The 230,686-nt window shown below is 65.3% G+C and carries 180 protein-coding genes, 2 tRNA genes, 1 other RNA gene and 2 pseudogenes (1 of these 185 running past the window's edge); 108 read left to right on the top strand and 77 right to left on the bottom strand.

The features are described 5' to 3' along the window. Positions 1-253, top strand: partial view of a recombinase family protein gene (locus V5B60_RS04700; RefSeq protein ID WP_003155741.1) — the 3' portion only. 371 nt of this gene lie to the left of the window's left edge; only the last 253 of its 624 coding nucleotides appear in the window; its start codon lies beyond the left edge, outside the window; its stop codon occupies positions 251-253. Between the two features lie 127 nt (positions 254-380). Here the strand turns inward: V5B60_RS04700 and V5B60_RS04695 are convergent, their stop codons facing one another. Further along, positions 381-1,037, bottom strand: coding sequence for a TetR/AcrR family transcriptional regulator (locus V5B60_RS04695; RefSeq protein ID WP_332345868.1), 657 nt, complete (start codon positions 1,035-1,037; stop codon positions 381-383). A gap of 105 nt (positions 1,038-1,142) precedes the next feature. Between V5B60_RS04695 and V5B60_RS04690 the strand changes: the two genes are divergently transcribed. The 6 genes from V5B60_RS04690 (at position 1,143) to V5B60_RS04665 (ending at position 8,564) form a co-directional block, all read left to right on the top strand. After that, positions 1,143-2,162, top strand: coding sequence for an efflux RND transporter periplasmic adaptor subunit (locus V5B60_RS04690; RefSeq protein ID WP_332345866.1), 1,020 nt, complete (start codon positions 1,143-1,145; stop codon positions 2,160-2,162). After that, on the top strand, positions 2,159-3,928 hold the full coding sequence (locus tag V5B60_RS04685; protein ID WP_031347191.1) for an ATP-binding cassette domain-containing protein: 1,770 nt from the start codon (positions 2,159-2,161) through the stop codon (positions 3,926-3,928). Before V5B60_RS04690 ends, V5B60_RS04685 begins: the two co-directional genes overlap by 4 nt. Then, entirely contained in the window at positions 3,928-5,088 is a 1,161-nt protein-coding gene (locus V5B60_RS04680; protein ID WP_074246031.1) for an ABC transporter permease, read from the top strand. The genes V5B60_RS04685 and V5B60_RS04680 overlap by 1 nt, the downstream gene beginning before the upstream one ends. After that, entirely contained in the window at positions 5,085-6,215 is a 1,131-nt protein-coding gene (locus V5B60_RS04675; RefSeq protein WP_240189486.1) for an ABC transporter permease, read from the top strand. The genes V5B60_RS04680 and V5B60_RS04675 overlap by 4 nt, the downstream gene beginning before the upstream one ends. 10 nt (positions 6,216-6,225) lie before the next feature. Beyond that, on the top strand, positions 6,226-7,731 hold the full coding sequence (locus V5B60_RS04670; RefSeq protein ID WP_022675481.1) for an efflux transporter outer membrane subunit: 1,506 nt from the start codon (positions 6,226-6,228) through the stop codon (positions 7,729-7,731). Positions 7,732-8,003: 272 nt separating this feature from the next. Then, a complete protein-coding gene (locus V5B60_RS04665; RefSeq protein ID WP_332345865.1) occupies positions 8,004-8,564 on the top strand; it encodes a recombinase family protein in 561 nt (186 codons plus the stop codon). 75 nt (positions 8,565-8,639) lie between these two features. Here V5B60_RS04665 and V5B60_RS04660 read toward each other — a convergent pair whose 3' ends face one another. The 7 genes from V5B60_RS04660 to V5B60_RS04630 all read right to left on the bottom strand — a co-directional run bounded on the left by V5B60_RS04660 (position 8,640) and on the right by V5B60_RS04630 (position 32,071). Further along, positions 8,640-9,095 (bottom strand): terminase small subunit, encoded by a 456-nt coding sequence (locus V5B60_RS04660; RefSeq protein ID WP_332345863.1) that lies wholly within the window; start codon positions 9,093-9,095, stop codon positions 8,640-8,642. A 254-nt stretch (positions 9,096-9,349) separates the two neighbouring features. Further along, a complete protein-coding gene (locus V5B60_RS04655; protein WP_332345861.1) occupies positions 9,350-11,452 on the bottom strand; it encodes a UvrD-helicase domain-containing protein in 2,103 nt (700 codons plus the stop codon). After that, the gene (locus V5B60_RS04650; protein ID WP_332345860.1) at positions 11,449-17,790 is read right to left on the bottom strand and encodes a DEAD/DEAH box helicase; all 6,342 of its coding nucleotides are present in this window, start codon (positions 17,788-17,790) and stop codon (positions 11,449-11,451) included. Before V5B60_RS04650 ends, V5B60_RS04655 begins: the two co-directional genes overlap by 4 nt. Then, on the bottom strand, positions 17,790-22,745 hold the full coding sequence (locus V5B60_RS04645) for an Eco57I restriction-modification methylase domain-containing protein (protein WP_332345859.1): 4,956 nt from the start codon (positions 22,743-22,745) through the stop codon (positions 17,790-17,792). Before V5B60_RS04645 ends, V5B60_RS04650 begins: the two co-directional genes overlap by 1 nt. A gap of 33 nt (positions 22,746-22,778) precedes the next feature. Beyond that, positions 22,779-24,278 carry a hypothetical protein gene (locus tag V5B60_RS04640; protein ID WP_332345858.1) on the bottom strand — a complete coding sequence of 500 codons (1,500 nt, stop codon included), beginning with the start codon at positions 24,276-24,278 and terminating at the stop codon, positions 22,779-22,781. Further along, positions 24,275-29,161 carry an AAA domain-containing protein gene (locus tag V5B60_RS04635; protein WP_332345857.1) on the bottom strand — a complete coding sequence of 1,629 codons (4,887 nt, stop codon included), beginning with the start codon at positions 29,159-29,161 and terminating at the stop codon, positions 24,275-24,277. The genes V5B60_RS04640 and V5B60_RS04635 overlap by 4 nt, the downstream gene beginning before the upstream one ends. Positions 29,162-29,197: 36 nt before the next feature. Further along, positions 29,198-32,071 carry a DEAD/DEAH box helicase gene (locus tag V5B60_RS04630; RefSeq protein WP_332345856.1) on the bottom strand — a complete coding sequence of 958 codons (2,874 nt, stop codon included), beginning with the start codon at positions 32,069-32,071 and terminating at the stop codon, positions 29,198-29,200. A 702-nt stretch (positions 32,072-32,773) separates the two neighbouring features. Here V5B60_RS04630 and V5B60_RS04625 point away from each other — a divergent pair. Next, positions 32,774-32,995: a hypothetical protein gene (locus tag V5B60_RS04625; protein ID WP_332345855.1), complete on the top strand. Its 222-nt coding sequence runs from the start codon at positions 32,774-32,776 to the stop codon at positions 32,993-32,995. Between the two features lie 245 nt (positions 32,996-33,240). Here V5B60_RS04625 and V5B60_RS04620 read toward each other — a convergent pair. Beyond that, positions 33,241-33,317: transfer RNA gene (locus V5B60_RS04620), tRNA-Met, on the bottom strand. 346 nt (positions 33,318-33,663) lie between these two features. Between V5B60_RS04620 and V5B60_RS04615 the strand changes: the two genes are divergently transcribed. Beyond that, entirely contained in the window at positions 33,664-34,962 is a 1,299-nt protein-coding gene (locus tag V5B60_RS04615; RefSeq protein WP_332345854.1) for an N-acyl amino acid synthase FeeM domain-containing protein, read from the top strand. Positions 34,963-34,999: 37 nt separating this feature from the next. Here the strand turns inward: V5B60_RS04615 and V5B60_RS04610 are convergent, their stop codons facing one another. Further along, positions 35,000-36,115: an AraC family transcriptional regulator gene (locus V5B60_RS04610; RefSeq protein ID WP_332345853.1), complete on the bottom strand. Its 1,116-nt coding sequence runs from the start codon at positions 36,113-36,115 to the stop codon at positions 35,000-35,002. A 168-nt stretch (positions 36,116-36,283) separates the two neighbouring features. Between V5B60_RS04610 and icmF the strand changes: the two genes are divergently transcribed. The 4 genes and pseudogenes from icmF (at position 36,284) to V5B60_RS04595 (ending at position 43,239) form a co-directional block, all read left to right on the top strand. Continuing rightward, positions 36,284-39,550 (top strand): fused isobutyryl-CoA mutase/GTPase IcmF, encoded by a 3,267-nt coding sequence (gene icmF, locus V5B60_RS04605; protein ID WP_332345852.1) that lies wholly within the window; start codon positions 36,284-36,286, stop codon positions 39,548-39,550. 171 nt (positions 39,551-39,721) lie between these two features. After that, positions 39,722-41,263, top strand: a pseudogene (locus V5B60_RS04600) (methyl-accepting chemotaxis protein); the annotation flags it as partial. Between the two features lie 235 nt (positions 41,264-41,498). Then, positions 41,499-41,894, top strand: coding sequence for a bacteriohemerythrin (locus V5B60_RS22135; protein ID WP_434735360.1), 396 nt, complete (start codon positions 41,499-41,501; stop codon positions 41,892-41,894). Positions 41,895-41,937: 43 nt separating this feature from the next. After that, positions 41,938-43,239 carry an MFS transporter gene (locus V5B60_RS04595; protein ID WP_332345850.1) on the top strand — a complete coding sequence of 434 codons (1,302 nt, stop codon included), beginning with the start codon at positions 41,938-41,940 and terminating at the stop codon, positions 43,237-43,239. 31 nt (positions 43,240-43,270) lie between these two features. Here the strand turns inward: V5B60_RS04595 and V5B60_RS04590 are convergent, their stop codons facing one another. Together V5B60_RS04590 and V5B60_RS04585 are read right to left on the bottom strand one after the other, a co-directional pair. Further along, positions 43,271-43,801 carry an OmpA family protein gene (locus V5B60_RS04590; protein WP_332345849.1) on the bottom strand — a complete coding sequence of 177 codons (531 nt, stop codon included), beginning with the start codon at positions 43,799-43,801 and terminating at the stop codon, positions 43,271-43,273. Positions 43,802-43,885: 84 nt separating this feature from the next. After that, on the bottom strand, positions 43,886-46,621 hold the full coding sequence (locus V5B60_RS04585; RefSeq protein WP_332345848.1) for a nitrate reductase: 2,736 nt from the start codon (positions 46,619-46,621) through the stop codon (positions 43,886-43,888). A gap of 282 nt (positions 46,622-46,903) precedes the next feature. On the opposite strand from V5B60_RS04585, the gene nirB reads away from it, so the two are divergent. The 25 genes and pseudogenes from nirB to V5B60_RS04460 all read left to right on the top strand — a co-directional run bounded on the left by nirB (position 46,904) and on the right by V5B60_RS04460 (position 72,855). Then, a complete protein-coding gene (nirB, locus tag V5B60_RS04580; protein WP_332345847.1) occupies positions 46,904-49,333 on the top strand; it encodes a nitrite reductase large subunit NirB in 2,430 nt (809 codons plus the stop codon). 30 nt (positions 49,334-49,363) lie between these two features. Next, positions 49,364-49,672 carry a nitrite reductase small subunit NirD gene (gene nirD / locus V5B60_RS04575; protein ID WP_332345846.1) on the top strand — a complete coding sequence of 103 codons (309 nt, stop codon included), beginning with the start codon at positions 49,364-49,366 and terminating at the stop codon, positions 49,670-49,672. A 21-nt stretch (positions 49,673-49,693) separates the two neighbouring features. Then, positions 49,694-50,041, top strand: a pseudogene (locus V5B60_RS04570) (MFS transporter); the annotation flags it as partial. A gap of 246 nt (positions 50,042-50,287) precedes the next feature. Then, positions 50,288-51,973, top strand: a complete 1,686-nt coding sequence (locus V5B60_RS04565; RefSeq protein ID WP_332345845.1) for a bifunctional protein-serine/threonine kinase/phosphatase — start codon at positions 50,288-50,290, stop codon at positions 51,971-51,973. Positions 51,974-52,088: 115 nt separating this feature from the next. Next, positions 52,089-53,123, top strand: a complete 1,035-nt coding sequence (gene pyrC, locus V5B60_RS04560; RefSeq protein ID WP_332345844.1) for a dihydroorotase — start codon at positions 52,089-52,091, stop codon at positions 53,121-53,123. A 41-nt stretch (positions 53,124-53,164) separates the two neighbouring features. Further along, positions 53,165-53,611: a hypothetical protein gene (locus V5B60_RS04555; RefSeq protein ID WP_332345843.1), complete on the top strand. Its 447-nt coding sequence runs from the start codon at positions 53,165-53,167 to the stop codon at positions 53,609-53,611. After that, the gene (locus V5B60_RS04550; protein WP_332345842.1) at positions 53,608-54,390 is read left to right on the top strand and encodes a DUF3025 domain-containing protein; all 783 of its coding nucleotides are present in this window, start codon (positions 53,608-53,610) and stop codon (positions 54,388-54,390) included. Before V5B60_RS04555 ends, V5B60_RS04550 begins: the two co-directional genes overlap by 4 nt. Before the next feature lie 9 nt (positions 54,391-54,399). Next, positions 54,400-54,765: RNase P RNA component class A (gene rnpB / locus V5B60_RS04545), an RNA gene on the top strand. Between the two features lie 362 nt (positions 54,766-55,127). Then, positions 55,128-55,574, top strand: coding sequence for a division/cell wall cluster transcriptional repressor MraZ (mraZ, locus tag V5B60_RS04540; protein ID WP_034936493.1), 447 nt, complete (start codon positions 55,128-55,130; stop codon positions 55,572-55,574). Then, complete coding sequence (rsmH, locus tag V5B60_RS04535; protein WP_332345841.1) at positions 55,571-56,521, top strand: 16S rRNA (cytosine(1402)-N(4))-methyltransferase RsmH; 951 nt, start codon at positions 55,571-55,573, stop codon at positions 56,519-56,521. Before mraZ ends, rsmH begins: the two co-directional genes overlap by 4 nt. Position 56,522: 1 nt before the next feature. Beyond that, complete coding sequence (ftsL, locus tag V5B60_RS04530; protein WP_332345840.1) at positions 56,523-56,801, top strand: cell division protein FtsL; 279 nt, start codon at positions 56,523-56,525, stop codon at positions 56,799-56,801. Continuing rightward, on the top strand, positions 56,798-58,549 hold the full coding sequence (locus V5B60_RS04525; RefSeq protein ID WP_332345839.1) for a peptidoglycan D,D-transpeptidase FtsI family protein: 1,752 nt from the start codon (positions 56,798-56,800) through the stop codon (positions 58,547-58,549). Before ftsL ends, V5B60_RS04525 begins: the two co-directional genes overlap by 4 nt. Further along, positions 58,546-60,054 carry a UDP-N-acetylmuramoyl-L-alanyl-D-glutamate--2,6-diaminopimelate ligase gene (locus tag V5B60_RS04520; protein ID WP_332345838.1) on the top strand — a complete coding sequence of 503 codons (1,509 nt, stop codon included), beginning with the start codon at positions 58,546-58,548 and terminating at the stop codon, positions 60,052-60,054. Before V5B60_RS04525 ends, V5B60_RS04520 begins: the two co-directional genes overlap by 4 nt. A 5-nt stretch (positions 60,055-60,059) precedes the next feature. Further along, positions 60,060-61,430 carry a UDP-N-acetylmuramoyl-tripeptide--D-alanyl-D-alanine ligase gene (locus V5B60_RS04515; protein ID WP_332350419.1) on the top strand — a complete coding sequence of 457 codons (1,371 nt, stop codon included), beginning with the start codon at positions 60,060-60,062 and terminating at the stop codon, positions 61,428-61,430. Then, complete coding sequence (gene mraY / locus V5B60_RS04510) at positions 61,430-62,518, top strand: phospho-N-acetylmuramoyl-pentapeptide-transferase (RefSeq protein ID WP_332345837.1); 1,089 nt, start codon at positions 61,430-61,432, stop codon at positions 62,516-62,518. The genes V5B60_RS04515 and mraY overlap by 1 nt, the downstream gene beginning before the upstream one ends. 13 nt (positions 62,519-62,531) lie before the next feature. Further along, positions 62,532-63,899, top strand: coding sequence for a UDP-N-acetylmuramoyl-L-alanine--D-glutamate ligase (gene murD / locus V5B60_RS04505; RefSeq protein WP_332345836.1), 1,368 nt, complete (start codon positions 62,532-62,534; stop codon positions 63,897-63,899). Further along, positions 63,899-65,059 (top strand): putative lipid II flippase FtsW, encoded by a 1,161-nt coding sequence (gene ftsW / locus V5B60_RS04500; protein ID WP_332345835.1) that lies wholly within the window; start codon positions 63,899-63,901, stop codon positions 65,057-65,059. Before murD ends, ftsW begins: the two co-directional genes overlap by 1 nt. Beyond that, positions 65,056-66,111, top strand: a complete 1,056-nt coding sequence (gene murG / locus V5B60_RS04495; protein ID WP_332345834.1) for an undecaprenyldiphospho-muramoylpentapeptide beta-N-acetylglucosaminyltransferase — start codon at positions 65,056-65,058, stop codon at positions 66,109-66,111. Before ftsW ends, murG begins: the two co-directional genes overlap by 4 nt. Continuing rightward, a complete protein-coding gene (gene murC, locus V5B60_RS04490) occupies positions 66,108-67,496 on the top strand; it encodes a UDP-N-acetylmuramate--L-alanine ligase (protein ID WP_332345832.1) in 1,389 nt (462 codons plus the stop codon). The genes murG and murC overlap by 4 nt, the downstream gene beginning before the upstream one ends. Positions 67,497-67,506: 10 nt before the next feature. Further along, a complete protein-coding gene (locus tag V5B60_RS04485) occupies positions 67,507-68,424 on the top strand; it encodes a D-alanine--D-alanine ligase (RefSeq protein ID WP_332345830.1) in 918 nt (305 codons plus the stop codon). 3 nt (positions 68,425-68,427) lie between these two features. Then, entirely contained in the window at positions 68,428-69,180 is a 753-nt protein-coding gene (locus V5B60_RS04480; RefSeq protein WP_332345829.1) for a cell division protein FtsQ/DivIB, read from the top strand. Beyond that, positions 69,177-70,406 carry a cell division protein FtsA gene (gene ftsA / locus V5B60_RS04475; protein ID WP_034936527.1) on the top strand — a complete coding sequence of 410 codons (1,230 nt, stop codon included), beginning with the start codon at positions 69,177-69,179 and terminating at the stop codon, positions 70,404-70,406. Before V5B60_RS04480 ends, ftsA begins: the two co-directional genes overlap by 4 nt. 65 nt (positions 70,407-70,471) lie before the next feature. Continuing rightward, positions 70,472-71,638 (top strand): cell division protein FtsZ, encoded by a 1,167-nt coding sequence (ftsZ, locus tag V5B60_RS04470; protein ID WP_332345828.1) that lies wholly within the window; start codon positions 70,472-70,474, stop codon positions 71,636-71,638. Positions 71,639-71,732: 94 nt separating this feature from the next. Next, positions 71,733-72,662 (top strand): UDP-3-O-acyl-N-acetylglucosamine deacetylase, encoded by a 930-nt coding sequence (lpxC, locus tag V5B60_RS04465; RefSeq protein ID WP_332345827.1) that lies wholly within the window; start codon positions 71,733-71,735, stop codon positions 72,660-72,662. Positions 72,663-72,666: 4 nt separating this feature from the next. Then, positions 72,667-72,855, top strand: coding sequence for a hypothetical protein (locus V5B60_RS04460; protein ID WP_332345826.1), 189 nt, complete (start codon positions 72,667-72,669; stop codon positions 72,853-72,855). Here V5B60_RS04460 and V5B60_RS04455 read toward each other — a convergent pair. From V5B60_RS04455 to V5B60_RS04445, 3 genes are all read right to left on the bottom strand, one after another. Further along, the gene (locus V5B60_RS04455; protein ID WP_332345825.1) at positions 72,842-73,276 is read right to left on the bottom strand and encodes a DciA family protein; all 435 of its coding nucleotides are present in this window, start codon (positions 73,274-73,276) and stop codon (positions 72,842-72,844) included. The two genes, V5B60_RS04460 and V5B60_RS04455, sit on opposite strands and share 14 nt — an antisense overlap. Before the next feature lie 88 nt (positions 73,277-73,364). Next, positions 73,365-73,895: a dihydrofolate reductase gene (locus V5B60_RS04450; protein WP_332345824.1), complete on the bottom strand. Its 531-nt coding sequence runs from the start codon at positions 73,893-73,895 to the stop codon at positions 73,365-73,367. 9 nt (positions 73,896-73,904) lie between these two features. After that, a complete protein-coding gene (locus V5B60_RS04445; protein WP_332350417.1) occupies positions 73,905-74,726 on the bottom strand; it encodes a thymidylate synthase in 822 nt (273 codons plus the stop codon). Between the two features lie 168 nt (positions 74,727-74,894). Between V5B60_RS04445 and V5B60_RS04440 the strand changes: the two genes are divergently transcribed. Continuing rightward, positions 74,895-76,427, top strand: a complete 1,533-nt coding sequence (locus V5B60_RS04440) for a hypothetical protein (protein WP_332345823.1) — start codon at positions 74,895-74,897, stop codon at positions 76,425-76,427. On the opposite strand, the gene mog is transcribed toward V5B60_RS04440, so the two are convergent. Further along, positions 76,409-77,038: a molybdopterin adenylyltransferase gene (gene mog / locus V5B60_RS04435; protein ID WP_332345822.1), complete on the bottom strand. Its 630-nt coding sequence runs from the start codon at positions 77,036-77,038 to the stop codon at positions 76,409-76,411. The two genes, V5B60_RS04440 and mog, sit on opposite strands and share 19 nt — an antisense overlap. Beyond that, positions 77,025-77,582: a ribosome biogenesis factor YjgA gene (gene yjgA, locus V5B60_RS04430; RefSeq protein ID WP_332345821.1), complete on the bottom strand. Its 558-nt coding sequence runs from the start codon at positions 77,580-77,582 to the stop codon at positions 77,025-77,027. The genes mog and yjgA overlap by 14 nt, the downstream gene beginning before the upstream one ends. Before the next feature lie 94 nt (positions 77,583-77,676). Between yjgA and pmbA the strand changes: the two genes are divergently transcribed. Together pmbA and V5B60_RS04420 are read left to right on the top strand one after the other, a co-directional pair. Continuing rightward, positions 77,677-79,050, top strand: a complete 1,374-nt coding sequence (gene pmbA / locus V5B60_RS04425) for a metalloprotease PmbA (RefSeq protein WP_332345820.1) — start codon at positions 77,677-77,679, stop codon at positions 79,048-79,050. Between the two features lie 122 nt (positions 79,051-79,172). Further along, on the top strand, positions 79,173-80,252 hold the full coding sequence (locus V5B60_RS04420; protein ID WP_332345819.1) for a TRAP transporter substrate-binding protein: 1,080 nt from the start codon (positions 79,173-79,175) through the stop codon (positions 80,250-80,252). A 137-nt stretch (positions 80,253-80,389) separates the two neighbouring features. Here the strand turns inward: V5B60_RS04420 and V5B60_RS04415 are convergent, their stop codons facing one another. The 12 genes from V5B60_RS04415 to V5B60_RS04360 all read right to left on the bottom strand — a co-directional run bounded on the left by V5B60_RS04415 (position 80,390) and on the right by V5B60_RS04360 (position 95,316). Further along, entirely contained in the window at positions 80,390-81,889 is a 1,500-nt protein-coding gene (locus tag V5B60_RS04415; RefSeq protein WP_332345817.1) for a TRAP transporter large permease, read from the bottom strand. After that, positions 81,889-82,476 (bottom strand): TRAP transporter small permease subunit, encoded by a 588-nt coding sequence (locus V5B60_RS04410; RefSeq protein ID WP_332345816.1) that lies wholly within the window; start codon positions 82,474-82,476, stop codon positions 81,889-81,891. The genes V5B60_RS04415 and V5B60_RS04410 overlap by 1 nt, the downstream gene beginning before the upstream one ends. Before the next feature lie 310 nt (positions 82,477-82,786). Then, positions 82,787-83,257: a V-type ATP synthase subunit K gene (locus V5B60_RS04405; RefSeq protein ID WP_295350326.1), complete on the bottom strand. Its 471-nt coding sequence runs from the start codon at positions 83,255-83,257 to the stop codon at positions 82,787-82,789. A 76-nt stretch (positions 83,258-83,333) separates the two neighbouring features. Then, the gene (locus V5B60_RS04400; protein WP_332345815.1) at positions 83,334-85,094 is read right to left on the bottom strand and encodes a V-type ATP synthase subunit I; all 1,761 of its coding nucleotides are present in this window, start codon (positions 85,092-85,094) and stop codon (positions 83,334-83,336) included. Between the two features lie 160 nt (positions 85,095-85,254). Beyond that, on the bottom strand, positions 85,255-85,860 hold the full coding sequence (locus V5B60_RS04395; protein WP_332345814.1) for a V-type ATP synthase subunit D: 606 nt from the start codon (positions 85,858-85,860) through the stop codon (positions 85,255-85,257). A 33-nt stretch (positions 85,861-85,893) separates the two neighbouring features. After that, positions 85,894-87,189 (bottom strand): V-type ATP synthase subunit B, encoded by a 1,296-nt coding sequence (locus V5B60_RS04390; RefSeq protein ID WP_332345813.1) that lies wholly within the window; start codon positions 87,187-87,189, stop codon positions 85,894-85,896. After that, positions 87,182-88,915: a V-type ATP synthase subunit A gene (locus V5B60_RS04385; protein WP_332345812.1), complete on the bottom strand. Its 1,734-nt coding sequence runs from the start codon at positions 88,913-88,915 to the stop codon at positions 87,182-87,184. The genes V5B60_RS04390 and V5B60_RS04385 overlap by 8 nt, the downstream gene beginning before the upstream one ends. A 7-nt stretch (positions 88,916-88,922) precedes the next feature. Next, positions 88,923-89,510: a DUF2764 family protein gene (locus V5B60_RS04380; protein ID WP_332345811.1), complete on the bottom strand. Its 588-nt coding sequence runs from the start codon at positions 89,508-89,510 to the stop codon at positions 88,923-88,925. Positions 89,511-89,528: 18 nt separating this feature from the next. Further along, entirely contained in the window at positions 89,529-90,167 is a 639-nt protein-coding gene (locus V5B60_RS04375) for an ATPase (protein ID WP_332345810.1), read from the bottom strand. Positions 90,168-90,455: 288 nt separating this feature from the next. Beyond that, positions 90,456-93,539, bottom strand: a complete 3,084-nt coding sequence (locus tag V5B60_RS04370; protein WP_332345809.1) for an efflux RND transporter permease subunit — start codon at positions 93,537-93,539, stop codon at positions 90,456-90,458. After that, positions 93,536-94,648, bottom strand: coding sequence for an efflux RND transporter periplasmic adaptor subunit (locus V5B60_RS04365; protein ID WP_332345807.1), 1,113 nt, complete (start codon positions 94,646-94,648; stop codon positions 93,536-93,538). The genes V5B60_RS04370 and V5B60_RS04365 overlap by 4 nt, the downstream gene beginning before the upstream one ends. Further along, a complete protein-coding gene (locus tag V5B60_RS04360; RefSeq protein WP_332345805.1) occupies positions 94,645-95,316 on the bottom strand; it encodes a TetR/AcrR family transcriptional regulator in 672 nt (223 codons plus the stop codon). The genes V5B60_RS04365 and V5B60_RS04360 overlap by 4 nt, the downstream gene beginning before the upstream one ends. A gap of 264 nt (positions 95,317-95,580) precedes the next feature. Between V5B60_RS04360 and V5B60_RS04355 the strand changes: the two genes are divergently transcribed. The 3 genes from V5B60_RS04355 (at position 95,581) to V5B60_RS04345 (ending at position 97,959) form a co-directional block, all read left to right on the top strand. Further along, positions 95,581-95,781, top strand: a complete 201-nt coding sequence (locus V5B60_RS04355) for a type II toxin-antitoxin system VapB family antitoxin (protein WP_034936575.1) — start codon at positions 95,581-95,583, stop codon at positions 95,779-95,781. Next, positions 95,778-96,158 (top strand): type II toxin-antitoxin system VapC family toxin, encoded by a 381-nt coding sequence (locus V5B60_RS04350; RefSeq protein WP_332345802.1) that lies wholly within the window; start codon positions 95,778-95,780, stop codon positions 96,156-96,158. The genes V5B60_RS04355 and V5B60_RS04350 overlap by 4 nt, the downstream gene beginning before the upstream one ends. Before the next feature lie 169 nt (positions 96,159-96,327). After that, the gene (locus tag V5B60_RS04345; RefSeq protein WP_332345800.1) at positions 96,328-97,959 is read left to right on the top strand and encodes a methyl-accepting chemotaxis protein; all 1,632 of its coding nucleotides are present in this window, start codon (positions 96,328-96,330) and stop codon (positions 97,957-97,959) included. Positions 97,960-98,037: 78 nt separating this feature from the next. Here the strand turns inward: V5B60_RS04345 and V5B60_RS04340 are convergent, their stop codons facing one another. From V5B60_RS04340 to V5B60_RS04330, 3 genes are all read right to left on the bottom strand, one after another. Beyond that, positions 98,038-99,690, bottom strand: a complete 1,653-nt coding sequence (locus V5B60_RS04340) for an NAD(P)-binding protein (protein WP_332345799.1) — start codon at positions 99,688-99,690, stop codon at positions 98,038-98,040. A gap of 4 nt (positions 99,691-99,694) precedes the next feature. Further along, positions 99,695-101,194 carry a polyamine aminopropyltransferase gene (locus tag V5B60_RS04335; RefSeq protein WP_332345798.1) on the bottom strand — a complete coding sequence of 500 codons (1,500 nt, stop codon included), beginning with the start codon at positions 101,192-101,194 and terminating at the stop codon, positions 99,695-99,697. 299 nt (positions 101,195-101,493) lie between these two features. Then, positions 101,494-102,087, bottom strand: coding sequence for a Uma2 family endonuclease (locus V5B60_RS04330; protein WP_332345797.1), 594 nt, complete (start codon positions 102,085-102,087; stop codon positions 101,494-101,496). Positions 102,088-102,290: 203 nt separating this feature from the next. Between V5B60_RS04330 and V5B60_RS04325 the strand changes: the two genes are divergently transcribed. Next, positions 102,291-102,947, top strand: coding sequence for a DUF4143 domain-containing protein (locus V5B60_RS04325; RefSeq protein ID WP_332345795.1), 657 nt, complete (start codon positions 102,291-102,293; stop codon positions 102,945-102,947). A 251-nt stretch (positions 102,948-103,198) separates the two neighbouring features. On the opposite strand, the gene V5B60_RS04320 is transcribed toward V5B60_RS04325, so the two are convergent. After that, positions 103,199-104,101 (bottom strand): MerR family transcriptional regulator, encoded by a 903-nt coding sequence (locus tag V5B60_RS04320; protein WP_332345794.1) that lies wholly within the window; start codon positions 104,099-104,101, stop codon positions 103,199-103,201. A 107-nt stretch (positions 104,102-104,208) separates the two neighbouring features. Between V5B60_RS04320 and V5B60_RS04315 the strand changes: the two genes are divergently transcribed. From V5B60_RS04315 to V5B60_RS04260, 12 genes are all read left to right on the top strand, one after another. Further along, entirely contained in the window at positions 104,209-104,766 is a 558-nt protein-coding gene (locus V5B60_RS04315; protein WP_332345793.1) for a glutathione peroxidase, read from the top strand. A 34-nt stretch (positions 104,767-104,800) separates the two neighbouring features. Next, on the top strand, positions 104,801-105,601 hold the full coding sequence (gene folE2, locus V5B60_RS04310; RefSeq protein ID WP_332345792.1) for a GTP cyclohydrolase FolE2: 801 nt from the start codon (positions 104,801-104,803) through the stop codon (positions 105,599-105,601). Between the two features lie 9 nt (positions 105,602-105,610). Next, on the top strand, positions 105,611-106,921 hold the full coding sequence (locus V5B60_RS04305; protein ID WP_332345791.1) for an NAD(P)/FAD-dependent oxidoreductase: 1,311 nt from the start codon (positions 105,611-105,613) through the stop codon (positions 106,919-106,921). Between the two features lie 7 nt (positions 106,922-106,928). Then, positions 106,929-107,702 (top strand): DUF1365 domain-containing protein, encoded by a 774-nt coding sequence (locus tag V5B60_RS04300; RefSeq protein WP_332345790.1) that lies wholly within the window; start codon positions 106,929-106,931, stop codon positions 107,700-107,702. Next, positions 107,699-108,883 carry a cyclopropane-fatty-acyl-phospholipid synthase family protein gene (locus V5B60_RS04295; RefSeq protein WP_332345789.1) on the top strand — a complete coding sequence of 395 codons (1,185 nt, stop codon included), beginning with the start codon at positions 107,699-107,701 and terminating at the stop codon, positions 108,881-108,883. The genes V5B60_RS04300 and V5B60_RS04295 overlap by 4 nt, the downstream gene beginning before the upstream one ends. Then, on the top strand, positions 108,852-109,388 hold the full coding sequence (locus V5B60_RS04290) for a chalcone isomerase family protein (RefSeq protein ID WP_332345788.1): 537 nt from the start codon (positions 108,852-108,854) through the stop codon (positions 109,386-109,388). Before V5B60_RS04295 ends, V5B60_RS04290 begins: the two co-directional genes overlap by 32 nt. 4 nt (positions 109,389-109,392) lie before the next feature. Beyond that, positions 109,393-110,610, top strand: a complete 1,218-nt coding sequence (locus V5B60_RS04285; RefSeq protein ID WP_332345787.1) for an MFS transporter — start codon at positions 109,393-109,395, stop codon at positions 110,608-110,610. 1 nt (position 110,611) lies between these two features. Further along, entirely contained in the window at positions 110,612-111,133 is a 522-nt protein-coding gene (locus V5B60_RS04280) for a DUF3833 domain-containing protein (RefSeq protein ID WP_332345786.1), read from the top strand. Then, positions 111,130-111,885: an SDR family NAD(P)-dependent oxidoreductase gene (locus V5B60_RS04275; RefSeq protein ID WP_332345785.1), complete on the top strand. Its 756-nt coding sequence runs from the start codon at positions 111,130-111,132 to the stop codon at positions 111,883-111,885. The genes V5B60_RS04280 and V5B60_RS04275 overlap by 4 nt, the downstream gene beginning before the upstream one ends. A 1-nt stretch (position 111,886) precedes the next feature. Continuing rightward, on the top strand, positions 111,887-112,330 hold the full coding sequence (locus V5B60_RS04270) for a nuclear transport factor 2 family protein (protein ID WP_332345784.1): 444 nt from the start codon (positions 111,887-111,889) through the stop codon (positions 112,328-112,330). A 195-nt stretch (positions 112,331-112,525) separates the two neighbouring features. Further along, the gene (gene ydiK / locus V5B60_RS04265; RefSeq protein ID WP_332345783.1) at positions 112,526-113,647 is read left to right on the top strand and encodes an AI-2E family transporter YdiK; all 1,122 of its coding nucleotides are present in this window, start codon (positions 112,526-112,528) and stop codon (positions 113,645-113,647) included. A gap of 61 nt (positions 113,648-113,708) precedes the next feature. Then, positions 113,709-114,320 carry a riboflavin synthase gene (locus V5B60_RS04260; protein WP_332345782.1) on the top strand — a complete coding sequence of 204 codons (612 nt, stop codon included), beginning with the start codon at positions 113,709-113,711 and terminating at the stop codon, positions 114,318-114,320. Between the two features lie 196 nt (positions 114,321-114,516). On the opposite strand, the gene V5B60_RS04255 is transcribed toward V5B60_RS04260, so the two are convergent. The 3 genes from V5B60_RS04255 to V5B60_RS04245 all read right to left on the bottom strand — a co-directional run bounded on the left by V5B60_RS04255 (position 114,517) and on the right by V5B60_RS04245 (position 118,996). Continuing rightward, positions 114,517-114,906 carry a type II toxin-antitoxin system RelE/ParE family toxin gene (locus tag V5B60_RS04255; RefSeq protein ID WP_332345781.1) on the bottom strand — a complete coding sequence of 130 codons (390 nt, stop codon included), beginning with the start codon at positions 114,904-114,906 and terminating at the stop codon, positions 114,517-114,519. A 17-nt stretch (positions 114,907-114,923) separates the two neighbouring features. Next, a complete protein-coding gene (locus V5B60_RS04250; RefSeq protein ID WP_332345780.1) occupies positions 114,924-115,214 on the bottom strand; it encodes a type II toxin-antitoxin system Phd/YefM family antitoxin in 291 nt (96 codons plus the stop codon). A gap of 284 nt (positions 115,215-115,498) precedes the next feature. Next, positions 115,499-118,996 (bottom strand): calcium-binding protein, encoded by a 3,498-nt coding sequence (locus V5B60_RS04245; protein ID WP_332345779.1) that lies wholly within the window; start codon positions 118,994-118,996, stop codon positions 115,499-115,501. Positions 118,997-119,386: 390 nt separating this feature from the next. Here V5B60_RS04245 and V5B60_RS04240 point away from each other — a divergent pair, with 390 nt between their 5' ends. Both V5B60_RS04240 and V5B60_RS04235 read left to right on the top strand, forming a co-directional pair. Beyond that, complete coding sequence (locus tag V5B60_RS04240) at positions 119,387-120,853, top strand: DegQ family serine endoprotease (protein WP_332345778.1); 1,467 nt, start codon at positions 119,387-119,389, stop codon at positions 120,851-120,853. Positions 120,854-121,147: 294 nt separating this feature from the next. Next, a complete protein-coding gene (locus V5B60_RS04235; protein ID WP_332345777.1) occupies positions 121,148-124,918 on the top strand; it encodes an AsmA-like C-terminal region-containing protein in 3,771 nt (1,256 codons plus the stop codon). A 107-nt stretch (positions 124,919-125,025) separates the two neighbouring features. Here the strand turns inward: V5B60_RS04235 and V5B60_RS04230 are convergent, their stop codons facing one another. The 4 genes from V5B60_RS04230 to V5B60_RS04215 all read right to left on the bottom strand — a co-directional run bounded on the left by V5B60_RS04230 (position 125,026) and on the right by V5B60_RS04215 (position 129,038). Then, positions 125,026-126,291, bottom strand: a complete 1,266-nt coding sequence (locus tag V5B60_RS04230; RefSeq protein WP_332345776.1) for a patatin-like phospholipase family protein — start codon at positions 126,289-126,291, stop codon at positions 125,026-125,028. A 132-nt stretch (positions 126,292-126,423) separates the two neighbouring features. Continuing rightward, the gene (locus V5B60_RS04225; protein WP_332345775.1) at positions 126,424-127,659 is read right to left on the bottom strand and encodes an amidohydrolase family protein; all 1,236 of its coding nucleotides are present in this window, start codon (positions 127,657-127,659) and stop codon (positions 126,424-126,426) included. Between the two features lie 32 nt (positions 127,660-127,691). After that, a complete protein-coding gene (locus V5B60_RS04220) occupies positions 127,692-128,147 on the bottom strand; it encodes a glycine zipper 2TM domain-containing protein (protein ID WP_332345774.1) in 456 nt (151 codons plus the stop codon). A 27-nt stretch (positions 128,148-128,174) separates the two neighbouring features. After that, positions 128,175-129,038 carry an amino acid ABC transporter substrate-binding protein gene (locus tag V5B60_RS04215; RefSeq protein WP_332345773.1) on the bottom strand — a complete coding sequence of 288 codons (864 nt, stop codon included), beginning with the start codon at positions 129,036-129,038 and terminating at the stop codon, positions 128,175-128,177. A 299-nt stretch (positions 129,039-129,337) separates the two neighbouring features. Here V5B60_RS04215 and V5B60_RS04210 point away from each other — a divergent pair, with 299 nt between their 5' ends. After that, entirely contained in the window at positions 129,338-129,748 is a 411-nt protein-coding gene (locus V5B60_RS04210) for a hypothetical protein (protein ID WP_332345772.1), read from the top strand. Positions 129,749-129,838: 90 nt separating this feature from the next. Here the strand turns inward: V5B60_RS04210 and V5B60_RS04205 are convergent, their stop codons facing one another. The 11 genes from V5B60_RS04205 to V5B60_RS04155 all read right to left on the bottom strand — a co-directional run bounded on the left by V5B60_RS04205 (position 129,839) and on the right by V5B60_RS04155 (position 142,709). Then, positions 129,839-131,116, bottom strand: a complete 1,278-nt coding sequence (locus V5B60_RS04205) for a phospholipase A (protein WP_332345771.1) — start codon at positions 131,114-131,116, stop codon at positions 129,839-129,841. Between the two features lie 87 nt (positions 131,117-131,203). Beyond that, positions 131,204-132,646 (bottom strand): efflux transporter outer membrane subunit, encoded by a 1,443-nt coding sequence (locus V5B60_RS04200; RefSeq protein ID WP_332345770.1) that lies wholly within the window; start codon positions 132,644-132,646, stop codon positions 131,204-131,206. Between the two features lie 148 nt (positions 132,647-132,794). Continuing rightward, complete coding sequence (locus tag V5B60_RS04195) at positions 132,795-134,552, bottom strand: complex I subunit 5 family protein (RefSeq protein WP_332345769.1); 1,758 nt, start codon at positions 134,550-134,552, stop codon at positions 132,795-132,797. Between the two features lie 15 nt (positions 134,553-134,567). Continuing rightward, positions 134,568-134,888: an NADH-quinone oxidoreductase subunit K gene (locus tag V5B60_RS04190; protein ID WP_332345768.1), complete on the bottom strand. Its 321-nt coding sequence runs from the start codon at positions 134,886-134,888 to the stop codon at positions 134,568-134,570. Then, a complete protein-coding gene (locus tag V5B60_RS04185) occupies positions 134,885-135,850 on the bottom strand; it encodes a hydrogenase subunit MbhD domain-containing protein (RefSeq protein WP_332345767.1) in 966 nt (321 codons plus the stop codon). Before V5B60_RS04185 ends, V5B60_RS04190 begins: the two co-directional genes overlap by 4 nt. A 51-nt stretch (positions 135,851-135,901) precedes the next feature. Then, complete coding sequence (locus tag V5B60_RS04180) at positions 135,902-136,195, bottom strand: cation:proton antiporter (RefSeq protein ID WP_324602571.1); 294 nt, start codon at positions 136,193-136,195, stop codon at positions 135,902-135,904. Further along, positions 136,192-136,488, bottom strand: coding sequence for a monovalent cation/H+ antiporter complex subunit F (locus tag V5B60_RS04175; protein WP_332345766.1), 297 nt, complete (start codon positions 136,486-136,488; stop codon positions 136,192-136,194). Before V5B60_RS04175 ends, V5B60_RS04180 begins: the two co-directional genes overlap by 4 nt. Next, positions 136,481-136,987 (bottom strand): Na+/H+ antiporter subunit E, encoded by a 507-nt coding sequence (locus V5B60_RS04170; RefSeq protein WP_332345765.1) that lies wholly within the window; start codon positions 136,985-136,987, stop codon positions 136,481-136,483. The genes V5B60_RS04175 and V5B60_RS04170 overlap by 8 nt, the downstream gene beginning before the upstream one ends. A 79-nt stretch (positions 136,988-137,066) precedes the next feature. Beyond that, on the bottom strand, positions 137,067-140,135 hold the full coding sequence (locus V5B60_RS04165; RefSeq protein ID WP_332345764.1) for an efflux RND transporter permease subunit: 3,069 nt from the start codon (positions 140,133-140,135) through the stop codon (positions 137,067-137,069). Then, entirely contained in the window at positions 140,132-141,199 is a 1,068-nt protein-coding gene (locus V5B60_RS04160) for an efflux RND transporter periplasmic adaptor subunit (RefSeq protein WP_332345763.1), read from the bottom strand. The genes V5B60_RS04165 and V5B60_RS04160 overlap by 4 nt, the downstream gene beginning before the upstream one ends. A 115-nt stretch (positions 141,200-141,314) precedes the next feature. Beyond that, the gene (locus V5B60_RS04155) at positions 141,315-142,709 is read right to left on the bottom strand and encodes a DUF2252 domain-containing protein (protein WP_332345761.1); all 1,395 of its coding nucleotides are present in this window, start codon (positions 142,707-142,709) and stop codon (positions 141,315-141,317) included. 364 nt (positions 142,710-143,073) lie between these two features. On the opposite strand from V5B60_RS04155, the gene V5B60_RS04150 reads away from it, so the two are divergent. The 3 genes from V5B60_RS04150 to V5B60_RS04140 all read left to right on the top strand — a co-directional run bounded on the left by V5B60_RS04150 (position 143,074) and on the right by V5B60_RS04140 (position 148,644). Then, positions 143,074-145,590 (top strand): mechanosensitive ion channel family protein, encoded by a 2,517-nt coding sequence (locus V5B60_RS04150; RefSeq protein ID WP_332345760.1) that lies wholly within the window; start codon positions 143,074-143,076, stop codon positions 145,588-145,590. A 191-nt stretch (positions 145,591-145,781) separates the two neighbouring features. After that, entirely contained in the window at positions 145,782-147,233 is a 1,452-nt protein-coding gene (locus tag V5B60_RS04145) for a GntP family permease (protein WP_332345759.1), read from the top strand. 151 nt (positions 147,234-147,384) lie between these two features. Next, positions 147,385-148,644: a patatin-like phospholipase family protein gene (locus V5B60_RS04140; protein ID WP_332345758.1), complete on the top strand. Its 1,260-nt coding sequence runs from the start codon at positions 147,385-147,387 to the stop codon at positions 148,642-148,644. A gap of 32 nt (positions 148,645-148,676) precedes the next feature. Here V5B60_RS04140 and V5B60_RS04135 read toward each other — a convergent pair whose 3' ends face one another. The 9 genes from V5B60_RS04135 to V5B60_RS04095 form a co-directional block, all read right to left on the bottom strand. Beyond that, positions 148,677-150,350 (bottom strand): SLC13 family permease, encoded by a 1,674-nt coding sequence (locus V5B60_RS04135; protein ID WP_332345757.1) that lies wholly within the window; start codon positions 150,348-150,350, stop codon positions 148,677-148,679. A gap of 303 nt (positions 150,351-150,653) precedes the next feature. Further along, a complete protein-coding gene (locus V5B60_RS04130; protein WP_332345756.1) occupies positions 150,654-151,568 on the bottom strand; it encodes a YihY/virulence factor BrkB family protein in 915 nt (304 codons plus the stop codon). Between the two features lie 130 nt (positions 151,569-151,698). Continuing rightward, positions 151,699-152,742, bottom strand: a complete 1,044-nt coding sequence (locus V5B60_RS04125; protein WP_332345755.1) for an AI-2E family transporter — start codon at positions 152,740-152,742, stop codon at positions 151,699-151,701. Between the two features lie 295 nt (positions 152,743-153,037). After that, positions 153,038-153,496 (bottom strand): SH3 domain-containing protein, encoded by a 459-nt coding sequence (locus V5B60_RS04120; protein WP_332345754.1) that lies wholly within the window; start codon positions 153,494-153,496, stop codon positions 153,038-153,040. A gap of 399 nt (positions 153,497-153,895) precedes the next feature. Then, the gene (locus tag V5B60_RS04115) at positions 153,896-154,369 is read right to left on the bottom strand and encodes a YqhA family protein (RefSeq protein WP_332345753.1); all 474 of its coding nucleotides are present in this window, start codon (positions 154,367-154,369) and stop codon (positions 153,896-153,898) included. 202 nt (positions 154,370-154,571) lie between these two features. Next, a complete protein-coding gene (locus V5B60_RS04110; protein WP_332345752.1) occupies positions 154,572-154,694 on the bottom strand; it encodes a hypothetical protein in 123 nt (40 codons plus the stop codon). 880 nt (positions 154,695-155,574) lie between these two features. After that, positions 155,575-155,976, bottom strand: a complete 402-nt coding sequence (locus tag V5B60_RS04105) for a TM2 domain-containing protein (protein ID WP_332345751.1) — start codon at positions 155,974-155,976, stop codon at positions 155,575-155,577. A 144-nt stretch (positions 155,977-156,120) separates the two neighbouring features. Further along, complete coding sequence (locus tag V5B60_RS04100; RefSeq protein WP_332345750.1) at positions 156,121-157,782, bottom strand: PEP/pyruvate-binding domain-containing protein; 1,662 nt, start codon at positions 157,780-157,782, stop codon at positions 156,121-156,123. A 16-nt stretch (positions 157,783-157,798) separates the two neighbouring features. Next, positions 157,799-159,739 (bottom strand): DUF47 family protein, encoded by a 1,941-nt coding sequence (locus V5B60_RS04095; protein WP_332345749.1) that lies wholly within the window; start codon positions 159,737-159,739, stop codon positions 157,799-157,801. Between the two features lie 429 nt (positions 159,740-160,168). Here V5B60_RS04095 and V5B60_RS04090 point away from each other — a divergent pair, with 429 nt between their 5' ends. Genes V5B60_RS04090 through V5B60_RS04075 form a run of 4 tightly spaced genes read left to right on the top strand, consistent with a single transcriptional unit; the run spans position 160,169 to position 162,857 of the window. Then, positions 160,169-160,753: an isochorismatase family protein gene (locus V5B60_RS04090; protein ID WP_332345748.1), complete on the top strand. Its 585-nt coding sequence runs from the start codon at positions 160,169-160,171 to the stop codon at positions 160,751-160,753. Then, entirely contained in the window at positions 160,746-161,021 is a 276-nt protein-coding gene (locus V5B60_RS04085; protein ID WP_332345747.1) for a DUF1272 domain-containing protein, read from the top strand. Before V5B60_RS04090 ends, V5B60_RS04085 begins: the two co-directional genes overlap by 8 nt. Continuing rightward, on the top strand, positions 161,008-161,898 hold the full coding sequence (locus V5B60_RS04080) for an EamA family transporter (protein ID WP_332345746.1): 891 nt from the start codon (positions 161,008-161,010) through the stop codon (positions 161,896-161,898). The genes V5B60_RS04085 and V5B60_RS04080 overlap by 14 nt, the downstream gene beginning before the upstream one ends. After that, entirely contained in the window at positions 161,895-162,857 is a 963-nt protein-coding gene (locus V5B60_RS04075; protein WP_332345745.1) for a GlxA family transcriptional regulator, read from the top strand. Before V5B60_RS04080 ends, V5B60_RS04075 begins: the two co-directional genes overlap by 4 nt. A 213-nt stretch (positions 162,858-163,070) precedes the next feature. Here V5B60_RS04075 and V5B60_RS04070 read toward each other — a convergent pair whose 3' ends face one another. Then, positions 163,071-166,136 carry an efflux RND transporter permease subunit gene (locus V5B60_RS04070; RefSeq protein ID WP_332345744.1) on the bottom strand — a complete coding sequence of 1,022 codons (3,066 nt, stop codon included), beginning with the start codon at positions 166,134-166,136 and terminating at the stop codon, positions 163,071-163,073. Next, the gene (locus tag V5B60_RS04065; protein ID WP_332345743.1) at positions 166,133-167,263 is read right to left on the bottom strand and encodes an efflux RND transporter periplasmic adaptor subunit; all 1,131 of its coding nucleotides are present in this window, start codon (positions 167,261-167,263) and stop codon (positions 166,133-166,135) included. The genes V5B60_RS04070 and V5B60_RS04065 overlap by 4 nt, the downstream gene beginning before the upstream one ends. Positions 167,264-167,384: 121 nt before the next feature. On the opposite strand from V5B60_RS04065, the gene V5B60_RS04060 reads away from it, so the two are divergent. The 3 genes from V5B60_RS04060 to V5B60_RS04050 all read left to right on the top strand — a co-directional run bounded on the left by V5B60_RS04060 (position 167,385) and on the right by V5B60_RS04050 (position 171,146). Beyond that, a complete protein-coding gene (locus V5B60_RS04060) occupies positions 167,385-167,705 on the top strand; it encodes a DUF485 domain-containing protein (protein ID WP_332345742.1) in 321 nt (106 codons plus the stop codon). Then, entirely contained in the window at positions 167,702-169,363 is a 1,662-nt protein-coding gene (locus tag V5B60_RS04055; protein ID WP_332345741.1) for a cation acetate symporter, read from the top strand. The genes V5B60_RS04060 and V5B60_RS04055 overlap by 4 nt, the downstream gene beginning before the upstream one ends. Positions 169,364-169,748: 385 nt before the next feature. Beyond that, positions 169,749-171,146 (top strand): carbonic anhydrase, encoded by a 1,398-nt coding sequence (locus V5B60_RS04050; protein ID WP_332345740.1) that lies wholly within the window; start codon positions 169,749-169,751, stop codon positions 171,144-171,146. Between the two features lie 77 nt (positions 171,147-171,223). Here V5B60_RS04050 and V5B60_RS04045 read toward each other — a convergent pair whose 3' ends face one another. Continuing rightward, complete coding sequence (locus tag V5B60_RS04045; RefSeq protein WP_332345739.1) at positions 171,224-171,631, bottom strand: secondary thiamine-phosphate synthase enzyme YjbQ; 408 nt, start codon at positions 171,629-171,631, stop codon at positions 171,224-171,226. Between the two features lie 172 nt (positions 171,632-171,803). Here V5B60_RS04045 and V5B60_RS04040 point away from each other — a divergent pair, with 172 nt between their 5' ends. Together V5B60_RS04040 and V5B60_RS04035 are read left to right on the top strand one after the other, a co-directional pair. After that, the gene (locus tag V5B60_RS04040) at positions 171,804-173,303 is read left to right on the top strand and encodes a sodium:solute symporter family protein (protein WP_332350413.1); all 1,500 of its coding nucleotides are present in this window, start codon (positions 171,804-171,806) and stop codon (positions 173,301-173,303) included. Beyond that, the gene (locus tag V5B60_RS04035; RefSeq protein WP_332345738.1) at positions 173,290-174,441 is read left to right on the top strand and encodes a VanZ family protein; all 1,152 of its coding nucleotides are present in this window, start codon (positions 173,290-173,292) and stop codon (positions 174,439-174,441) included. Before V5B60_RS04040 ends, V5B60_RS04035 begins: the two co-directional genes overlap by 14 nt. Before the next feature lie 7 nt (positions 174,442-174,448). Here the strand turns inward: V5B60_RS04035 and V5B60_RS04030 are convergent, their stop codons facing one another. Continuing rightward, positions 174,449-175,486, bottom strand: a complete 1,038-nt coding sequence (locus V5B60_RS04030) for a DnaJ C-terminal domain-containing protein (RefSeq protein WP_332345737.1) — start codon at positions 175,484-175,486, stop codon at positions 174,449-174,451. A gap of 532 nt (positions 175,487-176,018) precedes the next feature. Here V5B60_RS04030 and V5B60_RS04025 point away from each other — a divergent pair. Further along, on the top strand, positions 176,019-176,960 hold the full coding sequence (locus V5B60_RS04025; RefSeq protein ID WP_332345736.1) for a cation diffusion facilitator family transporter: 942 nt from the start codon (positions 176,019-176,021) through the stop codon (positions 176,958-176,960). Positions 176,961-176,995: 35 nt separating this feature from the next. Here the strand turns inward: V5B60_RS04025 and V5B60_RS04020 are convergent, their stop codons facing one another. Both V5B60_RS04020 and V5B60_RS04015 read right to left on the bottom strand, forming a co-directional pair. After that, positions 176,996-177,724 carry an SAM hydrolase/SAM-dependent halogenase family protein gene (locus tag V5B60_RS04020; protein WP_332350411.1) on the bottom strand — a complete coding sequence of 243 codons (729 nt, stop codon included), beginning with the start codon at positions 177,722-177,724 and terminating at the stop codon, positions 176,996-176,998. 92 nt (positions 177,725-177,816) lie between these two features. Beyond that, positions 177,817-178,377: a sugar transferase gene (locus V5B60_RS04015; protein ID WP_332345735.1), complete on the bottom strand. Its 561-nt coding sequence runs from the start codon at positions 178,375-178,377 to the stop codon at positions 177,817-177,819. Between the two features lie 226 nt (positions 178,378-178,603). Here V5B60_RS04015 and V5B60_RS04010 point away from each other — a divergent pair, with 226 nt between their 5' ends. Together V5B60_RS04010 and V5B60_RS04005 are read left to right on the top strand one after the other, a co-directional pair. Continuing rightward, positions 178,604-178,948: an FKBP-type peptidyl-prolyl cis-trans isomerase gene (locus V5B60_RS04010; RefSeq protein WP_332345734.1), complete on the top strand. Its 345-nt coding sequence runs from the start codon at positions 178,604-178,606 to the stop codon at positions 178,946-178,948. A gap of 54 nt (positions 178,949-179,002) precedes the next feature. Beyond that, positions 179,003-179,923: a pseudouridine synthase gene (locus tag V5B60_RS04005; RefSeq protein ID WP_332345733.1), complete on the top strand. Its 921-nt coding sequence runs from the start codon at positions 179,003-179,005 to the stop codon at positions 179,921-179,923. Positions 179,924-179,949: 26 nt separating this feature from the next. Here the strand turns inward: V5B60_RS04005 and murB are convergent, their stop codons facing one another. From murB to V5B60_RS03985, 4 genes are all read right to left on the bottom strand, one after another. Next, positions 179,950-180,990, bottom strand: a complete 1,041-nt coding sequence (murB, locus tag V5B60_RS04000; RefSeq protein WP_332345732.1) for a UDP-N-acetylmuramate dehydrogenase — start codon at positions 180,988-180,990, stop codon at positions 179,950-179,952. Between the two features lie 26 nt (positions 180,991-181,016). Then, entirely contained in the window at positions 181,017-184,724 is a 3,708-nt protein-coding gene (metH, locus tag V5B60_RS03995; protein WP_332345731.1) for a methionine synthase, read from the bottom strand. Between the two features lie 457 nt (positions 184,725-185,181). After that, positions 185,182-186,702, bottom strand: coding sequence for a transposase family protein (locus V5B60_RS03990; protein WP_332345730.1), 1,521 nt, complete (start codon positions 186,700-186,702; stop codon positions 185,182-185,184). Next, positions 186,699-187,619 (bottom strand): DUF4338 domain-containing protein, encoded by a 921-nt coding sequence (locus V5B60_RS03985; RefSeq protein WP_332345729.1) that lies wholly within the window; start codon positions 187,617-187,619, stop codon positions 186,699-186,701. The genes V5B60_RS03990 and V5B60_RS03985 overlap by 4 nt, the downstream gene beginning before the upstream one ends. 439 nt (positions 187,620-188,058) lie before the next feature. Between V5B60_RS03985 and V5B60_RS03980 the strand changes: the two genes are divergently transcribed. Both V5B60_RS03980 and V5B60_RS03975 read left to right on the top strand, forming a co-directional pair. Beyond that, entirely contained in the window at positions 188,059-188,739 is a 681-nt protein-coding gene (locus tag V5B60_RS03980; protein ID WP_332345728.1) for a response regulator transcription factor, read from the top strand. Then, positions 188,708-190,207, top strand: coding sequence for a sensor histidine kinase N-terminal domain-containing protein (locus V5B60_RS03975; RefSeq protein WP_332345727.1), 1,500 nt, complete (start codon positions 188,708-188,710; stop codon positions 190,205-190,207). Before V5B60_RS03980 ends, V5B60_RS03975 begins: the two co-directional genes overlap by 32 nt. A gap of 155 nt (positions 190,208-190,362) precedes the next feature. On the opposite strand, the gene V5B60_RS03970 is transcribed toward V5B60_RS03975, so the two are convergent. Then, on the bottom strand, positions 190,363-191,274 hold the full coding sequence (locus V5B60_RS03970) for a LysR family transcriptional regulator (protein WP_332345726.1): 912 nt from the start codon (positions 191,272-191,274) through the stop codon (positions 190,363-190,365). A gap of 117 nt (positions 191,275-191,391) precedes the next feature. On the opposite strand from V5B60_RS03970, the gene V5B60_RS03965 reads away from it, so the two are divergent. From V5B60_RS03965 to tkt, 3 genes are all read left to right on the top strand, one after another. Beyond that, complete coding sequence (locus V5B60_RS03965) at positions 191,392-192,474, top strand: class 1 fructose-bisphosphatase (RefSeq protein ID WP_332345725.1); 1,083 nt, start codon at positions 191,392-191,394, stop codon at positions 192,472-192,474. Positions 192,475-192,674: 200 nt separating this feature from the next. Further along, a complete protein-coding gene (locus V5B60_RS03960) occupies positions 192,675-193,550 on the top strand; it encodes a phosphoribulokinase (protein WP_332345724.1) in 876 nt (291 codons plus the stop codon). 52 nt (positions 193,551-193,602) lie between these two features. Next, the gene (tkt, locus tag V5B60_RS03955; RefSeq protein ID WP_332345723.1) at positions 193,603-195,624 is read left to right on the top strand and encodes a transketolase; all 2,022 of its coding nucleotides are present in this window, start codon (positions 193,603-193,605) and stop codon (positions 195,622-195,624) included. A 29-nt stretch (positions 195,625-195,653) separates the two neighbouring features. Here the strand turns inward: tkt and V5B60_RS03950 are convergent, their stop codons facing one another. Beyond that, positions 195,654-196,841 carry a cation diffusion facilitator family transporter gene (locus V5B60_RS03950; protein WP_332345722.1) on the bottom strand — a complete coding sequence of 396 codons (1,188 nt, stop codon included), beginning with the start codon at positions 196,839-196,841 and terminating at the stop codon, positions 195,654-195,656. Between the two features lie 250 nt (positions 196,842-197,091). Between V5B60_RS03950 and V5B60_RS03945 the strand changes: the two genes are divergently transcribed. From V5B60_RS03945 to V5B60_RS03810, 28 genes are all read left to right on the top strand, one after another. Then, complete coding sequence (locus V5B60_RS03945) at positions 197,092-197,613, top strand: GNAT family N-acetyltransferase (protein WP_332345720.1); 522 nt, start codon at positions 197,092-197,094, stop codon at positions 197,611-197,613. 6 nt (positions 197,614-197,619) lie between these two features. After that, positions 197,620-198,450 carry a diaminopimelate epimerase gene (gene dapF, locus V5B60_RS03940; RefSeq protein ID WP_332345718.1) on the top strand — a complete coding sequence of 277 codons (831 nt, stop codon included), beginning with the start codon at positions 197,620-197,622 and terminating at the stop codon, positions 198,448-198,450. Then, positions 198,447-199,100: a DUF484 family protein gene (locus V5B60_RS03935; RefSeq protein WP_332345716.1), complete on the top strand. Its 654-nt coding sequence runs from the start codon at positions 198,447-198,449 to the stop codon at positions 199,098-199,100. Before dapF ends, V5B60_RS03935 begins: the two co-directional genes overlap by 4 nt. Positions 199,101-199,134: 34 nt before the next feature. After that, positions 199,135-200,049 carry a tyrosine recombinase XerC gene (gene xerC, locus V5B60_RS03930; RefSeq protein WP_332345715.1) on the top strand — a complete coding sequence of 305 codons (915 nt, stop codon included), beginning with the start codon at positions 199,135-199,137 and terminating at the stop codon, positions 200,047-200,049. A 3-nt stretch (positions 200,050-200,052) separates the two neighbouring features. Further along, positions 200,053-200,340, top strand: coding sequence for a DUF1330 domain-containing protein (locus V5B60_RS03925; protein ID WP_332345714.1), 288 nt, complete (start codon positions 200,053-200,055; stop codon positions 200,338-200,340). A gap of 1,158 nt (positions 200,341-201,498) precedes the next feature. Continuing rightward, positions 201,499-201,750, top strand: a complete 252-nt coding sequence (locus tag V5B60_RS03920; RefSeq protein ID WP_332345713.1) for an acyl carrier protein — start codon at positions 201,499-201,501, stop codon at positions 201,748-201,750. 12 nt (positions 201,751-201,762) lie between these two features. Next, positions 201,763-202,584: a hydrolase 2, exosortase A system-associated gene (locus tag V5B60_RS03915; protein WP_332345712.1), complete on the top strand. Its 822-nt coding sequence runs from the start codon at positions 201,763-201,765 to the stop codon at positions 202,582-202,584. Continuing rightward, positions 202,581-203,549: a hydrolase 1, exosortase A system-associated gene (locus tag V5B60_RS03910; protein WP_332345710.1), complete on the top strand. Its 969-nt coding sequence runs from the start codon at positions 202,581-202,583 to the stop codon at positions 203,547-203,549. Before V5B60_RS03915 ends, V5B60_RS03910 begins: the two co-directional genes overlap by 4 nt. A gap of 94 nt (positions 203,550-203,643) precedes the next feature. After that, positions 203,644-204,837, top strand: coding sequence for a lipocalin family protein (locus tag V5B60_RS03905; protein ID WP_332345709.1), 1,194 nt, complete (start codon positions 203,644-203,646; stop codon positions 204,835-204,837). Positions 204,838-205,437: 600 nt separating this feature from the next. Further along, positions 205,438-206,358, top strand: a complete 921-nt coding sequence (locus V5B60_RS03900; RefSeq protein ID WP_332345708.1) for a DUF4338 domain-containing protein — start codon at positions 205,438-205,440, stop codon at positions 206,356-206,358. Next, entirely contained in the window at positions 206,355-207,875 is a 1,521-nt protein-coding gene (locus tag V5B60_RS03895) for a transposase family protein (RefSeq protein ID WP_332345707.1), read from the top strand. The genes V5B60_RS03900 and V5B60_RS03895 overlap by 4 nt, the downstream gene beginning before the upstream one ends. Before the next feature lie 351 nt (positions 207,876-208,226). After that, entirely contained in the window at positions 208,227-208,598 is a 372-nt protein-coding gene (secG, locus tag V5B60_RS03890; protein WP_332345706.1) for a preprotein translocase subunit SecG, read from the top strand. 62 nt (positions 208,599-208,660) lie between these two features. Next, positions 208,661-208,745 (top strand) — tRNA-Leu (locus V5B60_RS03885). Positions 208,746-208,804: 59 nt separating this feature from the next. Beyond that, positions 208,805-209,179, top strand: coding sequence for an NADH-quinone oxidoreductase subunit A (locus tag V5B60_RS03880; RefSeq protein ID WP_034941339.1), 375 nt, complete (start codon positions 208,805-208,807; stop codon positions 209,177-209,179). Positions 209,180-209,182: 3 nt separating this feature from the next. Beyond that, on the top strand, positions 209,183-209,659 hold the full coding sequence (locus tag V5B60_RS03875) for a NuoB/complex I 20 kDa subunit family protein (RefSeq protein WP_034941342.1): 477 nt from the start codon (positions 209,183-209,185) through the stop codon (positions 209,657-209,659). A 24-nt stretch (positions 209,660-209,683) separates the two neighbouring features. Continuing rightward, a complete protein-coding gene (locus V5B60_RS03870) occupies positions 209,684-210,289 on the top strand; it encodes an NADH-quinone oxidoreductase subunit C (protein WP_332345705.1) in 606 nt (201 codons plus the stop codon). Next, positions 210,282-211,535: an NADH-quinone oxidoreductase subunit D gene (locus V5B60_RS03865; RefSeq protein ID WP_332345704.1), complete on the top strand. Its 1,254-nt coding sequence runs from the start codon at positions 210,282-210,284 to the stop codon at positions 211,533-211,535. Before V5B60_RS03870 ends, V5B60_RS03865 begins: the two co-directional genes overlap by 8 nt. Next, positions 211,535-212,008, top strand: coding sequence for an NADH-quinone oxidoreductase subunit NuoE (nuoE, locus tag V5B60_RS03860; protein WP_332345703.1), 474 nt, complete (start codon positions 211,535-211,537; stop codon positions 212,006-212,008). Before V5B60_RS03865 ends, nuoE begins: the two co-directional genes overlap by 1 nt. A 26-nt stretch (positions 212,009-212,034) precedes the next feature. Then, the gene (gene nuoF, locus V5B60_RS03855) at positions 212,035-213,336 is read left to right on the top strand and encodes an NADH-quinone oxidoreductase subunit NuoF (RefSeq protein WP_332350409.1); all 1,302 of its coding nucleotides are present in this window, start codon (positions 212,035-212,037) and stop codon (positions 213,334-213,336) included. Between the two features lie 11 nt (positions 213,337-213,347). Next, the gene (gene nuoG / locus V5B60_RS03850; protein ID WP_332345702.1) at positions 213,348-215,678 is read left to right on the top strand and encodes an NADH-quinone oxidoreductase subunit NuoG; all 2,331 of its coding nucleotides are present in this window, start codon (positions 213,348-213,350) and stop codon (positions 215,676-215,678) included. Next, complete coding sequence (nuoH, locus tag V5B60_RS03845; RefSeq protein WP_332345701.1) at positions 215,675-216,727, top strand: NADH-quinone oxidoreductase subunit NuoH; 1,053 nt, start codon at positions 215,675-215,677, stop codon at positions 216,725-216,727. Before nuoG ends, nuoH begins: the two co-directional genes overlap by 4 nt. 10 nt (positions 216,728-216,737) lie before the next feature. Continuing rightward, positions 216,738-217,226 (top strand): NADH-quinone oxidoreductase subunit NuoI, encoded by a 489-nt coding sequence (gene nuoI / locus V5B60_RS03840; protein ID WP_034941368.1) that lies wholly within the window; start codon positions 216,738-216,740, stop codon positions 217,224-217,226. Positions 217,227-217,238: 12 nt separating this feature from the next. Further along, complete coding sequence (locus V5B60_RS03835) at positions 217,239-217,841, top strand: NADH-quinone oxidoreductase subunit J (protein WP_332345700.1); 603 nt, start codon at positions 217,239-217,241, stop codon at positions 217,839-217,841. A gap of 96 nt (positions 217,842-217,937) precedes the next feature. Beyond that, a complete protein-coding gene (nuoK, locus tag V5B60_RS03830) occupies positions 217,938-218,243 on the top strand; it encodes an NADH-quinone oxidoreductase subunit NuoK (protein WP_034890816.1) in 306 nt (101 codons plus the stop codon). A 2-nt stretch (positions 218,244-218,245) separates the two neighbouring features. Beyond that, positions 218,246-220,345: an NADH-quinone oxidoreductase subunit L gene (gene nuoL, locus V5B60_RS03825; RefSeq protein WP_332345699.1), complete on the top strand. Its 2,100-nt coding sequence runs from the start codon at positions 218,246-218,248 to the stop codon at positions 220,343-220,345. 23 nt (positions 220,346-220,368) lie between these two features. After that, positions 220,369-221,853: an NADH-quinone oxidoreductase subunit M gene (locus V5B60_RS03820; RefSeq protein WP_332345698.1), complete on the top strand. Its 1,485-nt coding sequence runs from the start codon at positions 220,369-220,371 to the stop codon at positions 221,851-221,853. Between the two features lie 27 nt (positions 221,854-221,880). Further along, entirely contained in the window at positions 221,881-223,353 is a 1,473-nt protein-coding gene (gene nuoN / locus V5B60_RS03815; RefSeq protein WP_332350407.1) for an NADH-quinone oxidoreductase subunit NuoN, read from the top strand. A gap of 55 nt (positions 223,354-223,408) precedes the next feature. Next, complete coding sequence (locus V5B60_RS03810) at positions 223,409-223,981, top strand: NUDIX hydrolase (RefSeq protein ID WP_332345697.1); 573 nt, start codon at positions 223,409-223,411, stop codon at positions 223,979-223,981. A gap of 198 nt (positions 223,982-224,179) precedes the next feature. Here V5B60_RS03810 and V5B60_RS03805 read toward each other — a convergent pair whose 3' ends face one another. The 5 genes from V5B60_RS03805 to V5B60_RS03785 all read right to left on the bottom strand — a co-directional run bounded on the left by V5B60_RS03805 (position 224,180) and on the right by V5B60_RS03785 (position 230,297). Then, positions 224,180-224,875 (bottom strand): YceH family protein, encoded by a 696-nt coding sequence (locus V5B60_RS03805; RefSeq protein WP_332345696.1) that lies wholly within the window; start codon positions 224,873-224,875, stop codon positions 224,180-224,182. Between the two features lie 75 nt (positions 224,876-224,950). Next, positions 224,951-226,582: a peptide chain release factor 3 gene (locus tag V5B60_RS03800; RefSeq protein WP_332345695.1), complete on the bottom strand. Its 1,632-nt coding sequence runs from the start codon at positions 226,580-226,582 to the stop codon at positions 224,951-224,953. Between the two features lie 198 nt (positions 226,583-226,780). Continuing rightward, a complete protein-coding gene (locus V5B60_RS03795) occupies positions 226,781-227,626 on the bottom strand; it encodes a CheR family methyltransferase (protein ID WP_332345694.1) in 846 nt (281 codons plus the stop codon). A 281-nt stretch (positions 227,627-227,907) separates the two neighbouring features. Beyond that, a complete protein-coding gene (locus V5B60_RS03790) occupies positions 227,908-229,392 on the bottom strand; it encodes a hypothetical protein (RefSeq protein ID WP_332350405.1) in 1,485 nt (494 codons plus the stop codon). After that, a complete protein-coding gene (locus V5B60_RS03785) occupies positions 229,392-230,297 on the bottom strand; it encodes a glycosyltransferase family 2 protein (protein ID WP_332345693.1) in 906 nt (301 codons plus the stop codon). The genes V5B60_RS03790 and V5B60_RS03785 overlap by 1 nt, the downstream gene beginning before the upstream one ends. Between the last annotated feature and the right edge of the window lie 389 nt (positions 230,298-230,686).

Genomic DNA, 230,686 nt, shown 5'->3' with positions numbered 1-230,686 from the left:
GTTGATTTCCGAGCGAACAGTCGCTGGACTTATCTCGGCGCGCGCTCGCGGCAGGAAAGGGGGGCGCCCCTTCAAGATGACCGCCGCCAAGCTACGCCTGGCGATGGCCAGCATGGGGCAACCGGAAACCAAGGTGGGCGATCTCTGCGAAGAACTCGGGATTACCCGGCAGACGCTCTACCGGCACGTGTCGCCCAAGGGCGAACTGCGGCCAGACGGCGTAAAGCTGCTCTCCCTCGGTTCAGCCGCATAAATGGAGGCGACCTGGAACGGGGCGCTGTTCAGTGCGGCAACGATCCGATTACCGGTGTCGACCCTGAGCGGTCAGTCTATGCTTTGGTGACGCAACGACCGGTCTGGAGTAGCGTCGCGGTGTAGCGTTAGCTACCTCGGCGGCTGGCTTGCTCCTTGGTGGCCAGTAATCCTGCCAAAGCAAAATGCTTGAGATGGCTTTTGAGTTCATCTGCGGGCCGCGTCATCAATGCGCGAAATGGAGTAGGCGTATCGCGGTCCACTACCAGCATCATCAGCATCGGTGCGATGACGCTCAGAACGCACCGCAACAACGCCGGGTCCTGTGCGCTGAATCCAGTAACTTCCGAAAGGATGTCGCTCATGAGCTTGAAGCGCGGCATCACCCCTTCTCGAACGAGGGCTGCTAGGTGGGTAGAAGGTGCAACCAACTCCCGGGCGAATACACGTCCATGCCAGCCCCCTTCGTCGTAAAGCCGGTCGACAATCATGTCGATGGCTGCGGATAGTTTGTTCTCCGCAGAATCCTGCCGAGCGTGAATTTCCTTGAGCTTCTGAAGGTTAATCGGTTGCTCATATCCTTCGAAGAGAACTGCTTGATACAACCCGTCGCGGCCGCCGAAGTGGTAGTTGATGGCGGCAAGGTCTGTTCCGGCCGCTTCGCAAATCGCTTTGTTTGCGGCCCCTGCATAGCCAAGTCGTGCAAATAGCTGCCCGGCAACTTCCAGGAGGCGGGCTCGAGTTGCATCTCCATCGGCACGCGCTGCTCTCTTACGTCCAGTCATAGTCTCCAACCCTTTATTGATTCCTGAATGCTACCATAGTTGCAATTCAAATTGAATTTGAATATAGTGCGTCTATCGAGAACGTCAAGCGCAGGAGCATCGAATATGAACCGGAAAATTCTCGCCGGAGTTGCGATAGCAGTTGTTGGAGTCGTTGGTGTCAGCGCTTGGCTGTGGAGCGGAAACTCCTCGCAGAAGAACGACATCACGCTGCTTGGCAACGTCGACATCCGTCAGGTTTCACTGGCCTTCCAGGACAGCGAGCGCATTGTTGAAATGCGGGTTGAGGAAGGGGCGAAGGTCACAGCTGGCCAAGTTCTGGCGGTGCTCGACACTCGCACGCTCGAGCTTCAGGCGGCTCAGACCGAGGCTCAAATCGAGGTAAACAAGAAGGCTTTGCTGCGCTTACGCAACGGTTCGCGCCCGGAAGAAATAGGTCAGGCGCAGGCCCGGGTGGATGCTGCTACTACCGATGCAAAGTTGGCCGAGCTGGATTTCCAGCGGATGCAATCCATCGCAGAGGAAACTCATGGTCGAGGCGTTAGCCGCCAGGAATTGGACCGGGCCGCAGCGACATTAAAGGCGGCTCGTGCAAAAGTTGAAGACCAATCAATGGCCCTACGCCTCGCCAAATTAGGTCCGCGCTCTGAAGACATCGAGCAGGCGGCAGCCCAGCTCAAGGCATCGGAAGAGTCGTTGGCTTTACTCCGGCATCGCATTTCACTGGCTGAATTGAAAGCTCCGACCAATGCCGTCGTGCGTTCCAGATTAGCCGAGCCGGGCGACATGGCGTCGCCGCAAAAACCGGTCTACGCCTTGGCCATCGTGCAACCCAAATGGATACGCGCTTACGTAAATGAGGCGCAGCTTGCCCGTGTCCGGCCAGGGATGCCGGCTGAGGTCAAAATAGACGGACTTCCTGACGCATCCATCGCCGGGGAGGTTGGATATATCTCCTCGGTAGCGGAATTCACGCCCAAACCCGTCCAAACGGAAGAGCTACGAACGAGCCTTGTCTATGAGGTCCGCGTACTGGTCAAGGACCCTGACGACCAGCTACGGCTGGGCATGCCAGCCACTGTCCGCTTGGCGCCTAATCACCCCGAGGCACTCGGAAAATCATGACCACAACTGCTCTCACCGTTGATGCAAAGGATGTCGTCAAACGCTTCAAAGGAGCGGTTGGCGGGCCGGCATTGAACGGCATCACCCTCTCGATTCCCAAAGGGCAGCTCACCGCCCTCGTGGGGCCTGATGGCGCGGGCAAGACCACACTCATACGGTTAATCGCTGGTCTGATGAAGCCGGATTCAGGGAGCCTCTACACACTGGGCATTGATGTGGCCGCCAAGCCCCAGGAGGTACAAGACCTCATCAGCTACATGCCTCAACGCTTTGGCCTCTATGAAGACCTGAGCGTCATGGAGAACCTTAATCTCTATGCCGACCTGCACGGCGTACCAATGGATGAGCGTCGAGAACGCTTTGACCGCATGCTGTCCATGACAGACATGGCCGCATTCACCAATCGCCTGGCAGGAAATCTATCGGGCGGCATGAAGCAAAAGCTTGGGTTGGCCTGCACGCTGGTACGTTCCCCCCGGCTACTTCTTCTCGACGAACCGACCGTCGGCGTTGACCCGCTCTCCCGCCGTGAGTTGTGGCGCATCGTGCAGCAGCTAGTCGAGGAAGAAGGTCTTCCGGTGATTGTGAGCACGGCTTACATGGACGAAGCAGAGCGTTGTAAGCACGTCATCGTAATGACTGAAGGGCAAGTGCTAGCCCAGGGCACACCGGATGAACTGTGCCGGCCGGCCAAGGGCCGTTGCTTTGTTGCCTATCCGCGGGAAGGTGAGTTGGCCAGGACGCTACAGGCGAGACTTATCGACGATAAGAGGCATGTTCTCGATGCTGTGCCGGAAAGCGGCGCGGTGCGCTTTATCCAGGCTGGGGGCACGGAGCCTCGTGACCTTGAAGGAATACTTCTGGGAGCTCGATGCGAGGCCACTCCCTCCCGCCTCGAAGATGGAGTGATGACCCTCCTGCGCGAGCGTGCGACCCAGGACGGCCACGAGGATGCGGTTGAGACCAAGAATTCGTCTGTACAGCTCGACACGAAGGACCCAATCGAGTTAATCAAGGTCCGCGACCTGGTTCGCCAATTTGGCAGCTTTACAGCGGTTGCCAGTACCTCGTTCAGCGTTCGCCGAGGCGAAATCTTCGGTCTACTCGGGCCCAATGGCGCGGGGAAGACGACCACATTCCGCATGCTTTGCGGCCTGCTCCCGGCGACCAGTGGCTTCCTCGAGGTGGCGGGTTTCAACCTGAGAACCGCCCGAGCACCTGCTCGCGCTCGCATCGGCTATGTCTCCCAGAAGTTTGCCCTGTATGGAAATCTGTCCGTCACCGAAAACCTCACGTTCTTCGGAGGCGCCTATGGCTTGGGCAGACAGGAGCTGTATGCCCAGGTAGAGCGAGCGCTAGACGAATTTCAGCTGCGGGAAAAGAAAGACGAACGAAGCGGTGAGCTTCCCGGCGGTTTCAAACAGCGGCTGGCCATGGCCACGGCCCTGATACATCGCCCCGAGATTCTCTTTCTCGACGAGCCTACAAGTGGCATCGACCCACTCGCTCGTCGCGCTTTCTGGCGGCGCATCACGACGCTTGCTGCCGAAGGCACCACCATCATCGTGACGACGCACTTCATGGAGGAAGCTGAGTATTGCGACCGCATCGTCATCCAGGATGCCGGGCGCTTGCTGGCGATTGGAACACCTCACGAAGTTCGCAGCCAGGCTTCTGGTGCGGCGAACATGAATGAGGCGTTCCTGGAGATTATCAAGAAGGCGCGCGAAAGCAGGCAGACCGGCTTCAATGCGGTGGAGGCCTGATGATGCAAACCCAATCGACTTGGCTCCCACGAAACTTGAGTCATTTTTGGCGACGGCTCAGGGCGCTCACCATCAAGGAGTTTCGCCAGCTGATACGCGACAAGAGCAACCTGGCGATAGGTATCTTCCTGCCCATCGCACTGATACTGCTCTTCGGGTACGGACTCTCGCTCGATATTCGGAATGCGCCAGTCGCCATCGTCCTGGAAGATGGCGCGCCCATGGCGCGCGATGTTGTGGCGGGATTGCGTGGCTCGGACTACATCGCCCCTCGTTACGTCACGACGATGGCCGAGGCGGAAGCCCTGATGCGTGGCCGCCAGGTCGACGGCATTGTCCGCATCCCCTCCGACTTTTCTCGGCAACTGGCTCAGGGCCGAGGAACGGTACAGCTTGTCGTCCATGGAACGGATGCAGCGACGGCCGCCAGTCTTCGTGGTTATGTGTCCGCAGCCATTGATGGATGGAACAAGCGCCGCGCCGATAGCGCCGGCAGGGTCAGTGCTGCTCCAGGCGTGGAGCTTGTTGACCGTCTCTGGTTCAACTCGGCCAATTCGAGCACCTGGTATCTGGTTCCTGGGCTGATAGTCCTCATCATGACCCTGGTTGGCGGATTCCTAACCTCGATGGTCATCGCCCGGGAATGGGAGCGCGGAACGATGGAGGCCCTTTTCGTCACCCCGGTGCGTTCCCTCGAAATACTGCTCGCCAAAATCATCCCGTACTTCGCGGTGGGTATGGGAGGGCTGACGCTCTGCCTGGTCGCCGCCCGGGGGTTGTTCCATGTGCCGCTTCACGGTTCGCTCTGGGTGCTGATGGTCAGTTCAATGCTTTATCTGATGGTCGCACTGAGTCTGGGGTTGTTGATTTCAGCGGCCGCCCGCAATCAGTTTCTTGCAAGCCAGGTCGCCGTCATCATTACCTTCCTGCCGGCCCTGATGCTCTCCGGCTTCCTGTTTGACCTGCACAACGTACCGACCGGCATCCAGAAGGTCGCGTCCATCCTGCCTGCAACCTACTACGTTGAACTGGCGCGCATGAGCTTCCTGGCCGGCGACAACCTCAACCTAATCGTGCGCGACTGGACAATCCTTGTCGTGCAGTTTGCCGTGCTCATCACGGGCGCGCGTCTACGAACCAAGAAGACATTGGACCGATGATGACTCTGCTCGAATCCATTACTGGTTCTCTTCGCCGAATCTCCTTCCTGTTCCGCAAGGAAGTCTTGGCGATTTTGAAGGACCCCGCCATCCGGGTAATTCTCATCGTCCCGATTGTTATCCAGTCGCTGGTCTTCGGTTACGCGGCCACCTACGACCTCAATCATGTGCGATACGCCGTTCTAAATGAGAGTCATGGCGCAGCCTCGACAAATCTGCTGGCTCGTCTGGAGGGCTCAAAGGTCTTTGTACGGGCGGCGACGCTGCGCAATTCAAGCGATATTGCTCGTGCTATCGACAATGGCGAGGCGCTGCTGGTTCTCCACTTCGCGCCCGACTTCGACGCGAAACTAGCATCAACGGGTAGCGCACCTGTTCAGCTCATTCTCGATGGGCGTAACTCGACCACTGCCAATATGGCGGCTGGCCACCTGAGCACCCTGATTGGCCAATTCAACGCTTCACTACCCAACGCGGTACGTCCACCCGTCAACATTGAAATCCGAGCCTGGTTCAATCCCAACCTGGAATCTCGGTGGAACATCGTTCCCGCCCTGATTGCTTCCCTGAGCATGATTCAAACTTTGCTGTTGGCCGCATTGTCGGTGGCCCGTGAGCGTGAACAGGGCACGTTCGACCAACTGCTCGTGACGCCACTGCGACCCATGGAGATTTTGATTGGCAAGGCGTCGCCGGCCATCACTATCGGACTGGTGCAGGCAAGCCTGGTTTTCTGCGTGGCGCTGTTCTGGTTCCGGATTCCGTTCCAGGGGTCCTTGGTTGTGCTCTATGTGGGGCTTGTCGCCTTTACAACGGCCTGCGTTGGTATTGGTCTCTCCATCTCGGCGCTGTCCCTGAATATGCACCAGGCAATGGTTTACGCCTTCGTACTCATCATGCCGCTCATCCTGTTGTCCGGGCTCGTCACGCCCGTTGGCAACATGCCTACCGCACTACAGATTCTGACTTACGCCGACCCGTTGCGATTCGCCATCGACCTGGTTCGCCGGGTCTATCTGGAGGGTGCTGGTTGGCAGGACGTAGGAATGGATTTTGTCCCGATGCTGGTGATAGCCGCGATAACGCTTCCCGTTGCCGCATGGCTTTTCCGAAATCGGCTGACCTAAGGGGAATGCAATGAAGAACACCTTAACCTTGCGTGTGCATCGGTCGCTGTGGCTCCTGAGCACGAGCATTCTATTGTCGGCATGTGCAGCCGTTGGCCCTGACTATAAGGCACCGGAGCTTTTGTCTCCGGCCACTTGGTCTTTATGGTCGAGCTCGAGCAAAGAATTGCCCAGGAACGAGGGGATGCAGGGAGCCCCCGAGCATAAGTGGTGGGCTGCATTTCAGGATTCCGTGCTGGACCAGTTGGAAACCCGCGTGCTTGAGTCCAGCCCAGACTTGAAGACTGCAATGCTTCACTATGAACAGGCACGCTCTCAGAGGAGTGTCACTGCTAGCCAGCAAGTCCCCGAAGTCAAACTCCAGGGTGGCGCAATTCGCCAGCGGCAGAGCGAATACGCGGCGGGGGACCGGGTGCTGGACGTAATGGCGCCGAATAATCGGGATGCGGTTGCCAAATCACTATCCGAGCCTTACACCTCCTACCAAGGCGGATTCGATGCGTCTTGGGAAATTGACCTGTGGGGACGTGTGCGCCGAGCGGTTGAGGCTGCTGATGCAGACATCGCCAATTCGTTGGCATTACTTGACCAGACCAGACTCGTCATCTCCAGCGACTTGGCGATGGCCTATATCGACCTGCGCACAACGCAACGCCTGTTGAAATTGACGCGGGACGACATCACGGCCCTGCGCGAGCGGACATCTATGATGGAGTCTAGGAGCAAGCATGGACTCGCCAACGATTTGGACCTTGAGCGCCAGCGGCTGCAACTGGCTGACCTTGAGGCACAGATGCCCCCGCTACTTGAACAGGAGGCACAGTCCAAGAACCGTATTTGCCTGCTTCTCGGGCTGCGCCCCGGTGATTTGGCCAAAGAGCTGGCCGCCGAGAGTGCTCCTGCCGCGGCAATGGTGTTGCCTCAATACAAGCTCGGCGTGCCATCTGAGTTGGCCGGTCGACGCCCTGACATTCGTGCGGCCGAAGCGCGCTTACATCAGGCAACTGCGGCGATAGGCGAAGCCCAGGCCCAGCTTTATCCTAGTGTTCGCCTTGGTCTTCGCTTCGGTTTGGATTCCTACGAAGCTGGCAAGTTTGGTGATTGGGGTAGCCGCTTCTGGTCTATCGGTCCGAGTTTGGATTTGCCGATTTTCGATGGTGGCCGCCGTCGTGCCACCGTGACGCTACGAGAACTGCGCCAGCAGGAAGCTGCTATCGAATTTCAACGGACGGTATTGAGGGCTTGGCAGGAAGTTGACGATGCATTGACGTCCTATGCAGCAGAACAGGAACGGCAACAGCGCCTTCTTGTTAAGGCTCAAAGCAGTGCTGATGTCTATCAGTTGGCACAAGCTCGGGAGCGTGCCGGGTTGGTCGATTACCTCAATGTTATCGACGCCCAGCGTACCGACATTCAAGCAAGGCGTGACGTTGTTGCAAGCCAGGGGCGCACGCAGCTTCGCTTCATTGCAATATACCGAGCACTGGGTGGTGGAGTGGCTGAAACTGCTGACTGATGCTCCGCTTGGGTGGAGGCAGAAACTAAGAAAGCAGCCGTTCAAATGACAGCTTTAGGGCGAAGCCTACTGGCCGCTTGTGGCCGGCAGCAGCCCGTCGTTGCCTGATGGATCCAACCCCTCCGCTGCTATAGTGCAGTCGGCTTCTGACGTTCAGTGCATCCGTCTTCTGAAAACGACAAACTCAGGGCTTCTTCTTCTCAAAAACAATTCTCGAAACTAAATTCTTGAAAGCGTATAATCGTACGGGTTTTGAGAATAGGAGAGACCCAATGCTAATCGGATACGCCCGCGTTTCGACGATCGACCAGAATCTGGACCTGCAGCGGGATGCACTCAACAAGGTCGGCTGCGAGAAGATCTACGAGGATCGGGTCAGCGGTACCCGTGCCGACAGGCCCGGTCTGGAGCGCGCGCTTGAGGATCTCCGCAAGGGTGATACCTTGACCGTCTGGAAGCTGGATCGTTTGGGTCGAAGCGTCAAGAACCTGGTAGACCTCGTCGGTCAGCTTCACAAGCGAGGGGTCCAGTTCCAGAGCCTGACCGACTCAATCGACACCGGCACACCGGCCGGCCGTTTCTTCTTCCACGTCATGGCCTCTTTGGCGGAGATGGAACGTGATCTGATCGTGGAACGTCGTACCCGCGCCGGCCTCGAAGCCGCCAAGGAACACGGACGCACAGGCGGCCGGCCGCGGACGATGACCAGGAGCAAGCTGGAAGCGGCTCGCACGCTGCTGGCAACGGGGACGCCGCCGAAGGATGTAGCAGTCCAGTTGGGTGTGTCGGTACCGACACTCTATCGGCACCTGCCAGCGAACCCTAGAGCGTAGTGGCGCGTTCTCGTTGGCACCTTGGATCTTCGCAGCCATCCGGGTCTGATGGGTGGCAGAATGGTCTCGCCGGCTTCACATATCTCTCCGGTGGAGCCTTTCCTTCAGGGCCTGGCAGAGGGATGCGCTCGCAGCATGGGTCAAGGAGAGTTCCTGGGGGCCGCGATCCTTGCCTGTCTGCTCGATACGCTCGATGTATAACCCAGAGGCCTTGCCCCGCGCTATCTCGGCTTGCACCGCTGCCGAATACTTCTGACCAGCAAGGGCTGCGTCGCGTAGCCGCTGGAGGTCGCTCAGGTGCTGTTCGAGGGTCAGTTGGACCTTTGCCGCAACCGGCGCGCGGAGTTCCTTTATCCTAGCGGCTACCTTTGGGTGTGCCAAGAGCAGAGACGCTTCACGCCAGATTGTGGCGGGAGCCATGTTCTCCGCTTCATAGGCGGCGCGATAGGCAGCGGTCGCATCCCTGTGCTCAACGAATGCGAGCGCGAATGCTTCCTGCTTTCGGGTGAGGGGGCGATCATTGTTTTCCATAGGCATGATCCTACAGCACCCCCGCGTAAGTGTTACTTGTCCTGAGAGAGCCCCCGGCTCTGCCCGAGCTATCGTAGCGGTGTGACCCTTCGGTCTTGATCAGTCACGACGCGTGGCCTCGTGCATCCCCGATGTAGCTCGCCCGCCTAGTTGCTCGACGATCGTCGCAGTCATTTCTTCCGACCGAGCACGGAACTTCGCCACGTCGTCAATGATCGCCCGTGTCATCACCGCGCGGTCAGACCTCCTGCAACTCAATGAGCTGCCCTGGTCAGGACGAATAGATGCCGTTTGGCGCGCGTCGCAGCCACGTGCAGCAGCGATCGCTCAGCCGTCGCCGTCTCACCCGAGACGCCGGCATCCTCGTCGCGCGCGTACAGCTCCGCGTAATTCGTTGCCCCCTTGTACGCAGCGATGATCACCACACCGAACTCAAGTCCTTTGATGCGGTGCATCGTCGCCACACGAACGCCTGAAATGGCTGGGTCATCCGGCGTCGAACGCTCTAGCCGCAGCGTGGCCACTCCCGCCTTCTTCAGGCCAACAACGACGGCGTCGACGTCGTCGTTGGTGCGCGCCGCGATGCACACCTGGCGTGGCTCGATCGAGTCGTCGGCGAGCTGCGTCAGGATTGCTCGAATGTGCTTGACGTCTTCTTGGTGCGACGACGATGCGATCACATCCGGGCGATCGCCGTGAGTCAGAGAGCGATAGCCGCGCAATGTGTCGATATTGCCGTCCAGGTCATCGATCTCACAGCCCTCGAGCTGCGCACAGGCCCAGCGGCGGATCTCGTCTGTCGTCCGGTAATTGACCTTCAGACCTCGGCTCCGTCCCCGAACCTCGATGCCGACTCGGCTGAGCACGATCTTGTGCCGATAGATGCGCTGGTGTGCGTCTCCGACGATGAACAGGTCATTCGCCGCGACCGGTACCGCTGTCCGAATCAACTCGAACGCTGCAGCGCTGATGTCCTGCGCCTCGTCGACGACCATCGCGCGGATGCCCAGTTCAGTTGCTTGTCCAACCAGAAGCCGCCTGGCATCACGAAACGCCTCTTCGGGTTCGCGCAGATTCGCTCCGTGCAACTGGGCACGGTACTCGGCAAATACCGGCCAGATCGCCTTGCGGGTAGCGCGTCCCAACTGCCCGCCTCGCCCGATGCGGCTGGCTCGCATATATTCCTCCGCGGTCTCGCAGCCCTGCGGCAACACGACGCGCTCGTATTCAGCGCGCATGAAGTGCTGTGACAGGTCGGCAGACGCAGGCATCGCCGACATTGCCGCCTGCCAGTAGTTCCGCCTGGCACTCTCGTCGTACAGCAGCTCCGGCTTGTAGCCGAAGCGCCGCAGCACACTGGAAGCCCACTGATCCAGGTTCACCACTTGGATCTTCTGCAATTCCTGGGGCGTGCATAGAAGCCCAAGGTGCTGGCGAATGTCGTCCGAGAGCGTCTTGGTGAACGTCGTAAACACCACGGGCCGACCCGGCAGCGTAGCGAACTGCCGTGCGAGCCTCGCAGTGCGGTGCATGGCCACGACGGTCTTGCCGGTGCCCGCGCCGCCCGTCACCTTGACTGGCCCCGACCATTCCCGCTCGACCAGCTTGCGCTGGCTGGGGTGAAGAAAGACGCGCCAGCGCTCCAGCGGAGCCGCGAGCAGGGCTTCCAAGTCGCTGTCGTCAGTAAGCACGACAAAGTGACGCCTAGTGGTATCTCGATCCAGCGCCGCAACGAAGTCGGCCGGGTCGACCGTCTCGGGCGCGGCTTGATCGGCAACGATCTTCTCGTAGGACTCACCCGCTGCGAACAGGAACAAGGCTTCAAAAGCCTCGTCTGGCAGTTGCTGCTCCAGCGCTTCCAGTTCCTTGTCCGATGCAACGGCGCGCACGGCGGCCAACATCTCGTCCGGCACGCCCAGGCGCCGGATCTCCCGATCCTTCAAGCACGTAAAGATCCCCGTCTCGGCTGCAGGCACGGTGGCGGCTACCGGGTCTTCTGTGGACGCCGCCGCCGTTTCCATGGCATATATCTGGATGCTGCCGACGTCCGGGTGAATCGCCACTCGGTGGCGTCTGGCCCACTGATAGGCGTCGTCGTGCCGGTCGACCCACAGCAGGCAATACACGTTACCCACATCCGGCTTCAGAACGATGCCGCGGATGTTGTCGTTCACCCGCACCGACCGCATGTTCGGGTCACCGGGGTCGCGGATACGCTCGTAGTTGATCCCAGAAGCCGTCGGGTTCTGGCGGAACTTGGCCACAAAGGTCAGCACAGCCTGTTGCTGATCTCGCGGAACTGCGGCGAACGACTTAAGGAAGTCGTCGGACATAGCGATCTTGGGTGCCAGCGTCATGCGTGGGCCTCCGTCAGTTTGTTCTTCAGTTCGATAGGCACCGGACCCTCGGCGGCCGTGAAACACGTCCACCCGGCCGCTGCGAACTTGGCATCGGCGCCAGTCCCCGGCAGCAAGATGGCCAAGCGCTGTGCTTCCCACCCCATCTCAGCCTCGGCGACGATCCGTCCCATCTCGTCCAGCAGCTCGTAGCCGACGATAGGCGCTTGAAGTCCAAGCTCCGCCAGGGCAGTTGCCCATGCCCGCAGATTTCGCAGCACCAGGCCCAGCACCTCCACCCACCCAGGCGGCAGGCCGCTCGGCTGCGCCTGTAGCACCGGGGCGTTCTGCAGCGCTTCCAACCCAGGCATGCCTGCTGCGCCGACCCAAGCAGCCCGTAGCGGCAAGAGCAGGTTCAAGCTCTGCCACAGTTGCTGCCATCGGGTCTGCCGCTCGCCGTCGGGTACAGCGCCTGGCACCCACTCCGCAATCACCACCGGCTCATGTTCTGGCGAGCCGTTACCCTTCATCACCTGAGCCAACTGGTGCGGCTGAATGCCCGCGGCCAGCCGCACCACGGTTCCCATATGCCGTGTCCCAATGCGGTGCTGATGCAAGTCTGTCAGCAGCGCCAGTTCGTCCAGCCGCCGCCAGAACACGCCCTGGCGCATGGCGTCCAATGCGGCCGCGTCGCCCGGCGGCATCACCATGCCGATCGCCAAGCCCGATGCCAGCCTGCGCATGTCGTCGTGACGCCAGTTGCTAAGGCGTTGATGCAGCTGCATGAAGGGCGCCAGCGATTTGAAGCCATTGATGGTGCTCAGCCCCTGCGCTTCGCAGATCTTTTGCACGACGTTCGCGCCGCCTTCGGCCAGCAGTGTCGGCCAGGGCGATGCCGTCAGCGACTCCTTGCCCTGCAGCACGCTGTCGATGTCGTCCCACGTCAGCGTCCAGACCGAGAACTTGCCACTCTTCACCACTGCCATGCGCTTGGCCAGATCGGTGGCAATGGTCTCCTGATGGAACTGCCAGCCGTCCAGGAAAACCGCGATGGGCAAGTCGTCGGCACCGTCATCAGGCCAAAACAAGAAGTCCGGCTTGCACGTGACGACGACGCCATCACCATCGGACAGGTTGACCTGCAGTTCTAACCGCCAACGCCGCCCCTCGGCCTGCAACTGGTAACCCGGCTTGCCCTTGAACAGCACCTCGGTCAGGCCGTAACGCTTGCCCGCGTGCTCGCGCCGCAGGGCTTCGACAAACCGCTTCTCCAGCGTGCTGTCGAACAAGTGATTGCCGGTCTGCACACCCGAGAGGTTGGCGACCGGCTTCAAGGCCGCTTTGTGCTGCATTACTTCGCTCAACAGCTTCTGGGCGATGCGCCGCGAGATGTGTTCTCGGTCGTAGCTGTTGTGATACGCATAGACGCAGTGGTAGCAGCCATCCGCATCGGCATCCTGATTGCACACGCATTCGTTCAATGCCTGCAGCGCAAGCTCAAACACCTCGAGCAGAGGATCGGGCGCGCGCATCAGCTCCTTCAGGTAGCCAGTGCCGCCGGGCACGCTGTCGTAGATCACCAGGTAGCAGCGCGGCACCTCCTGTCCCGCCGCCATGCGGATGTCCAGCGCAATGCGCAGGTGATCCACCGCCCCGCGGAAGCGTCTACTCAGCCCCAGTTCCAGCGCGGCAACGAAGCTCAGCAGCCGCTCCTCGGTGTCGCCGAACCCCACCTCAGGCAGGAACATGCGGATGCCTTCGCTCGCGAACTCGCGATACAGGAATACGCACTGCTGGGTGCTGGCCTCCGGGTTCTTGCGGCGCGAGCAATAGGGCGCGTGGTTGCGGTACAGTTCCTCGGCCTTGCGTCGCCGCTGGATCGTGCCGCACTCGGGGCAGATGCTGAAGCCGGGCCGGTTCATCTCGGCCCCGGCAATCGTCATCGGCGACGCGTCCGGCGTCTGCTCGCCGAAGTTCACTTCGCGGAAGGTCACGCGGTCGAGGAATTCAAAGCCGAACGGGAACTCCGGCTTGTCGATCACGTAAGCCTTGCGCACGGAGTCGGGCGGGCTGTCCACCAGCGCCTGGCGCACGTAGAAGCCACGTTGCCGCTCGTCAGAGTCGTCTGCGATCCGGCTGTCGCGGTCCAGTGTCCGGGCGAACACCGTGGTGAGCTTCAGCATCTCGTGCACGCGCCCGCTGTCGCGCCACATCGTGTCGCCACAGCGCGGGCAGGTCGAGTGGTGGTCGCCCGAAGACAGCGGCTCGGTGTACGCGCACTGCCGGCAGAAACGCCACGGCTCCGGCTTGATCTTCGAGACGTCCACCTGGTTCACCACCACCCTTCGCCCTTCGGCGTAGAAGGTGTTATTGGGGGCAAGTTCGGTGATGGCCGATGCGCTCGGCCGTTCGTATTCAAAAGTCAGCGGGTCTGGCGCGCCACCGCCCGGCTTGGCTTCGCGGACGATGATCGACCGCAGCAACACCCCCTGCTCAGGGAAGGCGTAGTTCGGCAGCAGCCCCTCGTCGGTCAAGACGTTCAGCGTGGCCTTGCCCTCGATGCTGCCGACCAGGCGCGAGAGCGCGGTGCGCTCCTGCATCAGCCGATTCAACTCTTGCTCGTCTTCCTCGCCGCGCACGGCCAGCTCCTGGAGCTTGTCGATCTCCTTGGCGGTGCGCTCGCGCTGGCGCTTCAGCTCATCGACATCTTTCGCGATGCCGTTGAGCCTATCGATGATTTTCCAGCCCAGCGACCCTGGCTGGTCATTGCCGCCATTGATAAACTTCGAGAGCCAGGCTTCCGTGGTCTTGCTCAATGGGTTGCGGTCGCCCTGGTTGAACAGGCGCACAAAGCGGTCCAGCAGTTCCCCCCGGCGTTGCTCCACGAAATTGAGCCACGGGTACGGAAACTTCGACATCGCCTGGCCGCGGATCGCGGTGAACACCGCGCGGATCTCGCCCGGAATCACCGCCGACTTGCCGGATTCGCGCACCCAGCAGTCAAGCGTGAAGGCCGTGAGCTGCCGCTCGAGCACCGCCGACGCGTTCAGGAACACGCCGGGCGTGCCCACGCTGCCGGCCAGCATCTCTTTCGGGTCGCCCCAGAAGTACAGGTCGTGCGGCTTGCTCACCGCCATCGTCATCAGCAGCGCATTGCCGGTGCTGCGGCCCGCGCGGCCGGCACGCTGCACGTAGTTGGCCTGGGCCGGCGGCACCGAACACAACAACGTGGACGACAGGTCGCCGATGTCGATGCCCATCTCCAGCGTCGGCGTCGCAGACAGCACGTTGATGCCGCCCGGTAGCTCGGTGTCGGACTTGAAGTCGCGCTCCACACGCTCGCGCGTCTCGCGCGGGAGCAGGCCGGTGTGCTCGTGCGCCACCACCCGCTGGATCTCGGCGGTGAGGTACAGCTTGCGGTAGAAATCGCCCCAGCCGCCGTCGGAATGCAGCATGCCCTTGCAGCCTGTGCGCCGGCAGGGCTGTTCATCGAAATCTTCAGCCAGGCCCGAAACCACCTCGTTCTGACATGTGGCACAGCGCCACTTCCGGCCGCCCAGTTCCACCTTGTATGCCGAAGGTGCCAGGCCCCAGACATGGATCCCGGGCTTGTCCTGGGCCTGCTCGTTCCCCGCGAGACCTGCGTGCGCGAGAGCGTCAAGCGCCACCCGGTACACGTCGCGCACCACGGGCTCTGCGCCAAGCGCCAGAAGGTTCAGCTCGGGCAGCGCCTTGTAGGCCCAGTCGCGGAATACGCGCGACTCGTCACGCTCGATGCTGATGCACCGGTGGTACTCGGGCACTGTCAAGAATCGCGGCGGCCTCGGGCCTGACAGCATCTTCTCCTGACTCGGGTTCCTTCTATAGGCCTGCGGGTGGCCGCCGATGCGTGCATAGAAGGCCAGGCCTGGGTCACGCCACGCGCCGATGCGCTGCATCTCGCCGATCAGCCCGCGCAGGAAGACGTCGACTTCGCCAGGTTCGGTACCCTTGAGCACGTCCACGTGCTCCAACAACCTCGGCAGCAGCCATGCGGTCGCCGTTGCCAGCGCATCTTCCACGGGCGTTACACAAGCCGTGCCCGTGGCGACCAAGGTGCGGCCCACGTGCGCGTCCTGCCCGAACTCGGCGTTCACCACCCAGGGCAGCACCTGCGCCATCTGCACCGGTACCTGGCTGCCTTCGGGCAGTTGGCCCTGTTCCATCAGCGTGTCCACGTCGCGCATCCAGTGCAGCTGCGGCGGCAGGAAGTTCGCGACGTAGTGCCCATCGCCCAGCGCCGTGCGCCATCGCTGCTCGAAAGCCTTGGGCAGCTCGGCCAACGTCAGCGGCTGGCCGGCTTCGGCCGCCGCAGCGATGGTCTGCGCCAGCGCCGGCCGCAAGTTCAGGCGCCAGGTGCGCGCGGCCAGAAAGCCGGCGCGGTGCGCCGCGTCTTGCACCGAGTCCGAGAACGCGATGAGCTTCTTGTCCTGGTTGAACCGGCTGCTGAACAGCTGGCCCACCATCACTGCCGCAAGGCTCGCCGCCTGCGAGCCAACGATGGTCAGCGTCCTGTGTCCGCCGCAGTAGGGGCAGTCGTGGTGCGACTTGGTGAACTTGGCACCGTTGCGTGTGGCCTCCTTCAGGTTGGCCGTGATGTCAACCGCCAGCAAGGTGTCATGTCCGCAATGCGAACACCCGCGCTGCGTCATCTGGTGCAACGTGCCGCACTTGGGGCACACCTGCTTGCGCTCGAACACGCGGCGATCGACCGCCTCGGTCTTTGGAAACAGGAAGCGCGTCGACACGTCCTCGGCGAAGAAAGCACTGTAAAAGGCGCGCAGGTCCGGCTGCAGCTGGTTCGGGCTGGTCTTGGGCAGCGTGGCTCCCCACCCAGTCGCATGGCAGTCGCGACAGTGGATGACGGGCAGGTGCACGTCGCCCTTATCGGCCCTGCCCAGATCGTCGTGATGCCGGAGCACCGGCTGCGCATCGAGCTTGGCCACCATGCGCCGCAGTTCGCGCAACCAGATCTCCACCTTCACCTGCAGGAAGAAGCCCTGGTGCCCGGGCTTGCGGGCGTGAGCGACCAACGAAAGCAGGCTGGCCAGCCACAGCAGCGTGAACCGCTCGCTGGCCGCTGCTCCCTGCCGCTTGGGCAAGCGCCGGTTCAACAGCGCCAGCAGATCGTCCACAAGGACCGACTTGGGCCCCAGGCGGTCCAGATCTCGCAGCAGGTTCTGGAAGGCGAAGTGGCACTTGAGCCGCTGCCCCAGTTCGCACCGCCAGGCAAAGTCGTGCACCTGCTCAGAAGTGCACGCCTCGCCAAACCAGAGTTCCGCCTGCGCCGCGATATACCGGTGCAGGTCGTTGTAGTCGGCCGGGTCCAGCCTTTCCTCGTCGGCCGGCTGCGGGCTGAGCGTATGTTCCACGACCGCATCGGCCAGGTAGTCGCCCACGGAGATGCGGTCTTCGCCGATCACGGCTTCGGCGTCCAGCGTCTCGCCGAACACGTCGCGCGCATACCCCAGTAACCCCTCTGCGCCGCCATCGCCCAAGGTGGCCGAGGTACCCACACACACCAGCTGCCCGGGAGCCGCGCTCAGCCGCCCTTTCAGGCGCCGGATCAGGCAAGCGAGGTCGGTGCCCTGGGCACCATCGAAGGTGTGCAGCTCGTCCACAACCAGGTAGCGCAGGGTGTCCGGCCGCTGCTGTGCCCAAAGCGGCGCATCGGCTGCGCGCATCAGCAGGAAGTCCAACATCTTGTAGTTGGTCAACAAGATGTCAGGTGGGTTCGCGCGCAGCACGTTGCGGTCGGTGATCAGCGAGAAGGTGTCGCCATCGAGCTGCTGCACGGCATCGGACTCCACCTCCGGCGCGTCGCCCACGTAGAGACCGGCCCGAATGCCCTGCAGGGCCGGCGTCGTGACGATGGTCTTGGCGAGCCGGCCTGCCTGGTCCGAGGCCAGCGCGTTCATTGGATAAAGGATGAGCGCCTTGATGCCCGGCTGGCCCCTCGCCTTGGCCTGGCGGCAATGCTCGAGGATCGGGTAGAGAAATGCCTCTGTCTTGCCGGAGCCCGTGCCCGTGGCAACCAGCGTGGATTGCGCCGCTTCGCCGGTCAGACGCGCGAAGGCCTTGGTCTGGTGGGCATGGGGATGGAAGCTGTCCGGCAGCCATGGGTACGCCGGCTTGTCCTGTTTGGCCCCGGCCCGAAACGGCAGCGGCACCGTCAGGTATGGGCCCTTGAACGTGTTGTCGCGCTCAGCAAGGAAACGCTCGAGCAGCCCAATGAAGCCGGGTGTGGTGGACGGAAACGCGGTGCGCAGGAAGTCGGCGACGCCCTGCGTCACCTGTTGGGCGACGACCAGGGGCTGCATCAGGCGGCCTCACTCACTGTTGTGGACTTCGCGCGTTGCTCGAAGTGCGCCCAGGCGACACGGAAGTCGGCCTCGCGGTCGGCCAGCGCGAAGGGGGCAACGTATTGGATGGTGCGGTCTTCCGGGCCGCCGGACAGCGTGTCGTCGCGCACGGGGCGCATGATCACCGTGCCGTCGGGCACCTGGGGCTGGCCATCCTTGGGCTGCACGTCGTCCCAGCCCAGGCGGCGGGCTTCGGTGCGGCCATCGGGGTAGCGCAGTGTGCAGTTCTGATCGGTGCGGCCAGCCTTTCGCGGTAGGCCTACACCCACCAGGCCCTTGCTGGCGGTGAAGACGATGCGGCCGCGGGTGTCGTACCAGGTGTCGCGCTCGTACTGGCGCATCACGGGGAACTGCACGCGGTAGATGGTGAGCAGCTCGTCCAGCGTCAGGCCCAGCGCCTGAGCGGCCAGCACGTCGATCTCGACCAGGGCTTGGCGCCGGGCGTAGTCGGTGCGCAGGCCGCAGTCGCGGTGCCAGGCCGGGGTGAGGCGTGTGAAGAAGTCGGCCGGAAGACGCGGGCTCTTGTTGGACCAGACGTCGCGGAAGAACACGTCACTCCAACTGCGTTGCCACAAGGGCGCGTAGTGGACCGTCAAGCAATTCAGTGCCAGTGCTCGCAAGTGCAGGGCTCGGCGCTGCGGCGCGTTCTCACCCAGCGTCGGCAGCTGGCTGATCAGCGTCGAATTCGCATGGCCCATGCCCGTGCTCTTGACGCGAAAGTCGACCAGGAGCGATAGCGTCATCGCGTGATAGCTGAGCAGGTCCGCGTCGGACTTGAACGCGGTCGCCAGCACCGTGTTGATGTGCGCGCTTCCAGGTGGTGCGATGACCGTGACCAGCGTCCGTTCGCCGGGCGGCGTGATCATCTCGCGGTTGACGTGACGGAAGAATGCGGTCACGGGCGAGCCGGCGCCGGCTGGCGATGCACTCCAGGGCACGCGTGGCGCACGGGCCGCGTAGGCAACTTCGTCGCAAGCCGGCGCGTAGTTACTCCGAGGCAGGTAATCATCCGGCACCACTTCCAGATCGATCACGTCGTAGTGGCTGTTCTGCGTGCACACCGCGCGCGGCGTCTTGTTCAACGGGTTGCCGACGAAGAAGTGCGGGCCGGAGAGGATGAATTCGGCGGGCGAGGCGACGAAGCCGGTTTGGCGGCGGATGGTGCCGTCGCGCTGGGCGCCGGTCTCGTGCCACATCTCGAGCGTGAAGTAGTCTTCCTTCAGGTCGCCCAGCCGTCGCGGTACGCGGGCGAACTTCTCCAGCACCGAAACCAGCTCCCGGCTGTGCACAGCCGGCAGGCGGGCCTGAAAGGCGGGCGTGCCCGGGGTGTCGTAGAGCTTGGCGAAGGTGCCCAGCAGCGCCTCGTCCACCTCAATCAGGCGACTGGCGTGGCCGTCGGTGCTCCAGCCGCCTTCGTCGCGCTTGATGCCAGGCGTGGCACCGCCGCCGGCATGCATCAGGCTGGCATCCACAGTCGCCGGTGCGAAGACGTTGGCCATGTGCCGGAAGCGGACTTGCGCCAGCGGCGGGCCGTAGAGGTTGATGCTGAACTTGGTGTTGTGGTGCACCTCGGCGAACAGCGTTAGCTGGTTTTCGAACTGGTAGTGCGCCCGCAACCGCGGATACGCCGCCGCCCGCAACTCGCCGCCCTTGGGGTCGTCGTACACCCCTTCCGGGTGCAGCAGGCCCTGCACCCCGCCACCCACGCGCCAAACCACCGGCAGGAAGCACTTGTAGAGGTTGCTCTGCTGACCCTTGAGCAGCGGGTAGTTCTGCAGCGCGTTCAGGAAGCCGGCCAGCGCCTCGGTGGCCAAGCACTCGCCAACGTAGTCAGCCCGCGCCGCCGGCGCGGCGGCGAACACGGCCTCGCGCTGGTCGGCGGTTTCCTTTGCGCTCAGCCGGCGGATGGCAAAGCGCGGGTCAAAGTCCGACAACAAGGCCTGCTCGTTCCACTCGACCTTGATCCATGGTGGGTTGCCCAGCACCAGGTCGAAGCCGCCCCGGGACTTGAACTGGTCGGCGAACTCCAATTCCCAGTGGTGGAAGTGCTGTCCGGCCGCCACTTGCTTTGCCACCCGCAGCGTGGGCAGCGCGACGACCAGCGCGTCGATGTCCACCTGGCCATATCGGTCGCGCTCGGGCGTGAAGTCCAGCGTTGACTGCGGGATGGTCTCAGGGAAGAAGTCGGTTGACGGTGGAACCTCGGCAAAACTCGCATTCCCCAGCAGCACCGTCTCCAGAACGAACCACCACTCCTCACGGGTCGGGAGGTGCCCTGCTTGGTCCAAGGGCCAGAACCAAAGTGCGCACCACGCGTCCAGCACTACCTTCAGCCGCCGGTAAGGCGAGGCGTTCTTCACCTGCTCCGAAAGCATCTCGCGCTGGAACGTCGCATCCTTCTGCGCCGTGCTGGTGGGTGCGCGGTTCGCGGCCGGGTCGGGCCACACATGCAGTTCGTCGCTGGTCGCCTTGCGAACACGCGCAAGCTCCGTGGCGTGCTGTCGCCATAGCGCCTCGGCGGCGACGGTCAGCGCCTTGACGCGTCGGATCTCGTCGGAAGTCAGCGGTGCCATGAAGTCGGAGCGCCAGCGCTTGAGCTTCTCGAATGCAGCGGGCTCCAGCGCCTTGACCACCTTATCAGTGCAGGTGGCCATGCCGTCGGCAGGCAGCAGGAAATGAAAGATCTCGTCCTCGGCTGGTGAGGCCGTCATCGCCACGGCGCGGGGCACGGCAACACGCCAGTCCCGTTCCGCGATGCCCTTCTCGCCCCTGCCAGGGCTGAGCTGCGCCACTGAGAACACGTCGCGCCGCGCGCCCACCAGTGAGTTACCGTTCTGCAGCTGCATGCCGAACCAGGGAACATGACTGCCCTTGAAGATGGCGTTCAGCCACAGCGACACCTCGGCCAGTTCCACGGCCACTGGGTTCAGGTCCACGCCGTACACGTTCGTGTCGGCGATGTACATCTTCACCCGCTGCTTCTCCTCGGTGTACTGCTCGTGTGGGATGGTCTGGCCCAGCTCCCTTTGCTTATTCGTAAGGTAGGCTACGGACAGCTGGTTGATGGCTTCGTTCAGGAACGCGGCGCTGCCCATCGCCGGCTCGCACACGGTGAGCTTGAGGATGTCGTCCGCCGTCTTGCAGCTGGGCAGTAGTTCCTTGAGCGCGTGCTCGACCAGGCACTTGGTCAGCACCTCGGGCGTGTAGTACGAGGCTGACTTTTCGCGCGCCCGCCCGGCCAGGCGATAAATAAACGTGCCGCGCTTGTAGAGACGCGGCTCGCCGCCGAACAGGCGCTCGGCGTCGGTGTACTGGCTAATCTTGCTGGTGGGCACAAAGTAGGCCGCGTCCAGCGGGTCGACCTCGGCGTCCTTCTTCTTCTCGGCGGCGCTGGACGCCTCGGACTCGGCGTCCTCGCCGTCACCCTCGTCGCCGCCCTCCGTGTCTGGCGTCTCGCCCTCGGCTTCGTCCGAAGCCGGCTTGTCCTTCTTTCGCTTGGGGTCCGGCCGCACCTCGTAGAGGTCTTCCTCGGCGAAGAAGCCGCGGAACGAGAGCAGTGACTCGTATACCGCACCCAGCTGGTTAATGCCCAGCGTGCCGAAGCTGATGCGGCCACGGCGCTGCTTGCCGGTGCCGCGCGACAACGACATCAACTCGATCACGCGCTGCAGCACGCGATTGCGCAGCTTGACGCTGCCCAGCAGCGGCGTCTGCTTGGGGTCGAACAGATGCCCCTGCAGCGGGGCGATGGTGAAGCCGGTCTCCAGCACGTGATCGGCACCGCCCAGCAGTTCGCCCTGATGGCCGCCTTGGGTATTGCGCTTGGGGAAGCCTTCCCAGATGAGCGAGAAGAGCTGCTTCAGGCTTTCGTGAAAGTAGGTTCCGTCCTGCGCCTCGGGCGTGGTCAGCGGTGTCTGCTCCAACTCGCGCAAGTGCTCGAGGCTGTAGCCCTTTAGGTAGGCCTCGGCACCGATTGGCGCGTAGCCCAGCTCCGGCCGGGCCTCGATGTAGAAGAGGAACAGCATCCGGTACATGTAGCGCAGGCACTCGCGGCTGAGCTGCATGGCCAGGTCGATGTCGTTGCGCTCGTACACCTTCTCCTTGGCCACCTCACGCTTGTAGCGGATGGCCTCGTTGCCGATCAGCTCGATGCACTCGCGCAGGGCGTACTTCAGGTCGGTGGAGACCTCGAACGCGTGCTTGTGGGAGCTGTCGTCCAGGCTGTCCAGCAGCGCCGTGCCGCCGGCCGGCGGCAGCACCGATTCCGCACCGGCAAGCGCGGCCATGGCGCGGAACTGGCGGTCGTCGCGCGGGCCGAACAGCTCGGGCAGGTTGAAGCGCAGCAGTGCCTTGCGGCCCCATTTGCTGCGCTCGATGAGCAGCCATTGCTCGTGGTGAACCAGCAGCACCCAACGCGGCGGCGTGTCGTCGGCGAACAGACTCTTGGTGAGCGCTTCTTCCCAATCGGCCTTGCTCGCCTTGCCCTCGGGCAACAGGGGGTTGAGCTGCAACGGGCTGGCATCCTCATCACCCGGCGGCGCAATGGCCGCGGCGACTACCAGCAGCGGGTGAAGCTTGGCGTCGCGGTACACCGCCAGCACGGGCAAGCCACCATCGGCCAGGTCCAGGGTCTGAGGCGCGGTCTCGTAGCCCAGCGCCTGCAGCAGCGGCTGAACCAGATCGATGAACAGCGCCGGGCGATCCGCGGCCTTGCGTTCGCCGATGAAACGGTCTCGCGCGCGGAAGTAGCTGGCCCCGGCCGCGGACCGCAACCGCGCCACCGTGCTGTTGGCGCCTTGCTCCTTCCACCGGTCGAACAGCGGCTTGAGGTCGCTCTTCTCGGCGACCTCGTCCAGGTAATGCTGGCTGTAGAACTCGTTCGCGTTCTCCAGGCCGTTGATCACAAAGCTCATGGTGGTCGTTCTTTCTTGCTCCAAGCGAACTGGTCAACCCGCTGCATCGTCAGCTTCGAATGCACCGGCACTCCCTCGGAGGTCGCTGTAGTTCAGGAATCCGCAAGCGTCGATGAACTTCTGCCGTTCATGCCGCTGCTGGTTTTTCGTGTTCAACCGACCGCCATAGGCGTTGCCGCCAACGATGGAATGAAGCAACTTGTGCACACGCTCCACATGCTTGGGAAGCGAGGAAAGAAACCCAACTGGGGCCCACAGCCCTGGACTACCGGGCAACGCCAGGTGAAAGAGTGCTGCCGCGAAGCCTGTCGGATAGAGGAAGAGTTCAAGCCGGCCCCCGAAGCCGGTGTTACCGGTGGTGGCTGGACGATAGGCATGGAACTGACCTGAATCCACGCCGCGGAACTGATTCGAGACGACTTGCTCCTGTCCTTTTTCGGTGCCTATAAATACAAACAGATCGTCGATTGATTTCCCTCGGAGCATATCCTGGATGGCGGTTGTCGCCCGCTGGAAAGCCTCGCCGCGACCCCATAAGTAGTGGTCTGGCGCTAGCCAAGCGGCCGACGTACAAAGAAAACGAAATCGTTGTTCGCTACGCCTTGCCTTGATCCGGTTTGTCACCTGCTCTAGGTTATGCTCTAGGTATAGGTTGCCAAAGATTGGGCGGAGCCCTTTGGGGGCCAATACCTCTCCCGCATTCAAGTCCTTGGCGAATTTGTGAATGTCGAAACGATGGCCAGTGGCGAAGGAGGCAAGCCAGGACGCGTCGAACGTGTCAATAAAGTTCTCGATGTGGGCATTGCCGACGGTCAACGCGTTGGGTATCGCAGTGCTGACAGTCTCGTGGAATGCTCTAACCAACTCGGGAGCCGCTCTTTCCTCGAACCATGGGGGCCCTCTGCGCTCGACCTGCTCCTGCTCAACGAGAGAGAACGCGACAGGAATAGGTAGGTATCCCCTGCGTTTGCTGGAGATGTCTTCCACTGAGTACACACTTATGGCATCTCGCCGCAAATCATCGTTCAACCTGGCAATCTCGTGGAAGCGCTTGTAATAGGCAGCTTTCGCGCACTCAACGCTGTTGCCTAAGACCTCGTCTGAAACGTCGAGACGGTAGCTGTTCTCATTGAGCAAGCCGATGCTGCGTGTGCTGAGTGGAGAAAACGACAAGAGGTCGAAGATAACCGAATCTCGGCGTGGCTCTACTTTAGTGAAACGTGGATAGTCGTCGTTGGATGATTCTTCAAAGCGCTCGTTTGCATAGCCGCTAAGGTGCAGGTCCTCGCCAGAAACCTCGACGAGCCCCTGTCTCGTCAACGATTCAACGACAGCCAATACCTCTGGATCAGTGAAGCCAAAGTAGTTTCTCAAACCGGAGAGCGTGACAGACCCGCAGATGCGGAGCAACCGCAGCACGTACTCCGTCACCACCGGAAGTCGTTCATCTCTGGTGATGTAAGCGTCGACTCGATAGCTCTCGACTGGCAGGCCGAATGTGACCTTATTGAACTCGAAACTATGCGTGGTCATTGAAGTAACTCCTTGGCGGACAGAACTTCCGCTCGCCCTTCTTGCTGCATGCTTTGCACTTTCGCGAATACGGCCCCAAGCGGTAGCTGTGCATTTCGGCCCGCCCACATGCGGCTAGCGCCGACAACGAATAGGCGATCCATAGCACGTGAGAGCGCCACGTTGATACGGTTGGGTACACGAAGGAAGCCGGGTTTTAGCGCAGCGTTGTTGCGCACAGTGGAGAGAATGACGATACGGTTCTCTTTTCCCTGGTAGCTATCGACTGTGTCGATCTTGACCAGGCGACGGAGGTCACCTAGCCAGCTTGCCTCGGATTTCATGCGGTTCAGAACGTCTCGCTGCCGGCTGTACATGCAGATGATTCCAATGGCAGGCTCGCTCGGCTGGAGTTCGTTGCGCACTTCTTCCATGAAGTCATCACACTCGATTATCTGGCGCAGAAGTCTCATGACAACACGAGCCTCGGTGTCATTCCAGCGCTGGTCACCTGCCTTTGTCGACTGCTCGAAGCCACTCGGTCCAAGGGGCGACGTGTCGACCCAAGTGACTTGCTGCCTCATGTGATCCGGAAGTTTGTCGTAGTAGGCGGAAGGCGCAGCGCGCCCGGTTTCAAGTCGGCCGTCATAGAAGCAGTCTGAGACCAGCTTGCCGATGTCGGGCGCCATCCGATACTGCTTGAGCAGCGACGCTCCAACAGTCTTGCCATATGCAGACTCGTAGATTCGCTCGAAGTCGCTTCCGAAAGCGGGAGACTCATCACCAACACTGAAACGGCTCTTAATGATGTCTCTGACTTCCTCAGAGAAGGTCGGTGGTAGTTGTTTGTGATCACCGACCAAGAGAATCCGGTGACCGGTCTGCATCGCGACAGCCAGTTCACTAGGTGCCGCCCTACCCGCCTCGTCAATGACGACCCAATCGTACAGGTTCTGGACCACGCCTGAAGCTCTGTGTCCGATCCCGACAAGGGTCCCTGCCACAACAGTCCTCGACTTGGCGAGAAACTCCGCAAAATTTGCCTCTGGTGAACCGAGAGAAGCAAGCCAGTCCTCCGACAAACGAATCAGCTTCCCTAGCCGCTGGACTGCGTCGGGCGAGTGAATCTCGTACTGCTCTACGAATTGCTGCTCAAGCTTAGAGAGCGTCTGGTCGGGCGTCGCCTCGCACGAGGCTTCGTAGACATCGCGACAAATATCCTCAAACGTGGATGTGAGGGCACGCACGCGAGCCTCAAGTTCACCCTGATCTTCACCGCTGCTGTTGGACTGAAGCTCCCTTGTGAGCTCGTTGATACGATTCGCGAGCCCTCCCAATCGATGCCAGAGTTCAATGAATGAATTAGCGAAATCTTCCGGTAGCCCCATCGCTTTGGCGAGTTCTATGGTCCGCGGCTTTTTCTCCGCTTTGAACTGTTCTCGGTAGCTGTACTCGATTGACGAGCTGTGCAGGTGGCGGATGGCGTCGGATGCCGCCGATTCGCTTCCGAGCCGAACAGCATCGAACTGAAGACCCTTCGAGCGGCAGAGCTCCAGGCTCTTCTCGAGTGCATTGTTGACTGCTTCGTGGGACTGGCTGACCAGAAGAATTCTTCGTGCCTGCTCCTTTGTCATCAGGTAGTGCAAGAGTGATGCAATGAACCAGGTTTTCCCGGTGCCCGGGGGACCTTGCAGAAGGCTTATCGGGCCGTTACCGACAACTCGCCGGAACGCTTCCCGTTGGCTCTCATTGAGCTTCTTGTCACCTTCCGCGTACTCTTCAAGGTCGATATCACTTGGGGGTCGATAGGTTGTTGGCTGGTGGTCATGGCCGGCTAAAGGGTCGAAATACTCAATCAGACCGGGAATGACCGCCCTGTCACTGAGCACGCGTTGGACCGCCAGGCTGCGACGAGTGAAGGACGCCTTCTCCAGCGTTCCTCGCAAGCGCAACTTGTCACCAATGCGCAAGTTGGTCTTGGAACTGAGGTCCTGGATGGCCAGTTCAGCCCGTTCACCAAAAGTGGTATCTCGCAAGCTCAGGTAACCGCAGTTGCGCCAGTTGCCGTCATTCCCGCGAACCTCAACAATGACGGTCTCCGCGTCGCTGTAGTCGATGACCCCACTGTCTACCTGATACGGAACTAACGTCTGGTTCCGTTCATAGGGACTGTGCCGGTGCTCACCAGAAACTGTCAGGCTGGGCAGCGCGTCCTCTTCGGCGTCAAGGAGTACACGCCAGAGATCGGAGACTGCAATCGGTAGTAGCGCACGGGCGCTGGGCAGGTCTTCGATTGGCCTTCTAGCGGCTCCCGGCGCTGGCTCTGAGATTCTTGTGATGTCAACTCGTTGCTCGGTCAGTACACGAATCTTGTTTTGTACCTCCGGAATCCCCAGAAGTTGTTGAACCAGATCGCTCACATCACCGACAGAACCATCTTTCAGGGTAACCAGCGAAGTGATAACGGCATCGTGCATGGTCTGCGAGCGCATCAACTGGACTTGCGTGATGTTCTCGGCACGGATGTTCGTAGCCTTCTCCTCCTGCAGACTCCAGTCGAAAGTGAGTTGACGCCCGACCGCAGTTAGTCGGAAGAACACGCAGCCTTTCGCTTTCTTAGAGTCTTCGACTTTGACGTGCAAGCGGCCGTTGTCGAGGTACATCGGACCTTGAGGCACAGAGCGGAAGGCCAAGTTCGGCACAGTGACCGTCACTGATACCGTCTCCTGCTCCGGTGATCTAAGCGCCACAGCCAGCGCCCGCTGCAGCGGTTCAAGTGCAGAAGCCGCGTGCTCCGTCAGCAGCCGGGAGAGTTGGTCGTAGACCTTCGGGATCGAGTATGGCCCCTGAGGTTGAGCCTGGTTACCGCCGAGCATTTCACAGATGACAGCTGCCAGACCGTAGCGATCGCGCTCCACGGGCGACATGGTCTTGTACTCAGGGGGAAGGTAAGCCGTGGTGTAGGCATCCCCCGGCGCATGCTCAAAGTCCAGTGCATCGATAAGCACAGACTGACTGCTCGAGACAACGATCACATTGCCTGGATGTACGTCGCCATGCGGAAGTTCGAGAGCATGCAGGCGCACGATGACATCAACCAAGGCCCGGGCAACGCGGAGCCGCGCTTCGAGGTCGGGCGTCGACGCGAGCCACTCGTACAGAGTCTGGCCATCTACCCACTCGCGCACCAGCAAGAGGTTCTTGCGGCTGAGCCCGAAGTCGACGATGCGTGGAAGGCCAGGAATGGCGCATCCACGTAGTGTTCTAGCGCGCTCAACGAACGCCAGCAGACGGATGGAATCGTCCTGTCGTAGTGGGTCCGGCTCCACCCCATTCCAGCATTTGACAGCCAAGTCGTGCTGATCTGTCTTCGAACGAAAGAATAGTACGTCGTCGTCATCGCGGAGAACGTCAGTCTCTTCGTAGTCCCGAAGCTTGCTGACCGCCTTGAACGCCTCAAACCGCGTCAGGTCGATGATTTGGTGGCTCTCGCTCGACGTAGCGGCATTGACCGCTTCAAGCATAGCCCTGGCGTTCTCGAACCGCTGCAACGGGTTGCTCGCAAGCGCTTTTGAGAGGACAGCGTCGAATGCCCCTTCGAATTGGTCGTCAGCTCGCGACGCCCACTCATGGACGTTGTTGACTCGAGGAGGACGAGCGCCATACAAGATGAGATAGCAGATCACCCCAAGAAGGAAGATATCCCGCCTGTACGGTGTTGACTCACTTGCAGTGCCTACGTCTTCAGGAAGGTTAGACCGATCAACTCGGATCTGCTCCCGGAACGTACCAACCGTCTTCATTGACGGATAGTAGGCCGCGGGGAAGCCCGTCACCACAACCCGCGCGGGACGCTCAATCCAAAGGCAATGGTCGCCAACGTCGCGGTGCGCGACGCTCAAGTCGTGAAGATCCGCGAACCGGCTCAGAAGAGCCTTCACGAGACGAACGCGTTCATCCGGGTCTAGCTTGGGGAGGGCGCTGTTAGAGAATTCAGTCAACCTCGCAAGTTTCGAAGGCAGCGAGTAAAGCTCCTCGAAGTTGAACGTGACGTCCTTGGCGTCCTTCCGGCCGATAGGTCGCAACAGAGATGCGCCAAGCTCCGGGTTTCGGTCAGACACGTACTCGTAGATGCGCTGTTCCCTGAGACCCAGGAAAGCGCGGTCACCCTCGCCGATAAGCGTCATCCCAAGAGCACCGAAGTTCCACCTGCGCAGTAGCGCTAACTGGTCCGGGTCGTCCTTTGCCTGCGCCCGAAACTCCGAATACAGGCCCTTGGGGTGCTCCCAAATGGCAACGTCGCCTGGACGGAAGCCTTGCACCAAGTAGTCGCGCGGCTTGAAATCGTTCCCGCAGAAGAAACGGTCGTAGGCGCCTAGATTCGCAAGCACGTTGAATCGCGGGGCCCAAGGAAGCGACTTCTTGTACTTGTCTTGGTCAACCCACTCCAACAGTTCGTAGAGGTAAAGAACCGCTTGGTCGTCGTCGCCCATCTCCAGTTCTTCAACGCCGTCCTGTATCACCACAAACGAGTTCACAAACGGCGTCTTGTCGTTGCCAAGCTTTTGCTTCATCAAGTTGGCAAGCTTTTTGGCCTTCAGATTCACAATCGATACTGGGGACTCTCCGCGATCCTCGCCGTCCAAGAACCAGTTCTCACCCACCTTCTTGAGGTTCTTGCCATGCCAGTTCTTGAGCTCGATGACGACGACGTTAGTGTGGGTGACCAGAACAAGGTCGAAATCGTCGTCTCCGCTGCCTCGCCCTCCACGGGCCAATTTGAACGATGCATAGCCTCGCCAGCGTGATGAGAACTGTGATTCGTTGAAAGCCTTGTGTATTCTTTGGTGCGCGTCAATTTCTGCGGCAGGTACGCCGGACTTCTTGATCAGACGGATTTCCAATATTGCCCCCTTGGTACGCCACGCTTTTTCGTTAGGCTATCCGACTATCGACGCAACAACGGTGAACTGGGCGCGGTCGTCCAACTCGAGCGTGTCCCGGATCCACTGCTGATAGTGTTTGAAAAGATCGACTGTGTTGCTCTCGCGCTGTTTGCGGCGCGCCGCGTTGACCTGTTCGATGCCCCGAGAGAAGTCCAGCTCCAGCTGCGTGAGGTGCTTGTCTTGCAGCGCCTTGAGCTTGGCGAGTTCAAACCCGAGGCGTGAACGGCAGTCGGCGTCGAAGGCTTGCTTGATGGGCTTGAGGTGACGTTCGACCGTCAGGATGACCGCCGGCAGCGCCGCCTGTGCAATGGATGCGTCGACCGGCTTGCCGTCGTTGGCAAGCGATGCACTGTCCAAGCCGATCCGCTGCAACATTGCATCGAAGCCCAGCACCTCCTGCGCCAGTCCGCGGGCATCGACTCTGACGCCCATCCACTCCGTCAGCATCGTCTGCCCGCGCCGGTTGGGCACCTGACCGAGGACGAGGACGATGGACTCGCCTGTACTCAAGCCGTGCGGCGCCCGGATGACCGGCGCCTTCTGGCGGCCGAACAAGGCCATGACCTTGTAGTCGAGCCACTGGACGATCGGGTGCAGCGGCCACAGAAAGTGCACCTGAGGCCAGGCATTGGTGTCGCGGGCGCTCTTGATCGCGGCTTCAATGACACCCTTGTCCGCGCTCAGCGCGAACTGGTTGTCGACGGGCCACATCTCCATGGCGAGGTCACGCTTGAGCAGCAGCGCCAGGTCTTTGCTGGGCTGGAAACTCAGCGTGCGCCGGGTGTCGTCCGCCTGAACGGGGCTGTGCTCGCGAGGCGCCTGTTGGCGCAGCCAGTTCAAAGCGTCACGCACGTACCGGTAGTCGTCGCAGAAGAGCGACGGCAGCGAAGCCGTGGGTGCATGGGTAGCTGTTTGCATGACAGGCACCGATGGCTCATTCACCGCTAGCGCGCCGCCGGCTTGTGCAGCACCCCATAGCGCCTCGAAGGGGTCCACATCGCCCGTTGCCAATTGAGCCGCGAATGCTTCGGCCGTTGTATTGCTCTCTATGGCCGCAGCGACCTTGGCGACCTCGAGTTCCTCGTCGTACAAACCCATGAACGCAGACGGATCGCCGATGTTTTTCGCGGCCTGCTCGTCCTTGTCGATCAGGATCTCGAGGTAGCGCAGATCGCCCCGCACGCGCTCGTTGTGGGGCACCGTTAACAGGTAGCCAATCTTGGGCACCTGGGTCTGGCCATAGCGGTCCACTCGGCCGTTGCGCTGCTGGAAGACCATCAGCGACCACGAGATATCGAAGTGGATGAGCCGGTGCGACTGGTAGTGCAGGTTCAGGCCTTCAGACGCCACATCCGAGGCGATCAGCAATCGCAGTGGGGAATGAGTCTTGCCGAAGTTCTCGACCGTATCCTGAACGTCGCCGTCGGGCAATTGCCCGTGGAGGATCGCCACGGCATTTCCCGCCAGGCCAAGTGCCTTCGGCAGCTCGGTCTGCAGGAATTTCAAGGTCTCGATGCGTTCGGTGAACAGCACCAACCGGTCCATTGGATCGTGCCCCTCCCAACGCCAGTGCGTGCCAGCCTTGAGTTGATCGACGAGATGCTGAAACTTGCTGAACTGTCCCGGGCCGATCGCCGCCACCAATTCCTGCAGACCACGCAGCTGCGCGATATCGGGATGGGCAGGGTCCTTGGCTTCAAGCTTGCGAAGACGTTCCCTGACGGTCTGCAAACAAGCCGCGGGGGATGAGAACAGGGCCTTCTCGAGGGTGGTGCGAAATAGCATGGCGCCGTCCCGCTGCTGGCCGGCATCGGTGGCGAGCTTCAAGGAGGCTAGGCATTCGAACGCGACGTTCTCGGCGGGACTCGCGTCGCGTGCCAAGCGGAACACCTCGCGCTCCGGGAAGTCATGGAGCATCTGCTCGCGAACGTCCTTCTTGAAGCGGCGCACGAAAAGGTGTGCCACATCGTCGCGGGTGTAGTCAGCGCCCTCCGGCAGCACCGTCGGGTCCAGCATCCGCATCAGACTGGCAAAGCTGTCCTTCCTGCCGTTGTGCGGGGTGGCCGTCAGCAGGATCAGCGCGTCGGAGCGCTTGGCCAACAGGCTTGCCAAACGGTTGCTCTGCGTGCGGTTGCCTTTGTACGAGACGTTGTGGGCCTCATCGATGATGATGAGGTCCCACCAGGCGCTTTCAAGGTAGTGCCTGTACTCGCTATCGCGCTTCAGCGTGTCGACCGAGATGATGGTTCGGTCGTAGTAGTTGAAGGGGTTGTGGTTGGCAGGAATCTCACGCCGGATGCGCTGGATGCCTGCAGAGTCGAGCCGCGTGAGCGAGATGGTGAAGCGGTTCCAGAGCTCCTGCTGGAACTGACGCATCATGCTTTTGGTGGTGACGACGAGGATGCGGCGCGCCTTCCCACGGCGCATCAACTCCGCCGTGAGGATTCCCGCCTCCAGCGTCTTGCCCAGACCGACGGTATCGGCTACGAGCAGGCGCGGCCGAAGCTGCCGTAGTACCTGATGCGCCGGCACCAGCTGGAACGGCAGCGGATCCATCACCGCCTTGTGCCCCAGAGCGATGGCATCGTTCTGCAGTGCCGACTGCCGCAACCGGGATTCGATGTACAGGAGTGCCGCGATGAAGGTGGGTGAGTCGTCGAACACCAGCTCGGTCTTCGCCGGGTCGATGAGCGTGACGTCCTCGAGCTGCGAGAGGAACAGCGCACGGCGATTGCGCACCGTTTCCGAAATGCCGATGCAGCTCAGCTGCCAGCCGCCCAATTCGCACATGTCGGCGTTCTGGACGATCCATTCCTCGTCACGGATCAGTGCGCGCGCACCCGGTGCCGGCGCGCGCGCTAGTTGCATCTTCGCCCAGATCGCATAGATATGAACTTACCCTCAGGACTTGTCTCTATTGCCCGTATGATTCTGAGATGTTGAACGCAGCGGGGAAATCGATGCGCCGGCAACGGATGGCGGCACACATGGCGTTCACCCCGCTGTGCGGAAACCTGCTTGCTGTTTGTGGTCCGGATTATTGTTGGTTCTCAGCCGACCAGTCTCTGTCGAACACAACCACCTGCGCATCACCATTCGCCCTGGTCAGCCTAGAACTTGCCGCGTGATCAATCGGATGGCGTCCTCGCGCCCATCGAATGGCGTTGATCCGCCGTGTCGCGAGCGTTTGGATTGGGCACGGTGTCATGGCGGCGGGCAAACCTTGTTGAGAGGGAAGGCAAGGATGGCAGTGGCTATGTGGATTGTAAGGCCGCGGCGGCCGAAGTCAATCGTATGACATGGCAAGGTTGTTCCGGCCGTGACATCCGGTCGGAACGCCATCAGATACATTTTCCTGATACCTTTGTGGACCTGCAGACCATCCGGCGTCGTCGCCCACTAGAGCGGTCTGGTGGTCGGCGCCCATAGCGTCCCCGGCAATCCTTACGACGGACACATTTTCGCGGCGCAACTGGGTAACCGGTAACCAACCGGCGTTCTTCCCCGCGCTTGTCGTCCGACCGAGAATGCTGTCCTGGGACGACGGGATGGAGAGCAGGGCTGGTGCCGATGAAGCCGACCGACAGGCCGCGAACTGAGAAGGGTGTGACCTACTGCGGAAGCGAATTCGAGGCGCAGCTTGCTGTGGCGTCGATGCATCCGTCGTCCCGTCGGGGCAACAAGAGCCTCCTGAGCGACGTGCTCGAGGATCTGGACGGCAATGTGTTCGAACCGAGGCCGCAAGCCGGGGCCTATGCGCCTGGCCATCTTGCGGGCGAACGCGACGAGTAGGAGCACATGGACCCAGCGATCACCTAGGGTGACGCGAGCGCTGCTGCCAATCAGGCAGCAACGTCGCGCTGATCTGCTCCAGCTCGACGTGGCGCTACCTGTAGTCGATCGAGAACGGATCGACGCCGGCGCCAGTTTGCCGGTCGACGTGGATTCAAATTGCTCTGATTTGGCTACAGGGTGGCTACATGAAGGCCAAAAGCCAAACAAGCCATTGCCGATTCCATCCTAAGTCTTTGTTTTCTTGGTGGTGATGGGTGGAATCGAACCACCGACCTAAGGGTTATGAATCCTTCGCTCTAACCGACTGAGCTACATCACCAGCGGGCGCCGGATTATAGGGTTCTCTCGACTTTCCGGTCAACACGTGGGCGATCGCGCGAGCGATCCGGGCCCTTCCTTCCTGCGTCCAGGGTCGGCCTCAGCAACCGGGATTCTTGGGAACGGCGCAGCCTCGTCCGGTCGAACGCAAAACATTCCAGATCTCTTGTGTCGCCAGGGCGCTGAGGGAATACGATGTCGCCCTTGGCACCTTCGTCTTGCGCGCCGCGTTGACCACCGTCACCGGAGGGCGTGGCCCCGGGTCGCACCCACAGCCACGCAGGTGCGTGATGGTAGACGACTGGTGCCGTTCTTCTTGCGTTCGGGGTGGGGTGATGGTCGATCGAATGAGCTTACCGGCAAGCAGGCTGCTGCGGCGAACGATGCGCCGCGCCTTCAATGCCCTGCCGCGGGATGGGCGGCTCGCCGTCTACCGCAACTTCGTCGATTGCGACCCGGCGCCGACCGATCGGCTGGTGCTGAAGATCGCCGATACGCGTGAGGAACTAGAGGCCTGCTTCCGCCTGTTGCACGCTGCCTATGTGGGCAGCGGCCTGATGCAGCCGCAGCCTTCGGGCCTGCGTGTGACCATCTACCATGCCTTGCCGACGACGACGACGCTTTGTGCGAAGTATGACGGGGAGGTCGTGGGTACCCTGTCATTGGTGAGGGAAAGCGTGTTGGGCTTTCCGCTGCAGCGGATCTTCGATCTCGGCACGCTGCGCGAGAAGAAGGGCAACATCGCAGAAGTATCGGCGCTGGCGATCGCTCGCCCGTTCCGGCAGACGGGCGGCAGCATCCTGTTCCCGTTGATGAAGTTCATGTACGAGTACTGCACGACCTTTTTCGATACCCGGCATCTGGTGATCGCGGTCAATCCCGACCATATCGAAATGTACGAGTCGCTGCTGTTCTTCCAGCGGCTGAGCCAGAACGTCGTCGAAAGCTACGACTTCGTCAATGGCGCTCCCGCGGTCGGCGCCACGCTCGACCTTGGCGCGGCGCCCGAGGTCTTCCGGCAGCACTATGAATCAAAGCCGCCGAAGCGGAACCTGCATGCCTTCTTCACCCAGATCCGGCTGCCCAACATCCAGCTTCCCCCGCGGCGCTTCTACACGACCAACGACCCCGTGCTGACGCCGGAACTGCTCGACTACTTCTTCAATGTGCGAACGCCGCTCTTCAGCCTGTTGAGCGAGCGCAAGAAGGAACTGCTGCACGCAATCTACGATCTGCCCGCCTACCGTGCCGTGCTGCCGCCAGTCGTGCGCGCACCGGCCGATGGCGGCGAGCGTCGCCGTCATCGGCGGTTTTCCGTGCGCTGCCCGGCCGAGTTGTCGCTGGGCCGCGGTGCCGGCCATGCGGGCCGGGTCAGCCTCGAGATCGTTCAGCTCTCGCGCTATGGATTCCAGGCGCATGCGCCGATCGAGGTCCCCATCGACGTCTGGGGCGAAGTCACGGTTCAGCTTGGGCCGGCCGAGGTGTCACGCATTCAGGTCGCCGCGTCACGCGCATCCGGGACCGGATTCTACGGCTTTCGACTCGGTGAGCCCGACCTCGTCTGGCGCAAGTTCGTCACCGCCCTGTACGGCAGCAGCACGCACGCCGACCTGCAGAACGCGACAGCTTTCCTCACCGACCGCTAGTGCCGTCCGCTCTGCTGCCGGCAGCCACCGGCCGGTTTCAGGAGGCGTCGCTCGTCATCGCGTACCGCCGGTCAGCTGTCTCGCCCGCGGCCAGCAGGCGGCGGCGGTAATGTGCCGGTGCGACGCCGGTCCAGCGCACGAAGGCGCGATAGAAGGCCGCGGTGTCGGCGAAGCCGAGTTCGGCTGCAAGCTGCGCCAGGCCCTGGCGGCTCTTCGCCAGGCGATCGATCGCCAAGTCGCGGCGCAGGGCATCCTTGATTGCCTGGAAGCTCGATCCCTCCTCCAGCAGCCGGCGGTGGAGGGTGCGCGGCGACAGGTGCAGCGAACGAGCGACGGCGGCCAGCGAGGCCGACTGGGGCAGCGCTTCACGCAGCGAATTGCGGACGCGCAACACCATCTCGCGGTCACGGCGGTAGAGCGTCGTCAACTTGCCGGGTGCGCCGTCGAGAAAGGCCTGCAGTGCGGCTTCATCGCGACGGACCGGCAGGTCCAGAAGGTTGGTGGCAAACACGGCAGCGAGTTCGGCGGCGCCGAAGCTCGAGTGCGCGGTATAGATCAGCGCGTAATCGGCCGCGTGCCGTGGCCGGGGATAGGGAAAGGCGACCGAATCGAAGACGATGCTGCGGCCGACGAGCCAGGAGAACAGGCCATGCAGCAGACGCAGCAACCACTCGAAGGCGAACACCCGGCCGATGAGCAGCGGCCGGTTTTCGCTGATGTGAAGGGAGGCCTGGTCGTCGCGGCAAGCGAGGCGCACCGCGAGGTCGGGCAGCACCAGGCGCAGAAAACGGGCACTGCGCTCGATCGCTGCCGCCAGGGTCGGCGCGGTGATGACGCTGCGGCAGAGGAACTCGAAAGTGCCGATCCGGATCGGTTGCGAGAAAAGGGCGAAGCCCTCGTCATCGAGTTCACGGTTGACCAGGTTGTACAACAGAGCGTAGCGATCGATGGCGACGCGCGCTTCCGCATCGTGCAGCATCTGGCTCGGGATGTGGGCCTGTTCGAGGAGCGGAGCGGTATCGCGGCCGCAATGGACGAGGCCGGCGAGCATGCCCTGGACGAAGGCGATGGCCACCGTTGCACGCGCCGGCGCGGCGGCGGGCGCATTGCTGCTTCGACGCCGGGCATTGGCGGTCTTCTCAGGGTATGGCATCGGTTTTTCGCAAGGCTGTGTATTGACAGGATATTTCAGTTTGGCAAGATTTGCATTGTTGGCGTCATCTTGGGTAATGGCGTTTCCGGCGTCAACTTCCTACCATGTGGGTCCCCCTGCGGCAGCCGCTGACCGCTGTCTTTTCGATCATCCTGGAGCGCGAACGACATGACCGATCTTTCCATTGCCAAGAAGCTTTCACCATACAGGCCCAAGCACAAGGTGCGTTTCGTCACCGCCGCTTCGCTGTTCGACGGGCACGATGCATCGATCAACATCATGCGCCGCATCCTGCAATCGACGGGTGCCGAGGTGATTCATCTTGGCCACAACCGTTCCGTACAGGAGATCGTCAACGCGGCCCTGCAGGAAGATGTACAGGGGATCGCCATCACTTCCTACCAGGGCGGGCACGTCGAGTTCTTCAAGTACATGATCGACCTGCTGCGGGCCGGCGGCGGCGAGAACATCAAGGTTTTCGGCGGCGGTGGTGGCGTCATCGTGCCAAGCGAGATCGCCGAGTTGCACGCCTACGGCGTGACGCGCGTCTATTCCCCGGAGGACGGGCAGGCGATGGGTCTGCAGGGAATGATCAACGAGGTCGTCGCGAAATCCGACAACGACCTGTCGGCGCTGGCGCCGCAGGATGCCGAGGCCGTGCTCGCCGCCCTCAAGGCCGGCAACCGGCGGCACCTGGCGCAGATCATCACGGCACTCGAGAACGGCGCCTATCCCGAAGCGCTGCGCAAGAAAATGCTGCATGCCGCCGCCGGGCTCAAGGTGCCGACGCTTGGCATCACCGGTACCGGTGGCGCCGGCAAGTCGTCGCTGACCGACGAACTGGTGCGGCGCTTCCGGCTCGATCAGGGCGACAGCATCAAGCTGGCGATCATCTCCATCGACCCATCGCGCAAGCGAACCGGCGGTGCGCTGCTGGGTGACCGCATCCGGATGAACGCCATCGAGCATCCGAGCATCTACATGCGCTCGCTGGCGACGCGCGACACCGGGTCGGAACTCTCCGCCGCGCTGCCGGAAGTGGTCGCCGCCTGCAAGCTCGCGGGCTTCGATCTGGTCATCGTCGAAACCTCGGGAATCGGCCAGGGCAACGCGGCCATCGTGCCGTTGGTCGACGTCTCGCTGTACGTCATGACCCCGGAGTTCGGCGCCGCGTCACAGCTCGAGAAGATCGACATGCTGGATTTTGCCGATTTCGTAGCGATCAACAAGTTCGACCGCAAGGGTGCCGACGATGCCCTGCGCGACGTCCGCAAGCAGTACCAGCGCAACCACGAAGCCTTCAACCAGAGCCCCGACGAGATGCCGGTCTTCGGCACGATGGCGGCGCGCTTCAACGACGACGGCGTCACCGCACTGTACCAGGCGATTGCCCCCAAGCTGCACGCCTGTGGTCTGAAGCTGAAGAAGGGCAGGCTGCCGCTGGTGGGTGTGCGGCAGTCATCGAATCAGCGCGCGATCGTGCCGCCGCAGCGCGTCCGTTACCTTGCCGAGATCGCCGATACGGTCCGAGCCTATCACGCGCACACCGCCGAACAGGCCGAAATCGCACGCCAGCGGCAGTCGCTGCGCACCGCCAAGTCGCTCTTTGAGAGTTGCGGCAAGCCGGCAGCCGATTTCGACGAGCTGATCGCCTGGAAGGAGGGGCAGCTCGACGCACGCTCGCGCAAGCTGCTCGACCTGTGGCCGAAAACCGTCGAACTGTACGCGCAGGACGAATACGTGGTGAAGATCCGCGACAAGGAGATTCGTACCCGCCTCACTTCCACTTCGCTCTCCGGCTCGCGCATCCGCAAGGTCGCGCTGCCGACCTATCGCGACGAGGGCGAAGTGCTGCGTTTTCTCCTGCGCGAGAACGTCCCGGGTTCGTTCCCGTTCACCGCCGGTGTCTTTGCCTTCAAGCGCGAGAACGAGGATCCGACGCGGATGTTTGCCGGTGAGGGCGACGCCTTCCGCACCAACCGGCGCTTCAAGAGGGTCTCCGAGGGAATGCCCGCCAAACGCCTGTCCACGGCTTTCGACTCGGTCACCCTCTATGGCTGTGATCCCGATGCGCGCCCGGACATCTACGGCAAGGTCGGCAACTCCGGCGTGTCGATCGCCACCCTCGACGACATGAAGGTCCTCTTCGACGGTTTCGAACTCTGCGCGCCGACGACCTCGGTCTCGCTGACCATCAATGGTCCGGCGCCGATCATCCTGTCGATGTTCTTCAACACGGCGATCGACCAGCAGGTCGACAAGTTCCGTGCCGACAACGGCCGCGAGCCGACCGAGGACGAGATCGCCAAGATTCGCGTCTGGGTCCTGGCCAACGTGCGCGGCACGGTGCAGGCGGACATCTTGAAGGAGGACCAGGGACAGAACACCTGCATCTTCTCGACCGAGTTCGCGCTGAAGATGATGGGCGACATCCAGGAGTTCTTCGTCCATAACCAGATCGGCAATTTCTACTCGGTGTCGATCTCCGGCTATCACATCGCCGAGGCGGGCGCCAATCCGATCTCGCAACTGGCGTTCACTCTGGCCAACGGCTTCACCTACGTCGAGACCTATCTCGCGCGCGGCATGCACATCGACGACTTCGCGCCCAACCTGTCCTTCTTCTTCAGCAACGGCATGGATCCCGAGTACTCGGTGATCGGCCGCGTCGCCCGCCGCATCTGGGCGGTGGCGATGAAGAACAAGTATGGTGGCAACGAGCGCAGCCAGAAGCTGAAGTACCACATCCAGACTTCCGGTCGCTCGCTGCATGCGCAGGAGATGGCGTTCAACGACATCCGCACGACGCTGCAGGCCTTGATCGCCATCTACGACAACTGCAACTCGCTGCACACCAACGCCTACGATGAGGCGATCACGACGCCGACTGAGGAATCGGTCCGCCGTGCGATGGCCATCCAGTTGATCATCAATCGCGAGTGGGGCCTGGCGATGAACGAGAACCCGAACCAGGGCTCGTTCATCATCGACGAACTGACCGATCTCGTCGAGGAGGCCGTACTGCGTGAATTCGAGGCGATCGCCTCGCGCGGCGGCGTCCTCGGCGCCATGGAAACCGGCTACCAGCGCGGCAAGATCCAGGAGGAGTCGCTCTACTACGAGCACAAGAAGCACGACGGATCGTTCCCGATCGTCGGCGTGAACACCTTCCGCAACCCGCATGGAGATGCCCAGATCGAGATCGAACTGGCGCGCTCGACGGAGGAGGAGAAGCAGTCGCAGCTGCAGCGCCTGCACGGCTTCCAGGCTCGCAATGCAGCCGCTTCGGCAGCCATGCTCGAGCGCCTGCAGCGCACCGTCATCGACAACGGCAACGTCTTCGCGGTCCTCATCGATGCGGTACGCGTCTGCTCGCTCGGTCAGATCACCGGCGCACTCTACGAGGTCGGCGGCCAGTATCGGCGCAGCATGTAGCAACGGCTGCCCGGGCGGGCAGCACCACGCCCGGGCAACTCGCTCCAGCGCGAAGAGGCTTCGCCTGCCGGCGTGCGGGAGCAGGCCGCTTGTCGGGCCGCCCGCTTCGCTGTTGCAAGTTTTCTGCGATTGGTCCAGCATGGTCGTCTGGCAGAAAACGGGGGGAGTGACATGATTGCAGCGCTGCGCCGCCTCAGTCTGATGAATCGGCTTTCGCTGACCGCGATCCTGGCCCTGCTGGCCATGCTGCTGATCGTCTGGGAGAGCCTTTGGTCGCTGCATGGCCTGCTCTACAGCGACCGCCAGGTGAAGACGCGGCACCTGGTCGAGACGGTCGTCGGCATCCTCGACCATTACCACGATCTGCAGAAGGCCGGCATGCTGAGCGAGGACGACGCCCGGCAGCAGGCGATCAAGGCCGTCAAGCGGTTGCGCTACGAAAAGACCGAGTATTTCTGGATCAATGATCTCGGCAAACCGGTGCCGCGCATGGTGATGCACCCGACGGTGCCGGCACTCGACGGCAAGGTGCTCGATGAGGCGCGCTTCAACAAGGCGATCTCGCAGCAGGCCGGCGCCAGTGGGCAGCGGGTGGCGGTCGAGGGCAAGAACCTGTTCGTCAGTTTCAACGAGGTGGTCGAGCAGGCCGGCGAGGGCTTCGTCGAGTACCTGTGGCCGAAGCCGCTTGCCGGCGGCGGGGTCAGCAGCGAGTTGTACACCAAGCTGTCCTATGTGAGGAAGTTCGAGCCCTGGGGCTGGGTGGTCGGCTCGGGGATCTACATCGACGACGTGGACCGGATCTTCCGCGAGGAGGCACTGCAAAGCGTGCTGTTCGCGGTTGCCGCAACGGCCCTGTTGCTGTCCGGCGCATGGGCCGTCAGGAAGAGCATCGTCAGCGAGTTCGGTGGTGAGCCGCGCACAGCCCTTGCCGCCACCAGCCGCATTGCCGACGGCGACCTGACGCATGACATCCCGTTGCAGTCGGGTGACCGGAGCAGCGTCCTTTTTGTCCTGTCGCACATGCAGAGGAGCCTGCGCGAGATGTTGCGCGCCATCTTCGGCAACGCCAGCCGGCTGCAGGCGAGCATCGAGCGCCTGTCGGCGGAGTCGAACCAGATCAACCTGGCGACGCAGGTACAGGCCAGCGCCGTCACCGAGACGCGGGCAGCGATCGACGACGTCTCGGCGAGTGTGGACGTCGTCAACGGTCTGGTGCGGGCGACGGAAGAGGGCGCGCACGAGGTCGCCCGGCGCGCGCACAGCGGTGCCGACGTGGCGGCGCGGGTGGCGCGCGAAATGCAGGCGATTGCCGATACCGTGGCCGTTTCGTCCGAGCAGGTTTCGCGGTTGGTGGCGAGTACCGGCGAGATCGGCCAGATGGCCCGCGTGATCAAGGAGATCGCCGACCAGACCAACCTACTGGCCTTGAACGCGGCCATCGAGGCCGCACGTGCCGGCGAGCAGGGACGCGGGTTCGCCGTCGTGGCTGACGAGGTGCGCAAGCTCGCCGAGCGGACGAGCGGCGCGACGACCGAGATCGGTGGTGTTCTACAGGGAATTCGTGCCGACACCGAAAGCGCGGTCGCCGGCATGCAGGCTGCCGCGCCGGTGATCGCCAGCGGCGTCGAGCAGGCCAATTCGGCGGCCGACACCCTGCACGCCATCGAGCAGCAGGCGCAGGACACCTTGCAGAAGATGCAGGCGCTGTCGCAGGCGACGCGGGCGCAGACGCAGCGGATCGAGGACATCGTCGGCAATGTCGACGCGGTGATGAAGGCCTCCGGGCAGACCGAGAACGTGATCCGGCAGTCATTGCAGTCGGCGGGCGAACTCGAACAGGCGTCGAGCGAGATGTTCTCGATGGTGCAGCGCTTCCGCGTTGGCGACATGCCGGGCGGGGGTTCGCCAGCCAGCGGCTCACAACAGCGGAACGGCGGTGAAACCGCTGATGGAATGGTCGAGCGCTTTGGCGGTGGGTCACGCCGAGATCGACCGCCAGCACCAGGTGTTGATCGAAATCGCCAACCGGCTGAACGGTGCCATGCGCTCCGGTGCCGGGCGCTCCGCGTGCGGTGCGATCCTCGACGAACTGGTGAACTACACCGTGAACCATTTCGCCTTCGAGCAGAGACTGATGGAACAACATCAGTATGCCGATCGCGATGCCCACCTCGCGGCGCACCGCAAGCTGATCGACGATGTCTCGCGCTTCAAGCGCGAGTACGACGCGGGCGGTACGATCTCGGTCGAGCTGATGGGCTTCATCCGCGATTGGCTGGTGAACCATTTCCTCAAGGTCGACCGGGCGCTGGCTCGGGATCTGGCGAGTCGCGGGGTCGCCTGAACGCGGCGCCCGCCTGTCGACAGTCGTCCCGGGGGAGCGTCCGGTGAGTGGCGCGGTTGCGCCGCCGACGCGACGGCGCCAGCTGACTCTCGCCGTCGTCGTCGCGGCGTATGTCCTGTCCTTCTTCCAGCGTTTCGCGCCAGCCGGGATTGCCCAGGACCTCATCGCCACGTTCCACAGCACGGCGTCGTCGCTGGGCGTCCTGGCGGCGACGTACTTCTATGTCTATACGGTCATGCAGGTGCCGACCGGGATCCTCGTCGATACCCTCGGGCCGCGCCTGATCCTGCTCCTCGGCGGGCTCGTCGGTGGCGCTGGCAGCCTGCTGTTCGGCCTTGCGCCCAGTTTCGACGTGGCGCTGCTGGGCAGGACGCTGATCGGGCTCGGGGTGTCGGTGACCTTCATCGCCATGCTCAAGATCATCGCCGTTTCCTTCGACGAGAGGCGCTTCGCGAGCCTCGTCGGCGTCGCCATGCTGATCGGCAACCTTGGCTCGGTACTTGCCGGCGCGCCGTTGTCGTGGCTGGCGCAGATCACCGGCTGGCGTGGCGTCTTCGTCGGCCTGGCAGCGGTTTCGCTGTTGCTTGGACTGGCATGCTGGTTCCTCCTCCATGAAACGGCGGCGGGCAGCGCTGACGCAGTCGCGCCGGAGCGTGCCGGTAGTCCGCGCTTCGATCGTACGGTGGTCCTTTCCGGGCTGCTGCTGGTTCTCAGGAACCGCGATACCTGGCCGGTCGTGTGCGTCAACTTCGGCATCTGTGGCAGCTTCTTTGCCTTCGCCGGTCTCTGGGCCACCCCGTTTCTGACCGAAGTCCATCAGATGACGCGCAACGTCGCGGCCAATCACGTCAGCCTCTATTTCGCCGGCTTCGCGCTCGGCTGCGTGGTCGTCGGCACGTTGTCGGACCGGATCGGTCGGCGCAAGCCGGTGTTGCTGGTCAGCAGCCACCTGTACGCAGCGATCTGGCTCGTCTGGCTTTCGGGAGCCGCCCTGCCGCTACCGATCAGCTACGCACTGTTTGCGCTGATGGGCCTCCTGACAGCCAGTTTCACCCTGACCTGGGCCTGTGCCAAGGAAGTCAATCCGCCACTGCTTTCGGGAATGTCCACCAGCGTCACCAACATGGGAGGCTTTCTCGCTGCTGCCATCCTGCAACCGCTGGTCGGCTGGGTGATGGACCTGAGCTGGCAGGGGGGGCTGAACGACGCGGGTGCCCGACTCTACAGCATGGCCGATTTCCAAGCCGGCGTGCTGCTGCTCGCCGCGACCGCGGGCTTGGGTGCGCTGGCATCCTGGCGAATCCGCGAAACCCACTGCCGCAACGTCTGGCAGTCGTCGGCCTGATCGACCGCTGTCGGCGCGGCTGCCGTGTCGCTCAGCGCCTTTCGTAGACGAGGTCGACACGGCGCATGCTGCGCCGGCAGGACTCGCTGTCGCATTTCTGCCGGCTGCTTTCCTCGCTGCCCCGGGGCAGGCGACGGATCTGGTTGCGTGGCACGCCAAGCGAGCGCAGCCGCTCGCTCACCGCTTCCGTTCGCCGGTCGGCGACGGCCAGATTGTAGGCCGGGCTGCCGAGGTTGTCGGTGTGACCGACGAGGACGACGATCAGTTGCGAGTCCTCCTTGAGTCGCTGGGCGTTCAGCCGCAGCACCTCGGCAGCCTGGGCATCGATCGTCGCCTCGCCGGAAGCGAAGTAGACGGTTCGCGCCTCGTCGTCATCGGCGAAGGGCAGTGGTTTTCCAGAGCCGGGCCGGCCGGTGGCGAGTGGCGCACGGGCGGGTTTCTGCTGTTCTGCGCCGGCCTTGGCCGAGTCTGCCGCGATCGGCGGCTTGTCGACGCTGGTACAGGCGGCCAGAAGCAGGGCGGTGGCCAGACCGAGGGGCAGGACGTGGCGTGGCAACGACATGGGCAATCCATCGACAGGCAAGACGAAAGCACGGCCATACGACTGCCTTGCTCCGGCGATGATGGCCTTCGGCGCCCAAGCCGTTCAGGCGGTTATTGCGCCCGGCGTGTGCGCTGCGTGCGCGGCGGCCATCTGGCGGAGTTCCGGCAGGCAGGAGCCGCAGAAGGTACCGCAGCCACGCTTTTCCTGCAAGGCCACCAGACTCGTGCCGCTGCTCAGTTCGGCAGTGATCTCGGCCGCCGTCAAGTCGGCACAGCGGCAGACGACGCGGCTACGCTGTGGCAGCTTGCCCGGTCGCTCACCGATCGGCGCTACTGCCCAGCGGACGAGTTCGGCGTCGAGCGCGTCATCGGCCATCACCTCCTTGAGCCAACCCTGGGCGAGCGTTTCACCGGCGAGCCGGACGCCGACCAAGCGGCCGTCGGGAGCGACGGCCCGCTTGTTGACCTGCCGCTGGCGGTCCGTATAGACGATCGCCGCGCCATCGTCGTCGAGACCGAACAGCCGGTCGATTTCCTGCAGTCGCTCTTCCGGCAGTGGCTGCCGGTGGGCTGCACGCAGGATGACCAGTGGCTGCTGGCGGCCGTACAGCCCGACCGTAGCGAAATCGAACTCGTCGAGCAGGCGTCGCGCCGACGCGAGCAGCGTGGGTGTGCCGGCTTCGCCGCCATCCGCCAGGCGCAGGACGACCAGTTGCCAGGGCAGCCCTGCCTTGTCGACCGCGACGGCGGTGTGCTTCAGTTCGGGTTGCTGCGAGAACGGGTCGCGTGCTGGTGTCGTCAACGCGTTGACGCCGGCGCTGTCCATGTAGCGGCTGCCCCAGTGCATCGGTAACCACGCTCGGCCGCAAGGCATTCCTTCATCGGCGGCGACGCGAACGATGATGCTGCCGCGCCGGTTGCGCACGCGCACCAAGTCGCCGTCGCGCAGGTCGCGCTGGTGCAGATCGGCCGGGTGCATCGTCAACAGGGGCTCATCGTCGAGATTGAACAGGCGGGCGACGGTTCCGGTGCGGCTCATGCCGTGCCACTGGTCGCGCAGGCGTCCGGAGAGCAGGCTGACCGGCAACGAGGCGTCGGTGACCTCGGCGGTCGCGCGATGTTCGACGCGGACGAAACGGGCACGGCCGCTGGCAGTCGGAAAGACGCCGTCCTCGTACAGGCGCTGCCGGCCGCTGCTCGCGCCGGCCGGGAAAGGCCACTGTTGCGGGCCGCGTGCGTCGAGCAGCGAATAGCTCAGGCCGCCGATGTCGAGGTCGCGGCCGACCGTGCTCTGCCGGTGCTCGGCGAAGATCTGCTCGGGGTGCTCATAGGGAAACAGATCATCGCCGGGTGGCCGCTCCAGTCGCCCGCCGAGGCGGCGCGCGAAGTCGACGGCGATCCGCCAGTCATGACGGGCTTCGCCCGGCGGGGTCACGGCCGGCACGACGTGGGTGATCCGTCGTTCGGAGTTGGTGACCGTTCCCTCCTTTTCGCCCCAGCTGCTTGCCGGCAGCAGAAGGTCGGCAAAGGCGGCGGTATCGGTGTCCGCGTAGGCTTCCTGGAGGACGACGAAGTCTGCGGCATGCAGGGCGGCGCGCACCTCGGCCTGCGCCGGCAGCGACTGCGCCGGGTTGGTGCAGGCGATCCAGACCGCCTTGACCTCGCCCGTCCTGAGGGCCGCAAACAGCTCGATGGCGGTCTTCCCCGGTTGCTCGGGCACCGCCGCCACGCCCCACAGACGGGCGACCTCAGCGCGATGTGCCGGGTTGGCCAGGTCGCGGTGTGCCGACAGCAGGTTGGCCAGTCCGCCGACCTCGCGGCCACCCATCGCGTTCGGTTGGCCGGTCAGTGAGAAGGGGCCGGCACCGGGGCGACCGATCTGCCCGGTCGCCAGATGGAGGTGGATCAGCGCCGCGTTGTTGTGCGTGCCGTGGGCCGACTGGTTGAGACCCTGGCAGTAGAGGGAGAGGGCAGCACCGGCGCTGCCGAACCAGCGTCCGGCACGGACGATGTCGGCTTGCGGCAAACCGCAGATGCGGGCGACGACCTCCGGGGTGTAGGTTTCGACGGTCCTTTGCAGCGCGTCGAAGCCTTCAGTGTGGCGGGCGATGTAGTCGCGGTTGATCAGCCCCTCGCTGAGCAGGACGTGCAGCAGGCCGTTGTAGAGCGCGATGTCGCTGCCCGGGGCCAGCGGCAGGTGGAGATCGGCGATGGCCGCGGTCTCGCTGCGCCGCGGATCGACGACGATGATGCGCAGCCGGGGATTCGCCGCGCGGGCATCCTCGATGCGCCGGAAGATGATCGGGTGAGCGATCGCCGGATTGGCGCCGGCGATCAGCAGGCAGTCGGCGAGTCCGATGTCGTCGTAGGAGCACGGTGGTGCGTCGGCACCGAGGGTCTGCTTGTAGCCCGCCACCGCCGACGACATGCAGAGACGCGAGTTCGTATCGACATTGTTGGTGCCGATCAGCCCTTTCGCCAGCTTGTTGAAGACGTAGTAGTCCTCGGTCAGCAACTGCCCCGAGATGTAGAAGGCGACGCTGTCTGGCCCGTGCTCGTCGATGATCGCGGCGAATCGCTCGGCGGCGAAGTCGAGTGCCTCGTCCCAACCGACGCGCTGGCGTGCGGCGTCGCGCTGCCGCCGCAGCTGCGGATGCAGCAGACGATATTCCGGGCGGCTGCTCAGATGCAGCGTCGCGCCCTTGCTGCACAGGCGGCCCTGGTTGGCGGGATGCGCCGGGTCGCCGCGGACGCCGACGATCCTGCCGCCATCGGTTTCGATCAGCAGCCCGCAGCCGACGCCGCAGTAGCAACAGGTGGACCGGACGGTCTCGTTCATGATCTTGCGCTCCTGGGTCCGTCGCAAGCAACACCCATGCCAAGGCGCGGCAGCAGGCGGGATCGCGGCGGTAGCGCGCTGCCGACGCGATCCCGCCCGATGGTCGTCCGTGCGCGCACCAGTCCCTGACACCGCTTCGCGACGGCGCCCCGTACTGGTGCGTCGCCACCTTCGCGAATGGGCGGTGTCCATGCGAATCGCTACGGGGCAAGGCTGCGGGCCTGCTGGCACGCTCCTTGCTCGAGGAAGGGCGTCCAGGTTCTGTGCAGGAGCAGGAAACGCATGAGCAGGAAAAGACTCGTCATGGTCGGCAATGGCATGGCCGGCGTGCGTACGCTCGAGGAATTGCTGAAGCTGGCGCCCGCGGAGTACGAGATCACCGTCTTCGGTGCCGAGCCGCACCCCAACTACAACCGTATCCTGCTGTCACCGGTGCTCGCCGGCGAGATGAGCATCCAGGACATCATCCTCAACGACCATGCCTGGTACGCGCAGTACGGCATCAGGTTGCACCTCGGGAAAAAGGTGGAGCGGATCGATCGTCTGCAGCGTCGGGTCATCGCCGACGATGGGACCGCTGCCGACTACGACCGCCTGCTGCTGGCGACCGGCTCGAACCCCTTCATCCTGCCGATTCCCGGCAACGACCTGCCGGGAGTGATCTCCTATCGCGACATCGCCGATACCGACGCGATGATCGATGCCGCGCAGCGCCATCGGCACGCGGTGGTCATCGGCGGCGGCCTGCTCGGGCTCGAGGCGGCGAACGGGCTCAAGTTGCGGGGCATGGACGTGACGGTGATCCATCTCGCGGACTGGCTGCTCGAAAGGCAGCTCGACGAGACCGCCGGCCGGATGCTGCAGAGATCGCTCGAGGATCGCGGTCTGAAGTTCCTGCTCGGCAAGCAGACCGAGATGCTGATTTCCGGTGAGAGCGGTCGCGTCGCCGCCGTGCGACTGAAGGACGGGCTCGAGCTGCCCGCCCAACTGGTGGTGATGGCGGTCGGCATCCGTCCGAACACGGCGCTTGCGGAGGCGGCCGGGCTGCATTGCCAGCGCGGCATCGTCGTCAGCGACACCATGCAGACCTATGATCCCCGGATTTACGCCGTCGGCGAGTGCGTCGCGCATCGTGGCATCGCCTATGGCCTGGTGGCACCACTTTTCGAGCAAGGGAAGGTGGCGGCGAACCATCTGGCGAACCATGGGATCGGCCGCTACACCGGCTCGCTGACCTCGACCAAGCTCAAGGTGACCGGGATCGACCTGTTTTCGGCGGGCGACTTCTTCGGCGGCAAGGACAGCGAGGAGATCACCCTCAACGATGTCGCCGGCGGTGTGTACAAGAAGCTGGTGATCCGCGACAACCGTCTGGTCGGCGGCGTCCTCTACGGCGATACGGCCGACGGTCCGTGGTACTTCCAGCTGCTGCGCGACAGGCAGGACATCCACGAGATCCGTGACCACCTGCTGTTCGGCCAGTCGCACGTCGGCGACGTGGGCCACCAGGGCCAGAGCAAGGCGGCGTCGATGGCCGACAGTGCCGAGGTCTGTGGCTGCAACGGCGTCAGCAAGGGAAGCATCGTCAAGGCGATCAAGGAGAAGGGCCTCTTCAGCCTGGACGACATCAAGCGGCACACCAAGGCGGCATCCTCGTGTGGCTCCTGCGCCGGCCTCTGCGAGCAGATCCTGTCGGCGACGATCGGTGGCGCCTACACGCCCGCTGCCTCGAACCGCAAGCCGGTCTGTGGCTGCACCGACCATTCGCACCAGGAAGTGCGTGACGCGATCCGTGCGCAGCACCTGCTCAGCGTCGACGGCGTCATGCGCTTTCTCGAGTGGCGGACTGAAGACGGCTGCGAGAAATGCCGTCCCGCACTCAACTACTACCTGATCTCGACCTGGCCCGGAGAGGCCAGGGACGATCCGCGTTCGCGCCTGATCAACGAACGGGCGCATGCCAATATCCAGAAGGACGGGACCTACTCGGTCGTGCCGCGGATGTGGGGCGGGCTGACCACCGCTGCCGAGCTGCGACGAATCGCCGATGTCGCCGAGAAGTACCAGGTGCCGACGATCAAGGTCACCGGTGGCCAACGCATCGACCTGCTCGGCATCCGCAAGGAAGACCTGATCGGCGTCTGGCGGGATCTCGGCATGCCCTCTGGCCACGCTTACGGCAAGTCGATCCGTACCGTCAAGACCTGTGTCGGTGCCGAGCATTGCCGCTTTGGTACGCAACTGGCGATGGCCATGGGCGTCAAGCTCGAGCGGATGCTCTTCGACATGTACGCACCGCACAAGGTCAAGCTGGCTGTCTCGGGCTGTCCGCGCAACTGTGCCGAGGCAGGCATCAAGGATGTCGGGGTGATCGGCGTCGAATCCGGCTACGAGCTGTACGTCGGCGGCAATGGCGGCATCAAGACCGAGGTGGCGCAATTCCTTGTCAAGGTGAGGAGCGACGAGGAGGTTCTCGAATATGCCGGCGCCTTCCTGCAGCTCTACCGGGAAGAGGGCTTCTATCTCGAGCGCACTTGCCACTGGCTCGAACGCGTCGGCCTCGAGCACGCCAAGAGCCGCATCGTCGAAGACGAGGAGAACCGCAAGGCACTGCACGCGCGCCTGTTGGCAGAGTTGCAGGATGCCCGCGATCCCTGGGCCGAGCGCGTTGCCGGCAGCGAGCGCAGCGAATACGAAGCGATCATCGTTTGAACGTCTGGCTGACTGGAGAAGGAAAGAGCAATGGGTGAATGGAAATCGATCTGCATGCTGGAAGACATTCCGCGGCTGGGCAGCCGCGTCGTCCGTGCGACGGGCGGGGATATCGCCGTCTTCCGCACTTCGGCCAACGCGGTCTTCGCCCTGCGCGACCAATGCCCGCACAAGGGCGGGCCGTTGTCGCAGGGACTGGTGCACGGCAATCAGGTGACCTGCCCGCTGCATGGCTGGAAGCTGCGCCTCGACTCGGGCGAGGCGGTGCCTCCCGATGAAGGCTGTTCACGTCGCTATCCGGTGCGTGTCGAGAGCGGCACCGTCTTCCTGCAAATATGACATGACAGGAAACCGCGAATCATGAACAGCTCGTTCTGGAAGGCGGGTCATCGACCGACGCTGCTGGCAGCCTTTCTCTACTTCGACCTCGCCTTCATGGTGTGGGTGATGCTCGGCCCGCTGGGGATGCAGATCGCCAGTGATCTCGGTCTGACACACGCGCAGAAGGCGATGATGGTCGCCACGCCGGTGCTGGCAGGTGTCATCCTGCGCATCTTCATGGGCATCCTGGTTCACCATCTGAAGCCGAAGATGGCCGGCGCCATCGGCCAGGTGGTCGTCATCGCCTCGCTGTTCTTCGCCTGGTACTTCGGTATCGACAGTTACGAGCAGACGCTGATCCTCGGCACTTTCCTCGGCGTCGGTGGCTTCCACCTGGCGTCGTCGCTGGGCTACGCGAAGCAGGTTGCCGGCAGCTACCAGATCGCCTTCCTGATCTTGGCCGGCCTTGCCCTGCTCGCGCTGATCGGCCTGACGGCCGTCAAGACTCGCTGGCGGATGACCTGGGGTGCGGCGCACCTGACGGCAGCCGGCATCTGATCCGTTGATTCACTGCCCGCGGGCGGCGGGTTGCAGTGCGACCTGCCGCCCGATTTCCTTCTGGAGCCTGCCCGCATGCCGCTGCGCGTCGATGTCGGCTACTCGTCCCTGACCGGTCCGCGTGAGCGCAACGAGGACTTCTGCGGCATGGTCACGCCGCAGGGGGCCGAACTCGAGAACAAGGGGCTGCTGGCAGCGGTAGCCGACGGTATTGGCGGTCATCGGGGAGGGCGCGAGGCGGCAGAGTACACGGTTCGCGGACTGCTCGCGGACTACTACGCGACGCCTGACACCTGGAGCGTGGCGCACGCGCTCGACAAGGTGGTCGCCGCGCTCAATCGCTGGGTCGTGGCCGAAGCGTCTCGCCAAGCCGAACTGTCGGGCATGGCGACGACGCTCACTGCACTCGTCCTGCGCGGGCGTCGCTACGTCTGTGCGCATGTCGGCGACAGTCGGCTGTACCTTCTGCGCGGCGGCGTCTGCAGTCGCCTGACCAGTGACCACGTCTGGGAACATCCGGAGCTCAGCAATGTGCTGTCGCGAGCGGTTGGCCTCGATCGCCACCTGCAACTCGACTTCTTCGACGGCGAACTGGCGGCCGGCGACTGTCTTCTGCTCTGTTCCGACGGCGTCTGGGTGCCGCTCGGCCTGACGCGGCTGCAAGCCGCGCTGCTCGCCCATCCGGATGCGCAGCAGGCAGCAGCGTCCCTGACCAGTCTGGCCCTTGCCTGCGCTGGCCACGACAACGCCAGCGCCATCGTGCTGCGGGTGAACGAGGTGCCGGCGGAGAACCTGCGCGATACCCTGGCGGACAGCGCACGGTTGCCGCTGCCGCCGCGCCTGAGGCCGGGTCAGGAGCTCGACGGGCTGGTGATCGAAGAGACGTTGCACGATTCGCGGGCGACGCTGCTGTATCGTGTGCGCGATCGCGTCTCCGGACAGCGATCGGTACTGAAAACGCTGCACCCGGAACTTGCCGACGACGCCGACGAGATGCGTGCGCTGATCATGGAGGAGTGGCGCGCCCGGCGAATCGTCTCGCCCTTCTTCGCGCAGGTGGTGCCGGCCGAGCGGCGAAGCTGCCTCTACTACCTGCAGACCTGGCATGAAGGAGCGACACTGCAGTGCATGCTCGATGCGGGTCTGCACTTCAGCGTTGGCGAGGCCGTGCAGCACGGAATCCGTTTGCTGAAGGGGATCGCGGCATTGCACCGGCTGGACGTGGTGCATCGGGACATCAAGCCGGCCAACATCCATCTCGGTCGTGACGGTCGTCTGCGCATCATCGATCTCGGCGTCGCCTTGAGCGAGTCAGAGGAGGATCTGTCGGCCGGCAGCCCGGGAACGCCGAGCTACCGGGCGCCCGAACTCTTCGCCGGCGAGCGGGCCGGACCGGCGCACGATCTTTACGCGGCCGGCGTCACGCTCTACCACCTGCTCTCGCGCAGGTATCCCTACGGTGAAATCGAGCCTTTTCAGCACCCGAAGTTCGTCATGCCGGTGGCGCCGACCCGCTATCGCCCTGACATTCCGGGCTGGCTCGAGAACGTGCTGCTCAAGGCGGTCGCGAGGGACCCTGCGCATCGCTTCGAAACGCCGGAAGAGTTCCTCCTCGCCCTCGAGCGGGGTGCGACCCGACCTCTCGCCCGGCCACCGGTTACGCCGCTGGCGATGCGCAATCCGCTGCTGACCTGGCGTATGGTCGCGGCGTTTTCGCTGCTGCTCAATCTGCTCCTGCTGATGCTGTTGACTCGCGGCTGAGCGCCTGCAGCCTCACTGCGCGCCGCGACAGCGGCAAGGATGTTGCAGCCGCAGCCGTCGGCACACGGCTTGGCAGGCTGCTAGAATTCGGCCTTGTCCTTACCCAGGCGCGATCATGCAGATCACCATCACCCGCCCTGATGACTGGCATCTTCACCTGCGCGATGGCGCGGCGATGGCGGCGGTGTTGCCGCACTCGGCGCGGCAGTTTGCCCGCGCCATCGTCATGCCGAACTTGCGTCCGCCGGTCACCACCGTCGCCGCTGCCGCCGAGTATCGCGCCCGTATCCTCGCTGCGTTGCCGGATGGTGCAGCGTTCGAACCGCTGATGACGCTGTACCTGACCGACGGCATGTCGCCGCAGGAGGTCCGGCGTGCGGCTGCCAGCGGCTTCGTGCGGGCGGTGAAGTTGTATCCGGCCGGGGCGACGACGAATTCTGACTCGGGCGTGACGGACATCGGCAGGTGTGCCGCTGTCCTGGCCGTGATGGAGGAGTGCGGACTTCCTCTGCTCGTCCATGGTGAGGTGACCGATCCGGCCGTCGACGTCTTCGATCGCGAGAAGGTGTTCATCGAGCGTGTCCTGCAGCCCCTGTTGCTGCGGCATGCGGGGATTCGGCTGGTCTTCGAGCACATCACGACCGGCGATGCTGCCGATTTCGTTCGTGCCTGCGGTGACAACGTCGCCGCCACGATCACGGCGCACCACCTGCTTTACAACCGCAACGCGATCTTCGCCGGCGGCATCCGTCCGCATCATTACTGCTTGCCGGTGCTCAAGCGGGAGCGGCACCGGCAGGCGCTGCTGCACGCAGCCACCTCCGGCAACCCGAAGTTCTTTCTCGGGACCGATTCGGCGCCGCATTCGCGGGCGAGCAAGGAAAGCGCCTGCGGCTGCGCGGGTTGCTACACGGCGTCGGCTGCGCTCGAGCTCTACGCCGAGGCCTTCGAGTCGATGGCGGCGCTCGATCGGCTGGAGGCCTTTGCCAGCTTCCACGGTCCCGATTTCTACCGTTTGCCGCGAAACGCCGGTCAGGTCACGCTGCGGCAGGAAGAGTGGCTGCTGCCTGCTGCCTTCACCGATGCGGGCGGCGAGTCCCTGGTGCCGCTGCGAGCCGGCGAATCACTGCGCTGGCGGTTGCTCGACTGATGCCGGCGCCCGCTTGCCGTCCCACCCTGCGGAGGCTGCCTGTGTTCTCGAGCAGATTGTTTCTCCTGTGGCTGCCGCTGCTGGCGGCTTGTTCGGATCAGCGTGCCGCTTTCGAGATCGATGGCTCGCGACAGCACGCACTGACGCTGATCCGCGTCCAGACCCTGCCCTGGGACAGGACGGCAACATACTCCGTCGTCGCGGCGCGCATGCCGGATTGCCAGCGGCGGCACGAGATCGGTGCCGGTGGCGCCGACACTCGCGTCGAGGTTTTCGCGCCCGGCAACGACGCCTGGATTCTCAAGCAGGGCAAGCGCATGTACGTCGTCGAGACGCGTACCTGCGAGGGATTCGCCCGGCTCGAGGCCGAACCGGCAGGCGGCCTCGGGCCGCTGCAGGGAAGCTTCCAGATGCGCAACGGTACCTTCGGCTGGCTGGCGGAGCCCGTCGCGCAGCCTGCACCTGGCGGCGCGACGGCCGCTCAGTGAGCGCGGCCGGGCCGCCGTCGGCGGGCGGCCTGTTTGCCGCTCTGCGGTCACTCCTCGACCAGATGCCACCGACACCCGACCCGGCTGCGCTGGCCGTTCTTGCCACGGCGCGCGACGTGCGCAATGCCGCCGGGCGGCGAATCTCGTTCGTGGCGCCGCCGCTCGACAACCTCGACTACGAGACGCGCATCTGGCTGACGGGCGAGGTCGCGACACGGCCGGACAACTGGCACGACTTCTTCAACGCCCTGGTCTGGCTGGCCTTTCCATTGACCAAGGCGGCGCTGAACGCGCGCCACGTCGAGCTGCTTCGGCAGCAAGTGGGGCCGCGCTGTCGCGAGCGTGACGCGCTGACGCACTTCGACGAGTGTGGCGTGGTCGTCGTTTCGTGCAACCCGGAGCTGCTCGAGCTCGTGCGCGGTTTTCAATGGCGCCGGCTGTTCTGGGAACGCCGAAGCGAACTGTCGCGGGAATTGCGCTGCCTGGTATTCGGGCACGCGACCTACGAGCAATTGCTGCGCCCGTTTCGTGGCCTGACGGCCAAGGCTGTCCTCCATCAGGTCAGTCCAGCCTGGTTGGAGCAGCCGCTGGCGACTCAGCTTGCCGATGTCGACCGTCACCTGGCGGCAGAATTCTCGGCTGGCCGCCACCAGGCCCCGCGCGGCTGGCAACCGCTTCCTCTGCTTGGGCTGCCCGGGGTCACGCCGGCGAGCGAGCATGCGGCCTACTACGATGACGAGTGGCAGTTCCCGCCCGGTCGCCGCCGCTGCCCGGTATAATCGGAGAGGGAAGTCGGTCAGGCAGCCGCTGGGCAAGAGGTGCAAACCTGGCGCCGAGAGGAAAGTCCGGGCTCCACAGAGCACGATGCCGGTTAACGACCGGGCACCGCGAGGTGACGGAAAGTGCAACAGAAAGCAGACCGCCGATGCCCCGGTGCAGACCGGGGCAGGTAAGGGTGAAACGGTGAGGTAAGAGCTCACCGCGGACGTGGCAACACGGACGGCACGGCAAACCCCATCCGGAGCAAGGCCAAATAGGGAAGCATGGGCGTGGCTCGCGCTGCTTCCGGGTAGGCTGCTTGAGCGTGCTGGTGACAGTACGCCTAGATGAATGGCTGTCCACGACAGAACCCGGCTTATCGACCGGCTTCCCACCTCCCCACGCCACCACTGCGACGGTCAGCGATCGCTGGCTGTCGGCCGCCTGTCCCCTTGCCACAGTCGCTGCCGGCGGCGTCCGGTACACATCTGACCATTCGCCGCCGCCGCTGACTCGCGACCCCCACGCCATTTTTAACAAAACACTTTAACTAAATGCTCTTTGTGCTTGTTTTGGCGCAATTATCGCTCTTTCCTTGAGCGGTTTCCGTCAGTCGCTGATAAGTGCTTGTCCAAATTGAGAAAAGTGGTGCATGACCCTTGCTTTGAAAGAATCTTTGCCTTAAAGTGGGAGCAAGTGGTAGAAAGTGGGAAGTTTGCCGTTCGAGCGGCCTGCGGGCAGGGAAAGAGTCAGTTTGATGTTTCAGGGTGCGGCTGCGTTGAGTCTTGATGTCAAGGGGAGGTTTGCCATTCCGGCGCGCCACCGGGAGGCGCTCGCATCTGCCGCCAATGGTCGCCTGATCCTCACCGCACATCCCCACCGCTGTCTCCTGCTCTATCCCGAGCCAGCCTGGGAACCGATCCGTGACAAGGTGCTGGCCGCTTCGAGCTTCAATCCGCAGTCTGCCGGGATCAAGCGGCTGCTGGTCGGTAACGCCCGCGAAGAGGAAATGGACGCGGCCGGCCGGCTACTGGTGGCTCCCGAGTTGCGTCATTTCGCGCAGCTCGACAAGCAAATCTGGCTCGTCGGACAAGGCAGCCATTTCGAGATCTGGTCAGATGCCGGCTGGCAGCAGCAGCAGGAGGCCGTCTTCGCATTGGGTGAGCAGTTCCTGCCTCCCGGCCTAGAAGATCTGGCGCTGTGAGCGCACCGCTGCAGCATCAGACCGTCCTCTTGCGGGAGGCGGTCGAGGCACTGAGAATCCAGTCCGCAGGCAGGTACATCGACGGCACTTTCGGCCGCGGTGGGCATTCGCTGGAGATCCTCGAACGGCTCGGGCCGGAGGGCCGCCTGCTGGCCATCGACCGCGATCCACAGGCGGTGGCCGCTGCATCGGCAATCGGCGACCGGCGCTTGCTGGTTCGGCACCAGCGCTTTGGTGATCTCCTCGAAACCGTCCGCCAGGAGGAGTTCGCGGTGGACGAAGGCGTCGACGGTGTTCTGCTCGACGTCGGAGTGTCCTCACCACAGCTCGATCAGGGAGAGCGCGGTTTCAGTTTTCGCCACGACGCACCGCTTGACATGCGTATGGATACGACAGAGGGCGAAACGGCAGCACAGTGGCTCCTGCGGGCCAGCGTGCAGGAGATCACGGAGGTAATCAGGAGCTATGGTGAAGAACGGTTTGCTTTCCAGATTGCAAAGAAGATTGTGGCTGCTCGGGGAGAGCGGCCTCTTGCAACCACGGGGGAGCTCGCCGCGCTCGTACGCGCGACCGTGCGCACCCGTGAGCCCGGCCAGGATGCGGCGACGCGTACCTTTCAAGCTCTACGGATTCATATCAATCAAGAGCTCGAGCAACTCGCGTTAGTCCTGCCGCAGGCGATGGCCGTCCTCAAGTCCGGAGGTCGTCTGGTGGTGATCAGCTTCCACTCGCTGGAAGACCGCATCGTCAAGCGTTTCATGCGTTCGCAGGCGGCGCCGGACGACGCGCCGAAGAGCCTGCCGCTGCGTGCCGCCGAGCTGCCGCAGCCGCGGCTGCGCTTGGTGGGCAAGCCGGTCCGGGCGAGCGCTGCCGAGGTGGCCAGCAATCCCCGCGCCCGTAGTGCCGTCATGCGGATAGCGGAAAAGCTTGCCTTGAAGGCCGCCTGAGATGGTTCGTCTGAACGTCCTTCTGTTGCTCGTAATGGTGCTTTGCAGTCTTGGCGTGGTCACTGCGCAGCACAAGGCGCGCCGGATATTCATGGCGCTCGAGGCCGAGCAGGAACACGCGCGGCAGCTCGAGGTCGAGCATGGACAATTGCAGCTGGAACTCTCGACCTGGGGCGCAGCGCCGCGGATCGAGAAAATCGCGCGCGACAAGCTCAGGATGAGCACGCCCGAGTCGTCCCGGGTGATCGCTGCCGCGCCCGCCGGAGGATCCTCCAGATGATGCGTTTCAAGGGGAAGGTGGCGCACAAGTTCGCCGAGAATCCGTTGTTGCAGATGCGTCTGCCGACCTGGCGCTCGCGCCTCATCGGTCTGCTGATCATCGGCTCGTTCGTCGTCCTGATCGGCCGCGCGTTCTATCTGCAGGTGCTCAACAACGACTTTCTGCAGGAGAAGGGCGAGTCCCGCTATCGGCGAGACATCGAGATCAGTGCCTCGCGCGGACGCATTGCCGACCGCCACGGCGACGTGCTGGCGATATCGACGCCGATGAAGTCGATCTGGGCCGTGCCGCAGGTCGCGCGACTGACGCCGGAACAGATCGTCGAGCTGGCGTCAGTTCTCGAGATGAACCCGCGGCAGCTGGCGCAGAAGTTCGACACCGAAAAGACCTTCGTCTTTCTGCGGCGGCAGATTCCGCCCGCGGTGGCCGAGCGTGTGGCGGCGCTGAAGCTGCCCGGCATCGGCCAGGACAAGGAGTACCGCCGCTTCTATCCGACCGGCGAGATGACCGCGCACATGGTCGGCTTCACCGGCGTGGACGACCGCGGGCTGGAGGGAGTCGAACTGGCATTCCACGGCCAGTTGCTCGGCCAGCCGGGAAGCCGCAGCGTCATCAAGGATCGTCGTGGCCAGATCATCGAGGATGTCGGGTCGATCAAGCCACCGCAGGACGGCAAGGAAATCCGCTTGGCACTCGACTCGAAGATCCAGTACCTGGCGTACAGCCACCTAAAGCAGGCGATCAGCGACCAGAATGCCAAGGCAGGTGGCGTGGTGGTGATCGATGCCCGTACCGGCGAGATCGTCGCCCTGGCCAACTGGCCGACCTACAACCCGAACAATCGCGAGTCGCTGTCCGGTGCGCAGCTGCGCAACCGTGCGCTGACCGACACTTTCGAACCTGGCTCGACGCTCAAACCCTTCACGATTGCCCTCGGTCTCGAAACGGGCAAGGTTCGCTCGGAGACCATCATCAACTGTGCACCAGGTCGCCTGACGATTGGCAACGCGACGATTGCCGACGCCCATCCGCATGGTGCGCTGAGCGTCGCCCAGGTGATCCAGAAGTCGTCGAACGTCGGTGCCGCCAAGATCGCGGCGATGCTGCCATCGCAGACGATGTGGCAGATGTTCGACGATGTCGGATTTGGCCAGGTGCCCCGCCTTGGATTTCCGGGCGAAGTCACCGGGCGTGTTCGCCCGTGGAAGAGCTGGCGGCCGATCGAGCAGGCGACCATGTCGTATGGGCACGGAATTTCGGTCTCGCTGATCCAACTGGCGCGGGCCTACTCGGTCTTTGCCCGGGATGGCGACCTCGTCCCGCTTTCGTTGACCCGGGTCGATGCGCCGGTGGCCAGCGGCGCGACCGTGTTCAGCGCCAAGACGGCGCGTGAGGTCCGCATGATGCTCGAGATGGCGGTGCAACCGGGTGGCACTGCACCGAAGGCACAGATTCCGGGCTATCGCGTCGCCGGCAAGACCGGCACGGCGCACAAGCTGCTGGGCGGACGCTATGCCAACAAGTATGTCTCGTCCTTCGTCGGCTTTGCGCCGGTGTCCGATCCACGCCTGATCGTCGCCGTCATGATCGACGAGCCCAGTGCCGGCAAGCACTATGGTGGCGAGGTCGCGGCGCCGGTCTTCGCGTCGGTCATGGGCAGCTCGCTGCGCACGCTGGGGATATCACCCGACGCGCCTTTGATCGTCGCCGAGACGCCCAAGCCACCCCTGCCAAAGGCTCGCCTGTGACGGCTTCGGCGCGAAACCACGCCAGCGAGCCGGTCGCCGCAATCCTGCAGCGGCTGTCGCTGCTTGGCGTCGTCCCACATGGCGCAACTGACGACAGCCGGCAGGTCAGGCCGGGCGACCTGTTTTTCGCCTGTGCCGGCGGTTCGGTCGACGGCCGCCAGTTCATCGCCGACGCGATAGCCCGTGGTGCCGAGGCTGTCCTCTGGGAAACAGGTGACGACCGCGCGGACGCCTTCCCATGGCGTGACGACTGGCGGATCCCCGGTGTGCCGGTCAGCGGGCTGCGCGGGCTGCGCGGGCCTCTGGCGCATGCCGTCCATGGGCGCCCGAGCGAGCGCCTGTCGCTCATCGCCGTCACCGGAACCAACGGCAAGACCAGCGTCACACAGTGGATCGGCGCCACTCATCCGCGTTCCTGCGCAATCATCGGGACGCTCGGCGCCGGCCTGCCGGGGCGGCTGGCCGACACCGGCTTCACGACGCCCGAAGCGACGACCCTGGCGCGCTGTCTCGCCGGCTACGCGGCCGACGACGTGCAGGCATGCGCGCTCGAGGCGAGTTCGATCGGCATGGCAGAAGGCCGCCTGGACGGCGCCCGGGTGGACGTGGCGGTGTTCACCAACTTCACCCGCGATCACCTCGACTATCATGGCAGCATGGCGGCCTATGCGGCAGCCAAGGCGAAGTTGTTCACCTGGCCACGTCTGCGACTGGCGGTGTGCAATGTCGACGACCCCTTCGGGCGTGAGTTGGCCAGCCTGACGACCGCCAGCAAGGTGGTTGCCTATACGCAGGAGGGTGGCTGCAGCGACCGGCAGGGGACGATCAGTGCCGAGGACGTCGAGGAAACGATCGCCGGCCTGCGTTTCCGGCTGTGTGCGCCCGGCGGTCGGGCCTGGGTCGAGACGGCGCTGCTTGGTCGCTACAACGTTGCCAATCTCCTGGCCGTGGCCGCGGTCCTGCTCGATGCCGGGCTGACGCCGCGCGAGGTTGCGGCGCGCTTCGCCGGCGTGCAACCACCGCCCGGGCGCCTCGAGAAGGTGGGCGGTGACGCGCAGCCCCTGGTCGTGGTCGACTATGCGCATACGCCGGATGCCCTCGAGAACGCGTTGCGCGCGCTGCGGCCGGTCGCCACGGCGCGTGGTGCCGGTTTGACGGCCGTCTTCGGCTGCGGTGGCGATCGCGATCCCGGCAAGCGACCGCTGATGGGCGAGGTCGCCCAGCGCTGTGCCGATCGCGTCGTCTTGACGAGCGACAATCCCCGCAGCGAGGACCCGCAGGCGATCATCGCACAGATCAGCGTTGCCGCTCCGGCCGCCGAGGTCATCGCCGATCGTGGCGAGGCGATTCGGCGCACGATTCTCTCGGCACATGCTGCGGAAGTGGTGTTGATCGCGGGCAAGGGCCACGAGCCGTACCAGGAGATCGGCGGCGTGCGACGGCCGTTCTCCGACGTCGCGCAGGCGCGCACTGCGCTGCTCGCTCGCCAGGAGTTGCATCGATGAGCGAGATGATGGACCTGCTGGCGGCGGCACGGGCGACGGCGGGCGCCCTCGTCGGCGACAACTGCAGCTTCAGCGGCGTGTCGACCGACAGCCGAACCATCGCCGCCGGTGAACTCTTCATCGCCCTGCGTGGGGACCATTTCGATGGTCACCACTACCTCACCGCGGCCCGGGAGCGGGGCGCCGCCGCAGCCGTCGTCGCCGCTGACGCCGCCGAGCAGCTGCGGTCGAGCGGCTTGCCGCTGGTCGTCGTGGCCGAGACCAGGCTCTCGCTGGGCGCGCTGGCGGCAGACTGGCGCAGTCGCTTCACTTTGCCGCTGATTGCCGTCACTGGCAGCAACGGCAAGACGACGACCAAGGAGATGATCGCCAGCATCCTGCGGGCGGCCTACGGTGATACCGTGCTCTCCACCCAGGGGAACTACAACAACGACATCGGCCTGCCGTTGACCCTGCTGCGCCTGCATGCCGGCCATCGTGCGGCGATCGTCGAGATGGGAATGAATCACCCGGGCGAGATTGCCTACCTTGCGGGGATCGCCCGCCCTGCCATCGCCGTCGTGACCAACGCGCAGCGCGCCCATCTCGCCGGCATGGGCTCGGTGGAAGCGATCGCCCGCGAGAAGGGTACCATCTATTCCGGGCTGGACGAGAACGGCGTCGCCGTGTTCTGCGCCGACGATCCGTGGGCCGATCTCTGGCGGCAGCAGAGCCAGGGCCTGCGGCGGACGACCTTTGGCTTCGAGCACGCCGCCGACGTCAGCGGCAGGGTCGCGTTGCATGGGCTCGAGAATCGCCTGCTGCTCGCCTGCGGCAGCGACGAGACCAAGGTCACGCTGTCGTTGCCCGGCCGGCACAACGCGCGCAACGCCCTCGCCGCCGCCGCCGCCGCGCTGGCTGCCGGCATCCCGCTGGCAACCGTGCAGGCTGGCCTGAACCGCTTCCGCGGCCTCAAGGGGCGGTTGCAGCTGCGTCAGGCCATGCGCGGCGCGCAGCTCCTGGACGACACCTACAACGCCAACCCCGACTCGGTACGCGCCGGCATCGATGTGCTTGCCGCGACCGTCGGCCGCAAGATCCTGGTGCTGGGCGACATGGGCGAGATCGGCGAGATGAGTGGCCAGTTTCACGACGAGATCGGCGGCTATGCGAAGAGTCAGGGCATCGACCGCCTGCTGGCCCTCGGCGAGGCGAGCGCCCTCGCCGCGCACAACTTCGGTAGCGGCGGTGGGCACTTCATCCACCTCGCGGAGCTCGTCGAAGCACTGCTTGGCGAGCTCGGGCCGGATACGACCGTGCTCGTCAAGGGCTCGCGCTTCATGCGCATGGAGCGAGTTGTCGAGGCGATCTGTGCGCCAGCCAGGGAGGGCGTCTGATGCTGCTCTGGCTGTCGCAGTGGCTGGCCCAGGACGTGCGGGCCTTCAACGTCTTCGGCTACATCACGCTGCGGACGGTGCTGGCGGCAATGACCGCGCTGATCATCTCCTTCATCGCCGGTCCGCGACTGATCCGCTGGCTGGCGGCAAAGAAGATCGGTCAGGCGGTACGCAACGACGGTCCGCAGACGCACCTCCTGAAGTCTGGAACGCCAACCATGGGTGGCGCCCTGATCCTGATCGCGATCCTCATCACGACGCTGCTCTGGGGCGACCTCAGCAACCGTTACGTCTGGGTCGTGCTGCTCGTCACCATCGGTTTCGGCAGCATCGGCTGGTATGACGACTGGCAGAAGGTGGTGCATCGCAATCCACGCGGGCTGGCGGCGCGCTGGAAATACTTCTGGCAGTCGGCGCTCGGCCTCATGGTCGCGCTCTACCTTGCGCTGACCGCCAGTGGACCGGCGCAGCTCGAGCTCATCGTCCCCTTCTTCAAGACAGTCGCCTATCCGCTCGGGCTGTTCGGTTTCGTCGTTCTCAGCTATCTCGTCGTCGTCGGCACCAGCAACGCCGTCAACCTGACCGATGGTCTCGACGGTCTGGCGATCATGCCGACGGTGATGATCGCCGCCGCGCTGGCGATCTTTGCCTACGTTGCCGGAAACGCGGTCTATGCCAAGTACCTGCTCCTGCCGTACATCCCGGGCGCCGGTGAGCTGGCGATCCTGCTCGGCGCGATGGCCGGGGCCGGACTTGGTTTCCTCTGGTTCAACGCCTACCCGGCCGAGGTCTTCATGGGTGATGTCGGTGCGCTGGCGCTCGGCGCCGCGCTCGGGACGGTCGCCATCATCGTGCGCCAGGAGATCGTCCTGGCGATCATGGGTGGCGTCTTCGTTGCCGAAACCCTTTCCGTGGCGGCGCAGGTGCTGTTCTACAAGATGACCGGTGGCCGCCGCATCTTCCGCATGGCACCGCTGCATCATCACTTCGAGCTGGGCGGCTGGAAGGAGACGCAGGTCGTCGTTCGCTTCTGGATCATCACCATCATGCTGGTGCTGGCCGGTCTGTCCACCCTGAAACTCCGGTGAGGTCCCGCTGAACATGGAACTGCAGGGGAAATCGACACTCGTGGTCGGTCTTGGCGAAAGCGGTCTGGCGATGGTCAGGTGGCTGGTGCGCCAGGGCGTACGGCTTCGGGTGGCGGATACCCGTCAGCGACCGCCCCAGGTGGATCTGCTGCGCGCGATCGCGCCCGACGCACCGCTATTCGCCGGTCCGCTGCAGCGCGAAGCGCTCGCCGGTGTCGACCTCATCGCCCTGTCACCTGGCGTCCCGGTCGCCGAGCCGCTGATCGCCGAAGCGATGGCGCGCGGTGTGCCGGTGGTCTCGGAGATCGAGCTCTTTGCCTGCGCGCTACGCCAGTTGAGCCCTGCGGCACGGCTGATCGCGATCACCGGCAGCAACGGCAAGACCACCACCACCGCGCTCACCGGTGCCCTCTGCCGGGCTGCCGGGCGCGCCACGGCTGTCGCTGGCAACATCGGTCCGGCGGCGTTGACGGCGCTGCTCGCGGCCGTCGAGTGTGAACGCATGCCGGACACCTGGGTTCTCGAGCTGTCGAGTTTCCAGCTCGAGACGACGTACAGCCTCGACGCCGACGCCGCCACCGTCCTCAACCTCAGCGAGGATCACCTCGATCGTTACAGCGGCATGGCGAGCTACGCCGCGAGCAAGGCGCGCATCTTTCAGGGGCAGGGTGCGGTGGTGCTCAATCGCGACGATCCGTTGAGCCTGGCAGCCGCGCCGCCGGGCCGGGCGACGGTCACCTTCGGCTTCGGCCCGCCACCCCGGCCTGCCGACTATGGCCTCGAGGGGGGGGCGATCGTGCGCGGCAGTGAAAGGCTGATCGCCACCGTCGACCTGCGGCTGGCCGGCCGGCACAACGTCGCCAACGCGATGGCGGCTCTGGCCCTGTGCGAGGCGATCGGCATCGATCCGCGTCTGCCGTTGCCCGCGCTCGCCGCTTTCAGCGGCCTCGCCCATCGTCTTGAGTGGGTCGCCGAGATCAAGGGCGTCGCCTATTACGACGACTCCAAGGGGACCAACGTCGGTGCCACCCTGGCAGCCGTCGCCGGGCTCGGTCGCCCGGTGGTGATCATTCTCGGCGGCGACGGCAAGGGGCAGGATTTCAGCCCGCTGCGCGAAGCCCTCGCCCACCATGCACGCGCCGTGGCGCTGATTGGCCGTGATGCCGGAGCCATCGCCGCGGTCCTGCATGGATGCCCGCTGCCGCTGCGTCACTGCGCCGACATGAGCGAGGCCGTGCTCTGGTGCGCCGGCCAGGCGAAACCCGGCGATGCCGTGCTGCTGTCGCCGGCCTGCGCCAGTATGGACATGTACCGCGATTATGCCCACCGGGCGAGCGTCTTCGTAGACGCCGTGCGCAGCATCGAAAGGGAGGCTGCCTGATGTTGCGTACCCTGGATCGACCGCGTCGTCTGCCATCGGAGATCGATCTGGCGCTTCTCTGGAGCACGCTGGTCCTGCTCGTGATCGGCATGGTCATGGTCTACTCGGCGTCGATGGCGACCGCCGAGGCGGCCCGCCAGACCGGCAACCAGTCGAGCTACTTCCTGATCCGCCACGGCGTCTTCCTGATCCTGGCACTGGTCGCCGGCGGCATGGCTTTCCAGGTGCCGATGACGACCTGGCAGCGTTGGTCGCCGTGGCTCTTCGTCATCGGTTTCGTGATGCTGGCGCTGGTGCTGGTTCCCGGCATCGGTCGCGAAGTCAACGGTGCGCGCCGCTGGCTGTCACTCGGGTTGGTCAACCTGCAACCTTCCGAGCTGATGAAGCTGTTCGCGGTACTCTATGCCGCCGACTACACGGCGCGCAAGATGCCCTACATGCACGACCTGAAGAAGGCCTTTCTGCCCCTGGCGAGCGCCATGGTCGCGGTCGGCGTGCTGTTGCTGAAGGAGCCGGATTTCGGCGCCTTCGTCGTCATCATTTCGATCGCCATGGCGATCCTCTTCCTCGGCGGCATGCGGGCGCGTCTCTTCGTCATCCTGATCGTCGTCCTCGCGGTTGCCTTTGCTGCCCTGATCATCGTCTCTCCCTATCGCCGTGACCGCATCTTTGGCTTCATGGACCCGTGGGCCGATGCCTTCGGTCGCGGTTACCAGCTGTCACACGCGCTGATCGCCTTCGGTCGTGGCGAACTCTTCGGCGTTGGGCTCGGTGCGAGCGTCGAGAAGCTGTTCTACCTGCCCGAGGCACATACCGACTTCCTGCTTGCGGTGATCGCCGAAGAGCTTGGTTTCGTCGGCGTACTGGTCGTCATCCTGCTCTTCAGTCTGTTGATCCAGCGCGCCTTCGCCATCGGCCGGCAGGCGGTGGCGCTCGAGCGCTACTACTCGGCGCTGGTGGCGCAAGGAGTCGGCGTCTGGCTCGGTGTGCAGGCCTTCATCAACATGGGCGTCAACATGGGTGTGCTGCCGACCAAGGGTCTCACCCTGCCGCTGATGAGTTTCGGTGGCTCGGGCATCCTGGCCAATTGCGTGGCACTCGCCGTGCTCCTGCGGATTGATTGGGAGAATCGTCAGCTGATGCGTGGGGCGAAGCTGTGAGAACCTTGCTGGTCATGGCTGGCGGCACCGGTGGCCATGTCTTCCCCGGTTTGGCGGTGGCCGACCTGCTGCGCCAGCGCGACTGGCGTGTTGTCTGGATGGGCTCTCCGGACGGCATGGAAGCCAGGCTGGTGCCGGCGCGCGGCTACGAGATGGCCTGGGTCCGCTTCGCGGCGTTGCGTGGCAAGGGCCTGTTGCGCAAACTGCTCCTGCCCTTCCATCTGCTCGCCGCCTGCTGCCAGGCGCGGCGCGAGATCCGCCGCCTGCGACCGGACGTAGTCCTCGGTCTTGGTGGCTACGTCAGCTTCCCCGGCGGCCTGATGGCGGCGTTGTTCGGCTGGCCGCTGATCATTCATGAGCAGAACTCGATCGCCGGCCTGGCCAACCGGGTCCTTGCCCGCTGGGCGCAGCGGGTTGCCTGTGGCTTTCCGGAAGCGTTGCCGCGTGGTGTCTGGGTTGGCAACCCCCTGCGTCCGGAAGTGAGTTCCTTGCCCGCGCCGGCGGAGCGTCTCGCCGGGCGGGCCGAGGCGCTGCGCTGGCTGGTGCTCGGCGGCAGCCAGGGGGCAGCGGCGCTCAATGACGTCGTGCCGCGCGGGCTTGCCATGCTCGCTGCCGGCGAGCGACCGCAGGTGGTCCATCAGGCCGGCGAGCGGCATCTCGAGAAGCTGCGCCAGAACTACGAGGCCGCCGGTGTGCAGGCGCAGTGTGTGGCCTTCATCGAGGACATGGCGGCTGCGTACGAATGGGCCGACCTGGTGATCTGCCGCGCCGGAGCGCTCACCGTCGCCGAGCTCGCGGCGGTTGGTGTTGCCAGCGTCCTGGTACCGTTTCCGCATGCAGTGGACGATCATCAGACACGCAACGCCCGCTTCCTTTCGGCAGCCGGTGCCGCCCTTCTGCTGCCGCAGGGTGACCTGAGCCCCGCGGCGATCGCCGAGCTGCAGGAGTTGACTCGGGCGCAGCTGCAGTCGATGGCCGAGAAGGCGCGTGCACTGGCCAAGCCGGGAGCGACCGCCGCCCTGGCGAAAATGTGTGAGGAGCTTGTCGAGTGAAGCACAAGGTCAAGAGCATTCATTTCGTCGGTATCGGTGGTGCCGGCATGAGCGGCATCGCGGAGGTCCTGGCCAATCTCGGCTTCACGGTCAGCGGTTCCGATCTTGCCGACAGCTCGACGACCCGTCGCCTGGCCGAGCTCGGAATCCGCACGGTCATCGGTCACGCCGCCGAAAACGTCAGCATGGCCGACGCGGTGGTGATTTCATCGGCGGTCCGCTTCGACAATCCGGAGGTCATCGCTGCGCGGGCACGCAAGGTGCCGGTCGTGCCGCGGGCACAGATGCTCGCCGAGCTGATGCGCCTGAAGCAGGGAATCGCCGTCGCCGGCACCCATGGCAAGACCACGACGACCAGTCTGGTGGCTTCGATCCTCGCCGCCGGTGGCATGGATCCGACCTTCGTCATCGGCGGTCGGCTGAACGCGGCCGGCGCCAATGCCCGCCTCGGGTCCGGTGACTTCCTCGTCGCCGAAGCCGACGAATCCGACGCCTCCTTCCTCCTGCTGTCGCCGGTCCTGTCGATCGTCACCAACATCGACGGTGACCACATGGAAACCTATGGCCACGACTTCAGCCGGCTGAAGCAGGCCTTCGTCGACTTCATCCAGCGTCTGCCGTTCTACGGCGTGGCGGTCCTCTGCGCCGACGACGCGAACGTGCGCGAGGTCATGCCGCTGGTCAGCAAGCAGATCGTCACCTATGGTCTCGATCCGGCGGCCAACGTCCACGCCGAGAACGTTGTCGCGGTCGCTGGCCAGATGCATTTCGACTGTGTGCGCGTCAATGGCAGCGTCAGCCGCTTGCCGATAAGGCTCAATCTGCCCGGTCACCACAACGTCCTCAACGCGCTGGCCGCGATCGCCGTCGCCAGCGAACTCGGCGTCGACGATGCCGCGATCGCCACGGCGTTGGCCGAATTCCGTGGCGTCGGCCGTCGTTTCCAGCGCTACGGTGAGCTGTCGCTGCCGCACGGGGGCTCGGTCACGTTGATCGACGACTATGGCCATCACCCGGTCGAGATGCGGGCGACGCTTGCCGCCGCCCGCGGTGCCTTTCCCGGGCGTCGCCTGCTGCTCGCCTTCCAGCCACACCGCTACACGCGCACACGCGACTGCTTCGATGATTTCGTCAAGGTACTCAGCGGGGTCGACGCGCTGGTACTCGGCGAAGTCTACGCTGCCGGCGAGCAGCCGATCGTTGCTGCCGATGGCCGTGCGCTTGCCCGCGCGCTGCGTGTCGTCGGCAAGGTCGAGCCGGTTTTCGTCGAGAACATTGCCGATCTGCCGCAGGCGATCCGCGATGCCGCACGCGATGGTGACGTGGTGATGACGATGGGCGCCGGATCGATCGGCACGATCCCCGGCAAGCTGCTGGCCGCTTAGGGAGAGCGCGATGAGCCGCACGGAATTCGGCAAGGTTGCAGTGCTCTTTGGTGGCCGCTCGGCCGAGCGTGACGTCTCGCTCAACAGTGGTGCGCGGGTTCTCGCAGCCCTGCTGCGTCAGGGAGTCGACGCCCAGGCGTTCGACCCGGCGACACGCCGCCTCGACGAGCTTGCCGCCTTCGACCGTGCCTTCATTGCCCTGCATGGCAGGCATGGCGAAGACGGAACCATCCAGGGCGCGCTCGAACTGATGGGCGTCCCTTACACCGGCAGTGGCGTGATGGCTTCGGCGCTGGGTATGGACAAGTGGCGCAGCAAGCTGCTGTGGCAGGCGGCAGGCCTGCCCATTCCGGAGTATCTGGTTCTCGAAGCAGGTGGAGACTTCACGCGCGTCGCGGCGGAACTGGGACTGCCCCTGTTCGTCAAGCCGGCTTGCGAAGGCTCTTCGATCGGCATCAGCAAGGTCACGCACAGCAGCGAACTGGCCGCCGCGCACGCGGCAGCCGCTCGCCACGATCCGCTGGTGCTCGCCGAACGGGCCATCCTCGGCGGCGAGTACACGGCGGCGATCCTCGGTGACCAGGCGTTGCCCATCATCAAGATCGAGCCCGGCACCGATTTCTACGACTACGAGGCCAAGTACCTGCGTGATGACACGGTCTATCGCTGTCCCTGTGGGTTGCCCGAGGAGCGCGAGCACGAGTTGCGGGCACTGGCCCTGGAGGCCTTTCGCGTCCTCGGCGGTCGCGGCTGGGGGCGGGTGGACTTCCTGATGGACGAAGCCTGCGGTGGTCGGGCCTACCTGCTCGAAGTGAACACCTCGCCGGGAATGACCGACCACTCGCTGGTGCCGATGGCGGCTCGCGCCGCCGGCATCGGTTACGACGAGCTGGTGGTCCGCGTCCTGGCGCTGGCCACCCTGGGATGAACGATGTGGCACAAACCACACCTGCTGAAGGCAATCGCCGATCTGCTCCTTCTCGCCGCTGGCGCAGCCTTCGTGGCGGCTGCGCTCGTCTGGGGCTCGGCGCGCCTGCGCCTGTTCCCGCTCGGCGAAGTGCAGGTGCTGGGCGAGCTGCGGGTCGTGCAGCGACACGAGCTGGAGGAAGCTTTGGCCGGCTTGTTGGGTGGCAACTTTTTCACCGTCGATCTCGAGGCGCTGCGGCGGGCAATCGAGGATCTGCCGTGGGTGCGCCGCGCCGAATTGTGGCGCCGCTGGCCATCGCGCATCGAAGTGCGCATCGAGGAGCAGAAGGCTGCAGCGCATTGGGGAGACGGGAATGGCGAGCTGGTCAACATTTTCGGCGAGGTTTTTGCTGCCTCACTTCCCGACGAGCAGCGGCTGCCCAGGCTCAGTGGACCGAGCGGCTCCTCACGCGAAGTCCTGCGTCGCCATGGGGAGTTCGTCGAGCTGCTCAAACCGGCGAGCCTGCGGCCAGCGCAACTGAGCCTGTCGCCGCGCCTGGCCTGGGCGGTGAAGCTGGAGGACGGCATGCTGGTTGAACTGGGACGCGAGCAGGCGAAGGCACCGATCCGCACGCGCCTGCAACGATTCGTCGAGTACTACCCGACCATGCCGGACGCCCGCCACGGGCGGCCGGTCGCGGTAGACATGCGGTATCCGAATGGTTTCGCACTCCGCTTCGCGGCCAGTGCGGTTCAAGAGGTCAAAGGAAAGAGATGAGCAGGGATAGCAAGGATCTGATCGTTGGACTCGACATCGGTACGTCGAAGATTGTTGCGCTGGTGGCCGAGCTCACTCCCGAGGGGCGGCTCAACGTCATCGGCATGGGCTCACAGGAGTCGAGGGGGCTCAAGAAGGGGGTCGTCGTCAATATCGAGGAGACGGTTGCGACGATCTCGCGCGTCCTCCAGGAAGTCGAGCTGATGGCCGACTGCAAGGTGCGCGATGTCTACACCGGGATTGCCGGCAGCCACATCCGCAGCTTCAACTCGAACGGGATGGTGGCCATCAAGGACAAGGAAGTCACACCGATGGACGTCGAACGGGTCATCGAGACGGCGCGCGCGATGCCGATCCCGGCCGACCAGGAGATACTCCACATCCTGACGCAGGAGTTCATCATCGACGACCAGGACGGCATACGCGAGCCGATCGGCATGAGCGGCTTCCGCCTCGAAGTCAAGGTGCACATCGTCACCGGAGCCGTTTCCGCCGCCCAGAACATCGTCAAGTGCGTGCGCCGCTGTGGCCTCGAAGTCAATGACCTGGTCCTGCAACCCCTGGCGTCGAGTTGCGCGGTCCTTTCCGATGACGAGAAGGATCTCGGCATCTGCCTGATCGACATCGGTGGCGGCACGACCGATCTCGCGGTGTGGACGCAGGGGGCGATCCGCCACACCTCGGTGATCCCGATTGCCGGTGACCAGGTGACCAACGACATCGCCATGGCGCTGCGCACGCCGACACGAGAGGCGGAGGACATCAAGCGCAAGTACGGTTGTGCGCTGGCGCATCTCGCGGATCCCGAGGACGTCCTTGATGTCGCCGGGGTCGACGACCGTCCCTCGCGCAAGCTGTCGCGTCGGGCGCTGGCCGATGTCATCCAGCCGCGCGTCGAGGAACTCTACGAACTGATCCAGGCGGAACTGCGGCGCTCGGGTTTCGAGGATGTCCTGTCATCGGGAATCGTCCTCACCGGAGGCGCCTCGGTGATGCCCGGGATGATCGAACTCGGCGAAGAGATCTTCCACATGCCGGTGCGCCTGGGCGTGCCGAAGTATCAGGGGGCGCTTGCCGATGTGGTTCAGAGCCCGCGGTTCGCGACTGCCTGTGGCTTGCTGCTCGAGGCCCACACGCAGCGCAAGCGCGGTCTCAAGGTGCGCGAGACGCGCGATGTGAAGCAGGTTTTCGGTCGCATGAAGTCGTGGTTCGAAAAGAACTTCTAAGCCTGTCAGCGATGACGAGAGGCGTTTCTTGGGTTTGGTGAAATTTTTTTGCAGAGGAGGCGACAATGTTTGAAATCATCGAGAAGGAACAGAGCGAGCGCGATACCGTGATCAAGGTGATCGGCATCGGTGGCGCCGGCGGCAACGCCGTCGATCACATGATCCGCGAGGGCGTGAACGGCGTGGACTTCATTACCGCCAATACCGATTCGCAGGCGCTTGGCCGCAGCATTGCCCTGCAGAAGCTGCAGCTTGGCAAGACCGGCCTGGGCGCCGGCGCCAAGCCGGAAGCCGGCAAGAGCGCGGCGATTGAGGAGCGCGAGGCGATCGCCGCTTCGCTGCAGGGTGCGCACATGGTGTTCATCACCGCCGGCATGGGCGGAGGCACGGGTACCGGTGCCGCGCCGATCGTCGCCGAGGTGGCGCGCGAACTTGGCGTGCTGACCGTTGCCGTCGTCACCAAGCCTTTCGCTTTCGAGGGCAAGCGGCTGAAAGTCGCCGAGGTAGGGATTTCCGAGCTGCAGAAGCACGTCGATTCGCTCATCGTCATCCTCAACGACCGTCTGATGGACGTCCTTGGTGAGGACGTCTCGATGGATGAAGCCTTCCGCGCGGCCGACAACGTGCTGCGCAACGCCGTCGGCGGCATTGCCGAGATCATCAACTTCCCCGGGTTGGTCAACGTCGACTTCGAGGATGTGCGGACGGTGATGGGCGAGATGGGCATGGCGATGATGGGCTCGGCGAACGCAGCCGGTGTCGACCGCGCGCGGATCGCTGCCGAGCGCGCGGTTTCGTCGCCCCTGCTTGAAGGGGTGAACCTCTCCGGTGCCAAGGGCGTGCTGGTCAACATCACGGCCTCCCGCTCGCTGAAGATGAAGGAAGTCAACGAAGTGATGAACACCGTCCGCGCGTTCGCCGCAGACGATGCGCACATCATCTTCGGCGCCGTCTACGATGAGCAGATGGCTGAGGAGATCCGTGTCACCGTGGTGGCTACGGGCCTCGGCCAGGCGCAGGCCAAGCAGCGCCCCTTCGAGGTGATCCGCAACGTCGACCGTCAGGCGACCGGAACCGACGGACCGTTTGGCGGCGGCGCCATCGATTACTCCTCTCTGGACCAGGTCCCGGCGATCGTCCGCAAGGGACGCAGCGCGACAGTCGAAGCGCTGGCCAACAGCGGCGTCGACCGTTACGACATCCCCGCCTTCCTGCGCAAGCAGGCCGACTGAACGCGATCTCCATGCCTCCTCTGCGGGAATCGGCGTCTGTCCGGGCCGCCCGGCCTGTGCTAGAATCAGCCGATTCCCTCCTTTTTTCAGACACATGTTGAAGCAGCGAACGCTCAAGGCTGTCGTCAGCGCGGCTGGCGTCGGCCTCCATTCCGGCGTCAAGGTGAACATGAGCCTGCGTCCGGCGGCGCCGGGAACCGGCATCGTCTTTCGCCGGATCGATCTCGATCCGCCTGTCGACCTGCCGGCATCGGCATTGCTCGTCACGGACACCCGCATGTGCTCGTGCGTCGAGCGCGATGGCGCCAAGGTCGGGACGATCGAACACCTCATGTCCGCCTTCGCCGGACTCGGGGTCGACAACGCCTTCGTCGACGTCGATGCCGCCGAACTGCCGATCCTCGACGGTTCTGCTTCGCCCTTCGTCTTCCTCATCCAGTCGGTTGGCATCGAGGAACAGCCGGCGGCCAAGCGATTCATTCGCATCAAGACGCCCGTCGAGGTGCGCGAGGACGATCCGGCCGGCGCGAAGTGGGCCCGGCTCGATCCTCACGACGGCTTTCGGCTGTCTTTCTCGATCGGCTTCAACCACCCGGCGATCGATCGCACGGGGCAGCACGTGACGATTGATTTTGCCGACCATTCCTATGTGCGCGAAGTGGCGCGGGCGCGGACCTTCGGTTTCATGCAGGAGGTCGAGTGGCTGCACGAGAACGGTCTGGCGCAGGGCGGTGGGCTCGACAACGCCGTCGTCCTCGACGAGTATCGCGTGCTCAACGCCGACGGCTTGCGTTACGACGACGAGTTCGTCAAGCACAAGGTGCTCGACGCGATCGGTGACCTGTACCTGCTTGGCCACCCGTTGCTGGCCGCCTTCAGCGCGCACAAGTCGGGACACGCCCTGAACAACCTGCTGGCGCGCAGGCTGTTGGCCAGCCCCGAGGCGTGGGAGTTCGTCAGCTTCGAGAACGGTGACCTGGCGCCGCAGGCCGTGGCCCGCTGGCTGGAATCGCCGGCTTTCTGAGCGGATGTGGCTGCTCCGCCTGCTCGCCGTCCTGACGGTGCTGGCAGTGGCCGCGGGGGCCGTGCTCTTCGTCTTCACCCGCGACAGGCGCTATCTGACTTTCTCCTGGCGGCTCTTTCGCTACTCGTTGCTCGTCGCGCTGCTGGTCTTTGCGCTGATGATCATCGAGCGGGTCGCCGTCATTCCTGTCTAGCCGACCGCGCCAGCAGGCGCTCGACGGCCTGGCGCAGCGGCGACGCGGGGAGTGACTCGCGCAGGGCAGTCAGGCGCTCGCGACTGCCGGCGGTGAGCGGCCTGGATTGCGGCGTTGCCGTCGGGATGCGCGTCAGCGGCGCATGGACCCGGATCTGCAGGCCGCGACAGTCGATGCCCCGTCGCGTGACTTCGTCTGCCAGCGTTGGCGCGAGCTGTCGCAGTTTCGCCGCGACAGCCCCGTTGTGCGCGTGTATGACCAGGATGCCCGACTTGAAATTCGCCAGGTTGCTCGCCTGCACGAGGTGCGCCGGCGCGACACGCCGGAAGACGTCGTCCAGCCGGCGCAACAGTTGCGCGTGCGCCAGGACCTTTGCCGCGCCATCTGGTGCGCCGAGAAAGCGGTGCAGGGTTTCGGCCATCTGCCGCGGCCCTCACGAAGGACGATGGCCGCATGCTATCCGCTTGCCGAGCCCTTGGCAATCAGCTCTGCCAACCACCAATCCCCGGTCAAGAGGCCGCTGGTACCGAGAGCTGCCGCTGCGCCCGTTCGTAGATGACGAAGTCGAAATCGGGCACGGTGCCACCCTTGCTGCCCGGCGAAGAACCGACGCGGCGTGAAACCTCCCGCCATTGCCCTGCCGGCAGTTCGGGAAAGAATGCGTCGCCGCTGGCTTCGGCGGCGACCTCGGTCAGGTACAGACGGTCCGCCAGCGGCAGCGTCTGACGATACATCTCGGCACCGCCGATGACGAACACCTCGCCGGCGGCACCGGCGATCTGCAGCGCTTCCTCGATCGAGCTTGCGCGGCTGGCGCCGGGCGGCCGGTAGCCCGGATTCCGGCTGACGACGATGTTGTGCCTGCCGGGCAGTGGACGAAAGGCATCCGGCAGCGATTCCCAGGTCTTCCGGCCCATGATCACCGGTTTGCCGCCGGTCGTCGCGCGGAAATGGCGCAGGTCTTCGGGCAGGCGCCAGAGCAACTGCTGGTCCCTGCCGATCGCCCGGTTTCGTGCCACGACGGCGATCAACGAGATCATCGCCGGCACCTAGACGGCAACCGCCCCCGCAATGTGCGGATGCGGATCGTAGCCCGCGAGCTCGAAATCCTCGAAGCGGAAGGCGAACAGGTCTCCGACTGCCGGGTTCAGCCGAATCCGCGGCAGGCCGCGTGGTTCACGGGTCAGCTGCAGCCGCGCCTGATCGAAATGGTTGCTGTAAAGGTGGGCATCGCCAAAGGTGTGCACGAATTCGCCCGCACGGTAGCCGCAGACCTGTGCCAGCATCAGTGTCAGGAGGGCGTAGGAGGCGATGTTGAAGGGAACGCCAAGAAAGATGTCGGCGCTGCGCTGGTACAACTGGCAGGACAATCGGGATCGTTGGTCCCGGTCGTCGGCCGGCGCGGGTGCGACGTACAGCTGAAACAGGGCGTGGCAGGGCGGCAGCGCCATGCGCTCGACGTCGCCCGGGTTCCACGCCGTAACCAGATGGCGGCGTGAGTCGGGATGGTGCCTGAGTCCATCGACCAGTTGCGCCATCTGGTCGATCTGTCTGCCGTCTGCCGTCTGCCAATGACGCCATTGATGGCCGTACACCGGCCCGAGATCACCGTTCGCGTCGGCCCATTCGTCCCAGATACGGACCCCGTTGTCCCGCAGGTAGCGGATGTTCGTCTCCCCGCGCAGAAACCACAACAGCTCATGCACGATCGAGCGCAGATGAAGCCGTTTTGTCGTCAGCAAGGGGAAGCCGTCGTCGAGCGCGAAGCGCATCTGCCAGCCGAACACCGACCGCGTACCGGTGCCCGTACGGTCCCCCTTCGCGCAGCCCTTGTCCAGCACGTGCTGCATCAGGTCCAGATACTGCCTCATCCCTTGCCCCAGCCGATGTCCCGTGCCCAATTGTAAGCCATGCTGGGGTGACGGCCTGCCCCAAGCCCCAGTAATGTTGCCGACCGACATGGCTGCGACCTCGCTCCTGCTCGCATGCATTACAATTGCTCTTCCAACTTGGCGACCCGTGACGAGGCCGGCTCACCGATGATTCTCAACCTGTTCCCGCAGCGTCCCGACCATCCGCTGGCTGATGGCAAGGAGTTGAAGCGGATCGTCGCCGAGCTGTTGGTCGCCCGGCCCGCCAACGCCGTCGAGGAGGTGACGACCTGGTTCGAGTCGCTCAAGCATGCCCGCAACTTCCGCGTCGATCGCTACTTCGATGTCCTGCGCCAGCTCGATGAGGCCGCCCAGCCGCATCTGCGTCGTCTGGGGCGGGACTACGTGCAGTCGCCACACCTCTCTCCGGCCGAGCGAGGCCGCATCTGGACGCGCTGCCACGTTTTCTGCGTCGAAGTCGCAGCGAGTTACGCGCTGTGTCTGTCGCGCGCACGGCTGGAACCGCGCAGCAAGGGCAGCGATGCACTCAAGGCGTCACTTCCCCTGATCGAGGCGCGCCTGCTCGCGGCGCGTCGCTGTCAGCTGAAGTGGCTCGCGTTCCGCTACGCCGCCGCCGGTGCGGAAGTCTGGCAGGCGCTGGGCGCGAGCTATCTGGCAGCCGAGCAAGGTGGCTACGCGCAGAAGTCGCTGCAGCTCTATCCGGCACAGCACGGTCTGACCAGCGCCCAGCAGCAGTACATCCATGCCCTGGTCTTCTGCTCGTCGTCGATGGACGGCCTGTTGCCGGAGCAGATCGAGCTTGCCGACCGCCTGATCGCCCACTTCCTCTCCTCTTTCGTCCTCTTGCCGACGCCGCGTGCGGACAGTGTCTATTGGATCGACGCCGCCACTGGCGAGCCGCCCACCCGACTGGGCCGGCGACCGGGCATGATCCGCCCCAGCCTGCGCTATCTCTCCCCCGTGCCGGCATTGGCTGGACTCAACGAGTTGATCCATCGCCTGGAACATGGTGAGTTGCCGACGGACCTCAATCTCGGCGGCGAGTACCCGCCGAAGACGGTCCTCGCCGTGATGCGCCACCTGCGACCCTACTGGGCGCTGCAGCCACCGCAGCGGCAGCACCGACGGCACGCCATCAGGACGCAGATGACGGTGTTCGAGGGCTTCGAGCAGTGCTACATGGTCTTCGCCGGGGCCACCCTGCAGCTGCAGGAGGATCCGGCGCGGCAACAATGGCTGGTCGACGACATCAGCCTCGGTGGTTTCCGCGCGCTGCTCGACCGCTCGTCCGAGGGCCGCGTGCGCCTGGGAGCCCTGCTCTGCATGCGGGCCGAAGGGAGCGACAACTGGCTTCTCGGTGTCGTCAGGCGGCTGGGCTCATTGCCTGATGGTGCCGCCACCGTCGGCGTGCAGGTGCTGTCGAGGCGGGCAAGAAGCGTCGACCTGCGGCCGCGGCGCAGCGGCTTCGCCGCCGCCGTGGCCATCCCCGGCATCCATCTTGGCGATGAACATGGCGTTGCCGACGTGCTGCGCGTCCTCCTGCCGCTTGGCGGCTTCCAGGTTCGCGACAACCTCGACCTCAGCCTCGATGGCCGCCCCAGTGTGCTGGTGCCGCTGGAGGTCGAGGAGAGCGGCGGTGATTTCGAGATCGCCCGCTTCCGTCAGGAGCCTGCCGGCTGAGAAGCCGCGGCGCCATCGCCGGGCTGCGACCGCGCCGCCGATTTTGGCCGAAAGGCCTTGACGACCTCCTGTCGCGTCTCGATGCGAGGACCGCCAAGGAGGTCGATGCAGTAGGGAATGGCAGCGAAGATGCCGTTGACCTGGACGCTGCCATCTGCTGCCCGGAGTCCCTCGAGCGTCTCGCGGATGGCTTTCGGTTGTCCGGGCAGGTTGACGATCAGGGCCTGACGACGAATCACCGCCACCTGGCGCGACAGGATCGCCGTCGGCACGAAGTGCAGGCTGATGCGCCGCATCTCCTCGCCAAAGCCCGGCATCAGCCTGTCGGCCACGGCCAGCGTCGCCTCTGGAGTCAGGTCACGGGCGGCCGGTCCCGTGCCGCCGGTGGTCAGGACGAGATGACAGCCGAGTTGGTCGACGAGGTCGATCAGCGTCTGCTCGATCGTCGCGCGATCATCGGCAATCAGGCGCGTTTCGCTTCGCCAGGCGCTGCTGATCGCAAGCCGCAACCACTCTTCGAGCGCTGGCAGCCCCTGATCCGGATAGACCCCCTGTGCGGCGCGATCGCTGATCGACACCAGGCCGACCAGCAACTGTTCATTCCCGCTCATCGTCCGCCCCCCCCTCTGCCGTTGCCGTTTTCCCATCGATCTCGCGCAGCAGCCGGAACAGCGCACGATGGCTGCGTGGCGGTCTGCCCTGCTCCTGCTCGGCGAGGGCTGCCCGCCGCAGCGAGCGCAACTGCTGCAGGTCGACCGACGGCGAGCGGCTGGCGATCGTGAACAGAAGCCTCTCATCGGCGAGCAGCTCGCTGCGCAGGCGCTCGATCCGGTGCAGCGTCGCCGTCTCGTCGGCGGAGTCGCCGCGCACTGCCGCGAGGACGGCACGAATCGGCTGTGGGTCGACGGCCCGCATCAGGCGGCCAATGTACTGCACCTGGCGGCGGCGCGCGTCGTCGTGACGCGCCATGCCGCGTGCCTGCGCGACGGCCAGCCGCAGATCCTCGGGCAGTTCGACCTGGCGCAGGCGGTCAGCGGGCAGTGCGACGAGCTCCTCGCCCAGTTCCTGCAGTTCCAGCATCGCGCGCTTGCGCCTCGTCTTCGACTCCGGTTGCGGATCTTCGTGTCTGTCTGCGGTTGTGCTATGGCTGCTCATCGTCACCGGGCGTTGGTTGTGGTCGACCGCCGGCTGGCCGGGCGGCTGCCACCGGAACTGCTATGATAGCGGCTTTCGTCCCACGGCAGACCTCATGTCCCGTCCACACGCGCCCGCCAGCAGCGAATCACGTTTCAGCCACAGCCTCGATACGTTGCGCGAACTGGCGAGCGACGTCCTCGCGCACGCCGGCCGGCAGGGAGCGAGCGCTTGCGAGGTCGATGTGTCGACCGGCTTTGGGCAGTCGGTGACGGTGCGCTGCGGTGAGGTGGAGACCATCGAGTACAACCGCGACAAAGGCGTCTCCGTTTCGGTCTACCTCGGCCAGCGCAAGGGGCATGCCAACACCTCCGACTTCTCGCCCAAGGCGGTTCGTGAAACCGTCGAGGCGGCGCTGAACATCGCCCGCTTCACCGCCGAGGACCCCTGCGCCGGTCTCGCCGATGCCGCGCTGCTGGCGACCGATGCCGACCGCCAGCCGGACCTCGACCTCTATCATCCGTGGATGCTTTCGGTCGATGATGCCGTCGCGATCGCTCGTCGCTGTGAGCAGGCCGCCTTCGCCGTCAGCCCCGAGATCAGCAATTCCGAGGGCGCCACGGTTTCGCTCCAGGAGGGGCAGTTCGTTGCCGCCAACAGCCTCGGTTTCATCGCCGGCTACCCGAGTTCGCGCCACTACCTGTCCTGCTCATTGATTGCCGGGACGAACGATGGCATGCAGCGCGACGACTGGTATGAGGTCGCACGCGACCCGCTGGCGCTTGCTTCAGCCGAGGCGATCGGCGAGCGCGCGGCGCAACGCACTCTGTCGCGTCTCGGAGCACGCAAGATCCGGACCTGCAAGGTGCCGGTCCTGTTCGAGGCACCCCTGGCGGCATCGCTGATCGGCAACTTCGTGCACGCCGCGAGCGGCGGCAGCCTCTATCGCCGCACCTCGTTCCTCATCGACAGCCTGGGCAAGCGTGTCTTCTCGCGCAGGCTGCACATCAGCGAGCGGCCACACCTGCCACGTGCGCTTGCCAGCAGCCCTTTCGACAACGATGGCGTCGCCACCCGTGACCGTGAAGTCGTCGAAGGCGGACGCCTGCAGGGCTATTTCCTCAGCGCCTACAGTGCCCGCAAGCTGGGAATGCAGACCACCGGCAATGCTGGTGGCTGTCACAACCTGATCGTCCGCCCGGGCAAACGCGATCTGCCGGGGCTGCTGCGCAAGATGGGGCGCGGATTGCTGGTTACCGAGCTGCTTGGCCAGGGCGTCAACTACGTGACCGGGGACTATTCGCGCGGTGCTGCCGGCTACTGGGTGGATGGTGGTGTCATTGCGCACCCGGTGGAAGGGATCACCATCGCCGGCAACCTGCGCGACATGTTCCGGAACATCGCGGCGGTGGGCACGGACGTCGTCGTTCGCGGCTCGAAGCGGGTCGGCTCGATCCTGATCGAGCAGATGAAGGTGGCGGGTGACTGATCTGCCACGCCGATCAAGGCATTGCCGCTGCCTGCAGCAGCAATGCCTTGCTGCAAGCGCGGCTGCTTTGGCTATAATCGCCGTGCAATTCCCTGACAACAATGCTGAGAGGAGACCAAGTCGTGGAAAGACGTTCGTTCTTGAAGAATGCCGGTGCCGGCCTGGCCGCCGGCACCATGGCCATGCCGGCGATCGCCCAGAATGCGCCGACGATCAAGTGGCGGTTGGCCTCGAGCTTCCCGAAGAGCCTCGACACCATCTATGGTGGTGCCGAAGTCATGGCCAAGCGGGTTGCCGAAGCGACTGGCGGCAAGTTCCAGATCCAGGTTTTCGCCGGCGGCGAGATCGTTCCCGGTCCGGCCGTCTTCGATGCGGTCAAGGACGGCACCGTCGAAATGGGGCATACCGTCTCTTATTACTTCTTCGGCAAGGACCCGACCTACGCGCTGGAGACTGCGGTTCCCTTCGGCATGACCAATCGCATGATGGACGCCTGGATGCGCCACGGCAACGGCGGCAAGCTGCTTGGCGAGTTCTTCGCCAAGTCGAACATCATGACCATTCCCTGCGGCAACACGACGACCCAGATGGGCGGCTGGTATCGCAAGGAAATCAAGACCGTGGCTGACCTCAACGGGCTGAAGATCCGCATCGGCGGCTTCGCCGGCGCAGTCCTCAGCAAGCTCGGTGCCGTACCGCAGCAGATCCCGGGTGGCGACATCTATCCGGCGCTCGAGAAGGGGACGATCGACGCGGCCGAGTGGATCGGCCCGTACGATGACCAGAAACTCGGCTTCAACAAGGTCGCCAAGTTCTACTACTACCCGGGATGGTGGGAGGGTGGTCCGCAGGTGACGGCCTATGTCGGCCTGAAGAAGTGGGCCGAGTTGCCGAAGGAATACCAGACCATCCTGCAGATCGCCTGCGCCGACGCGCACGTGGACATGGTCGCCAAGTACGACGCCAGGAACCCGACGGCGCTCAAGCAGCTCGTCGGCTCGGGAACGGTGTTGAAGCAGTTCCCGAAGGAAGTCATGGACGCCTGCTACAAGGCCGCGATGGAGCTCTACGCCGAGACATCGGCAAAGAATGCCGAATTCAAGAAGGTGTACGACGACTACAAGAAGTTCATGGACGATCAGATCCTCTGGATGCGGGTCGCCGAGGGCTCGTACACCAACTACATTTTCAGCAAGCGCTAGGAGTCTTTCGCGCGCCGCGGTCGTTGCTTGCCCGCTGCGCGCAGACCGACCGCACAGGAAGGGGAGCGGGGCTGTCGCCCGGCTCCCCTTTTCTTGGTGCTGGTGGGTGAGCGCTGCGCTTGCCGGTCGACGCTGGACTACTTCGCCTGATCCTGCTTCATCGCATCTCGGATTGCCTTGCTGGCGGCATCCTCCGCACCGGGAGCCGGGTCCTTCGGCGCTTCGAGCCCGGGCGGGGTGGCCGGTGCACCGTAGTCAGAGGTTGGCACTTCGATCTGCACCGAATCGAGATCGACCTTGGCGTCCTGGTCGAGGCCGAAGGTCACCAGTTGCGGGAAGAAGATCAGGATGCTGACCATGATGATCTGGATGCAGACGAAGGGGATTGCCCCCCAGTAGATATCGGTCGTCTTGACCGCGGCCGGCGCCACCGAACGCAGGTAGAAGAGTGCGAAGCCGAAGGGCGGGTGCATGAACGAAGTCTGCATGTTCACCGCCAGCAGCACGCCGAACCAGATCAGGTCGATTCCCAGCGCCTGCGCCACCGGCCCGAGCAGCGGCACGACGATGAACGAGAGCTCGAAGAAGTCGAGGAAGAAGGCGAGCAGGAAGACGAGCACGTTGACCACGATCAGGAAACCGACTTCGCCGCCGGGCAGCCCGGTCAGCAGGTGTTCGACCCAGCGGTGGCCATCGACGCCATAGAAGGTCAGCGAGAACACGCGTGCGCCGACGAGGATGAAGACGACGAAGGTCGTCAGCTTGGCGGTCGTTTCCATCGCCTGCCGCAGCAGGCTCCAGCTCAGGCGCCGGCGCGCGAGTGCCAGGATCAGGGCGCCCGTCGCTCCCATCGCGCCGCCTTCGGTCGGCGTGGCGATGCCGAGGAAGATCGTTCCGAGGACGAGAAAGATCAGGAACAGCGGCGGCAGCAGCGTCGTGACCGCGCGCATCAGCAACCGGGCGCCGTGCAGTGTGCGCGCCTCGGCGGGGAGCGCCGGTGCCCAGCGCGGCTTGAAGATGGCGACCAGGATGACGTAACCGACGTAGAAGGCGGTCAGCGTCAGGCCCGGCAGGAAGGCGCCCTTGTACATGTCGCCGACCGACTTGCCGAGCTGGTCGGCCATGATGATCAGCACCAGCGACGGCGGGATGATCTGTGCCAGTGTTCCGGAGGCGGCGATGACGCCGGTCGCCAGCCTGGTGTCGTAGCCGTAGCGCAGCATGATCGGCAGCGAGATCAGCCCCATCGAGATCACTGAAGCGGCGACGACGCCGGTCGTCGCCGCCAGCAGCGCGCCGACGAAGATCACCGCGAAGGCGAGGCCACCCCGCAGTGGCCCAAAAAGCTGGCCGATGGTGTCCAGCAGGTCCTCGGCCATTCCCGAGCGCTCGAGGATCAGTCCCATGAAGGTGAAGAAGGGGATCGCCAGCAGCGTGTCGTTGTTCATGATGCCGAAGATGCGATCCGGCAGCGCCTGGAACAGCTGCGGTCCGAGCAGCCCGAGCTCGATGCCGATCAGGCCGAAGACGATGCCGTTGGCCGCCAGGGCAAAAGCGACCGGGAAACCGACGAGGAGGAAGACGACCATCGAGGCAAAGATGATCGGCGCCATGTTGGCGATCAGGAAGTCGGTCATCAAATCTCTCCCTTCTGCGCCTTGATCGCCAGTGCCAGTTCCTCTTCGGGTGTCGGCTTGTGCCCCTTCTCGGTGGTGTCGGGGCAGAGACCCTGCAGGAAGCCGACGCGCTTGATGAGTTCCGAGATTCCCTGCAGGACCAGCAGGAAGAAGCCGATCGGCACCAGTAGGCGCACCGGCCACACGGTCAGGCCGCCGGCGTTGCTCGACTGCTCGTTGCTGTGCAGCGCGAGGAGGAAGATCGGCCACGACATGTACATGATGGCGATCGCCATCGGCAGCAGGAAGAAGATGATGCCGAAGATGTCGATCCAGGCCTGGCCGCGGCGGCTCAGCCGGCCGGCGATCAGGTCGATGCGCACATGCTCGTTGCGCAGCAGCGTGTAGCCGGCGCCGAGCAGGAAGATCGCCGAGAACAGGTACCACTGGATTTCGAGGAAGGCGTTCGAGCTGTAGTTCCAGATGTAGCGCATGATCGCGTTGCCGGCGGCGATCAGCGTGACGATCAGGACGAGCCAGATCAAGGCCTTGCCGACGCGCTCGGTGAGCCCGTCGATCAGCTGCGAGAGTTTGAGCAAACCATTCACGCGACATCCCTCCATGGACGACAGAACATGCTTCTCCTCCTCGACCCGATTGCCTGCGCTTCGCCTCGTAACGGGCGAATCATCGGGCCATGCCGTCAGACACGAACTCGCTGTCACGGAAGCCGTAAGCAGCGTCAGCGATTATGGCACATCTGCGATGCGTGGGAGAGCGCTTTGACGCCTCCCACGCAATCCTCGGTCGGATGGTCAAACCGATTAATAATCAGCAAGATGAGCCATTTCGGCGATGCCCCGGCGACTTTCCGCCGGTACGCGCTGCCTCTGCTCGCGACGATTTCGTCGCAATCCGTCAGGCGCCGCCGGCAAGACGGAACGCGGGCGGAATGAACACGAGAACCAGGATGGCCAGCGTTTCGATGATGCCCAGGGTCATCAGGTAGTTGCCGAAGCCCTTGCCGGTTTCAGCCATGGCATCGGCCGCCGCGGCGCCGATTACTCCCTGGTACCAGGCGGAGACACCCATGCCGAGACCACCGAAGATCCCGGCGCCAAGCATGCCGCCCCAGTTGATCGCCTGATGTGCAGCCAGCGAGGCATCGAGTGCGGTATTGATCCAGCCCATCAGAATCATGCCGTAGATCGTCTGCGACATCGGCGCCCCGATGAAGGCGAAGAGCACGAAAGGAGCTGCCTTGTCCTGCGCATAGCACTTCTTCCAGGCGCCGACAGCGGCCGGCCCGGCCGCGCCGACGCCCAGGGAGGAACCGGCTGCAGCCAAGCCGACGGCTGCAGCCGCTCCCAGACGCCCGAGGCTGACCATCACATCTGTATCCAACTCAATCTCCTTTCTGTCAGGTGTTTGCCAATCGTGGTCGCGAACGACCGCAACGTGCCGTTCAAGCGGACGTTGCCCGCATGCGCTGCCACGGTCGGTAGGGAAAACCGCTCCACTGCAGCCCGAGATGACTGGCGAATTCGAGCGTATTCAGGCGGATGCCGTGAACCATCACGCCCATCACCGCGAGGACGATGTTCACCGTGTGCGCGACGAACAACAGCAGCGCAGCGAGCAGCCCGCTCAGCCAGCCGTCGAACATCGGTGCGAGCATGATGTTGAAGGTGGATGCGATGGCAAAGCTGGCGGTGCCGACGGCGTAGAGCCGGATGTACGAAATCACGTCCACGAAGCTGCCGACCAGGTTCAGTGGCAGCATGACGTGGTTGAACCATTCGTCCCTGAGGTTCCGGCGCGGTGTCATGAAAAGCACGATGAGCACGACGCCCGCGCCGAACACCCAGGTCATGATCGATGGAAACGGCAGGTTGAGTACCACCGAACGGGCGCTGAAGAACATGAACCAGACGACACACAGCCAGCCGACCTGGGCCAGCGCCTGCGGGCTGCGGATCAGGTTGGCGATGTTCCACACGTGCGCGATCGAGAGGTGGATCGCGGCAATCCAGAAGCACAGGTCCTTGACGTGCTCCTCGTCGCCCAGCCAGCTCACTTTCAGGGCAGCGAGTGGTGCCGGCAGGTCTGGAATCCCGAAGTAGGTCCCGGTCAACACGCCCCAGACGATCGTCGCGACGCTGGTGATCTTGAGCAGGGTGAAGGGATGGGTCGGACTCGCGGGGAACTTGCGCTGCGCCCAAAGCGTCAGCCCGAGGAAGATTGCCCCGTAGCCGGCGTCGCCCACCAGCATGGCGAAGAACAGGCTGAAAAAAAGCAGGAACCACAGACTGACGTCGATCTCTCGATAGCCGGGAAGGATGCCGATCAGCTCGAAGACCGCCTCGATCGGCTGCAGCCAGCGTGGGTTGCGGATCAACGTCGGCACCAGGTCGCTTTCTGCCGGTTCGTCGATGACCAGCCCCCAGCCGTTCTTGCGTGCAGCGTCGCGCAGGCGAGAGACGTCGTCGCTGGGGCAAAAGCCCTGCAGGTAGACCACTCCGTCCATGGCACGGCCCATGCCGGCGCGGATCTCGGTCATCTGGACCATCTCCTCCGCCTCGGCTCGCGCGCGCGCCAGCGCCGAACGATCCCCGGCGAAGCCCGCAATTTCGTCGGCGATCCTGGCCTGGGTCGCTTCCAGTTCGCCGATCCGGCTCTTGACATCGGCCAGCGACATCGCCGGAGGGCGCAGTTCCTGGGCGGCAATCTCGGGCGTTTCGCCGACCGTGACGATGACGAACGATACAGCGGCGCGGGTGCGCGACGTTTCGAGACACAGCGCGGCCGCCGGCACTACCGGAAGACTGTCCGCAGCCGCCTGGAACAGGCGGATGAACACGCCCTTCTCGGCCAGAGCGGCGAGATCCCGCGGAGAGAAGTCACCGAACGGCGACACGCGCGCGCACTCCTGACGCAGAAGTTCGAGTTCCTCGGCCGTCTCCCGGCGAAGCCGAAGGAGCCGCGACAGCTCGTCGACGACTTCGCCGGGGCTCTTTCCCGACGGCTGTGCGCGTGGCAGGTTGGGCAGGATTTCGGCGGCGCGCCTGATGTGTTCGAGACGCCGTCGCGCGCTCTCGATGTCTTCGTGTTCGACGACCCGCTCCAGTACCGGGTGCAGCACGCCTAGCTGCCGCAGCGACAGCAGGCCCGCTTCGCGGCCGGCGGCGCGGCAGAGGACGATGACCTTGTGCATCGGGACGATCATGGACTCGCACCTTTTCTTCGGGGTTGCGGGCAGGTCGCAAGGACCATGGACCGGTCGCCGAAACCCCTCTGCGCGCCCTGGTCGCGTCCGGCGTGCGCGCAGTGAACGGTTCCGTCGGCCGGCATGGACGAGCAAACTGGATGGGCGGCCATGTGCTTCGTCAGGTGGCCGTCAACTGCTCGGTGGCCTTCGCCTTGGCCATCTTCGAGCGTGCCACGCCGGCGGTCATCTGGTCGCCGAGGAAGATTCGAATGACCCGAATGTGCTCCCTGGCCTCGGGTATCTTGACCTTTTCGAAAAGATTCACGCGCTGGCTGGTAGTGCGCAACTCAACAGCCAGCCGGCGCAACTGCTCTTGCAGTACCTGCAGTTCCAGGCGCCGCTGGATGCGCCGCTGCAGCATCTCGAGTGCGTCGTCCAGCCAGGCCGGTGTGGTAAACAGGTCGGGGATCTGGCGGGAAAAATCTACGCCAGCAAGTACGGGGATGGCCACCCCGGCGATGTTTCCCTGGCCGAGGCGGATGTCGCGCACGCTCAACCAGTCTTGCCATTCCACCGGTTCGGCGAACAGGCGAACCCACTTCGCAAGCTCCGCACGGTCCTGCTGCTCCGCAGCACGCGCCACCTCGAGCGTGGCTTCGAGCTGGCGAACCTCCAACTGCAGTTGCTGCTTCTTCAACTGCAGGGTTGGCAGGTAGCGCTCGAAGCGCTTCAGCGCTTCCCGCTGCGCCTTCAGCTCGTTCTTGGTGTGCTTGATGTTTGCCATCGGTGGCGGTCAGCGTCCTTGCCTTGTGGGATGTCAGCGGGCGGGCCAGAACTGGTCAGTCAGTCTCGACGCGATTCCCGTCTCCGCCGGCTCGAAAGTGTCGGCAAGGATCTGCCAGCAGAGGTCCAGGGCCTGTTCGAGCGGGATGTTCACCTTGAGGTCCATCAGCTCGTTCTCGAAGCGCTGGCCGTAGGCGAGCAGCTTGTTGTCCCAGGCACTCATGCGAAAGCCCATTGACTGCTTCTCGAGCGTCTCCATGTAGGAGGCGTAGAGCTGGATCATGGTGTTCATGATCGTGCGGTGGTCGGCGCGCGTCTGGTCATTGACCAGTTGCTTCAGTCGGCTCAGCGAACCGAAGGGCTCGATGCGGCCGTTGCGCAGATAGAACTGTCCTTCCGTGATGTAACCGGTATTGTCCGGCACCGGGTGCGTGACGTCGTCCCCCGGCATCGTGGTCACCGCCAGGATGGTGATCGAGCCGGCAGCATCGAAGTCGACCGCTTTTTCGTAACGGGCGGCGAGCTGCGAGTAGAGGTCGCCGGGGTAGCCGCGATTCGAAGGGATTTGCTCCATCGTGATGGCGACCTCCTTCATTGCATCGGCGAAGTTGGTCATGTCGGTCAGCAGGACGAGGACGCGCTGCTTCTGCAGCGCGAAATGCTCGGCCACGGCCAGTGCGATGTCCGGTACCAGAAGACATTCCACCACTGGGTCGGAGGCGGTGTGGATGAAGAGAACGGCGCGCGAGAGCGCGCCGTTCTCTTCGAGCAGATCGCGGAAGAACAGGTAGTCGTCGTGCTTCAGTCCCATGCCGCCGAGGATGATCACGTCCACCTCGGCCTGCATGGCGATCCTCGCCAGCAGGTGGTTGTACGGCTCGCCGGCGACGGAGAAGATGGGAAGCTTCTGCGATTCCACCAGGGTGTTGAAGACATCGATCATCGGGATGCCCGTGCGTACCATGCGCCGCGGGATGATTCGCCGCGCCGGGTTGACCGATGGCCCGCCAATGTCGATGAGGTTCTTGCTGATCTCCGGACCATCGTCTCGCGGTTGTCCGCTGCCGTTGAACACCCGCCCAAGCAGGGAGCGTGAGAAGGGCACCTGCATCGTCCGTCCGAGAAAGCGGATCTCGGCATCGGTGGCGATGCCGCGACCCCCCGCGAAGACCTGCAGATCGACGCTGCCGCCCTGCAGGCGAATCACCTGCGCCAGCGAGCTGCCATGGCGTGAGCTGACTTGGGCCAGTTCGCGGTAGCCGACGCCGGTTGCCCGGACGGTGATGACGTTGCCGGCAATCCGATCGATGCCTTGATACACCTTATGCATCCTGTGACACCTCCGCGAGCATCTGTTCGAGCTGCCGCTCGATCTGCAGGAAGTCTGCGTCGTCCTGGTTCACCCGGTTCCAGTCCTTGGTCGTCTGCGTCAGGCGCTGGAAAAAGCGGCGCGCGCTGTCCTTGTCGTTGAAGCTCATCCGGCTACCCAGCAGACGGTGGATGCGCTCGAAGACGTAGCGCTGGCGTTCGGCGCTGCTCGCTCCATCCACCTCGTGGTAGGCGTCCTGCTGCAGGTACGCGGCGTCGATGTACTCGCTCTTGAGGAAGACGACGAAGTCATCGACTGAAGTGCCTTCCTCGCCAACCACTTTCATCATCTGCTTCACCTCGTTGCCGTTGTGCAGGATGCGGCGGGCGAGACTCACCTGTTCGGCAGCAACCACCCCGGGGTACTGGCTCCAGCTATCGAGCGGATCGATGGCCGGGAAGCGCCTCTGGTCCGAACGCTCCCGGGAAAGACCGTGAAAGGCGCCGACGACCTTGAGCGTGCTCTGGGTGACGGGTTCTTCGAAGTTGCCACCGGCCGGACTGACCGTGCCGCCGATGGTGACCGAGCCCAGGCTGCCGTCCTTCAACCGGACGATCCCGCCGCGCTCATAGAAGGCGGCGATCACCGACTCGAGGTAGGCGGGGAAAGCCTCTTCGCCGGGGATTTCCTCTAGCCGACCCGACATCTCGCGCAGGGCCTGCGCCCAGCGCGAGGTCGAATCGGCCAGCAGGAGTACGTTCAGGCCCATCTGGCGGTAATACTCGGCGATCGTGACGGCGGTATAGACCGATGCTTCGCGCGCTGCAACCGGCATCGAACTCGTGTTGCAGATGATCAGCGTCCGATCCATCAGGCTCTTGCCCGTTCGCGGGTCGGTCAGCTGCGGGAACTCGCGCAGCGTCTCGACGACCTCGCCGGCCCTCTCGCCGCACGCCGCGACGATGACGATGTCCACATCCGCGTAGCGGCTGGTGATCTGCTGCAGCACCGTCTTGCCTGCGCCGAAGGGCCCAGGTATGCAGTAGGTGCCGCCGCGTGCCACGGGATAGAAGGTATCGACAATGCGCACCTTGGTCACCAGTGGCTCGCCCGGACGCAGTCGCTCGCTGTAGGCGCGGATGGGCATCTTCACTGGCCAGCGCTGCACCAGCGTCACCTCGACCACCGCATCGTCGGCGCCGCGCAATGTGGCGATCGGGTGGCTGACCGTATAGTCTCCGGGCGCGGCGATCCGCTCGACCGTATACGCTCCGCGGAGTCTGAAGGGGACCATGATGCGGTGCTGAAAGATGCCCTCGGGGACGCTGCCGAGCGTCTCGCCGGCCGTGACGCGGTCGCCGGGTGCGGCCGTCGGCGTGAAGGCCCAGAGGCGGTCGCGCGGCAAGGCATCGAGATAGACTCCTCGCTGCAGGAAGAACCCGCAATGCTCTGCCAGCTGTGGCAGCGGGTTCTGCAGACCGTCGAAGACCTGTGTCAGGAGGCCGGGACCGAGTTCGACAGCCAGCATCTCCCCGGTGAACTTGACCCGGTCACCCTCCTTGAGTCCTGTGGTGTCCTCGAATACCTGCAGGTCCGCGTAGGAACCGCGGATGCGGATCACCTCGGCCTTCAGTCGTCGGTCAGCCATCACCGCGTAGGCGACTTCATTCTGTACCACCGCCTGGGTGAACTCCACGGTCAACAGATTACCGTTGATGCCAATGATCGTTCCGCTGTTTTCACTCATGGTCTGCTCATTCTCGTGGCGCTGCCGATCGCGCCGGATGGTCCGGAGTGTCGCCGTGCGCCGCAGTATCCGGCGCCTGACTCATGGCCGCCAGCAGCGCCTCAACCCGGCGCTCGCCTGCCGCTTCGGTCAGCCGGGCCCAGCGCTCGGCGATGCGCAGCTTGATGGCGAAAGCCAGGATCGCAGCGAAGCCGAAGGGAGCCGCGCGGGACAACTCCTCGGCAATGCTCCAGCGGCACCGGTCGAGGGCCTGCTCGCGCTCGACCGGTGTGGCTGCGGCCAGTGCGTCGGTGACCGCCTGTGCCAGGGCGACGTCGTAGCCACTGTGATCGCGCAGGAAAGGACGGGGGTCGACCCCCAGGCGCGCAGCGCGAAATTGTGCAATGAGGTTGCGTGTCTGCGTCTCGCGTGCGCTCCAGGTGGCCGCAGCGGCATTCCCGATAACCATGCTGCCGCTGACAATGGCCTCGAGGACGGCCAGATCGCTCGTCTTCAGCACGCCGTGACAGTGTGAAAGGAAGTCTCGCGAAGAGAACGGCGGCGGCGCATCCAGGGACAACATCGGCAGGCTGGCGACCAGGTAGTGGTAGGACATGGTCAGCCTGTACGCGGATCAGTCGGGCTTACTGCTGCTCGCCGCACGCGCAGCACGAAAGACGATCTCGGCCAGGTGCGGGCGGAGAAAGTTCCCGAGAGCTTCGGCGATCGCTGGCCGGGTGAAATCGTGGTGCACCCGATCGTTGTCGAGGATGACGCGAAAACCCCGGCGCACGCCGGCGTTGGCGCGGATGTTGAGGCCTCGGACCAGGCGGTGCCGGTACTGGCGGGCGAAAAATCGCACCAGTTCCGACTGGTCCTCCTTGCCGACGAGGACTTCGATGCGACTCTCGGTACCGTTTCTTTCGGCGTAAGCCTGAGCCATCTTCACCATCATGCGTTTCAGGGTGTCGGGGTCGAGGGCCTCGTCGGTGGCGTCGCTGACGATGTCTGAAATGATGTCTTCCACAGCCTGTCCGACGCTGATCAGCAGGTCTCGCGCCGCCTGCTCGAGGGTGCGCGTGCTCCGTTCGACGAAGACCGCGGAGTCCTTCTCCGCCTGCTCGCGGTGCGCCCGGGCTGCGGCTTCGCCTTCCCTTACCAGCGCTGCGGCCTGCTCCCTTGCCTGTGCAAGGATGCGATTGGCTTCCTGCTCACCTTTTTCCACCGCTTCCTGATTGATTCGATCAATCAGGTGCTGCAACTCTATAGCCATGAAGAGCCTCTGCCCGATCCAGATGGCAATTGTGCCTGCCGTTTGGAGGCAGTATCGCCGACATTTGCGGGTCGAGTCAAACCGTTCCCGGCACCTTGTTCTGGGGGCACTCGGAAGTTGGCTGGGCCCCGGCAAGGCCGCTTCCCGCGGGAGTGCCCGGGTGGGAACAGCGACTCTGCCGGCGGCGACCGTCTTGCCTGTGGCAATGTGGCAGGGGTTGTCGGCGGGACCGATGTCAAAGCGGTTGGCGCGGACGAGCGATCCTGGGCGTGATTGCCGCTGTGGCTGTCAGCACTCGCCTGGTTTCACGCGATACCACGCCGCATAGAGTGCCGGCAGGAAGAGCAGCGTCAGCAGCGTGGCGACGATCAGCCCGCCCATGATCGCCACTGCCATCGGGCCCCAGAAGACGCTGCGTGTCAGCGGAATCATTGCCAGGACGGCGGCAGCGGCGGTCAGCATGATCGGCCGGAAGCGGCGCACGGTCGAACCGACGATCGCCTCCCACGGCGGTTTGCCGGCCTTCTCGTCCTGTTCGATCTGGTCGACGAGGATCACCGAGTTGCGCAAGATCATGCCGGAGAGCGCGATCACCCCGAGGTTGGCGACGAAACCGAAGGGAACCTGGAAGAGCAGCAGGGCACCCGCGACGCCGATCAGCCCGAGCGGTGCCGTCAGCAGCACGAGCAGCATGCGGCCGACGTTCTGCAGCTGGATCATCAGCAGCGTGATGACGCTGACCAGCATCAGCGGCATCACCGCCTTGATCGAGTTCTCGCCCTTCGCCGACTCTTCGGTGGCACCGCCGGCCTCGATGCGAAAGCCCGGTGGCAGGCGCTCGCGCAGCGGGTCGAGGAGCGGGTCGATGCGCGTCGTGACGGCGGGCGCCTGCATGCCGTCGCGGATGTCGGCGCGCACTGTCACCGTCGGCAGCCGGTTGCGGCGGGCGATCACCGGTTCTTCCAGCTCGTAGCTGATCTTCGCCAGCTGCGCCAGCGGCACGTAACGACCGTTGCCGGTGTGGATGTTGATGTCGGCCAGCGCCGAGATGCGTGCGCGCTCGTCGCCGGCGGCGCGGGCGACGACGTCGATCAACTGGTCGCCCTCGCGCATCTGGGTCACCGCGACACCGGTCAGCATCGAGTTGAGGAAGGCGGCGAGTTCCTGCGAGCTGATGCCCAGTGCGCGCGCGCGGTCCTGGTCGATGTCGACGCGGATCGACTTGCCGAGTTCGTTCCAGTCGAAATTGACCTCCTTCAGCTGTGGGCTGTCGCGCATCACCGCCGCCACCTCGGCGGCCACCCGCCGCAACTCGCCGATATCCTCGCCGGACACGCGGAAGACGACCGGGAAGCCGACCGGTGGGCCGTTCTCGAGGCGCAGCACGCGCGTCCGCAGGTAGCTCCATTCGCCACCGGGATCGGCAAAGCGCTGCTCGAGGCGGCGCCGCAGGTCCTCGCGTGCCGCGATGTCGTGCGTCGTGATGACGAACTGCGCGAAGCCGTCGTTGAACAGCTGCTGGTCGAGCGGCAGGTAGAAGCGCGGGCTGCCGTTGCCGATGTAGCTCGCGTGGTAGCGGATCGAGCGCGCCATCTCCGGCTCGGCGAGGAGTTCCTCGACGCGCCTGGCATAGGCCTCGGTGGCCTTCAACGACGAGCCGTTCGGCAGCCACAGGTCGACCAGCACCTCGGGTCGGCTGGAGGCGGGAAAGAACTGCTTCTGGACGCCGAGGCCGAGTCCGGCCAGTGCCGCCACGAAAGCGAGCAGTGTCGCGCCGATGACCAGCCAGCGATGCCGCAGGCACCAGTCGACGCTCGACCGCACGCGACGATGGATCGGGGTGTCGTAGGGATCCGCGCCATGCTTCGCAGCCGCCCGTTGCAGCTTCGCCGCATCGAGGACCAGATAGCCGAGGTACGGGGTGAAGACCACCGCCACCACCCAGGACACCAGCAGCGCGATGCTGACGACGGCGAAGATGGAAAAGGTGTACTCGCCCGCACCCGACTTGGCGAGGCCCACCGGCATGAAGCCGACGGCGGTGATCAGCGTGCCGGTCAGCATCGGGAAGGCGGTCGAGGTGTAGGCGAAGGTCGCGGCGCGGAAGCGATCCCAGCCCTGCTCCATCTTCACCACCATCATCTCGACGGCGATGATCGCATCGTCGACCAGCAGCCCGAGGGCGATCACCAGGGCGCCGAGCGAGATGCGCTGCAGGTCGATGCCGAAGGCGTACATGAGGAGGAAGGTCACCGCCAGCACCAGCGGAATCGACAGCGCGACGACGGCGCCGGTGCGCAGGCCGAGGCTGATGAAGGAGACGATGAGGACGATCAGCACCGCCTCGCCGAGCGAGGACATGAAGAGGTTCATCGACTCGCGGACGATCTGCGGCTGGTCGGCGACGACATGCAGGTCGATGCCCAGCGGCAGCTGCCGCTGCAGGCGCTCGCGTGTCGCGTGCAGCCGTTCGCCGAGGCGGATCACGTCACCGCCGCGGTTCATGGCGACGCCGATGCCGATCGCATCGTGCCCCTGCACCCGCATGCGCGGCGCCGGCGGATCGGCGAAGCCGCGCCCGACGCTGGCGATGTCGCCGAGGCGGAAGAGGCGGCCACCGGCCTGGATGCCGATTTCGCGAATGTTCTCGACCGACTCGAAATCCCCCGAGACTCGGATGCGGACGCGGTCGGACGGCGTCTCGTAGAAACCCGATGGCGTCATCGCGTTCTGCCGCTGCAGGGCGTCGAAGATGGCCAGCGGATTGAGGCCGAGCGTCGCCAGCTTGGCGTGCGACACCTCGATGAAGATTTTCTCGTCCTGCACGCCGAACAGCTCGATCTTCTTCACGTCCGGCAGCTGCCGCAGCTCGCGGCCGATGCGGTCCGCTTCGCGGCGCAGCGCGGCGAGGTCGAAACCGTCGCCGGTCAGCGCCAGTATGGTGACGAAGGTGTCACCGAACTCGTCGTTGAGGAACGGGCCGACGACGCCCTGCGGCAGCGTATGGCGCATGTCGCCGATCTTCTTGCGCACCTGGTACCACGATTCCGGGACTTCCTTCTTCGGTGTGTAATCCTTCAGCAGGACGGTGATCAGCGACTCGCCGGGGCGCGTCTGCGAGCGCAGGACGTCCACCCACGGCACCTCCTGCAGCTTCTTCTCGATGCGCTCGGTGATCTGCAACTGCACTTCCGGCGCCGTCGCTCCGGGCCACAGCGTGCGCACGACCATCGCCTTGAAGGTGAAGTCCGGGTCCTCGGCGCGGCCCAGCCGGAAGTACGAGAAGACGCCGGCGAGCATCAGGACGACCATCAGGTAGGCCACCAGCGTGCGGTGGCGCAACGCCCACTCGGAAAGATTCGGCGCCGTCATCGCGCCGCCGCATCGGCCGCGCGGCTGCCCGGCGTCGTGCCGCGGCCTTCGGGCTGCTCGATGACGCGCACGCGGTCGCCGTCGCTCAGCTTGTGCACGCCGGCAACGACGATGCGCTCGCCGGCCGTCGCGCCGCTGGCAAGGACGGCGCTGTCCTCGCGGTAGGCAGCGATGCGCACCGGTCGCAGGCTGACGGTCTGCTGCGCGTCGACCACCCAGAGGGCCGGTCGCCCGGCGTGCTGGAAAATCGCCGTCAACGGCACGCTCAGGCGGTTGCTGCCATCCTGGCGCAGGAAGCGGACCGTCGCGGTCATGCCGAGCAGGACGCGCGCGTCGGGCTCGCGGATCGCCACCCTGGCCGCATAGGTGCGCGTCACCGGGTCGGCCACCGGCGACAGCTCACGCAGCGTTCCACCGTAGTGTGCCTGCGGGTCGGCCCACAGGCTGATCTCCGCGCTGCCGAGCGAACGTACCTCGGGCATGCGCGCCTCGGGGATCGAGATCGCCACCTCGAGCGTGTCGGCCCGCGCCAGGCGCATGACCGTCTGGCCGGCAGCCACCACCTGCCCGATCTCCGCCGTCACCAGGCCGATGACCCCGGCCTGCTCGGCGCGCAGCACGGTGTAGGCCGACTGGTTGCGCGCCAGCTCGGCCTGCGCGCGCGCCGCGCGGTAGGCGGTTTCCTTGCCGTCGAGCGCTGCCTGGCTGACGAAGTTCTGCGCCCGCAGGTTGCGCCAGCGCTGCACGTCGGCGGCGGCGAGTTCGAGTTGCGCGCTGGCGGCTTCGACCGACAGCAGGCTGTCCGCCGGGTCGATGCGGGCGACGATCTCACCCGCCTTGACGACGGCGCCGGCATCGACCAGCCGGGCCGTGATCTTGCCGGGAATGCGAAAGGCGAGCGGCGTCTCGTAGCGCGAGCGGACCTCGCCCGAATAGCTCAGCGTCGCCTCGCCGGCGGTCTCGCCGAGTACCCGTGTCAGCACCGGCCGCGGTGGCTCGGGCGCCGGCGCCTCGCGGCCGCAGCCGGCGAGCGCGGCGAGCAGCAGCACCGCCGGCAGCAGGGCAGGCAGCAGCGGGGCAAACGCAGAGCGCGCGTCGCCCGCTCTCACGCCTGCTCCCCGGCCGGCCTGAGGCCGCGCAGCAGCAGCTCGAAATGCGTCTCGAGATAGTCCTCGGGCGACACCTGTTGCCCGCAGAGGCGCAGTGAGGAGCGCGAGATGGCCAGCATCAGCAGCGGCGCGATGATGACGTCGATCGCTGCCTCGACGTTCAACGGGCGAAACTCGCCACGGTCGATGCCCCGTTCGAGCGCCTCGCGCAGCAGCGCGCGGCCGCGGGCGATCACCCGGTCGCGATAGTAGTCGGCGATCTCGGGGAAGTTCCGCGCTTCCGAAATGATCAGCTTGCTGACGCCGGCCAGCGCCGTGCTGCCGATCTGCTGCCACCAGCCGAGCAGCAACTCGTGCAACAGCTCGGCGGCGCTGCCCTGATGGGCCGCCATCCGTTCCTCGGCGGCCAGCAGCGCCGCCACCATGCCATCCTCGATCACCGCCTGAAAGAGCGCTTCCTTGCTCGGAAAGTAGAGATAGAGGGTGCCTTTCGCGACCCCGGCGCGACGCGCGACATCGTCGAGCCGGGTGGCGGCGAAGCCCCTGTCCACGAAGATCGCCAATCCCGCCGCCAGCAATTCGGACGGGCGCGCGTCCTTGCGCCGGCCGCGAGTCGCCGGCGCGCCCGGCGCGGTAGACGAAGGCTCGTGGTGGGCCGTGGGGTGCATGGGTTCCGGTTAGTGACTGACTGGTCAGTAATATAACGTCCATCGCTGCGGCAGTCAAATCCAGCGCCGGGATCACTGGCATCCACTGCTCGATAGAGCGTTGCGCACGGCGCGCAGCATCGCCGTTCTCGTCGGCAGAGGTGGCTCCGGACCGTGGCAGGCAGGGGAAATGCAGGCCGCGCTCCGGGTGTCGCCCCGATCTCCATTTGTCTTGGCATCAGTTCTGATGCACAATGCCATCTGTGGAGATGACGGGAGATGCCTATGAGAACGACCGTGACGATTGATGATGCCCTGTACGAGAGGGCACTGGAAGTTGCTGATCCCGCGATGGACAAGGCCGATCTGTTTCGCGAAGCCATCAAGACGTTCGTGCGAGTTCAGGCCGCGAAACGGCTTGCCGCCTTGGGCGCCGAAATGCCGGACATGCAGGAGATTCCTCGCCGCCGTGAGGAAACCCGTTGACAGGTGTACTCGTCGATACCTCGGTATGGGTCGATCACTTTCGCCGACGCAACGACGCGCTGGCCGCTCTACTCGAGCTTGACCGGGTCATGGTGCATCCACTGATTGTCGGCGAAATCGCGTGCGGAACGCCACCTCAGCGGAATCGAACACTGCTCGATCTCAACGCCCTGCAACCGACCCGGCAGGCCAGCGTCCAGGAAGTCATGGACTTCATCGAGCACGAACGGCTGTTTGGGTTGGGCTGCGGTCTGGTCGACCTGTTGCTGCTCGCCTCTACCCTGATGACGCCAGACGCCGAGCTGTGGACGCTGGACCAACGGCTTGGTGCGCTGGCAAACCGTTTTGGCGTGATGCACCGGCCCACCGCGCACTGAGGCAGTATTGACCAAGGGGGAATCGCGGACAGAGGCCCGTCCATGGCCCCGAGTCACTTGCCGGGGAATCCCTCGTCTCCGTGCCGCCCCCGACTGCTCGCCGAAGCCGGAGCGATGCGCTGGCCAAATCGGTTAACATGCGCCGTCGCCAAATTTTGGAGACCCTCCAATGAGCAGATTTCCGCTTCGCATGCAGCTCTTCCTGGTGTGCCTGGCACTGGCGGTCGGCTTCACGGTGTTCGGCGCCTGGACCTGGCACACCATCAGCCAGACGAGGATCGGCGGTCCTGGCTACAACCGCATCGTGCTTTACAAGGATCTGGTTGCCGACATCCTGCCGCCACCGAACTACATCATCGAATCGTACCTGAGTGTCCTGCAGCTCGCCGATCCGGAGCGTGCCGGTCAGCGTGCAGCGCTCGTCGCCAAGATCAGCCAGCTGCGCAAGGATTACGAGCAGCGCCACAAGTTCTGGCTCGACCAGGACTTGCCGCAGGGCATCAAGGCCCGTTTCCTCAAGGATGCCCACCAGGCTGCGCTGGGGTTCTTCGAACTGGCAGATCGCCAGCTCCTGCCGGCCATCGCTGCTGGCGACCGCGCGGCGACACAGGACGCGTTGCGCAAGCTCGAAGAGCGCTATCTCGAGCATCGTCAAGCGATCGACGATGTGGTGGCCCTGAGCACGCGCGAGCTGCAGGAGGTCGAAGCGAACGAGACGGCGGATCTGCATACCGACCTGTGGGTGTTGCTGGCCGTGTTCGTCGCCAGCATCTCGCTCGCCATCGTCGCCAATTACCTGTTCGACCGCTCGCTGCTCGCCGGCATCAGTGAAGCGGCGAGGCGTCTGGGCGATCTGGCGCGCGGCGATCTGACTTCGGCAACGTGCGCCGTCAGCCGTCGTGACGAAGTGGGGGAGCTGTTGCGGTCGATCGAGGTGGCCGGTGGCCACATCGCACAGACCGTCCGCGAGATTCGCGCTGCGGCCGAAACGGTCACCGAGTCGGCGGCACGCGTCGGGGAAACCGTCGACGGGGTCGCCGCGGGCGCGCGCAGCCAGGATTCCGCAGCGAGTGCGATGGTTGCCGCAATCGACCAGATCTCGAATGGGATTTCGCTGATGGCGGGCCAAGCCGCTTCGGTGGAGCAGCGGGTGCAGCAGGCGGGTGCCCGCTGCGATCAGGGGAGTGAGGAGATCACCGCCACGGCGACCGTCGTCGAGACGCTTGCCGCCGACGTCCAGGCAACCGCCGATTCGATGCAGGTGCTCGGCGAACATTCGCGGGAGATCAGCAGCATCGTCGGCGTGATCCGCGAGATTGCCGATCAGACCAACCTGCTGGCGCTGAACGCTGCCATCGAGGCGGCGAGGGCCGGCGAGCAGGGGCGCGGCTTTGCCGTCGTCGCCGACGAGGTGCGCAAGCTGGCGGAAAGAACGGCGCATTCGACCGACCGCATCGCGACCATGATCACCCAGATCCAGTCCGGCGTCGAGGGTGCCATGCAGGGGATGCGCGAGGGTTCGGCACGGGCGCACGTCAGCACCGATGCCGTTCACCGGGCGCGCGCGACGATGGCAGACATCGTCGCGCTGGCTCGCCTGCTGCTTGCCGACATGCGGCAGATCGCCGCGGGGCTCGCCGCGCAGCGGCAGGGCAGTGGCGACATTTCCCGTTCCGTCGAGAGGCTGGCGAGTGGGGCCGGCGAGAACAGCAGTGCGGCACACAGGCTTGCCGGCACGGCCAGGGATCTCGCGGGAACGGCCGCTCAGCTGCGTCAGTCGGTCGGTCTCTTTCGCGTCTGAAGCGGCGCGCGGCATCCTGGCGGAAGGCGCCCAGCGTCGCCGCACGTGGCCTGATGGCCGCAGGGTTCGCGCGGCGCACTACGCCAGCGACGAGGCGAAGCGCACCCGCAACCGGCGCAGCGTCCGTTCGGCGGCGAGGATGCCGCGGTACTGCGCCTCCTCGAACAACGAGAGGCCGCTGACATCGGCGTGCGCGAAGCGCAGGCGCTCGCCATCGGCGGCGAAGAGCGCGCGGGCGTCGCTCGAGATCAGTCCGGGCAGTGGTCGAACCATGGCGTGCGCATTGCGGAAGACGTCGAGGCGACTGGTGATCCGCCGGATGTCGGGGTGTGGCTGCTCGAGTTCGGCGAGAATCTGCTCCGCCCAGGCCTCGCGCGGCGTCTCGCGCAGTGCGGCGCGGGCGATCGCCGGGGCGACTTCGTCGAGACTCCGGTACCAGGTCAGCACGGTGGCACCCTGCCGCAGGCGCATCTGCTGGTGCGTCGCGACGATGTAGCCGAGGCTCCTGCCGCGATGGAGGACGTTGTCCCAGGCCAGCGGCGCGCCGCTGCGCTCCTCCGGCAACTGCGACAGGGTCAGGTTGGCGATCAGCCACGGGGCGTAGCTGTAGCGGCGCGCGGCGTCCTTGAGCCGGGTATGGCCGTTGAACACCCAGGGGACGAGAAAAAGCGGTGCGGCCCAGATCAGCTGTTCGGCGAGCACGCGCAGCGTCCGCTGTTCGCCAGGCAGCCAGAGATCGACCGCCAGCGGACCGCTGCCGCTGCCGCCTTCGCCCCCCGCGACGCGAAAGGCCAGCGCACCGGTCAGCAGGCGCTGGCCGACGCGCGCCTCGATCGAGCGCAGCATGCCGCTGGTCAGCCAGGCGTTGCCTTCGGGCGCGGTGAGGACGGTGTCGCTGGCCGCATTCTCCGCCTCGCCGCTGCGGCTGGCGAAGTAGTGGATCCCGGCCCAGGCCGAGACGGCAGCGCTGGCGGTGCCGTAGTCGTCGCGGCAGGCGTGGTTCACGTACCAGTGCAGCTGCGGCGAATCGAATCCCTGCGCCAGCAGCCAGTCGCGCATGCTGAGGCGGTCGAGTCGCAACAGATCGGCAGCGCGGCTCGACAACGCCATCGGCAGCGCGAAGGCCGGTCGGCCGGCCGCGTCACGCCGCTGCGCGAAGTCCGCGATGGTGTCGGCGAAGCGGCGGTACTGCCCGCGCTCGCCGGCGCCGACGCCGCTCAGCGGCAGCAGGCCTTCCTGCCAGCGGCCGTCGAGGTAGAGACGCTCCTGCGGTGTCGCGCAGAGATGGCGTTCGTCGTACACGGGGCGCGCGGCGCGGGCATCTCCCAGCAGGACGCCCAGTTCCGCCAGAAGTTCGCGCACCGCGGTCGACTCGCGGGTCGGCAGCGGCAGGTAGTGCGCGCCCCAGGGGTAGGCGCTGACGGCGTTGCGGCCGGCGCGCGAGTTGCCGCCGGCTTCGGACTCGAGATCGACGAGCAGGAAATCAGCGAAGCCAGCCTGCGCCAGTTTCCAGCCGGCGGCCAGTCCGCCGACGCCGGCGCCGACGATCAGCACCGGTACCTTGCGCGTCTCGCCGGCTGCCGGCAGCGCCGGTTCGCGCAGGCGATGGCCGATGTCGAGCGAGGTTCCCAACAGTTCGCCGGGTGGCAACGGCGGTGTCGGGCTGCGGCAGGCGGCGAGCGAAGCCGCGCCGGCGGCGACGATCGAGGCCAGGAAGTCGCGCCGGTCCATCGTGCTAGCGGATCACCTGGCGCCACTCCTGTTCGAAGTAGCGCACGAGGACCTGGTTGTTGAGGCGGTTGACCTCGGCATCGACACGTTCCATGTCGCGCGGGAAGACGAACAGGGCCGGCGTCGCCTCGCGCGTCAGGAAGCGGGTGTCGACGGCGTAGGACTGCGGCGGCCGGTACGGGCGGCGACCGGCGATGACGAAGCCCCACTCGCCGAACGAGGGAACCAGCGCATGGTAGGGCGTGGCCAGCAGGCCGAGACTTTCCAGCGTCGTGACGACGCACCAGAACGAGCGGCGGGCGTAGAGCGGCGAGGTCGACTGGATGACCGCGAGACCATTCGCTGCCAGGTGGCGGTCGAGCAGGCGGTAGAACGAAGCGCTGTAGAGCTTGCCCAGCGAGAAGTTCGACGGGTCGGGGAAGTCGACGACGACGAAATCGAAGCTTTCGTCGTTCTCCTCGAGCCACTGCAGCGCATCGGCATTGACCACCCGCACGCGCGGCGAGTTCAGCGCGTCCTGGTTGAGTTTGCGCAACGGCGGTGCGCTGGCGAACAGGCGCGTCATCGCCGGGTCGAGATCGACGAGGACGACGCTTTCGACCTGCGGGTACTTGAGGATTTCGCGTGCCGCCAGCCCATCGCCACCGCCGAGGACGAGCACGCGCCGCGCCGACGGCAGGGTCGCCAGGCCCGGGTGCACCAGCGCCTCATGGTAGCGGTACTCGTCGCGCGAGCTGAACTGCAGGTTGTTGTTCAGGTGCAGGCGCAGATCGTCCTTCCAGCGCGTCAGGACGATGCGTTGATACGGTGTGCTCTCGGTGTAGACGATCTCGTCGGCATAGAGCTGGCTTTCCGCGAGCGTGGTCAGTTCGCCGGCGGCGGCGAATGCGGTGAGCAGCGAGAGCAGCGCGACGCCGCACTGCGCCCGCAGCCAGCCGGCGTTCGGCAATTGCTCGCGAAACAGCCACCACGTCCACAGCGCCACGCCGACGTTGAGGACGCCGAAGAGCAGCGCGCTGCGGATCAGTCCGAGGTGTGGCACGAGCAGGATCGGGAAGAGGATCGATACCGCGAGCGCGCCGAGGTAATCGAAGGTGAGCACCTGCGAGACGAGCTCGCGGAACGCCAGGTCGCGCTTGAGGATGCGCATCACCAGCGGGATCTCGAGGCCGACGAGCACGCCGACGGCGAAGACGACGAGGTAGAGCAGCAGCTGGAACGGCGCCGGCGACCAGGTGAAGGAGAAGAACAGCAGTGCCGCCGAGAAGCCGCCGAGCACGCCGACCAGCAGTTCCACCTGGATGAAGCGCTGGATGAGCTGCTGGCCGATGTAACGCGACAGCCAGGAGCCGACGCCCATGGCGAAGAGGTAGCTGCCGATGACCGTCGAGAACTGCGTCACCGAATCGCCCAGCAGGTAGCTGGCGAGCGTCGCGGCGATCAGTTCATACGCCAGCCCGCAAGAGGCGATGACGAAGACCGAAAGAAGCAGCGCCCGTTTCATCTTCCGCCGGCGGGCGCAGCGCGCCGGCAGTTGCGACGACGGTGCGCCCTCGCGCCCCGCGCCTGCGCGCGGGCCACCGCCGGCAGCCAGCGGCCGCTGGTGCGGACGCGCTGGCGGTGTCGTTCGTGGTCGATCGGTGAAGGGGGCATGCCCGGCATTCTATGCGCACGGGCCATCGGCAGGCGGAAGACGGTGCCGCCGGCCGGCCGGGCGGCTGTGCGCCAGGCCGGCGGTCGATTCCGCGTCAGCTGCTTCCGGGCGCGCCAGACAGGGGCCCGGCCGAAACGCCTGGCGGATGCTCAATACTCCGCTTTCGGCAACCTCTGGGCCAGCTCGTCCCAGCGGATGGACACCCCGGGCAACACCCCGACCGCGGTTTCCCCGCTCAGCTCGAGGACTTCCGGTTTGCCATACTCGCCATCACGCAGGCGATAGACCGTGATCATCCGGTCGATCGGATGGACCAGCCAGTATTCCCGGACCCCGGAGCGTTCGTACACCCGCCGCTTCCACACATGATCGTGGCTGGCGGTGGACGACGACGACACTTCCACCACCAAGTCCGGCGCTCCGCGTACGCCGCGGCGGTCGAGGCGAGACGGGTCGCAGACCACCAGGACGTCCGGCTGCAGGACCGTATCGACTTGGTCGTCGGCCTCGTCGGCCTTGGGCAGGCGGACGTCGACCGGTGCGACGAAGGCGCGGCAGGGTTTCCCTTCCAGGGCCAGCCGAATCTGGAAATAGATTTCACCGACGACGTCCTGATGTTCCAGCGTCGGCGCCGGCGCCATCAGGTAGGCTGTGCCGTCGATCAGCTCGCAACGGCGGTCTTCCGGCCACGCGAGGTAGTCGGCGTAGGTGTGGTAGCGATCATCGCGAAGTGGCAGGCCCATGCGACCTCTCGTCAATGGCGACGCTGAGCGGCCAAGTATAGCGCGCCGGAAAGCCAGGCTGCGCGGTCGATTGGCGCGTCGCCCGGACAAGCAAGGGTTGGTCTTGCCGACAGACCCGCCGTGCTGGATCCGACTCAATGCTTCCTCGCCAGCACACCAACCAAGCCATACAATTCGCTCGGCTCTCTAAGTGATTTGTATGAATGTTGCCTCGACTCCTGAGGCCAACGCTGCAACGCCTCGCCAACAGCTTGCCCGTGCTGGCGATCACGGGGCCACGCCAATCCGGCATGACCCGGCTGCTGCCGCTTGCGGCAGCGGAAATCCCGTCCCTCGGCAGTGGGCAACTGAACCTCGACAACGCCTTGCTCATGGGCGGCTACCCGGCACTGCATGCCCAGGCCATCCAGCCTGCCGACTGGTTCGCCAGTTACATCGCCACCTACGCCGAGCGTGACGTCCGGCAGGTGCTGAACATTCAGAACCTGCCGACCTTTCAACGCTTCCTGCGCCTCTGCGCTGGCCGCGCAGGGCAACTGCTGAACGTCTCCGCGCTGGCCAGCGAGGCAGGCATCACCGCCAACACCGCCAAGAGCTGGCTTGCCGTGCTCGAATCCAGCGACCTGATCCATTCGCTGCCGCCCTGCTTCCGCAACTTGGGCAAGCGTCTGGTCAAGGCGCCGAAACTCTACTGTTCGAACGAGGCGGCAGACTGCAAATGGTCGAGATCAAGTCCGGCCAGACCATCACCAGCGACACCGTCCGGGCCGGACAACGCGCCATCCGCATGGCCGAAGACGAAGCCCTGCCCCCTTGGTTGGTTCATGGCGGTGACGAAAGCCAGGTGCGCAGCGGCGTAAACATCTTTGGCTGGCGAGACTTGCCGGGGGCCATCGCGCGAACATGAGCACCGCGGTCCGATGGCCGCGGTCGACCCGGGGGAACACGCAAGAAGCAAGACCAGAAGCCGCGGGCGACCGGCACGTGATCAGCGGGCTGCAAGGCCACACCGGGCCGCGCCGGCGGGTCGTCACCGACGGCGGGGGAAAAAGCCGGGATCGACCCCCGTCTGGCGTGATCGTCCGGCTTTCCCCGACCGGCGCGGGGTGGGTCAGGTCTGTTTCCCCCGCCACGCTGCCAACGCGTCAATGGACTGTTCGAGTGAAACGAGGAGTTCCACGCCCGCAACCTCGGGCAGTCGCCTGACGCCGCCACCGCCGGCCCACAATTTGACGTCGGCGGGCAGGAGCGTGCGCAACTGCTGCAGCAGTCCGGGGATCTGGCGTTGCGGGAAGGCGACCGAGAACGACAGGGTGACGATGTCGGCGCGGTGAGCGCCGGCGGCGCTGGCGATTTCAAGCAGCGGCATCTGCGTGCCAAGCGGAATGCACTCGGCGCCTTCGAGCGCGAACAGCGCTTCGGCCATCAGCAGGCCGAGGCCGTGCAACTCGTCCGGGACGCTGGTGAGAATGATCCGCGGGCTTCGCTTGCCGCCGGGCAGGCTGCCGATCGCCTGGCGCAGCAGGCGCATGGTCAGTTCGGTGAACAGGTGCTCCTCGAAGACCTCGATGCAGCCTTCCTCCCAGGCTGTGCCGACGAGGCGGGTGAGCGGAGCAACGCTGTCCTGGACGAAACGCACCAGCCCCTGCCGTGCCAACCGCTGCTGCATCGCATCCTGATAGGCGGCGCCGTCATGCCGCTTGATCAGCGAAATCAGCTCACCGAGCTCCTCTCCGGCGCTGGCGACCGCCGGCGGCGGTTGCGGACGCCGCGGCGCCAGAGCGTTCAGTTCATCGATGGGGGTGGCCAGCAGCTTCCCGGGTCGGTGCCCGGCATCCATCAGGCGCTTCACCAAGCGCAGACGTTCCACCTGCTCGGCCGGATAGATACGCTCGCCATGATCGTCGCGAGCAGGGGCGGGGAAGCCGTAGCGACGCTCCCAGACGCGCAGCACGTCCTTGGACAGACCTGTGTCGCGTTCGACGGCAGCGATGTTGAAGCCGGGATTATCCATTATTGTCCTGAACAAAAGTTAGACACTCTGTTGACATCTCCAATTTCGACGCGTACATTACAGACAAACGGCCTAAATGTCCAGGACAAATACGCGAAAGGTTGAACATGGTCACTGACTGGAAACGCTCCACGCTGGTCGGCGCACTGCTCACGCTGGGGATCGTTGCGTCGTCTTCCGCCAGGGCTTGCCCGCCCTTGCTCAACCACAGCTTTTCCGCTTTGCAGGATGGCAAGCCGATGTCGCTTTGCCAGTACGCCGGCAAGGTCATCCTGGTGGTCAATACGGCGAGCTTCTGCGGGTACACCTCGCAGTACGACGGGCTGGAGAAGCTTCATGCGCGGCTGAAGGACAAGGGGCTCGTGGTCCTCGGCTTCCCGTCCAACGACTTCGGCGAGCAGGAGCCCGGCAGCAACAAGGAGATCGCCGACTTCTGCCGCCTGACCTACGGGGTCGAGTTTCCGATGGTCGCCAAGACGACGGTCAGTGGCAGCAACGCCAATCCCTTCTTCCGGAATCTGGCAGAAGTCACCGGCAGCAAGCCGCGCTGGAATTTCCACAAATACCTGATCAATCGCGATGCCTCGCGGGTCGTCGCCTACACCAGTTCGACCAGGCCGGACGACCGCGACCTGCTGCAGAAGATCGACGAGTTCCTCAAGTAGCTCGACCGCCCCCAACCCACACGGAGTCATCGTCATGAATGCACCAGAAAAATTCTTCCTGCCCGACGTCCAGTCGGCCGCCGATGGCCGCCGACTGGCGATCCAGAACGTTGGCGTCAAGGGGCTGCGCTACCCGTTGCAGGTCCGGACCGCCAGTGGCGAGATCATGAATACCGTGGCCAGCCTGACGATGACCGTCGGCTTGCCGCCCGAAGTCAAGGGTACCCACATGTCGCGCTTCGTCGAACTCCTCGAAGGTCGCAGCGGGGCTCTGACACAGGATGGCCTGTTCGCGTTGCTCGCGGAGATGCTGTTGCGCCTCGACGCGACGAGCGGGCGCATCGAGATGAGTTTCCCCTACTTCATCCGCAAGACGGCGCCGGTGTCGGGCGTCGAAAGCCTGCTCGACTACGACGCGACGCTGCTCATCGACCGGCCGCAAGGGCAGCCAGCCACGCTGACGCTGCGCGTGACGGCAGCGGTCACCAGTCTCTGCCCCTGCTCGAAGAAGATCTCCGACTACGGCGCGCACAACCAGCGCTCGCACCTGACGCTGGAAGCGAAACTGCGCTCGCCGATGACCATCGAGGAACTCGTCCGCGTGGCCGAGGAGGAGGCATCGTGTGAAGTCTTCGGCCTGCTCAAGCGCCCCGACGAGAAGTGGGTGACCGAGCGCGCCTACGACAACCCGAAGTTCGTCGAGGACCTGGTGCGCGACATCGCGCTGCGCCTGATGGACGAGCCACGCATCGCCGAATGGAAGGTCGCTTCGGAGAACTTCGAGTCGATCCACAACCACTCGGCTTACGCCGAACTCTTCGGCAGCAACGCATAGGGAGTGATCATGCGGGACAAGCAACGCATCGCCGTGGTCGGCGCCGGCATCTCGGGGCTCGCAGCCGCCTGGCTGCTGGGCCGCCGGCACGACGTGACGCTGTTCGAGGCCGGCAGCCATCTCGGTGGTCACACCAACACCGTCGACGTCACGCTCGAAGGCAGGACGCACCCGGTCGATACCGGCTTCCTGGTCTTCAATGACAGGACCTATCCGAACCTGATCGCGCTCTTCGCCCTGCTCGGTGTCGACAGCGTCGAAACCGAGATGTCCTTCGCCGTCAGCCTGGAGAACCCCGACATCGAATGGTCGGGCAGCAACCTCGCCACCCTCTTCGGACAGAAGCGCAATCTGCTGCGCCCGCAGTTCTGGGCCATGCTGTCCGACATCCTGCGCTTCAACCGCGAAAGCGTCGCCTGGTTGCTCGCCTACCCCGACAGGCAGCGCAGCCTGCGGGATTTCCTGGGCGCCGGTCGCTACTCCGCGGCGTTCGCCGAATGGTACCTGTTGCCGATGGCCGCAGCAATCTGGTCGTGCCCGACCGGGCAGATGCTCGATACGCCGCTCGCCACCTTCGTCCGCTTCTGCCGCAACCACGGCCTGCTGCAGGTCTTCGACCGCCCGCTGTGGCGCACGGTCAAGGGCGGCGGCCGCGAGTACGTGCGCAAGATTGCCGCGCAACTCGACGACATCCGACTCGCCTGTCCGGTGGCCACGGTGACCCGCGATGGTGACCGACTGCGCCTGGCCCACGCCGGCGGCGGCGAGCACTTCGACCAGGTGGTGATGGCCTGCCACAGCGACCAGGCGCTCGCCATTCTCGGCGGCACCGCCAGCGAGGCGCAGCGCGAAGTGCTGGCGGCGATCCGCTACCAGCCCAACCGCGCCGTCCTGCACACCGATCGCGCCCTGCTGCCGCGTGACGAGAAACTGTGGTCGGCGTGGAACTACACCGCCGGCAGCGGCACGCCCGGCGAGCAGCCGGTGGCGGTTTCCTACCTGATCAACCGTCTGCAGCCGCTGCCTTTCGCGACGCCGGTCGTCGTCACCCTCAATCCGGCACGCGCGCCCGACCCGGAGCGGGTCATCGCCGAATTCGACTACGCCCACCCGGTCTTCGACGGCCCGGCCATCGCCGCGCAGCAGCGTCTCGACGAGGTGCAGGGTGCGGGCGGCATCTGGCTGGCCGGCGCCTGGGGCAGCTACGGATTCCACGAAGACGGCCTCAAGTCGGCCCTGCGCGTTGCCAACGCCATGGGCATCGACGCCCCGTGGCAGGGCGAGGCCGCGCTGCGCTGCCGCGAACTGGCGAGCGCCTGAGGCCGCGATGACCGCCCGTCCGCGTCTTCTGATCGGCCAGGTGATGCACCGGCGTCTGCGCCCGGTGGTCAATGCCTTCACCTATCCGGTCTTCTTCGTCCAGTTGCCGGTAGCCGATCTGGCGGCGGCAAGCGGCCCGCTTTTCTCGGTCGATCGCTTCAATCTGCTCAGTTTCCACCAGAGAGACCACGGGCCGCGCGATGGTTCGCCGCTGCTGCCGTGGATCCGCTCGCAGTTGCGCGCTCACGGCCTGCCCGATGATGGCGAGGTCATCCTGCAGTGCTTCCCGCGGGTGTTCGGCTTCGTCTTCAATCCGGTCAGTTTCTGGTTCTGCCGCAACCGCGGCGGCGAGCTGATCGCCGTCCTCGCCGAAGTCAGCAATACCTTCGGCGGTCGCCACTCCTATCTGCTGCACAACGCCGACGGTGCGCCACTGAGCGCGGCGCAGACGGTCATGGCGAGGAAGACCTTCCACGTCTCGCCGTTCTGCGAAGTGGAGGGCGGCTACCGCTTCCGCTTCCTGGTCGAACGTGCGCGTCCGCTGGTCCGCATCGACTACGACGACACGGCCGGCTCGTTGTTGCTCACCTCGATCTCGGGCAGAGCGAAGACGTGGTCTAGCCGCGCCCTGCTCGGCGCCCTGCTGCGCATGCCGCTGCTGACTGCCGGGGTCGTCTTCCGCATCCATTGGCAGGCGCTCCGGCTGTGGATCAAGGGCGTGCCTTTCGTCGGTGCGCGTTCTTCCCATCAACAGCAACCCCTTCAGGAATCAAGCAAATGAACGAGACGATGACCCTGCGCGGCGGCGTTGGCCCGACACCAGCCACCTGCCGCGTACTCGCTCTCCTCGAGCGGATTGCCGGCGGCATCCTCGAAGTTCGCCTGCCCGACGGTTCGTGCCGCCTGTTCGGGGCAGGCGAGCATGGCGTCACCCTGCAGGTGCACGATGAAGCGGTGTTCGGGCAGGTTCTGGCGCGTGGCGACATCGGCCTGGCCGAGGCCTACCTCGACGGGCACTGGGATTCGCCCGATCTCGCCGGACTGCTGGCCTTGCTGGCGCGGAATCGCGACGCACTGCGGAAGGCGGTCTACGGTTCGTGGCGCAACCTGCTCGCGGCACGTGTGCGCCACTGGCTGAATGGCAACAGCCGGGCCGGCAGCAAGCGCAACATCATGGCCCACTACGATCTCGGCAACGACTTCTACCGGCTGTGGCTCGACCGCAGCATGAGCTACTCCGCAGCCATCTTCGGCGCCGACGACGGCGCTGACCTGGAATGCGCACAGCGGAACAAGTACCGCCGCATCCTGCGCCGCCTGCAGGCCGGTCCCAGGCAGAGCGTCCTGGAAATCGGCTGCGGCTGGGGCGGCTTCGCCGAGCTCGCGGTCGCGGCAGGTCTGCAGGTCACCGGCCTGACGCTGTCGCCGGCGCAGCTCGAATGGGCGCGGCAGCGGGTGCCGCAAGCCGATCTCCGGCTGCAGGACTACCGCGACACCCGGGAGCAGTTCGACCACATCGTCTCGATCGAAATGTTCGAGGCGGTCGGCGAGCGCTGGTGGCCGACCTACTTCCGCTCCGTCGCGCGGGCGCTGAAGCCTGGCGGCCGGGCGGTGATCCAGAGCATCACCATCCGCGACGACCTGTTCGCAGACTACCGCAAGGGAACGGACTTCATCCAGCAGTATGTCTTCCCGGGCGGCATGCTGCCGTCGCGCCCGGCCTTCCGTGCCGCGGCGGCCAGACAGGGGCTGGCGGTGCGCGGCGAATACGCATTCGGCGCCGATTACGCGCGGACGCTGGGCGAGTGGCGCCGCGCCTTCGACGCCAACTGGCCGCAGGTCGCCGCGCTCGGTTTCGATGAGCACTTCCGCCGCCTCTGGCGCCTCTATCTCAGCTATTGCGAGGCAGGCTTCCTTGCCGGGAATATCGATGTCGTCCAGTTCGAACTCGCTCATCGCTAGGCGCCGCCTGTTGCTGGCCCTCGCCCTGTGGCCGCTGGCGGGCTTCGCGATGACTGCTCCGAAGACGCCCACCGCCGGTTTCCGGCGCTGGGGCAGCGGGGAATTCCGCCGCTTCGGTTTCCTGATCTATGAGGCGACGCTGTGGGCCGGTGGCGACGATCCGCTGCGCCCGCCGCTGGCGCTCGCGCTGACCTACAAGCGGAAGATCAGCGGGCGCGACATCGCCGATGCCAGCGTGCAGGAGATGCGCCATCTCGGCGCGGCAGACGAGCCGCGTCTCAAAGCCTGGGGCGAACGGCTGCTGCAGATCTTTCCGGATGTCCGTGCTGGCGATCGGATCGTCGGCGTGCACCTGCCCCATGCGGCCCAGTTCCACTTCAACGAGCGCAGCATCGGGACGATCGACGACCCGGACTTCGCCCGCGCTTTCTTCGCCATCTGGCTCGACGCCAGAACCAGTGCGCCCGAACTGCGCGCCGCGCTGCTCGAGCGCCAGGAGTCTTGAGCCGATGACCGCCGGCCACTCCCTCGCCTACGGCGTGCTCGGTCTGCCGCTGGCCTTCGCGGCGCTGCCGATCTACGTCCATGTGCCGCGCTTCTATGCCGACTTCGCCGGGCTGGAACTCGCGCTGCTCGGCGCCATCCTGCTCGGCACCCGACTGCTCGATGCCGGCATCGACCCGTGGTTGGGCTGGCTGGCCGATCGCGTGCCGCGCCCGACCATGGTGGCGCTGGCCCTCGTGCCCTTCGCCGCTGGTTTCGTCGCCCTGCTCAACCCGCCGGTCGATCTCGCGGCGCCGTGGCTGGCCTGCTCGCTGGCGCTGACCTACCTCGGCTTCTCGGCCGCATCGGTCGCCTATCAGGCCTGGGGCGCGGACGTCGGCACCACTTCCGCCCAGCGCACGCGCTTGACCGCGGCCCGCGAAGGCTTCGGGCTGGCTGGCGTCGTCCTCGCCGCCGCCCTGCCGGCGTTGCTGGCCAGTGAGCTCGGCGAGGGCATCAGGCGCCTCTCTTGGGTGCTGCCACCGCTGCTGCTGATCGCCGCTGTCACCACCTTCAGCCGGGTCGGCGCGGGCCAGCCGGTGCACACGCCGCGGCAGCCGCTGCTGCCAAGCCTGCGTTTGGTCCTCGATGACCGCGCCTTTCGCCGCCTGCTCGGCGTTTTCATCGCCAACGGCATCGCCGCTGCCGTGCCGGCCACGCTGTTCCTCTTCTTCGTCGCCGACGTGCTGCAACTGGAGCGGGAGAGCGGCACGCTGCTGGCACTGTACTTCGTTGCCGGCGCCGCCTCGCTGCCGCTCTGGGTCAAGCTTTCGGCACGCTGCGGACGCGTTCATGCCTGGCTCGCGGCCATGTTGCTGTCGCTCGTCGCCTTCGCGGGCGCCAGCCTGCTCGGCGCCGGCGACCTGTGGCCGTTTGCCGCGATCTGCGTCGCTTCCGGACTGGCGCTTGGTGCCGACCTGGCCCTGCCCGCCGCCATCGCCGCCGACCTCGGTGAGCGTCAGGGGCAGGCCGGGGCGTGCTTCGGCGTCTGGAACTTCATCGCCAAGCTCAACCTGGCTCTGGCCGCCGGGCTGGCGCTGCCGCTCCTCGCCCTGCTCGGCTACGTGCCGGGCGGAGGCGACGGACTGTCCTCGCTGAGCTTCGCCTATTCCCTGTTGCCGTTGGCTTTCAAGGCGCTGGCCGGAGTGCTGCTCTGGCGCTGGCGCCATTCCCTGGAGATCTGACATGAAACTCCTCCTCGCCGCGGTCTTCACCCTCGGCCTGACCGCCTGCGCCTCGCCGGGAGTCGAACAGTACCGCGCCGAACAGCCGGTCCTCGACCTCAAGACCTACCTGAACGGTACCCTCGACGCCTGGGGCATCTTCCAGGGGCGGAGTGGCAACGTCGAGAAGCGCTTCCACGTCGTCATCGACGCCAGATGGACTGGCGATACCGGCGTCCTCGACGAGCAATTCAGCTGGTCGGACGGCAGCACCTCGCGCCGCGTGTGGACCCTGACGAAGCAGGCGGACGGGAGCTTCCGCGGCACGGCCGATGACGTCGTCGGCGAGGCGATCGGCGAGGTGGCCGGCAATGCGCTGCGCTGGCGCTACGTGTTGGCACTGCCGGTCGACGGCAAGGTGTACCACGTCGATTTCGACGACTGGATGTTCCTGATGGACGACAAGGTCATGCTGAACCGCTCCTACATGAGGAAGTGGGGCTTCGCTCTCGGCGAAGTCACGCTGACCTTCGTCAAGCGATGAACCCGAAGATCACCGACTGGTCCGGCAAGCGCGCCTGGCTGGTCGGCGCGTCGAGCGGCATCGGCGCCGCGCTGGCGGGAGAACTGGCGCGGCGCGGCGCGCGCGTCGCCCTCTCCGCGCGCAGCGCCGACAGGCTGCGCGCGCTCGGCATCGACGGCGCGCTGCTGCTGCCCTGCGACGCCACCGACAGCGCCAGCCTGGCGGCTGCCCGTGCCAGCCTGCTGGCGGCCTGGCGCGGCGTCGACCTGGTGATCTACCTGGCTGGAGACTACGTGCCAATGCGCGCCGCGGACTTCGACCTGGTGGCCGCCGAGCGGATCGTCAGGGTCAACTTCAACGGCGCCATGCGTCTCGCCGCGACCGTGCTGCCCGATCTGCACGCCGGCGGCGGCATCGTCTTCGTCGCCAGCGTCGCCGGTTACCGCGGCTTGCCCAAGGCGCTGGCCTACGGGCCGGGCAAGGCGGCGCTGATCCACTTCGCCGAATGTCTGCACCTCGATCTCGTGCCGCAGGGGATCGGCGTCTGGCTGGTGAATCCCGGCTTCGTTGCGACGCAGCTCACCGCGCGCAACGATTTCGCCATGCCCGCCCTGCTGACTCCCGAGCAGGCGGCACTGGCCACGCTCGAAGGCTTGCGCACGGGCCGCTTCGAGATCCACTACCCGCGGCGTTTCACCCGCGTCATGAAGTTGCTCGCGCTGCTGCCCTACGGGCTGTATTTTCCCCTCGTCCGTCGCCTGACCGGAAGTTGAGATGAACCTGGATGAGCTGATCGCGTTCTTCCACGGGCTGTCGTCGGAGAGCGTCGCCCGCTTCCCTGAGTTCTACAGCGCCGATGCCTGCTTCAAGGATCCGTTCAACGAGGTGCGCGGCGTCGCCGCGATCCAGCGCATCTTCGCCCACATGTTCGAGCAGGTCGCCGAGCCACGCTTCGTCGTCAGCGAAAAGGTGGTCGATGACCGCGGCGCCGTGCTGATCTGGACCTTCACTTTCCGGGCGGCGCGCTGGGGTGGCGGCAGAACGCAGCTCATTCGCGGCGCTTCGCACCTGAGATTCGACGCCGCCGGCAAGGTCAGCTACCACCGCGACTACTGGGACGCGGCCGAGGAGCTCTACCTGAAGCTTCCCGTCGTCGGCATCCTGATGCGCGGCCTGCGCCGGGCGCTGGCGGCACCCGTCAGCAGCGTCAACCCCTGAACCGGGATGTCCCGGCGCGCGTCTCCTGCGGCCGGGCTGGGCGCCCCGCCGGTGTGGCGTGTGCAGCCAAGGGCGGCAGGGGGCAGACATCGCAGCGGTGAAATCGGCTACCATGCGCCCTGTGTCGGCGCGGCGGTATAGCCGGCGCGGCGCGCCAAGTGCTGACAACGATGGCGAGAACCGGATGAACCATTCATGAACCCCACCGACAGGCCTTTCGAAATGGCCCGGCCGACCCTGGCGGTCCTCTTCCTTTGCGTACTCATCGCGGCATCGTTGTGGATCCTGCAGCCCTTCCTGCCGGCGTTGATCTGGGCGACGATGGTCGTTGTCGCCTCGTGGCCGCTGCTGCTCCGGGCGCAACGGTTTTTCGGCAATCGTCGTCTGCCGGCGGTGATCCTGATGACCTTCCTGGTGCTCCTTGGACTGGTCGTGCCCCTGTCGGTGGCCATCGCCACCATCGTTGACAACGCCGACCAGATCGCCGAATGGGGCAAGGCGCTGAGCGGACTGCGCGTGCCTCAGGCACCACCGGAATGGGTCGGCGAACTGCCGTTGGTCGGCGGGCGGCTCGAGCACGCGTGGCGGCAGGTCGCCGCGACCGGCTCCGCCGAGCTGGCAAGCAAGGTCGCACCCTACGCGGCCAACCTGACGCGCTGGTTCGTCAGCGAGATCGGCAGTTTCGGACTGGTCTTCGTGCAGTTCCTGCTCACCGTCGCCCTCGCCGCCGTCCTCTATGCTTCCGGCGAGAAGGCGGCGAGGGGTGTTCGCCGCTTCGGCTATCGCCTCGCCGGCGAACGCGGCGAGGGCGCGGTCATTCTCGCCGGCCAGGCGGCACGTGCGGTCGCCCTTGGCGTAGGCGTCACCGCCATCGTCCAGTCGCTGCTCGGCGGTATCGGGCTGGCCATCGCCGGTGTGCCGTTCGCGCCGGTCCTGACCGCCGTCATGTTCATGTTCTGCATCGCGCAGCTCGGTCCGACGCTGGTCCTGGCGCCGGCCGTGGTCTGGCTGTACTGGGGCGACCAGACCGGCTGGGGAAGCTTCCTCCTGGTGTGGACGGTTTTCGTCGGCACCATGGACAACTTCCTGCGTCCGCTGCTGATCCGTCAGGGAGCCGACCTGCCGCTGCTGCTGATCCTCGCCGGGGTGATCGGCGGCATGCTGGCCTTCGGACTGGTCGGTCTCTTCGTCGGCCCGGTCGTCCTGGCAGTCGCCTACACGCTGCTAGAGGCCTGGATCAACGAGGTGCCGCGCGAGGTCGGCAGGTCTCCCGCGACGGTGCATCGCCCGCCGGTGACCGGGCAGCCGGAGGCCTGATGCCGTCGTCTGCGGCCGCCTACGCCGCGGCCTTTTTCATCCCTTCTTCGAGGTCACCCGGATGTTTTCAGGAATCATCGCAGCGGTCGGTCGGATCACCGCCATCACGCCCCGCGGCGACGGTGCGGCAACCGTTCGGCTGAACATCGACGCCGGCGGGCTCGGGCTCGACGATGTGGCTCGCGGTGACTCGATCGCCTGCAACGGCGTCTGCCTGACCGTGGTCGAGCTTGCCGGCGAATCGTTCGCGGTCGACGTGTCGCCCGAGACGCTGGACTGCACCGTCGGTCTGGCGCAGGCCGGTGGCCCGGTCAACCTGGAGAAGGCGCTGCGGCTTGCCGACCGACTTGGCGGTCACCTCGTCTCCGGTCATGTCGACGGCGTTGGCGAGGTGCTGCGCTTCGATGCCGTCGGCGACAACCGCCGGCTCGACATCCGCGCTCCCGAGGCGCTTGCCCGGTACATCGCGCGCAAGGGCTCGGTCACCGTCGACGGCGTCAGCCTGACGACCAACAGCGTCGATGGCGCGAGCTTCAGCATCAACCTCATTCCCCACACCCTCGCGGCGACGACGCTCGGCCGGCTGGCTCCAGGCAGCCGGGTCAATCTCGAGGTCGACCTCATCGCGCGCTATTGCGAACGGCTCTTGGCGTTCTCCGATAGTGTCGAATAGACGCTGAAAAGCAGCAACAAGACCTGCGGCGAGGAAGGGATGATCGTCGATGCCGTACTGCTGCGCCGATAAATCGGGATGACGAACTGAGGCGATTTCTTCAGAAATTTGCGCAGGATTGCTTCAGTCGCTTTCAGCTGTCCCCCTTGGAGCCATGTTCCTGGATGCTTATGCCAGATGGTACGATGGCATGGTCCTACGGTCCCCAATGTCCTGCGAAATCGAAGGACAGCTGCCGCTGATGCCGGATAGCCAGCAAGTAGATCGTTGCGCCAATCAGCGCGTAGAGCACCAGGTAGTGCTTGAGCACGTACTCCCGAATCGCATCGGTTTCAGGCGTCAACGCGGCCAGCTTCTCGCTTAACGCGGCAACGGCATTCGTCACCTCGACCGACCGAACCCGTTGTCGCAGAAATGGCCGCCCCATTTCGGGAAACTGTTCCAGATTCGGAATCACCGTCTCCAGTAGCTCATCCAGCAGTTCGTCGAATGCCTTGGGTGCTTCGGCCGCGATGAGGAAACGCTCGATCTCCTCAAGATTGCGCTCGAAGTTGACGGTGAACTGGATAACAGGCTTTTTCGCCATGGGCAGTACCCGATCCGTCAGGTGCTGCGGCGACGTTTGAGGGCAGTGATTGCGCTACGGGCATCCTTCACCTTGCCGGCGGCCACATCGTCGAGCCCTTTCGATGCCTCGTCGATCAGCAGCAGGTGAATGCGCTCACGCTCCAGTTGGTGGTAATAGTCCAGTCGCTGCGCGTCGATCAGCGCGATATAGCTTTCACCGTTCTTGGTGATGATCTTCTCGGCACCGGCCTTGACCTCTTCGGCCAGTTCGGAGAAGTTGGCGCGGGCGGTCGAAAGCGGGATCACGTCACCGGCGGAAATTCCCATGGCAGTCTCCGTAGACGCACAAAACGTGCAGTATTCTGTACATCATACGCTTTCGCTCGGCGAGGGCAAAGCGATGGCCTGCCGCATGCTTGAGGCCAATTCGCGTTCCTGACGGTCGAAGGCTTCTGCCAGCGGCAGGCCGCTGCCGTAACGATCAGTCAGGCCATCGTTCGCGGAGACAAGGACCCTGTGCGAACGGCTCTGAAGTTCGGCCAGGGCCGCCGACGCCAACTCAACGCGCTGCCCCTCAAAGCCGAAGAAGGGAAGAACGACTGCCGGTGGGATCAGAAGGTGAAGTCGGAGGCGCCCAGGTCGGCAGCCTTGACCCCAACCAGCAGCACCTCGTTGGCATCCCAGCTGATCAACGCACCATTGTCCGTGGCGACGATCTTCAGGCTCTTGAAGCCGCCAAGACCCGTGCCGTGAAAGTCGAGATGGTCGACCCCGTCCTGGAAGTCGGTGACGACATCACGACCCCCCGCGTTGCCGAAGACGAAGCTATCCGTCCCACTGCCGCCGGCGATCGTGTCGTTGCCACCTCGACCAGCGAGGACATCTGCGCCATGACCGCCGAAGATTGCATCGCCAGCAGCCGATCCGATGATCGTGTCCCGGCCGCCACCGCCATCGATGCTCAGCTTGCCGATGAAGGACGTGGCGCTGAAGTCGAGCAGGTTGTCGTTCCAGTCGCCAAGCAGCCGCACCGCGCCGCCGGTGCCCGAGGCATCGACGATCTCGATGCCGTTTGTCGGCCCGAAGGCCGCCAGACCGATATCGACCTTGCCGCCGTAGGCGACGATGCGGTCCTCCCCGGCGCCGCCATCGTAACGGTCGTAGCCCTCGAAACCACTGCCGACGTTGCCGGTGACCCGGAAGGTGTCGCCGCCACCACCGCCCGCGAGCCTGTCGGTGCCCGTCCCGCCGTGCAGCACGTCGTTGCCTTCGCCACCCGACAGCGTCTGGTCGCCCCAACTGCCACCTTCGATGCTGTCGTCGCCGGCGCTGCCGATGATCGTGTCCCGGCCGCCACCGCCATCGATGCTCAGCCTGCCGATGAAGGACGTGGCGCTGAAGTCGAGCAGGTTGTCGTTCCAGTCGCCAAGCAGCCGCACCGCGCCGCCGGTGCCCGAGGCATCGACGATCTCGATGCCGTTTGCCGGCCCGAAGGCCGCCAGACCGATATCGACCTTGCCGCCGTAGGCGACGATGCGGTCCTTCCCGGCGCCGCCATCATAACGGTCGTAGCCCTCGAAACCACTGCCGACGTTGCCGGTGACCCGGAAGGTGTCGCCGCCACCACCGCCCGCGAGCCTGTCGGTGCCCGTCCCGCCGTGCAGCACGTCGTTGCCTTCGCCACCCGACAGCGTCTGGTCGCCCCAACTGCCACCTTCGATGCTGTCGTCGCCGGCACTGCCGATGATCGTGTCCCGGCCGCCACCGCCATCGATGCCCAGCTTGCCGATGAAGGACGTGGCGCTGAAGTCGAGCAGGTTGTCGTTCCAGTCGCCAAGCAGCCGCACCGCGCCGCCGGAGCCCGAGGCATCGACGATCTCGATGCCGTTTGCCGGCCCGAAGGCCGCCAGACCGATATCGACCTTGCTGCCGTAGGCGACGATGCGGTCCTTCCCGGCGCCGCCATCGTAACGGTCGTAGCCCTCGAAAGCGCTGCCGACGTTGCCGGTGACCCGGAAGGTATCGCCGCCACCACCGCCCGCGAGCCTGTCGGTGCCCGTCCCGCCGTGCAGCACGTCGTTGCCTTCGCCACCCGACAGCGTCTGGTCGCCCCAACCGCCACCTTCGATGCTGTCGTCGCCGGCACTGCCGATGATCGTGTCCCGGCCGCCACCGCCATCGATGCCCAGCTTGCCGATGAAGGACGTGGCGCTGAAGTCGAGCAGGTTGTCGTTCCAGTCGCCAAGCAGCCGCACCGCGCCGCCGGTGCCCGAGGCATCGACGATCTCGATGCCGTTCGCCGGCCCGAAGGCCGCCAGACCGATATCGACCTTGCCGCCGTAGGCGACGATGCGGTCCTTCCCGGCGCCGCCATCGTAACGGTCGTAACCCTCAAAACCACAACCAGAGAAGCCGGCGACGCGGAAGGTATCGTCACCAAAGCCACCCTCCAGGTTGTCGTTGCCCGAACCGCCGTAGATCAGGTCGTTGCCCTCGCCTCCCCGGACGCTGTCGCTTCCCCAGCCTCCATAGACGAGATCGTTGCCGCCGCCGGCCGAGATGCTGTCGTTTCCACCGCCGGCGTTGAGCTGCTCGGCGCGTTCGTCGCCATTGATCGTGTTGGCTGCCTCGTCACCGAGAACGATCGCCGCCTGTCCGTAGAAGAAATTGAGCCAGGTGGCGACATCCGACAGCGACGCATTCGCATCCCCATCCTCGTTCAAGAAGCGACCGTCGCGGATCTCGAAACCCAGGTGATAGATGCCGTCGCCAACGGTATCGACGAGGTTCTGGCCGAAGAACCTGGTCGTGGCGCCGTTGCCCTGGACAAAGTGATAGCCACTCACCTGGTCGCCTTCGTCATCGCCGTGCAGATCGGTCCAGCGCTTGAGCAGGGTCGCATTGCCACGGATCAGGCGGTTGATCTCGGTCAGTTCCTCTACCGTGATCCAGCCGTCGGCGTGGGCCCCGGTTCGGCCAATCAGGTCGACGATGATCTGGTTCAGCGCGTCGGCGGCCTTTGCCCCCTGGTTGATGTCACCTGCGTCGGTTTGGCGCGCCAGGCCGTGATCGCTCTTGATGATATCGACGATGCGGTCGAGGCCGGTGCCGGTCCTGGATGCATCCGTGAGGAAATAGTTGAGCCAGTCGGCGACGTCCGACAATGAAGCGTTTCGATCGCCGTCCTCGTTGAGCAGGTGACCGTCCCTGATCCTGAAGCCAAGGTGATAGATGCCGTCGGCAACGGTGTTTACCAGGTTCTCGCCGAAAAAGGTCGCTGTCGCGCCGTCGTTCTGGACCTTGTGGAAACCGGTTTCCAGGCACCTCTCGTCGTCCCCGTGCAGACGCGTCCATTCGGCAAGACGCCCGGCATCCGCCCGCAGGTACCCGTTCAGGGCGACGACATCCTGGACGGAAATCCAGTCATCGCGGGCGACACCGGTCGCCGACAGGGCGTCACGCAGCATCAGGTTGAGGCCATTGGCCGCATCGGCACCGGCAGCGATCTGCGCGTCACCGATGCGGCGATCGAGTCCGGCATCCGCCATGACCAGGTCGGCGATCCGGTCCAGCCCGGTACCGCTCGTCGAATGGTCCGTATAGAACTGCGTCAGCCATTCGGCCACCCGCCCGACCGATGCATTGGGATCGCCGTCCTCGTTGAGGAAACGAGCGTCGCGAATTTCGAACCCCAGGTGGTAGATGCCGTCGGCCACCGTGTCGATCAGCTTGTCGCCACGATACCTGGTGCTTCCACCATCGTCCTGTACCCGGTGAAAACCGGTCTCCGAACCCGCCTCGTCATCACCATGCAGCAGTGTCCATTCCGTCTGGAAGTTGCTGCGGAGATAGGCATTCATCGCGATGACTTCGGCAACCGTGAACAGCTTGTCGGCAGCCGCACCCGTCGCCTTGGCTGCCTGCACGATCAACTGGTTCAAGCCGCTGGCGGCCTGGGCACCGGCCCGGATGTCCTTCCCGTCGATCGCCCCGGCAAGACCTGGGTCGCGATGGATGTACTCGACGATCTGGTCGAGACCGGTCCCGGTGACGCCGTAAGCGGGAGCAGTGACCAGGCTGTACGACCTGACACCTGAGCTGGTGGGCATTGTGGACTCCTCGAATGGACAGGTTGGCGGGAAGGATGAGTACGCTCCGACCACGACGCCGGATTGCCCATGGCATCGCGAAAGTTTTGCATGCCATTATAGCCAACAGGGCAAGCGCCGGCGGCGGACCAATTCACATTTGGTCGCGTCAGACGCCCTCTTCGTCGGCAGGGCGTGTTCACCGGCACGGCAGTGCGACGGGCATCGCCGGCCGTGTGCCGAGCGGCAACGGCTGCGGCGCGAGGCTCGTGGTGGCGATCGCGCCGGACTGGTGCAGGCAGCTGCTCCGGTCGGCGGCAGTTGCCCTTAAGTCGGCCTTAAGTCTTGCCCAGGCATGCTTCTCCCGTCGGCGGGCATCGTGCCTGCCCGGAACTCACCCAGGAGAACGCCATGAACCCAAACAAGCTCAAGCTGACCGCGGGCGCAGCCGCGGTCGTCGCGGCACTGACCGGCGCCTACACGATCGGCCATGCCAACGCCCCCGCATCGCCGGCCCCCGCGGCGCAGGTCACGCTTCCCGCAGCGATCAACCAGCCGGTCGCGGTTGCCGGCGCCGCATTGCCCGACATGAGTGGCATCGTTGCGCGCAACAGTGCGTCCGTGGTCAATATCAGCGTATCCGGTACGCGCAAGGCAGGCGCGCGCGGACCCGGATCGCCGCAATTTGACGAGGACGACTCGATCCCGGACTTCCTCCGCCGCTACGGCGCCCCGCACAACCGGGGCGATGCACCCGCTCGCGGCCTCGGTTCAGGCTTCATCGTCAGTCCGGATGGCACGATTCTCACCAATGCCCACGTCGTCGATGGCGCCGAGGAGGTCATCGTCAAGCTGACCGACAAGCGCGAATTCAAGGCCAAGGTACTTGGCCTCGATACCGCCAGCGACGTCGCCGTTCTCAAGATCGACGCCAGCGATCTGCCGGCAGTCCGCATCGGCTCGGCCAGCAACACCCGCGTCGGTGAATGGGTCCTCGCCATCGGTTCGCCCTTCGGCTTCGAGAGCAGCGCCAGTGCCGGCATCGTCTCGGCCTTCTCGCGCTCCCTGCCCGACGGCAGCTACGTGCCGTTCATCCAGACCGACGTCGCGGTGAATCCCGGCAACTCGGGCGGGCCGCTGTTCAACATGGCGGGCGAGGTGATCGGCATCAACTCGCAGATCTACTCGCGCAGTGGCGGCTATCAGGGACTCTCGTTCGCGATCCCGATCGAGGTTGCGATGAACGTCGAAAGACAGATCGTCACCCATGGCAAGGTACAGCGCGGCCGGCTTGGCGTTGCGATCCAGGAGGTCAATCAGTCGCTCGCCGACTCCTTCGGCCTCAAGAAGCCCGCCGGAGCCCTGGTCGGGTCGGTGGAAAAGGGCAGTCCTGCGGCGAAGGCCGGTCTCGAGCCGGGTGACGTCATCCTGTCGATCAACGGCAAGGAGATTGCTTCCTCGAATGAGCTGCCGGCGATCGTCTCGTCGATGAAGCCGGGCGAGCAGGCGAAGCTGCAGGTCTGGCGCAAGGGCGAAACGCGTCCGTTCGATGTCGAGGTCGGCAAGTTCGCCGATGAGCAGGTGGCGAGCAACGACACCCCCGAAGCCGGCAAGGGTCGCCTCGGCGTGGCGGTACGCCCGCTCACCCCGGAAGAGCAGCGGCGCTCCGATGTCGGCAACGGCGTCGTCGTGCAGAACGTCACCGGCGCAGCGGCCAGGGCAGGCATCAAGCCGGGTGACATCGTCGTCGCGGTCAACGGCGAGGCGATCTCCAGTACGGAACAGTTGCGCGAGCTGATCAACAAGGCCGGCAAGCGCATCGCTGTCCTGGTCGACCGCGGCAACGCCCGGATCTTCATCCCCGTCGAACTGGGCTAGGCCGGATCGCCGAACGAAGGGGACTGGCGCCGGATCCAGTCCCCTTCGTTGCCCGCTTGCCTGGCGGAGCAGCCGGTCGTGCGACCCGACGAGCAGCCAGGAGCACCTCGCGGCCGGTGGCGGCAGGAGCAGGATGCGCGGCCCTTCACGTTCTCCCGAGCGGAATCCAGGCATTGACCGTGGCATGCAAGGCAACGATACTTCGGCTCACTTTGGGTTGTCTTGGGTTGCCGGGTTGAAAATCCTTCTCTTTCCCGGGCGCGTCCTGCGTCGGCATGCGGTGCGCCGGCTTCGATGAGCCGCTGGCGCTGGTTTCTCTTCGCGCTCACGGGCCTCGTCGGTCTCCCGTTCGCCGCGGCGTTCTTTGCCATCGTCGCGTTGCTGGTCACCGGAGCGACGATCGACGCTTCGCGCTGGCGGGACTGGTCAGCAGAGCGGATTTCCATCGCCCTCGGACGCCCGGTCTTCCTGGCCGGGCCGTTCGAGCTTTCGCTGGGCCGTACGGTGGAACTGCACGCCGGCGCGCTGCGCATCCACAACCCGCCCGGTTTCACGGCGCAGGAGTTTCTCGCGCTGGCCGATGCGCGCGTCCGCATCGATCTGTTCGCCGCGCTGTTTGGTGAGCTGCACCTGCGCAGCCTCGAGGCCAGCACCGTTCGCCTGTGGCTCGAACGGGCAAGCGACGGGCGCAGCAACTGGGACCTGGAACGACCGGACGCGCCGGCTTCCTCACCGGGGCGGATCGAGGTCGGCCAGATTGCCCTGCACGGGCTTGCCGTCGACTACCGCGATGCACGCTCGGCGACACACCACGCCCTCGATCTGGACGAGCTGCTGGCGAGTGGCGGGTCGAAGGAAACATTGCGCCTGACGATGCGTGGCCGCATCGGCACGCAGCTTCCGTTCGCTCTCACGGCCGAGGGCGGGCCGTTGCGCCTGATCCGGGAAGCGGCGGAGCCGTGGCCCTTCATCCTTGACATCGAATCCCCCGGCGCGCGGCTGCATGCCAGCGGTGCGGTCGACGCGGGCAAGGGCGAGGCGCGCTTCGCCTTCGGCCCTGATGTCGCAGCGCTTGCCCCCGCTGCTGCAGGCGATGAGTCGCGCGCCGTCGCCGCGACGAACGAACTTGCCGGACAACTCAGGCTCGTCTTCGGCGGCGCCCGCGCGCGACTCAGCGGCGCGCTGAGCGTTGCCGCCCTCGACCTGCGCCCGTTCTCCGCCAGCCGTCCGGATGCACCGGACGATGCCCCCGATGCCGTCACGCAGCAAGGGCAGATGCTGCTCCTGCGCGATCTCGTGCCCGTCGACATCGACCTCGACTTGCACATCGGCGAGTGGCACGGCCTGCCGGTCGATGTCGAGGACGCGAAGTTCGATCTGCATGCCGATGCCAGCGGCGTGCGGATGCCGATCAGCGCGACGCTGGCCGGCATCCCGTTCTCCGGTCGCTTCGACCTCGATACGGCGGCAGCGAAGCCGACACTGGCGCTGCGCTTTGCAGCGCAGGACGTCGTGCTCGACGATCTCGTGCGGCAGCTGACGGGTGCTGCCGACGGCGCAGGCAGGCTCGGGCAGATCGAACTGCGCCTTGGCGGCCGTGGCGAGACGACCGGCGCACTGTTGAGTGACCTGGAGCTGTCGCTGGCGGCGAGGGACGCCCGCTTGAGCAGTGGCAAGCGGGACGACGGTCGGCCGCTCGCCAGCACGCTCGCGACACTGGAACTTGCCCTGCCGCGTGGGCAACGATTGCGTGGCAGTGGGCGCGGGACGCTGCTGGCCGAGCCGCTGAAACTCTCGCTGCGCGGCGGCACGCTGCCCGAGATGCTGCGCGAGCTGGCCATGCCGGTCGAACTCGAGATCGCCGCCGCGCCGGCGAGGCTGCGCATCGAGGGCATGCTCGCACATCCCGCGGCGAAGCGCGAAATGGCCCTTGACTTCGCCCTGCAGGCCCGTCGTACGGGTGATCTGGCGCGCTGGCTGGGTGTCGCGCCGGAATCAGGATTGCCCCTGGCCCTGCGCGGCCGCATGCGGATCGCCAGTGACGCGTGGTCCGTCGAGCAGACGACGCTCCGGCTCGGACGCAGCGAGCTGACGGTTGACGCCCGGAGTAGCCGCGGCGACGATCAGCCGGTCGTCGCCGCGGTGCGCAGTCGGCTGATTGATGTTCCGGAGCTCGCGACGCTGCGCGGCCGCACCGCGCGCAGCGACGACGCGCCGCTTTTTCCCGACGCCCTCGATCTGCCGGACATCGACGTCGACCTGGCGCTGCAGCGCGTCATTCTCGGCCGCACCGATCTGCTGGGCGTCCGCTTCGCCGGCCGCGTCCGCGCCGGCGACCTGCTGCCCTCGAGCTTCTCCGGCAAGCTCGCCGGCGCACCGTTCAGCGGGCTCGTCGCACTCGACCGGCGCGGCGGGCGGCCTGCAGTCCGGCTCGATCTCGCCACCGGCGAAGTCGACCTCGGCCTCCTGCTGCGTGACCTGGGCGCCGCCGAGGATATCGCCGGCCGTGCGGAAAGGTTGCAGATCAGCATGCGCGGGCATGGCAACACCCTGCGCGAGCTCGCCAACCTGTCGGCCTTCGAGGCGCGTGTGGTCGGCGGCGACATCACTGTCCTCGGCGCCCTGCAGCGCCCGCTCGCCGAGTTCCACCTCGGCGAGGCAGCGATCGCAGTCCGACCGGGCGAACCGATCAGGCTTCGTCTCGACGGAACGTTCGAGCAGACCGCGTTCGATCTCACATTCAGCACCGGGACGCTCGCGGACCTGTTGCGCGATACGGCGCATCTGCCCTTCGCACTGGCGGCGCAGGCGGCTGGAGCGAAGCTGACACTCGACGGCGAGGTGGCGCTGCCGCTCGGGCGCGCCGCTCAGCTCACCCTCGAGATGGGCGGCGAACGGCTTGATACGCTCAGCGGGCTGGCGCGCGTCGAACTCCCGGCGTGGGGCCCCTGGTCGCTGCGCGGCCCGCTGCTCGTGACGGCCAGCGGCTACGAAGTACGGGGGCTGCAGCTGCGCGTCGGCGAGAGCCGGCTCGAGGGCAGCGGCACACTGGACGTGAGCCGACAACGGCCACGGCTCGACCTGCGGCTGAGCGCCCCCAGCATCCAGCTCGACGATTTCCCGCTGCCGGAGCGCCTTGCCGATCCCTCGCCACCGGTCAGTACTGCCGAAAGCCTGCGCCGGTCGGCAGGCAAGGTCGTCGTGCGCAGCGAGCGCCTGCTCGGTGCCGGGTTCTTGCGCCGCTTCGATTCCTACCTCGCGGTCGAAGTCCAGGAGGTGCTTTCCGGAAGCGACCGCCTGGCCGACGGGTCCTTGCGCGTTCAGGTCGTTGACGGGCGCTTCTTCCTTGGTCCAGCCATGGTCAATATTCCTGGGGGAACCCTGCGGCTCGCCGCCGAGTATGACCCGAGCCTCGCCGAGGTCGAGCTCGCCGCTGGCGCTTACGTCGAGCGCTTCGACTATGGAATCATCGCCCGCCGCCTGGGCCAGGCGGAGAACGTCAGAGGACTGTTCAGCCTGGATCTGGCGGTCGCGGGCAAAGCACCGTCGCTGAATGCGATCATGCGCCACGCCGACGGCAAAGTGGACTTCGCCGTTTGGCCGACTGAATTGCGTAGCGGCGCCTTGAGTCTTTGGTCGGTGAATCTCCTGCTTGCGCTGGTGCCGATGGTCGATCCGGGCGGGAGCGCCGTTCTGAACTGTGTCGTTGGCACTTTCGATCTCCAGGATGGCAAGTTGAGCGACGAGGAGATCGTCATCGATACCACCCGCGTGCGCGTTCGCGGCGTGGGCAGCGCCGATCTGGCGAGTGAACGACTGGCATTCGTATTTCGCCCGCGAGGGAAGGGCTTCGCTGTATTTCGCCTGCAAACCCCGTTGCGCGTCAGCGGAACACTCACCGACTTCCGATTTCACATCGAGCCGCGCGACCTTCTTGAATCGGTTCTGCGTCTGATTGCGTCACCGATCCTCCTGCCGATCGAGTGGTTCACCCTGGGCCCGCTGCCGCGCGACGGCGCCGACGTCTGCAGGAGGCCGCAGCGCGAGAATGATCCCGGCTCCTGACCTGACAGCGTCCGCAAGGCGCACAACACCCGCTGCTTCCGGTTGGTCTGCCTGTCGGGTCGGCAAGTGGCTGCGGGCGCTTCCACACGAAACGACATCAGGTCAGGCTAATTCGCCCCATCCGGTATCCCTCCGCCTTCGCCGTCCACCCCGGGCGGCAGGATGTTCCAGGGTGGTCCGGCACGTGCGATCGCGTAACCGACGTCGTAGAGTTGCTGCATCACCACTGGATCGAAGGTTTCGTTGCCGGCGAGGTTGATGCCTTCGGGAATGGTGATCCAGTGATATCCCGAGTGTTCGCGCAGCGCCAGCGCGTAGATGCGGAAGAGGTCGCCGACGACGGCTGACTTGCCGGCGGCCTGCAATGTGCGTCGCGCGATGTCCGGAACCGAGCGGCGCGTGGTTCCGACGTCGGCGGCCAACTGGCCGTTGTGGATGACATAGATGTCCTCGCGCAGCGCAGCGTAGCCGGCCTGCCGACGCAGTTCGCGCGCGCTGAGCAGCCCGCCGATGGTGAATACCTGCGCCGCGACGCCACCGTCGACATGCATTTCGTCATGGCGTCGTCCGCCGGCTTCCACCTCGAAGAGTACCGGCGAGAAGGCGATCGGAATGGCCGCCGAAGCCAGCATGACCCTGCGGAAGAGTGGCAGCGCATCGGGATGGCCGCTGCTGGCGATCAGCCCCATGTTCCAGATGATGAAGCGCTGCGAATCGAGATCCACGCTGCCGATGTACAGGCGCCGGCCGCCTTTGTGGGCGAGCGCGATTTCGCGCAGCAGGGCGTCGTCGACGTGCCGCTCGATCAGTGCGACGAGCGGGCTCGTGTCGGCGATGCTCTCGCCGAACAGCAGTTGCTTGGCCGTCGACAGGAACGCTCCGAGTGCGAAGATGTCCCGCGAGCGCGTCGTGGTATAGAACTCGCGCAGCGCCGCGTCGCGGGATTGCCCGAGAAAGGCGAACGGCGCCATCAGCGCGCCGGTCGACACGCCGGTGACCACCTTGAAGGTCGGGCGCTTGCCGGTGCTCGACCAGCCATTCAGAAAGCCGGCTCCGAACGCGCCATTGGCGCCGCCGCCCGACAGCGCAAGGTGCGGATGGAGCACGTTGCCGTCGGCCATCGCTGGGAAGTCGCTGGCCGATTCCTGGGCAAAGGATTTCACCATGTCGCTTTCCATCACCGGGCTGCGCAGTCCGGCGGCTGCGCGCACGTCCGGCATGCCCGGGATCGCGGCGCTGGACATCAACTCGGTGGGCACGCCGTTGCGCGGCAGCGAGCCGCAGCCGACGAGCGCCAGCGCCACTGCCAGCGGCGCGCAGCGCAGCAGCCGGGCGAGCGGTGAAAAGGGTGTCAACGGCATCCACTGTGTCATCGGGGTTCCCGCACCGCTTGCGGCAGCGGATCAGGCTTGCTGAGGCTTCCGCCTGCCCCGACGGCGGCGGCCTGCGGGGACTGCAGAAAGCGGTTGCAACGGTGGTTGATCGGGGGTCGGGGGCTTCTCCAGTCAGGCCGGCCGGCTGAAGAACGGTGCGGTCTCGAACACCGCCTTCGCGAAGCCCTGGCCATGCTTCTTCAGGTTGCGTTTGAGCACGAAATCGTAGAGCAGGACATTGATGTCGCGCAGCCGGCGCAGGGTATCGACGGCAGCCGCATCGAGCAACTGCCAATCGACCAGCGCCCGCAGCGAAATCAGCGGCACGACCCCGGGCAGGGGATAGTCCGATCCGTTCAACAGGCGCTCGTGCCAGTCGCGATGCTCGAGCAACGAGGCGACGACGCTCATCCGGTTGCCCTGCGTGATCGCCGAGATATCGCCGAACAGGTTGCTGCGGTAGCGCGCATCGTCCATCAGTTGCGCGAACAGTTCGAAGTTGCTGAGTTTGGCCGAGCGCAGATCGTCGATGTGGCCGCTGCCGAGCGACGCACAGTGCGCGACCACCACCTGCACGCCTGCGTCGAGCGGTCGCCGCAGGCGCAGCGGGTTGCCGAGATGCTCGCCGAAGCCATGTACCGCGCGCTCGTCGCCGGCATGCGTGATGAGCGGCATGCGCAAGGCGGCGAGCCTGGCGTAGAAGTGGTCGCAACGTGCGTCAGCCGGGTCGATGTTCTGTGCCGAGGGGAGCCACTTGATGGCCCGCGCGCCGCGCGCCGCCGCCGTGTCGAGCCGGTCGAGGGCGCGCGGGTCGTACGGATGAATCGATGCCGCCCAAAGGAAATGCTCGGGATGGCTGAAGGCCAGACCGGCCACATAGTCGTCCGGGACATGAAAGGTCGAGCGATCGACCATCGGCGCGCCCGTCTCGTCGCGCGCCCAGTCGAAAGCGAAGAGCAGAGCATGAAAACCGGGGGCCATGCTCCGGCACTGCGCCAGCAGGCGCTCGACGAAACTTGTGTCGACCTTGCCCGGCCGCTCGTCCACGCAAGAGGCATTGAGATAGAACTCGCGCTGCACGTAGCCGCGCGGATTCCAGATCTGCTCCATGCGCGGATTGAACCAGAGGCCGCTGCCGGAATCGCCATTGCCGAAGACATGGCAATGGGTGTCGCAGACCTTGCCGGCGTCGAGCCCGTGCCACGCGGCCCTGAGCAGCGGATGCTCACGCAGGTCGGCCGGCAGTTCGGCCAGGCAGGCATTGAACACGCCGTCGCGCAACGACAGATCACAGCCCGCGAGCAGCCCGCAGGCGGCGCCGGCGCCGCCGAGCAGAAAGCGCCGGCGCTCGCTGCGGAACGCGCTCATGCCTGTCGTGTCGTGCAGCGCGAAGGAATGCCTCAGTTGGGACCCTGCCTGAGCAGTTCGATACCGTTCGCCGTGACGCGCACACGGTCGCCGATGCGCAGGGCTGGCGCGGTCGTCTGCTGGATCGTGGCCAGCGAGCCGTCGTCGTAGCGCACACCGATGCGCCAGACGAGCGTCTGGCGCTGCGCGGCCTGGTTGCCGATGAAGGCGCCACCACCCGCACCGATGATGGTCGCCGCGGTCCGGCCGCTGCCACCGCCGACCTGGTTGCCGAGGATGCCGCCAACCAGCGCACCGCCAAGGGCACCGGCGGCGGCGTTGCCGCTCTGCACCGTGTCCTGAACGATCGATTCGACCGTACCGTCACGCCACGCGGGCCCGGAGACCTGGAACGCCGGCGTGGTTTCGCAGCCGGTCAGCAGCAGCGCGAAGGCGGTACTCAATACGGCGGCAAAACGCTGCCATGGCGAAAGCTGGGTCATTTTCATTCTCTCCAGTGCGGATGGATGGACTCTTCAGTTGGGAATCGAATTCAGCAGGAACATCGCCGCCAGCAAGCCGGTCGGCCGCCCCAGCTTGCCCAACCACCGGGCAAAGATCTGTTCGATGTCGCCGCCCATGTAGACCTGCGTCAGTGCCTTGTTGACCTCGAGACGGAAAGCCGAGTCATTGCGTGGCAGGGCCATCGCGTAGGGTTCCATTGAAAGGTCTTCCGCCAGCAACGCCAGCTTGGCGGGTTCCTTGGCCTGCACCGCCAAGCCGACGAGCTTGATCTTGTCGCCGGCGTAGGCCTCCACGTCGCCCGCCTCAAGCATCGCCAAGCCGCTCGTGGCATCCGCGACGGTCACCACCGTGGCGCTGATCTGCAACAGGCGCAGCATGTCGTTGAGCCGGCTCTCGGTGGTCGTTCCCTTGAGCACCGCGATCCGCTTCCCTGCCAGGTCGGTGAACTGGTTGATCGGTGATCCGTCCTTGACGAGAAACCCGCCGCCATCGATGAAGATGAGATTGGAGAAGTCGACCTTTGCCAGGCGCGACTGCGTCTGCGTCGTGTTGGCGCACTCCAGATCGGCGCGCCCGCTGGCGACCATCTGCAGCCGTTCGCTGACGGAACCGGCGATCCAGTGCACCTTCAGGTTCGCGTCGCCAACCGCACGCGCAATCTGCGCAATGACGCGCCTGCACAGATCGATCGAATACCCGGCTGGTTCCTTGTCGGCGCCGACGAACGAGAATGGCAGCGAATCGGGGGAATAGGCGACGTTGATGAGCTTGGCCGACTTGATCCGGGCCAGCGTTGCGGAGCCGGTCTGCGCCGTGGCGCTGCTGCCGATCAGCGCCGTGCTGACGATGAGTGCCGCGAGAAGAGTCTTGATCATGGAGTCCTCGATTTCAGGTCGGAGTGGGAGAAGGAAACGGCGTCGTCGGTTCCCCGTGCCGGATCATTCGCTGCGTAGTCTACTACAGCCTCTCGCCGGTACATGCGCCGAGGTTCCGGCACCGCCGAGGGGGGCTGGCGACAACCGGGGCCGAGCATCCGGGCTGGCACGTCCTTGACGCGAGATCGTCGTCCCGAATAGACTGGTCCGGCGACACTCCAAGCGGCGATCCCATCGGTTGCTGCCGGGCGCGTCGGATTTCCCGTTCCGCTACCCTTACCGTCATCGAAGGAGCTGTCATGAAGAATCTGATCGTCGCCTCAGCCTTGTCGCTTGCCCTGATCGGTGGGCTCGTTCATGCCCAGACGCCACCCGCTGCCGCAGCCGCAACCGGTGCCAAGGCCGGTAGCAGCGACCCGATCGTAGTGATGCGCAACGAGCAGCGTGCGGCACGGAATGCGTTCAATGCAGCCGCCAAACCCATCCGTGCGGAACGTGCCGCGACCGTTCAGGCTGCCGTAGACAAGGCCGTGGCCGATGCCAAGGCGAGCGGCAAGGACCCGGTGGTCGCCGGGCGCGTTGCCAGGCGGCAGGCCACGGAGGCGACCAAGCCCGACTTCGACGCCAAGATGAAGCCCATCATCGAAGCCCGCAATGAAGCCATGGCTGCCGCCAAGGCCAAGCGCGATGCGGCCATGGCCAAACGCTGATCCGGCGGCCTCTGCCGGCGGTGCTCGACGAGAAGCGCCGCAACGCTTGGGCGTTGCGGCGGTTTCGTCCAGCCTCTGCGGCCTGCTTGGTCAGCGCGATATGGCGTAGCCGACGCGCACGCTCCACGGCTCGCGCTGGTTGTAGTTGAGCAGGCTCTCGCCGTAGCCGGTGAAATACTGCGCCATCAGGTAACCGGACAGGCCGGGCAAGAACTTGTTGAGCGGATAGGTGAATTGCAGGTCGGAGCTGAACGCACTCGACTTCGTTCCCTTGCGCAGGACCCACGCCGTCTGCCAATCGTCGTTCTTGCCGTAGGTGAAGCGGAAGTCGCCGTAGCCCCGATACTTCTGGATATCCGGGTTCTCGCTCTTTTCGATGTAGGCATAGAGCTTGGGCGAGAACGTCCAGTAGAAATCGCTCGTGTCGCCGAAAGTGAAGTACGGTCGCACGAACAGGGTGTCGATGCTGCGTGACTCACTACCGTCCTTGCCGTTGGATTCGTGCTCGTAACCTGCGGCGATGCCGACCGCGTTGCCGCCGACGCGCCAGTCGGTGTTCGGGACGTAGTAGAAGAAGCTGGGCATGTAGTTGGTGTCGAGGAAGGGCTTCGAATCCGCAGTCAGATCCCAGAACGCCGCCTGTGTGTAGGCGAAGTACAGGTTGTCGAGGAAGCGGCGCGAGTTCTTGTCGGCGGGTTCGTAGAGGCGTAGCTTGAAGCTCAACTGAATCTGCGCGTTGGCATCGACGCCGGCGCCGGCAACGAAGAACATGGGCTCGTAAAAGCTCAGGCGGCCTTCATCCTGCCGGTTGGGGTCGTTGTCGGAGCGCACGGTCAGGACCGTGGCCGGTGCGCGGTCGGGCGTCGCTGCCGCGTCGGCCTGTGCCGGGCGTTCACCGCTGCCGGCTGGCGGCAGCATCGGTTCGGCCACTGCGGCTTCCCGCGGCGTCGAGAGCTGCACCAGCATTGCCGGAGCGTCCATGTCGACAGCGTCCACGCGAACCCGGCCGCGCAGATTCGGTGGCACCTCGCCGACGTAGTCGATGCGCCTGAATTCGCCCTGGCGCAGATTGATCTGGTCGGGCACCGGCGTCTCGCGGCGCAATTCCACACGGGCCACGGCGCCAAGATCAGGCGTCAGGTTGACGCGCAGCACCTCGGGCAGGGCATAGGAACGCGATTCGGCCTCGCCGGTCACCATCAGCGAGAGCCGGAACGGCACGGCGGGATCGATGGTGCGGCCCGGCGGAACAAGGTTGATGTCGGCCCGGGCGATCGTCGGCGCGAGAGCCGCAGTCAGGCTGAGCATTGCGGAAGCCGTCACGATGGGGAGGGTGCGCCGCGGCGCGCTACGCAGATTGTGGCTCAATGCTATTCCTTTGAATACGTGTTGGTTTGCGGTTTGCCTCGGCCTGTGCGCTGGCCGCGGGGCAGACATGCGGACGGTGCTGGGACGCTACTGTGTGCGCGCGCTCGTCAGGCTCTGCGCCGTCGGCGCCATCGCGGCCGCGAGGTCCACCCAGCCGCCGCCCATCGCCTGATACACATTGACCAGTTGCGCATAGCGATCGGCAAGCAAGCGCACCCCTGCCAGCTCGGCTGCGAAGAGCTCGTTCTCCGCGACCAGCACATCGAGATAAGCCGCCACGCCCTTGTCGAAGCGCAGCTTCGACAGGCGGGCGAACTCGCGCAAGGCGTTTACCCGCTTGTTCTGCATCGCGACTTCCTCGATCTTCTTCTGCGACCCGGTCAGCGCATCGTTGGTCTCGCGAAACGCTCCGAGGACGGTCTGTCGATAGGCGAGCAGCGCCTGCTGGTACTGTGCCTCGGCCGAACCGACCTGGCCGGAGATGCCGCCGGCGGTGAAGATCGGCCCGCTGACGCCGGCAGCAATCAGGCCGGCGCTTGCCGGGCCGGTAAAGAGACTGCTGAACGCGGTGCTGACGCTGCCGAGCAGCCCGGTGATCGAGACGCTCGGGTAGTACAGCGCACGCGTGGCGCCGATGTTGGCATTCGCCGCCACCAGGTTCTGCTCGGCCTGCAGGATGTCTGGCCGGCGCTGCAGCAGTGTCGACGGCAGATCGGCCGGGATCAGCGGCGCGACGAGCTGGTCGATGGCCTTGCCGCGCGCAATCGGTCCCGGGTTGCGGCCGAGCAGCGTCGAGATGAGGTTCTCCTGTGCCGCGATCGCCTGCTCGAACGCCGGAATCGCGGCCAGCGCCTGCTGGTACTGCGAATCGATCTGCATCACGTCCGTCCTGGCGACGATGCCGGCCTTGAAGCGCAGCTCGAACAGCCGGGCGGTGGCACCGAAGTTCCTCGCCGTTGCCTGCGCGATTTCCAGCTGGCGGTCGAGTGCGCGCAGCGCGATGTAGCTGGTGGCGACGCCGCTCACCAGTGACAGCACGACGCCGCGCTGCGCCTGTTCGCTGGCATAGACCTGCGCCTGCGCGGCCTCGCTGAGGCGGCGCACGCGCCCGAACAGGTCGACCTGCCAGGAGGCTCCGAACGATGCCTGGTAGAGCGAAAAATACGGGTCGGCGCCGGGCGGCAGTGGCGGTTGGCCAACCCGACTGGCGCGCGTCCGGCTGGCTTCGGCGCCATAGCCGACCTGCGGGTACAACTGCGAGCGGGTGGCGGTCAGCGCGCCGATGAACTGATCGACTCGCGCCGCTGCGATGCGCACGTCGAGGTTCTCGCGCAGCGCGCCGTCGACCAGATCGTTCAGCGCCGGGTCGCCGAACTGCTCCCACCATCTGGTGTTGGCGACGTCGGCCGCCATCGGATACTCGATGCGCCATGCGGTGGGCGACTCCACCGTCGGGCGCACGTAGTCGGGCCCGACCATGCAGCCGGCAAGGCCGCCGGCCAGCAGTGCCACGAATACGTTGATCCTCATGTCGCTTGCCCTCCTGTGATGCGCAGCCGAGTCCGGTGGCGACCGCTGGTCGACCGCCGTGCACGGCGAGATGCCCCGACCCGCATTGTAGCAATACTCATCCGCGCCAACCTGCGCCCGGGGTTCCCTGGGCCGGGCCGCGCGGCAGTCATGTCGCCCGCCCGACGAGCAGCAGGGCGCCGAACAGCGCTGCCAGCGTCAGCAAGCCGATGCTGGCGAACGACCAGCGTCGCACGAGCCGGTCGGCCTGCTCGCAGGCGACGCCCAGCGCCAGCGCCGCCAGGCGCAGCCGGCCAGCGGGTGCGGCCGCAGCAGGCCCCGGCGCCGCGAGCAACGGCGCGCGCGACAGTCCCAGCGCCAGCAGCGCGCCGCCAACCAGCACCAGCAGCGTCGTCAGCAGTTCCTTCGGCGCCAGCGGATTCGCAACGAGATGGCCGGGCAGCGGCCCGAGTGCGGCGAGGGCGAGTGCCAGCGAGCACACGGCGAGCAGCAGTGTGGCGAACTCGGCAAGGCGCGAAACGCGCTTCACCCGGATCGGTGCAGCGGAGCGATGGCGCAGGGCACTGACCAGCACCAGCACCACATAGCCGGCGGTGAATGCGGCGCCGCCTTGCAGCACGATCGTCCACCACCACTGCCCCGAGCCGTCGGCGGCGTCGAGCAGGAGCTTCTTCGCCAGATAGGCGCCACTCGGGACGACTCCCATCAGCGCAATGCCGGCGAGCACGAAGGCCAGCACGGTGACCGGCAGCGCACGGGCGATGCCGGCCAGGTCGGCGATGCGGTCGTGGCCGAGCGCCGCATAGACGAGACCGGCGGCCATGAACATGGCGGCCTTGGCAGTGGCATGCGACACCGCCTGCAGCAGTCCGCCGGTCGATGCCGCGCCGTGTACCAGCGCGTTGCCGGTGGTGTCGAAGGCGAGCGGGAACATCAGGAACAGGTAGCCGATCTGCGCCACCGTCGAATAGGCGACCAGCAACTTCAGGCGCTCCTGGCGCAGCGCGACGACGCTGCCGACGACGATGGCCATCGCGCCGAGGCCCGCCAACAGTTGCGCCGAGGCCCAGGTCACCACCCCCGGCATCACGTCGAGCCAGAGCCGCAGGAGGAGGAACCACGAGCCCTTGATCACCAGCGCCGAGAGCACCGCGCTGGCTGCCGCCGGGGCGCCGCCATGCGCCGGCGGCAGCCAGATGTGCAGCGGGAAGAGCGCGGTCTTCGCCAGCAGGCCGGCGGTCATCAACGCCAGAGCCGTGCGGGCAATCGCTCCGGGTTGCACCGCGCGGGCCAGCAGCGGGATGTCCAGCGTGCCGTAGCCGCCGTACAGCAGTACCGCGCCGAGCAGGTAGAGCACCGAGCCGCACAGTGCAAACAGCATGTAGCGCAGCGCGGCGCGCAGGGTCTCGCCGCTGCCGGCCAGGCACACCAGCGGCACGCCGGCGAAGGTCAACAGCTCCAGCGCGACATAGAGGGTGAACAGGTCGCCACTGACGAAAACCAGGTTGAGCGCGCCCCACACCGCCATCAGCAGCAGCCAGTAGCTGAACGCGGCGCGCGATTCCCTGACCTCCGGCGGCGTGGCGAAGTCGGCGCGCGCGTACATGCCGATGCCGCAGACCACCCCGGCCACCGCCAGCAGCATGGCCACTGCCAGCCCGTCGGCGCGCAGCGCGATGCCCAGCGGCGGTGCCCAGCCGCCGAGCAGGTAGACCAGCGTCTGGCCTTCGCGCAGCCAGGCGACCGTGATGCCCAGCGCCAGCGCCAGCCCCAAGGGCATGCAGGCAAAGGCCACGCGCTGCACCTGGCGCCCGCCCAGCAGCACACCGAGCAGCATGCCGACGAAGGGCAGGAGCACTGCCGCCGCCAGCAGCGCGCCTGCGTGGGTGCCCGTCGAGAGTGCCACCGCCGGTGCGTCCGTTCACTCGCCGGACGGTGGCTCGTTCGCCAGCGACGCGGTAGCGGTGGATTCGATCAGCCGCAGCAGCACGGCCACGGTCACGGCGGTGGCGGCGAAGGCGACGACGATGGCGGTGATCAGCAGCGCCTGCGGTACCGGGTCGGCGGCCATGCCGGCCGCGGCACCGCGCTTGGCCAGCGCGCCGAAGAGGACGAACACGCCCGACCCCATGATGTTGAAGGCGACCAGCTTGCGCAGGGGGTGTGGCTGCACGATCAGGCCGTACAGGCCGATGCCCACCAGCGCGCAGGCGCACAGCGCGAACAGCGTCGCGACGTTCATCGCCCGCCATCCCCGGCTGGCAGGTTTCCGCTGTTGCGCGCCGGTGCGCCGTTCAACAGCAAGGCCAGCACCAGCACCAGGGTTGGCAGCAGTGCCAGCTCGATGACCACGATCATCGGCTTGGCCCAGCCGTCCGCATAGCCAAGGAAGGCTCCTGCCTGCCACGCCCCGAGCATCCCGACGGCGACGAACGCCAGGGGTCCGACGACGATGCCGGTGCGCAGCCAGCGGCCCTCGATGCGCGGTGCATCGCCCAGGCCGGCCATCTGCACCAGCAGCCACATCGCCGCCAGGATGGTGGCGCTCTGGAACTTGCCACCCGGGTGGTCGGCACCGGCCCAGAACAGGTAGAGGCCGACGACGATGCCGAGCGGCGGCAGCACGCGCGCCAGATAGCTGAGGACGCCGTCGGGGTCGGCGGCGTAGCGCGGTCCCGGGCGGCCGCCCCAGAAGCGGTCCGGCGCCAGCGACCATACGGCGAGCAAGGCGATGACCAGCACGATCGCCTCGAGCAGCGTGTCCAGCGCACGGAAGGCGAGCAGCACGCCGGTGATCGGGTTGCCGACGCCGGTGGCCGGCAGGTTGTCGGCCGCCTGTGGCGCCAACGTCGGCGCGGGCTCGGGCAAGGCCAGCACGCACAGCGCCAGTACCATGGTGACGCCGAGCGACAGCAACGCAGCGAATGCGCGCGTACCGGCGCCGCTGCGCTCGGCCGCGGCCGCCACCTCGGTGCCGCGCAGCCGCCCCACCGCGCCGAGCAGCAGCGCACCGGTCAGGCCGCCGCCAATGGCCGCCTCGGTCAGCGCGACGTCGATGCCGGCCAGACGCACCCACACCAGCGACAGCAGCAAACCATAGACGACGAAACCGGCCACTGCCACGAAGGCATCGCGCGCGACCACGGTCCACAGCGCCAGCCAGAGCAGCAGCAAGGCAACGACCAGGCTGAGCAGCGTAGTCATTCGCCTACCCCGCGCGCTGCGCGATGAGCGCCCGGCAACGGTCCGGCGCGCTCATTCGCCGCATTCCCGGCGCCGCGCCGAGTGCGCGATGAGCTGCGACACCGCCGCGCTCGACAGCATCAGCAGCAGCCACACGAGCAGCAGCTTCAGCGCCGCGAGCAAGCCATCCATCTGCGGCAGCAGACCGGTGACCAGCAGCGCGACGCCGAGGTTGTCGGCCTTGGTCAGCGCATGCAGCCGGGTGTAGGCGTCGGGAAAGCGCAACAGCCCGACCGTGCCGGCGAGAAAGAACACCAGGCCGGCGACGATGGCGACGATGCTGAAGACGTCGAGCACGACGCTCACCGGCTGCCCTCGGTGGCGTCGTCGTCGGCGACCTTCTCGTCCTGGCGCAGCGCGAACTTGACGAAGGCGATCGACGCGAAGGCCGAGAGCAGCGCCAGCGTCAGCGCCACGTCGAACATCGCCCGCTCGCCGGAGGCCGCGCCGAACAGCAGCAGCGCGCCGATGGCGCCGCTGCCCAACAGCTGCGCGGCCATCATGCGCTCGGCGCGGCCTGGTCCGCGCGCCACGCGCACCAGGCCGACGGCGACCATGAGCACGACGAAGGCCGCCGCCGAGAGCAGAAACTCAGCCATCTCGCAACTCCGGCTGCAGCGCCCTGGCGTAGGCACGCTCCTCGGCGGCCAGTTGCTCGACCACTGCTTGCCCCGTGTCGAGGCAATGGAACTCGATCATGTCCGCTTGGCCGCCGCTCGCCACCGTGCCCGGCATCAGGCTGGCGATCAGCTCGAAGGCGCTGCGCCCCGCGCCGCGTGGCAGCCCGACGGGATAGTCGACGAAGCCCGGCTGCAAGCGCGGCTGCGCGGCGAAGGCGCGGCGCGCGACATCGGTGCCCGCCAGCAGCGACTGCAACAGGAAGCGCGGCAGCAAGAGCAGCAGTTGGCCGAGGCGGACGCGGTCGGCGGCCGGCGGCAGCAGCCGGGCGCTGGCCCAGGTCGCCGCAGCGCTGGCGAGCAGGCCGAACAGCAGGTTCGCCGGCCTGGCGCTCTGGTCGACGACGATCCACAGCGCAAAATACAACAGCGCGCGCACCGCCAGGGCACGGTTCCGGTTGCCGGCGGGTACTGCGTTCACCGCCCGTCCCTCGCTGCCGCGTCCGCCGCGATGCGCGCAGCAATGGCCCGGCGAACCGGCGCCGCCGCCCGCCGCGGCTTCATGACGACTGCTCCACGGCCTCGGTCGGCGGCGTCGTCTCGTTGCCGAACACCGTCATGTACAGCGTCGGCAGGAAGACCAGTGTCAGCAGCGTCGCCACGAGCAGGCCGCCCATGATGGCAAAGGCCATCGGCCCCCAGAACACGGTGGGCGCGATCGGCAGCAGACCAAGCACGGTGGACATTGCGGCCAGCATCATCGGCCGGAAGCGATTCGTCGCGCAACTCAGCACTGCATCGCGCACGCCGCGGCCGGCGGCTCGCTCCTCCTCGATGCTGACGATCAGGATCACAGCATTCTTGGCGATCATGCCGATCAGCGCCAGGATGCCGAGAATCGCCACGAAGCCCAGTGGCCGGTTGAAGAGCAGCAGCGATGTCACCACGCCGATCAGCCCCAGCGGCATGATCGCCACCACCATCGCAAGGCGGCGGAAGCTGACCAGCATGACCATCATCGCCAACAGCATCAGGACGATCATCAGCGGCACCACCGCGAACACCGAGGCCTGCGAGACCTGGCTTTCCTCGAACAGGCCGCCGGTCTCCACCGTGTAGGGCTTGGGCAGCCTGCCGGCGAACTCGGCGATCTTCGGCGCCAGCGCGCTCACCACGTCGTCGGGCAGCACGCCTGGCTTGACGTCGGCGCGCACCGTCAGCGTCGGCACCCGGTTGCGGCGCCAAACCAGCGGGAACTCCTGCTCCTCGACGAAGGTCGCGAACTGCTTGAGCGGCACCATGCGACCGCTCGGCGTGGGCACCTGCAGCGAGGCGAGCGTCTGGAACGAAGCACGCTCGCCGTCGGCGGCGCGGACCACGGTGTTGACCAGGTAGATGTCGTCGCGCACCTGCGTCACCGGCGTGCCGGAGATGGCGGCGTTGAGCACGCCGGCGATCGCGGCGGAACTCACGCCCAGTTGCCGCGCCTGGTCCTGGTTGATCTTGACGCGCAGCTGCCGCGCCGGCTCCATCCAGTCGAAGTGCACGTGCCGCGTGCGCGTGTCGCTGCCGACCACGTTGGCCAGTTCCAGCGCCAGGCGCCGCACCTCGTCCTTGTCCGGGCCGGAGACGCGGTACTGCAGCGGCCAGCCCACCGGCGGGCCCAGCTCCAGTGGCGAGACGCGCGAGACGACGTCGGGGAATTGCTCGGCCAGTACCTTCTCGAGCTTGGCCTGCAGCCGCTCGCGCGCCTGGAGGTCCTTGGCGACGATGACGAACTGGCCGAAGAAGGGGTTGGCCAGCTGCACGTCCAGCGTCAGGATGAAGCGGATCGCACCGCGACCGACGTAGCTGCTGAAGTGGTCGACGTCAGGGTCGGTCTTCAGGACTTCTTCCAGCCGCTTGACCTCCTGCTCCGTCGCGAAGATCGATGCGTTCTGGCGCAGCGTCAGATTCACCGTCAGCTCGGGCCGGTCGCTGGACGGGAAGAACTGCCGCGACACGTGGCTCGACAGGACCAGCGCAGCAACGAAGGCGGCCAGCGTGACGCCGATGGTCAGCCACTTCATGCGGATCGCGCCCTGCACGAAGCCGCTGTAGACCTGCAGCAGCTTGCCCGGTTTGGGCTCGGTCGCCTGTTTTTGCGGCGGCTTGAGGAGCGCCTTGCCGATCAGTGGCGCGAAGATCACCGCCACCAGCCAGCTGACGATCAGCGAGATGGCGACCACCGAGAAGATCGAGAAGGTGTACTCGCCGGCCGAGCTCCTGGCGAAGCCGATCGGCACGAAACTCGCGATCGTGACCAGCGTGCCGATCAGCATCGGTGCAGCGAGCGTGCGATAGGCAAAGGTCGCTGCCTGGTCCGGGCTGTCGCCGGCGCCCAGCCGGCGCAGCATCGCATCCACCGTGGTCATCGCATCGTCGACCAGCATCCCGAGCGCGATGATCAGCGCGCCCAGCGAGATGCGGTGCAGGTCGATGTGGGCCACGTCCATGACCGCGAAGACGATGGCCATCGTCAGCGGGATCGCCAGCGCCACCACGGTGCCCGGGCGCACACCCAGGCTGACGAAGCTGCACGCTAGGATGATGACGATCGCCTGCCACAGCGAGGTCATGAAGTCGCTGATCGCGTGGTCGACGGTGACCGCCTGGTCGGCGACCAGCGTCGTCTCGATGCCGACCGGCAGGTTGGCGACGACCTCGGCAATCACCTGACGCAGGTTGTCGCCGAGGGCGAGGATGTCGCCGGCGTCGCGCATGGCGATCGCCAGGCCGATGGCGGGCTTGCCGTTGACGCGGAACATCGGCTGCGGCGGATCGGTGAAGCCGCGTCGCACGTTGGCGATGTCGCCGAGGCGGAAGATGCGGTCGCCGGCGACGATGTTCACCGCCTCGATGTCGCGTTCGGAGTCGAAAGCGCCGGAAACGCGCAGGAACACCCGTTCCTGCTCACCCTGCATCGTTCCGGCCGGACGCACCAGGTTCTGCGCCTGCAGCGTGGCGATGATCTGGCTCAGGTTCAGGCGCAGGCCGGCGAGTCGCTCGGTGGAAAACTCGATGTAGATCTGCTCGTCCTGCGCGCCGAGGACCTCGATCTTCGACACGTCGGGCACCTGCAGCAGCCGCGAGCGCGCCGCCTCGACATGGTCGCGCAGTTCGCGGAAGCTGAAGCCGTCGGCGGTGAAGGCGTAGATGATGCCGAAGGTGTCGCCGAAGTCGTCGTTGAGGAAGGGGCCGAGCACGCCCTGCGGCAGCGTGTGGCCCATGTCGCCGACGTTCTTGCGCACCTGGTACCAGATGTCGGGCACCTTGGCAGGCGGCGTCGACGTCTTCAGGTCGACGAAGATCGTGGTCTGACCGGCGACGGTGTAGCTGCGGAGGCGATCGAGGTAGTCGGTCTCTTGCAGCGTGCGCTCGAGCCGCTCGGTCACCTGCTTCATGGTCTCTTCCGCGGTGGCGCCGGGCCAGACGGCAGCGACGACCATGGTGCGGACTGTGAAGGCCGGATCCTCGCCACGTCCCAGCTTGAAGAAGGACATGACGCCGGCCACCACCGCCAGGATCATCAGGAAGACGACGAGCGAGCGCTTATTCAGCGCCCATTCCGACAGGTTCGGTCCGATCACGGGCGGGCCTCCGGCACGCGTACCTTCTGGCCCGGGCGCAGTGCCTGCACGCCGGCGGTGACGACGACGTCGCCCGGGTTCAGCCCCGCCGCCACCTGCACGGTGTTGGCGTCGCCCCCGCCGAGCTGGACGTTGCGCAACGATACGGTGCTTGACGCCTTGTCGACCACCCAGACCGCGACCTTGCCATCGGCACGCACCAGCGCCGATGCCGGCACCTCGATGGCCAGCGCCTCGGGCAGCTGCATCTTGCCGGTAACGGTGCTGCCCAGGCGCATGGCCGGTGGTGGGTCGATCAGGCGTACACGCACGGCGAAGGTGCCGGTCACCGGATCCGCGCGCGGCGCGACTTCCCGTACCCGGCCGGCAGCCGTCACCCGCGGGTCGTCGGCCAGCGCCACGGTGATCTCCGGATTCTTCGGTGCGATGTCCTTGATCCGGCCCGGCACGTCGAACACGGCGTCGCGCGCGCCCTCGCGCGCCACCTGCACGATCATCCGTCCGGCCGAAACGACTTCGCCGGGCTCCGGTCCGCGCGCCGTCACGACGCCGGCCACGTTGGCCATCAGGCGGGTATAACTCAAACGGTTCTCCGCCAGGCTGACCTGTGACTGTACCGCCTCGACCTGCGACTCGGTGGTCTTCAGGACGGCCACGGCCTGGTCGAACGAGGCGCGCGAGACGGCGTCCTCGGCGACCAGCTCGCGCATGCGCGCATGATTGCTGCGCGCCTCGACCAACTGAGCCCTTGCTGCCGCCAACTGCGCACGCGCCGCCTGCAGGCTGCTTTCCTCGTTCTGCGGATCGAGTCGCGCAATGAGTTGGCCGGGCTTGACGCTGTCGCCGATGTCCACCGTCCGCTCGACCAGCCTGCCGTCGATGCGGAAGGACTCGTTGATCTCGGTCTGCGCCTGCACGACGCCGGTCAGCGAGGCCATCCCGCTTGCGGCACGGCTCTCGATGGTGATTGCACGCACCGGGCGAATCTCCGGCTGCAAGGCTTCGTCAGCGCGCTGACAGCCCGCCAGCAGCGCCAGTGCAGCGAGCGGCAGCAAGACTTTCATTCCGGACAGCGGAGGAGTTCTTCGGATGGCGGGGTTCACGAACACGGAGCGGCTCCTTGTCAAAGTCCTGCGGGCCTGGCGGGCAAGCCCGCGACGCGGGATGGCAAATTCGGCCCTACCAACCGGGCGCGCTCGCGAGCGTGCCCGCGGCGATGGCGCGCTCGAGCTGCGCGTGGTCGCGCTCGTTCTGGTCGGCGTACAGGCGGGCGAAACGGCAAAGGGCGGTGGCAAACTGGTCGCCCTTGCCCAGGTACGAGCTGATCGCCACGGCGTCCCCCGAGCGGGCGTGCGCCCGCGCCAGCGTCTCGCCGCAGGCGGCGGCAAACTCGACCAGACAGGGAGCGAGCAACTTGATGTCGAGGATGATCTTCATGTCGCGGAACTGCCGCACATAGTAATCCCTGCCCTGGAAAGAGCCCCAACCGACGAAGATGCCGGTTGCCGTCTGCAGAGCGCGCTTGCCGGCGATCACCCGGGCCCCGTGATGGTCGTGCCGGCTGCGGCCGAGGCGGGACTCGTACACCGACGGACCCGCCTGCTTGATCTGCAGGAACAGCGGGTCGCTGCCGCTGCGGCCCTCGAAGAGGGCCAGATAGACGCGCATGCCGACGCTGCCCACCCCCACCACCTGGCGGACCACGTCAACGAGGGTGAAGCGGTCGAACAGGACGCGCCGATCCTCCTGCAGCGTCATCCGGTACCCGGCGAGGAGCTGGTCGGTCAGCGCGTCCTGCTCCTCGTCATCGATGGCGACGCGGAAGGGTGGATCCTCGTCGATCCGCGGCCGGCCGTCGACCATCGAGGTGAGCTTGGCGAAAGCGCCGAGGTGAGTGCGGCTCCTGGATTCCTTCTTGATGTGCACCTCGATCGGCCCGCGGTCGTCCGCCGTGAAGTAGCTGATCAGGCTGTCGACATGCGTTCCATCGTACCAGAGGCTGAGTTCGCCCATCTTGGCGCAGCGCGCCATGCGCTCCCGATACGCCTCCACTGCCGTGACCACCGCCTCATCCGCCGTCGCCGCCTTGATCCCGTCCTCGCGGGCCGCCACCACCAGGCTCGCGGCGAGTCGCTGCACATCCCATTCGAAAGGCCCGGGCAAGGTCTCGTCGAAGTCGCGAAGGTCGAACAGGAGGTTCCTTTCAGGCGTTGCCCAGAGGCCGAAGTTGAGCACGTGAGCGTCGCCGCAGAGCTGCACGAGCAGCCCGCTGTGCGGCCTGGAGGCAAGATCGGCGGCCATCACCGCAGCTGCTCCGCGGTAGTAGTTCCACGGCGAGGCGACCATGCGGCCATGCCTGACGGGGAGCAACTCGGGGACCCGGATCGCGTTCTGGGCGATGATCGTGTCGAGGGCATCGTGCCCGCGTGCGGCCTCGTCCCAGCGCGCCAGAGCGCTCCGCGGCGCCCGCGTGCGTGCCGCCTTGCCGGCCGCCTTTCGCTCCGCGACGGTTTCCCGGATGTCGTGCACCGGCGCCGCTGCCGGCGAAGTCGTTCTGGTTTCGGTCCCCGTCATGGAGGCAGTCCTCGAAGCGCGTCCGGCGTACCGCCAGAAGGGTTGCAATGAACAGGATGACCCGATGGCCTCGCTGGCCCGCGGCAGCTGCGGCATGCGGTGCACGGCATCGTTTCAAATCCGGCGAAGGATGCATCCGGGGCAGGGGGTTGTCAACCGGCACGGTGCAGCGGACGGGCGACGGCGGATTGATTTCGTTGCCGCAGGAATGCGACACTCTGCGCCGGCGACTCGGCTGCAGCATCGCGGGTGAAACCTCGCTGCGCGGGAAGCGACAGTGCCTCGCCGCGGGTTGGCCAGCAGCACCTGGCTGCAGAAGCGCTGGCGTTGCCCACCGACGTGCCGATCAGGGAGCACGAGACGCATGCGATTCCCATTCCTTCCGTTCGCACTCTGCCGCTGGTCGACAGGCTGCCGCCAGACGTTTCGCCGGCCGCTGCGCCATGCCTGGTTTGCCCTTGGCACGCCGCTGCTGTGGCTCATGGTCGCGGTGGCAGCCGCTCGCGCGCAGGTGGTCACCGTCGGCGCCGACAGCCCTGCGGCGCAGGCCGACGTCCTGCTGCAGGCGCCGGCCCTCCGGTCGGCCGACATCCCTGCTCGCGCCGACGCCGACGAGCAGGATATCCTGGCCATCGTGCGCCGCGCGCAGGTGCCGGATGCCGCCCGGCGCTACGAAGAAGCTCTCGCGCGCCACACCGCAGCCATCCGGAAACTCGAGGAACGCTCCGGCAGGAGCGACCTGGCGGTGTTGTCGGTGCGCCGGCTGGAGAGCCTGCAGCGCCACTGGCTGCTCTACGAGCGATCCCTCGCCCAGACGCGTGCGGATCTGGCGCGCACGATCAACGCCCGCTCCGAGGACGTGTCCGAACTGGCGAGCCGCCGGGCGGTCTGGCAGGCCACCGAGCAGAGCGCGGGTCTGCCGCCCGCCCTGCGCGAACGCGTCGAGGAGATGGTTGCCCACATCGACGACGCGGAAAAGCTCGTTTCGCTGCCACTCGCCACCCTGCTCGCTCTCGGGCGAACCGGTGGCGCGCTGGCCACCCACGTGCAGCAGGGCGTCGTCGCGCTGTCTGGAATGGTCGAGGACCAGGACCGGCGGCTGGTGAGCATGGATACGCCGCCGCTGTGGCTGGCGCTGCGCGACGCCGGGTCGCGCGAGCCGGTGACCTCTGGTCTGACCCGTAGCCTCGATATCGAGCGTGCCTTCGCCAGCAGTTACGACGCTGCCAACCTGCGCTGGCTGCCGGCCCTCGCGGCCGGCGCCGTGCTGCTGCTGCCGGCGATGGTCTGGCTGCGGCATCGCGCCCGCGCGCTGGTGGCGAGCGGGCAGGCCACCGAGCCATCGATGCGCGCGCTCTCGCGACCGTGGGCGGCATGGTTGCTGCTCGTCCTGATCGGTGCCGTCGTCTACGACATCCAGGGGCCGATCTTTCGCCAGCAGGCGGTGATGCTGCTCGCCTGGATTCCGGTGCTGGCGCTCGTCCAGCGCCGCGTGCTGGCCAGCGTCGGCCCGTGGGCCTATTCCAGCGCGCTGTTCTATTGTCTCAACACCATGGCCTCGATGCTGCTCGGCGATCAGTTGCTGTACCGCAGCGTCCTCCTCGCCCTGAACCTGCTGATGTTGCTGACCCTGTCCTGGCGCATGCTGCGCGCGCGCCGCCGTGCTGCCGACGAGGACGGGCCGCTGCCCGTCTGGGCGCTGACTCTGCTTGGCTGCGTCGCCGGCGGCGTGCTGTTCGTATCGGCGGCGTCCAACGTCCTCGGCAACATCTCGTTGGCGACGATGCTCACCGGCGCGCTGCTTGACAGCAGCTATGCCGCGCTGGCGCTGTACGCCGGCAGCACGGTCCTGGTGGCCCTGTTCCAGGTAGCGATTCCCCGCGCGGCGCTGGCGCGCGTCGCCGGGCGCCATTCCGCTTCGCTGATCCCGCTTGCAGCCCGTCTCGGTCGTACACTGATGGTGCTGGCCTGGCTGATCTACGCGTTGCAGTCGTTTCGCCTCTACCGCCCGCTGTCGAGTGCGCTGCTGACGCTGCTCACGCACGAATTCCAGCTGGGCCTGCTGTCGATCAGCCTGGGTAGCCTCGCGGCATTTTCGCTGGCGATCTGGGCCGCCTTCTGGCTGGCCAGGACGATCCGCCTGCTGCTCGCCGAAGATCTGCTGCCGGCCCTGTCCTTGCCGCGCGGGGTGGGTGACAGCATCTCGACGCTGAGCTACTACGGCATCCTCTTCATCGGCCTGCTGCTGGCTCTGGCCATGGCCGGCTTCCAGGTAGGGCAACTCGCCCTCATCTTCGGCGCCCTCGGTGTCGGTATCGGTTTCGGCCTGCAGGACGTGGTGAAGAACTTCGTCGCCGGGCTGATACTGATGTTCGAGCGACCGATCCGGCTGGGCGACGTGGTCGATGTCGCCGGGATGAGCGGCAAGGTGCGCGACATCGGCATGCGCGCGACGACCATCACCACCTTCGATGGCGCCGAGGTGGTGGTGCCGAACGGCATGCTGCTGGCCGACAAGCTGGTGAACTGGACGCTCAGCGGCAGCAACCGGCGCATCCACGTCGGGGTCAGCACGGGCTACGGCGTGCGCCCTGCACAGACCATCGAACTGCTGGTGCGCATCGCGCGTGCTGTCGAGGGGATCGCCTCGTCGCCCGCCCCGATCGCCGTCCTGACCGGCCTGACGCCGGGTGCGCTCGAGTACAGCGTACGCGCGTGGACCAAACCGGGTTCCGACTGGGTGGTGGTGCACAGCGACCTGTCCGTGGCGATTCGCGACGGTCTGGCGGAGGCCGGCGTCGAGGTGCCCCTGCCGCAACGCGAACTGCACCTGCGGAGCGCGCCCGGAGCACTCGTGCCGGCGGCGGCTGCGGATCGCTAGCGGCGGCAGAGGGCAGACATCCGGCGCGACACGGACGGGCGATGGACGATCGCCTCGTGCTTGCCATACAATGACTCCATGTGGCGCGATGACGACGTCCGTCCGGCTGGTTGGTCGCGCGACGCGCAAGCCGCACGCGCCTGCCCAAACCGGATGCTCGACCTCAACCTTCTGCTCAAGACACTCTGACCATGGGTCTGCTCGGCATCCTGCTCGGTCTCGGACTGCTCGTCTGGCTGGCTTTTCGCGGCTGGAGCGTGCTCGGGCTGGCGCCCATCGCCGCGCTGGTCGCGGCGGCTTTCGCCGGCGATCCGCTCCTCGCCAACTGGACCCAGACCTTCATGGGGGCGGCCGCGGGTTTCATCGCGCAGTTCTTTCCGCTGTTCCTGCTCGGCGCATTGTTTGGCAAGCTGATGGACGACAGTGGCTCGGTCACCGCCATTGCGCATTGCATGACCGAGCGGCTCGGGCCACACCGTGCCATCCTCGCCGTCGTCCTCGCTGGCGCATTGGTCACCTACGGCGGCGTCAGCGTGTTCGTCGCGATGTTCGTCCTCGCACCCATGGGCCAGGCCCTGTTCCGCGCCGCCCACGTGCCGAATCGGCTGCTGCCGGCGGCCGTGATGCTCGGCACCGCCACCTTCACGATGTCGGCCCTGCCGGGTACGCCGGCGATCCAGAATGCGATCCCGATGCCGTTCTTCGGCACCACGCCGTTCGCGGCGCCCGGCCTCGGCTTCATGGCGGCCGCCATCATGCTGGGCTTCGGCCTTTGGTGGCTGACGCGCGCCGAGTCGGCCGCGCGCCGCGCCGGCGAAGGCTTCGCCAGCGCGATCGGCTCGGCCTCGCAGGCCGCGCATGATCCAGTGGTGCGCGAGCGCGCCACGGCGTCGCACGAATTCGATCCCGCAGAGGTCGAGCACGGCGCGCGCAGTGCGCAATTGCCGGGCTTCGGCGTTGCCCTGTTGCCGCTCGTCGTCGTCATCACGGTCAACCTGACGATGTCGCTGCTGGTGCTGCCGCGCCTCGACACGAGCTACCTGGCGGAACTGCGCTGGGGCGAAACCTCGCTGGCGAGCGTCGGCGGCGTCTGGTCGGTGATCGTCGCGCTGGCGGCGGCGATCGTCGTGCTCTACCTGTGCAACCGCGGTCGTCTGCTGGCGCTGCGCGAGACCGTGGACGCCGGCCTGAATGCTTCGGCGCTGCCGGTGCTGAGTGTTGCCAGTCTGGTCGGCTTCGGCGCGGTGGTGGCGTCGCTGCCCGCCTTCGCGGCCGTGCGTGACTGGGTGCTGGGCATCGAGGGCGGCCCGCTGGTCGGTCTGGCGCTCGCCACCAACGTGCTCTCGGCACTCACCGGTTCGGCCTCGGGCGGCCTGACGATTGCCCTCGGCGCCCTCGGCGAAACCTACATGCAACTCGCTGCGACGCATGGCATCGACCCGGCACTGATGCACCGCGTGGCGGTGATCGGCGCCGCCACGCTCGACAGCCTGCCGCACAACGGCGCCGTCGTGACCTTGCTCGCCGTCTGCGGCGCCACGCACCGGCAAAGCTACCTCGACATCGTCATGGTCGCCATTGTCGGCGCCTTGCTGGCGCTCGCTGCGGTCATTGCCGTGGGCTCGACAGTCGGTTCGTTCTAGCCGTGGCCAGCCAGACACCGGTATTGGCGGACCGGCGAGCGGGTTGCTCGCGCGCCGGGCAGCGGGACGGATGGCCCGCGACCGGTGCCTCGCTTTCCCGGGAGGACGCCGTAGCGTCTTCCATTTTCTTGATGAACGTGAAAGACCCGACATGAACACGAAAAAAGTCGCCATCGCCTGTCAAGGTGGCGGTACGCACGCAGCATTCACCTGGGGCGTCCTGACGCAGATCCTGGCAACCAAGAAGGCGTGGGACGCCGAGGCGGGAGAGCAAGGAAAGTTCGACATCGTTGCCATCAGCGGCACCTCTGCCGGAGCGCTTTGCGCCCTGGCCACCTGGTACGGACTCGTCCCGAACGCCGCCGACGCCGACTGCGGCACGCTCGACAAGGCGATCGAGCGGCTGAATTTCCTCTGGAACAACTTCGCTGCGACGACGCCGGTGGAGATCGCCCACAACCAGATGGTCGGCACGCTGCTGCAGTGGAAGGCGCAGGGCATGCCGTTCCCGGGATCGAATCCCTACTCCGGGCATGGCGATATCGGCCTGTCGGCGCTGGCGATGATGGGTGCGCGCAGCGATTACCTGGGTTTTCCGGAACTGCTCGCCGCGCTCTGTCCGGATTTCGCGACGATCGACTGGGCGGCAGTGGCGCAGGCCGAGCGGCGAGTGCTGGTCGGCGCGATCGAGGTGCTCAGCGGCAACTTCGAGATCTTCGATTCCAACAAGACGCTCGAGGAACTCAGTCTGCTGGCCCACCCACCGAAGTTCGATCAATACGACAGCACGCGCTGGCGCATGCGCCGGGCGTTCTCGCTCGAGGGTGTGGCTGCGTCGGGGACGCTGCCCGAGATCCTGCCGGCGCAGGTCATCGGCAACACGATGTTCCCCACTTGCGAACCGAACAAGGTCGTGACGCGAAACGCCTACTACTGGGACGGCCTGTATTCGCAGAACCCTCCCGTTCGTGACCTCCTGGACGCCGGGACAAAGGCAGCAAAGCCTGACGAAATCTGGGTCGTGCGCATCAACCCGCAGGAGATCTCACCGCAATCGCAGAAGGTCAGCCTCGAGGACATCAAGGATCGGGAGAACGACCTCGCCGGCAATCTCTCGCTGAATCAGGAACTCGACCACATCCTGACGATCAATCGCTGGATCGCGCGACATGGCGATCGCCATCCGCCGCTGCAGGGCCGGAAGATCGTCGACGTGCGGACGATCAAGATGCGGCGCGAAACCGCCTGGGGTCTCCAGCACACGTCGAAATTCGACCGCAGTGCTGGCCATTTCGCCAGGCTGCACGAGGAAGGGCAGGCGGTTGCCGAACAGTGGCTGGCGGACTGGCGCGCACGCGGCAAGGACTTCGCCTCGTATCCGGACGATGCCCGTTACCCGGAGCCCGCCTGATTCCGGCTGCTGTCGGCGCGCGCGCCCCGCTGCTAGAGCCGCATTTGCAGGTGGAGCAGCAGGTAGGTGACGACGACGACCGTCACCAGAGATCCGGCGACCAGCGGGATGCCGAACCTGGCGAACGAGGCCGAGGTGTAGCCGCCGGGCTGCATCACCATCAGGTTCGATTGATGGCTGAACGGGTTGATGAAGGTGAACGAGATGCACGTCCCGATCAGCGCCAGCAGTGCCACCGGGTTGATGCCGAGTTCACTGGCGATGCCGATCGCCACCGGCGTCAGGATCGACGCAGCAGCGGCATTGGTGACGAGGTTGGTGACGATCGCCGTCGTCAGCGCGAAGACGATGACGACGAGCAGCATGCTGCCTCCCGCGAGGCGTCCGATTACGTCGGCGAGGACGGCGGCCAGTCCGCTCTCGACGACGATGGCGCCGAGCGCCACCGAACCGACGAGAATGAACAACACGTTCCAGTCGAGGGCGCGCACGGCGGACTTCGGCGTCAGGATGCCGGTGACCACCATGAGGACGGCCCCGGTCAGTGAGGCGAGCTCGACCGCAACCAGTCCGAAGGACGCCGAAACGATGACCGCGACGAGGATGGCCAGAGCGAACGCGGTCTTCGCCGGTTGCGGGCTCAGGCCGGCGGCCTTCTCGAAAATCGCCACATCCGGCTGGTCGACCAGCAGGGACTTGCGCGGGGTGGTGACGAAGGCGGTGGCGCCGGGGCGCACCTCGGTGTCGCGCAACGGGATGCTGGTCCGCGCAGCGATTACCCGGATACCGCCGTCGGTCTCGAAGTCGCGCACCGTCCCGTTGGCGCCCGAGCCAACCGACACCCGGTAGAGACGCTGTTCGGCCAAGCCGAAGAGCGGGCTGCCCCACAGGGTGGTGACGCCGCCCTCGGTCGCCGAGAAGACCAGGGTGTCGCCAGCCTCGATCGGCGCCGACGGATCGAGGTCAGTGTCCCAGCGCCGGATCGCATCGAGGGCATATTGCTGCGTCTGGTCGATCCCGAAATCCGCGGCCACGCGACCAATCGCCAGCGCCTTGCCCGAGACCGGGATTTCGACGCGCCAGTCGCGGGCCGCGACGACCGTTTCGCCCTGACCGCGCAGCATCAGCGGCGCGGTCAGATAGACGATCACCGCGCCGACGATGGCAACCGGCAAGGCCACCGGGGCGAACGACAGCATCGTCATGTCGACTCCTGCTGGCGCGGCGATGCCGGCGATGAGCAGGTTCGAACTGGTGCCGATCAACGTCACCGAGCCGGCCAGGGTCGTGATGTGCGCGACGGGCAGCAGCACCTCACGAGCGTTGATGCCGCGGTTCTGCTCGAGTTCCTTGGCCGCCGGAACGAGCATGGCAACGATCGGGGTGGTGTTCATCAGGCCGGATCCGACACTGATCGGCAGCGCCAGGCGACGCACGGCGTGCTGCGCGCTGCTGACGGTCGACAGAAGTGCCCAGGTGACGCGCGACACCGCCCCGGTATGGACGATGCCCTTGGCGATGACGAGCATTGCCGCCACCGTGATGATGCCGCCGTTGCTCAATCCGGCGAGGAGGTTCGGCACCGGGGCCAAACCGGTGACGCCCGCGACGCAGATCGCCGCAGCCAGGGCAAGGACGGCAGGAACCCGCCCCGAGGCCATGGCGATGAGGGTCGCGAGTACGACCAGAGCGGCAAAGTAGATCATGTGATGCCTCCTTCCTCCAGGACGCCAGGCAGTTTCCTGATGGCCGCCGTCCTGTGCACAACGGCTTTCCCGTCACCTCCGAGTGTTCGGACGCCCAGGGGGTCGTGCGCTCCCGGATCTTCAGGCCTCATGCTTGCGCCGCCCCGCAGCGACGGGTGGATCCTTGCCCACCGATCGGTCCATGTCTGTTTGCGCCAGCCCTGGGTCGGCAATCATACAGAACTTCGTGGCGACCGGGCACGTTGGCCGGCTGGCGTGCCGGAGTGGTCGGCAATGCGCCAGCAGCGACGTCGCGAAAACCGTTCAGTGGCCGGTGGCAGGTTCGCCATCGCCCTCCCGGAGTGCTTCGGCGTGGCTGGACAACGCCTGCCCCTTGCGCGAGCCGAACCGGTGCGAGTAGACCCAGGTGAATTCGGCGCCGAACAGGAAGATCTGGGCGGAATAGTACACCCAGAGCAGCACGACGATCAGCGAGGCCGAAACGCCGAAATGGGATGAAACGCCGCTTCTCCCGATGTAGGCACCGATCAGCGCCTTGCCGGCGATGAACAGGAGTGATGTGACGATCGCGCCGACCCAGACATCGTTCCAGTGGATCCGGACGCGCGGCATGGTCTTGTAGATCATCGCAAAAACCGCCGTCGCCAGCATGAGGCCGAGTGAGACCTCGCTCGTGTTCTCGATCGTCGCCCAACCTCTGGTATCCGGATCAAGCCATTTGCTCAAGGCGGCCAGGCCCGCACTGAAAGCGAGCGAAACGGTGAGCAGGAAGCCGATTCCGAGAATCATCCCGAAAGACAGCAGACGGGCGCGCAGCAGCCTCCAGATCCCGGACGTTCTTGCCCTTTGCGGTGCGCGCCAGATGCGATCGAGCGCGTCCTGCAACTCGGCGAAGACCGATGTCGCGCCAATGAAGAGAAAGATCAATCCGAAAATTGCTGCCATGGCGCTTTCGGCGGGCCTGCCCGCGCTTTCCAGCAGAGCCTGCACGGCCAGCGCTCCAGGTGTCCCCAGCAATCCCTGCAGTTGCGCAAGGATTTCACCGCGCGCGGCCTGCTCGCCGAAAAAGAACCCGGCGATCGAAATCACGATCAGCAACAGGGGAGCAATCGAAAACATCGTGTAGAAGGCCAGAGCCGCTCCCATGCTTTGGGCGTAGTCATCGACCCAGTTCACGGCAGCCGCCTTGAAGAGATCCAGGATGTCCCGGAACTTCACGCCCCGACGCCTTGCCGGTCAGCGAGACCTCGCGCGCGCGTCGGCCCGCCGTGCAGCGGCCAGCATTTGACGCCGGTCGGAAACGGTCGCGGCGGACGCCCCGCCTCGCCGAGACGCTGCGGCACTGCCCTCACAGACTGCCGTTCCGCGAGAGGAGGACCGCGATCGGGCGCGTACTCGGAAACCCGGAAAAGATGATGACCATGACGGCGGTAATCGGAACCGCCAGGAATGCGCCAGCGATCCCCCACAATTCGGACCAGATCGCCAGGCTGACCAGGATGGCGAATGGACTCAGGTTGAGCGAATTGCCCATGAGGTAGGGGTCGAGAAAGTTGCCAATCAGGAACTGCGCGAGCACCAGGCCGAGCACCACCCAGAACACCACGTTCGCATCCGGGAACTGCATGATCGCCATGATGCCCGGGAAGAGCACGCCGAGAAAGGAGCCGATGTAGGGAACATAATTCAGAAGGGCGATCAGCACCGCCCAGAACGCGGCGAATTCAAGTCCAGCGAAGACCATGATTCCCCAGCTGATTGCTCCCAGGAACAGGTTGATGAGCGTCTTCAGTGCCAGATAGGAACCGATCCGCTGGTTGATGTCGGTGGTCATGGCCCGAATCCGCGCCACGCGGCCCGCGTCGCTCGACATGTTTTCGATCTTCCGGGAGAAGAATCGCCGTTCGGCCAACAGGAAGGTGGCATACATGCAGACGACGATGATGCTGAAGATCATCGACGACACCGAGGCCAGCATCGAGCCGAGCAGGCGCTGGATGTTGATCTGGGCGAAAATTTCCTGCCGCAGCGTGGTCCACGTGGGTTCAGCCTCGATGCGCAGCAGGACGGCGAGTCTCTGGATGGCGGCGAGAAGCGATTGCTGGTATTGCGGGGCAATCGCCAGAAACCGGTCCTTGTTGATCAGGAACAGGTACACGACGACGAGCAGTGACAGCGTGATGACGAGCACCGAGAGCACGTATCGCGCTTGCAGCGGCAGAATGCGGCCGAGCAACGGAAATCCCTGCATGGCCTGCGCCAGGCCGACGATCACATAGACGACGAAAAGCCCGAAGAATACCGGAACGAAGATGTCCTTCCCGATGTACAGCAGCCAACCGGTGAGCAGCATCAGGGCGGTGCCATGCACGAAACGCTGAAGTCTATCCACGTCTGAACCCGCCCGTTGCCTTGGCCGTCCCCGTGTCCTCTGGCGCTGCCGATTCAAGCACTGGCGCGCGCTGCATGAGCGAGCGGGATGTTCGGCAGTGCCGCCTGGCGCGCAGCTCGCGACAGAGGATCCTCACACCTGAGAACACGCGCTGTCCTGCTGCGGAGGAGGTCATGCATGCCACCGCTCGCACTGCGGCTGGCATCGCGGCGGCCGCCAGGCCCTTCGACAGCCTAGCGGACAGCGCGAAACAGGCTTGCCGAAGTGGCGACTCGCGTTGCCGCCGGACCGTCTATCATTGCCTGGCGGCCGACGCAGGCGCACGCCATTCGCGCGGTGGCGGGCGGCGGTCCCAGCGCTTCTGCCAATAGGCCTTGCGTCCGAACCAGTGCTGGCGCTGGTAGTGGGCGTCCCAGTATTCCCCGAGAGAAAAGTCGGCTTGCGGCAGGCCGAGGTCGGGGCCACCATTGAGAATGGTGACCACCCTGCCATCGAACGGGATGGACAGGAAGCGGGCATACACCCAGCCGCGATCACGACCGGCCGTGACATCGCACCACCGCCAGTTGGCCACACAGCCGTGCACGGTCACCCTGGTCCCGCTCAGGAGCCAAGTGACGGTCGGGAAGTTCTTCTCGGGACCGGCGCGGACATTGACCGAGGTGGTCGTGGTCGCAGTCTGTTCGGCCGCATTGGCCATGCATGACGCACCGGCGATGACCAGTGCGAGCACCAAATTCAGAGGACTGAGCATAAGCATCCTGTCGCAGGTTGATCCAATCCCTTCCGAGAACTGCCCTCACCCGCCTTGCCGTCGCGAACTCCTGGCAGGCGAGCCGCCGGTTGCTGGAATGACGGTTGGCGGCAAGTTCATCGGCACATGCAGGCGACAGCGATGGCTTTTCGCGGGTCGTAGGGGATTATCCGTGATCGCCGCGTCACCGGTCAACGTCAGCTCCGATCATGGGTGCAGGCAAGCGGGCCGCAGCAGACCCGGCCACCGTTCAGCTCAGGTCGTGATCCTGGCCACGGTTCGCAAGCCAGCGCCGGCAGGTCGACATCGTCCTGCCGACCACGGCTGGTCAGTCCAAACGTGCACCGCGCGGGCTGTCGCGGAGATGGCGTGGACGGCACTGCAGCTGCGTGCGAACCGCTACTTCCCGACGGCCTTGGCGACCCACAGGTAGATGTTCAGCGCCGCGATCACCAGCGCCACCGGCACGCCGATGTCGAACAGCGAGGTTTCGCCATTCCAGGACATGATCTGGCCGAGGAAAGTCACCGCCATCACCGCGATCACCACCGTCACCAGACTGGTCTTGAGGTCCTCGAAGCTGCTGATCTGCAGACGGGAGGCCACTTTGAAGTCCGCGTCGATGAACAACTCATAAAGTCCGAGTGCAAGGATCAGCATGACGGTGCCGAGCAGGAACAGATCGAAGACCTCGATGAAATAGAGCATCAGGGCCTTCGCGCCCGTGCTCGAGATGTCGCCGGAGGTGACCGTCCGTGTGATGACCGCGATGGTGTCGACGAGGCCATAGACGTACAGCGCCATCGCCGACAGGAGCGCACCAAGGACCGCGGCAAGTACCAGGAAACGACTGGCGTTGAGCAGCGGCCTCATGCGGGCGCATCCTGCGGATGGGCCGGATGCGCGCCGCACACGGCGATGGATCGGGGAAAAGGGACGAGCAGCGGCGCCGTCGACAGGCTGCACATCGGGAATCGGTAGCCACTCATCGCCGGCCTCGCAATCTGAAAAGCCGGAAGACTATCACCCCGCTGCGCCGCAGGCACCAGTCCGGAACCCGGCCGCGCCCGCTTGCTCAGGGCACCTTGACGAGAAAGTGCCAGACCGCGAGCAGGGTCAGGTGCAGGACGCCGGCGAGCAGGCTCGCGCGGCCGGTGCCGCAGGTGATCACGGCGACCAGGAACGACCGGGCCAGCAAACCCGGCCCGCCGGGCCTGACGCCGGTTTCGGGCGGGCTGTCGTTCGATTGTGATCAACCTCGTTCAGGGATTGGTCTCGCAGCTGACCCAGGCACCCTGTTTACTTGGAGGGGGCGAGCGAGTAGCCTTGCGCGCGGAGTTCGCACCCGTGCCGTCGGCGGTCGGTTTGCACGTGCGGCGGCAGCCGCGACGAATGCGCCGCATCCCCGGCATCTGCGCCGCGTGCTGCACCGCTTCCGGCATTGCCACCAGTGTTTTCACTGGGCGACGGAAAAACGTGCTCTGTCCCGTGTTGATTCTTGTACTCAGGCTGTCTTTGGAGGATAGAAACATGAAAGCATCACCATTTGCCTTGCCGGCAGCGTTTCTGGCCGTGACGCTCGCCTCCGCGGCGTACGGTGTGGAATGCGTCGAGGGGGTTCGCCGGGCCGGGTGTGAAACGGCGAGGGGTGCCGTGGAGGTCCGGAAGCCGGTTGAGCCGGTTCCGGTACGCGGCGTTGAAGTCGCTCCCGTGCATGCGGCCGAGGTGGCTCCCGCCCGGGGAGTTGAGGCAGTCCCCGCAAGGGAGGCTCCGGTGGCGCGCGAGGTCGAAGTGCGCGGGGCAACGGAATGCCGCATCGTCGACGGGCGGCGGGTCTGTCCCTAAGCAGGACTGCAACCCCCTTCGGACAACCCTTTGCCGCGGTGGATGCAGTCCACCACCGCGTCGACGCGGGAAGCGAAACCTGCGGTCGGCAAGCTGGCGGCCCACGGCGATGCTGATGCCCGTCGGCGTGAAGCCAGCCAGGGACTGCAGTGCGTCGCGGTGCGCCAGGCTGACTTCCTCGACTGTTGCCAGATCGATGCCCGGCAGTCGCGCGAGCCCCGCCGCGGGGCGGATCAGCCCGGCTGGCTGGCGTTGCGCAGGGAGATCTGCTGGTTCATCGTCCAGAAGTCGTACAGGACGCCGATCAGGAAAAGCCCGCCGGTTAGCAGGTAGAGGATGCCGGTCGGCCATTTGCCCTGATACATCCGGTGTATGCCGAGGACGCCGAGGAAGGTCAGCAGCAGCCAGGCGATGTTGTAGTCGATGGCGCCGGAATGGAAGCGCAGATCCGCGTCGCGATCCATTCCCGGGATCAGGAAGAGGTCGATCAGCCAACCGATTCCCAGCAGGCCGAGCGTAAAGAACCAGATCGTCCCGGTCACCGGCTTGCCGTAATAGAAGCGGTGCGCACCGAGAAAGCCGAAAAGCCAGAGCAGGTAGCCAATGAGCTTGCTGTGGTTGTCCCGTTCCTGCATGTGCATCACTCCGTGTCGTCAGCTTGCCTGCCGGGTGAAGCGACCATGGCCCGGCAGCGCGAAGCGCGAAGGGTACCATCTCGTCGCGCCGATGGCACCCCTCCCGAACCGGTTCGCGGCGGCGACGCCTGGCGGCGACGTCCTTCAGGCAGCGCGGGCGACGGCCGTTGCAGTGGTCTCGCTGCCGGCGGCGAGCCGGCGGCGCCAGTTCTCGACCTGCTGCAAGAGGTCGTCGGGCCTCTTCCTGATGACCTCCGGCCTGCCGGCAAGGATGCGGCCGTGGTTGCCGTCGAGGCACAGCCAGTCGCCCTCGGCGAGCTCGTGGCCCGCGATCCGGCAACGTCGCTGCGCGAGTTCGGGCACCAGTTCGCGGCAGCCGACCAGGCAGACCTTGCCGAGCTGTCTCGCCACCACCGCCGCGTGCGAGGTGCGACCGCCGAGCGCGGTGAGGATGCCGGCGCTGACGGCGATCCCGGCGATGTCCGCGGTCGCCGTTTCCTGCCGCACCAGCAGCACCGGATCGCCTGCCGCTGCCAGTCTCTCGGCAGCCGCGACATCGAGGACCAGGCGGCCAACCGCGATGCCGATGCCTGCCGGCGTGGCGCTGGCCAGGAAAGCCTGTTCGTCCGGGTGCGCCAGGCTGACTTCCTCGACGCTTGCCAGATCGATACCCTGCAGTTGCGCGAGCGCCGCCGCGGGACTGACCAGACCGGCGGCCACGAGGTCGACGGCGATGCGCAGCGCTGCCAGCGGCGTCCTCTTGGCAACCCGCGTCTGCAGCATGAACAGCTTGCCGTCCTCGACCGTGAACTCGAACTCCTGTGCATCACCGAATGCCCCCTCGAGTGCCGCGGCGATCTTTTCGATCTCGCGCCGGGTGTCGGGCAACAGCTTCTCGAGTGGCACTTCGTCAGCCAGCGCGTGCCGGCCCGAGACGACGTCCTCACCTTGGGCGTTGAACAGGAAATCCAGGTACAGTTCGCTGGCCCCGGTCGACGGGTCGCGGGAAAAGGCGACACCGGCGCCGGACATCCCCCCGGCGTTGCCGAATACCATCCGCTGCACCGTCACCGCGGTGCCCGGCGAATCGCCGATGTGGTGCGCCCGGCGGTAGCTGACGGCCTTCTCGGACTGCCACGAACGAACCACCGCCACGGCTGCCTGTTCGAGTTGCAGCATCGGATCCTGTGGAAACGGCGTGCCGGTGAGTTCCTCGAACAGTGCCAGATAGTCGCGGGTCAGCGCGGCGAGACTGCGAAAGTCGATCTCGCGCGAGCTGCTGGCCCCGCAGGCGCGCAGGCATTCGTCGAGACGACTGGCGAAGGCGCTTGCCGGGCACTCGTGCACGACTTCCGCGAAGCCCTGGACCAGGCGTCGGTAGCAGTCCCAGGCCAGGCGCGGATTGCCGGTGCTGCGGATGATCGCGTCGACCGTCAGATCGTTGACCCCGACGTCGAGCAGCGTTTCCATCATTCCGGGCATCGATACTGGCGCTCCGCTCCGCACCGAAACGAGCAAAGGCCGTCGCCGCGCGCCGAAGCCGAGGCCGCTCTCGCGCTCGACATGGCGGATTCCCTCGGCGAGCGCGTCGCGCAGTTCGGCCGATGCGCCGCCGGCAGCGGTGACGGCCTGCCGGGCGAAGCCGGTGGTGAGGACGAAACCCTGTGGAACCGGCAGTCCGAGGCCGCTCATCGCGACCAGGTTGAAAGCCTTGAAACCCATTTCGTCGACGCTGCCGGGCCGTGAGGCGGCCGCCTTGCCGCCGAACAGGAACGGCGAGCGCTGTGTTGCCGGTACTGCACCCATTCTTCTTTCTCCCATCCTAGTGTGCGGCGACTTCGTTCAGCGCGTGGTCGCGAAACTTCAGGGCGACGCACATCAGCTCGTCGGCCGCCTGTTCGAGGTTCTTGCCCGTCTCCGCCAGGACGTAGAGTTCGCGGAAGCTGCCGGCGCGGGCCAGCAGCGCGGCTTCCGCCGCACGCTCGGCATCGTCGCACTGGTGCTCGAGGGCGATGATGCGGTGCACACCGGCCAGCAGGTCCTGCATGTCCTCGCGCGACGAGGCGTCGCGCCCGCTGCGGGCGGTGGCGACGACCTTGACGTACTCCTGGGCAGCGGCCAGTACCAGCCGCGCCAGTGTTTCGAGCTGCCGACAGAGCTCGCCGTTGCTCTCCGCCGGCAGCGTCGTCAGGCGGAACGCGGCATCCTCGAGGCAGTCGACCACTTCGTCGGCCGCCTCGATGAGTTGCGCGAGGAAAGCGGCCGGTTCGCTGCGCCGCATCGCCAGTCGTGCCGCCTGGACCAGATCGTCCGCCTGCGATTCCCAGGCCTTGGCGCGCTCGGCGTTGTGGCCGAAATGACGCTGCCAGTCGGACAGACGGGCGCGCAGCAGGCTGTCGCGCAAGCCGGCGGCCACCTCCCAGGCCAGGGCGGCATGCTCGGCAGCCATGTCGAGCAGCCGTTCCTCGGCACCGCGGAAGAAGCGCGACAGCTCGACCACCACCTCGTCCTCGATCAGCAGGATCTGCTTGCCCTCGCGCAGTCCGAGCGAGGCCGCACGGAAGACGAACTGCATGAATTCCCGCGCCAGATTGCGCGGCAGCACGTCGTGCAGGAAGAGGCCGGGCCGATAGTCGCCGCGGGCGGCGAGCGCCAGGCCGCGATAGATCAGCTCGTCACCGCCACACTTGAGGAAGCCCATGTGTCCGACGTCCTCGTCTGCCGCCCACTTCAGCAGATCGGCCGCGTCGGCCTTGCCGAGCAGGCTGCGCAGGCGCTTGCGCGCCTTGTTCCAGTCGATCAGGAAGACCAGCCGCGAACCGAGGAAGGCGAGGAAGTCGAGCAGCCCGTCGCGGTCGCCGGCCTCGTGGCGGGCGACCGCCAGGTGATACAGGCCATCGTCCATGGCACCGTCACGACGCGACAGGATGTCGTCCCAGCGGACCTTCCAGCGTGCGAAGAGCGATGCGAAGAAGTTCAGTCGCTGCAGGTGAACGTCCGAATACAGGGTCGTCACCGTCAGGTTGTCGACGCGGATCACCAGGACATGCGCATCGGTCGTGCCGATGTCGTTCTGGATCACCACCACGCCGCCCGAACGGGCAGCGGTCGTGCCCAGCCCAGGATGATCGAACTTCAGGGGTGCCGTACGCCTGACCCCCTGCATGAAGGCCGCGACGAGTTCGCGATCCGCGTCCGCCAGTCCGTAGGTCATCGCGCCGTCTACCGATTCCGTCGCCAGCGCCGCCTGCAGGACGTTGAGTTCCTTGTGCAGGTCCATCACCAGCAGGTGCAGGCTGTCGCCGCGCTGGCGGTCGGCGCGCGTCATGGCGTCGATGCACGCCGCGTCGATCTGCTCGTCCTCGACGACGGCTGCTGCCGAGAGCTGTGCCAGACGCTCGTCGAAGCCAGCAGCGTGCCCGCAATCGGCGACCGCCGCCAGCGGTGCGATCATTTCGCGTATCGCCGCCAGCAACCGGTGCACGATCTGCTCGGCCTGCGGGATCAGGTAGGGTCCCTCCGGACTGCGCCGTGCGGCGGCCACCACCTGGTCGAGTGCGGGCTGATCGACCGACGAGGCGACCCGCTCCTCACGCAGCGTCGAGAAGGGGCGCTCGAGGTTGTCGGCGCGCAGGCGCGCGGTCTGCAACAGTGAAAAGTAATACTTGGCGCGGTCGTTCGCGGTCAGCGCGTCGTTGACCAGTGCCGGCAGCAACAGTGCGTCTTCGCCGAGCGCACAGACGATCTTGAGCTTTTCGGTCATCGTGGGAGTACTACCTGGTGACGGGACCGGTGCACGATGCACCGCCAGTGTTGCAGCCCGATGTCTGCTCCGTTGCGGAACGATGACGATCGTCGTCGCGGTCGTGGTGGCGCGGCGGGAAAAATGCCGCGCGCGATGCGAGCGGAGGGTGCTGCCGCAGCCAGCCAGTTAGCTGCCGACGAACCGAGGTGCCGGGTGCGCGCTGCCCATCCATTGCCGGCACAGCGGGCGCCGCATTCGACGTTCAGCCTAGCAAGGAACCGTCATCCGCGACCAAGGACTCATCCGACGTCGATGTCGCCAGCCCGCACTGCGCCGGCTCCCTGCCAACGATGGCGATTTCTGTCCGCTTGATGTCCGGAAAAGGTATCGTCGCCGGTGTTGACTGGCGTTAAGCTGGCAACGTTCTCAACCAAACGGGGTCCACAGATGTCCGCAACTGGTGTTCCGGGCGCGCGTCGCGCGGCGCTGATCATCATCGACGTGCAGGAGTCGTTCCGCCACATGCCGTACTGGTCGGAGCTGGACCTGCCGCCGTTCCGGGCGGCTCTGCTCCGCCTCGAAGCCGCTTGCCGGCAGCACGGCGTGCCGGTGATGCACGTCTTCCATGTCGAGCCGAGCGGCCCCTTCAGCATCGCTTCGGGGCATGTGCGTGCGCTCGACTGGCTACCGGGATCGCCCGACGCCTGCTTCTTCAAGCACACCCACAATGCCTTTTCGGACACCGGCCTCGATCTGCACTTGCGCCGCCTGCGCATCGACCGCCTGCTGATCGCCGGCATCCGCAGCGAGCAGTGCTGCGAGACGACGGCACGGGTCGGCTCGGACATCGGCTACGAGGTGGCGTTCGTCATCGACGCGACGCTCACCTTTGCGATGACGCATCCGCGAAGCGGTCGCGTCTTCTCGCCGGCGGAAATCAAGGAGCGCTGCGAACTGGTGCTCGCCGGACGCTTTGCACGCGTGCTCGGCGTCGACGAATGCCTGCAGGATCTGGGAAAAGCCGATGCTTGAACTGCGCCCGAACTGCGAGGCCTGCGACCGTGACCTGCCGCCGGATTCGACCGAGGCGATGATCTGTTCGTTCGAATGCACCTTCTGTGCCAGCTGCGCGATTTCACGACTGGCCGGTCGCTGCCCCAATTGTGGCGGCGAACTGCTTCGCCGCCCACGCCGTCCGGCCGACAGCCTGGTGCGCCACCCGGCGTCGACGCGGCGCATGGGCAGACCGTCCGCCGGCACCACCGGCGGCGACGAGGCTGGGCACGATGCATCCGCGTGACATCGCGCTGGCGCTGTTGGTGGTCGGTGCCTGGGGACTCAATTTTGCCGTGATCCGGACCGGCGTCGCCGAGGTTCCGCCGCTGTTGCTCGGTGCCCTGCGTTTCCTGCTCGCCGCTTTCCCGGCGGTGTTCTTCCTGCGCCCGCCGAAACTGCCCTGGCGCCTCTACCTGGCCTACGGCATGAGCATCTCGGTCGGGCAGTTCGCCTTCCTGTTCTCTGCGATCCACCTCGGCATGCCGTCCGGCCTCGCGTCGCTGGTGCTGCAGTCGCAGGCCTTCCTGACGATGATTCTCGCCGCCGTGTGGCTGAAGGAGCGCTGGCAGGGCCACCAACTCGCCGGCCTGGTGCTGGCGGCGGGCGGCTTGGCCGTGATCGGCTCGGCGCACGGCCTCGAGATGCCGCTGCTGGGCTTTCTGTTGACGCTGGCCGCCGCCTCGATGTGGGCCACGGGCAACATCGTCACCCGCGCAGTGGGCCGCTATGGGCCGACCAACCAGCTCGCTTTCGTCGTCTGGGCGGGCCTCGTGCCCCCGCTGCCCTTCTTCGCGCTGTCGCTGCTGCTCGAAGGCTGGCCGGCGATCGATTCGGCGATCAGCGCCTTCAGCCTGCGCTCGTTCGCCGCAGTCGCCTATCTCGCCTGGGCGGCGACGCTGCTCGGCTACGGTTTGTGGACGCGCCTGCTTGGCGCTTACCCGGTCAACCAGGTTGCGCCGTTCAGTCTGCTGGTGCCGCTGGTCGGGCTGACGACCGGCTGGCTGGCATTTGGCGAGGCGCTGCAGCCGCTGCACTTCGCCGGTGCCGCGTTGCTGATGCTCGGCCTGGTGATCAATCTGTTCGGCGCCCGTCTTCTGCTCCGGGTCGGCGTGCGAGCATGACGCTGTCGGTGTGGTTCGTCCTCACCCCGGGCGTCCTCATGCTCGACTACGCCGGACCGGCGGAAGCACTGCGCATGGCCGCCGAGATGGGTGCCAACCTGGTGCTGCACCACTGCGCACCGGTGCCGCGACTCGCCACCTCGCTCGCCGTGGAAATCGGCGGCCTGCGCGCACTGCCGCCCGAACTGCCGCCGCACAGTCTGCTGATCGTCACCGGCAATGCCTGCGAGGCCGAAGACTACGCCCGGCCGGAAGCGCACGCCGTCGTCGACTGGTTGCGCCACGCCCCGCGCGCCGACACCGCCATCGCCAGCATCTGTTCCGGCGCGCTGCTGCTGGCTGCCGCCGGCCTGCTCGAGCATCGCCAATGCACGACCCACCACAACCTGATCGACGATCTGCGGGCTCTGGCGCCGACTGCCCGGGTGCTGGAGAACCGGGTCTTCGTCGAGGATGGCCCGCTGCTGACCAGCGCCGGCATCACCACCGGCATCGACCTGGCACTCTACCTGATCGAACGACATGCCGGCGCCGAACTGGCCGTGCGGGTCGCTCGCCGGCTTGTCGTCTACCTGCGTCGCAGCGGCCATGACGAGCAGCTCTCCCCTTGGCTGGCACATCGCAACCACCTGCATCCGGCCGTACACCGTGCGCAGGACGCGATGGCGCAGGAGCCGGAGCGATCCTGGACGCTGGCTGAACTGGCGGAACGGGCGCACGTCAGCACGCGGCATCTCACGCGGCTGTTTGCCGAGCACGCCGGCGTCGGCGTGCTGGCCTACCAGCAGCAGTTGCGCATCGCGCGTGCCCGCGAACTGCTCGCCGGCGGGCGGCTGTCCATCGAGCGTGTCGCCGAACTGAGCGGCTTCAAATCGGCCCGCGATTTTCGCCGTGTCTGGCAGCGGCATGAAGCCGGCGCGCCGGGTGAGCTGCGCCGGCGAATCGCCGCTGCCCGCTAGCCGGAGACCATGCTGGCGCGGTTGCGGCAGCCGCGATGCGACGGCCAGCATCGCCAGGCCGAAACCGTGGAAGGACTCAGGCATCGCTGCGGAATCGCCGACCGATCACTGCGGCTCATGCCCGGAGTGATCGGCACACGGAAACGCGCCGTCAGGCACCAGCGGCCAGCCGCTTGCCTTGCCTGTGCGGTCGCCAACACCGGGGTGCAATGGTCAGGAACGGCCTCCTCGGCGCAGCCGCCGCCGTAACCACATGATGCCGTCGTCCACGTAGGTGTAGACGACCGGGATGACGAGCAGGCTGAGGAAGGTGGAGGTGATCAGCCCGCCAATGACGACGATCGCCATCGGCGCGCGGAAACTCGGGTCGGTGCCGAGCCCGATGGCGATCGGCAGCATGCCGGCACCCATGGCGACGGTGGTCATGACGATCGGCCGGGCGCGCTTGCGGCAGGCGTCGAGCAGCGCCTGCCAGCGGTCGAGCCCGAGATCGCGGCGGGCGAGGACGATGTAGTCGACGAGCAGGATCGAGTTCTTGGTGGCGATTCCCATCAGCATGATGAGGCCGATCATCGACGGCATCGACAGCGCCGTACCGGTGACGAAGAGGGCGAGGAAGGCGCCGGGTATCGACAGCACGAGGGCAACCAGGATGGTCACCGGCTGCACGAAGTCCTTCAGCAGCAGGACCAGCACGGCGTAAATGCACAGCACACCAGTCAGCATCGCCAGACCGAAGCCGCGGAACAGCTCGCCCATCGCTTCGGCATCGCCGACCGTCGTCTGCAGGATTCCCGGCGGCAGCTTCTGCAGGCTCGGCAGCGCCAGCGCCAGCGCCTCGACCTCGCCCAGCGGCTGCTGGTTGAGCTCGATCTCGAAGTTGACGTTGCGCAGGCGGTCGTAGCGGTCGATCTCGGCCGGACCGCCCGCGAGACTGAGATCGGCGACCTGGCCGATCATCACCGGCCCGTTCTTTCCCGGCACCGTCAGACGTTCGAGCAGGCCCAGATCCTGGCGCGCTGCCGCTGGCAGCTTGACGACGATCGGCAGCTGTCGCTGCGCCAGGTTGAGCTTGGCGAGGCTCTGGTCGTAGTCGCCGGCGGTGGCGATGCGCAGCACCTCGGCGATCGCCGCCGAGGTCACGCCGAGGTCGGCGGCGGCAGCGAAATCCGGCCGCACGACTAGTTCCGGGCGCACCAGCCCGGCACTGGAAGTCACGGCACCGATTCCCGGCAGGCTGCGCAATTCGCGCTCGACGACGCGGGCGTGCCCGGCGAGCAGCGCGCCGTCCTCGCCGGCGAGGACGAGCACGTATTTTTCGCTCGAACCGCCGAGACCCACCTTCACCTGGATGCCTGGCAGGACGGTCAGGGCGTCACGCAACTGTTGTTCGACGTCCTGCTTGCGGACCCCGCCGCGCGTACTGCGCGGCGTCATGTTGATCGTCAGCGTCGCCTTGCGGACCTCGGCCGCGCCACGCGGCGCAAACGGGTCGCTGCCGGTGGCACCGCCACCGATGGCGGTGTAGATCATCCGCACATGCGGGTGCTGCTCGATGATCCGCCGCGCTGCCTCGGCAGCGGCCAGGGTCTCGCGGAAGCTGCTGCCCGGTTGCAGCGCCAGATGGACCTGCGTCTGCGACAGATCGTCCGGTGGCAGGAAGCCTTTCGGCAGCAGCGGCAGGAGAGCGAACGAGCCGATGAAGAAGGCGAGTGCGGTCGCCACCGTGACCCGCCGATGCGACAGGAAGGCCGTCACCCAGCGGCCGTAGAGCCGCAGCCACGCCGCCTCGGTCGCCATGCCACGCGGCGGTCGCAGCAGATGGGCGGCCATCATCGGCGTCAGCATGCGGGCGACGACGAGCGAGAAGAAGACGGCGATCGCCGCCGTCCAGCCGAAGTGGACGAAGAACTTGCCGGCCACCCCGCTCATGAATGCGGTCGGCAGGAAGACGGCGATCAGGGTGAAGGTGGTGGCGATGACCGCCATGCCGATCTCGTCGGCCGCTTCCATCGCCGCCTGGTACGGCGTCTTGCCGAGACGAAGGTGGCGCATGATGTTCTCGATCTCGACGATCGCGTCGTCGACCAGGACGCCGACGACCAGCGACAGCGCCAGCAGGGTGACGACGTTCAGCGTGAAGCCCAGCAGGTGCATGGCGGCAAAGGTCGGGATGATCGACAGGGGCAGCGCGAGCGCCGAGACCAGGGTCGCCCGCCAGTCGCGGAGGAACAACCAGACGACGATCACGGCGAGGATCGCGCCTTCGATCAGGAGCCACATCGAGCCCTCGAAGTTGTCGACCACCGGGTCGACGAAGTTGAAGGCCTCGCTGATGGCAATGTCGGGATGCGCCGCCTGCAGGGCCTGCAGCGCCGCGCGCACACCCTGCGCGACGGCTGCCTCGCTGGCACCGCGCGCGCGGACGATCTCGAAGCCGACGACGGGCCGGCCATCGAGCAGGGCGGCCGAGCGCTGCTCGGCGACCGTGTCGCTGACCGTCGCCAGTTCGCTCAGGCGCACGCGCCGGCCATCGCCGAGGGCGATCTCGAGCGCGGCGAGCTCGTCGGCCGACTGCACCGTCGCGATCGTCCGCACCGACTGCTCGACGCCACCGACGTCGGCGCGACCACCGGCTGCTTCCTGCTGCACTTCGCGCAGCTGGCGCGAGATGTCCGCCGCCGTGGCGCGCAGGGCGAGCAGGCGGGCGGGGTCGAGTTCGATGCGGATCTCGCGGCTGACGCCGCCGACGCGGGTGACCGAGCCGACCCCGCGCACGCTGAGAAGGGTCCGCGTCACCGTATTGTCGACGAACCAGGAAAGGGCTTCGTCGTCCATGCGGCTCGAGGCGACGGTGTAGGTCAGGATCGGCGCGCCGGCAAGGGTGACCCGCGAGATCACCGGATCCTTGAGGTCGGCGGGCAGGTCGGAGCGAACCCGGGAAACCGCATCGCGGACGTCGTCGACCGCTTCCTGGGTCGGCTTCTCGAGCCGGAACTCGACGGTGATCGTCGCCAGACCGTCCTGCACCTTGGTGTAGATGTGCTTGACGCCCTGCAGTGTGGCGACCGAGTTCTCGATCTTGCGCGCCACCTCGTTCTCCATCTGCGCCGGCGCTGCACCGGGCAGGCTGGCGCTGACGGCTACGGTCGGCAGATCGACGTCGGGAAACTGCTGGATGCCCATTCCGCTGAAGGCCATCAGCCCGAACAGGGTGAGCAGCGCGAAGAACAGAAGCGAGGCGATCGGGTTGCGGATCGACCACGCGGAAACGTTCATTGCGGCTTTCCGGCGGCGACGAGACGGACCGTGTCGCCGTCGGCGAGGAAGGCGCCGCCGCTGGCGACCACCATCTCGCCGGCAGCGAGACCGCTGCTGATCTCGATCCGCTCACCGTTGCGACGACCGCTGCCGACTTTCACTTCGCGCACCGTCGCCAGTTGGTCGGGACTCGCGGCGGCAGGTTCGATGCGGAAGACGTAGCTGAAGCCCTCGCGCAGGAGCACCGCCGATTGCGGCAGGCTCAGTGCCGGACGTCGACCGAACTCGAACTGTCCGCGGACGAACATGCCGGCGCTCAGGACGTCGGCGGCGGTTGGCGGCAGATCGACATAGACCAGGCCGTTGCGCGTCTGCGCGTCCACGCTCGGCGCCACGGCCCGCACCCGGCCGTCGACGACGGCGCCGCCGGGAGTCTCCAGCCGCGCCGGCTGACCCGGCCGGAAGAGCGCCAGCTCGTTGGCAGTGACCTCGGCACGCCACTCGAGGCGACCGCCGCGAATCAGCCGAAACAGCTCCTGTCCGGGTTGCGTCAGCGAACCGACGGTTGCGGCGCGCGCGCTGATGATGCCGTCGTCCGGCGCCAGCACATCGGCCCTGGCGCGCCGCAGTTCGTTGGCGCGCAGCCGCGCCTGTGCCGCATGCAGCCGGGCCAGAGCCGTTGCCGCGGCGGTTTCGCTCTGGATCCCCTGCTGCGGGCTGTAGAAGCCCTTCTCGCGCAGCTGTTTCGAGCGTTCGTGGTTGGCGCGCGCCTCGGCCAGCGTCGCTTCGGCCTCGGCGACCGCTGCCTGCGCCTCGGCCAGTTCGCTGTCTACGGTTTCGCTGTCGATGCGCGCCAGGACGGCGCCCTTGCGCACCCGATCACCGACGTTGGCGCGCACCTCGGTGATGCGCTGGTTGCTCAGCTCGGGGCCAATGATCGCCTCCTGCCACGCGGCGACGTTGCCGCCGGCCGCCAGCGTCAGCGGCCAGTCGAGCCACTCCGGGGCGACGGCGCTGACCGTCAGTGCCGCCCGGGCAGCCGGCGGCTGCGCCGATGTCGATGCCTGCGGCTGGCATGCAGCCACCGCGACCGCCAGGACCGTCGCCAAAAAAACGACGACTGGCGTCTTTCTGCCCTTCTTCATTGTTTGAACAAGCCATTGATCTGGGTTAGTATTCCGCGCGGCAAGGGGATCGTCTTGTCGGCAACGGGTCAACACCGCTGCCAAACGGCGTCAACAATATCAAAGAGGAGGTCACGTTATCATGAGTAGTGTGATGTATGAGCGAATGCGGGTGAATCCCAAGTTCCAGAAACTGGTCCAGGAGCGGGGGCGCTTCGCCTGGACCCTGGCGACGATCGTGCTGGTCCTGTTCTACGGCTTTTTCATGCTCGTCGCGTTCAACCGGGAGTTGCTCGGGCAGAAGATCGCCGAGGGTTCGATGTGGCCGATCGGCTACACGATCGAGCTGGTCCTCTTCATCTTCTTCTGGCTGACGACGGTGGTCTACGTCCGCCGTGCCAACGGCGAGTTCGACGACCTGACGCAAGAGCTGATCAAGGAAGCTCAGAAGGAGGGCAAATGATCACGCGTTCTCTAACGGCCCTGGCCGTCTCCGGCTTTGCCAGCCTGGCGCACGCCGCGCCGGCCGTCGAGGCGACAGCCAAGCAGGCGACCAACTGGCACGCGATCATCATGTTCCTGATCTTCGTGTCGATGACGCTGTTCATCACCAAGTGGGCGGCCAGCCGCACCAAGACCACCGCCGACTTCTACACCGCCGGCGGCGGCATCACCGGCTTCCAGAACGGCCTGGCGATCGCCGGCGACTACATGTCGGCAGCGACCCTGCTCGGGCTGACGGCGATGGCATACAGCCAGGGCTACGACGCCTACATCTACATGCTGGCGTTCTTTGCGGGCTGGCCGATCATCCTCTTCCTGATGGCGGAGCGGCTGCGCAACCTCGGCCGTTTCACCTTTGCCGACATCACCTCGTACCGTCTCGACCAGGGAACGGTGCGGACGATGGCGGCCATCTCGTCGCTGGTCGTGGTCGTCTTCTACCTGATCGCCCAGATGGTGGGTGCCGGCCAGCTGATAAAACTGCTCTTCGGTCTCGACTACAACATCGCGATCTTCATCGTCGGCATCCTGATGATGATCTACGTCGCTTTCGGCGGCATGGTCGCAACGACCTGGGTGCAGATCATCAAGGCTTGCCTGTTGCTGTTCGGTGGCACGCTGACGCTGCTCCTCGCCTACACGCAGTTCGGCTTTTCCTTCACCGAACTGCTGACCAAGGCGGAAGCGGTGCACAAGCTGGGTGCCAAGCTGATGGCGCCCGGCAGCCTGCTCGCCGACCCGATCACCGCAATCTCGCTCGGCCTCGGCCTGATGTTCGGTACCGCCGGTCTGCCGCACATCCTGATGCGCTTCTTCACCGTCGGCAACGCCAAGGAAGCGCGGAAATCGGTGCTCTACGCATCGGGCTTCGTCGGTTTCTTCTTCAACGTCATCTTCCTGATGGGCCTCTGCGCGGTCATCATCGTCGGCCAGAACCCCGAATTCTTCGAGGGTGGCGTCGTCGGTGGCAAGCTGATCGGCGGCGGCAACATGGTCGCGATGCACCTCGCCAAGGCAGTTGGCGGCAATATGCTGCTTGGCTTCCTGGCGGCGGTCGCCTTCGCCACCATCCTGGCGGTCGTCGCCGGTCTGGCGCTCGCTGGTGCCGCGTCGATCTCGCATGACATCTATGCGCGCGTGATCCGCAAGGGTCAGGCAACCGAAAAGGAGGAGGTGCGCGTTTCACGTTATTCGGTCATCGGTCTCGGCCTGCTGGCGATCGTCCTCGGCATCATGTTCGAGAAGATGAACATCGCCTTCATGGTCGGCCTGGCTTTCGGCGTTGCCGCCGCCGCCAACTTCCCGGTGCTGATCCTGTCGATGTACTGGAAGGGGCTGACGACGCGTGGCGCGCTCTGGGGCGGTTACGGCGGCGTCATCTCGGCCGTCCTCTTCGTCCTCTTCTCGAAATCGGTGTGGGTCGACGTGCTCGGCAACAAGGCTGCGCTGTTCCCCTACACGCAGCCGGCGCTGTTCGCCATGCCAATCGCGTTCATCCTCGCCTACATCATGTCGAAGAGCGACAGCAGCGCCCGCGCGAAAGCCGAGATCGCCGCCTTCGACGACCAGTACGTGCGCGCACAGACGGGTTTCGGCGCTTCCGGCGCCAGCCACTGAGTCGTCCGCAGTACCTGCAGCCCTGGCGGAGCAATCGCCCGCCAGGGCTTTTTGTCGTTTACCCGGCGGTGCCCTTCGATCGCACGCCACCTCCGCGAGCGGTCGGGCGCCGCCCGGGCTGACCGCCCGCGCCGCCAGGCCGCGCAGCCGCCGGTTGCAGCGAAGCGGGTCCCTGCCACCGCCCGCCGAAGCGCGCGGCCAACGGTCATGACCGTCGACATACCCCGGATGATGGAAGCCATGACCGCTTGCCGCATCCCCGGCGCTTCGCCCGTGTGCGGGAGAAGGGAGATTCGCGAGTCGCGGACGCGACTTTCACGTTAAAGAACGCTCCGCTGGTGCCGTGAACTCACTGTTGTATGGAACCACTCCACGGAGCCGTCGGATGCAGCCACACAGCAGAATCATCTTCACAGCCCTGATCATGCTGGCGCCGCCCGTCGCACCGGCCGCGTGGCAGGTGATCTCGTCCGAGCCGGGCAAGCGGATCGAGATCGACCGCAGCAGCATCACCCGTGACGAGCGCGGACGAACCGTTGCCCTCGGCCGCATCATCCTCGAGAAGCCGATCATCGATCCGAAGACCTCGTCGGCGTACCGCATCGTCCAGGCGCTGAGCAGCTACGACTGCGCGGCGCGCAGCTACAGCACGCTCAAGCGCAGCTACTTCAAGGAGGAAGGCCAGCTGTTGCGCGAGGATGAGGTCAAGGTGCAGGTCGACATGCCGGTGCGCTCGGGAATGCTCGACGACAAGCTGCTGCGCGAGGTGTGTCGGCCGAAGGCGGGCGGCGAAGCGGCCCTCGCCGCCCGTCGCACGGCCGACCGGGTCAATGAGGCGACTGGCGAACTGCGCAAGGCGAACGAGGCTCTGCTGCAGAACGATGTCCGCCGTGCCAACCTGCCGACGCCGCCACCAGCAGCCGAGAAGCCCGAGGGCGAGAGCCGACGTCCGCAGCCCGCTGGCCCGGCTGCCAGCACCGGGCCGACGCCGCGGCCGGTGCGCCAGGCGCCGCTCGCGCGGGCCGAGCCGGGTGCCGACGCGCCACGTGCCGGCAGGGCGCAGCCGGTCGTGCGCCCCGAGCCTGCCGGCAGCGTGCGGCCGGCCCGATCGGCTCACTGGTCGTACGAGGGGGACACCGCTCCCGAGCACTGGGGAAAGCTGAAGCCCGAGTACGCCCTTTGCGCCTCCGGCATGCGCCAGTCGCCGATCGACATTCGCGACGGCTTCCGCGTCGATCTCGAGCCGATCCAGTTCCGCTATCGTCCATCTGAGTTTCGCGTCGTCGACAACGGGCACACCGTCCAGGTCGAGGTCGGTGGCAGCAGCATCAGCCTGCTCGGCAAGAGCTACGACCTCGTCCAGTTCCACTTCCACCGGCCGTCGGAGGAGCGCGTCGACGGCAAGTCCTTCGACATGGTGGCGCATCTCGTGCATCGTTCGGAAGACGGCCGCCTGGCGGTCGTCGCCATCCTGCTCGAGAAGGGCATGGAGCATCCGCTGATCCAGACGGTCTGGAACAACCTGCCGCTGGAGAAGGGGGAGTACGTGATGCCCCCCGGATTGAGCATCGACCTCGCACAACTGCTGCCGGCCGAGCGGAGTTACTACACCTACATGGGGTCGCTGACCACGCCGCCCTGCAGCGAGGGCGTCCTGTGGCTCGTGCTGCGGCAACCGCAACAGATTTCGGCTGAACAGCTGGCGATCTTCGCACGCCTCTACCGGCACAATGCGCGCCCGATCCAGCCGAGCTTCGGCCGCATGATCAAGGAATCGCGCTAGCCCGGCGACGGCAAGGGCCGCCGGTTACACCGTCTGCTCTGCCGCGCGGCGCTGCTGCGCCTTTCGCACACAGTCGGTCAGGCATCGGCGATCACCGTGCACACGACGCGGCGCTCGCGACGCGGCCCGTCGAACTCGCAGAGGAAGATGTTCTGCCAGCGCGACAGGCCGAGCCGGCCGTCGATCAGCGGGATCGTCTCCGACGGCCCGACCAACCCCGCCTTGAGGTGCGCGTCGCCATTGCCGTCCTGCTCGTCGTGCAGCCAGACGCCACGGGGAATCAGCCGCTGCAGCAGGTTGACCACGTCCAGCTGGACGCTCTCGTCCCAGTTCTCCTGGATCATGATGGCGCAGGTCGCGCCTTGCGCGTACAGCGACACCAAGCCGTCGCGGATGCCACTCCGCGCCACCACTGCCGCCACCTGATGCGTGATGTCCAGCAGTTGCTCTCGTCGCTGGCTGGCGATCGTCACCGTTTCGCGCATGCCCTCCCCTTCACTGATCGTGCTGCACGCTCCTTTTTGGCATAATACCGCGCAAAAGCGCCGCACGGGCGTCGGCAAGCGGGCGCGGCAACGGCAACGCCGGGCGACATCGCACGCCCACCAGCCCGTGGCGCGCCGCCGGCATGACCACTTGCGCAAACTGGGCTTCAACATGCTGATCTGGTTCGTCGTCATCTACCTGCTGGTGTCCATTGCCATCGGGCTGTACGCCGCGACGCGCGTGCACAACACCAAGGACTTCGCCGTCGCCGGGCGCTCGCTGCCGCTGCCGGTGGTGACCGCCACGGTCTTCGCCACCTGGTTCGGCGCCGAAGCGGTCTTCGGCGTTTCCGCGACCTTCGTCAAGGACGGCCTGCGCGGCGTCGTCGCCGATCCCTTTGGCGCCAGCCTGTGCCTGGTGATAGCCGGCATCTTCTACGGCACGACGCTGTACCGGCTCAACATCCTGACCCTGGGCGACTTCTTCCGCCTGCGCTACAACCGCACGGTCGAGGTGCTGACGACGCTGTGCATCGTCGCTTCCTACCTTGGCTGGGTCTCGGCGCAGATCAAGGCCCTCGGCCTCGTCTTCAGCGTCGTCACCGATGGCGCGATTCCACCGCCCGCCGGCATGATTCTCGGCACCCTGGTCGTCCTGACCTATACCACCTTCGGCGGCATGCTGTCGGTTGCGGTGCTCGACTTCGTCCAGATCAGCGTGGTCATGGGCGGCATGCTCTACATCGCCCACCTGATTGCCGGCATCAGCGGCGGTGTCGAGGTCGTCGTCGGGCAGGCGGCGGCAGCCGGCAAGCTCGACTTCTTCCCCGACGCCGGTGCCGCCGAGTGGCTGGCGTTCATCGCCGCCTGGATGACGATGATGCTCGGCTCGATCCCGCAGCAGGACGTCTTCCAGCGCGTCACTTCGGCACGGACGGCGAAGATCGCGATCTACGCCTCGATCCTCGGTGGCGGCCTCTACTTCTGCTTCACCTTCGTGCCGATGTTCATCGCTTACGCCGCGACCCTGATCAATCCGGCGCAGTTCAACGCCTTGATCGAAAGCGATGCGCAACTGGTCCTGCCGACACTGGTTCTCGAACACACGCCGGTCTTCGCGCAGGCCATCTTCTTCGGCGCCGTCCTGTCGGCAATCATGAGCTGCTCGTCGGCGACCCTGCTGGCACCCTCGGTGGCATTCTCGGAGAACATCGTTCGCAACTTCTTTCCAACGATCGGTGACCACGCTTTCCTGCGCATCATGCGCCTGACACTGGTCTGCTTCGCCGCCATCGTCCTCACCTTCGCGCTGAATTCCGAAGCCTCGATCTTCAAGATGGTCGAGAATGCCTACAAGGTGACCCTTGCCGGCGCCTTCGTACCGTTGTTCTTCGGTGCCTACTGGCGGCGTGCGACCACCCAGGGGGCTCTGACGGCAATCGTCGGCGGTCTCGCCTCTTGGCTGCTGATCGAGCTGCTCGTCGAAGCGCCGTTGGTTCCCGCGCAGCTGATCGGGCTTGCGGTCAGCATGCTCGGCATGATCGTCGGCTCACTGTTGCCGCAGCGCATCGGCGAGCCGACTCGGGCGCATGACCTGCATGCCCGCATGCACCACCGTGCAGCCGCCCAGACGCACCACGCGACCGGCCTGCACCAGCATGACAGGAAGTGAGCGCCAGGCGCGGGCAGACGCTACTGCGGCGCTGATCCCCGACCCGGCCGGCGGCCCGACGGCCGGCGCCGCGCGCACCGGTCGGGCACTCCCGCGACCGACACGCCTGCCACTGTACCTGGCGTTGGCCTATCTGGTGCTGATCGGCTACGCCAGCCTCTACCCCTTCACCAACTGGCGTGATCTCGGCGTTGCCCCGCTGGACTTCCTCGCTGCCGGCTGGCCGCGCTACTGGACCGTTTTCGACCTCGCCGTCAATGTCCTCGCCTACCTGCCGCTGGGCTTTCTGCTGACCCTTGCACTGCGCCACCTGCCCGGCGGGCGTGCGTCGGCGGTGGCGGCGGCGGTGCTCATCGGCGGCCTGCTCAGTCTCGGCCTCGAGTGCCTGCAGAACTGGCTTCCGGCCCGCGTGCCGTCGAATCTCGATCTCGCCTGCAACGCCGCCGGGACGGCAATCGGGGCGCTGCTCGGCGCCTGGAACGGCAAGCGCATCCTGCGCCGCGTTGCCAGCCTGCAGCAGGAGCTGCTCGCGCCGAGCGAGCAGGTCGAACTCGGTCTCGTGCTGCTCGGTGTCTGGCTGCTGACCCAGTCGTCTCCGGAGACGCTGCTCTTCGGCACCGGCGACCTGCGCAACGTGCTCGCGCTGACGCCGGCCGTCCCCTATGCCGCACACTCTTTCTTCGTCCTCGAGGCGGCGATCATCGGCTGCAACACCGTCGTCATCGGCCTCTTTGCCCGGAGCCTGCTCGCCGATGGGTCGCCGACGCACCTGGCGCTGCTCGCCTTGTTCGCCCTCGCGCTGGTGATCCGGACGTTGGCGGCAGCGGTGCTGGTCGCGCCGCAGGAGGCGTTCGCCTGGCTGACTCCCGGCGCCGAGGTCGGCTTGCTGATCGGCGGTGTCCTGCTCACCCTGAGCCTGCTCCTGCCGGCATCGATGCGCTTGGCGTTGGCCGGTCTGGCGCTGATGGTGGGCACGGCGCTGGTCAACCTGACGCCGGCAAACCCGTACTCCGAAGCGGCACTGGCAGCCTGGAAACAGGGTCATTTCCTCAACTTCAATGGCCTGACGCGCTGGATGGCCAGTCTCTGGCCCTTCCTGGCACTGCCCTACCTGACCACCATCGGCCGTCGCCATTGACCCGCTCTCACACGAGTGGTGCGTCCCGGCGTGCGCGCAGCCGCTCTTGCCAGTCGGCGAGGAGCGGCGCCCGCAGCTCGAGATCGCTGGCGAGTCGCCACTCGAGCAGTTCGAGCAACTGGCAGTCTTCGCGCGCTGCAACTTGCGGATGGATCGCTTCCGGGTGCAGCACCAGGTCGCCGGCAGCACGCACTCCCTTGCCGGGGAAACCCAGACCGGGCAGACGATGTCCGCCGGCAGTCGCCGGCCATGGCGGCAGATCGATCCACGTCGTGCCGCTGAGGGTCGGTATCTCGATGCGACCGCCGCTGAGCAGGCGGAAGATGCTCACCGGAACCCGGCAATGCAGATCCGGTCCGGCGAGGTCGAACAATTCATGCGTCAGCAGGCTGATCTCGAGGTAGAGATCGCCGGCGATCCTCGACTCGTCCCCCGCTGGCAATGGTGCCTGCCGCGCCAGGCGGAGGCGCTCGCCGGCGAGCAGTGCGGCTGGCACGGTCACCACGAGGGTACGCGCTTCGTTTCGCCAGCCGCTGCCGGCGCAGTCGGTGCAGACCGTCTCGCGCAGGTAGCCGCGGCCACCGCAGTTGTCGCAACGGCCGGTCCTGCCGCCGGCTCGCACCACCCTGCCGCAACCACTGCAGGCAGGACAGGGTACCGAGTGACTGTGCTGGACGCGGCCACTGCCGGTGCACGCGCTGCAGCGAACGCGATGCAGCAGCTCCACGGTACGCTGGCAACCCGCTGCCGCCTGCTCGAGAGTCAGCGTCAACGACTGCAGGAGATCATCGCCGGCCGCCGCGCGATCGCTGGCGCGATCTGCCGCGGGGCTGCGCTGAGCCTGCTGCCAAACGGCCAGCCTTTCGTCGTCGAGCAGCAGTTCGTAGGCGGCATGAACCCGCTTGAACTCGACCGCAGCCGCCGGCGAAGGATTGCGATCCGGATGCCAGCGCATCGCCAGGCGACGGTAGGCGCCCTTTATCTCCTCGCGCGATGCCTCCCGGGCAACGCCCAGAACGAAGAAGGGATCCTCGAAGTCGATCATCGACGAATCGTCATGGCAGGAGCACTCGGGAAGCTGCGGAAGACGGCGCGGCACATCATGGGCCAGAGGGCAGACGGACCAGTGACGGCGCGCGCGACCGCAATCGGGGGCAGCCAGACAGCATGACGCGCGCCCACCACGAGCGCGCTGCCACGGGCGGCGGGTGCACCGCCAACCAGCATTCTGCGGCGGCTTCCTTACGCCGAGCTTGCGGCCGCTCAATTGCCGACAGGCAAGTTGAATCGCGGCAGCAGACCGGAGCTTCACCCTCCTGCCGCCGGTCGCGGCGGTGGACAGGGATGGCTGCCGACGTGGGCTGCGCGCCGTTTCCGATACCACCCTTTTCGCCAGCTTGGCGCTGTCCGTGCGATAGACTGATGATGGTGGCTGCCCATTGCGGTGGTATGCTACCCGCCGGAAGGCAGTCGCCGCCTGCGTCCAGCACTGCGGGCCGCCGGCGGCTGGCGGGTCCCCAGCCAGGAGGAGAGCGCACCGCAATGAGGATCGCCAGCTCATGCCGCCAGCCGGCAGGATGACCAAAGATGTCGTGAGCAGGGCGTCACTGACCCGCTACGCTTGGCTGTCGATCGGCGCAGCGACGCTGACGATCGCGCTCAAGGGCGTGGCGTGGTGGCTGACCGGATCGGTCGGCCTGCTCTCCGACGCCATCGAATCCTTGGTGAACCTCGTCGGCGCACTGATGGCTCTGTGGATGCTGACCCTGGCAGCACTGCCGGCCGATGAGGAACATGCTTACGGGTACAGCAAGGCCGAATACTTCTCGAGTGCCTTCGAAGGCTTCCTGATCCTGCTGGCAGCCATCAGCATCGGCTACGCAGCGCTCGTCAGGCTGCTCGACCCGCAGCCGCTGGCGGAGGTGGGCGTCGGCCTGATGGTTTCGCTGCTGGCATCAGCCATCAATCTGGCGACCGCCCGCATCCTTCTGCGCGTCGGCCGCGAGCACGATTCGATCAGCCTCGAGGCCGACGCGCAGCACCTCATGACCGACGTGTGGACCTCGGCCGGAGTGATCGTCGGGGTCGCGCTCGTCTGGCTCAGCGGCTGGCTCTGGCTCGATCCGACGATCGCGCTCGTCGTCGCGGCAAACATCCTGTGGACCGCCTTCCAGCTCATGCGGCGATCGCTCTCGGGGCTCCTCGACGCGTCGCTGCCGGCGCCGGAACTGGCGCGCATCGAGGCGCTGCTGGCGCGTCATCGGACGCAGGGCATCGCCTTTCATGCGCTGCGCACGCGCCGCGCCGGCAGCCGCAGCTTCGTCAGTCTGCACGTCCTCGTCCCCGGGCAGTGGACGGTGCAACAGGGTCACGACCGGGTCGAGCGCATCGAGGACGAGATCCGCGAGCTTCTGCCGCGGGCGCACGTCACCACCCATCTCGAGCCGCTGGAGGATCCGCTGTCGATGAGCGACCAGGATCTCGAACGACGACCGCGAAGCCGCATCGCGTCGCCGTGAAAGCGCCGCCGGTGTCGGCGGGCTGCCGGCACGCTTCAGGCGAGAAGGGTCACCGGCGACCCCGGGGCCAGAAACAGGCACGATGCCGCACTGCCACGGTTGACGGCGACCTCGACCAGACCGATGCTGTTCTCGTACCAGAACGCCTCGCCTGCGGCAACCTCGGCGAAGACGCGCGCCGGCGACAGTTCCTGCCCGCCCAGTCGCAGCCGCGCTTGCGGCGGGACGTTCGCCGCGCGCATCCCGGTCATGGCGTTGCCATAGTGATCGACATAGATGATCTCCGCGAGGTCGTCGGCGGGAAGTGGATGCTGCAGGCGACTGGTCGCCAGCCAGGCTGCCGGCCAGTCGCCGGTGGCGATGCGCGCGGCTACCGGAGCAAACAGGTCTCGCCCGTGGAACGAGTGCGACAGCCGATCGGGCCGCCAGACGATGCGCCAGGTCCGTCGTTCGCGGGCACGCGCCGCCACGACCGCGAGGATGCCATTGTCCGGCCCGACGTAATACTTGCCATCCGCTTCGAGGACTGCCGCCGGCCGATCGCTGCCGACGCCCGGGTCCACGACGGCGAGGAAGACGCTGCCACGATCGAAGCTGGCGTGCAGCGCGGCCAGCAGATGCGCGCCGGCTCGTGCCGCGAAATCGGGTACCCGGTGCAACAGATCGACGATCGGCATGTCCCGACGCCCGGCACGCAAGAGTGCCGCTTTCATCTGCCCGACGTATGGGTCATCGATACCGAAGTCAGTGAACAGGACGATCATGGCGCGCGGAAGGGAGGTGATCAACCGGCCGCATGGCGCGCATCGCCAGTCGCGGGCGGCGGCAAAGCGCACGATGGCGCGGACACACGGGCCTAATGGCTGACACCCTCGCGGAACACGACCCTGGCCACGGTCAGGCAGAGTATGCGCAGGTCAAGCCATACGGACTGATTGCGCAGGTACTCGACGTCGTAGTCGACCTTGACGGGGATCGGCAGTTCATCCCGGCCGTTGACCTGCGCCCATCCCGTCAGCCCGGGAAGCAGGTCATGAACCCCACGCCGCGTTCGCAACTCGATCAGGTCATACTGGTTGTACAGAGCCGGGCGTGGTCCGACGAGGCTCATGTCGCCGACCAGAACGCTCCACAGCTGTGGCAACTCGTCAAGGCTCGATCGGCGCAGGAACGATCCGACGGGTGTCAGGAACGTCTGCGGATCCGTCAGCAAGTGGGTGGCGACAGCTGGTGTTCCGAGCCGCATGCTGCGAAACTTCGGCATCCGGAAGACGCGGTTGTGCTGGCCGATGCGATCGGACCAGTAGAGCACCGGGCCGCGGGATGTCAACTTGATGAGCAATGCGATGCTGGCGGCAGGGAGCAGCAAGACGAGCGCGGCCAGACTGGCCAGCAAGAGGTCAAGTGTGCGCTTCATTGCAGAACCGACGCGATGGTGAACGACCATCAGGCAGATGCATCATAACAGCAAGGAGACCCCTTGGCGACGGCGCAGTCGATGCCGCCGCGGCAATCCGCGACAAGCCACCCGCCGCCACCGCCGGCCGTATCCGATCCGTCGCACTGGCTTCATGCCACTGGCCGTTGCGGGCCAGGGTGGGCTAAACTTGCCGCCTTGCCAATAATCGAGGAGAGGAACCAGAATGCCCATTGTCACCACCTCCAGCGGTCTGCAGATCGAGGACATCATCGTCGGCAGTGGCCCGACCGCGGCGGCCGGTCAGCACGTCATCGTCCACTACACCGGCTGGCTGGCCGATGGCAAGAAGTTCGATTCGAGCGTCGACCGCAACGAGCCCTTCCGCTTTCCACTAGACGGGCGCCACGTCATTGCCGGCTGGGAAGAGGGGGTACCGGGAATGAACGTCGGTGGCATCCGCAAACTGACGATTCCGGCCGAACTCGCCTATGGTGCGCGCGGCGCGGGAAAGCTGATCCCGCCGCACGCCAGACTCGTCTTCGAGATCGAGTTGCTCGACATCGCCTGAGCGATGGCTGCTCCGCCGGGAAGATTGCCGCGCGGACGCCCGGGGAAGCCGCCGGTGAATGCGATCGCCGGCTCGCCACGCTTGCCAGCCGGCGCCGCGCGTCCCCAGCGAGGCCCGGCGACCGGTGACGCGGCAGTAGGGCAGCAGACCGGCAGGAATACCGAGCAACCTCACCGGGCGACGCAACCGCGTCCGCCCGCCGCGCGCGCCGTGCAGCCAACGCCGCCCTCCGTTGCCGGCGAGCAGCCAGCGGCGATCCGCATCTCCAAGCTGATGGCCGAGCGGGGCCTGTGCTCGCGTCGAGATGCCGACGACTACATCGCACGTGGCTGGGTGTTCGTCGACGGCAGGCGGGTCAGCGAACTCGGCAGCCGTGCCGCGCGCAGCGCGGTGATCACCCTCGACCGACGTGCACTGGCCGTCCAGGAGGCGTGTCTGACGATCCTGCTGCACAAGCCTGTCGGCTACGTATCGGGACAGCCGGAGCCCGGCTGTACGCCGGCGGTCGTTCTGATCCAGCCCGAAAGGCAGTTCCGTACCACCGACACACCGGCTTTTCATCCATCCTGCCTGCGGGGACTGGCGCCGGCAGGGAGGCTGGACATCGATTCGACCGGCCTGCTCGTGCTGACGCAGGACGGGCGGGTGGCACGACGACTGGTGGGCGAGGATTCGACGATCGACAAGGAGTATCTGGTTCGCGTCGCAGGCCAGCTCGACGACCGCGGGCTGGCGCTGCTCAACCATGGGCTGAGCCTCGACGATCGCCGGTTGAAACCGGCGCAGGTGGAATGGCTGAACGCCGACCAGTTGCGTTTCGTCCTGCGCGAAGGCCGCAAGCGCCAGATCCGGCGCATGTGCGAACTCGTCGGGCTGCGCGTGCTTGCTCTCAAGCGCGTCCGCATCGGTGCCGTCCGGCTTGGTGACCTGCCGCTCGGACAGTGGCGGTTCCTGCGCCCCGGCGAGGTGTTCTGAGGGTCGCTGGGGACCCTGGAACAAAGTCAGAGGAGAACCGGTTCCGGCGACAGCTCGACCGCGAAGCGCTGCCGTACGGCATCCTGGACGGCACGTGCCAGCGCCATCACATCAGTCCCGAGTGCGCCGCCGCGGTTGACCAGTACCAGCGCCTGTTTCTCGTACATGCCGACGCGGCCGAGGTCGCGCCCCTTCCAGCCCGCCTGCTCGATCAGCCAGCCGGCGGCGATCTTGATCCGGCCATCCGGTTGCACGTGGCAGGGCAGTTCGGGAAAGTCCCGCCGCAGCCGCCCGCCGAGTTCCGCCGACACCAGCGGATTCTGGAAGAAACTGCCGGCGTTTGGAACCGTTGCCGGGTCGGGCAGCTTGCGGTTGCGAACGGCGATGACGGCATCGGCGATCTGCCGCGCATCGGGTCGGGCCAGTCGTCGGCGGTCCAGTTCGGCAGCCAGGTCCGCATAGCCGGTCAGCGGCCGCCAGTCCTTCGACAGGCGGAAGGTGACGCTGGTGACCACATGGCTGCCATCGAGATGCCAGCCATGTTGCTTGAAGACGCTGTCACGGTAGCCAAAGCGGCAGGCCGCGCGATCGAGGTGCAGCAGCCGGCCACGCGCCATGTCGAAGGCCTCGAGCGACTGGCAGCGATCAGCGAGCTCGAGCCCGTAGGCGCCGATGTTCTGGATCGGTGCCGCGCCGACGGTGCCCGGGATGAGCGCCAGGTTCTCCAGCCCCGGCCAGCCGCGGGCGAGTGTCCACAGCACCAGCTGGTGCCAGCTTTCGCCAGCACCGGCGCGCACGTACCACGCGTCGGCATCCTCACCAAGCAGTTCGCGACCAGCGATCGCCATTCGCAGCAGAAGGCCGTCGAAGTCTCCGCTGAGCACCACGTTGCTGCCGCCGCCGAGAACGAAGCGCCGTCGGGACTGCTGGAGGTTGGCGAGTTGCGCCAACTGGCGACAGGAGCTGATCTCGGCAAGATACGCGGCGCGCCCGGGAAGAGCCAGCGTCGTCCGTCCGGCCAGGTCCACGTCGGCTGTGACGAAGTCGGGCAACGGCTGCGCACGCATCGCCGGCACTCCGCTCCGGCACCGGCTCAGAGCAGCGGCGCCAGCCAGCGCCTCGCTTCCTCGAGACCGAAGCCCGATCGTTCCGCCCAGTCCTCGAGCTGGTCGTTGGCGATCCGGCTGATGGCGAAGTAGCGTGCCTGCGGGTGCGCCAGGTAGAAGCCGGAAACCGCTGCCGCGGGCGTCATGGCACAGCTCTCGGTCAGTGCCATGCCGGTGTTGCGCGGCACATCGAGCAGCGCGAAGAGCGCCCGCTTGGCGGTATGGTCGGGGCACGCCGGGTAACCGGGAGCCGGGCGAATGCCGCGATACTCCTCGCGAATCAGCGACGCCTGGTCGAGGCTCTCGGCGGCGGCGTAGCCCCAGTAGTCGCGGCGGACCTGCAGATGCAGCCATTCGGCACAGGCTTCGGCGAGACGGTCGGCAAGCGCCTTGAGCATGATCGACTGGTAGTCATCATGGACGGCGGCAAACTCGGCGAGCTTCTCCTCGATGCCGAAACCGGCGCTGACGGCAAAGGCGCCGATCCAGTCAGGCGTGCCGCGGTCGGCGACGAAATCGCTCAGACAGTAGTGCGGCTTCCCTTGCGGGCGCTCGTGCTGCTGGCGCAGGTTGTGCCAGATCATCAGCCGATGCTGGCGCGACTCGTCGGCATAGATTTCGATGTCGTCGCCGACGGCATTCGCCGGAAACAGGCCGCAGACGGCCCTCGCGTGCAACCACTTCCCGGCGACCAACTGCTCGAGCATCTTCTGCGCGTCGGCGAAGACCGCGCGTGCCGTACGTCCGACCACCTCGTCGTCGAGAATCTTCGGGTAGCTACCGACGAGATCCCAGGTCTGGAAGAACGGACCCCAGTCGATGAACGGCACCAGGCTCGCCAGATCCACCTGCCGCAGAACGTGCAGGCCCGGGTTGTGGGGCGGGTGGGGTTGGTAGTGCGCGTCTGCATTCCAGAGGAAGCGGTTTGCTCGCGTCTCCGCCAGTGGCAACAGGACGCTGCCTTTCTTGTTCGCGTGCTGCGCGCGCAAGCGTTCGTAGTCGGCGGCGACCTCGCCGATGAACTCGCCTGAACCTTCGACCGACAACAGCCGCGTCACGACGCCCACGGCGCGCGAGGCATCGGGCACGTACACTACCGGCCCCGAGTAGTTGGGGGCGATCTTGATCGCGGTGTGTGCTCGGCTGGTCGTCGCACCACCGATCAGTAGCGGCACGGCTGGCGCACCGTCGTCGGCAGCGGCAAAGCCGAGTCGCTCCATCTCGGCGGCGACGTGACTCATCTCCTCGAGCGATGGAGTGATCAGCCCCGACAGGCCGACTGCTTGCGCGCCATGCTCACGCGCCGCGTGCAGGATGCGGTCGCACGGCACCATGACGCCCAGGTCGATGATCTCGTAGCCGTTGCAGTTCAGCACGACGCCGACGATGTTCTTGCCGATGTCGTGCACGTCGCCCTTTACCGTCGCGATCACGACGCGGCCCTTGCTGCTGACGCCCGTGCGCAGTTTCTCCGCTTCGATGAAGGGAATCAGGTGCGCGACGGCCTGCTTCATCACGCGCGCCGACTTGACCACCTGCGGCAGGAACATCCTGCCGGCGCCGAAGAGATCGCCGACGACATTCATGCCGTTCATCAGCGGCCCTTCGATGACCGCCAGTGGCGGCTTGCCGGCTGCTGCCAGCGCCGCGCGGCACTCCTCGGTGTCGGCGACGACGAAATCGCTGATTCCCCTGACCAGGGCGTGCGTCAGCCGCTCTTCGACCGGCTGCTCGCGCCACGCGAGGTCGGGACCGGTATCCCTGGCCTTGCCCTCCCTGACCGTCTGTGCGAAGTCGACCAGTGCCTCGCCGGCATCAGGACGCCGGTTGAGGACGACATCCTCGACCTTCTGCCGCAGAACCGGGTCGAGATCGTCGTACACCCCGAGCATGCCGGCGTTGACGATGCCCATCGACAGACCGGCGCGGATGGCGTGATAGAGGAAGACGGTGTGGATCGCCTCGCGCACCGCATCGTTGCCGCGGAACGAGAAGGAAACGTTCGATACCCCACCCGAGATCTGCGCTGCCGGCAGATTGGCGCGAATCCAGGCGCAGGCATCGATGAAGGCCACGGCGTAGTCGTTGTGCTCCTCGATGCCGGTGGCGATGGCAAAGATGTTCGGATCGAAGATGATGTCCTCGGCCGGCAGGCCAGCCTCTTCGGTGAGCAGGCGGTAGGCACGGCGGCAGATTTCCGTCTTGCGTGCGAAGCTGTCGGCCTGACCGGACTCGTCGAAAGCCATGACCACCACGGCGGCGCCGTAGCGACGCGCCAGCCTCGCCTGGCGAAGGAACTCCGTGACCCCCTCCTTCATCGAGATCGAGTTGACGATGCCCTTGCCCTGGATGCACTTCAGACCGGCCTCGATCACGTCCCATTTCGACGAGTCGAGCATGAGCGGCACGCGCGCGATGTCGGGTTCACTGGCGATCAGCTTGAGGAAGCGCTCCATCGCCGCCCGCGAATCCAGCATCGCCTCGTCCATGTTGATGTCGATCACCTGGGCGCCATTCTCCACCTGCTGCCGGGCGACCGCGAGCGCATCATCGAAGCGCCCCTCGAGAATCATTCGTGCGAAGGCTCGTGAGCCGGTGACGTTGCTGCGTTCGCCGACGTTGACGAACAGGGAGTCCTGCCCGACATTGAACGCCTCCAGTCCCGACAGCCGCAACTTGCGCTCGCGAACGGGAACGCGGCGTGGCGCGATACCAGCAACGCCGCTGGCGATCGCCGCGATGTGCGCCGGCGAGGTGCCGCAGCAGCCACCGACGATGTTTACGAAGCCCTTCCTCGCCCAGTCGGCAATCTCCGCTGCCAACTGCTCCGGGGTCTCGTCATAGCCGCCGAAGGCGTTCGGCAAGCCGGCATTCGGGTGCGCCGAGACGAAACAATCGCAGATCCGGGACAGCTCTTCGACATGTTGCCGCAGTTCCGCTGCACCGAGCGCGCAGTTGAGGCCGAAGCCGAGCGGCCGCACGTGGGCGAGCGAGTTCCAGAATGCCTCGGCAGTCTGTCCGGAGAGCGTCCTGCCGGAAGCATCGGTGATCGTCCCCGAGATCATGATCGGCCAGCGCCGACCCGCCCGCTCGAAGTAGCTCTCGATGGCGAACAGTGCCGCCTTCGCATTGAGGGTGTCGAAGACCGTCTCGACCAGCAGCAGGTCGACGCCGCCCTGGCACAGCCCGTCGATGGCTTCATCGTAGTTGGCGACCAGTTCGTCGAAACTCGTATTGCGATAGCCGGGATCGTTGACGTCGGGAGAGATCGACGCGGTTCGCGACGTTGGCCCGAGCACGCCCGCGACGTAGCGCGGTCGCGCCGGATCGGCGGCGGTGAACTCGTCGCAGACGGCGCGCGCCAGGCGTGCGCCGGCCACGTTCAACTCGTGTACGATGCCTTCGAGATGGTAGTCGGCTTGCGAGACGCGCGTCGAATTGAAGGTGTTGGTTTCGATGATGTCGGCGCCAGCCGCGAGATACTCGGCATGGATCGCCCGGATCAGTTGCGGGCGCGTGAGCAGCAGGAGGTCGTTGTTGCCCTTCAGGTCATGCGGGTGCCCGGTGAAGCGACTGCCGCGGTAGTCGGCCTCGCGCAGGCCGTGGCGCTGGATCATCGTGCCCATCGCTCCGTCGAGAACCAGGATCTGGTGTTCGAGTCGTTCTGTCAGTTCGGCGGTCCGGTCGGGCTGCATGGTGATTTCCTGATTTCCCCTCGGGGGTGGGGTATGGGTACAAAGCAAAAACCCGTCGACGCGAGGCGCGACGGGTTGTGCAGTGGGCCTCGCTTTAGCTGGATTTCTAAGGCGCCCGCAATCTGTTGGTGTCAAATCGGCGCCACCCCCCTTGCAAACCGGAGCGGGCCTACGAATCTACCCGCCACGGCATGGGTTGTCAAGCTGGCGTCGGTGGCGACAGCCCTGAAGCATGACCCTGCTGAATCGGCCCCGCTTGCCGGAAGCCCCCGTTTTCGGCGCTGAAGCGGTCAGATTGCTGGAGGCTGGTGGCAGGTGAGGGCTGGATGCGTGGGTGGTGTGGGGTCCGTGAAGAGGGTGTCGATCGGTGGCAGGAACTCCGTTGTGATCTCTGGGCGAGCCTCTCCCTGCACGGAGCGCACCGCGCGGGGTGGTTCCTGGGGCCGTCCTGGAGAGGTCACTCGAGTTGCAGCAGAAAGGGTTTGGCGAGAAGCACGCGCATCCGCGCGGAATCGAGCCAGGGCGCAGCGCAGGAATTTCGGATGAAGGCGATGGCCCCGCGCACGCCGAGTTGGTCGAACAGATCGCGCAGCTGTCGCGTGAAGCGCGCCAGGGTATTGAAGACATGCGCCAGCCGCATCAGGAGGTGGTAGCCGCGCATCGCATTCCAGTCGAGGGCAAAGGCATGCTCGTAGTGGTAGCCCTGGTGTTTCTCGACGAGGAAGCCCGCTTCGATGCCCCAGCGGTGGCGGGCGCCGAGATTGCAACGCGCATGGACGTTCTCGCAGCTGAGCGGCCGACTGGAGAGCCAGGCGTGGCGTGCCGTCTCGGTCACGATGGCGGCCTGTTGGTCGACCCGCTGCCAGCTTTCCTCACAGACGACCACGTGCAGCTTGAGCCGGCAACGACCGTTCGCGCCAAAGGCATACTCGATGTCATTGACCCAGCTGAAGTGCTGTTGGCGTTTGCCCCAGTCCAGCTGCCGGGTTTGCGACTGCCGGGGCTGCAGCGCGCGGAACTCCTCCCAGACCGAGGGCAGATCCTTGTCCCGGAGGACGATCATGAACTGCCAGCCGGCGCGCAGGCAGCGTTGCATCACCGGCCCGTTGGCGTAGAGTCCGTCGAGCACGAGCAGGATCGGCAGGCGCGGGAACAGCCTCTTGAGCCGGTCGCTCAAGCGCGCAAAGCCGCGCAGCTCGCAATCCTGCTTCTGCGCTTCGCTGTCGCCCAGCGCGTGTTCGAGGAACTCGCTGAGCAACGGGATGACCAGACCGCCGTGGAAGACGAGGCTGGCTTCGAGCACGTAGACGAAGTACTGGGTGTGGCGGTTTTCGTCCTTGCCGACGCTGCGCTGCAGGAGTTCCTCCGCCCAGAGGGTGTCGCCGGCGAGCTTCTGCGAGCCATCGATGGCGATCGGATGGCAGTGGTTGATCAGATAACGCCGGAAGCTCTTGCCGCGGATCAGGCGGCGCACCAGGTCGACGTGCGCCTCTTCGAGTTCAGTCAGGTCGATGTCGCGCAGCAGCCGATAGAGGGTGTCGGCGTGCGGCAGGGCCTCGATCTCCGGGAACAGCAATTGCAGGTTGGCGAGGAACTGCGGACGGGTCATTTCGCGGTTGGTCTCGCGCCGGGAGGCGAACTGGAAGACGAACATCAGCAGGCCATAGAGCAGCAGCACGGTCAGCTTGTGCCGGCGCTTCCTGGGGTCTCGCGGGTCGGGAATCCGTTCCAGCTGGTCGAGCAAGCCCGGCAGCTCCTGGCGCAGGAGGCGCGCCTGCTTGCTCACGGCGTCCTCGCGGGCTGCGCGTTCTTCGTCGATGGTCGCGAAGCTCGAGCATCGGTTGGGCAGCGGCGGGGGTGACTGGGGCCGTTGTCCCATCGCGCGCCGCTTCGCGTTCAGCGCCTGCTCCTGCCGTCTCTTGTCGCTGCGTTGCGCCCGAATGCCGGCACGCGTCGGACGACGGCAGGGTTTGCTCATCGCCGGGTGGGCTCGGTCACGGCGCACAGCCGGTCCCGACCGTCGCTGCCGAGCGGCTTGACCCATACTTGCCGAGGCGTGCTGTGATAGGTCCGGCCAGGGCGGGCCAGCCCGCGTCCGCTGGTCTCTCCGAGCAATTGCCAACCGGCAGCCCGGTAGCAGGTGCCGGTATGCTGTCGCGGGTCGACGAAGCTTTCCAGCAGCAGGGGCTCGAAGCCCCAATGTTCGAGCCAGTCGCTGCGCGCACGACGCGCGAGTTGGCCGAGCACCTGGCTGGCCAGATGCGGTACGCGAACGTGCGGGAAGATCAGGAAGCGACTGTTGTTGAGTACCCGTGGCAGGTTGTGGCGCCGGGTCTGCGCGGTCCAGCCGATCCAGTCGTCGCGCACGGCCACCGCCCGGGCGGCACCGGACAACAGGACACAACCGAGCCGCAGCTCGCCCGCCGTGATGAAGTAACGCAACCGGTAGCCGAAGGCACCCTGGAAACCGAGCGGGTGCCAGCGCGCCATCAGATCATCCCATTGCTTCGCCAAGGCGGTGTCGTGGATCACTTCCAGGCGGACCGGGGCCAGGGCCGACAGCGAAACCTCCACCGGAGTCGGCTCGACCATCGGCTCGGCAACGGCCCGGGGCTGCGCCGGGCAGCGTGGCGTCGAACGGGATACCCGCGCGGCCCGCTGTGCGGGCAGGACGAGCAGGCCGGCCGCCTGCAAGCGCTGCAGGAACTCCAGGCAGGCGCCCGTCTTCGCCGTCCCCGTCAGCGTCACCCAGCCCAGATGCTCGCACAGCGTCGCCGCCAGTTCATGGCGCGCCAACCCGGGCAGCCACGCCACCGTCGCGCAGATGTCGGCAACCTCTCGCGCACTGAACTCCCGGCCGCAGTGCACCCAACTGCTCGGCGTCATCGCATCCATCGCACAACCTTCACCAGAAACGCAGATCCGCTAACCTCAGCCTATTCTGCCAAAGGCCTCGAAAATTGTCTAGCCCTCCTTTGCGAAAGCCTTTTTTTGCGGTGGCCGTCAAGCCTTGCTACGACTGGGCTGCGCGGGTCATGCTTCAGGGCTGCGGTGGCGATCGGTCCACCATTGCAGCAGCCAGTGAGCGAATTTTTGCTACACTCCGGCGGTGGACCGGCAGGCAGAATTGGCCACCCCCATCCTGCTTCGGCAGGATCAGGCTGAGTTCGAGAACCCGAAAAAAGGTGGCGGGGAGCACCTGGTGCAGTATCAGGTGCTCCCCGAGTTCGGGCTGAAGCCGGAACTCCAAGACCATAAAAGGAGAACAGCATGCGCAGTCTAGGATGGCGGGCTTACAGACAGCTTACGGACGTGGCCGCGGGGGCTTGATGCCATGCGCATTCTGCTGGCCGAAGACGACAGGATCATTGCCGATGGTCTCTGCCGCTCCCTGCGCCATGGTGGCTATGCGGTCGACTGTGCCGACAACGGTATCGACGCGGAGACGGCGCTATTGACAAATACCTATGATCTCCTGATTCTTGACCTTGGCCTGCCCAAGCTGCCCGGCCTCGAAGTGCTGCGGCGGCTGCGGGCGCGCAAGGCGAACACGCCGGTGTTGATCCTGACCGCGCTGGACGCGATCGACGACCGGGTCAGGGGCCTCGACCTCGGTGCCGATGACTACATGGCGAAACCGTTCGAACTGGCCGAACTGGAGGCCCGCGTACGCGCGCTGAGTCGCCGCTCATCGGGGACGACGAGAGTAATGGAGTGCGGGACGCTGACCTTTGACCAGACCGACCGCTGCGCATTGGTCAATGGCGAGAGGCTCGATCTGTCTGCACGTGAACTAGGTATCCTGGAAATATTGTTGACCCGCGCCAACCGTCTCGTCAGCAAGGACCACCTCGTCGATCACCTGTGTGGCTGGGGCGAGGAAGTGAGCCACAATGCCATCGAGGTCTATGTTCACCGCCTGCGCCGCAAGCTGGAATCGACTGGTGTCAACATCATCACCATGCGCGGGCTCGGCTACTATCTTGAGAAGCCTGCGGACGAGAGAAGGCCCTGACATCCAGCGCTCGCTGTTCGGCGAAATTCTCGACTGGATGCTGGCGCCGCTGCTGTTCGTCTGGCCGATCAGCATCGCGCTGACACACTACTTTGCCAACAACGTCGCGAGCTATCCGTACGATCAGGCCTTGCGTGAGCACGTGGCGGCCCTCTCGCGGCAGGTCAGTTTCGTCGATGGTGAGGCGCATCTGGCGCTGCCCGGGCTGGCGGAGGTGTTTCTGCGGGCGGATGAGATCGACACCGTCTACTTCCACCTGCTGGATCCTGACGGCAGGCTGCTTGCAGGTGACCCCGAGTTGCCCGCCCCGGCGAACCCGGGCGGACTGGCGCGCGGCGAGTTCGGCGAAGCGCAACTGCGGGACGACGAGTACCGCGGCCAGCCGATGCGGATCGCCTACCTCTACCTGCCGCAGCCGGGAGAGCCGGGTGCATCGGGAGAACGTCGCGGGGTACTCCTCGAGGTTGGTGAGACGACCGAGAAGCGTGCGCAGCTGGCCAACAAGATCATCGCCAGCGTCATCGTGCCGCAGTTTGTCATCATTCCGCTGGCCGTCGTCCTGGTGTGGTTCGGGTTGTCACAGGGCCTGCGCCCGCTGACGCGGCTGCGCAACCGTATCGAAGCGCGCCGCGAGGCCGACCTGTCACCGATCTCGCTCGGCCGCGTTCCGGAGGAACTGCGGCCGCTTACCGAAGCATTCAACTCCATCCTTGCCCGCATGCAGCAGAACGTCAGTGCCCAGCGGCGCTTCATCGCCGACGCCGCGCACCAGATGCGGACTCCCCTGACAGGACTGAAGACGCAGGCGCAGCTGGCGATGCGTGAGACCGATCCAGGCGAACTGAAGCATGCGCTCAGGCAGATTCTGACGGGGGCTGATCGCGCCTCGCATCTGGTCGATCAACTACTCGCTCTGGCCCGCGCCGAAGCCAGCGATCGTGCTCCGCACGCCCTGCTGACGCTGGACCTCGATCATCTGTTGCGCGAGGTCGTCGAAACCTGGGTCCTCCGTGCACTCGAGAAGCGCATCGACCTTGGCTACGAGCATGCCGGCAAGGTGCTGATTGACGGCAATGCCTTCCTGCTGCGTGAGATGATCAACAATCTGCTGGACAACGCGCTGCGCTACACGCCGGTCGGCGGGCGGGTCACCGCCAGGGTCGCCGCCCTTGGTGATTTCGTCGTGCTCGAGATCGAGGACAGTGGGCCGGGGATTTCCGAGGACGAGTCACTCAAGGTGTTTGACCGCTTCTACCGCGGCGAAGGAACCGGCGTGGAAGGTAGCGGCCTCGGTTTGGCGATTGTCCGCGAGATCGCGGAGGTTCACAAGGCGGCGGCGAGCTTGCGGCCGAAAGCGCGCGGTGTTGCCGAAGGGGAAGCGGACGGTTGTGTCGCCCGCATCGTCTTTCCCGCCCACCGCCCGCCGCGGCAGCCGGTGCAGGAACCGGTGCAGACGGGTTTCGCCTGAGATGTCGTGCATGTCGACGAATCTTCGCTGTCGCGAGCGGCCCGCAATCAAGGGGCGAGCCAACGACACCACCGACCGGTTTGGAGGACCCGTCATCCTTGCACGTTCCCCTGCGGCATCGCCGGCTGGCCGACGATGCCGCGAGCCGGGGCAGCTCAGGCCAGTGTGCGCAGGTAAGCCGGAGCACACTCGATGACGAATTCCCAGAATGCTCCCAGCGCCGGAGTCAGATGTTTGCTCTTGTGACGGACGATGTGCCAGCGACGCATGACCGGGGTGCCCTCAACATCGAGAACATGCAGCCGGCCGGCAGCCAGCTCGAGGCCAAGGGTATGGGCCGAGATGAAGCTGATCCCCAGACCAGCCACGACGGCCTGCTTGATTGCTTCATTGCTGGCCATTTCCATGCCGATTCGGGGTCGGATCGCGTGTTCGTGAAAGAACTCTTCCATTGCCGAGCGCGTACCCGATCCCGCCTCGCGGACGATCAGCGTCTCGTCTGCGAGGTCCTCGACCGCCAGGCCGGGAGCACCGACGAGGGGGTGTTCCCTGCCGGCGACGATCACCAGCGGATGTGGTGCGAAGGCGATGGCAATGGCGTCCAGGTCCGCTGGAGGGCGCCCCATGATCGCCAGGTCCACCTCGTTGTTGGCGAGCAGACGACTGACCGTTGCACGGTTGTCGATCAGCAGGCGAAGGCGGACGTCGGCTTGCGCCTTGCGGAATTCGGCCAGCAGACCCGGGGCAAAGTACTCCGCCGTACTGGCGACGGCGACCGCAATTCGCCCACCCTTGAGTCCCTTGAGTGCCAGCAGGGCCTCGTCCGCCTCCTTCAGTGACTGCAGGATCTGGCGGGTGTGAGCGAGCAGGATTTCGCCCGCTTCGGTGAGAAACACCCGCTTGCCAATTCTCTCGAAGAGCAGCGTGCCGCTCACATCCTCGAGTTGCTTGATCTGCAGGGATATCGCCGCATGTGTCAGATGCAGCTTCTCCGCTGCACGGGCAAAGGACAGATGGCTTGCGGCGACCGAGAAGATCTGGAGCTGGCGTATCGTGGCATTTCTCATCGATTAGCTTTCATTAAACAAACATGGAAGCATGTTTAACTTTAAGTTTTGTTGTGGGCCGCTAGAATGGGGCCCAGTCGCAGCCCGAGCTGAATTCGTGATTCCTGGAGCAAGCCCATGTTATGCGGACGGACCAACGTTAACAAGTTTCTCGTTGAAGAGCAGCGACGCAACCCGGCATTGATCGGTGACGTGTCGATGCTGATCAGCGATGTCGTGCGCTCCTGCAAGGCGATCGGCCAGGGCGTCTCGCGTGGTTCTCTGGCTGGCGTCCTTGGCGATGAGGGTAGCCGCAACGTGCAGGGCGAGGTGCAGAAGAAGCTCGACGTGCTTGCCAACCGGGCTTTCCTGCACCACTGCGAATGGGGTGGGCACCTGCGGGCGATGGCATCGGAGGAGATGGAAGACATCCACCCGATTCCCCCCGAACACCCTCGCGGCAACTACCTGTTGGTCTTCGACCCGCTCGACGGCTCCTCCAATATCGACGTCAATCTGTCGGTTGGCAGCATCTTCTCGATCCTCCGCTGTCCCGACCATGCCAGTGGGCAGCCGCCGACAGCAGCCGATTTCCTGCAGTGTGGCAGTCGTCAGGTGGCGGCCGGCTACGCGATCTACGGCCCGTCGACGATGCTCGTACTGACCGTCGGCAATGGCACCCACGGCTTCACCCTCAACCGCGACATTGGTGAGTTCCTCCTCACTCATCCCGATCTGGCGATCTCGCCCGACACCCGTGAGTTCGCGATCAACGCTTCCAACGAGCGTTTCTGGGAACCGCCGGTGCAACGCTACGTTGCCGAGTGCCTGCAAGGCATGAGCGGCGTCCGCGGCAAGGATTTCAACATGCGCTGGGTGGCATCGATGGTTGCCGAGGTGCACCGCATCCTGATGCGCGGCGGCGTCTTCATGTATCCCAGGGACAGCAAGGACCTGTCGAAACCCGGCCGCCTGCGTCTGCTGTATGAGGCCAATCCGATGGCGATGATCGTTGTCCAGGCCGGTGGCCAGGCTTCGACGGGCGACGAGCGGATCCTCGATGTGCAGCCGACCAGCCTGCACCAGCGCGTACCCGTGATTCTCGGTTCGCGCAATGAGGTTGAGCGGATCGAGCGTTACCATCGCGAGCATGCAAGCGGCGAGGACCAGCCGTTCCGCTCGCCTCTCTTCTCGACCCGGACCCTCTTCCGGGATGACTGAGCCGTTGTGATGAGAAATCATTGCGAGCAGTTCGGGATACCCGGTGCGCGCGAGCCGAAGACGGGGCGGATCGACCGACCCGACAAGGAGCGAGGTCATCGGCGACGTCGCTGACTGGCGGTGCAGCAGATTCATCAACAACCCACGGGGTCGCGGGCAGGAGTCCGGCGATCCCGAATCAACCCGCGGAGTCACTCCTCATGTCGATCAGGAATCCAGTCATCGCGATCACCGGTTCGTCCGGCGCCGGCACGACCTCGGTCACCCGCTCCTTCCAGCATATTTTCCGGCGTGAAGGACTGAACGCCGCGATCATCGAAGGTGACAGTTTCCACCGCTACGATCGCGAGGGAATGCGCAAGCAGATGGCCGAGCGCGCTCTCGCCGGCGACCATCATTTCAGCCATTTTGGCCCCGAGGCCAATCTGCTGGCCGAACTCGAGGGCCTGTTCCGCGACTACGGCGAGACGGGGCGCGGCAAGAGCCGCCACTACGTGCACGACGAAGACGAGGCCATGCGCTATGGTTCTCCACCGGGAACCTTTACCGACTGGGCCGAGCTGCCCGCCGCTACCGATCTGCTCTTCTACGAAGGGCTGCACGGCGCGGTCACGACCGACACCGTCGACGTCGGCCGCCATGTCGATCTCTGCGTCGGCGTCGTGCCGATCATCAACCTCGAGTGGATCCAGAAGCTCCACCGTGACAAGGCGCAGCGCGGTTACTCGACGGAAGCGGTGATGGACACCATCCTGCGCCGGATGCCGGATTACATCAACTACATCTGCCCGCAGTTCTCGCGCACGCACGTCAACTTTCAGCGCGTGCCGACCGTGGATACCTCGAATCCCTTCATCGCCCAGGACATTCCCACGCAGGATGAGAGCATGCTGGTGATCCGCTTTGCCAACCCGCGGGGGATCGACTTCTCCTACCTGTTGAGCATGTTGCACGATTCCTTCATGTCGCGGCCGAACATCATCGTCTGTCCCGGCGGCAAGATGGGGCTGGCGATGCAGATCGTGTTCACGCCGATGATCCTGCAACTCATGGACCGCAAGCGCCGGCATCGCTGACCGCAAGCCGTGTCAGTGCTCGTTCATGCCCTCGTCGAAGAAGGAGATCGTCTTGCCCACCGAATCCCGCAAGTTCCGCCGGCGCTGTGCCAACGCACTGCGTTTTCTCGCCATCGATGCCATCCATGTGGCGAACTCCGGTCACCCCGGGATGCCGATGGGCATGGCCGACATCGCAGAGGTGCTGTGGCGACGCCACCTCACGCACAATCCGGCCAATCCGGGCTGGGTGAACCGTGATCGGTTCGTCGTCTCCAACGGTCACGGGTCGATGCTGCTCTACGCCCTGTTGCATCTGTCTGGCTACGATCTGTCGATTGGTGACCTGCAGCGCTTCCGACAGCTGCATTCGAAGACACCCGGCCACCCCGAGTTCGGCGTGACGCCCGGCGTCGAAACCACTACCGGCCCGCTCGGCCAGGGTCTGGCCAACGCGGTCGGAATGGCCGTCGCCGAACGGTTGCTGGCGGAGAGCTTCAACCGCCCCGGACATTCGATCGTCGATCACCACACCTATGCCTTCGTCGGGGATGGCTGCCTGATGGAAGGCGTCTCGCATGAGGCATGTTCGCTGGCAGGGCGACTGTCACTGTCGAAGTTGATCGTCTTCTACGACGACAACGGAATCTCGATCGACGGTCACGTGCAACCCTGGTTCGCCGACGATACGGCCAAGCGCTTCGAAGCCTACGGCTGGCGCGTGCTGCCCCACTGCGATGGCCACGACGTCGATTCGATCGAAGCCGCGATTCGCGTCGCCAGGACCGCCACCGGGCGACCGACGCTGATCTGCTGCAAGACGATGATTGGTTTTGGCTCACCAAACAAGGGTGGTACGCACGACGTTCACGGCGCCCCACTGGGCTCCAACGAGATCGCCAACACGCGACGCCAGCTCGAGTGGCCGTATCCTGCCTTCGAGGTTCCGGCCGACGTGCGGGCGGGTTGGGATGCACGGGGCAAGGGCGAAGCAGCCGAGTATGCGTGGGACGCCGCTTTCGCCGCCTATCGCGACGCCTTTCCGGAACTGGCACGCGAGTTCGAGCGTCGGATGCGGGGCGATCTTCCTGCCGACTGGGATGCGCGCGTGGCAGCGCTGCTTGCCCGTTGCTCGGGGCAGGCAGCCGCGGTCGCGACACGCAAGGCATCGCAGGATGCCATCGAGGACCTTGCTTCGGCCCTGCCTGAACTGCTTGGCGGTTCGGCGGACCTGACCGGTTCGAACCTCTGCAACTGGACTGGAACCAGATCCGCCAACCGCGAGGCCGCCGGCAACTACATCAACTATGGCGTGCGCGAGTTCGCGATGACGGCAATCGCCAACGGCATAGCGCTGCACGGCGGCTTCATCCCCTATACGGCGACCTTCCTCGTCTTCTCGGATTATGCGCGCAACGCCATCCGTCTCGCAGCCCTGATGAAGCAGCGGCAGGTGATGGTCTACACGCACGACTCGATCGGACTGGGCGAGGATGGTCCGACACACCAGCCGATCGAGCAGGCTGCGTCGCTGCGTCTGATCCCGGGGCTCGATGTCTGGCGTCCGGCCGATTCCGTCGAGACTGCCGTTGCCTGGGTCGCCGCCCTCGAGCGTGGCGACGGTCCTTCGTGCCTTCTTCTCTCGCGCCAGAACCTGCCGGCCCTGCCGCGACCACCGGAGCAGGTTGCCGACATCCGGCGTGGCGGCTATGTCCTGCGCGAAGCGGCAGACGGTGATGCGCGACTGGTACTGCTGGCGACGGGCTCAGAGGTCAGTCTCGTTCTGGAGGCACAGGCTGTGCTGTTGCAGCAGGGCATCCCGGTTCGTGTCGTCGCCATGCCCTGCAGCGAGCGTTTCGACCGGCAGCTGCCAGCGTATCGTCGCCAGGTGCTGCCGTTGGCGACGCCGATACTGGCCGTCGAGGCTGGGCATCCCGACCTGTGGTGGAAGTATGTGGGCACGGCTGGCGCGGTGATCGGCATCGACCGTTTTGGCGAATCGGCGCCGGCGGCCGATCTTTACCGGTTTTTCGGCATTACCGTGGACGCGATCGTGGCACGCGCGCGCAGTTTGTCCGGCTGGGCTCCTGGCTGACACCCTGCTGCCCGTCCGCCTGTGGGCTTTCAGCGGCTGCCGACGAAGGTCCGCAGTCGCTGATTCAGGCTCAGGGAACCGACCTGCGGCAGATCTGCCAGAACCGCGGCGACGTCCGCCTCGAGCCTGGCCAGGACGACGCTGTCCGTGGACATGCCGGCGGCCAGAAGGATCTCGACCTCGACCCGGCCCCCGAGATAGTGCAGTACGACTTGCTCCGGGGCGGGGAGACCGACGAAAGCGGGGGCCAGATGCTTCACCAGTTCGTCGCGGTCGGGCAGCCCATGGCTTGCCAGGTCATGATCCAGGTCGTCCTCGACGTCCACATGGACGAGGACGTCCGCCACTGCCGAGTGGCTCTCGAGCACCCGTTCGCGCGTCATCTCGGCGATCCGGTGCCCTTCCGAGACGCTGACCCGAGGCTCGACACAGACGTGGGCATCGACCAGCGAACGATGCGCCATGCGCCTCGTCCGCAGTTCGTGCAGGCTGCTGACGCCGGGGGTATCGACAATGACCTGGCGGATGCTGTTGACCTCGTCGATCGACAACCCGGTGTCGATCAGTTCCTGTACCGCCTCCCAGGCGAACACCGTTCCCATGCGGACGATCATGAAACCGACGATCACGGCGGCAACCGAGTCGGCGAAGGTATAGCCGAGAAGATTGCCAACGATGCCGATGGCAACAACGAGCGACGATGCCGCATCCGAGCGGGCATGCCAGGCGTTGGAGATCAGCATGGGTGACCGCAGCCTCTCGCCGACCTGCAGCATGTAGCGGAACAGTCCTTCCTTGGCGGCCAGCGCCACGATCGCGGTCCATAACGCCATTGGTGCCACCGGCGGCAGGTCCTCGAGCGACTGCAGCTTGACGCCGGCACTCCATATGATTCCCGCGCCGGTCAGCGCCAGGATGGCACCCAGTGCGAAGGAGGCTGCGGTTTCGATCCGCGCATGGCCGTAAGGGTGGCTTTCGTCAGCAGGATCCTTGCTGTGATGCGCCGCGAACAGGACGAGAAAGTCGCAGACGAGGTCGGAAAGCGAGTGCAGTCCGTCAGCGATCAGGCCTTGCGAGTGGGCAACGATGCCCGCAACGACCTGTGCGCCGGTCAGCAGAATGTTCACCAGGACACTGACCCAGGTTACCCGTTGCGTCATGGCGTGTCGCTCAGGGTGGTCGTAGGCAACCGCCGGTTCGTCGTCCACGATGCTCATGTGCCCCTCCCTCGTCGTTGATTTTCGCGGGCGATTCTACAGTCGATGGTGCGGCATGTCTCGTCGTGACACGGCCGCAGCTACCGTGGGTCGCTTCCGGGCCGGCAGTCTCGCTGCTCGACGTTAATGCGGGCTTAAGGCGAAAGCCCGTCTCCGTTACAATCGCGAACTTTGACCGGGACCGGCGAAGCGCGGTGTTCCCCCTTGCATCGCCTTCTCTTGCCCAACGCACACTTTCGGCGGAACTTCAATGAATGTCCTGATCACACCGGTCAGCGTGGCCGACGTCGACTCGCTGGTCGCCCTGGCGCGGCAGGTCTGGCAACGGACCTACCCGGGGATCATCAGCCAGGAGCAGATCGATTACATGCTTGCACAGCGCTACGGCCGGGACCGCCTGCTGGCCGAACTGGAGGAGCCGGGAATCTGGTGGGACAAGGCGACGGTGGGCGGTTGCCTGGCGGCCTTTTCATCTTGCATCGCCATGGCTGGCGGGAGTGAGATGAAACTCGACAAGCTTTACGTCGACCCGCTGCGGCAGCATGGTGGCATCGGTGGCCGGCTGATCGAGGAGGTCGAACGCCACGCCTGCGCCGCCGACTGCCGGACACTCATCCTGGCCGTCAACAAGCGCAACGAGGCAGCCATTGCGGCCTACCGCCGGTACGGTTTCGTTGTCCGCGATTCCGTCTGTGTCGACATTGGCCACGGCTTCGTCATGGACGACTTTATAATGTCCAAGTCACTGCCGCCTGCGGCAGCTTCCCTGTGAACGCCAATGCTGCTTCCCTTCGTCAAGATGCATGGTCTCGGCAACGATTTCGTCGTCCTTGACGGTGTGCGCCAGTCGCTCGAGTTGACCCGGGCGCAGTTGCGCCGGCTCGCCGACCGTCATTTCGGCATCGGCTGCGATCAGGTGCTGCTCGTCGAGGCGCCGACAAGGCCCGGGGCGGACTTCCGCTATCGGATCTTCAATGCCGATGGTGGTGAGGTCGAACAGTGCGGCAACGGGGCCCGCTGTTTCGTCCGCTTCGTGCACGAGCAGGGGCTGACGACGCGACGCCAGATCCGCGTCGAGACGATCAGTGGCATGATCGTCCCGTGCCTCGAAGACGACGGTTCGATCACTGTCGACATGGGGCCGCCGGAGTTCGCAGCGGACCGGATTCCGTTCGTCAGCGACGTGGATGACATTTTACAGCCCCTCCAGCTCGCCGACGAGGAGATCATGATCACCGCCGTTGGCATGGGCAATCCGCACGCCGTGCAGCTCGTCGACGATATCGACAAGGCACCGGTCGAGCGCCAGGGTCCGGCCATCGAGTTTCATCCGCGCTTCCCGCAACGTGTCAACGCCGGTTTCATGCAGGTGAGCGACCGCCACTCGATTCGCTTGCGGGTCCATGAACGCGGTGCCGGCGAAACGCTGGCCTGTGGTACCGGTGCCTGTGCGGCGGCAGTGGCCGGAATCGCGCGCGGTCTGCTGGATTCCCCCGTCCGAGTCGCCATGCGAGGAGGTGAGCTGCTGGTCGCCTGGTCGGGCAAGGATGCTCCGGTGTTCATGACCGGGCCGGCAGTTACAGTCTTCAAGGGAGAGATCGAGTTATGAGAGCGGAAGAGGTCGCGCGCTACCTGCAGGACAATCCACATTTCTTCGAGCAACACGCCGATCTGGTGGCCAACATCGTCGTGCCGCACCCACACGGTGGTCGGGCAATCTCGATCACCGAGCGACAGATGCTCGCGCTGCGCGACAAGAACAGGCAGTTAGAGGGCAAGATGGGCGAGCTGCTGCAGTTCGGCGAGGAGAACGATGTGCTTGGCGCCAAGATGCATCGGTTGGCGACCGGGATGATCGTGGCGCGGAGCTTCCAGGCGGTGCTGCACACCCTCAACCTCCATCTGCGCGATGACTTTGCCGTACCGCATGTTGCCGTACGTCTCTGGCGGCACCCCGAGGGCCACGAGGAATTGCCGGAGTTTGCGGAGGTCAGTGAGGAACTGCAGGCTTTCGCCGAGACTCTGGTGCAACCGTTCTGCGGTTCGACCAGTGGCTTCGAAACCTCGTCCTGGTTCGGGGAAGCGGCCACGCACGTGCGTTCGCAGGGACTGATCGCGATCCGGGATGGCGGCGCCACGCGGGGCATGATCGCGCTTGGCAGTGAGGATTCCGCGCGCTTCTACGCCGGAATGGGAACGATCTACCTCGAGCGTCTCGGCGAGATGGCAGCGGCAGCGTTGGCACGCGTCCTTGGCTGAAGGCGTCCGCACTGGTTCCGACAGGGTGTCCTGAATGACCGCGGGTGAGAACGCGGCGAGTGTTCGCTCCTACCTCGAAGAACTCGCACAGCAACGGCGATCATCGGTGCATACGGTCAGAAGCTACCGTCACGACCTCGAACTGCTTTGCCGCTTGCTCGGCGAACTGCCCGGCGAAGCCAGTCTGGCCAGCCTGCAGCCGCATCACATACGCCGTTTCGTCGCGCAGTTGCACACGCGTGGGCTTGGCGGCCGGTCGCTGGGACGTACGTTGTCCGCGTGGCGTGGTTTCTATCGCTGGCTTGGCCAGCGCGGACAGGTGAACCACAACCCGGTCGATGGTGTCCGCCCGCCGAAGAGTCCGCAGGCGCTGCCCAAGGTGCTTTCGCCCGACGAAGCGAACCGGCTTCTTGCGGCAGAGAGCGAAAACCTGCTGCAACTGCGCGATCAGGCAATCTTCGAGCTGTTCTATTCGTCCGGGCTGCGCCTGGCCGAGTTGGCCGGGCTCGATCTGTCATGCCTCGAAGAGCTGCTGGGCGGAGAGGTGCGGGTGCTCGGCAAGCGCAACAAGCTGCGCATCGTGCCTGTCGGCAGCAGGGCGAGGCGGGCGGTCGCAGATTGGGCGGCGCAGCGCTCGAGGCTGGCGGCGGAAGGCGAAGCAGCCCTCTTCGTCAGCCAGCGTGGCACGCGCCTTGGTGTGCGCATGATCCAGCTGCGCCTGCAGCGCCGTGGTCTGGCGCAGGGTCTGCTTGCCCGTGTGCATCCGCACATGTTGCGCCATTCCTTCGCCTCGCATGTCCTGCAATCCTCGGGAGATCTCCGTGCCGTGCAGGAGATGCTCGGTCATGCCAGCATTTCCTCGACGCAGGTCTATACGCACCTCGACTTCCAGCACCTGGCCGCCGTCTACGATCAGGCACATCCGCGTGCCAAGCGCAAGCCGAGCTGAACGGTGAGCAAAGTCATCGGCCTGATACGGATCATCGAGCCAACGGCATTCGAGGCCTATCGCGGCGAAGTGGGCAGGACCGTTGCGGAGTTTGGCGGCCGAATCCGCTTCCGCGGATCGGTGACACAGGTGTTCTGGAACGAACTGGGCTGCGAAGGCTTCGAGGCAGTGGTCGAACTCGAGTTCGAACGACTCGAGGACGCGCAGGCATGGGCGACCAGCGAAAGCTATCGCACGCTGCTGGAGGTGCGAAGCAGGGCCATGCGAGTGACGCTGTTTGCGGCCGAGTAGCTCCTGCTGCTGCTTCCGGCGCTTGCTGAGCCAGCTTCAGCCCTTGTTCCAGGGTGCCAAGAGGCTGCGGTGTTCTTGGTCGCGCATGATGCGGCAGGTGCCAGAAAGCGGTCGCCAGCGCGCCCGGATATGGGCTGCGAGCGCGTGAGCTGCCGGCTGTTCATGTGCATGGGCCGGTGATGAGCAGTCGAGCAACGCGGCCGAGTGGCCGCGCTACCCCAGAGTCACTCGGGTCACCCCTGGCCGCCGTGCCGGCTGCGCCCGCGATTGAAGCGCCACCGCCGGCGCTCCCTGTCCTGCTCCCTCGGTGGCTGACGGGCACGGGAGCGTCGGCCAGCAGGCCCACGCTTGTTCGGGAGGGTGGGAGTTGCGCTGCGCGAGACGATCAGGCGGGCGAAGCCGGATCACCCTTGGGCCCAGGTGACCCTTTCGGCCCGGTTGCCCCCTTGGCACCGGCCGGTCCGGGCGGACCTTCCCCGCCTTGCGGCCCCGCCGGACCAGCCGGACCAGCCGGACCAGCCGGACCAGGCGGTCCCGGGTCGCCTTTGGCTCCGCTTGGACCGGTCTTGCCTTGTGGGCCAGCTGGTCCGCGACTTCCCGGCGGTCCAGGAGGACCCTCCTTGAGCTTGAGTTGCGCGAGCTCTCCCTCGATTGCCGCGACTCGATCGTGCAGGGCCTGCAACGGATCAACGGTAGATGCTTCGTGGGACGCGGCCTTGGCTGCCGCAGACTTCTTCCCGTCCTTCTTCTTCGACATCTGTGGTCTCCTCTCATCAACAGGGTGCGCGGAGCAGCGCTGGGAAAGTCTCCGCTGCGGACTACAACATGGAAACCCGAGCCGGTCAACGGCCTGCTGTCTGTCATTTTCGATGCTGGGCAGCTATGACGTCGGTTTTGCTGCCGCTGCCTCCTGGAAGCGGTGTTCGGCGGCAGGTTGAACGCAGTCTCGGACCCCGGCATGCCTGGGCCGCCTGCATGAGGATGATCTTCCGGTGGTCACCGCCGTTTCAGGGAAAGCTTGTCGAGCGGACCGGTTCCGCCGTGCGTGCCGGTTGGACCGTGAGGTATCGCACGGAGCCCGCTGCCCGCCTCGGTATAATCGACTCTGAAAACCTGCCGCAGGCGAGGCTGGTGAGCGTTGAACGCACTGGAGACGAAATGGATATCAAAAGCGAGGTGGTTTCAGTTCTTGACGAGGTCTTGAGCCTGAATGGCAGGGCTCGGTCCTTTTCGCTCGATACTCCGCTGCTGGGTGCGCTTCCCGAGCTCGACTCGATGGCGGTGGTGGCGTTGATCACGAATCTGGAGGAACGCTTCGGCTTCTGCGTCGACGACGACGAGATGGACGGTTCGGTTTTTGCTTCTCTGGCAAGTCTGGTCGATTTCGTCACTCGCAAGATGGGCGGCTGAACTCGCCTGCAGATGGCCCTCGAAGCCTTTTTTCTGCCGGCCAACCCCGGACGGCGCTTCGCGCTGCTGCACTGGCCGGACAATGCCTGCGAGCTCACTGGTGCAGTCGTATTCGTGCCCCCGTTCGCCGAGGAACTCAACAAGTCGAGACGGATGGTGGCCTTGCAGGCACGGGCGATGGCGGCTGCGGGATACGCCGTCCTGCAGATCGACCTGCTGGGCTGTGGCGACAGTTCCGGTGATCTGGCCGATGCCTCCTGGGAGGCTTGGCTTGCCGACGTGGAACTCGCCTGCGCGTGGTTGCAGCAGAGGACCGAAGCGCCGCTGTGGTTGTGGGGCCATCGCACGGGCTGCCTGCTGGCCAACGAGGCAGCCAATCGGATGTCGTGCGCGGTTGACCTGCTGTTCTGGCAGCCCGTGCTCGTTGGCAAGCAGTATCTGCAACAATTCCTGCGTCTGAAGCTGGCGGCAGAGCTCGCTGGAGGTGAGGGCAGGGGCGTCATGGAGGCGTTGCGTCAGCAGTTGCGACAGGGGCAGTCGGTCGAGGTCGCTGGTTACATGTTGCCAGCGACCGTGGCGGGTGGGCTGGAGAAAGCCGAGTTGCTGTTGCCGCATCGTTCGGGTCGGGTCGAATGGATCGAGATCTCGAGTCGCCCTGATGCCGGCTTGTCACCTGCCGCTGTAGCTCGCCTGACGCAATGGCAGGCGGCAGGCCAGGAAGCGCGCGGCACGGTGGTGAATGGTCCAGTCTTCTGGCAGACCAGCGAGATCAGTGAATGCACCGCCCTCTTGCAGGCCAGCCTGTGGGCGATGCAGCAGGCTCCGGCACCATGAGCGTGCTCGAACAGGCTGTGCTCTTCCCTTGCGAAGGCGAACAGTTGGTTGCTGTCGTCGCCGCGCCCTGGCAGGCGCCGGCCGCTGCAGGCGCCGGCAGTGAGCCTGGCGGCGACCGGCGGGACGGCATCCCCGGGGCCGATGGACTCGCAGCGACAGCTTCGGGAGCTCTGCCTGCGCCCGAGTGCGGTGTGCTGATCATCGTAGGCGGTCCGCAGTACCGGGTTGGCAGCCATCGCCAGTTTGTCCACCTGTCTCGCCGACTGGCAGCCGAAGGCTATCCGTCGATGCGCTTCGACTATCGAGGGATGGGCGACGCCAGCGGGGCCATGCGCAGCTTCGAGGAAGTTGGGGCCGATATCGCTGCGGCCATCGACGCCTTTCAACGTTGTGTGCCATCGCTGCGACGGATTGTCCTTTGGGGTCTGTGTGACGCCGCCTCGGCCGCTCTGCTGTATGTCGATGCGACCCGCGACAAGCGGCTCACTGGTCTCGTACTGCTCAATCCGTGGGTGCGATCAGAGACCAGCCAGGCGCGGACCCAGATCAAGCACTACTACGGTCAGCGCCTGCTGCAGAAGGAATTCTGGTCCAAGCTTGGCAGCGGCCAGTTGGAGGTGGGTCGGTCCGTTCGGGAGTTGCTGGGCGCTGCGCTGCGATCGCGTCGGCGGGCCGCGGCCGCGACGGCTCCGGCGCGACAGTTGTTCCAGGATGGCATGGCAGCTGGGTGGCGGGGGTTCGCTGGGCAACTCTTGCTGGTTCTCAGCGGCAACGACTACACGGCAAAGGAATTTATCGAGTATACGGTGTCCGATCAGGCTTGGTTGGGTTTGCTGGAGGCTGCCAACGTGCATCGGGTTGACCTTGTCGACGCTGACCATACCTTCTCGTCCAGTCAACTGCGTGTGCGGGTGGAAGACGCGACCCTGTCGTGGTTGGCGGTACTCGAAGGTGGCTGGCGATGAAGCGACGCTGCCGCGCGGCGGAACGCGAGCTCTCTCGATCGGGCCCTGTGCCGCTCGTCAATCCAATCGGTCTTGTTCCACGAGGGCCATTGCAATGAACACTGGAATATCTCATGCCTACGGCAGCGAGCGCCGCCCGCGTGGCAGAGCCCGACCCGGATCGTCGCGCTGGTTCAGGCGCTATCGTTGGCTGGTCATTTCTGGCTGGGTGCTCATCATGCTGGCCGTCGGCTGGGTGCTGATCTTCCGCTCGGAGAAAGCTCCCGTCGCGGCGGCTCTGCCTCCTGCAAGCGAGCGCCCGCAGGCGAGCGGCAAGTCGGCGGCGGCGATGCCGCCGGTCAGTCTGCCCGCCGACGACGCTCCGCATGCCATGCTCACGGAATGGTGGTACTACAGTGGGCATCTGCAGACGGCCAGCGGCGAGCGCTTTTCCTTCCATCTGGCCACCTTCCTGCGGCAGGGCACCCTGACTCACACGGTCTTTCACGGATCGCTCCTTGACCACCGGAACGGCAAGTTGTTCAGCGAGCAAACCCGTACTGCGGGCAACCCAGCGCAAGGCCGCAAGAATGGTTTCGAGTTCAGCCATGGCGCCTGGCAGATGCGGGGCGAGGGGTCACGACACGTCGCGAAAATGGCAGGCAATGGCTTTACGCTCGACCTGCAACTCAACGACCAGTCGCCGCCAGTGTTGCATCAGGCACCAAGAACGCCGCAAGCAGGTCTCCTCGACTTCGCGGCGGCTGGTCTGAGCTATTACACGTCACGCCCACGCATGGTTGCCGAGGGCACTTTGACGATCGATGGCCAAGCGATGCAGGTCACTGGCGACGTCTGGTTTGACCATCAGTGGGGCGATTTCGAGGCGGCGCAGCTGCGCTGGAACTGGTTCGCGCTGCAGCTCACGGACGGCGCCGACATCATGTTGTTCGAACTCTTCGATCTCCAGGGCGCTCCCGTGTTGCGAATGGGGACGCACGTCAAGGGTGGTATCGTGACCGCGCTCGGAGCACAGGACTTCACGACGACGTCCCACGGGAGTTGGACGAGTTCCGCTTCGGGCGTTGTCTATCCGGTGGACTGGACAATCTCGCTACCGGCCTGGGATGCGCGGCTGAAGATCGAACCAGTCCTCCGCGCGAGCGAAATGGACGCGCGGACGACGACGCTCAATGTGTACTGGGAAGGTGCTGTCAAGGTTGGCGGATCCCATGCTGGCGTGGGCTTCATGGAACTCAGCGGCTACAGTCCGAAAGTGGGGCAGGGAACGAAGGGCGGCAAGTCCTGAGTGGTGAGCACGGGCCCGCAGGGCCGTGGCGGAGGGCCGCGCGAGGGAGATCTGTCGACCACTGATTCCGGGCAGCGTCCAGAGAAGGATTGCCGATGCCTGGCGCGACAGCGCCGGGCGAGCGAAGGACAGACCTCTCGCCTGTAGGAGAGACCGTCCGGCAGGTGCCGCGCAGACTGGATGGCAGCTTCTGCAGTGCCCCGACTCCTGGCGCGGTTTGGCGCGACAACGGGCTCGCCTTCGAGGTATTTGGCTGTTCCGAACGCTGGCGGCGGTCTGCGCGCCGGACTTGTTGCCGGCCGGTTGCACGGAGCCGTGTCGCGGCGAATCGGTGGTGCGTCGATCGACCGGCACGGCTCGTGAACGAAACTGAAGGCCGTGTCTGCGTCGCCACTTCGCTGGCAGAAGACCACCCGGTGAGGCGGCTCCACCAGTACTGGTGGTCCAGCCCTGAAGCATCACCCGCGCAGCCCAGTCGTAGCAAGGCTTGGCGGCCACCGCAAAAAAAAGGCTTTCGCAAAGGAGGGCTAGACAATTTTCGAGGCCTTTGGCAGAATAGGCTGAGGTTAGCGGATCTGCGTTTCTGGTGAAGGTTGTGCGATGGATGCGATGACGCCGAGCAGTTGGGTGCACTGCGGCCGGGAGTTCAGTGCGCGAGAGGTTGCCGACATCTGCGCGACGGTGGCGTGGCTGCCCGGATTGGCGCGCCATGAACTGGCGGCGACGCTGTGCGAGCATCTGGGCTGGGTGACGCTGACGGGGACGGCGAAGACCGGCGCCTGCCTGGAGTTCCTGCAGCGCTTGCAGGCGGCCGGCCTGCTCGTCCTGCCCGCACAGCGGGCCGCGCGGGTATCCCGTTCGACGCCACGCTGCCCGGCGCAGCCCCGGGCCGTTGCCGAGCCGATGGTCGAGCCGACTCCGGTGGAGGTTTCGCTGTCGGCCCTGGCCCCGGTCCGCCTGGAAGTGATCCGCGACACCGCCTTGGCGAAGCAATGGGATGATCTGATGGCGCGCTGGCACCCGCTCGGTTTCCAGGGTGCCTTCGGCTACCGGTTGCGTTACTTCATCACGGCGGGCGAGCTGCGGCTCGGTTGTGTCCTGTTGTCCGGTGCCGCCCGGGCGGTGGCCGTGCGCGACGACTGGATCGGCTGGACCGCTCAGACCCGGCGCCACAACCTGCCACGGGTACTCAACAACAGTCGCTTCCTGATCTTCCCGCACGTTCGCGTACCGCATCTGGCCAGCCAGGTGCTCGGCCAACTCGCGCGTCGTGCGCGCAGCGACTGGCTCGAACATTGGGGCTTCGAGCCCCTGCTGCTGGAAAGCTTCGTCGACCCGCGACAGCATACCGGCACCTGCTACCGGGCTGCCGGTTGGCAATTGCTCGGAGAGACCAGCGGACGCGGGCTGGCCCGCCCTGGGCGGACCTATCACAGCACGCCTCGGCAAGTATGGGTCAAGCCGCTCGGCAGCGACGGTCGGGACCGGCTGTGCGCCGTGACCGAGCCCACCCGGCGATGAGCAAACCCTGCCGTCGTCCGACGCGTGCCGGCATTCGGGCGCAACGCAGCGACAAGAGACGGCAGGAGCAGGCGCTGAACGCCAAGCGGCGCGCGATGGGACAACGGCCCCAGTCACCCCCGCCGCTGCCCAACCGATGCTCGGCCTTCACGACCATCGACGAAGAACGGGCAGCCCGCGAGGACGCCGTGAGCAAGCAGGCGCGCCTCCTGCGCCAGGAGCTGCCGGCCTTGCTCGACCAGCTGGAACGGATTCCCGACCCGCGGGCCCCCAGGAAGCGCCGGCACAAGCTGACCGCGCTGCTGCTCTATGGGCTGCTGATGTTCGTCTTCCAGTTCGCCTCCCGGCGCGAGACCAACCGCGAAATGACCCGTCCGCAGTTCCTCGCCAACCTGCAATTGCTGTTCCCGCAGATCGAGGCCCTGCCGCACGCCGACACCCTCTATCGGCTGCTGCGCGACATCGACCTGACGCAACTCGAACAGGCGCACGTCGACCTGGTGCGCCGCCTGATCCGCGGCAAGAGCTTCCGGCGTTATCTGATCAACCACTGCCATCCGATCGCCATCGATGGCTCGCAGAAGCTCGCCGGCGACACCCTCTGGGCGGAGGAACTCCTGCAGCGCAGCGTCGGCAAGGACGAAAACCGCCACACCCAGTACTTCGTCTACGTGCTCGAAGCCAGCCTCGTCTTCCACGGCGGTCTGGTCATCCCGTTGCTCAGCGAGTTCCTCGAACACGCGCTGGGCGACAGCGAAGCGCAGAAGCAGGATTGCGAGCTGCGCGGCTTTGCGCGCTTGAGCGACCGGCTCAAGAGACTGTTCCCGCGCCTGCCGATCCTGCTCGTGCTCGACGGACTCTACGCCAACGGGCCGGTGATGCAACGCTGCCTGCGCGCCGGCTGGCAGTTCATGATCGTCCTCCGGGACAAGGATCTGCCCTCGGTCTGGGAGGAGTTCCGCGCGCTGCAGCCGCGGCAGTCGCAAACCCGGCAGCTGGACTGGGGCAAACGCCAACAGCACTTCAGCTGGGTCAATGACATCGAGTATGCCTTTGGCGCGAACGGTCGTTGCCGGCTCAAGCTGCACGTGGTCGTCTGTGAGGAAAGCTGGCAGCGGGTCGACCAACAGGCCGCCATCGTGACCGAGACGGCACGCCACGCCTGGCTCTCCAGTCGGCCGCTCAGCTGCGAGAACGTCCATGCGCGTTGCAATCTCGGCGCCCGCCACCGCTGGGGCATCGAAGCGGGCTTCCTCGTCGAGAAACATCAGGGCTACCACTACGAGCATGCCTTTGCCCTCGACTGGAATGCGATGCGCGGCTACCACCTCCTGATGCGGCTGGCGCATGTCTTCAATACCCTGGCGCGCTTCACGCGACAGCTGCGCGATCTGTTCGACCAACTCGGCGTGCGCGGGGCCATCGCCTTCATCCGAAATTCCTGCGCTGCGCCCTGGCTCGATTCCGCGCGGATGCGCGTGCTTCTCGCCAGACCCTTTCTCCTGCAACTCGAGTGAGCTGTCGCGGACGGCCCCAGAAACAACCCCGCGCGCTGCGCTCGGTGCAGGGAGAGGCTCGCCCAGAGATCACAACGGAGTTCCTGCCACCGATCGACACCCTCTTCACGGACCCCACACCACCCGCGCATCCAGCCCTCACCTGCCGCCAGCCTCCAGCAATCTGACCGCTTCAGCGCCGAAAACGGGGGCTTCCGGCAAGCGGGGCCGATTCAGCAGGGTCATGCTTCAGGGCTGCTGGTGGTCGGTCCAATTTGACCGAACGCCAGCAAAGTGGCTATACTCCGCCGGTTTTTGTTCCGCGTTGCCGTGCCCGCAGGCAGTCCGCTGTGAGCTGGCGTCCGAGGCGATATGGACTATCTATTCTTTCTGGTTCTCATGGTGCACATTCTGGCGGCCGTCGGCGTGATCGGGCTTGTCCTGGTGCAGCATGGCAAGGGGGCCGACATGGGAGCCGCGTTTGGCAGTGGTGCGTCGGGAAGCCTTTTCGGCGCGACCGGCTCGGCCAATTTCCTCAGTCGGGCGACGGCAGTACTGGCGACGGTGTTCTTCCTGACCAGTCTTTCGCTGGCTTTCCTGGCTTCCAGCAAGCCAAAAACGACTGGCAGTGTGATGCAGGATGCGGTAAACTCAGCGCCTGTTCAGACGCCGCCGGCGGGCGGTGTTGACAAGGGAGCTGGCCCATCGGATGCCGATTCGAAGGCAAAAGATATCCCCAAGTGACCTGGTTTCAAGGCAGTAGCGGGACGCAGCAGCCCTCATGGAGCTCGCGCTGTCGAGGTAGTGCCGACGTGGTGAAATTGGTATACACGCTATCTTGAGGGGGTAGTGACTTCGGTCGTATGAGTTCGAGTCTCATCGTCGGCACCATGAGGAGCCGCCTCTGGCGGGCGGCTGCGGATTGAAGTGAAACGCTTGTGGGGCAGATCATGCTGGAAAGCTATTTCCCGGTACTAGTCTTCATCCTGATTGGCGTTGCTTTTGGCTTTGCGCCCGTCATCGCGGGTCTTGTGGTCGGGCCGCATCGCCCGGACAGCGAAAAGCTCTCACCGTATGAGTGTGGCTTCGAGGCGTTCGAAGATGCGCGCATGAAGTTTGACGTGCGCTATTACCTGATCGCCATCCTCTTCATCCTGTTTGACCTCGAAGTGGCCTTCCTTTTGCCGTGGGCGACCATCTTCCGGGAAATCGTCGCAACCGAATCGGTGAAATGGTTTGGCTTCATCGAGATGCTCGTCTTCATCGCCATCCTGGTCGTCGGTTTCGTCTACGCGTGGGCCAAGGGCGCACTGGATTGGGAGTGAGCGATGGGCATTGAGGGCATCCTTCAGGAAGGCTTCGTCACCACGACGGCGGACAAGCTGATCAACTATGTGCGCACCGGCTCGCTCTGGCCGATGACCTTCGGTCTTGCCTGCTGTGCCATCGAGATGATCCACGCCGGCTGTTCCCGCTACGACCTCGACCGCTTTGGCATCGTCTTTCGCCCCAGTCCCCGGCAGTCCGATGTGATGGTGGTCGCCGGGACGCTGACGAACAAGATGGCGCCGGCAATGCGCAAGGTTTACGACCAGATGGCCGAGCCGCGTTGGGTGGTCTCGATGGGTTCCTGCGCCAATGGTGGTGGCTACTATCACTACTCCTATTCGGTGGTCCGCGGTTGCGACCGCATCGTTCCGGTCGACATCTATGTCCCGGGCTGTCCGCCGACTGCCGAGGCGTTGATCTACGGGCTGATCCAATTGCAGAACAAGATTCGCCGAACCAACACCATCGCCCGCTGAACAACCCACAACCGAGAGTCGACCATGTCTGCCACGCTGGAAGCGCTTTGCCAGAACCTGCAGGAGCATCTCGGTGATCGCCTGAAGTCCATCAAGGTGGCGCTCGGTGAAGTGACCATCGAGGTGGCTGTTGCCGATTACCTCCCTGTCATGCAGACCCTGCGGGACGAGCCGGAGTTGGCCTTCGACGAGCTGATCGATCTGTGCGGTGTCGACTATTCGACCTATGGCCACGAACCCGGCGAAGGGCCGCGTTTCGCTGCCGTGACGCACCTGCTGTCGGTTGCCAAGAACCGACGCCTGCGGGTTCGTTGTTTTGCCGCTGCCGATGATTTCCCTGCCGTGCCTTCGGTGACGGCCATCTGGAATTCAGCTGACTGGTTCGAGCGTGAGGCGTTCGACCTTTACGGCATCGTCTTCCCGGGGCACGAAGACCTGCGCCGGATTCTTACCGACTACGGATTCATTGGCCATCCATTCCGCAAGGATTTCCCCATTTCAGGCTATGTCGAGATGCGCTACGACCCGGAGCAGCAGCGGGTGATCTATCAACCGGTGACCATCGAACCGCGGGAAGTCACGCCGCGGATCGTTCGCGAAGCGACCTACGGGGATGCAGACAATGCCTGAACTGCGCAACTTCACGCTCAACTTCGGGCCGCAGCACCCCGCGGCGCACGGGGTGCTGCGCATGGTTCTCGAACTGGACGGTGAAGTGGTGGTGCGTGCCGATCCACACATCGGCCTGCTGCACCGCGCGACCGAGAAGCTGGCCGAAACGCGGACCTGGATCCAGTCGGTGCCGTACATGGACCGCCTCGATTACATGTCGATGATGTGCAACGAGCACGCTTATTGCATGGCCATCGAGAGGTTGCTGCAGATCGAGGTTCCCATCCGTGCGCAGTACATCCGCGTGATGTTCGACGAGATCACGCGCATCCTCAATCACCTGCTGTGGGTTGGCTGTCACGGTCTCGATGTCGGCGCGATGACGATGGTTCTGTACGCCTTTCGGGAGCGCGAGGATCTGGTCGACGCCTATGAGGCCGTCTCTGGCGCCCGCATGCATGCCGCCTATTACCGCCCCGGTGGTGTCTACCGCGACCTGCCCGATCGCATGTCGCAGTACCAGGAGTCGAAGTGGAAAAGTGCGGCGCAGATCAGGCCGTTCAATGAGGCGCGCAGTGGTTCCCTGCTTGATTTCCTCGACGATTTCGCCAGCCGCTTTCCGAAGCTTCTCGATGAATACGAGACCCTGCTGACCGACAACCGTATCTGGAAGCAGCGCCTGGTCGATGTCGGCATCGTCACGCCGGAGCGCGCCCTGCAGCGCGGTTTCAGTGGGCCGATGCTGCGTGGGTCGGGCATTGCCTGGGATCTGCGGAAGAAGCAGCCGTACGAGGTCTATGACCGTCTCGATTTCGATATCCCGGTGGGTGTCACGGGCGATTCATACGATCGCTATCTGGTCCGCATGGAGGAGATGCGTCAGTCCAACCGCATCGTCAAGCAATGCATCGACTGGCTGCGGCAGAACCCCGGTCCGGTGATGTCCGACAACCACAAGGTCGCGCCGCCCGACCGTGAAGCCATGAAGTCGAACATGGAAGAGCTGATCCACCATTTCAAGCTCTGTACGGAAGGGATCCACGTTCCCGAGGGCGAGGTGTATTCGGCCGTCGAGCATCCGAAGGGAGAGTTTGGCGTCTATCTGGTTTCTGACGGAGCGAACAAGCCGTATCGCCTGAAGATACGGGCTCCGGGTTACGTGCACCTGTCGGCCATGAACGAGATGGCGCGCGGCCACATGCTGGCGGACGTGGTGACGATCATTGGTTCGCAGGACATCGTTTTTGGCGAGATTGACCGCTGATGCTCACTCCAGAATCCCTCAAGAGAATCGATCGCGAGATCGCGAAGTACCCCGCCGACCAGAAACAGTCGGCAGTCATGGCTGCCCTTGCCATAGCACAGGAAGAACAGGGCTGGCTATCCAGCGAAGCCATCGAATGCGTCGCCGGCTACCTCGGCGTGGCGCCGATCGCCGCTTATGAGGTCGCCACCTTCTACAACATGTACGACCTGAAACCGGTAGGCAAGTACAAGCTGTCGGTGTGTACCAACCTTCCGTGCATGCTGACCGGCGGAGTCGACGCGGGCGAGTACCTGAAAAGGAAGCTGGGAATCGGTTTCAACGAGACAACGCCTGACGGTCTCATCACGCTCAAGGAAAGCGAGTGCATGGGAGCCTGTGGCGACGCACCGGTCATGATCGTCAACAATCGTCGCATGTGCAGCTGGATGAATCCCGAGCAAATCGACAAACTGCTGGCGGAGCTCAAGTAATGGCGATTCTCGGTGCGATCAATCCGATGCTGACCGTTGGCCTTGACGGAGACAACGCTTGGCGGCTGGCTGACTATGTGAAGCGCGACGGTTATTCCGCCCTGCGTCGCATCCTCGAGTCCGGCATAGGCCAAGGCGACGTCATCAACGAGGTCAAGAAGTCGGTGCTGCGCGGCCGCGGCGGTGCCGGCTTTCCGACCGGCCTCAAGTGGAGCTTCATGCCACGCGCCTTTCCCGGCGATAAATATGTCGTCTGCAACTCGGACGAGGGTGAACCGGGGACTTTCAAGGATCGTGACATCCTGCGTTACAACCCACACGCGGTGATCGAGGGCATGGCGATCGCCGGCTTTGCCATGGGTGCGGCGCGTGGTTACAACTACATCCACGGCGAAATCTGGGAGATCTACGAGCGCTTCGAAGAGGCTCTCGACGAAGCGCGAGCAGCCGGCTTCCTCGGTCGCAACATCCTGGGCTCTGGTTTCGACTTCGACCTCTTTGCTCACCATGGCTATGGCGCCTATATCTGCGGCGAGGAAACCGCCCTGCTGGAGTCGATCGAAGGCAAGAAGGGGCAGCCCCGTTTCAAGCCGCCGTTTCCTGCGTCGTTCGGCCTGTATGGAAAGCCGACGACGATCAACAACACCGAGACCTTTGCCTCGGTGCCCTGCATCATCAACATGGGTGGCGATCAGTACCTCGAGGCGGGCAAGCCGAACAACGGTGGCACGAAGTTGTTCTCCGTCTCGGGGCATGTGAACCGTCCCGGGAACTACGAGGTGCCGCTCGGCACGCCATTTTCCACGCTGCTCGAGATGGCGGGCGGGATGCGTGGCGGCCGGAAGCTGAAGGGCTGCATTCCAGGAGGCTCGTCGGCACCGGTGGTGCCGGGTCCGACGATGATGGATTGCACCATGGATTACGATTCGATCAGCAAGGCGGGGTCGATGCTGGGTTCGGGTGCGGTCATCGTCATGGACGAGACGACGTGCATGGTCAAAGCGCTGGAGCGCCTGTCGTACTTCTACTACGAGGAGTCCTGCGGGCAGTGTACGCCCTGTCGTGAGGGGACCAGCTGGTTGTACAAGGTCGTGCATCGCATTGAGCATGGCAAGGGACGCACGGACGACCTCGATCTGCTGGCCAGCGTGACCACCAACATCATGGGCCGTACGATCTGTGCACTCGGCGACGCCGCGTCGATGCCCGTGCAGAGTTTCATCAAGCATTTTCGCGACGAGTTTGCCTACCACATCGAAAACAGGAAGTGCCTCGTGCCCGTAGATGTCCAGCGCGCCGGCAGCGGCTTCTTCACGGCAACGGCTTAGGGTACGGGACGATGGAAATCGAAATCGACGGCAAGGTTGCGCAGGTGCCTGACGGCAGCACGATCATGGACGCGGCGCAGCAGGTGGGCGTTTATATTCCGCATTTCTGCTATCACAAGAAGCTCTCGATTGCTGCCAACTGCCGCATGTGCCTGGTGCAGGTGGAAAAGGCTCCGAAGCCGCTGCCCGCGTGTGCCACGCCGGTGACCAACGGCATGAAGGTGTTCACCCATTCGGAACTCGCGATCAAGGCGCAGAAGGGTGTGATGGAGTTCCTGCTGATCAACCACCCACTGGATTGCCCGATCTGCGACCAAGGCGGGGAGTGCCAGTTGCAGGACCTGGCGGTCGGCTATGGTGGCAGCACTTCGCGTTATCAGGAAGAAAAGCGCGTCGTCTTCCACAAGGACGTCGGCCCGCTGATCTCGATGCAGGAGATGGCCCGCTGCATCCACTGTACGCGCTGCGTCCGCTTCGGCCAGGAAATCGCCGGCGTCATGGAACTCGGAATGGCGAGCCGCAACATGCATTCGGAGATCACCACCTTCGTCGGTCGCTCGGTCGACTCGGAGTTGTCCGGCAACATGATCGACCTTTGTCCCGTCGGCGCCCTCACCTCGCGCCCGTTCCGCTATTCGGCGCGCAGTTGGGAGCTGGCGCGACGCCGGTCGATCAGTCCGCACGACAGTGTCGGCGCGAATCTGGCCCTGCAGGTCAAGAACAACGTCGTGATGCGCGTTCTGCCGCGTGACAACGAGGAGGTCAACGAGTGCTGGATCTCCGACAAGGAGCGCTTTTCCTATGAGGCGCTGAACTCCCCGCTGCGGCTTGCCAAGCCGATGGTCCGGGTTGATGGCCAGTTGCGGGAAGTCGCCTGGAACGTCGCACTCGACTACCTCAGCCATGCGTTGCAGGATGTGCTGACCCGCAACGGCGGTGAGTCCCTGGCAGCTCTCGCATCGCCGCAGGCAACTCTGGAGGAGTTGCACCTGCTGCAGAAGCTGACCCGTGGCCTCGGCTCGGGAAGTGTCGATTGCCGCCCGCGGCGGCGTGACTTCTCGGCAGACGGCAAGCTGGCGGGCATCCCGTGGCTTGGCCTGCGGCTTGCTGAAATCAAGGATCTGGACGCAGCATTGGTGGTGGGCAGCTTCCTGCGCAAGGATCACCCGTTGTTCGCGCAGCGGCTGCGACAGCTGGCGAAGAAATGGGGCAAGGTGAGCCTGATCTCGGTCAGCGGCGACGATCCGCTCCTTCGCCTGCATGCGCAGCTCGCGGTTTCCCCGGCCGAGCTGCCGCTGGCGCTGGCCGCCGTCGTCAAAGCGGCAGCGGTGCTCCGCGGTGAACCCATTCCTGCGGGGCTGGCGGACGTCGAGCCGTGCGCCGCCAGCCAGGCGATCGCCAGCAGCCTGCTTGAGGGCGAGCGATGCGCCATCTTCCTCGGCAACGTGGCCGAACAGAGTCCGCAGGCGGCTTTGCTGCATGCCTTGGCGAATGAGCTGGCACGGCTCACTGGGGCGAGTTGCGGCTTCATCGGCGACGGCGCCAACAGCGTTGGTGGCCATTTGGCGAAGGCCTTGCCGACTGCCCTCAATGCCTACGAGATGTTCAGCCAACCGCGCAAAGCCTATTTCCTGCTGGGGGTCGAGCCAGAGCTCGACTGCCACAACCCGCAGCAGGCGCTTGCCGCGCTGCAGGCGGCAGACCTTGTTGTCATGCTGACACCGTTCGCCGATGGGTCGGCGCGCGACTACGCCGATGTACTGCTGCCGATTGCCCCGTTCAGCGAGACCTCGGGTTCCTTCGTCAACTGTGAGGGTCGTGTGCAGAGCTTCAGCGGCGTCGTTCGCCCCTTCGGCGAGGCTCGTCCGGCATGGAAGGTGCTCCGGGTGCTTGGCAACCTGCTGTCCCTGGCCGGTTTCGACCAGGATTCGAGTGAACAGGTCCGTGACGAGGTCGTTCCCGCGGGCACCGAATTCATCGGCGGACTCGACAACCGGCTGGCGGCGGCGCTGCCCCTCGTGCTCCCGCGCAGTGGTGACGGCCTGCAGCGCGTGGCCGACGTGCCGATCCATTTCGCCGATCTGCTGGCCCGTCGGGCACCGGCCCTGCAGCAGACCCGGGATGCCGCGGCACCGGCGGCGCGAATGAATGGAGAAACACTCAAAGCGCTCGGACTCACCGATGGCGTTCTGGTGCGAGTCACCCAGGGCACCGGCGCGGCCGTCCTCGCCGCGCGGGTAGACGAGACGACACCGCCGTCCTGTATTCGGGTGGCCGCGGCACATGCAACGACAGCGGCTCTCGGCGACATGTTCGGTGCGATCACGGTGGAGCGTGCATGATGGTCGATGCGCTGCAAGGGTTCCTGCAGGGTCTTTTCGGGTCGGTGTTCCCGCTCGTTTGGACGCTGCTCAAGATTGTTCTGATCATCGCGCCGCTGCTGCTCGCCGTCGCCTACCTGACTTTCTGGGAACGCAAGATCATTGGTTGGATGCAGGTCCGAATCGGCCCAAACCGCGTCGGTCCCTGGGGGCTGATCCAGCCGATCGCCGATGGCCTGAAGCTGTTGCTCAAGGAAGTGGTCATTCCGACCGGCTGCGACAAGTCCGTTTTCCTCATCGCGCCGATGTTCGCTTTCGCGCCGGCGCTGGCAGCGTGGGCCGTGATCCCCTTCAACGATACGCTGGTGCTGGCCAACGTCAATGCGAGCCTGCTCTACATCATGTCGATCACCTCGATCGGAGTTTACGGGATCATCCTCTCCGGCTGGGCCTCGAACTCCAAGTACGCCTTTCTCGGCGGCATGCGCTCGGCGGCACAGATGATCTCCTACGAAGTGGCGATGGGTCTGGCCCTGGTCGTGGTGCTGATGGTATCCAACAGTCTCAACCTCGGCGACATCGTGCGTGGGCAGGGGCAGGGATATTTCGCCGACCGGGGCCTCGGGTTCCTGTCCTGGAACTGGCTGCCGCTGCTGCCGATGTTCGTCGTTTACCTGGTGTCGATCGTCGCCGAGACCAATCGCGCGCCCTTCGACCTCGCCGAGGGTGAATCGGAGATCGTTGGTTTCCACGTCGAGTACTCGGGAATGGCTTTTGCCGTCTTCTTTCTCGCCGAATACGCCAACATGATCCTGGTGTCGACCCTCACGTCGATACTGTTCCTGGGGGGCTGGTTGTCACCGGTTGGTTTCCTGCCCGACGGGATTCTCTGGCTCTTCCTGAAGATTTCCGCAATTCTTTTCATCTTCCTCTGGATCCGCGCAACCTTCCCCCGCTATCGCTACGACCAGGTCATGCGTCTCGGCTGGAAAGTGTTCATCCCGCTCTGCCTGATCTGGCTGGTCGTTGTCGGCTGCTGGATGATGTCGCCCCTGAATATCTGGAAGTGAGAGGCTCACCATGGGTTCGATGAAGGACGTTTTCAACAGCCTCCTGCTCAAGGAACTGATCAAGGGGCTGTCGGTGACCGGCCGTTACATGTTCGCCCGCAAGATCACCGTCCAGTACCCGGAGGAGAAGACGCCGCAGAGCTTTCGCTTCCGGGGGCTGCATGCGCTGCGGCGTTATCCGAACGGCGAAGAGCGCTGCATCGCCTGCAAGTTGTGCGAAGCCGTCTGTCCGGCGATGGCGATCACCATCGAGTCGGATCAGCGTGCCGACGGCTCGCGGCGTACGACGCGCTACGACATCGATCTGACCAAGTGCATCTTCTGCGGCTTCTGCGAGGAGGCCTGTCCGGTCGACGCGATCGTCGAGACGCGCATCTACGAGTACCACGGGGAAACACGCGGCGATCTCTACTACACCAAGGCGATGCTGCTGGCGAATGGGGATCGCTATGAAGCGCAGATCGCCGCCGACCGCGAACTCGACTCGAAATATCGTTGACAGGGCGACGCGATGGAATTCAGGACCTTCGTTTTCTACTTTCTTGCGGCGATCCTCGTCGTCGCCGGGCTGCGCGTGATCACCGCCCGCAACCCGGTGCATGCGGCGCTGTACCTCGTTCTCGCCTTCTTCACGGCGAGCGGTATCTGGATGCTCCTGCAGGCGGAGTTCCTTGCCATCGCCCTGGTGCTGATCTATGTCGGCGCAGTGATGGTCCTCTTCCTGTTCGTCGTCATGATGCTCGACATCAATCTCGACCGTCTGCGCGAGGGGTTCTGGAGCTACCTGCCGCTCGGCTCGATCATTGCCTTGCTGATGGTGGCGGAGATGGGGCTGGTTCTCGGCGGGAATTATCTCGGCCTGTTCGAGGCCGAGGTGCCGCAGACGAGCATCGATCACAGCAACGTGCAGGCGGTGGGGCGTCTGCTGTTTACCGATTATGTCTACCCCTTCGAACTCGCGTCGGTCATCCTGCTCGTTGGTATCGTGGCAGCGGTAGCACTGACGCAGCGCGAGAGGCGTCAGAGCAAGGCGGTCAGCCCGTCACAGCAGGTCTTCGTCAAGGCCAGGGACCGCTATCGCGTTCTGCAGATGCCGGCCGAGAAGAAGGATTGAGTTGAGCAGCCGGACCAGGCGCAGCAACCGGGAAAAGCACAAGATCAGGTGGTGGCGAGCCACACCGCCGCATGCAGAAGGAATCAGGGAGGTACCTTGCTTACACTGTCCCACTTTTTGATCCTGGGCGCGATCCTGTTCGCGATCAGCGTCGTCGGCATTTTCCTCAACCGCAAGAATCTGATCATCATCATGATGTCGATCGAGTTGATGCTGCTGGCGGTGAACATGAACTTCATCGCCTTCTCCCACTACCTGCAGGATCTGGCCGGACAGGTGTTCGTCTTTTTCATTCTCACGGTTGCCGCCGCCGAGGCGGCGATCGGGCTGGCGATTCTCGTGGTGCTGTTCCGCAACTTGAAGACCATCCACGTGGATGATCTGGACAGCCTGAAGGGTTGAACATGGAAATGCAAAAGCTCTACCTGCTCGTTCCCCTCGCGCCACTCGTCGGTGCGATCATCGCCGGTCTCTTCTGCCGTGTCATCCCCCGCTGGGTTGCGCACACGGTGACGATCGCCGGCGTGGCGATCAGCTGCTTTGCTTCGTTTCTGATCTTCCGGGACGTGCTGGCGGGAAACACCTACAACGGGCCGGTGTACCAGTGGCTGACCTCCGGTGGCTATCGCTTCGAAGTCGGCTTCCTGATCGACCAGCTGACCGTGACGATGATGCTGGTCGTCACTTTCGTCTCGCTGATGGTGCACATCTACACCATCGGCTACATGCAGGACGACCCGGGCTACAACCGCTTCTTCAGCTACATCTCGTTGTTCACCTTCTCGATGTTGATGCTCGTCATGAGCAACAATTTCATGCAGCTCTTTTTTGGCTGGGAAGCAGTCGGCCTGGTGTCGTACCTGTTGATCGGCTTCTGGTATACCCGACCGACGGCGATCTTCGCCAACCTCAAGGCCTTTCTCGTCAATCGCGTCGGTGATTTCGGCTTCATCCTCGGTATTGGCTTGGTGCTTGCCCATTTCGGCACGCTCGACTATGCCGCCGTTTTCGCCAAGGCACCGGAACTCGCGGGCACAACGCTGCACCTGTTCGGGAAGGGCGACGGCGTCGCCCTGATGACGGCAACCTGCATCCTGCTGTTCGTCGGCGCCATGGGCAAGTCGGCGCAGGTTCCGTTGCACGTCTGGCTGCCTGATTCGATGGAAGGTCCGACACCCATCTCCGCCCTGATCCACGCGGCGACAATGGTCACCGCCGGCATCTTCATGGTGGCGCGGATGTCCCCGCTTTTCGAGCTGTCCGACACGGCGCTCTCCTTCGTCATCGTGATCGGCGCAGTGACCGCGCTGTTCATGGGTTTCCTGGGGATCATCCAGAACGACATCAAACGGGTCGTCGCATATTCCACGCTGTCGCAGCTCGGCTACATGACGGTCGCCCTCGGTGCTTCGGCCTATTCCGTGGCGATCTTCCACCTGATGACGCATGCGTTCTTCAAGGCGCTGCTGTTCCTGGCCGCGGGGTCGGTGATCATCGGCATGCATCACGACCAGGACATTCGCAACATGGGTGGCCTGCGCCGCTACATGCCCGTGACCTGGATCACCTCGTTGATCGGATCGCTGGCGCTGATCGGCACCCCCTTCTTTGCCGGCTTCTATTCCAAGGACTCGATCATCGAGTCCGTCGCCATGTCGCACCTTCCAGGTGCCCGCTTCGCTTACTTCGCGGTCATGGCGGGAGTCTTCGTCACCGCTTTCTATTCGTTCCGGATGTACTTCCTGGTGTTTCATGGTGAGGAACGTTTCGGCAAGGCTGCAGCGGACGCGCACGGCCATGCCGACCATTCGTCGCATGCACAGCAAAGCACGCACACCGGCAGTTCTGGCGGGCAGGAAGATGACCACGGTCACCACGCGGACGACGCGCACGATGCACACCACCACGGTCTTGCGCCGGGTGAGAAGCCGCACGAGACGCCCTGGGTAGTGACGGTGCCGCTGATCCTGCTGGCGATCCCGTCCGTGGTCATCGGCTACATCGCGATCGAACCGATGTTGTTTGGCGACTATTTCAAGGCTTCGATCTTCGTCGACGCGACGGCGCATCCGGTGATGAAGGAACTCGCACACCACTTCCATGGTGCCTTCGCCATGGCTACCCACGCCTTCACGACTGCCGTCTTCTGGCTGGCGGCCCTTGGTGTCGCGCTCTCGTGGTTCTTCTACCTCAAGCGTCCGGATATTCCGGCCGCCATCAAGGAACGGTCTGGCTGGCTCTACAACCTGCTCGACAACAAGTACTACTTTGACAAATTCAACGAGGTGTTCTTTGCCGGCGGGGCGCGACTGCTCGGCCGCGGCCTTTGGAAAGGGGGCGACGCGGGCCTCATCGACGGCATCATCGTCAATGGTTCGGCACACTTCGTCGGCTGGTTCGCAAGGATGGTCCGCCTGTTCCAGACCGGTCACATTTACCACTACGCTTTTACGATGATTATCGGCGTGTTCGTCTTGATGACCCTCTGGGTCACGCGCGCCTGAGCTAGAGAAAGACTGGGAACGATATGTCAGGCACGCCGCTTCTCTCTCTTGCCATCTGGGTCCCGATCCTCGCCGGGCTGGTCGTTCTGGCGACGGGATCCGATCGCAATGCACCGCTGGCAAGAGCACTCTCGCTGATCGGTGCCGTTGCCGGCCTGCTGGTGACGATTCCCCTCTACACCGGCTTTGACCTGCACACGCCGGCGATGCAGTTCGTCGAACTGAAGCCCTGGATTCCGCGTTTCAACGTCAACTACCATCTCGGCGTCGATGGCATCTCGATGCTTTTCGTGATCCTCAACAGTTTCATCACGGTGACGGTGGTGCTCGCTGGTTGGCAGGTGATCGACAGCAAGGTGGCGCAGTACCATGCCGGCTTCCTGATCATGTCGGGATTGCTGAACGGAATCTTTTCGGCCCTCGACGGCGTCCTTTTCTACGTCTTCTTCGAGGCCTCGCTGATTCCCCTGTATCTGATCATCGGCATCTGGGGCGGCCCGAATCGCGTTTACGCGGCGTTCAAGTTCTTCCTCTTCACCTTGTTTGGATCCCTGCTCTTCCTGATTGCGCTCCTCTATCTGTTCATCTCCTCTGGGGGCAGCTTTTCGATCCTCGACTGGCACCGAATGCCGATCGGCATGACCGCCCAGACCTGGCTGTTCCTGGCGTTCCTGGTTGCGTTCGCGGTCAAGGTTCCGATGTGGCCGGTCCATACCTGGTTGCCAGACGCGCACGTCGAGGCGCCAACCGGCGGATCGATCGTCCTGGCTGCGATTGCACTGAAGCTTGGTGCCTATGGATTCCTGCGTTTCTCCCTACCAATCGCTCCCGACGCCTCACACGAGCTCGCCGGTCTCGTCATCGCGCTGTCACTGATCGCGATCATCTACATTGGTTTCGTCGCCCTCGTGCAGGAGGACATGAAGAAGCTGGTGGCCTACTCCTCGATCGCCCACATGGGCTTCGTCACGCTGGGCTTCTTCATCTTCAGCCCGCTCGGCGTCGAGGGGGCGCTGGTGCAGATGATTTCCCACGGGTTCGTCTCGGGTGCCATGTTCTTCTCGATTGGCGTCATGTACGACCGCGCACACTCGCGACTGATCGCCGACTATGGCGGTGTGGTCAATACGATGCCCAAGTTTGCTGCCTTCTTCATGCTCTTCGCCATGGCCAATGCGGGCCTGCCGGCGACATCGGGCTTCGTCGGCGAGTTCATGGTGATCCTGGCGGCAGTCGAGCACAATTTCTGGGTTGCCTTTGCAGCCGCTTCGACGATGATCGTCGGCGCTGCCTATACGCTGTGGATGTACAAGCGGGTGGTTTTTGGCAGCGTGGCGAATCATCACGTCGCCGAACTCAGCGACATCAATGGCCGCGAGTTCCTCGTCTTCGTCCTCTTTGCGATTGGCGCATTGGGCATGGGGCTTTATCCGCAGCCGTTTACCGAAGTCATGCACAGCTCGGTGGATGAGTTGCTGCGTCACGTCGCCCTCAGCAAGATCCAATAATTGGTAGCCGCTATGACTCTTGCCGAAATGCAGTTCCAGGTTCCGGACCTTCGCCTCGCGAGCGCGGAGATCTTCATGTTGCTGATGGCCTGCCTGATCCTGGTGGGTGATCTGCTGGCCAAGGACCAGAAGCGGACGCTGACCTTCGTCGCTACCCAGTTGACCTTGGTCGGCACGGCGCTGATCACTTTCGCCAGCAGTTCCGGCGACACGGCCTACACCTTCAGCAACATGTACGTTGGCGACCTGATGGCGGATCTGCTGAAGCTTCTCCTCTATCTCACGGTGATCGTCATCCTGTTCTACTCGCGTGGCTACATCCTCGAGCGGCCGCAGATGGCCCGCGGCGAATACTATTCACTGGCCCTGTTCGCCACCATTGGCATGATGGTGATGATCTCGGCCAGCCATCTCGTGACCGTCTATATCGGTCTGGAATTGCTTTCACTCTCGCTCTACGCGATGGTGGCGATGAACCGCGATTCGGTTCCCGCAACCGAAGCAGCGATGAAGTACTTCGTCCTTGGGGCACTCGCTTCCGGCCTACTGCTCTACGGCATGTCGATGATCTACGGTGCGACGGGCACGCTGGAGATCCCTGCGATCGCCGAACGCCTCTACCTCGGCCAGTTCGACAAGGGGATTCTCGTTTTCGGGCTTGTCTTTCTCGTTGCCGGTCTGGCATTCAAGCTTGGCGTCGTTCCGTTCCACATGTGGATACCAGACGTCTACCATGGGGCACCGACGGCGGTCACCCTATTCATCGCGACGGCACCGAAACTGGCCGCTTTCGCAATGGTCATGCGTTTGCTGGTCAACGGTCTGATCGTCGTCTCACACGATTGGCAGCAGATGCTGATCATTTTGTCGGTCCTCTCGATGGCCATCGGCAACATTGCCGCAATCGCCCAGACCAACCTCAAACGCATGCTGGCCTACTCGGCGATTTCCCATATGGGATTCATGCTGCTCGGCATCGTCACCGGTGTCGTCGGTGGTGACGCCCGTTTCGCGCTCAATGCGTACAGCTCGGCGATGTTCTACGTCATCACCTACGTCCTGACCAGCGCCGGCACCTTCGGGATGATCCTTCTGCTCGCCCGCGGTGGCCTGGAGTCGGACGAACTCGACGATTTCAAGGGGCTCAACAAGCGCAGTCCGTGGTTCGCGGGCGTCATGATGATGATGATGTTTTCGATGGCCGGAATCCCGTTCTTCGTCGGTTTCTTTGCCAAGTTTTCGGTTCTGCAGGCTGTCGTTGCCGCCGGCTATCTCTGGCTGGCGATCGTCGCCGTCGCTTTCTCTTTGGTCGGCTGCTTCTATTACCTGCGGGTGGTCAAGATCATGTACTTCGACCAACCGGCGAACATGAGCCCGATCGAGGCGCCGCTGGACATGAAGATCCTGATGTCGGCCAACGGCTTGGCGGTGGCTTTGCTCGGCATCTTCCCGCAAGTCCTGATGTCCCTGTGCGCGTTTTCGCTCTTGCGTTCGCTCTGATCGCCGGCAGCCGTCTGGCCGCAATGCCTTGCGCAGTCGTCGGGGCGTCGTCGGCGTGAGCCCTTCCCTGCAGGAGGAATACGGCCATCTCGCGGAGCAGCAGCTCGAGAGCGAGCAGGTCTTCAGTGGCCGGCTCCTCGACGTCCGTCGTGACCGCGTGCGGCTGCCAGACGGCAACGAGTGTCTGCGTGAATACGTCCGGCATCAGGGAGCTGTGGTGGTGATCGCCGAGCTCGAAGGCGAGCGGCTGCTTTTCGTCCGCCAGTACCGCTATCCGTTGCGCCGTGTATTCCTCGAGTTGCCGGCGGGCAAGATCGACCCGGGCGAGGAGCTTGTGAGTACGGGGCGGCGCGAGCTGCTCGAGGAAACCGGCTACCGGGCCAGCTCGTGGCGCCATCTTGGGGTCATGCACCCCTGCGTTGGCTACGCCGATGAGCGAATCGAGATTTTCCTTGCGCGTGGTCTGACCCGCGAGGCCGATCCGAGCCCCGACAGTAGCGAGTTTCTCGATGTCCTCAGTCTGCCTCTGGGCGAAGCCTTGGCGTCGGTAAAGAACGGGGCCATCACGGACGCCAAGACGATCACGGCGCTGTTCTGGGCCGAGAAGGTCCTGCGCGCTGCTTGGTGACCGCTCCTTTCGCTCCTTTCGGTGTTGCCGAACGAAGGCGACGAGGTTGAGGCGGCCGACCGCGTCGACAAGGCGGACGCGCCACGTCGATGGGGCGCCGACCCTGCGGCAGGCAGGCGGCGCGATCGCAATGGAGGTTGGAGATGCTCGCCTGTGCCGGCCATCGTGTTCCGCTGCCACCGCCCGCTGCTGCAGATCTCAGTCGGCCTGAGCGAGCGCTTCAGGCCGGGTCGGTCCGTCAAGCGTCGCCCGCAGCTCCTGCAACCCCGCGCGTAGCTCGGCCACTTCCTGCTCGAGGCGTGTCAGCCTGTCGCTGAGCTCGCTCGCCTCTTTGCCGGACTCGCACTCGCCGCTGCTCGGGTACGCCGGCAGCGCGGCTTCGCCGCACAGCAGGTGCGCCCAGCGGTGCTCGCGCGAGCCCGGCTGCTTCGGCATCCGGACGACCAAAGCGCCAGTGTTGCGAGTCGCCAGTTCCTCCAGGTAAGCCTCGACCGATGAACTGTCGTCGAAACGGTAGAGACGTTCGCTGTTGGCTCGCAGTTCGTTGATCGTCTGCGCTCCGCGCAGAGCGAGCGTGGCGAGCAATGCGACGGCCGCCGCAGGCAGGGCGTACACCCTTCCCAGATTGTGCGCGTAACGCAGAACCCGCCCCGAGGCGCCATAGGTTTCCAGCACCAGCGCCCGCTGGCGCAGGTTTTCAAGAGCCTGCTGAATTTCGCTTTCCGTTGCAGTGAGCACGGGGTCGCGCGCAGACTTCTGGTTGCAGCCGGCGCCAAGGCTGTTCAGGGTCAGCGGATAGGCGTCCGGCGTCGTACTCTCCTTTTCGATCAGCACGGCCAGAATCCGTGCTTCGAGGAAATCGAGCGGCCCCTGCGCGCTGGCGGCTTGTTTCATCGTCTGCTCCTTCCTGTTCGTCCTGTACCGTCTTCCCCCGGGGTGGCCGCTGACGCCCCGCGCGCCGGGCTGGACTCAGGCGAACAACTGTCCGTGTTCTCGCGAGTCGTGAAAGCCGACGCTGTTCCACTTCTCGCTGGTGACTTCGAGGTTGTACCGCGTGCTCGCCAGATAGACGGGGTTGCCATCGACATCACGCGCCATTCGCTGCACCTGCTCACGTTCGAAACTGCGGCGCGTGGTCTCGTCTGGGAACGTGAGCCAACGCGCGGTGTAGATGTCTGCGGGTTCGAATATCGCATCGACCTTGTACTCCGTCTGCAGCCGCTGCGCGACGACCTCGAACTGCAGGTTGCCCACCGCTCCCAGCAGCAGCGAACCGCTGGCCAGGATTTCGAAGACCTGGATCGCACCCTCTTCGCCGAGCTCCTGCAGGCCCTTTTGCAGTTGCTTGCTCTTCAGCGGATCGCGCAGGCGCGCTGCTCGGAAAAGCTCGGGTGAGAAGTAGGGAATACCCTTGAAGCCGAGTGTCTCGCCCTCGCTGAGGCAGTCACCGATATGCAGGTTGCCGTGGTTGTGGATGCCAATGATGTCGCCGGCAACGGCATCTTCCATCAGCAAGCGCTCGTTGGCCATGAAGGTCAGGACGTTCGCCAGTTTCATCTCGCGGTTCAGGCGGATGTGCTTGACCTTCATGCCCGACGTGTAGCGCCCCGAGCAAACCCTGAAGAAGGCGATTCGATCCCGATGCTTGGGGTCCATGTTGGCCTGAATCTTGAACACGAAACCGCTGAAGGCCGCTTCGGCGGGTTGTACCAGACGGCAGCCGGCATCGCGCTCCTGGGGTGGCGGTGCCCAGTCGAGCAGCGCCTGCAGGATTTCCTGTACGCCGAAATTGTTGATTGCCGAGCCGAAGAACACCGGCGACTGCCGCCCGGCAAGGAAGCCGACCAAGTCGAAAGGGCTGCTCGCGTTCTGGATCAAGTCAACGTCTTCCCGCAGGCGGCCGACTTCCCCGGGAAACTGCGCGTCGAGCACCGGATTGTCCAGTCCGTCGAGTCGCTCCGACTCGCTGCGCCGTTCCTCGCCCGCGGCAAAGTGGAGCAGGCGGTCGTTCAGCAGGTGATAGACGCCACGGAAGCTCTTGCCCATCCCGATCGGCCAAGTGATCGGCGCGCATTCGATGCCCAGAACGGATTCGATTTCTGCCAGCAGCTCGAAGGGCTCCCGCACTTCCCGGTCCAGTTTGTTGACGAAGGTGATGATCGGCGTGTTGCGCATGCGACAGACGTTGAGCAGCTTGATCGTCTGCGCCTCGACCCCTTTGGCTGCATCGATCACCATCACCGCGGCGTCGACAGCAGTCAGTACGCGATAGGTGTCTTCGGAAAAGTCCTCGTGCCCAGGCGTGTCCAGGAGATTGATGGTGTGCCCGCTGTACTCGAACTGCATGACCGAACTGGTCACCGAGATGCCGCGCTGCTTCTCGACCTCCATCCAGTCCGAGGTCGCATGGCGGGAACTCTTGCGTCCCTTTACGGTGCCGGCCAGCTGGATCGCGCCTCCGAAGAGCAGAAGCTTCTCGGTCAGGGTCGTCTTGCCGGCGTCAGGGTGCGAAATGATGGCAAAGGTACGCCGCTTTGCCACTTCACGCAGGATCTCCGGTGGGAACGTGTTTTCGTTGCTGCCGTCGGGGCCAATGCTCATCGGGATGCTTTCATGCGACAACGGGGGGCGGGCTGCGGTACGACCCTCTGTGAGGCGAGTTCCTGGCGGCGCGCAGGCCGCACTATAGCAGACGGGCGCAGGCGGGTGCCCCGCCTTGGCTGTCGCGCTATGGCCGGGCGGTGACACTTTCGGTAGGTTAGTGGTGGCGCGCGCCGCCTGCTCTCGGGGCCGGACTGATCAGGGGTGCGCTGCCGCACAGCCTGGCGTGCGGAAGATGGTGCTGTAGCGCATGATGAAGTCCGGTCTGGCTGCATCGATCGGCTCCAGTGTCCAGTATCCCCATGGCCAAGCCGACCGACGCATCTGATCGCTGTTGTGGATGGCCTCGATCTTCCAGTCGACGGGAATCAGTCGATGGCTCCTGACGAGAGCGAGCTTGCCGTCCAGATTCATGCCGGCAACGAACAGTGCACCGCCGGGACGCGTGGCGCCAACCACGCGCGCAAAGGCCTTGGCTGCGGTTGCATCGTCCATGTGCAGCAGAAAGTTCTGGGCGAAGACGATGTCGTACCCGGCAGTTGCCGAGAAGTCGCTGGCGAGCAGGTCGCCATGCGAGACGCGCACGTGCTGCCGGATGTCGGGGGCGATGCTCCACGCCTCGCCGCACGGCTCAAGCAGGCGCGCAGCATAGCGCCGGCTCTCCCCGTGCAGCGGATCCGCCAGTCCGTACTTGCTGCCGTAGACTGCCCGTTGGGCAATGGCAACGGCTTCGTGCGAAATGTCGAAAGCGTCGATCGTCCAGTCGAGAGCCGGGAACTCGACTGTCAGGTAGGCGGCCAGCGAGTAGGCTTCGCAGCCAAAGCTGCAGCCGGCTACCAGGATTCGGCAGCCATCGCCGCCGGCGACCAGCTCGCGAAGTGGACCCTGCAGTGCGTCGAGCTGGGGGATGTTCCGGAAGAAGCGGGTTGCCGTCGATTGTCCACGCGGCTCGCTGGCAAGTCGGCGGGAATGGATCGATCTGCCCAAGCCGTGCAGCAGGGGCAGATCGAAGAGTTTCTGGTTGAGCGAAACGCGTTCAGGCATGTGTTGTGGTGGGTCCTGTTGCCAAGGGTCTGCGAGCTCGCAGTCTGGCACGACCGGCCAGCGGCGGCGAAAGCAGCCGCTCTTGGCGCTTGCGCGCAGGATCTCTCTGCGGCGGCCAGCGGGTGGCCCAAGTCGCTCCTACGAGTATCGTCGAGCTGTGTCGCCTCCGTCAACCGCTGTCGTCGCCGGCAGCGCACGGGCTCCCCATCCCATGCGGAACGGCGAGTTTGCCGCCGGGCGACGCGGGTATCCCGTTCGCGCAGGCAGCGATCGGGCAGCCCTCATTCCCCGATCACCAGGATCGTTTCTCCCTTGGGGTTCCTGAACTGCCGGACGACCTGTTTGCGCTCCTTCGCCAACCAAGGCAGCAGAGTGTCTTCATTCGGTCTGTGCGTCAGCACGTAGTAGCGGAACCGTCCGGTGTCAGCGCCCGCCATCACCTGTTGCACCGTCATGTCCGTCCTCGGGTAACCGCGACCCGCGTAGTAGGCGATCCTGGCGTCTTCGTAATACACCCGGTCCTCGGCTTTCGTATTCTCGGCCAGCCAAGCCGCGGCTTCGAGGTAGTGCGTCTTTCCGGGGCCCCTCGACACGGTGTTTGCCAGCGTGAAGACCAGGAGTACGAACACGGCGACGGGCGACCAGCGCGCATGGCTCCGGCAGAACAGCATCAGAGCCATGGTCAGCAAGGGAACGACCAGGAGGTTGAGGAAACTTGTGTAGCGTGAGTTGATGAAGCGGAACTTGATGAAAAAGATGAGCAATACACCCAGGTAAAGAAGCCACGTCCACGCGAACGGCCGCAGCTCCCGCCAGTACGCGCTCACTGCCCGCCAGTTCGCGCGGTAGAGCAGGGGCACACACAGAGGCCCGTTGAGTGCGCAGAATTTCACCAGCAGCGTGAGCAACAGGCCAAATACGAGGATCTGCCGCGCGTCCTCCTTGGAGTGGTATTCGAGGATGATCTTGGCGAATTGATTCGCCATCTCATCAAGGCTCAGAAGCAGCGCTCGCGGATCGATCACGGCAGCGAAACCGGCGATCCGAGGCTGCCAGATGTCGGTTCCCGAGGCAAGCGCCAGAGCAGCCGCCAAGCCGACTGCCAGCGGCAGCGCGTTGAGCTGAAGCAGTCGCATCCAGCCTGCCCGAGTGTGCAGTTCACCCAGTAAAGTTGCGGCGAGCGCCGGCATCAGTACGAGCGCCTCGAGCCGGAAGAGGGCTGCCACACCAATTGCTGCCTGTATGGCAGCCGCCCGTGACCAGCCGCCACGCGCGAGCCACTGCAGCGCCAGATGGAGCGCCAGGACAGAGAAGAACCACGACCCGTGTTCCCTGATGATGTCGCCGCGGAACTGGTTGAACGCGGGCAAAGACAGGACAACCAGCGAAGCCCAGTAGTTGCAGCCGGGCGAGAAGCGGAGCGTCACGACGACGAGCAGGGCACTGGTGCCAGCCACGAAGAGCGTGCACCAGAGGTGCGCTGCCGTCTCCAGAGGCAGCCCGAACACCTTGCCGGTTGCCGCCAGCAACAGGGAGAACCAAGGCCAATCGAATGCCTGAAAGGCGACCGCCGCACCTTGTTCGAGCACCTGCCGAGCGACGTCGAGGTAGAGCGCCGCATCCCTGCCGACGAGGGTTGCTTGCGAGAACGCCAGCAGCGAAAGCAGCACGCTGCCGAGGAGGGCCGCAATGACCGGCCCGGTATCACCCGAGCTTCCGCAAGCCTGCGGGGAAAAGAATTGGCGCGGGATGGACAGGCGCAGCATCACGCCAAGAAGAGGCGAAGGGCCTTGCGCAGGTAGTTCCAGCGCAAGGCCTGTCGGCCGTCGAGGCGCCAGGCTGCGCGATAGAAATGCCTTGCCGCCGGACGGTCGCCCGACTGCAAGGCGGCGCGGAAGAGCGAGAGATAGCGCTGGGAAGCGTAGCGGCTGCGCAGCGGCTGACACTCGGCCGGCAGGCTGGCGAAGACTTCCTCAATCATCGTTACGGCTCTCATTTCTTCATCGCGCCGATCATGACGCAGGCTGTCCCCGTGCTTGTGGATTCGCGCCAGAACGACGTTGGTGGTCACTACCGGCGCGCTGACCAGCATGTGCGCGAACACCGGGACATCTTCACCACCACGGAGGTTCTCGGGATACGGCCTCTGCAGCAGGAGATCGCGACGGAACAGCGAGCAGCCATGCGAGATGGTGATGCGCTTCTGCAGAAGGTAGCGCTTGCTCAGTCGCAGTGGCGGTTCGGCAGGCACCGTCGTTGGCAGTCGGAGCCGCTCGCGACCATCGGCATAGACGGAAAGCTGCGCGCCGAGAATCGTACCGGCTTCCGGGTGCCGAGCAACGGTTGCGCGCAGGGTCTGGAGTGCGTCTGGTTGCAATTCGTCATCGGCGTCGAGCAGCAGGGCGTAGTGCCCGCGAGCCTGTCGCAGGCCGCGATTCCGTGCCGCGGCAGCGCCGGCATTGACTTGGTCGATCACCAGCAATCCGGGGTGACGCGCCACGTAGCCTGCCAGAACCTGGGCCGTCAGGTCTGTCGAGCCGTCGTTGACGACGATCAGTTCCATCCATGGCGCCCGCTGCAAGAGGACCGAATCCAGCGCTCTGGGCAGCAGGTGCGCGTAGTTGTAGGTCGGGACGATGACACTGATCAGCGGTCGTTCTGCTGCAGTCATTTCCTCAAGCGCTCCGTCGTACAGGTGGCGGCCGTTGCCGTGCCAAGATCCGGTGGCTTGCCGGGTTGCCTCGATGGGACCGCGGCGTGAACACTGGGATGGATCGAGCAGCCACCGTCCTGAGCCTCTGCAGCCGGACAGCTCCCGAAGTCAGCATCCGCCTCGGGTGTGATCCGGAGCCGCGAGGCAAGAGCCATGACCATCGTCTCCCTCGCCGCCGAACCGCCATCGTGACTGTTGGCCCTGTCGCCGTTCGCACTGGTCATCGGATCAGTATTTTTCTCCGATCCACGCCGGAATGCAATAATCCGTTTTGCGGCGCAGCATCGGGTTCGTACCGCCCTTGCAGCGCACAGGCTTCCCTGCGGTCGGGCGCCGTTGAAGGGGGA

The sequence above is a fragment of the Accumulibacter sp. genome (assembly GCF_036625195.1).
Lineage (GTDB): Bacteria > Pseudomonadota > Gammaproteobacteria > Burkholderiales > Rhodocyclaceae > Accumulibacter.
The sequence above is the reverse complement of the archived record's forward strand: the minus strand, read 5'-3'. Positions and strand labels throughout refer to the sequence as shown.

Bases quoted from the DNA above. Each gene is read 5' to 3' on its own strand.
- V5B60_RS04695 (WP_332345868.1), bottom strand. From the start codon at position 1,037: ATGACTGGACGTAAGAGAGCAGCGCGTGCCGATGGAGATGCAACTCGA.
- V5B60_RS04690 (WP_332345866.1), top strand. From the start codon at position 1,143: ATGAACCGGAAAATTCTCGCCGGAGTTGCGATAGCAGTTGTTGGAGTC.
- V5B60_RS04685 (WP_031347191.1), top strand. From the start codon at position 2,159: ATGACCACAACTGCTCTCACCGTTGATGCAAAGGATGTCGTCAAACGC.
- V5B60_RS04680 (WP_074246031.1), top strand. From the start codon at position 3,928: ATGATGCAAACCCAATCGACTTGGCTCCCACGAAACTTGAGTCATTTT.
- V5B60_RS04675 (WP_240189486.1), top strand. From the start codon at position 5,085: ATGATGACTCTGCTCGAATCCATTACTGGTTCTCTTCGCCGAATCTCC.
- V5B60_RS04670 (WP_022675481.1), top strand. From the start codon at position 6,226: ATGAAGAACACCTTAACCTTGCGTGTGCATCGGTCGCTGTGGCTCCTG.
- V5B60_RS04665 (WP_332345865.1), top strand. From the start codon at position 8,004: ATGCTAATCGGATACGCCCGCGTTTCGACGATCGACCAGAATCTGGAC.
- V5B60_RS04660 (WP_332345863.1), bottom strand. From the start codon at position 9,095: ATGGAAAACAATGATCGCCCCCTCACCCGAAAGCAGGAAGCATTCGCG.
- V5B60_RS04655 (WP_332345861.1), bottom strand. From the start codon at position 11,452: ATGACGCTGGCACCCAAGATCGCTATGTCCGACGACTTCCTTAAGTCG.
- V5B60_RS04650 (WP_332345860.1), bottom strand. From the start codon at position 17,790: ATGCAGCCCCTGGTCGTCGCCCAACAGGTGACGCAGGGCGTCGCCGAC.
- V5B60_RS04645 (WP_332345859.1), bottom strand. From the start codon at position 22,745: ATGAGCTTTGTGATCAACGGCCTGGAGAACGCGAACGAGTTCTACAGC.
- V5B60_RS04640 (WP_332345858.1), bottom strand. From the start codon at position 24,278: ATGACCACGCATAGTTTCGAGTTCAATAAGGTCACATTCGGCCTGCCA.
- V5B60_RS04630 (WP_332345856.1), bottom strand. From the start codon at position 32,071: ATGCAACTAGCGCGCGCGCCGGCACCGGGTGCGCGCGCACTGATCCGT.
- V5B60_RS04625 (WP_332345855.1), top strand. From the start codon at position 32,774: ATGAAGCCGACCGACAGGCCGCGAACTGAGAAGGGTGTGACCTACTGC.
- V5B60_RS04615 (WP_332345854.1), top strand. From the start codon at position 33,664: ATGAGCTTACCGGCAAGCAGGCTGCTGCGGCGAACGATGCGCCGCGCC.
- V5B60_RS04610 (WP_332345853.1), bottom strand. From the start codon at position 36,115: ATGCCATACCCTGAGAAGACCGCCAATGCCCGGCGTCGAAGCAGCAAT.
- icmF (WP_332345852.1), top strand. From the start codon at position 36,284: ATGACCGATCTTTCCATTGCCAAGAAGCTTTCACCATACAGGCCCAAG.
- V5B60_RS22135 (WP_434735360.1), top strand. From the start codon at position 41,499: ATGGAATGGTCGAGCGCTTTGGCGGTGGGTCACGCCGAGATCGACCGC.
- V5B60_RS04590 (WP_332345849.1), bottom strand. From the start codon at position 43,801: ATGTCGTTGCCACGCCACGTCCTGCCCCTCGGTCTGGCCACCGCCCTG.
- V5B60_RS04585 (WP_332345848.1), bottom strand. From the start codon at position 46,621: ATGAACGAGACCGTCCGGTCCACCTGTTGCTACTGCGGCGTCGGCTGC.
- nirB (WP_332345847.1), top strand. From the start codon at position 46,904: ATGAGCAGGAAAAGACTCGTCATGGTCGGCAATGGCATGGCCGGCGTG.
- nirD (WP_332345846.1), top strand. From the start codon at position 49,364: ATGGGTGAATGGAAATCGATCTGCATGCTGGAAGACATTCCGCGGCTG.
- V5B60_RS04565 (WP_332345845.1), top strand. From the start codon at position 50,288: ATGCCGCTGCGCGTCGATGTCGGCTACTCGTCCCTGACCGGTCCGCGT.
- pyrC (WP_332345844.1), top strand. From the start codon at position 52,089: ATGCAGATCACCATCACCCGCCCTGATGACTGGCATCTTCACCTGCGC.
- mraZ (WP_034936493.1), top strand. From the start codon at position 55,128: ATGTTTCAGGGTGCGGCTGCGTTGAGTCTTGATGTCAAGGGGAGGTTT.
- ftsL (WP_332345840.1), top strand. From the start codon at position 56,523: ATGGTTCGTCTGAACGTCCTTCTGTTGCTCGTAATGGTGCTTTGCAGT.
- V5B60_RS04525 (WP_332345839.1), top strand. From the start codon at position 56,798: ATGATGCGTTTCAAGGGGAAGGTGGCGCACAAGTTCGCCGAGAATCCG.
- V5B60_RS04515 (WP_332350419.1), top strand. From the start codon at position 60,060: ATGATGGACCTGCTGGCGGCGGCACGGGCGACGGCGGGCGCCCTCGTC.
- mraY (WP_332345837.1), top strand. From the start codon at position 61,430: ATGCTGCTCTGGCTGTCGCAGTGGCTGGCCCAGGACGTGCGGGCCTTC.
- murD (WP_332345836.1), top strand. From the start codon at position 62,532: ATGGAACTGCAGGGGAAATCGACACTCGTGGTCGGTCTTGGCGAAAGC.
- ftsW (WP_332345835.1), top strand. From the start codon at position 63,899: ATGTTGCGTACCCTGGATCGACCGCGTCGTCTGCCATCGGAGATCGAT.
- V5B60_RS04485 (WP_332345830.1), top strand. From the start codon at position 67,507: ATGAGCCGCACGGAATTCGGCAAGGTTGCAGTGCTCTTTGGTGGCCGC.
- V5B60_RS04480 (WP_332345829.1), top strand. From the start codon at position 68,428: ATGTGGCACAAACCACACCTGCTGAAGGCAATCGCCGATCTGCTCCTT.
- ftsA (WP_034936527.1), top strand. From the start codon at position 69,177: ATGAGCAGGGATAGCAAGGATCTGATCGTTGGACTCGACATCGGTACG.
- ftsZ (WP_332345828.1), top strand. From the start codon at position 70,472: ATGTTTGAAATCATCGAGAAGGAACAGAGCGAGCGCGATACCGTGATC.
- lpxC (WP_332345827.1), top strand. From the start codon at position 71,733: ATGTTGAAGCAGCGAACGCTCAAGGCTGTCGTCAGCGCGGCTGGCGTC.
- V5B60_RS04460 (WP_332345826.1), top strand. From the start codon at position 72,667: ATGTGGCTGCTCCGCCTGCTCGCCGTCCTGACGGTGCTGGCAGTGGCC.
- V5B60_RS04455 (WP_332345825.1), bottom strand. From the start codon at position 73,276: ATGGCCGAAACCCTGCACCGCTTTCTCGGCGCACCAGATGGCGCGGCA.
- V5B60_RS04450 (WP_332345824.1), bottom strand. From the start codon at position 73,895: ATGATCTCGTTGATCGCCGTCGTGGCACGAAACCGGGCGATCGGCAGG.
- V5B60_RS04445 (WP_332350417.1), bottom strand. From the start codon at position 74,726: ATGAGGCAGTATCTGGACCTGATGCAGCACGTGCTGGACAAGGGCTGC.
- V5B60_RS04440 (WP_332345823.1), top strand. From the start codon at position 74,895: ATGATTCTCAACCTGTTCCCGCAGCGTCCCGACCATCCGCTGGCTGAT.
- mog (WP_332345822.1), bottom strand. From the start codon at position 77,038: ATGAGCGGGAATGAACAGTTGCTGGTCGGCCTGGTGTCGATCAGCGAT.
- yjgA (WP_332345821.1), bottom strand. From the start codon at position 77,582: ATGAGCAGCCATAGCACAACCGCAGACAGACACGAAGATCCGCAACCG.
- pmbA (WP_332345820.1), top strand. From the start codon at position 77,677: ATGTCCCGTCCACACGCGCCCGCCAGCAGCGAATCACGTTTCAGCCAC.
- V5B60_RS04415 (WP_332345817.1), bottom strand. From the start codon at position 81,889: ATGACCGACTTCCTGATCGCCAACATGGCGCCGATCATCTTTGCCTCG.
- V5B60_RS04405 (WP_295350326.1), bottom strand. From the start codon at position 83,257: ATGGTCAGCCTCGGGCGTCTGGGAGCGGCTGCAGCCGTCGGCTTGGCT.
- V5B60_RS04400 (WP_332345815.1), bottom strand. From the start codon at position 85,094: ATGATCGTCCCGATGCACAAGGTCATCGTCCTCTGCCGCGCCGCCGGC.
- V5B60_RS04395 (WP_332345814.1), bottom strand. From the start codon at position 85,860: ATGGCAAACATCAAGCACACCAAGAACGAGCTGAAGGCGCAGCGGGAA.
- V5B60_RS04390 (WP_332345813.1), bottom strand. From the start codon at position 87,189: ATGCATAAGGTGTATCAAGGCATCGATCGGATTGCCGGCAACGTCATC.
- V5B60_RS04385 (WP_332345812.1), bottom strand. From the start codon at position 88,915: ATGAGTGAAAACAGCGGAACGATCATTGGCATCAACGGTAATCTGTTG.
- V5B60_RS04380 (WP_332345811.1), bottom strand. From the start codon at position 89,510: ATGTCCTACCACTACCTGGTCGCCAGCCTGCCGATGTTGTCCCTGGAT.
- V5B60_RS04375 (WP_332345810.1), bottom strand. From the start codon at position 90,167: ATGGCTATAGAGTTGCAGCACCTGATTGATCGAATCAATCAGGAAGCG.
- V5B60_RS04370 (WP_332345809.1), bottom strand. From the start codon at position 93,539: ATGACGGCGCCGAATCTTTCCGAGTGGGCGTTGCGCCACCGCACGCTG.
- V5B60_RS04360 (WP_332345805.1), bottom strand. From the start codon at position 95,316: ATGCACCCCACGGCCCACCACGAGCCTTCGTCTACCGCGCCGGGCGCG.
- V5B60_RS04355 (WP_034936575.1), top strand. From the start codon at position 95,581: ATGAGAACGACCGTGACGATTGATGATGCCCTGTACGAGAGGGCACTG.
- V5B60_RS04345 (WP_332345800.1), top strand. From the start codon at position 96,328: ATGAGCAGATTTCCGCTTCGCATGCAGCTCTTCCTGGTGTGCCTGGCA.
- V5B60_RS04340 (WP_332345799.1), bottom strand. From the start codon at position 99,690: ATGGACCGGCGCGACTTCCTGGCCTCGATCGTCGCCGCCGGCGCGGCT.
- V5B60_RS04335 (WP_332345798.1), bottom strand. From the start codon at position 101,194: ATGAAACGGGCGCTGCTTCTTTCGGTCTTCGTCATCGCCTCTTGCGGG.
- V5B60_RS04330 (WP_332345797.1), bottom strand. From the start codon at position 102,087: ATGGGCCTGCCACTTCGCGATGATCGCTACCACACCTACGCCGACTAC.
- V5B60_RS04325 (WP_332345795.1), top strand. From the start codon at position 102,291: ATGTTGCCTCGACTCCTGAGGCCAACGCTGCAACGCCTCGCCAACAGC.
- V5B60_RS04320 (WP_332345794.1), bottom strand. From the start codon at position 104,101: ATGGATAATCCCGGCTTCAACATCGCTGCCGTCGAACGCGACACAGGT.
- V5B60_RS04315 (WP_332345793.1), top strand. From the start codon at position 104,209: ATGGTCACTGACTGGAAACGCTCCACGCTGGTCGGCGCACTGCTCACG.
- folE2 (WP_332345792.1), top strand. From the start codon at position 104,801: ATGAATGCACCAGAAAAATTCTTCCTGCCCGACGTCCAGTCGGCCGCC.
- V5B60_RS04305 (WP_332345791.1), top strand. From the start codon at position 105,611: ATGCGGGACAAGCAACGCATCGCCGTGGTCGGCGCCGGCATCTCGGGG.
- V5B60_RS04300 (WP_332345790.1), top strand. From the start codon at position 106,929: ATGACCGCCCGTCCGCGTCTTCTGATCGGCCAGGTGATGCACCGGCGT.
- V5B60_RS04295 (WP_332345789.1), top strand. From the start codon at position 107,699: ATGAACGAGACGATGACCCTGCGCGGCGGCGTTGGCCCGACACCAGCC.
- V5B60_RS04290 (WP_332345788.1), top strand. From the start codon at position 108,852: ATGTCGTCCAGTTCGAACTCGCTCATCGCTAGGCGCCGCCTGTTGCTG.
- V5B60_RS04285 (WP_332345787.1), top strand. From the start codon at position 109,393: ATGACCGCCGGCCACTCCCTCGCCTACGGCGTGCTCGGTCTGCCGCTG.
- V5B60_RS04280 (WP_332345786.1), top strand. From the start codon at position 110,612: ATGAAACTCCTCCTCGCCGCGGTCTTCACCCTCGGCCTGACCGCCTGC.
- V5B60_RS04275 (WP_332345785.1), top strand. From the start codon at position 111,130: ATGAACCCGAAGATCACCGACTGGTCCGGCAAGCGCGCCTGGCTGGTC.
- V5B60_RS04270 (WP_332345784.1), top strand. From the start codon at position 111,887: ATGAACCTGGATGAGCTGATCGCGTTCTTCCACGGGCTGTCGTCGGAG.
- ydiK (WP_332345783.1), top strand. From the start codon at position 112,526: ATGAACCCCACCGACAGGCCTTTCGAAATGGCCCGGCCGACCCTGGCG.
- V5B60_RS04260 (WP_332345782.1), top strand. From the start codon at position 113,709: ATGTTTTCAGGAATCATCGCAGCGGTCGGTCGGATCACCGCCATCACG.
- V5B60_RS04255 (WP_332345781.1), bottom strand. From the start codon at position 114,906: ATGGCGAAAAAGCCTGTTATCCAGTTCACCGTCAACTTCGAGCGCAAT.
- V5B60_RS04250 (WP_332345780.1), bottom strand. From the start codon at position 115,214: ATGGGAATTTCCGCCGGTGACGTGATCCCGCTTTCGACCGCCCGCGCC.
- V5B60_RS04245 (WP_332345779.1), bottom strand. From the start codon at position 118,996: ATGCCCACCAGCTCAGGTGTCAGGTCGTACAGCCTGGTCACTGCTCCC.
- V5B60_RS04240 (WP_332345778.1), top strand. From the start codon at position 119,387: ATGAACCCAAACAAGCTCAAGCTGACCGCGGGCGCAGCCGCGGTCGTC.
- V5B60_RS04235 (WP_332345777.1), top strand. From the start codon at position 121,148: ATGAGCCGCTGGCGCTGGTTTCTCTTCGCGCTCACGGGCCTCGTCGGT.
- V5B60_RS04230 (WP_332345776.1), bottom strand. From the start codon at position 126,291: ATGACACAGTGGATGCCGTTGACACCCTTTTCACCGCTCGCCCGGCTG.
- V5B60_RS04225 (WP_332345775.1), bottom strand. From the start codon at position 127,659: ATGAGCGCGTTCCGCAGCGAGCGCCGGCGCTTTCTGCTCGGCGGCGCC.
- V5B60_RS04220 (WP_332345774.1), bottom strand. From the start codon at position 128,147: ATGAAAATGACCCAGCTTTCGCCATGGCAGCGTTTTGCCGCCGTATTG.
- V5B60_RS04215 (WP_332345773.1), bottom strand. From the start codon at position 129,038: ATGATCAAGACTCTTCTCGCGGCACTCATCGTCAGCACGGCGCTGATC.
- V5B60_RS04210 (WP_332345772.1), top strand. From the start codon at position 129,338: ATGAAGAATCTGATCGTCGCCTCAGCCTTGTCGCTTGCCCTGATCGGT.
- V5B60_RS04200 (WP_332345770.1), bottom strand. From the start codon at position 132,646: ATGAGGATCAACGTATTCGTGGCACTGCTGGCCGGCGGCCTTGCCGGC.
- V5B60_RS04190 (WP_332345768.1), bottom strand. From the start codon at position 134,888: ATGAACGTCGCGACGCTGTTCGCGCTGTGCGCCTGCGCGCTGGTGGGC.
- V5B60_RS04185 (WP_332345767.1), bottom strand. From the start codon at position 135,850: ATGACTACGCTGCTCAGCCTGGTCGTTGCCTTGCTGCTGCTCTGGCTG.
- V5B60_RS04175 (WP_332345766.1), bottom strand. From the start codon at position 136,488: ATGGCTGAGTTTCTGCTCTCGGCGGCGGCCTTCGTCGTGCTCATGGTC.
- V5B60_RS04160 (WP_332345763.1), bottom strand. From the start codon at position 141,199: ATGAAAGTCTTGCTGCCGCTCGCTGCACTGGCGCTGCTGGCGGGCTGT.
- V5B60_RS04155 (WP_332345761.1), bottom strand. From the start codon at position 142,709: ATGACGGGGACCGAAACCAGAACGACTTCGCCGGCAGCGGCGCCGGTG.
- V5B60_RS04150 (WP_332345760.1), top strand. From the start codon at position 143,074: ATGCGATTCCCATTCCTTCCGTTCGCACTCTGCCGCTGGTCGACAGGC.
- V5B60_RS04145 (WP_332345759.1), top strand. From the start codon at position 145,782: ATGGGTCTGCTCGGCATCCTGCTCGGTCTCGGACTGCTCGTCTGGCTG.
- V5B60_RS04140 (WP_332345758.1), top strand. From the start codon at position 147,385: ATGAACACGAAAAAAGTCGCCATCGCCTGTCAAGGTGGCGGTACGCAC.
- V5B60_RS04135 (WP_332345757.1), bottom strand. From the start codon at position 150,350: ATGATCTACTTTGCCGCTCTGGTCGTACTCGCGACCCTCATCGCCATG.
- V5B60_RS04120 (WP_332345754.1), bottom strand. From the start codon at position 153,496: ATGCTCAGTCCTCTGAATTTGGTGCTCGCACTGGTCATCGCCGGTGCG.
- V5B60_RS04115 (WP_332345753.1), bottom strand. From the start codon at position 154,369: ATGAGGCCGCTGCTCAACGCCAGTCGTTTCCTGGTACTTGCCGCGGTC.
- V5B60_RS04105 (WP_332345751.1), bottom strand. From the start codon at position 155,976: ATGCAGGAACGGGACAACCACAGCAAGCTCATTGGCTACCTGCTCTGG.
- V5B60_RS04100 (WP_332345750.1), bottom strand. From the start codon at position 157,782: ATGGGTGCAGTACCGGCAACACAGCGCTCGCCGTTCCTGTTCGGCGGC.
- V5B60_RS04095 (WP_332345749.1), bottom strand. From the start codon at position 159,739: ATGACCGAAAAGCTCAAGATCGTCTGTGCGCTCGGCGAAGACGCACTG.
- V5B60_RS04090 (WP_332345748.1), top strand. From the start codon at position 160,169: ATGTCCGCAACTGGTGTTCCGGGCGCGCGTCGCGCGGCGCTGATCATC.
- V5B60_RS04085 (WP_332345747.1), top strand. From the start codon at position 160,746: ATGCTTGAACTGCGCCCGAACTGCGAGGCCTGCGACCGTGACCTGCCG.
- V5B60_RS04080 (WP_332345746.1), top strand. From the start codon at position 161,008: ATGCATCCGCGTGACATCGCGCTGGCGCTGTTGGTGGTCGGTGCCTGG.
- V5B60_RS04075 (WP_332345745.1), top strand. From the start codon at position 161,895: ATGACGCTGTCGGTGTGGTTCGTCCTCACCCCGGGCGTCCTCATGCTC.
- V5B60_RS04070 (WP_332345744.1), bottom strand. From the start codon at position 166,136: ATGAACGTTTCCGCGTGGTCGATCCGCAACCCGATCGCCTCGCTTCTG.
- V5B60_RS04065 (WP_332345743.1), bottom strand. From the start codon at position 167,263: ATGAAGAAGGGCAGAAAGACGCCAGTCGTCGTTTTTTTGGCGACGGTC.
- V5B60_RS04060 (WP_332345742.1), top strand. From the start codon at position 167,385: ATGAGTAGTGTGATGTATGAGCGAATGCGGGTGAATCCCAAGTTCCAG.
- V5B60_RS04055 (WP_332345741.1), top strand. From the start codon at position 167,702: ATGATCACGCGTTCTCTAACGGCCCTGGCCGTCTCCGGCTTTGCCAGC.
- V5B60_RS04050 (WP_332345740.1), top strand. From the start codon at position 169,749: ATGCAGCCACACAGCAGAATCATCTTCACAGCCCTGATCATGCTGGCG.
- V5B60_RS04045 (WP_332345739.1), bottom strand. From the start codon at position 171,631: ATGCGCGAAACGGTGACGATCGCCAGCCAGCGACGAGAGCAACTGCTG.
- V5B60_RS04040 (WP_332350413.1), top strand. From the start codon at position 171,804: ATGCTGATCTGGTTCGTCGTCATCTACCTGCTGGTGTCCATTGCCATC.
- V5B60_RS04035 (WP_332345738.1), top strand. From the start codon at position 173,290: ATGACAGGAAGTGAGCGCCAGGCGCGGGCAGACGCTACTGCGGCGCTG.
- V5B60_RS04030 (WP_332345737.1), bottom strand. From the start codon at position 175,486: ATGATCGACTTCGAGGATCCCTTCTTCGTTCTGGGCGTTGCCCGGGAG.
- V5B60_RS04025 (WP_332345736.1), top strand. From the start codon at position 176,019: ATGACCAAAGATGTCGTGAGCAGGGCGTCACTGACCCGCTACGCTTGG.
- V5B60_RS04020 (WP_332350411.1), bottom strand. From the start codon at position 177,724: ATGATCGTCCTGTTCACTGACTTCGGTATCGATGACCCATACGTCGGG.
- V5B60_RS04015 (WP_332345735.1), bottom strand. From the start codon at position 178,377: ATGAAGCGCACACTTGACCTCTTGCTGGCCAGTCTGGCCGCGCTCGTC.
- V5B60_RS04010 (WP_332345734.1), top strand. From the start codon at position 178,604: ATGCCCATTGTCACCACCTCCAGCGGTCTGCAGATCGAGGACATCATC.
- murB (WP_332345732.1), bottom strand. From the start codon at position 180,990: ATGCGTGCGCAGCCGTTGCCCGACTTCGTCACAGCCGACGTGGACCTG.
- metH (WP_332345731.1), bottom strand. From the start codon at position 184,724: ATGCAGCCCGACCGGACCGCCGAACTGACAGAACGACTCGAACACCAG.
- V5B60_RS03990 (WP_332345730.1), bottom strand. From the start codon at position 186,702: ATGAGCAAACCCTGCCGTCGTCCGACGCGTGCCGGCATTCGGGCGCAA.
- V5B60_RS03985 (WP_332345729.1), bottom strand. From the start codon at position 187,619: ATGGATGCGATGACGCCGAGCAGTTGGGTGCACTGCGGCCGGGAGTTC.
- V5B60_RS03980 (WP_332345728.1), top strand. From the start codon at position 188,059: ATGCGCATTCTGCTGGCCGAAGACGACAGGATCATTGCCGATGGTCTC.
- V5B60_RS03970 (WP_332345726.1), bottom strand. From the start codon at position 191,274: ATGAGAAATGCCACGATACGCCAGCTCCAGATCTTCTCGGTCGCCGCA.
- V5B60_RS03965 (WP_332345725.1), top strand. From the start codon at position 191,392: ATGTTATGCGGACGGACCAACGTTAACAAGTTTCTCGTTGAAGAGCAG.
- V5B60_RS03960 (WP_332345724.1), top strand. From the start codon at position 192,675: ATGTCGATCAGGAATCCAGTCATCGCGATCACCGGTTCGTCCGGCGCC.
- V5B60_RS03950 (WP_332345722.1), bottom strand. From the start codon at position 196,841: ATGAGCATCGTGGACGACGAACCGGCGGTTGCCTACGACCACCCTGAG.
- V5B60_RS03945 (WP_332345720.1), top strand. From the start codon at position 197,092: ATGAATGTCCTGATCACACCGGTCAGCGTGGCCGACGTCGACTCGCTG.
- dapF (WP_332345718.1), top strand. From the start codon at position 197,620: ATGCTGCTTCCCTTCGTCAAGATGCATGGTCTCGGCAACGATTTCGTC.
- V5B60_RS03935 (WP_332345716.1), top strand. From the start codon at position 198,447: ATGAGAGCGGAAGAGGTCGCGCGCTACCTGCAGGACAATCCACATTTC.
- xerC (WP_332345715.1), top strand. From the start codon at position 199,135: ATGACCGCGGGTGAGAACGCGGCGAGTGTTCGCTCCTACCTCGAAGAA.
- V5B60_RS03920 (WP_332345713.1), top strand. From the start codon at position 201,499: ATGGATATCAAAAGCGAGGTGGTTTCAGTTCTTGACGAGGTCTTGAGC.
- V5B60_RS03915 (WP_332345712.1), top strand. From the start codon at position 201,763: ATGGCCCTCGAAGCCTTTTTTCTGCCGGCCAACCCCGGACGGCGCTTC.
- V5B60_RS03910 (WP_332345710.1), top strand. From the start codon at position 202,581: ATGAGCGTGCTCGAACAGGCTGTGCTCTTCCCTTGCGAAGGCGAACAG.
- V5B60_RS03905 (WP_332345709.1), top strand. From the start codon at position 203,644: ATGAACACTGGAATATCTCATGCCTACGGCAGCGAGCGCCGCCCGCGT.
- V5B60_RS03900 (WP_332345708.1), top strand. From the start codon at position 205,438: ATGGATGCGATGACGCCGAGCAGTTGGGTGCACTGCGGCCGGGAGTTC.
- V5B60_RS03895 (WP_332345707.1), top strand. From the start codon at position 206,355: ATGAGCAAACCCTGCCGTCGTCCGACGCGTGCCGGCATTCGGGCGCAA.
- secG (WP_332345706.1), top strand. From the start codon at position 208,227: ATGGACTATCTATTCTTTCTGGTTCTCATGGTGCACATTCTGGCGGCC.
- V5B60_RS03880 (WP_034941339.1), top strand. From the start codon at position 208,805: ATGCTGGAAAGCTATTTCCCGGTACTAGTCTTCATCCTGATTGGCGTT.
- V5B60_RS03875 (WP_034941342.1), top strand. From the start codon at position 209,183: ATGGGCATTGAGGGCATCCTTCAGGAAGGCTTCGTCACCACGACGGCG.
- V5B60_RS03870 (WP_332345705.1), top strand. From the start codon at position 209,684: ATGTCTGCCACGCTGGAAGCGCTTTGCCAGAACCTGCAGGAGCATCTC.
- V5B60_RS03865 (WP_332345704.1), top strand. From the start codon at position 210,282: ATGCCTGAACTGCGCAACTTCACGCTCAACTTCGGGCCGCAGCACCCC.
- nuoE (WP_332345703.1), top strand. From the start codon at position 211,535: ATGCTCACTCCAGAATCCCTCAAGAGAATCGATCGCGAGATCGCGAAG.
- nuoF (WP_332350409.1), top strand. From the start codon at position 212,035: ATGCTGACCGTTGGCCTTGACGGAGACAACGCTTGGCGGCTGGCTGAC.
- nuoG (WP_332345702.1), top strand. From the start codon at position 213,348: ATGGAAATCGAAATCGACGGCAAGGTTGCGCAGGTGCCTGACGGCAGC.
- nuoH (WP_332345701.1), top strand. From the start codon at position 215,675: ATGATGGTCGATGCGCTGCAAGGGTTCCTGCAGGGTCTTTTCGGGTCG.
- nuoI (WP_034941368.1), top strand. From the start codon at position 216,738: ATGGGTTCGATGAAGGACGTTTTCAACAGCCTCCTGCTCAAGGAACTG.
- V5B60_RS03835 (WP_332345700.1), top strand. From the start codon at position 217,239: ATGGAATTCAGGACCTTCGTTTTCTACTTTCTTGCGGCGATCCTCGTC.
- nuoL (WP_332345699.1), top strand. From the start codon at position 218,246: ATGGAAATGCAAAAGCTCTACCTGCTCGTTCCCCTCGCGCCACTCGTC.
- V5B60_RS03820 (WP_332345698.1), top strand. From the start codon at position 220,369: ATGTCAGGCACGCCGCTTCTCTCTCTTGCCATCTGGGTCCCGATCCTC.
- nuoN (WP_332350407.1), top strand. From the start codon at position 221,881: ATGCAGTTCCAGGTTCCGGACCTTCGCCTCGCGAGCGCGGAGATCTTC.
- V5B60_RS03805 (WP_332345696.1), bottom strand. From the start codon at position 224,875: ATGAAACAAGCCGCCAGCGCGCAGGGGCCGCTCGATTTCCTCGAAGCA.
- V5B60_RS03800 (WP_332345695.1), bottom strand. From the start codon at position 226,582: ATGAGCATTGGCCCCGACGGCAGCAACGAAAACACGTTCCCACCGGAG.
- V5B60_RS03795 (WP_332345694.1), bottom strand. From the start codon at position 227,626: ATGCCTGAACGCGTTTCGCTCAACCAGAAACTCTTCGATCTGCCCCTG.
- V5B60_RS03790 (WP_332350405.1), bottom strand. From the start codon at position 229,392: ATGCTGCGCCTGTCCATCCCGCGCCAATTCTTTTCCCCGCAGGCTTGC.
- V5B60_RS03785 (WP_332345693.1), bottom strand. From the start codon at position 230,297: ATGACTGCAGCAGAACGACCGCTGATCAGTGTCATCGTCCCGACCTAC.